The sequence below is a fragment of the Phycicoccus sp. Root563 genome, assembly GCF_001427915.1.
Taxonomy (GTDB): Bacteria; Actinomycetota; Actinomycetes; order Actinomycetales; family Dermatophilaceae; genus Pedococcus.
Genome location: NZ_LMGM01000001.1, coordinates 121,313 through 350,163, shown reverse-complemented (window position 1 = coordinate 350,163; position 228,851 = coordinate 121,313). Strand labels below are relative to the sequence as shown.

The 228,851-nt window shown below is 71.6% G+C and carries 215 protein-coding genes, 1 tRNA gene, 1 pseudogene and 1 riboswitch (1 of these 218 cut by a window edge); of the genes and pseudogenes, 98 read left to right on the top strand and 119 right to left on the bottom strand.

Features of this window, described 5'->3' with window-relative positions; translation table 11 throughout:
- Positions 1 to 23 carry the start of a MalY/PatB family protein gene (locus ASD62_RS01625; protein WP_056914477.1) on the bottom strand. 1,120 nt of this gene lie to the left of the window's left edge, so only the first 23 of its 1,143 coding nucleotides appear in the window; it begins with the start codon at positions 21 to 23; its stop codon lies off the left edge, out of view.
- Between the two features lie 42 nt (positions 24 to 65).
- Here ASD62_RS01625 and ASD62_RS01620 point away from each other — a divergent pair, with 42 nt between their 5' ends.
- From ASD62_RS01620 to gcvP, 10 genes are all read left to right on the top strand, one after another.
- Entirely contained in the window at positions 66 to 680 is a 615-nt protein-coding gene (locus ASD62_RS01620; RefSeq protein WP_255354124.1) for a CDP-alcohol phosphatidyltransferase family protein, read from the top strand.
- Between the two features lie 7 nt (positions 681 to 687).
- The gene (locus ASD62_RS01615; protein WP_056914475.1) at positions 688 to 1,698 is read left to right on the top strand and encodes a DUF881 domain-containing protein; all 1,011 of its coding nucleotides are present in this window, start codon (positions 688 to 690) and stop codon (positions 1,696 to 1,698) included.
- Entirely contained in the window at positions 1,695 to 2,027 is a 333-nt protein-coding gene (locus ASD62_RS01610) for a small basic family protein (protein ID WP_056914474.1), read from the top strand. The genes ASD62_RS01615 and ASD62_RS01610 overlap by 4 nt, the downstream gene beginning before the upstream one ends.
- Before the next feature lie 56 nt (positions 2,028 to 2,083).
- Entirely contained in the window at positions 2,084 to 2,779 is a 696-nt protein-coding gene (locus ASD62_RS01605; RefSeq protein ID WP_235529159.1) for a DUF881 domain-containing protein, read from the top strand.
- Positions 2,780 to 2,898: 119 nt separating this feature from the next.
- Entirely contained in the window at positions 2,899 to 3,288 is a 390-nt protein-coding gene (gene gcvH, locus ASD62_RS01600) for a glycine cleavage system protein GcvH (RefSeq protein ID WP_056914472.1), read from the top strand.
- Between the two features lie 107 nt (positions 3,289 to 3,395).
- Complete coding sequence (locus tag ASD62_RS01595; protein WP_056914471.1) at positions 3,396 to 3,851, top strand: FHA domain-containing protein; 456 nt, start codon at positions 3,396 to 3,398, stop codon at positions 3,849 to 3,851.
- 13 nt (positions 3,852 to 3,864) lie between these two features.
- Positions 3,865 to 4,596 (top strand): MerR family transcriptional regulator, encoded by a 732-nt coding sequence (locus tag ASD62_RS01590; protein WP_235530599.1) that lies wholly within the window; start codon positions 3,865 to 3,867, stop codon positions 4,594 to 4,596.
- Positions 4,597 to 4,615: 19 nt separating this feature from the next.
- Entirely contained in the window at positions 4,616 to 5,113 is a 498-nt protein-coding gene (locus ASD62_RS01585; protein ID WP_056914469.1) for a bifunctional nuclease family protein, read from the top strand.
- A gap of 183 nt (positions 5,114 to 5,296) precedes the next feature.
- The gene (locus tag ASD62_RS01580) at positions 5,297 to 5,878 is read left to right on the top strand and encodes a MerR family transcriptional regulator (RefSeq protein WP_056917077.1); all 582 of its coding nucleotides are present in this window, start codon (positions 5,297 to 5,299) and stop codon (positions 5,876 to 5,878) included.
- A gap of 84 nt (positions 5,879 to 5,962) precedes the next feature.
- A riboswitch (glycine riboswitch) is annotated at positions 5,963 to 6,081 on the top strand.
- A 69-nt stretch (positions 6,082 to 6,150) separates the two neighbouring features.
- Complete coding sequence (gcvP, locus tag ASD62_RS01575; RefSeq protein ID WP_082580506.1) at positions 6,151 to 9,093, top strand: aminomethyl-transferring glycine dehydrogenase; 2,943 nt, start codon at positions 6,151 to 6,153, stop codon at positions 9,091 to 9,093.
- 141 nt (positions 9,094 to 9,234) lie between these two features.
- Here gcvP and ASD62_RS01570 read toward each other — a convergent pair whose 3' ends face one another.
- Positions 9,235 to 12,408, bottom strand: coding sequence for an AAA family ATPase (locus ASD62_RS01570; protein ID WP_056914468.1), 3,174 nt, complete (start codon positions 12,406 to 12,408; stop codon positions 9,235 to 9,237).
- On the bottom strand, positions 12,405 to 13,583 hold the full coding sequence (locus tag ASD62_RS01565; protein WP_056914467.1) for an exonuclease SbcCD subunit D: 1,179 nt from the start codon (positions 13,581 to 13,583) through the stop codon (positions 12,405 to 12,407). Before ASD62_RS01565 ends, ASD62_RS01570 begins: the two co-directional genes overlap by 4 nt.
- A 147-nt stretch (positions 13,584 to 13,730) precedes the next feature.
- On the opposite strand from ASD62_RS01565, the gene ASD62_RS01560 reads away from it, so the two are divergent.
- The 4 genes from ASD62_RS01560 to ASD62_RS01545 all read left to right on the top strand — a co-directional run bounded on the left by ASD62_RS01560 (position 13,731) and on the right by ASD62_RS01545 (position 17,361).
- Entirely contained in the window at positions 13,731 to 15,212 is a 1,482-nt protein-coding gene (locus ASD62_RS01560; protein WP_056914466.1) for a glutamate-cysteine ligase family protein, read from the top strand.
- Positions 15,213 to 15,324: 112 nt separating this feature from the next.
- Positions 15,325 to 16,083 carry a bifunctional 2-polyprenyl-6-hydroxyphenol methylase/3-demethylubiquinol 3-O-methyltransferase UbiG gene (locus ASD62_RS01555; protein ID WP_056914465.1) on the top strand — a complete coding sequence of 253 codons (759 nt, stop codon included), beginning with the start codon at positions 15,325 to 15,327 and terminating at the stop codon, positions 16,081 to 16,083.
- Positions 16,084 to 16,183: 100 nt separating this feature from the next.
- Positions 16,184 to 16,729, top strand: coding sequence for a hypothetical protein (locus tag ASD62_RS01550; protein ID WP_056914464.1), 546 nt, complete (start codon positions 16,184 to 16,186; stop codon positions 16,727 to 16,729).
- On the top strand, positions 16,726 to 17,361 hold the full coding sequence (locus ASD62_RS01545) for an RES family NAD+ phosphorylase (RefSeq protein ID WP_056914463.1): 636 nt from the start codon (positions 16,726 to 16,728) through the stop codon (positions 17,359 to 17,361). The genes ASD62_RS01550 and ASD62_RS01545 overlap by 4 nt, the downstream gene beginning before the upstream one ends.
- Before the next feature lie 2 nt (positions 17,362 to 17,363).
- On the opposite strand, the gene ASD62_RS01540 is transcribed toward ASD62_RS01545, so the two are convergent.
- Positions 17,364 to 18,011 (bottom strand): histidine phosphatase family protein, encoded by a 648-nt coding sequence (locus tag ASD62_RS01540; protein WP_369818739.1) that lies wholly within the window; start codon positions 18,009 to 18,011, stop codon positions 17,364 to 17,366.
- 25 nt (positions 18,012 to 18,036) lie between these two features.
- Between ASD62_RS01540 and ASD62_RS01535 the strand changes: the two genes are divergently transcribed.
- Genes ASD62_RS01535 through ASD62_RS01520 form a run of 4 tightly spaced genes read left to right on the top strand, consistent with a single transcriptional unit; the run spans position 18,037 to position 20,760 of the window.
- Positions 18,037 to 18,879, top strand: a complete 843-nt coding sequence (locus ASD62_RS01535; protein ID WP_056914461.1) for a PhzF family phenazine biosynthesis protein — start codon at positions 18,037 to 18,039, stop codon at positions 18,877 to 18,879.
- Positions 18,880 to 18,889: 10 nt separating this feature from the next.
- Positions 18,890 to 19,771 carry a serine hydrolase gene (locus tag ASD62_RS01530; protein ID WP_162254744.1) on the top strand — a complete coding sequence of 294 codons (882 nt, stop codon included), beginning with the start codon at positions 18,890 to 18,892 and terminating at the stop codon, positions 19,769 to 19,771.
- A 3-nt stretch (positions 19,772 to 19,774) separates the two neighbouring features.
- Positions 19,775 to 20,314 (top strand): DUF1697 domain-containing protein, encoded by a 540-nt coding sequence (locus ASD62_RS01525; RefSeq protein WP_056914460.1) that lies wholly within the window; start codon positions 19,775 to 19,777, stop codon positions 20,312 to 20,314.
- Positions 20,314 to 20,760, top strand: a complete 447-nt coding sequence (locus ASD62_RS01520) for an OsmC family protein (protein ID WP_056917075.1) — start codon at positions 20,314 to 20,316, stop codon at positions 20,758 to 20,760. Before ASD62_RS01525 ends, ASD62_RS01520 begins: the two co-directional genes overlap by 1 nt.
- A gap of 13 nt (positions 20,761 to 20,773) precedes the next feature.
- On the opposite strand, the gene ASD62_RS01515 is transcribed toward ASD62_RS01520, so the two are convergent.
- Genes ASD62_RS01515 through tdh form a run of 3 tightly spaced genes read right to left on the bottom strand, consistent with a single transcriptional unit; the run spans position 20,774 to position 23,576 of the window.
- Entirely contained in the window at positions 20,774 to 21,331 is a 558-nt protein-coding gene (locus ASD62_RS01515) for a dihydrofolate reductase family protein (RefSeq protein ID WP_056914459.1), read from the bottom strand.
- A gap of 10 nt (positions 21,332 to 21,341) precedes the next feature.
- Positions 21,342 to 22,535 carry a glycine C-acetyltransferase gene (locus tag ASD62_RS01510; RefSeq protein WP_056914458.1) on the bottom strand — a complete coding sequence of 398 codons (1,194 nt, stop codon included), beginning with the start codon at positions 22,533 to 22,535 and terminating at the stop codon, positions 21,342 to 21,344.
- A gap of 3 nt (positions 22,536 to 22,538) precedes the next feature.
- Complete coding sequence (gene tdh, locus ASD62_RS01505; RefSeq protein WP_056914457.1) at positions 22,539 to 23,576, bottom strand: L-threonine 3-dehydrogenase; 1,038 nt, start codon at positions 23,574 to 23,576, stop codon at positions 22,539 to 22,541.
- 71 nt (positions 23,577 to 23,647) lie between these two features.
- On the opposite strand from tdh, the gene ASD62_RS01500 reads away from it, so the two are divergent.
- Positions 23,648 to 24,268 carry an L-threonylcarbamoyladenylate synthase gene (locus ASD62_RS01500; RefSeq protein ID WP_056914456.1) on the top strand — a complete coding sequence of 207 codons (621 nt, stop codon included), beginning with the start codon at positions 23,648 to 23,650 and terminating at the stop codon, positions 24,266 to 24,268.
- Between the two features lie 10 nt (positions 24,269 to 24,278).
- Here the strand turns inward: ASD62_RS01500 and ASD62_RS01495 are convergent, their stop codons facing one another.
- Positions 24,279 to 25,121, bottom strand: a complete 843-nt coding sequence (locus ASD62_RS01495) for an aldo/keto reductase (protein ID WP_056914455.1) — start codon at positions 25,119 to 25,121, stop codon at positions 24,279 to 24,281.
- Positions 25,122 to 25,174: 53 nt separating this feature from the next.
- Here ASD62_RS01495 and ASD62_RS01490 point away from each other — a divergent pair, with 53 nt between their 5' ends.
- Positions 25,175 to 25,585, top strand: coding sequence for a DUF3224 domain-containing protein (locus ASD62_RS01490; protein ID WP_056914454.1), 411 nt, complete (start codon positions 25,175 to 25,177; stop codon positions 25,583 to 25,585).
- 3 nt (positions 25,586 to 25,588) lie between these two features.
- Here ASD62_RS01490 and ASD62_RS01485 read toward each other — a convergent pair whose 3' ends face one another.
- Positions 25,589 to 26,593, bottom strand: coding sequence for a MerR family transcriptional regulator (locus ASD62_RS01485; RefSeq protein ID WP_056914453.1), 1,005 nt, complete (start codon positions 26,591 to 26,593; stop codon positions 25,589 to 25,591).
- A gap of 179 nt (positions 26,594 to 26,772) precedes the next feature.
- Between ASD62_RS01485 and ASD62_RS01480 the strand changes: the two genes are divergently transcribed.
- The 3 genes from ASD62_RS01480 to helR all read left to right on the top strand — a co-directional run bounded on the left by ASD62_RS01480 (position 26,773) and on the right by helR (position 30,279).
- Positions 26,773 to 27,054 (top strand): WhiB family transcriptional regulator, encoded by a 282-nt coding sequence (locus ASD62_RS01480; RefSeq protein ID WP_056914452.1) that lies wholly within the window; start codon positions 26,773 to 26,775, stop codon positions 27,052 to 27,054.
- Positions 27,055 to 27,246: 192 nt separating this feature from the next.
- Positions 27,247 to 27,801, top strand: coding sequence for a cysteine hydrolase family protein (locus tag ASD62_RS01475; protein ID WP_056917074.1), 555 nt, complete (start codon positions 27,247 to 27,249; stop codon positions 27,799 to 27,801).
- Between the two features lie 282 nt (positions 27,802 to 28,083).
- Complete coding sequence (helR, locus tag ASD62_RS01470; protein WP_056914451.1) at positions 28,084 to 30,279, top strand: RNA polymerase recycling motor ATPase HelR; 2,196 nt, start codon at positions 28,084 to 28,086, stop codon at positions 30,277 to 30,279.
- Positions 30,280 to 30,285: 6 nt separating this feature from the next.
- On the opposite strand, the gene ASD62_RS01465 is transcribed toward helR, so the two are convergent.
- From ASD62_RS01465 to ASD62_RS01450, 4 genes are all read right to left on the bottom strand, one after another.
- The gene (locus ASD62_RS01465) at positions 30,286 to 30,696 is read right to left on the bottom strand and encodes a VOC family protein (protein ID WP_056914450.1); all 411 of its coding nucleotides are present in this window, start codon (positions 30,694 to 30,696) and stop codon (positions 30,286 to 30,288) included.
- Between the two features lie 5 nt (positions 30,697 to 30,701).
- Positions 30,702 to 31,151 (bottom strand): helix-turn-helix transcriptional regulator, encoded by a 450-nt coding sequence (locus tag ASD62_RS01460; protein ID WP_056914449.1) that lies wholly within the window; start codon positions 31,149 to 31,151, stop codon positions 30,702 to 30,704.
- Positions 31,152 to 31,191: 40 nt separating this feature from the next.
- Entirely contained in the window at positions 31,192 to 31,542 is a 351-nt protein-coding gene (locus ASD62_RS01455; RefSeq protein ID WP_200947764.1) for a single-stranded DNA-binding protein, read from the bottom strand.
- Between the two features lie 153 nt (positions 31,543 to 31,695).
- Positions 31,696 to 33,396, bottom strand: a complete 1,701-nt coding sequence (locus ASD62_RS01450) for an HAD family acid phosphatase (protein WP_056914447.1) — start codon at positions 33,394 to 33,396, stop codon at positions 31,696 to 31,698.
- Between the two features lie 127 nt (positions 33,397 to 33,523).
- Between ASD62_RS01450 and ASD62_RS01445 the strand changes: the two genes are divergently transcribed.
- The 4 genes from ASD62_RS01445 (at position 33,524) to ASD62_RS01430 (ending at position 37,514) form a co-directional block, all read left to right on the top strand.
- Positions 33,524 to 34,015, top strand: a complete 492-nt coding sequence (locus ASD62_RS01445) for a GNAT family N-acetyltransferase (protein ID WP_056914446.1) — start codon at positions 33,524 to 33,526, stop codon at positions 34,013 to 34,015.
- Between the two features lie 109 nt (positions 34,016 to 34,124).
- Positions 34,125 to 35,513 carry a M15 family metallopeptidase gene (locus ASD62_RS01440; RefSeq protein ID WP_056914445.1) on the top strand — a complete coding sequence of 463 codons (1,389 nt, stop codon included), beginning with the start codon at positions 34,125 to 34,127 and terminating at the stop codon, positions 35,511 to 35,513.
- A gap of 96 nt (positions 35,514 to 35,609) precedes the next feature.
- On the top strand, positions 35,610 to 36,995 hold the full coding sequence (locus tag ASD62_RS01435) for an MFS transporter (RefSeq protein ID WP_056914444.1): 1,386 nt from the start codon (positions 35,610 to 35,612) through the stop codon (positions 36,993 to 36,995).
- A gap of 159 nt (positions 36,996 to 37,154) precedes the next feature.
- Entirely contained in the window at positions 37,155 to 37,514 is a 360-nt protein-coding gene (locus tag ASD62_RS01430) for an RNA polymerase-binding protein RbpA (protein ID WP_056914443.1), read from the top strand.
- A gap of 84 nt (positions 37,515 to 37,598) precedes the next feature.
- On the opposite strand, the gene ASD62_RS01425 is transcribed toward ASD62_RS01430, so the two are convergent.
- From ASD62_RS01425 to ASD62_RS01365, 13 genes are all read right to left on the bottom strand, one after another.
- A complete protein-coding gene (locus tag ASD62_RS01425; protein ID WP_082580503.1) occupies positions 37,599 to 38,129 on the bottom strand; it encodes an FxsA family protein in 531 nt (176 codons plus the stop codon).
- Positions 38,114 to 38,884, bottom strand: coding sequence for a polyprenol monophosphomannose synthase (locus ASD62_RS01420; protein ID WP_056914441.1), 771 nt, complete (start codon positions 38,882 to 38,884; stop codon positions 38,114 to 38,116). The genes ASD62_RS01425 and ASD62_RS01420 overlap by 16 nt, the downstream gene beginning before the upstream one ends.
- On the bottom strand, positions 38,877 to 40,529 hold the full coding sequence (gene lnt / locus ASD62_RS01415) for an apolipoprotein N-acyltransferase (protein WP_235530598.1): 1,653 nt from the start codon (positions 40,527 to 40,529) through the stop codon (positions 38,877 to 38,879). The genes ASD62_RS01420 and lnt overlap by 8 nt, the downstream gene beginning before the upstream one ends.
- 405 nt (positions 40,530 to 40,934) lie before the next feature.
- Positions 40,935 to 41,348: a hotdog domain-containing protein gene (locus ASD62_RS01410; RefSeq protein ID WP_056914439.1), complete on the bottom strand. Its 414-nt coding sequence runs from the start codon at positions 41,346 to 41,348 to the stop codon at positions 40,935 to 40,937.
- The gene (locus ASD62_RS01405) at positions 41,345 to 42,175 is read right to left on the bottom strand and encodes an OAM dimerization domain-containing protein (RefSeq protein WP_235530597.1); all 831 of its coding nucleotides are present in this window, start codon (positions 42,173 to 42,175) and stop codon (positions 41,345 to 41,347) included. The genes ASD62_RS01410 and ASD62_RS01405 overlap by 4 nt, the downstream gene beginning before the upstream one ends.
- Positions 42,172 to 43,761, bottom strand: a complete 1,590-nt coding sequence (locus tag ASD62_RS01400; protein ID WP_056914438.1) for a lysine 5,6-aminomutase subunit alpha — start codon at positions 43,759 to 43,761, stop codon at positions 42,172 to 42,174. The genes ASD62_RS01405 and ASD62_RS01400 overlap by 4 nt, the downstream gene beginning before the upstream one ends.
- Positions 43,762 to 43,840: 79 nt before the next feature.
- Positions 43,841 to 44,845, bottom strand: coding sequence for a hypothetical protein (locus ASD62_RS01395; protein ID WP_056914437.1), 1,005 nt, complete (start codon positions 44,843 to 44,845; stop codon positions 43,841 to 43,843).
- Positions 44,842 to 45,444 carry an RNA polymerase sigma factor gene (locus ASD62_RS01390; protein WP_056914436.1) on the bottom strand — a complete coding sequence of 201 codons (603 nt, stop codon included), beginning with the start codon at positions 45,442 to 45,444 and terminating at the stop codon, positions 44,842 to 44,844. The genes ASD62_RS01395 and ASD62_RS01390 overlap by 4 nt, the downstream gene beginning before the upstream one ends.
- Before the next feature lie 146 nt (positions 45,445 to 45,590).
- Positions 45,591 to 47,219, bottom strand: coding sequence for an amidohydrolase (locus tag ASD62_RS01385; RefSeq protein ID WP_056914435.1), 1,629 nt, complete (start codon positions 47,217 to 47,219; stop codon positions 45,591 to 45,593).
- Between the two features lie 22 nt (positions 47,220 to 47,241).
- Complete coding sequence (locus tag ASD62_RS01380; RefSeq protein WP_056914434.1) at positions 47,242 to 48,447, bottom strand: acetate/propionate family kinase; 1,206 nt, start codon at positions 48,445 to 48,447, stop codon at positions 47,242 to 47,244.
- Positions 48,444 to 50,504, bottom strand: a complete 2,061-nt coding sequence (gene pta, locus ASD62_RS01375) for a phosphate acetyltransferase (protein WP_056914433.1) — start codon at positions 50,502 to 50,504, stop codon at positions 48,444 to 48,446. Before pta ends, ASD62_RS01380 begins: the two co-directional genes overlap by 4 nt.
- A gap of 57 nt (positions 50,505 to 50,561) precedes the next feature.
- Entirely contained in the window at positions 50,562 to 53,009 is a 2,448-nt protein-coding gene (locus tag ASD62_RS01370; protein ID WP_082580502.1) for a phosphoketolase, read from the bottom strand.
- Positions 53,010 to 53,074: 65 nt separating this feature from the next.
- Positions 53,075 to 54,145 carry a hypothetical protein gene (locus ASD62_RS01365; protein WP_056914432.1) on the bottom strand — a complete coding sequence of 357 codons (1,071 nt, stop codon included), beginning with the start codon at positions 54,143 to 54,145 and terminating at the stop codon, positions 53,075 to 53,077.
- 86 nt (positions 54,146 to 54,231) lie between these two features.
- On the opposite strand from ASD62_RS01365, the gene ASD62_RS01360 reads away from it, so the two are divergent.
- The 4 genes from ASD62_RS01360 to ASD62_RS01345 all read left to right on the top strand — a co-directional run bounded on the left by ASD62_RS01360 (position 54,232) and on the right by ASD62_RS01345 (position 58,446).
- Positions 54,232 to 55,692 (top strand): KamA family radical SAM protein, encoded by a 1,461-nt coding sequence (locus ASD62_RS01360; protein ID WP_056914431.1) that lies wholly within the window; start codon positions 54,232 to 54,234, stop codon positions 55,690 to 55,692.
- 181 nt (positions 55,693 to 55,873) lie between these two features.
- Positions 55,874 to 56,485, top strand: a complete 612-nt coding sequence (locus ASD62_RS01355; RefSeq protein ID WP_056914430.1) for a biotin transporter BioY — start codon at positions 55,874 to 55,876, stop codon at positions 56,483 to 56,485.
- Between the two features lie 45 nt (positions 56,486 to 56,530).
- Entirely contained in the window at positions 56,531 to 57,022 is a 492-nt protein-coding gene (ybaK, locus tag ASD62_RS01350; RefSeq protein WP_056914429.1) for a Cys-tRNA(Pro) deacylase, read from the top strand.
- A gap of 200 nt (positions 57,023 to 57,222) precedes the next feature.
- A complete protein-coding gene (locus tag ASD62_RS01345) occupies positions 57,223 to 58,446 on the top strand; it encodes a hypothetical protein (protein ID WP_056914428.1) in 1,224 nt (407 codons plus the stop codon).
- Here ASD62_RS01345 and ASD62_RS01340 read toward each other — a convergent pair.
- On the bottom strand, positions 58,443 to 59,030 hold the full coding sequence (locus ASD62_RS01340) for a helix-turn-helix domain-containing protein (protein WP_056914427.1): 588 nt from the start codon (positions 59,028 to 59,030) through the stop codon (positions 58,443 to 58,445). The two genes, ASD62_RS01345 and ASD62_RS01340, sit on opposite strands and share 4 nt — an antisense overlap.
- Positions 59,031 to 59,080: 50 nt before the next feature.
- Here ASD62_RS01340 and ASD62_RS01335 point away from each other — a divergent pair, with 50 nt between their 5' ends.
- The gene (locus ASD62_RS01335) at positions 59,081 to 60,034 is read left to right on the top strand and encodes an NAD(P)/FAD-dependent oxidoreductase (RefSeq protein WP_056914426.1); all 954 of its coding nucleotides are present in this window, start codon (positions 59,081 to 59,083) and stop codon (positions 60,032 to 60,034) included.
- 51 nt (positions 60,035 to 60,085) lie between these two features.
- Positions 60,086 to 60,841, top strand: a complete 756-nt coding sequence (locus ASD62_RS01330) for a phosphotransferase (RefSeq protein ID WP_056914425.1) — start codon at positions 60,086 to 60,088, stop codon at positions 60,839 to 60,841.
- Between the two features lie 21 nt (positions 60,842 to 60,862).
- On the opposite strand, the gene ASD62_RS01325 is transcribed toward ASD62_RS01330, so the two are convergent.
- Positions 60,863 to 61,285: an Lrp/AsnC family transcriptional regulator gene (locus ASD62_RS01325; protein ID WP_056914424.1), complete on the bottom strand. Its 423-nt coding sequence runs from the start codon at positions 61,283 to 61,285 to the stop codon at positions 60,863 to 60,865.
- 49 nt (positions 61,286 to 61,334) lie between these two features.
- Between ASD62_RS01325 and ASD62_RS01320 the strand changes: the two genes are divergently transcribed.
- Complete coding sequence (locus tag ASD62_RS01320; RefSeq protein ID WP_056917071.1) at positions 61,335 to 62,273, top strand: 5'-3' exonuclease; 939 nt, start codon at positions 61,335 to 61,337, stop codon at positions 62,271 to 62,273.
- Between the two features lie 57 nt (positions 62,274 to 62,330).
- On the opposite strand, the gene ASD62_RS01315 is transcribed toward ASD62_RS01320, so the two are convergent.
- The 8 genes from ASD62_RS01315 to ASD62_RS01280 form a co-directional block, all read right to left on the bottom strand.
- Positions 62,331 to 63,818, bottom strand: a complete 1,488-nt coding sequence (locus ASD62_RS01315) for an MFS transporter (protein ID WP_056914423.1) — start codon at positions 63,816 to 63,818, stop codon at positions 62,331 to 62,333.
- 80 nt (positions 63,819 to 63,898) lie between these two features.
- Entirely contained in the window at positions 63,899 to 66,748 is a 2,850-nt protein-coding gene (locus tag ASD62_RS01310) for an RNA helicase (RefSeq protein ID WP_056914422.1), read from the bottom strand.
- Positions 66,749 to 66,763: 15 nt separating this feature from the next.
- Positions 66,764 to 67,675: a diacylglycerol kinase family protein gene (locus tag ASD62_RS01305; protein WP_056914421.1), complete on the bottom strand. Its 912-nt coding sequence runs from the start codon at positions 67,673 to 67,675 to the stop codon at positions 66,764 to 66,766.
- A 64-nt stretch (positions 67,676 to 67,739) separates the two neighbouring features.
- A complete protein-coding gene (gene tatC / locus ASD62_RS01300) occupies positions 67,740 to 68,510 on the bottom strand; it encodes a twin-arginine translocase subunit TatC (RefSeq protein WP_056914420.1) in 771 nt (256 codons plus the stop codon).
- 71 nt (positions 68,511 to 68,581) lie between these two features.
- On the bottom strand, positions 68,582 to 68,905 hold the full coding sequence (gene tatA / locus ASD62_RS19555; protein WP_082580501.1) for a Sec-independent protein translocase subunit TatA: 324 nt from the start codon (positions 68,903 to 68,905) through the stop codon (positions 68,582 to 68,584).
- Positions 68,906 to 68,994: 89 nt separating this feature from the next.
- A complete protein-coding gene (locus ASD62_RS01290; RefSeq protein ID WP_056914419.1) occupies positions 68,995 to 69,306 on the bottom strand; it encodes a hypothetical protein in 312 nt (103 codons plus the stop codon).
- Positions 69,307 to 69,316: 10 nt separating this feature from the next.
- Positions 69,317 to 70,306, bottom strand: coding sequence for a YafY family protein (locus ASD62_RS01285; RefSeq protein ID WP_056914418.1), 990 nt, complete (start codon positions 70,304 to 70,306; stop codon positions 69,317 to 69,319).
- Positions 70,303 to 71,316 carry a YafY family protein gene (locus ASD62_RS01280; RefSeq protein WP_056914417.1) on the bottom strand — a complete coding sequence of 338 codons (1,014 nt, stop codon included), beginning with the start codon at positions 71,314 to 71,316 and terminating at the stop codon, positions 70,303 to 70,305. Before ASD62_RS01280 ends, ASD62_RS01285 begins: the two co-directional genes overlap by 4 nt.
- 52 nt (positions 71,317 to 71,368) lie before the next feature.
- Here ASD62_RS01280 and ASD62_RS01275 point away from each other — a divergent pair, with 52 nt between their 5' ends.
- Complete coding sequence (locus tag ASD62_RS01275) at positions 71,369 to 72,487, top strand: DUF3866 family protein (RefSeq protein ID WP_056914416.1); 1,119 nt, start codon at positions 71,369 to 71,371, stop codon at positions 72,485 to 72,487.
- Positions 72,488 to 72,535: 48 nt separating this feature from the next.
- Here ASD62_RS01275 and ASD62_RS01270 read toward each other — a convergent pair whose 3' ends face one another.
- The 3 genes from ASD62_RS01270 to pafA all read right to left on the bottom strand — a co-directional run bounded on the left by ASD62_RS01270 (position 72,536) and on the right by pafA (position 75,423).
- On the bottom strand, positions 72,536 to 72,922 hold the full coding sequence (locus tag ASD62_RS01270; RefSeq protein ID WP_056914415.1) for an FKBP-type peptidyl-prolyl cis-trans isomerase: 387 nt from the start codon (positions 72,920 to 72,922) through the stop codon (positions 72,536 to 72,538).
- Positions 72,923 to 72,962: 40 nt separating this feature from the next.
- Positions 72,963 to 73,934, bottom strand: a complete 972-nt coding sequence (locus ASD62_RS01265; protein ID WP_157581189.1) for an FKBP-type peptidyl-prolyl cis-trans isomerase — start codon at positions 73,932 to 73,934, stop codon at positions 72,963 to 72,965.
- Between the two features lie 121 nt (positions 73,935 to 74,055).
- Positions 74,056 to 75,423, bottom strand: a complete 1,368-nt coding sequence (gene pafA, locus ASD62_RS01260) for a Pup--protein ligase (protein ID WP_056914413.1) — start codon at positions 75,421 to 75,423, stop codon at positions 74,056 to 74,058.
- Positions 75,424 to 75,489: 66 nt separating this feature from the next.
- Here pafA and ASD62_RS01255 point away from each other — a divergent pair, with 66 nt between their 5' ends.
- The 6 genes from ASD62_RS01255 to ASD62_RS01230 all read left to right on the top strand — a co-directional run bounded on the left by ASD62_RS01255 (position 75,490) and on the right by ASD62_RS01230 (position 81,659).
- Positions 75,490 to 76,962, top strand: coding sequence for a hypothetical protein (locus ASD62_RS01255; RefSeq protein ID WP_157581186.1), 1,473 nt, complete (start codon positions 75,490 to 75,492; stop codon positions 76,960 to 76,962).
- Positions 76,955 to 78,100: a hypothetical protein gene (locus tag ASD62_RS01250; RefSeq protein ID WP_056914411.1), complete on the top strand. Its 1,146-nt coding sequence runs from the start codon at positions 76,955 to 76,957 to the stop codon at positions 78,098 to 78,100. The genes ASD62_RS01255 and ASD62_RS01250 overlap by 8 nt, the downstream gene beginning before the upstream one ends.
- Positions 78,101 to 78,119: 19 nt before the next feature.
- Entirely contained in the window at positions 78,120 to 79,118 is a 999-nt protein-coding gene (locus ASD62_RS01245; protein ID WP_056914410.1) for an NAD-dependent epimerase/dehydratase family protein, read from the top strand.
- A gap of 171 nt (positions 79,119 to 79,289) precedes the next feature.
- Positions 79,290 to 80,210, top strand: coding sequence for an alpha/beta hydrolase (locus ASD62_RS01240; protein ID WP_056914409.1), 921 nt, complete (start codon positions 79,290 to 79,292; stop codon positions 80,208 to 80,210).
- Between the two features lie 51 nt (positions 80,211 to 80,261).
- The gene (locus ASD62_RS01235) at positions 80,262 to 80,897 is read left to right on the top strand and encodes a peroxiredoxin (RefSeq protein ID WP_056914408.1); all 636 of its coding nucleotides are present in this window, start codon (positions 80,262 to 80,264) and stop codon (positions 80,895 to 80,897) included.
- A gap of 36 nt (positions 80,898 to 80,933) precedes the next feature.
- Positions 80,934 to 81,659 (top strand): dienelactone hydrolase family protein, encoded by a 726-nt coding sequence (locus ASD62_RS01230; RefSeq protein ID WP_056914407.1) that lies wholly within the window; start codon positions 80,934 to 80,936, stop codon positions 81,657 to 81,659.
- Between the two features lie 87 nt (positions 81,660 to 81,746).
- Here ASD62_RS01230 and prcA read toward each other — a convergent pair whose 3' ends face one another.
- The 4 genes from prcA to dop form a co-directional block, all read right to left on the bottom strand.
- Entirely contained in the window at positions 81,747 to 82,583 is an 837-nt protein-coding gene (prcA, locus tag ASD62_RS01225; protein ID WP_056914406.1) for a proteasome subunit alpha, read from the bottom strand.
- Positions 82,580 to 83,407, bottom strand: coding sequence for a proteasome subunit beta (gene prcB / locus ASD62_RS01220; RefSeq protein ID WP_056914405.1), 828 nt, complete (start codon positions 83,405 to 83,407; stop codon positions 82,580 to 82,582). Before prcB ends, prcA begins: the two co-directional genes overlap by 4 nt.
- The gene (locus ASD62_RS01215) at positions 83,404 to 83,610 is read right to left on the bottom strand and encodes a ubiquitin-like protein Pup (RefSeq protein ID WP_056914404.1); all 207 of its coding nucleotides are present in this window, start codon (positions 83,608 to 83,610) and stop codon (positions 83,404 to 83,406) included. The genes prcB and ASD62_RS01215 overlap by 4 nt, the downstream gene beginning before the upstream one ends.
- A 77-nt stretch (positions 83,611 to 83,687) precedes the next feature.
- Complete coding sequence (gene dop, locus ASD62_RS01210) at positions 83,688 to 85,205, bottom strand: depupylase/deamidase Dop (RefSeq protein WP_056914403.1); 1,518 nt, start codon at positions 85,203 to 85,205, stop codon at positions 83,688 to 83,690.
- Between the two features lie 75 nt (positions 85,206 to 85,280).
- Between dop and ASD62_RS01205 the strand changes: the two genes are divergently transcribed.
- The 4 genes from ASD62_RS01205 to ASD62_RS01190 are packed head-to-tail and all read left to right on the top strand — an operon-like array spanning position 85,281 to position 90,361.
- Entirely contained in the window at positions 85,281 to 86,291 is a 1,011-nt protein-coding gene (locus tag ASD62_RS01205) for an alpha/beta hydrolase (RefSeq protein ID WP_056914402.1), read from the top strand.
- Between the two features lie 35 nt (positions 86,292 to 86,326).
- Positions 86,327 to 87,316, top strand: coding sequence for a ribose-phosphate pyrophosphokinase (locus ASD62_RS01200; RefSeq protein ID WP_056914401.1), 990 nt, complete (start codon positions 86,327 to 86,329; stop codon positions 87,314 to 87,316).
- A complete protein-coding gene (locus tag ASD62_RS01195) occupies positions 87,313 to 87,714 on the top strand; it encodes a DUF3054 domain-containing protein (RefSeq protein ID WP_056914400.1) in 402 nt (133 codons plus the stop codon). Before ASD62_RS01200 ends, ASD62_RS01195 begins: the two co-directional genes overlap by 4 nt.
- Positions 87,715 to 87,772: 58 nt before the next feature.
- Positions 87,773 to 90,361 (top strand): AMP-binding protein, encoded by a 2,589-nt coding sequence (locus ASD62_RS01190; protein ID WP_056914399.1) that lies wholly within the window; start codon positions 87,773 to 87,775, stop codon positions 90,359 to 90,361.
- Here ASD62_RS01190 and arc read toward each other — a convergent pair.
- The 4 genes from arc to ASD62_RS01170 form a co-directional block, all read right to left on the bottom strand.
- Complete coding sequence (arc, locus tag ASD62_RS01185; protein WP_056914398.1) at positions 90,358 to 92,100, bottom strand: proteasome ATPase; 1,743 nt, start codon at positions 92,098 to 92,100, stop codon at positions 90,358 to 90,360. The genes ASD62_RS01190 and arc overlap by 4 nt on opposite strands.
- Positions 92,101 to 92,172: 72 nt before the next feature.
- Positions 92,173 to 93,210 carry a tRNA (adenine-N1)-methyltransferase gene (locus ASD62_RS01180; RefSeq protein ID WP_056914397.1) on the bottom strand — a complete coding sequence of 346 codons (1,038 nt, stop codon included), beginning with the start codon at positions 93,208 to 93,210 and terminating at the stop codon, positions 92,173 to 92,175.
- 79 nt (positions 93,211 to 93,289) lie between these two features.
- The gene (locus tag ASD62_RS01175; RefSeq protein WP_082580499.1) at positions 93,290 to 94,678 is read right to left on the bottom strand and encodes an SGNH/GDSL hydrolase family protein; all 1,389 of its coding nucleotides are present in this window, start codon (positions 94,676 to 94,678) and stop codon (positions 93,290 to 93,292) included.
- 78 nt (positions 94,679 to 94,756) lie between these two features.
- Entirely contained in the window at positions 94,757 to 95,884 is a 1,128-nt protein-coding gene (locus tag ASD62_RS01170; protein ID WP_082553100.1) for a site-2 protease family protein, read from the bottom strand.
- 134 nt (positions 95,885 to 96,018) lie between these two features.
- Here ASD62_RS01170 and metH point away from each other — a divergent pair, with 134 nt between their 5' ends.
- Together metH and ASD62_RS01160 are read left to right on the top strand one after the other, a co-directional pair.
- Complete coding sequence (gene metH / locus ASD62_RS01165) at positions 96,019 to 99,741, top strand: methionine synthase (RefSeq protein WP_235530743.1); 3,723 nt, start codon at positions 96,019 to 96,021, stop codon at positions 99,739 to 99,741.
- 94 nt (positions 99,742 to 99,835) lie between these two features.
- Positions 99,836 to 100,681, top strand: a complete 846-nt coding sequence (locus ASD62_RS01160; protein ID WP_056914395.1) for a PD-(D/E)XK nuclease family protein — start codon at positions 99,836 to 99,838, stop codon at positions 100,679 to 100,681.
- 31 nt (positions 100,682 to 100,712) lie between these two features.
- Here ASD62_RS01160 and ASD62_RS01155 read toward each other — a convergent pair whose 3' ends face one another.
- Entirely contained in the window at positions 100,713 to 101,414 is a 702-nt protein-coding gene (locus ASD62_RS01155) for an HAD family phosphatase (RefSeq protein WP_056914394.1), read from the bottom strand.
- A gap of 148 nt (positions 101,415 to 101,562) precedes the next feature.
- Here ASD62_RS01155 and ASD62_RS01150 point away from each other — a divergent pair, with 148 nt between their 5' ends.
- Complete coding sequence (locus ASD62_RS01150) at positions 101,563 to 102,414, top strand: PAC2 family protein (RefSeq protein ID WP_056914393.1); 852 nt, start codon at positions 101,563 to 101,565, stop codon at positions 102,412 to 102,414.
- Between the two features lie 10 nt (positions 102,415 to 102,424).
- Here the strand turns inward: ASD62_RS01150 and mshC are convergent, their stop codons facing one another.
- From mshC to ASD62_RS01130, 4 genes are read right to left on the bottom strand one after another with little or no spacing between them, the layout of a single operon-like run.
- Entirely contained in the window at positions 102,425 to 103,672 is a 1,248-nt protein-coding gene (gene mshC / locus ASD62_RS01145; protein ID WP_056914392.1) for a cysteine--1-D-myo-inosityl 2-amino-2-deoxy-alpha-D-glucopyranoside ligase, read from the bottom strand.
- Positions 103,673 to 103,694: 22 nt separating this feature from the next.
- Positions 103,695 to 104,474: an SCO1664 family protein gene (locus ASD62_RS01140; protein ID WP_056914391.1), complete on the bottom strand. Its 780-nt coding sequence runs from the start codon at positions 104,472 to 104,474 to the stop codon at positions 103,695 to 103,697.
- Between the two features lie 26 nt (positions 104,475 to 104,500).
- A complete protein-coding gene (locus ASD62_RS01135; RefSeq protein WP_056914390.1) occupies positions 104,501 to 105,037 on the bottom strand; it encodes a DUF3090 domain-containing protein in 537 nt (178 codons plus the stop codon).
- Between the two features lie 10 nt (positions 105,038 to 105,047).
- Positions 105,048 to 105,746, bottom strand: a complete 699-nt coding sequence (locus tag ASD62_RS01130; RefSeq protein WP_056914389.1) for an MSMEG_4193 family putative phosphomutase — start codon at positions 105,744 to 105,746, stop codon at positions 105,048 to 105,050.
- Between the two features lie 58 nt (positions 105,747 to 105,804).
- Between ASD62_RS01130 and corA the strand changes: the two genes are divergently transcribed.
- The gene (corA, locus tag ASD62_RS01125) at positions 105,805 to 106,785 is read left to right on the top strand and encodes a magnesium/cobalt transporter CorA (RefSeq protein ID WP_056914388.1); all 981 of its coding nucleotides are present in this window, start codon (positions 105,805 to 105,807) and stop codon (positions 106,783 to 106,785) included.
- 49 nt (positions 106,786 to 106,834) lie between these two features.
- Here the strand turns inward: corA and ASD62_RS01120 are convergent, their stop codons facing one another.
- The gene (locus tag ASD62_RS01120) at positions 106,835 to 107,692 is read right to left on the bottom strand and encodes an undecaprenyl-diphosphate phosphatase (protein WP_056914387.1); all 858 of its coding nucleotides are present in this window, start codon (positions 107,690 to 107,692) and stop codon (positions 106,835 to 106,837) included.
- A 33-nt stretch (positions 107,693 to 107,725) separates the two neighbouring features.
- The gene (locus ASD62_RS01115; RefSeq protein ID WP_056914386.1) at positions 107,726 to 108,784 is read right to left on the bottom strand and encodes an LLM class F420-dependent oxidoreductase; all 1,059 of its coding nucleotides are present in this window, start codon (positions 108,782 to 108,784) and stop codon (positions 107,726 to 107,728) included.
- Between the two features lie 113 nt (positions 108,785 to 108,897).
- Here ASD62_RS01115 and ASD62_RS01110 point away from each other — a divergent pair, with 113 nt between their 5' ends.
- Positions 108,898 to 109,836, top strand: coding sequence for an aldo/keto reductase (locus tag ASD62_RS01110; protein ID WP_056914385.1), 939 nt, complete (start codon positions 108,898 to 108,900; stop codon positions 109,834 to 109,836).
- A gap of 19 nt (positions 109,837 to 109,855) precedes the next feature.
- Here the strand turns inward: ASD62_RS01110 and ASD62_RS01105 are convergent, their stop codons facing one another.
- Positions 109,856 to 110,251 (bottom strand): hypothetical protein, encoded by a 396-nt coding sequence (locus ASD62_RS01105; RefSeq protein WP_056914384.1) that lies wholly within the window; start codon positions 110,249 to 110,251, stop codon positions 109,856 to 109,858.
- A gap of 38 nt (positions 110,252 to 110,289) precedes the next feature.
- On the opposite strand from ASD62_RS01105, the gene ASD62_RS01100 reads away from it, so the two are divergent.
- The gene (locus ASD62_RS01100; protein ID WP_056917068.1) at positions 110,290 to 110,475 is read left to right on the top strand and encodes a DUF5703 family protein; all 186 of its coding nucleotides are present in this window, start codon (positions 110,290 to 110,292) and stop codon (positions 110,473 to 110,475) included.
- On the opposite strand, the gene ASD62_RS01095 is transcribed toward ASD62_RS01100, so the two are convergent.
- From ASD62_RS01095 to ASD62_RS01085, 3 genes are all read right to left on the bottom strand, one after another.
- Positions 110,450 to 111,364: a hypothetical protein gene (locus ASD62_RS01095; RefSeq protein WP_056914383.1), complete on the bottom strand. Its 915-nt coding sequence runs from the start codon at positions 111,362 to 111,364 to the stop codon at positions 110,450 to 110,452. The genes ASD62_RS01100 and ASD62_RS01095 overlap by 26 nt on opposite strands.
- 133 nt (positions 111,365 to 111,497) lie before the next feature.
- On the bottom strand, positions 111,498 to 112,841 hold the full coding sequence (locus ASD62_RS01090) for a M20/M25/M40 family metallo-hydrolase (RefSeq protein ID WP_056914382.1): 1,344 nt from the start codon (positions 112,839 to 112,841) through the stop codon (positions 111,498 to 111,500).
- A 71-nt stretch (positions 112,842 to 112,912) separates the two neighbouring features.
- Positions 112,913 to 113,000, bottom strand: a tRNA-Leu gene (locus ASD62_RS01085).
- Between the two features lie 265 nt (positions 113,001 to 113,265).
- Here ASD62_RS01085 and ASD62_RS01080 point away from each other — a divergent pair.
- The 5 genes from ASD62_RS01080 (at position 113,266) to ASD62_RS01060 (ending at position 117,852) form a co-directional block, all read left to right on the top strand.
- Positions 113,266 to 114,447, top strand: a complete 1,182-nt coding sequence (locus ASD62_RS01080; protein WP_056914381.1) for a phosphodiester glycosidase family protein — start codon at positions 113,266 to 113,268, stop codon at positions 114,445 to 114,447.
- Between the two features lie 136 nt (positions 114,448 to 114,583).
- Positions 114,584 to 114,769, top strand: a complete 186-nt coding sequence (locus tag ASD62_RS19980; protein WP_157581183.1) for a hypothetical protein — start codon at positions 114,584 to 114,586, stop codon at positions 114,767 to 114,769.
- A 112-nt stretch (positions 114,770 to 114,881) separates the two neighbouring features.
- Complete coding sequence (locus ASD62_RS01070; protein ID WP_056914379.1) at positions 114,882 to 115,067, top strand: hypothetical protein; 186 nt, start codon at positions 114,882 to 114,884, stop codon at positions 115,065 to 115,067.
- A gap of 94 nt (positions 115,068 to 115,161) precedes the next feature.
- Complete coding sequence (ald, locus tag ASD62_RS01065; RefSeq protein ID WP_056914378.1) at positions 115,162 to 116,280, top strand: alanine dehydrogenase; 1,119 nt, start codon at positions 115,162 to 115,164, stop codon at positions 116,278 to 116,280.
- A gap of 36 nt (positions 116,281 to 116,316) precedes the next feature.
- On the top strand, positions 116,317 to 117,852 hold the full coding sequence (locus ASD62_RS01060) for an ATP-dependent DNA ligase (protein WP_056914377.1): 1,536 nt from the start codon (positions 116,317 to 116,319) through the stop codon (positions 117,850 to 117,852).
- Positions 117,853 to 117,884: 32 nt separating this feature from the next.
- Here the strand turns inward: ASD62_RS01060 and ASD62_RS01055 are convergent, their stop codons facing one another.
- A complete protein-coding gene (locus tag ASD62_RS01055; protein WP_056914376.1) occupies positions 117,885 to 118,349 on the bottom strand; it encodes a peroxiredoxin in 465 nt (154 codons plus the stop codon).
- 132 nt (positions 118,350 to 118,481) lie between these two features.
- On the opposite strand from ASD62_RS01055, the gene ASD62_RS01050 reads away from it, so the two are divergent.
- The 5 genes from ASD62_RS01050 to ASD62_RS01030 are packed head-to-tail and all read left to right on the top strand — an operon-like array spanning position 118,482 to position 121,946.
- A complete protein-coding gene (locus ASD62_RS01050) occupies positions 118,482 to 118,925 on the top strand; it encodes a MarR family winged helix-turn-helix transcriptional regulator (RefSeq protein WP_056914375.1) in 444 nt (147 codons plus the stop codon).
- A gap of 17 nt (positions 118,926 to 118,942) precedes the next feature.
- Positions 118,943 to 120,166, top strand: coding sequence for an MFS transporter (locus tag ASD62_RS01045; protein ID WP_056914374.1), 1,224 nt, complete (start codon positions 118,943 to 118,945; stop codon positions 120,164 to 120,166).
- Positions 120,167 to 120,201: 35 nt separating this feature from the next.
- Positions 120,202 to 120,969 (top strand): HipA family kinase, encoded by a 768-nt coding sequence (locus tag ASD62_RS01040; RefSeq protein ID WP_056914373.1) that lies wholly within the window; start codon positions 120,202 to 120,204, stop codon positions 120,967 to 120,969.
- On the top strand, positions 120,966 to 121,361 hold the full coding sequence (locus ASD62_RS01035; RefSeq protein ID WP_056917067.1) for a DUF3037 domain-containing protein: 396 nt from the start codon (positions 120,966 to 120,968) through the stop codon (positions 121,359 to 121,361). Before ASD62_RS01040 ends, ASD62_RS01035 begins: the two co-directional genes overlap by 4 nt.
- Positions 121,362 to 121,397: 36 nt before the next feature.
- Positions 121,398 to 121,946, top strand: coding sequence for a YbhB/YbcL family Raf kinase inhibitor-like protein (locus tag ASD62_RS01030; protein ID WP_056914372.1), 549 nt, complete (start codon positions 121,398 to 121,400; stop codon positions 121,944 to 121,946).
- A 21-nt stretch (positions 121,947 to 121,967) separates the two neighbouring features.
- Here ASD62_RS01030 and ASD62_RS01025 read toward each other — a convergent pair whose 3' ends face one another.
- The 5 genes from ASD62_RS01025 to ASD62_RS01005 form a co-directional block, all read right to left on the bottom strand.
- Positions 121,968 to 122,777 carry an RNA methyltransferase gene (locus tag ASD62_RS01025; RefSeq protein ID WP_056914371.1) on the bottom strand — a complete coding sequence of 270 codons (810 nt, stop codon included), beginning with the start codon at positions 122,775 to 122,777 and terminating at the stop codon, positions 121,968 to 121,970.
- A gap of 86 nt (positions 122,778 to 122,863) precedes the next feature.
- Positions 122,864 to 123,640: a sulfite exporter TauE/SafE family protein gene (locus ASD62_RS01020; RefSeq protein ID WP_056914370.1), complete on the bottom strand. Its 777-nt coding sequence runs from the start codon at positions 123,638 to 123,640 to the stop codon at positions 122,864 to 122,866.
- 71 nt (positions 123,641 to 123,711) lie between these two features.
- A complete protein-coding gene (locus ASD62_RS01015) occupies positions 123,712 to 124,950 on the bottom strand; it encodes an SPFH domain-containing protein (RefSeq protein ID WP_056914369.1) in 1,239 nt (412 codons plus the stop codon).
- Positions 124,951 to 124,953: 3 nt separating this feature from the next.
- On the bottom strand, positions 124,954 to 125,421 hold the full coding sequence (locus ASD62_RS01010) for an NfeD family protein (RefSeq protein WP_056914368.1): 468 nt from the start codon (positions 125,419 to 125,421) through the stop codon (positions 124,954 to 124,956).
- A gap of 31 nt (positions 125,422 to 125,452) precedes the next feature.
- On the bottom strand, positions 125,453 to 126,271 hold the full coding sequence (locus ASD62_RS01005) for an ABC transporter ATP-binding protein (protein WP_056914367.1): 819 nt from the start codon (positions 126,269 to 126,271) through the stop codon (positions 125,453 to 125,455).
- Between the two features lie 32 nt (positions 126,272 to 126,303).
- On the opposite strand from ASD62_RS01005, the gene ASD62_RS01000 reads away from it, so the two are divergent.
- Both ASD62_RS01000 and ASD62_RS00995 read left to right on the top strand, forming a co-directional pair.
- On the top strand, positions 126,304 to 127,071 hold the full coding sequence (locus ASD62_RS01000) for a hypothetical protein (RefSeq protein WP_082580498.1): 768 nt from the start codon (positions 126,304 to 126,306) through the stop codon (positions 127,069 to 127,071).
- 643 nt (positions 127,072 to 127,714) lie between these two features.
- A complete protein-coding gene (locus ASD62_RS00995; RefSeq protein ID WP_162254743.1) occupies positions 127,715 to 131,806 on the top strand; it encodes a response regulator in 4,092 nt (1,363 codons plus the stop codon).
- 75 nt (positions 131,807 to 131,881) lie between these two features.
- Here the strand turns inward: ASD62_RS00995 and glgA are convergent, their stop codons facing one another.
- Positions 131,882 to 133,102: a glycogen synthase gene (gene glgA / locus ASD62_RS00990; RefSeq protein WP_056914364.1), complete on the bottom strand. Its 1,221-nt coding sequence runs from the start codon at positions 133,100 to 133,102 to the stop codon at positions 131,882 to 131,884.
- A gap of 76 nt (positions 133,103 to 133,178) precedes the next feature.
- Between glgA and glgC the strand changes: the two genes are divergently transcribed.
- From glgC to cphA, 5 genes are read left to right on the top strand one after another with little or no spacing between them, the layout of a single operon-like run.
- Positions 133,179 to 134,432: a glucose-1-phosphate adenylyltransferase gene (gene glgC, locus ASD62_RS00985; RefSeq protein WP_056914363.1), complete on the top strand. Its 1,254-nt coding sequence runs from the start codon at positions 133,179 to 133,181 to the stop codon at positions 134,430 to 134,432.
- Positions 134,429 to 135,247, top strand: coding sequence for an LLM class F420-dependent oxidoreductase (locus tag ASD62_RS00980; protein WP_056914362.1), 819 nt, complete (start codon positions 134,429 to 134,431; stop codon positions 135,245 to 135,247). Before glgC ends, ASD62_RS00980 begins: the two co-directional genes overlap by 4 nt.
- 34 nt (positions 135,248 to 135,281) lie before the next feature.
- Positions 135,282 to 136,493: a phosphoserine phosphatase SerB gene (gene serB, locus ASD62_RS00975; RefSeq protein WP_056917066.1), complete on the top strand. Its 1,212-nt coding sequence runs from the start codon at positions 135,282 to 135,284 to the stop codon at positions 136,491 to 136,493.
- Between the two features lie 16 nt (positions 136,494 to 136,509).
- A complete protein-coding gene (locus ASD62_RS00970) occupies positions 136,510 to 137,370 on the top strand; it encodes a cyanophycinase (RefSeq protein ID WP_056914361.1) in 861 nt (286 codons plus the stop codon).
- Between the two features lie 49 nt (positions 137,371 to 137,419).
- Positions 137,420 to 140,275, top strand: coding sequence for a cyanophycin synthetase (gene cphA, locus ASD62_RS00965; protein ID WP_056914360.1), 2,856 nt, complete (start codon positions 137,420 to 137,422; stop codon positions 140,273 to 140,275).
- 87 nt (positions 140,276 to 140,362) lie between these two features.
- Here cphA and ASD62_RS00960 read toward each other — a convergent pair whose 3' ends face one another.
- The 3 genes from ASD62_RS00960 to fabG all read right to left on the bottom strand — a co-directional run bounded on the left by ASD62_RS00960 (position 140,363) and on the right by fabG (position 144,139).
- The gene (locus ASD62_RS00960) at positions 140,363 to 142,549 is read right to left on the bottom strand and encodes a tetratricopeptide repeat protein (protein ID WP_056914359.1); all 2,187 of its coding nucleotides are present in this window, start codon (positions 142,547 to 142,549) and stop codon (positions 140,363 to 140,365) included.
- Positions 142,550 to 142,592: 43 nt separating this feature from the next.
- Positions 142,593 to 143,351 (bottom strand): enoyl-ACP reductase FabI, encoded by a 759-nt coding sequence (gene fabI / locus ASD62_RS00955; RefSeq protein WP_056914358.1) that lies wholly within the window; start codon positions 143,349 to 143,351, stop codon positions 142,593 to 142,595.
- A 77-nt stretch (positions 143,352 to 143,428) separates the two neighbouring features.
- A complete protein-coding gene (gene fabG, locus ASD62_RS00950; RefSeq protein WP_056914357.1) occupies positions 143,429 to 144,139 on the bottom strand; it encodes a 3-oxoacyl-[acyl-carrier-protein] reductase in 711 nt (236 codons plus the stop codon).
- Between the two features lie 97 nt (positions 144,140 to 144,236).
- Between fabG and ASD62_RS00945 the strand changes: the two genes are divergently transcribed.
- Both ASD62_RS00945 and ASD62_RS00940 read left to right on the top strand, forming a co-directional pair.
- Positions 144,237 to 144,560: a DUF3099 domain-containing protein gene (locus ASD62_RS00945; protein WP_056914356.1), complete on the top strand. Its 324-nt coding sequence runs from the start codon at positions 144,237 to 144,239 to the stop codon at positions 144,558 to 144,560.
- A complete protein-coding gene (locus ASD62_RS00940; protein ID WP_056914355.1) occupies positions 144,560 to 144,769 on the top strand; it encodes a hypothetical protein in 210 nt (69 codons plus the stop codon). The genes ASD62_RS00945 and ASD62_RS00940 overlap by 1 nt, the downstream gene beginning before the upstream one ends.
- Positions 144,770 to 144,847: 78 nt before the next feature.
- On the opposite strand, the gene moaA is transcribed toward ASD62_RS00940, so the two are convergent.
- A complete protein-coding gene (gene moaA / locus ASD62_RS00935) occupies positions 144,848 to 145,894 on the bottom strand; it encodes a GTP 3',8-cyclase MoaA (protein WP_082580496.1) in 1,047 nt (348 codons plus the stop codon).
- 32 nt (positions 145,895 to 145,926) lie between these two features.
- Between moaA and ASD62_RS00930 the strand changes: the two genes are divergently transcribed.
- Positions 145,927 to 146,748 (top strand): SURF1 family protein, encoded by an 822-nt coding sequence (locus ASD62_RS00930; RefSeq protein ID WP_056914354.1) that lies wholly within the window; start codon positions 145,927 to 145,929, stop codon positions 146,746 to 146,748.
- Between the two features lie 64 nt (positions 146,749 to 146,812).
- Here ASD62_RS00930 and ASD62_RS00925 read toward each other — a convergent pair whose 3' ends face one another.
- The 10 genes from ASD62_RS00925 to ASD62_RS00880 form a co-directional block, all read right to left on the bottom strand.
- Positions 146,813 to 148,684, bottom strand: a complete 1,872-nt coding sequence (locus tag ASD62_RS00925) for an ABC transporter ATP-binding protein (RefSeq protein ID WP_056917064.1) — start codon at positions 148,682 to 148,684, stop codon at positions 146,813 to 146,815.
- 123 nt (positions 148,685 to 148,807) lie between these two features.
- Positions 148,808 to 149,689 carry an enoyl-CoA hydratase/isomerase family protein gene (locus ASD62_RS00920; RefSeq protein ID WP_235530596.1) on the bottom strand — a complete coding sequence of 294 codons (882 nt, stop codon included), beginning with the start codon at positions 149,687 to 149,689 and terminating at the stop codon, positions 148,808 to 148,810.
- Positions 149,686 to 150,390, bottom strand: coding sequence for a sirohydrochlorin chelatase (locus ASD62_RS00915; protein ID WP_056914353.1), 705 nt, complete (start codon positions 150,388 to 150,390; stop codon positions 149,686 to 149,688). Before ASD62_RS00915 ends, ASD62_RS00920 begins: the two co-directional genes overlap by 4 nt.
- A complete protein-coding gene (gene cobA / locus ASD62_RS00910; protein ID WP_056914352.1) occupies positions 150,387 to 151,691 on the bottom strand; it encodes a uroporphyrinogen-III C-methyltransferase in 1,305 nt (434 codons plus the stop codon). Before cobA ends, ASD62_RS00915 begins: the two co-directional genes overlap by 4 nt.
- Positions 151,691 to 153,061, bottom strand: a complete 1,371-nt coding sequence (locus tag ASD62_RS00905; protein ID WP_082553097.1) for a sulfate adenylyltransferase subunit 1 — start codon at positions 153,059 to 153,061, stop codon at positions 151,691 to 151,693. Before ASD62_RS00905 ends, cobA begins: the two co-directional genes overlap by 1 nt.
- Positions 153,061 to 154,005, bottom strand: coding sequence for a sulfate adenylyltransferase subunit CysD (gene cysD, locus ASD62_RS00900; RefSeq protein WP_056914351.1), 945 nt, complete (start codon positions 154,003 to 154,005; stop codon positions 153,061 to 153,063). The genes ASD62_RS00905 and cysD overlap by 1 nt, the downstream gene beginning before the upstream one ends.
- Entirely contained in the window at positions 153,987 to 154,739 is a 753-nt protein-coding gene (locus ASD62_RS00895) for a phosphoadenylyl-sulfate reductase (protein WP_056914350.1), read from the bottom strand. The genes cysD and ASD62_RS00895 overlap by 19 nt, the downstream gene beginning before the upstream one ends.
- On the bottom strand, positions 154,736 to 154,966 hold the full coding sequence (locus tag ASD62_RS00890) for a hypothetical protein (RefSeq protein ID WP_056914349.1): 231 nt from the start codon (positions 154,964 to 154,966) through the stop codon (positions 154,736 to 154,738). Before ASD62_RS00890 ends, ASD62_RS00895 begins: the two co-directional genes overlap by 4 nt.
- The gene (locus ASD62_RS00885; RefSeq protein WP_056914348.1) at positions 154,963 to 156,639 is read right to left on the bottom strand and encodes a nitrite/sulfite reductase; all 1,677 of its coding nucleotides are present in this window, start codon (positions 156,637 to 156,639) and stop codon (positions 154,963 to 154,965) included. The genes ASD62_RS00890 and ASD62_RS00885 overlap by 4 nt, the downstream gene beginning before the upstream one ends.
- A 114-nt stretch (positions 156,640 to 156,753) precedes the next feature.
- A complete protein-coding gene (locus tag ASD62_RS00880; protein ID WP_056914347.1) occupies positions 156,754 to 158,355 on the bottom strand; it encodes an ABC-F family ATP-binding cassette domain-containing protein in 1,602 nt (533 codons plus the stop codon).
- A 206-nt stretch (positions 158,356 to 158,561) separates the two neighbouring features.
- Here ASD62_RS00880 and ASD62_RS00875 point away from each other — a divergent pair, with 206 nt between their 5' ends.
- Together ASD62_RS00875 and ASD62_RS00870 are read left to right on the top strand one after the other, a co-directional pair.
- Positions 158,562 to 159,482, top strand: a complete 921-nt coding sequence (locus tag ASD62_RS00875) for a neutral zinc metallopeptidase (RefSeq protein ID WP_056914346.1) — start codon at positions 158,562 to 158,564, stop codon at positions 159,480 to 159,482.
- A gap of 56 nt (positions 159,483 to 159,538) precedes the next feature.
- Positions 159,539 to 159,889, top strand: coding sequence for a VOC family protein (locus ASD62_RS00870; protein WP_056914345.1), 351 nt, complete (start codon positions 159,539 to 159,541; stop codon positions 159,887 to 159,889).
- On the opposite strand, the gene ASD62_RS00865 is transcribed toward ASD62_RS00870, so the two are convergent.
- The 12 genes from ASD62_RS00865 to ASD62_RS00815 form a co-directional block, all read right to left on the bottom strand.
- Positions 159,886 to 160,422 carry an acVLRF1 family peptidyl-tRNA hydrolase gene (locus ASD62_RS00865; RefSeq protein WP_056914344.1) on the bottom strand — a complete coding sequence of 179 codons (537 nt, stop codon included), beginning with the start codon at positions 160,420 to 160,422 and terminating at the stop codon, positions 159,886 to 159,888. The genes ASD62_RS00870 and ASD62_RS00865 overlap by 4 nt on opposite strands.
- A gap of 34 nt (positions 160,423 to 160,456) precedes the next feature.
- Entirely contained in the window at positions 160,457 to 160,786 is a 330-nt protein-coding gene (locus tag ASD62_RS00860) for a metal-sulfur cluster assembly factor (RefSeq protein ID WP_056914343.1), read from the bottom strand.
- 28 nt (positions 160,787 to 160,814) lie between these two features.
- Entirely contained in the window at positions 160,815 to 161,279 is a 465-nt protein-coding gene (gene sufU, locus ASD62_RS00855) for a Fe-S cluster assembly sulfur transfer protein SufU (protein WP_056914342.1), read from the bottom strand.
- Positions 161,279 to 162,589, bottom strand: a complete 1,311-nt coding sequence (locus ASD62_RS00850; protein ID WP_056914341.1) for an aminotransferase class V-fold PLP-dependent enzyme — start codon at positions 162,587 to 162,589, stop codon at positions 161,279 to 161,281. The genes sufU and ASD62_RS00850 overlap by 1 nt, the downstream gene beginning before the upstream one ends.
- A gap of 43 nt (positions 162,590 to 162,632) precedes the next feature.
- A complete protein-coding gene (sufC, locus tag ASD62_RS00845; RefSeq protein WP_056914340.1) occupies positions 162,633 to 163,391 on the bottom strand; it encodes a Fe-S cluster assembly ATPase SufC in 759 nt (252 codons plus the stop codon).
- A gap of 2 nt (positions 163,392 to 163,393) precedes the next feature.
- A complete protein-coding gene (locus ASD62_RS00840; protein ID WP_056914339.1) occupies positions 163,394 to 163,777 on the bottom strand; it encodes a non-heme iron oxygenase ferredoxin subunit in 384 nt (127 codons plus the stop codon).
- Positions 163,774 to 164,985: a Fe-S cluster assembly protein SufD gene (gene sufD / locus ASD62_RS00835; protein WP_056914338.1), complete on the bottom strand. Its 1,212-nt coding sequence runs from the start codon at positions 164,983 to 164,985 to the stop codon at positions 163,774 to 163,776. The genes ASD62_RS00840 and sufD overlap by 4 nt, the downstream gene beginning before the upstream one ends.
- The gene (gene sufB, locus ASD62_RS00830; RefSeq protein WP_056914337.1) at positions 164,982 to 166,403 is read right to left on the bottom strand and encodes a Fe-S cluster assembly protein SufB; all 1,422 of its coding nucleotides are present in this window, start codon (positions 166,401 to 166,403) and stop codon (positions 164,982 to 164,984) included. Before sufB ends, sufD begins: the two co-directional genes overlap by 4 nt.
- A complete protein-coding gene (locus ASD62_RS00825) occupies positions 166,400 to 167,191 on the bottom strand; it encodes a metalloregulator ArsR/SmtB family transcription factor (protein ID WP_235530595.1) in 792 nt (263 codons plus the stop codon). Before ASD62_RS00825 ends, sufB begins: the two co-directional genes overlap by 4 nt.
- Before the next feature lie 60 nt (positions 167,192 to 167,251).
- Positions 167,252 to 170,200 (bottom strand): AAA family ATPase, encoded by a 2,949-nt coding sequence (locus tag ASD62_RS00820; protein ID WP_162254742.1) that lies wholly within the window; start codon positions 170,198 to 170,200, stop codon positions 167,252 to 167,254.
- A gap of 85 nt (positions 170,201 to 170,285) precedes the next feature.
- On the bottom strand, positions 170,286 to 170,462 hold the full coding sequence (locus ASD62_RS19975; protein WP_157581177.1) for a hypothetical protein: 177 nt from the start codon (positions 170,460 to 170,462) through the stop codon (positions 170,286 to 170,288).
- A gap of 123 nt (positions 170,463 to 170,585) precedes the next feature.
- Entirely contained in the window at positions 170,586 to 170,816 is a 231-nt protein-coding gene (locus tag ASD62_RS00815) for a hypothetical protein (RefSeq protein WP_056914334.1), read from the bottom strand.
- A 177-nt stretch (positions 170,817 to 170,993) separates the two neighbouring features.
- Here ASD62_RS00815 and ASD62_RS00810 point away from each other — a divergent pair, with 177 nt between their 5' ends.
- The 7 genes from ASD62_RS00810 to ASD62_RS00780 all read left to right on the top strand — a co-directional run bounded on the left by ASD62_RS00810 (position 170,994) and on the right by ASD62_RS00780 (position 176,662).
- Complete coding sequence (locus tag ASD62_RS00810) at positions 170,994 to 171,704, top strand: ABC transporter ATP-binding protein (RefSeq protein WP_056914333.1); 711 nt, start codon at positions 170,994 to 170,996, stop codon at positions 171,702 to 171,704.
- A complete protein-coding gene (locus ASD62_RS00805; RefSeq protein WP_056914332.1) occupies positions 171,701 to 172,483 on the top strand; it encodes an ABC transporter permease in 783 nt (260 codons plus the stop codon). Before ASD62_RS00810 ends, ASD62_RS00805 begins: the two co-directional genes overlap by 4 nt.
- A gap of 526 nt (positions 172,484 to 173,009) precedes the next feature.
- Complete coding sequence (locus ASD62_RS00800) at positions 173,010 to 173,942, top strand: heme A synthase (RefSeq protein WP_082580493.1); 933 nt, start codon at positions 173,010 to 173,012, stop codon at positions 173,940 to 173,942.
- 32 nt (positions 173,943 to 173,974) lie between these two features.
- Positions 173,975 to 174,190: a hypothetical protein gene (locus tag ASD62_RS00795; RefSeq protein ID WP_056914331.1), complete on the top strand. Its 216-nt coding sequence runs from the start codon at positions 173,975 to 173,977 to the stop codon at positions 174,188 to 174,190.
- A 70-nt stretch (positions 174,191 to 174,260) separates the two neighbouring features.
- Positions 174,261 to 174,845 (top strand): helix-turn-helix transcriptional regulator, encoded by a 585-nt coding sequence (locus tag ASD62_RS00790; protein ID WP_235529150.1) that lies wholly within the window; start codon positions 174,261 to 174,263, stop codon positions 174,843 to 174,845.
- On the top strand, positions 174,842 to 176,143 hold the full coding sequence (locus ASD62_RS00785) for an MFS transporter (protein WP_056914330.1): 1,302 nt from the start codon (positions 174,842 to 174,844) through the stop codon (positions 176,141 to 176,143). The genes ASD62_RS00790 and ASD62_RS00785 overlap by 4 nt, the downstream gene beginning before the upstream one ends.
- A 42-nt stretch (positions 176,144 to 176,185) precedes the next feature.
- The gene (locus tag ASD62_RS00780; RefSeq protein WP_056914329.1) at positions 176,186 to 176,662 is read left to right on the top strand and encodes a hypothetical protein; all 477 of its coding nucleotides are present in this window, start codon (positions 176,186 to 176,188) and stop codon (positions 176,660 to 176,662) included.
- Positions 176,663 to 176,773: 111 nt separating this feature from the next.
- Here the strand turns inward: ASD62_RS00780 and ASD62_RS00775 are convergent, their stop codons facing one another.
- Positions 176,774 to 177,673: a heme o synthase gene (locus ASD62_RS00775; protein ID WP_056917059.1), complete on the bottom strand. Its 900-nt coding sequence runs from the start codon at positions 177,671 to 177,673 to the stop codon at positions 176,774 to 176,776.
- A gap of 206 nt (positions 177,674 to 177,879) precedes the next feature.
- Here ASD62_RS00775 and tkt point away from each other — a divergent pair, with 206 nt between their 5' ends.
- The 6 genes from tkt to pgl all read left to right on the top strand — a co-directional run bounded on the left by tkt (position 177,880) and on the right by pgl (position 186,610).
- Entirely contained in the window at positions 177,880 to 180,177 is a 2,298-nt protein-coding gene (gene tkt, locus ASD62_RS00770) for a transketolase (RefSeq protein ID WP_056914328.1), read from the top strand.
- A gap of 6 nt (positions 180,178 to 180,183) precedes the next feature.
- Positions 180,184 to 181,350 carry a transaldolase gene (gene tal, locus ASD62_RS00765; protein WP_056914327.1) on the top strand — a complete coding sequence of 389 codons (1,167 nt, stop codon included), beginning with the start codon at positions 180,184 to 180,186 and terminating at the stop codon, positions 181,348 to 181,350.
- Positions 181,347 to 183,017 (top strand): hypothetical protein, encoded by a 1,671-nt coding sequence (locus ASD62_RS00760; RefSeq protein ID WP_056914326.1) that lies wholly within the window; start codon positions 181,347 to 181,349, stop codon positions 183,015 to 183,017. The genes tal and ASD62_RS00760 overlap by 4 nt, the downstream gene beginning before the upstream one ends.
- Positions 183,014 to 184,558: a glucose-6-phosphate dehydrogenase gene (zwf, locus tag ASD62_RS00755; protein WP_056914325.1), complete on the top strand. Its 1,545-nt coding sequence runs from the start codon at positions 183,014 to 183,016 to the stop codon at positions 184,556 to 184,558. Before ASD62_RS00760 ends, zwf begins: the two co-directional genes overlap by 4 nt.
- Before the next feature lie 76 nt (positions 184,559 to 184,634).
- A complete protein-coding gene (locus tag ASD62_RS00750; protein ID WP_056914324.1) occupies positions 184,635 to 185,861 on the top strand; it encodes a glucose-6-phosphate dehydrogenase assembly protein OpcA in 1,227 nt (408 codons plus the stop codon).
- Complete coding sequence (gene pgl, locus ASD62_RS00745) at positions 185,858 to 186,610, top strand: 6-phosphogluconolactonase (protein ID WP_056914323.1); 753 nt, start codon at positions 185,858 to 185,860, stop codon at positions 186,608 to 186,610. Before ASD62_RS00750 ends, pgl begins: the two co-directional genes overlap by 4 nt.
- 10 nt (positions 186,611 to 186,620) lie before the next feature.
- Here the strand turns inward: pgl and ASD62_RS00740 are convergent, their stop codons facing one another.
- The 14 genes from ASD62_RS00740 to ASD62_RS00675 all read right to left on the bottom strand — a co-directional run bounded on the left by ASD62_RS00740 (position 186,621) and on the right by ASD62_RS00675 (position 200,818).
- The gene (locus tag ASD62_RS00740; protein WP_235530594.1) at positions 186,621 to 187,334 is read right to left on the bottom strand and encodes a glycosyltransferase family 2 protein; all 714 of its coding nucleotides are present in this window, start codon (positions 187,332 to 187,334) and stop codon (positions 186,621 to 186,623) included.
- A complete protein-coding gene (locus ASD62_RS00735) occupies positions 187,331 to 188,821 on the bottom strand; it encodes a bifunctional PIG-L family deacetylase/class I SAM-dependent methyltransferase (RefSeq protein WP_056914322.1) in 1,491 nt (496 codons plus the stop codon). The genes ASD62_RS00740 and ASD62_RS00735 overlap by 4 nt, the downstream gene beginning before the upstream one ends.
- On the bottom strand, positions 188,818 to 189,942 hold the full coding sequence (locus ASD62_RS00730; RefSeq protein WP_157581174.1) for an acyl-CoA dehydrogenase family protein: 1,125 nt from the start codon (positions 189,940 to 189,942) through the stop codon (positions 188,818 to 188,820). Before ASD62_RS00730 ends, ASD62_RS00735 begins: the two co-directional genes overlap by 4 nt.
- Positions 189,943 to 190,185: 243 nt before the next feature.
- Positions 190,186 to 190,536 (bottom strand): RNA polymerase-binding protein RbpA, encoded by a 351-nt coding sequence (locus ASD62_RS00725; protein WP_082553092.1) that lies wholly within the window; start codon positions 190,534 to 190,536, stop codon positions 190,186 to 190,188.
- Between the two features lie 21 nt (positions 190,537 to 190,557).
- Positions 190,558 to 190,803 (bottom strand): preprotein translocase subunit SecG, encoded by a 246-nt coding sequence (secG, locus tag ASD62_RS00720; protein WP_056914320.1) that lies wholly within the window; start codon positions 190,801 to 190,803, stop codon positions 190,558 to 190,560.
- A 136-nt stretch (positions 190,804 to 190,939) separates the two neighbouring features.
- Positions 190,940 to 191,746, bottom strand: a complete 807-nt coding sequence (gene tpiA / locus ASD62_RS00715; protein WP_056914319.1) for a triose-phosphate isomerase — start codon at positions 191,744 to 191,746, stop codon at positions 190,940 to 190,942.
- A complete protein-coding gene (pgk, locus tag ASD62_RS00710; protein WP_056914318.1) occupies positions 191,746 to 192,993 on the bottom strand; it encodes a phosphoglycerate kinase in 1,248 nt (415 codons plus the stop codon). Before pgk ends, tpiA begins: the two co-directional genes overlap by 1 nt.
- A 3-nt stretch (positions 192,994 to 192,996) precedes the next feature.
- A complete protein-coding gene (gene gap, locus ASD62_RS00705) occupies positions 192,997 to 194,001 on the bottom strand; it encodes a type I glyceraldehyde-3-phosphate dehydrogenase (RefSeq protein WP_056914317.1) in 1,005 nt (334 codons plus the stop codon).
- Positions 194,002 to 194,165: 164 nt separating this feature from the next.
- Complete coding sequence (locus ASD62_RS00700; protein WP_056914316.1) at positions 194,166 to 195,338, bottom strand: nucleotide sugar dehydrogenase; 1,173 nt, start codon at positions 195,336 to 195,338, stop codon at positions 194,166 to 194,168.
- The gene (gene whiA / locus ASD62_RS00695; protein ID WP_056914315.1) at positions 195,335 to 196,315 is read right to left on the bottom strand and encodes a DNA-binding protein WhiA; all 981 of its coding nucleotides are present in this window, start codon (positions 196,313 to 196,315) and stop codon (positions 195,335 to 195,337) included. Before whiA ends, ASD62_RS00700 begins: the two co-directional genes overlap by 4 nt.
- Before the next feature lie 96 nt (positions 196,316 to 196,411).
- Complete coding sequence (gene yvcK, locus ASD62_RS00690) at positions 196,412 to 197,347, bottom strand: uridine diphosphate-N-acetylglucosamine-binding protein YvcK (RefSeq protein WP_056914314.1); 936 nt, start codon at positions 197,345 to 197,347, stop codon at positions 196,412 to 196,414.
- Positions 197,344 to 198,264: an RNase adapter RapZ gene (gene rapZ, locus ASD62_RS00685; RefSeq protein ID WP_056914313.1), complete on the bottom strand. Its 921-nt coding sequence runs from the start codon at positions 198,262 to 198,264 to the stop codon at positions 197,344 to 197,346. The genes yvcK and rapZ overlap by 4 nt, the downstream gene beginning before the upstream one ends.
- Positions 198,261 to 200,243, bottom strand: a complete 1,983-nt coding sequence (uvrC, locus tag ASD62_RS00680; RefSeq protein ID WP_056914312.1) for an excinuclease ABC subunit UvrC — start codon at positions 200,241 to 200,243, stop codon at positions 198,261 to 198,263. Before uvrC ends, rapZ begins: the two co-directional genes overlap by 4 nt.
- Positions 200,244 to 200,338: 95 nt before the next feature.
- Positions 200,339 to 200,818 (bottom strand): Rieske (2Fe-2S) protein, encoded by a 480-nt coding sequence (locus tag ASD62_RS00675; protein ID WP_082580491.1) that lies wholly within the window; start codon positions 200,816 to 200,818, stop codon positions 200,339 to 200,341.
- Between the two features lie 330 nt (positions 200,819 to 201,148).
- On the opposite strand from ASD62_RS00675, the gene ASD62_RS00670 reads away from it, so the two are divergent.
- The 5 genes from ASD62_RS00670 (at position 201,149) to ASD62_RS00650 (ending at position 206,138) form a co-directional block, all read left to right on the top strand.
- Positions 201,149 to 202,279, top strand: a complete 1,131-nt coding sequence (locus tag ASD62_RS00670; RefSeq protein ID WP_056914311.1) for a branched-chain amino acid ABC transporter substrate-binding protein — start codon at positions 201,149 to 201,151, stop codon at positions 202,277 to 202,279.
- 126 nt (positions 202,280 to 202,405) lie between these two features.
- Complete coding sequence (locus tag ASD62_RS00665) at positions 202,406 to 203,392, top strand: branched-chain amino acid ABC transporter permease (RefSeq protein ID WP_056914310.1); 987 nt, start codon at positions 202,406 to 202,408, stop codon at positions 203,390 to 203,392.
- Positions 203,389 to 204,519: a branched-chain amino acid ABC transporter permease gene (locus tag ASD62_RS00660; RefSeq protein WP_056914309.1), complete on the top strand. Its 1,131-nt coding sequence runs from the start codon at positions 203,389 to 203,391 to the stop codon at positions 204,517 to 204,519. Before ASD62_RS00665 ends, ASD62_RS00660 begins: the two co-directional genes overlap by 4 nt.
- A complete protein-coding gene (locus ASD62_RS00655; protein ID WP_056914308.1) occupies positions 204,512 to 205,429 on the top strand; it encodes an ABC transporter ATP-binding protein in 918 nt (305 codons plus the stop codon). The genes ASD62_RS00660 and ASD62_RS00655 overlap by 8 nt, the downstream gene beginning before the upstream one ends.
- A complete protein-coding gene (locus ASD62_RS00650) occupies positions 205,413 to 206,138 on the top strand; it encodes an ABC transporter ATP-binding protein (RefSeq protein ID WP_235529148.1) in 726 nt (241 codons plus the stop codon). Before ASD62_RS00655 ends, ASD62_RS00650 begins: the two co-directional genes overlap by 17 nt.
- 103 nt (positions 206,139 to 206,241) lie before the next feature.
- Here ASD62_RS00650 and uvrA read toward each other — a convergent pair whose 3' ends face one another.
- Positions 206,242 to 209,463: an excinuclease ABC subunit UvrA gene (uvrA, locus tag ASD62_RS00645; RefSeq protein ID WP_056914307.1), complete on the bottom strand. Its 3,222-nt coding sequence runs from the start codon at positions 209,461 to 209,463 to the stop codon at positions 206,242 to 206,244.
- 49 nt (positions 209,464 to 209,512) lie between these two features.
- Here uvrA and ASD62_RS00640 point away from each other — a divergent pair, with 49 nt between their 5' ends.
- Entirely contained in the window at positions 209,513 to 211,345 is a 1,833-nt protein-coding gene (locus tag ASD62_RS00640; RefSeq protein ID WP_056917055.1) for a glycoside hydrolase family 15 protein, read from the top strand.
- A 10-nt stretch (positions 211,346 to 211,355) separates the two neighbouring features.
- A complete protein-coding gene (locus ASD62_RS00635) occupies positions 211,356 to 212,051 on the top strand; it encodes a maleylpyruvate isomerase family mycothiol-dependent enzyme (protein WP_157581171.1) in 696 nt (231 codons plus the stop codon).
- Between the two features lie 2 nt (positions 212,052 to 212,053).
- Here the strand turns inward: ASD62_RS00635 and ASD62_RS00630 are convergent, their stop codons facing one another.
- From ASD62_RS00630 to ASD62_RS00620, 3 genes are all read right to left on the bottom strand, one after another.
- A complete protein-coding gene (locus tag ASD62_RS00630; RefSeq protein WP_056914305.1) occupies positions 212,054 to 212,728 on the bottom strand; it encodes a response regulator transcription factor in 675 nt (224 codons plus the stop codon).
- 238 nt (positions 212,729 to 212,966) lie between these two features.
- Complete coding sequence (locus ASD62_RS00625; RefSeq protein ID WP_056914304.1) at positions 212,967 to 213,617, bottom strand: response regulator transcription factor; 651 nt, start codon at positions 213,615 to 213,617, stop codon at positions 212,967 to 212,969.
- Positions 213,614 to 214,276 carry a sensor histidine kinase KdpD gene (locus ASD62_RS00620; RefSeq protein ID WP_082580490.1) on the bottom strand — a complete coding sequence of 221 codons (663 nt, stop codon included), beginning with the start codon at positions 214,274 to 214,276 and terminating at the stop codon, positions 213,614 to 213,616. The genes ASD62_RS00625 and ASD62_RS00620 overlap by 4 nt, the downstream gene beginning before the upstream one ends.
- A 173-nt stretch (positions 214,277 to 214,449) precedes the next feature.
- Between ASD62_RS00620 and ASD62_RS00615 the strand changes: the two genes are divergently transcribed.
- Together ASD62_RS00615 and ASD62_RS00610 are read left to right on the top strand one after the other, a co-directional pair.
- Positions 214,450 to 215,112 (top strand): MBL fold metallo-hydrolase, encoded by a 663-nt coding sequence (locus ASD62_RS00615; RefSeq protein WP_056917054.1) that lies wholly within the window; start codon positions 214,450 to 214,452, stop codon positions 215,110 to 215,112.
- A 44-nt stretch (positions 215,113 to 215,156) separates the two neighbouring features.
- On the top strand, positions 215,157 to 216,029 hold the full coding sequence (locus tag ASD62_RS00610; RefSeq protein ID WP_056914302.1) for a DMT family transporter: 873 nt from the start codon (positions 215,157 to 215,159) through the stop codon (positions 216,027 to 216,029).
- 64 nt (positions 216,030 to 216,093) lie between these two features.
- Here the strand turns inward: ASD62_RS00610 and ASD62_RS00605 are convergent, their stop codons facing one another.
- Together ASD62_RS00605 and uvrB are read right to left on the bottom strand one after the other, a co-directional pair.
- Positions 216,094 to 217,098, bottom strand: coding sequence for a TerC family protein (locus ASD62_RS00605; RefSeq protein ID WP_056917053.1), 1,005 nt, complete (start codon positions 217,096 to 217,098; stop codon positions 216,094 to 216,096).
- 349 nt (positions 217,099 to 217,447) lie between these two features.
- Complete coding sequence (gene uvrB / locus ASD62_RS00600; protein WP_056914301.1) at positions 217,448 to 219,556, bottom strand: excinuclease ABC subunit UvrB; 2,109 nt, start codon at positions 219,554 to 219,556, stop codon at positions 217,448 to 217,450.
- A gap of 135 nt (positions 219,557 to 219,691) precedes the next feature.
- Between uvrB and ASD62_RS00595 the strand changes: the two genes are divergently transcribed.
- Positions 219,692 to 220,897: an MFS transporter gene (locus tag ASD62_RS00595; RefSeq protein WP_235530593.1), complete on the top strand. Its 1,206-nt coding sequence runs from the start codon at positions 219,692 to 219,694 to the stop codon at positions 220,895 to 220,897.
- On the opposite strand, the gene ASD62_RS20260 is transcribed toward ASD62_RS00595, so the two are convergent.
- From ASD62_RS20260 to rpsA, 7 genes are all read right to left on the bottom strand, one after another.
- Entirely contained in the window at positions 220,890 to 221,210 is a 321-nt protein-coding gene (locus tag ASD62_RS20260; protein ID WP_056914300.1) for a DUF202 domain-containing protein, read from the bottom strand. The genes ASD62_RS00595 and ASD62_RS20260 overlap by 8 nt on opposite strands.
- A 43-nt stretch (positions 221,211 to 221,253) precedes the next feature.
- Positions 221,254 to 221,631, bottom strand: coding sequence for a YidH family protein (locus tag ASD62_RS00585; RefSeq protein ID WP_056914299.1), 378 nt, complete (start codon positions 221,629 to 221,631; stop codon positions 221,254 to 221,256).
- Positions 221,624 to 222,814: a dephospho-CoA kinase gene (gene coaE, locus ASD62_RS00580; protein WP_056914298.1), complete on the bottom strand. Its 1,191-nt coding sequence runs from the start codon at positions 222,812 to 222,814 to the stop codon at positions 221,624 to 221,626. Before coaE ends, ASD62_RS00585 begins: the two co-directional genes overlap by 8 nt.
- Positions 222,815 to 222,859: 45 nt before the next feature.
- Positions 222,860 to 223,216 (bottom strand): hypothetical protein, encoded by a 357-nt coding sequence (locus tag ASD62_RS00575; protein WP_157581168.1) that lies wholly within the window; start codon positions 223,214 to 223,216, stop codon positions 222,860 to 222,862.
- A 95-nt stretch (positions 223,217 to 223,311) separates the two neighbouring features.
- Positions 223,312 to 223,776 (bottom strand): PPOX class F420-dependent oxidoreductase, encoded by a 465-nt coding sequence (locus tag ASD62_RS00570; RefSeq protein ID WP_056917051.1) that lies wholly within the window; start codon positions 223,774 to 223,776, stop codon positions 223,312 to 223,314.
- Positions 223,777 to 223,786: 10 nt separating this feature from the next.
- Positions 223,787 to 224,554, bottom strand: a complete 768-nt coding sequence (locus ASD62_RS00565; RefSeq protein ID WP_162254740.1) for a DUF4184 family protein — start codon at positions 224,552 to 224,554, stop codon at positions 223,787 to 223,789.
- 136 nt (positions 224,555 to 224,690) lie between these two features.
- A complete protein-coding gene (gene rpsA, locus ASD62_RS00560; RefSeq protein ID WP_056914295.1) occupies positions 224,691 to 226,205 on the bottom strand; it encodes a 30S ribosomal protein S1 in 1,515 nt (504 codons plus the stop codon).
- A 157-nt stretch (positions 226,206 to 226,362) separates the two neighbouring features.
- On the opposite strand from rpsA, the gene ASD62_RS00555 reads away from it, so the two are divergent.
- Complete coding sequence (locus tag ASD62_RS00555; protein ID WP_056914294.1) at positions 226,363 to 227,169, top strand: class I SAM-dependent methyltransferase; 807 nt, start codon at positions 226,363 to 226,365, stop codon at positions 227,167 to 227,169.
- 266 nt (positions 227,170 to 227,435) lie between these two features.
- Positions 227,436 to 228,851: pseudogene (locus ASD62_RS00550) on the top strand (MFS transporter); the annotation flags it as partial.

Below are 228,851 nucleotides of genomic sequence, written 5' to 3'. Positions count from 1 at the left end.
GGTCCGACCAGCGGGTTGTCCATGCCTGCGAACTCTACGTCCCAGCCGCCCGTTAGGCTTCGGGCGTGGCGGCACAGGGTGATCGGGGGACGGGTTCGGGGGTGTCCCTCGTGTCCGACCGCGTCCTCACCCTGCCCAACGTCCTGTCGATGCTGCGGCTGCTCGGCGTCCCGGTGTTCCTGTGGGCGATCCTGACCGAGCACGACGCGATCGCCCTCGTGACGCTGATGCTCTCGGGGCTGAGCGACTACCTCGACGGGAAGATCGCGCGCCGGTACGGCCTGGAGTCCCGCCTCGGGCAGCTGCTCGACCCGTTCGCCGACCGCCTCTACATCGCGACCACGCTCGTCGGCCTCGCCGTGCGTGACGTCATCCCGTGGTGGCTGGTCTGGGCCCTCGTCGGTCGGGAGCTGCTGCTCGCCGGCGTGCTCTGGTGGGTCAAGCGGCACGGACAGACGGGCCTGCCGGTCCACTTCATCGGCAAGGCGGCGACGTTCAACCTCCTCTACGCCTTCCCGCTGCTGCTCCTGGGCCAGGGGGAAAGCGGGTTCGCCGCCTGGGCGCTGCCCATCGGGTGGGCGTTCGCGTGGTGGGGTACTGCGCTCTACTGGGTCGCCGGCGTGATGTACATCGTCCAGGCGCGGCAGGTGGTGGCTGCTCGCGTGGCCGCCGCGCGCTGAGGTCACGATGGTTCCCACGTCGCACCGCACCTCCGCACCCGACCCGACCCCCACGGGGCGACGGCCGGACGAGTCGATGACCCTGCTCACCTCGATGATGGAGCGCCCGCTCGACCCCGGGTATGCCGCCGCGGCCGAGCGGCGCGTCTCGGAGGGCCTCCCGCCCAGCACGGGCACCCGGACGCTGACCGTGGTCGTGGCGGCGACCGTCGTGGGCCTGCTCCTGGCGCTCGGCGCGGTGGCCCTGCGGGCCCCGTCGACCTCGGCCGCGAGGGCCAAGGCCCAGCTGGTCTCCCAGGTGGAGGCTCGCCGGACCGCCGTCGACCGCCAGGAGACTGCCCTGCGCAAGCTCCAGGCGCAGGTGGACGAGCTGCGCAGCCAGGCCCTCGGCCAGACGTCCAGCTCGCTGCAGAGCCGGCTCGCAGCCCTCGACCTGGCGTCGGGCGCCCAGGCGCTGCAGGGGAAGGGCATCGTGGTCGTCCTCGACAACGCCCCCGGGGCCGGCGACACCAGTGCCGACGGCAACCCGCGCACGTCGAGCGAGAACACCGACGGCATCCTCTACTCCAAGGACATGCAGGTCGTGGTCAACGGACTGTGGGAGGCGGGGGCGGAGGCGATCTCGGTCAACGAGCAGCGGCTCACCTCGCGATCGGCCATCCGCTTCGCCGGTGACGCCATCCTCGTCAACTACAGACCCCTCGCCCGTCCCTACACGATCACCGTGCTGGGCGACCCCGACGGGCTCCAGGTGGACTTCGCCGAGACGGCGGGGGGCGCCTACGCGCGCGCCCTCAAGGACAACTACGGCATCCGTGTTTCCATTGACGCCAAGGACGACCTCACGGTGCCTGCGGCCACCGCACTGACCGTGCGGGAGGCCACCGTGCCGGCACCGACCTCGAGCACCCCGACCTCCTCGAAACCCGGATCTGGCTCGGCGTCCTCGGGCTCGGCACCGTCGGGCTCGAGCTCCAGGACCGACTCCCCAACGCCCACCTCGGAGAACACACCGTGATACCCCTGCTCGGCCTCGTCGGCGGCGTCCTCATCGGGCTCCTCTGGGGCCCCGACGTGCCCCTCGTGCTGCAGCCGTACCTGCCGATCGCCGTGATCGCGGCCCTCGATGCCGTGTTCGGGGCGGTGCGTGCGGTCCTGGACGGGATCTTCAACGACAAGGTGTTCGTCGTCTCGTTCCTCGCGAACGTCGTCGTCGCCGCCTTCATCGTCTTCCTCGGTGACCAGCTCGGTGTCGGCTCGCAGCTGTCCACCGGCGTCGTCGTCGTCCTCGGCGTGCGCATCTTCTCCAACGTCGCCTCGATCCGCCGACACCTGTTCAAGGCATGACGACGACGCCACCGTCCTCCCCGCCCACGTCCAGCGCGTGGGTCACGCTGCTGCGCATGGCACGCCCGCGCGCCACCCGTGCGAACGCCTTCGCCGCCCTCCTCGCCATCGCGCTCGGCTTCGCCATCGCCACCCAGGTGCAGCAGACCAACCAGAGCGGGCTGGAGCAGCTGCGCGAGGACGAGCTGGTCCGGATCCTCGACGACGTGAGCCAGGCGCAGGGGCGGTTGGCCAGCGACACCCGCGAGCTCGAGAGCAGCCGTGACGCCCTCCTGTCCGGTGTCGACTCCAGCGCCGAGGCGCTGAAGTCCGCCCAGGAGCGCCTCGACACCCTTGGCATCCTCACCGGCACCGCCCCGGCGACCGGGCGCGGCGTCGTCATCACGATCAACGACCCCGACCGGAAGATCAGCGCGGCCAGGCTGCTCGACGCGTTGCAGGAGCTACGGGACGCCGGCGCCGAGGCCGTGCAGATCGGCGACGTCCGCATCGTCGCGAGCACGTGGTTCGCGGACGCCGACGGCGGCGTGGAGATCAGCGGCACGCGGGTGGACCCGCCCTACTCGATCAAGGCCATCGGCGACCCGGCCACCATGGCCTCAGCCATGGACATCCCCGGCGGCGTGACGGAGTCGGTCCGCAAGGACGGGGCCACCTCGACCGTGCGCCAGGCCGACTCGATCGAGGTCACTGCATTGCACTCCCTTCAGGACCCTCGTTACGCTCGGCCCGTCCCGACGCCGTCCAAGTAGGCCGCCCGCAGCCAGGACGCACCGCGACCCACCCCGCCCCACCACGTCCGACCCCCGTCGGACACACTGGCGGCCAACAGCGTTCCGTCACACCGTCAGTCACGCGCCAGAGGAGCAGCATGAGCGAGCTGGAGTACCCCCAGGACCTTCGTTACACCGCCGAGCACGAGTGGGTGCGCTCCGGCGACGACGGCACCGTGCGCATCGGGATCACCTCCTTCGCCCAGGACGCCCTCGGTGACGTCGTCTACGTCAGCCTCCCGACCGTCGGCGACACCGTCGCGACCGGCGACGCCTGCGGCGAGGTCGAGTCGACCAAGTCGGTCAGCGACCTGTACGCCCCGCTCGCCGGTGAGATCACCGCGGTCAACGAGGCGCTCGACGGCACCCCGGAGCTCGTCAACACCGACCCCTACGGCGAGGGCTGGATGTACGAGCTCCGCCCCTCCGACGCCGCTGCCGTCGAGGCCCTCCTGGACCCCGCGGCATACCAGGGTCAGCTCGGCTGACCGACCGCCGGCACCCGGGCCGGATTTCGCTGCGCAGTGTCGGCGGCGTCACCTAGGGTGTGTGCTTTGCTAGAGGGGCTTGACGACAACAGAGGAGCGCAGCACCCATGAACGGCAGCGAGATGGACGAGCAGGCGTCGCACCCGCACGAGCCGACGACCATGCGTCTCCCCGGCATCTCGGGCCTCGAGCCGGTCGACACGTCGGCCGAGACCGAGGTCTCGCTCAGCAAGGCCGACCAGGCCACGGTCGACGCGCTGCGTCCCGGCACCGCCCTGCTCGTCGTCCTGCGCGGACCCAACACCGGTGCGCGGTTCCTCCTCGACGACGACGAGGTCAACTCCGGCCGTCACCCCGACAGCGACATCTTCCTCGACGACGTCACGGTGTCCCGCAAGCACGCGAACTTCCGTCGCGAGGGCGAGACCTTCGTCGTCCGCGACGTGGGTTCGCTCAACGGCACGTACGTCAACCGCGAGCGGATCGACGAGGCCACGCTGCAGACCGGCGACGAGGTCCAGATCGGCAAGTTCCGCCTGGTCTTCTACGCCGGCAGGGCCTGACGCAAGGCCCCTGGTGACCGCTCGCACACCACGGCAGTCGATGGCGATCGGGGCGGTGCTGGCTGCCCTGCGTGAGGACTTCCCGGACATCACCATCTCCAAGATCCGGTTCCTCGAGGCCGAGGGCCTCGTCACGCCCGCGCGCACGGGATCGGGCTACCGCACGTACTCCGCGGCCGACGTCGACCGGCTGCGCTACATCCTCACGGCGCAGCGCGACCACTTCTGGCCGCTCAAGGTCATCCGTGACGCCCTGGACGCGCTGGACCGTGGCCTCACGCCGGAGCGCGGCTCGTCCGCCGGTATGCCGCGGCCCTCGGTCCCTGCGCCGGTCACCGACCCGGACGTGCCCACGGCCGCTGCCCTGACCGAGGTGGGGTCGCTGCGGTTGACCCGCGACGAGCTCGGCTCCGCCGCCGGCCTGGACGCAACCACGATCGACGCCCTCGAGACGTTCGGCCTCGTCCGCCCGGATGCTGCCGGGCACTACGGCGAGGCGGCCCTGGGCATCGCCCACGCGGCCGGCGCCCTCGCGGCCTACGGCGTCGAGCCCCGGCACCTCCGTCCGTTCCGCACGGCGGCGGACCGTGAGATCGGGCTGGTCCAGCAGGTCGTCACGCCCCACCGTGCCGCGTCCGGCAAGGGGGGTCGCGGCGGTGCCGCGGCCGACCCGACGGGGGAGGTGCTGCGGCTGTGCGTCGCCCTGCACACCGCCCTCGTGAAGGACGGACTGCAGCGCGGCTGAACCGGGGTACGGTGGAGCAGTGAAGGAGCTCGAGGTCCTCGGCGTCCGGGTGGAGATGCCCACCAACCACCCCATCGTCCTGCTGCGGGAACGCGACGGCGACCGCTACCTGCCGATCTGGATCGGCGCAGCGGAGGCGACGGCCATCGCGTACGCCCAGCAGGGGATCGAGCCGCCGCGCCCGCTGACCCACGACCTCATGAAGAACGTCATCGAGGGTCTGGGCCACAAGCTCACGGAGGTCCGCATCGTCGAGCTCAGGGACGGCGTCTTCCATGCGGCCCTGGTCCTCGACGGGACGACCGAGATCTCGTCGCGCTCCTCGGACGCCATCGCGCTGGCGCTGCGCACCGGCACGACCATCGTCGCGGGGGAGTCGCTCCTCGAGGAGGCGGGCGTCGCGATGACCGGCGAGGAGGACAAGGACGACGAGGTCGAGCGTTTTCGCGAGTTCCTCGACCACGTCTCGGCCGAGGACTTCGAGACCAAACCGGGCGAAACCGGCCCAGAAGCCTGAGCGGCCACGCTCAAACCCTCTATCTCAACTCAACATCGAGAGTCGACCCCGACGGCGCGACACGCCGAAACCCCGAGGTCGAGTGGTTGTTGACGTTGCAATCTGTGCGGCCGTACGGTCAGCCCAGACCCGCAAATGCAACCCATGTAGTTACACCCGTAGTTCGACCAGGAGGTGAGCGTCGTGAACACGAGCAGTGAGGCTGGCCACGGCCACACGAGTGTGCCGAGAGCGGCACAGGGGCTTTTGTTCACGGACGACCTGCCCGAGCTGAGCGAGGACATCGGCTACCGCGGTCCCACGGCCTGCAAGGCGGCCGGGATCACGTACCGCCAGCTCGACTACTGGGCCCGGACCGGCTTGGTCGAGCCCTCGGTCCGCGGCGCCACGGGTTCGGGCACGCAGCGGCTCTACGGCTTCCGCGACATCCTCGTCCTCAAGGTGGTCAAGCGACTGCTCGACACCGGGGTCTCCCTCCAGCAGATCCGGGTCGCCATCACCCACCTGCGCGAGCGTGGGGTCGAGGACCTGGCCCAGATCACCCTCATGAGTGACGGTGCGTCGGTCTACGAGTGCACCTCCGCCGACGAGGTCATCGACCTCGTCCAGGGTGGCCAGGGAGTCTTCGGCATCGCCGTCGGCCGCGTGTGGCGCGAGGTCGAGGGCGAGCTCGCCGAGCTGCCGAGCGAGCGCACCGACGAGGAGGCCCCGGCGGACCACCCCGGTGACGAGCTCCGCGTCCGTCGTCAGGCCCGCCTGGCCTGACCACGCCTGAACCACACTGCTGTCCTGCACGGGCCGCCGCTCCCTCGGGGACGGCGGCCCGTGCTGTAGATTGGGCGGTGCTGAACATCCCGTGCGGGAGAGTCCCCGCGTGAGCCGCGTGCGTTTCGACGCCCGGCCCACGGCGGGGCGCCGAAGGGGCAAACTCCCCGGAACCTCTCAGGCGCCAGGACTGCATGGGACAGGCACCTCTGGAGCGGCGAACCCGTGACAGATGGGGAGGCGATCCGAGCAGTCCGACGTTCAGGAGCCTCATGTCCGCCCAGCAGACCAGCACGCCCGCCGACGCCTCGACCGGAGCCGGTGCCGACGCCACCGCCGAGCAGCCGACCACCCGCCTGCCCGAGTTCGTCGGCCGCCACATCGGCCCGTCGGGGGACGACGTCTCCGCGATGCTCGCCGCCGTCGGCCACGACAGCCTCGAGTCCCTGGTGGACGCGGCCCTGCCCGGCGCGATCCGCAGCGACACCCCCTTGCGGGTCGAGCCCAGCCCCTCGGAGTCCGCCGTCGTCGAGGAGCTGCGCGGCCTCGCCCGGCGCAACCACGTGATGACGTCGATGATCGGCCTGGGTTACTACGGCACCATCACCCCGGCCGTGATCCAGCGCAACGTGCTCGAGAACCCGGCCTGGTACACGGCCTACACGCCGTACCAGCCGGAGATCTCGCAGGGCCGCCTCGAAGCCCTCATCAACTTCCAGACCGTGGTCAGCGACCTCACCGGCCTCTCCACGTCCGGCGCGTCCCTGCTCGACGAGAGCACGGCCGCTGCCGAGGCGATGACGCTGATGCGACGCTCGAGCAAGGCCGGCGCCGACGCCGTCCTCGTCGTCGACCGTCACCTCTTCCCGCAGACCCTGGCCGTCATGCGGACCCGGGCGCTCCCCCTCGGCATCGGTGTCGTGGAGGCCGACCTGGACGAGGTCGCCTCGGTGGAGGCCCTGACGGCCGCCGCCGGCGGGGCCCCCGTGTTCGGCGTGATGGTGCAGTACCCCGGCGCCGACGGTGAGGTCCGCGACTGGAGCGCCCTCACGGCAGCTGCCCATGAGGCCGGCGCGCTCGTGACGGCCGCCGCGGACCTGCTCGCGCTCACCCTAGCCACGGCGCCGGGGGAGTGGGGCGCCGACGTGGCGGTGGGCACGACCCAGCGCTTCGGGGTGCCGATGGGCTTCGGCGGCCCCCACGCCGGCTACATGAGCGTCCGCGCCGGCCTCGAGCGGTCGCTGCCCGGCCGCCTCGTCGGCGTGAGCGTCGACACGGAGGGGGCCCCGGCATACCGGCTCGCGCTCCAGACCCGTGAGCAGCACATCCGTCGCGAGAAGGCGACCTCCAACATCTGCACCGCCCAGGTGCTGCTGGCCGTGATGGCCTCGATGTATGCCGTCTACCACGGACCCGACGGCCTCGCGGCGATCGCCAAGCGCGTCCACGGCCACGCCCGCGCGCTCGTCGAGGGCCTGCAGGCGAGCGGGGTGGAGGTCCTCACGACCCACTACTTCGACACCGTGACCGTCTCGGTCCCGGGGCGCGCCGACGAGGTCGTCAGTGAGGCGGCCCACCGCGGCGTCAACGTGTGGCGCGTCGACGCGGACCGCGTGTCGGTCAGCGTCGACGAGACGACGGACCTGCGCAACCTCGACGCGGTGTGGTCGGCGTTCGGCGCCACCGGCACCACGTCGGTCCCGCTCGACGGCGTCCGGTGGCCGACCGAGCTCGTGCGCACCAGTGAGTACCTCACGCACCCGGTGTTCCACAGCCACCGCAGCGAGACCTCCATGCTGCGCTACCTGCGGCGCCTGTCCGACCGCGACTTCGCGCTCGACCGCGGCATGATCCCGCTGGGCTCCTGCACCATGAAGCTCAACGCGACGACCGAGATGGTGGCGGTGACCTGGCCGGAGTTCGCGCACCTGCACCCGTTCGCCCCGGCCCACCAGACCGAGGGCATCCGCTCGCTCATCAGTGACCTCTCGGCGTGGTTGTGCGAGATCACCGGGTATGACGCGGTGTCGCTCCAGCCGAACGCCGGCTCGCAGGGTGAGTTCGCCGGGCTCCTCGCGATCCACGCGTACCACGAGGCCAACGGCCAGTCGCAGCGCCGGATCTGCCTCATCCCGGCCAGCGCCCACGGCACCAACGCCGCCAGCGCCGTCATGGCCGGCATGAAGGTCGTCGTCGTGAAGACCGCCCCCGGCGGCGACGTCGACATGGACGACCTGCGCGCCAAGGTCGACCAGCACCGGGACGACCTCGCGGCCATCATGGTGACCTACCCGTCGACGCACGGCGTCTTCGAGGACACCATCACCGAGCTGTGCGGCCTGGTCCATGACGCCGGTGGTCAGGTGTACGTCGACGGGGCGAACCTCAACGCCCTCGTCGGCCTCGCCCGACCGGGCAAGTTCGGGGCGGACGTCTCGCACCTCAACCTGCACAAGACGTTCTGCATCCCCCACGGTGGTGGCGGCCCGGGCGTCGGTCCGGTGGCGGTGCGCGCGCACCTCGCGCCGCACCTGCCCAACCACCCGCTCTCGGCCGAGGCCGGTCCGGCGACGGGGGTCGGCCCGATCTCGGCGGCACCGTTCGGTTCGGCGAGCATCCTGCCGATCTCGTGGGCGTACGTCCGCCTCATGGGTGGTGCCGGCCTGACCCGCGCGACCCAGGTGGCGATCCTCAACGCCAACTACATCGCGACCCGGCTGCGCGAGCACTACCCGGTGCTCTACTCCGGTCACGACGGCATCGTGGCCCACGAGTGCATCCTCGACCTGCGGGACCTCACCAAGCGCAGCGGCGTCACCGTCGACGACGTGGCCAAGCGGCTCATCGACTACGGGTTCCACGCGCCCACCATGTCGTTCCCGGTCGCCGGGACGTTGATGGTCGAGCCGACCGAGAGCGAGGATCGTGGCGAGATCGACCGGTTCTGCGACGCGATGATCGCGATCCGTCACGAGATCGCCGCGGTGGAGGCCGGAGAGGTGGCTGTCGTCGACAGCATGCTGCGCAACGCCCCGCACACCGCCAAGGCCCTCGCAGGCAAGTGGGAGTACCCGTACGAGCGGTCCGACGCAGCCTTCCCGGTGGGAGTCCACGCGCCCGACAAGTACTGGCCGCCGGTGGCCCGCATCGACGGCGCCTACGGCGACCGCAACCTCGTCTGCAGCTGCCCGCCGCCCGAGGCGTTCGAGAGCTGACCGGCGGCCTGCGGTGCGCGAGGACAGCCGCGCGCACCGCAGGACGACCCGGCTGCAGGACGGGCCGACTGCAGGACTACTCGGCTGCAGGACGAGCCGGCGCAGGCCGACACCACGGGACGGGACGGCCCCGCGGACGGCTCAGGCGGCGGGGGCCGCGTCGTTGGCGACGCCGGTGCGCACGGTCGAGCCGCGCTCGGTCTTGATGACGACGACCTGGCTCGAGATGCGGGTGCGCAGCTCGGCGACGTGGCTGACGACGCCCACGGCGCGTCCGCCCTCGCGCAGGTCGTCGAGCACGGCCATCACCTGCTCGAGGCTCGCGTCGTCGAGCGTGCCGAATCCCTCGTCGACGAACAGCGTCTGCAGGTCGAAGCCCCCGGACTCCTCCCGCACCGCATCGGCGAGCCCGAGGGCCAGCGCCAGCGACGCCATGAACGACTCGCCCCCGGACAACGAGCTGGTGTCGCGAGCCTGACCGGTCCAGAGGTCGAGCACCTCGAGGCCGAGGCCGCTGCGGGCACCCCGGGCGGCGAGACCGTCGGTGTGGCGCAGCTGGTAGCGACCCTCGCCCATGGTCGCGAGCCGCTCGTTGGCCAGGGCCGCGACCTTCTCCAGTCGCGCAGCGAGCACGAACGCCGACAGCCGCATCCGCAGCGAGTTGGACGTCGAGGTGCCGGCGACGGCGTCGGCGACCTCGCGCAGCACCTCGTGCCGGGCCGCTGCCTCGGTCAGCGCCAGGCCGCGTTCGGCGACGTTCGAGCGGACGCGCTCGACGCCTGCCAGCGTGCGCCGCACCAGCGTGTCGGTGCCCAGGGCCGCGGTGTAGGCCTGGCGTGCCAGCTCCGCCGCGGTCCCCAGGGACTCGAGGTCGGGGGCGTCGCCGGCGAGGGCTGCGGCAACGTCGGGGTCGTCCAGCACCGTGGTCGCCTGGACGAGGGACTGGCTGTGGGCCGCGATCCGCGACTGGAGGGTGGCGATGTCGTCCGCGGGCAGGGCCGCGGCCCGCGCCTCGTCGGCAGCGGTGAACCCGGACTCGGCCAGGGCCACCGTCGTGGCCTCCACGACGGTGGCCGCCGCTGCCCGGGAGCTCGCCAGGACCAGGGTGGCGTCGGCATGGTCGGCGAGCGCCCGTGCCGCGGCATCGTGACGCCGCCGCAGTGGGGCGAGGGTGGCCAGGAGGTCCTCGACGCCTTCGAGCACGGTGTCCGCCACCGCAGGGTCCGGCACCGCAGGGTCCGGCGCTGCAGGGTCAGGCTGAGCCGGTCCGGGACCGGCGGTGCACGGGCAGGCGGCAGCGTGCCGCGTGACCGCGTGACGAACCGCCAGGGCGTCGGCGGCCAGGTCGCTCTCGAGCGCGGACAAGGTCGTGAGCGCGGCGGTCAGCCCGTCGCGCAGGTCTGCGGCCTGCTCGGCCAACGTCGCGATCTCGACTTCGGTCGACTCCACGAGGGCCTTGGCCCGGTCGAGCGCGGCGGCCCGCCGGACCACGGCGGCGTGCTCGGCCCTGGCCTGCTCGACCGCCTCCGCCAGGGCGGCGGCGTCGCGGTCCTCGTCGCCGAGCTGGCTCTGGCGCTCGGTGAGTGCCGACTCGATCGACGCCACCACGGCCTGCGCCTCGGAGAGCCGTGCTGCCGCCAGCTGCCAGGCCTGCTCGGCTGCCTCGACGTCGTCCGCCGACACCGCACCCTCGCCGGTGGCAGGCGTCGGATGCTCCGCGGACCCACACACCGGGCACGGCTGTCCCTCGTCGAGCCGGGCGGCGAGCTCGGCCGCCATCCCGTCGAGGCGGGCCTGGCGCAGGTCCTGATAGGTGTCGCGCAGGTCCTGCGCGGTGGTCCGGTGTCCGTCGCAGGTGGCTCGGGCCGTGACCAGGTCGGCCCGACCGGCGTCCAGGGCCATCCGGGTGCGGTGCAGGACGCCGAGGTCCTTGACGAGCGCAGCCGCCGCATCGACCGCTCCCGCCGCCTGGGTGGACTCGGCGAGCTGGCGCTGGGCCGCCAGGGCGGCGTCCCGCCGTGCGACCACCCGAGCCTCCAGCTGGTCGCGGGCGACCTCGGCCTGACGGGTCTGCGCGAGGAGGGTCGTGTGCTGCTGTGTCCGCTCCCGCCAGGAGCGGCCGTGGCGTTCGGCGTCGTCGAGGGTCGAGGTGGCGGCGGTGACTCGGTCCGCGGCCTCCGCGAGGGTGTCGCCGGTCACCCCGAGGGCACTGGCTGCGGGGGTGGTGACGGCCAGCCGCTCCTCGGCTCGGGCGACGGTGTCCTGGGCGCGGGTGAGGGCCGCGAGGTCCCCGGACACCGAGCGCGCCCGGAGCGCCGCATCGACCCGCAGCGCCGCGGAGTCGACGGCCGGCTGCTGGGCGGTGAGCCGCTCCACGGCCTGGGCGGCCTGGCGTCCACGGTCCCGGCGGGCACTGACCTCGCGTGCGCCGTGCAAGGCGTTGGCGGCCAGGGTGTCGGCGGACCGGGCGGTGTCGACGGCTGCCAGGGCCTGGACGGAGGCCGTCCCGAGCGCGGTGATCACGGCGTCGAGGGCCGCGGGCAGCTCGTCGAGCGCCAGCGCGGACCAGTCCGTGGGCACCTCGGAGTCCACGTCAGGGTTGGCGGCCTCGACGTGGCCCAGGGCCTCGGCCACGAGCCCGGGCGGAGCATCGGCGAGCACGTCCGCGAGCACGGCCAGGTCGGAGCGCAGGGCGCTGTGGTGGGCCTCGACGGCAGCAGCCGAATCCTTGCGCTGCGTCGCGAACCACTCCTCGATGCCGGCGTACGTGGACACGTCGAAGAGCTTCTCGAGCAGACCGCGTCGCTCCTCCGGAGTGGCCCGCAGGAAGGCGGCGAAGTCGCCCTGGGGGAGCAGGACCACCTTGTTGAACTGCTCGAGCCCCATGCCCAGGACGTCCTTGACGACGTCGGCGATCTCGTCGTGCCGGGTGCTCAGGGCTTCCCAGCCGCCGTCGCGTTGCTCCCACAGGACGGCCTTGGCCTGGACTCTCGTCTCCCCGGTGCCGCGGGACTTCGGCCGGGAGAACTCGGGCGAGCGCTCCAGCCGGAACCGTCGTCCGACCGCGGTGAACTCGAGCGTCACCTGCGGGACGGCCCCGCGGTCGGCGTGGTCGCTGTGCAGGCCCTTCTTCGATCGCGAGCCGGGCACGTCGGCATACAGGGCGAACGCGATGGCGTCGAGCAGGCTGGTCTTGCCCGCCCCGGTGGCCCCGCGGATGAGGAAGAGGCCACCGGCCGCGACCTCGTCGAGGTCGACCTCCACGCTGCCGGCGAACGGGCCGAATGCCGTGACCGACAGGTGGTGCAGCCTCATGCCGCGCCCACCCGTCGACGGGCCGGGGACAGCTGGCCCTCGTCGTCGCGCCCGGCGCGTCCCGTGCGAACGGCCTCGACGGCGGCGGCGAGCACCTCGCGCTCGGCGACGGTGGGGGCCTGCCCGCCGCGGACGTGGTCGAGGAAGCTGCAGCAGACGTCGAGCGGCTGCTGCTGCGTCGCGCGCTGGGCGTAGGAACGCACCGGCACCGGCGCTCCCTGCGGGTCGAACTGGAGCACCAGCGTGTGGGGGAACCGGCGCCGAAGCTGTTCCATCGCGGCAGGCGGGCGCACCGCGTCGGTCAGGGTGACCTGGCACCACGCCCGCTCGGCCGCGCCGTGGCGCGGGTCGGCGAGCAGGTCCTCGAGGTCGCCACGCAGGACGGCGAGCGGGCGGGCCACGGGTGCGTCGATCGGCTCCACGTGCACGCCGGCGTCATCGAGGTCGACGAGCCACGACCCCTTGGTCTGGCGGTGCTCGCTGAAGGACAGGGCCACCGGCGACCCGCTGTAGCGCACGGATTCGCTGACCTGCTGCCGACCGTGCAGGTGCCCGAGGGCGACGTAGTCGTGTCCGGCGAAGGTGCGTGGGTGGACCGCGCCGACCCCGCCGACCGAGATGTCGCGCTCGGAGTCGCTCGTCGCCCCTCCGGTGACGAAGGCGTGGCCCATGACCACCGAACGCCCACCGCGCGTGACCCGGTCGGCGTTGACCCTGGCCATCGCCGCCCCCAGGACCCCCGCGTGCGTGCGCTCGGTGGTGCCGAGGGGGCCGGCCGCGACGGCGGGCTCGAGGTAGGGGAGCGGGTGGACGGCCACGTCGCCGACCATCACCGGCGTGCCGATGGAGTCCAGTGACGAACGGATGTGCAGGCCGGTCCTGGCCAGCAGGTCGCTGGCGAACCCGAGCCGGATCGCCGAGTCGTGGTTGCCGCTGGACAGCACGACGACAGTCCCCTCGCCGACGAGGCGGGTCACCGTCTCGCTGAGCAGCTGCACGGTGTCGGGGGAGGGCATCGCCCGGTCGTAGACGTCTCCGGAGACGAGCACCGCGTCCACCGACTCGCTGCGCACCGTCTCCACGAGGTGGTCGAGGTACTGCGCCTGGGCGTCGAGCAGCCCCACCTGGTGGAACGAGCGTCCCAGGTGCCAGTCGGAGGTGTGGAGCAAGCGCACCCCTGCAGGCTACGAGCGGGCGGTGACAGCCGTTGGCAGGCGCGCCCTGCGCATGGTTAGGTCATCACGGCGTCATGTCCGCACGGCGCCGGTCCGCACACGAGGTGGCCCACCGGCATACCGGACGCACCGTCAAGGAGGTCCCCCGTGGGGGAGGAAGTCACCGCGCAGAGCTACACGCGCGAGCAGCGCCAGCAGTACCGCGAGAAGGTGCGCCAGAACCTCGACGTCTTCGAACGCATGCTGGCCCAGAGCGTCTTCGAGTTCGACCGGCCGATGACCGGCATGGAGATCGAGCTCAACCTCGTCGACGACGCCTACCAACCCAAGTTCGCCAACGCGGAGGTGCTCGAGGCGATCGCCGACCCGGGTTACCAGACCGAGCTGGCGCAGTACAACATCGAGCTCAACGTCCCGCCCCGCCCGCTGCCCGGTGACTCGGCGATCGAGCTCGAGGAGGAGATGCGGACCTCCCTGAACGCCGCCAGCGCGGCGGCCGACAAGCGCGGTGCCCACATCGTCGCCGTGGGCATCCTGCCGACGATCATGCCGCAGCACTTCGAGGGCGAGTGGATCAGCGCCAACAACCGCTACACCGCACTCAACGACTCGATCTTCTACGCCCGTGGCGAGGACATCTACCTCGACATCGAGGGCCCGACGGGGGAGCGGGTGGCCACCTACTGCAACTCGATCGCCCCGGAGTCGGCCTGCACGAGCGTGCAGCTCCACCTCCAGGTCGCCCCCCAGGACTTCGCCGCGCACTGGAACGCCGCGCAGGCGCTCGTGGCCCCCCAGATCGCACTGGCGGCGAACTCGCCGTTCTTCTTCGGCCAGCGGCTGCACGCCGAGACGCGCATCGAGCTGTTCAGCCAGGCCACCGACACGCGCAGCATCGAGCTGAAGAACCAGGGCGTCCGCCCGCGTGTCTTCTTCGGTGAGCGGTGGATCACCTCGATCTTCGACCTGTTCGAGGAGAACGTGCGCTACTTCCCGGCGCTGCTGGCCGAGGTCAGCGACGAGGACCCCGTGGCCAAGCTCGCCGCGGGCGAGGCCCCGGCGCTGTCGGAGCTGCGGCTGCACAACGGCACCGTCTACCGCTGGAACCGCCCCATCTACGACATCGTCGATGGCACCCCGCACCTGCGGGTGGAGAACCGCGTCCTGCCCGCCGGCCCGACCCTGGTCGACGTCATGGCCAACGCCGCCTTCTACTACGGCGTCATCCGCAAGCTCGCCTCTGACGACCGGCCGATCTGGAGCAAGATGAGCTTCGCCGCGGCGGAGCAGAACTTCCACAACGCGGCCCGCGACGGCATCGAGTCCCGCCTGTACTGGCCGGGGTTCGGCGAGGTGCGGGCCGAGGAGCTCGTGCTGCGCCACCTGCTGCCGATGGCCCACGAGGGCCTGGCGGACTGGGGGGTGTCGGCGGCGGTGCGTGACCGGTTCCTGTCGGTGATCGAGGGTCGGGCGACGACCAGCACCAACGGCGCCACCTGGCAGACCGACGCCGTGGCCAGGTTCGAGGCGTCGGGCCTGGACCGGCAGAGCGCCCTCGCGAAGATGCTCGAGCACTACGTCGCCAACATGCACAGCAACGAGCCCGTGCACACCTGGCCGCTGCCCTGACGTCGACTCCTCGCTGCGTGGCCGGCCGCCCTGCCGGTATGCCGTGGGGCCGACTTTGCGGGAACGGCAACATCGCTTGCCTGCCGCTGAGCCGCTGCGGCACGCTGCGGACATGACGACGCCCGCTGCGCACGACCCGCTGACTGCCCACGACGACGAGCACGACCACCGCCACGACCATGGCCACGGCGACCATGCTCAGGGGGGCCACCAGGCTCACGGACCGGAGCACTCCCACCCGGACGGCATGCCCCGCGGGCTGGGGCCGGGCGATGACGACTGGGACGAGCGCTACGCCGCGTCCGAGCAGATCTGGAGCGGGCAGCCGAACGGGTCGCTCGTGTCGCAGGTGGCCCACCTCGAGCCTGGCCGCGCGCTGGACGTCGGGTGCGGCGAGGGGGCGGACGCCGTGTGGCTGGCCCGGCTGGGTTGGCAGGTCACCGGGCTCGACGTGTCGTCGGTGGCCCTCGAGCGAGCCGGGCAGCACGCGGTCGACGCGGGGGTCGAGGTGCAGTGGGTGCACGACGGCTTCGTCGAGGCCGCGCTGCCCGCAGGGTCGTTCGACCTCGTCTCGGCGCAGTACCCGGTGCTCAAGCGGACGCCCGGGGGTGACGCCGAGCGCGCCTTGGCCGATGCCGTGGCGCCGGGTGGCACCCTCCTCGTGGTCCACCACTCGCCGGCCGACATGCACGAGGCGCGGTCGCACGGCTGGGACCCCGACGACTACGTGTTCCCCGACGACGTGGCGCGGGTCCTGGGCGCCGACTGGGAGGTCGAGGTCGACGAGTCCAGGCCGCGGGAGGTGCCGCTCAGCGGAGGGGGCACGCACCATACGCAGGACGTGGTCCTGCGGGCTCGTCGCCGCGCCTGACGGCGCAGCCGGCCGGCGGCGACTGTCGGTGCAGCGACCTAGAGTGGCATCATTGACCTTGACGCCCTTGACGCTCGCCGGACTTGACGGAGGCCCCCACATGACGCCACGCACCCGCACCACGACCGCGGTCGACGCCCTCACCGAGGCGCTGCGGCAGCGGATCGAGGCGCGGTCGGAGGACCTGCGTGCCCAGGGCCGCACGCTCGACCTCGGTGACGTCGACGAGCTCGCCGAGCGGATGCTCGCAGCCCTGCCGACCGTGCACCCGCTCGACCAGCCGCTCGGGCCGTTCTACGACACGGCCGGCCTGATCGCGTGGCTCGGCATCTCGCGGCAGGCCTTGTTCGACCGGGTGCGTCGGGGCACGGTGCTGGCGTGCCGCACCGCCGACGGCCACCTCGTCTACCCCTCGTTGCAGTTCGGGCGCAACGGCGCGGTGCGGCCCGGCGTCGTCGAGGCGGTCGGCGCGTTCACGCGCAGGGGAGTGGACGGCTGGTCAGTCGGGGCCTGGCTGACCACGCCGACCCCGGTCTTCGACGGCCAGAGCGCGATCGACTACCTCGTCGTCCACCGGTCCTCCGCGTCGGCGGTGCGGCACGTGGCGGACCGCGCCACGGCCGATGCGGCCGCCTGGGCCGCATGAGCGACCGCGAGCGGGTTGCCCAGGGCCCGCCCAGGACCTCCCTCGACGGTTTCCCCACCCACCACGTCGACAGCGCGACCGACCTGTTCCGGGCGCACTCGGTCGACTTCGGCGCCTGGTGGTTCGGCAACGAGGGCGGCGGCCGGTTCGACCTCCCGTCGCCGCGCGGCACCTGCTACACCGCCCTCGATCCCGGCAGCGCGGTCCGCGAGCGGGTCGGTCCGGTGCTCGGCGGTGCCGTCACCGTGCCGGAGAGCCTGCTCGAGGACGTGGTGGTGTCACGCCTGCGCCTCCCCGACGACCGCGAGGTCGCCGACGTGCAGTCAGGTGCCGCAGGCGACTTCGGCGTCACCCGCGAGCTGGAGACGATGGTCCCGTATGCCGTGCCGCAGCTCTGGGCGCAGGCCCTGGACCGTGCCGGGCACGGCGGCGTGAGGTACGGGCCGCGGTTCACCCCGGGCCCCGCCAGCGCCGTGGCGCTGTTCGACGACGAGGGGGCCACGTCCTGGCCCGCCGACCTCGACCCTGTCCCTGCCGCCTCGGTCCCGGGAGCACCGAGGACGTGGTCCACGCCGCGCCGCGCCGACCTCACCGTCGTGCGGCCCCCGCGCACGCGGGTGCCCCGGAGCTGAGCTCAGGCCGGGTCGGAGGGACGCGCTGCAACCGCGGGTCCGTGGTTCCAGACGCGGATGGCGGGCTTCTCGCGCTCGTACTGCAGGACGCTCACCGAGCCCGCGTCCAGCAGCAGCTGGGCGCCCAGCCTGGGCTCCCTTCGCAGGAACACCGACGCCAGCACCCGCAGGCAGTGTCCGTGGCCGACCAGGGCCACGTCGCCGTGCGCCATGGCGGCGACCGCGCGCCGGACGACCCTCGAGGCCCGGGCGGCGACCTCCTCGACCGTCTCGCCGGGGGTGTCACCTGCCGGGACACCGTGCTCGAAGACCGTCCAGTCGTACCCCAGCTGCCCGCGGATCTCCGGGGTGGTCAGGCCCTCGTACGCGCCGTAGTCCCACTCCAGCAGGTCGTCGGTGATCTCGGGCTCGAGGCCGGCGAGCTCCGCGGTGCGACGGGCGCGCTGCAGGGGTGAGGACAGCACCAGGGCGAACTCGCGGCCCTCGAGGAGCTGCCCCGCGGCCCGGGCGAGCTCCTCGCCGTGCGTCGTCAGGGGGATGTCGGTGCGCCCGGTGTGCTGCCCCGACAGCGACCAGGCGGTCTCGCCGTGGCGCAGCAGGACGAGTCGTCCGGTGGGTGGGCTGGGCGGGTTCGGAACGCTGCTCGACACGTGGTCAGCATGACAGAGTGGTCGCATGCGCCTGACCTACCGGCTGCTCAACGTCTTCGCCCGGACGGCGGACCCGTTCTCGGGCAACCCGCTGTGCGTCGTCGAGGGAGCCCAGGACCTGACCGACGACCAGATGCAAGGACTGGCACGCCAGTTCAACCTCTCGGAGACGACCTTCCTCGTCCCTGCGGTGGACGGGGCCGACGCCGGGGTCCGCATCTTCACGCCGAACTACGAGATGGCGTTCGCGGGGCACCCCACCCTGGGGACGGCACACGTCGTGCGCGCGCTCGGACTGGGTGGCGACTCGTTGTCGCTCTCGATGCCTGCCGGAGTCATCCCCGTCAGCGCGGACGGTGACACGTGGACCCTGACGGCGAACCCCGGCGTCGTCCACGCGGACTACCAGCTCGACGAGATCGCGTCCTGCGTCGGGCTCGAGCCGGACGACCTCGTCGGCCCCGTGCAGCAGGTCAGCACCGGGAGTGCGCAGGTGATCGCCCAGGCCGCCTCCGTCGACGCGGTGCGCCGAGCGGTCGGCGACGCCGCGCTCATGCGTCAGTTCGCGGGCATGGGCACGCGAGGCGGAGAGACCCTCGTCTACCTGTGGTGCGAGACCGGCGAGGGGCAGGTCGAGGCGCGGGCCCTGTTCACCCAGGGCGCGGCGGCGATCGAGGACCCTGCCACCGGGTCCGCGTGCTCCAACCTCGGCGCGTGGCTGGCCGACAAGGGCCGCTCGGGGCAATGGGTCGTCAGCCAGGGGGCCCAGGTCGGCAGACCGTCCACCCTGCTGCTGTCCGTGCAGGACGGCGCGGTGCGCGTGGGCGGACTCGTCCACCCCCTCGGTGAGGGAGCGCTCGACCTGTGAGGGCGCTGCGGTGAACGACCCGGGGCCCCCCGTCCGGGTGGACGCCCTGCTGGGTGACCTCGTCGGCGTCGTGGCCGAGGACGTGCTGGGCCCCGGCCAGTGTCCACCTCGCTGGGCGTGGCACCTCACGGACGCCGGCACGGGTGCGGTGCTCGCCAGCGCCGACGCGGACCGGGTGCAACGGACGGCCAGCCTCGGCAAGATCCTGCTCCTGGTCGAGGTGGCCAGGCTGCTGGAGAACGGCTCGCTCGACGGCAGCCAGCAGCTCGTTCCCCGGACCGAGGACCTCGTGGCCGATTCAGGGCTCTGGCGCCACCTGGCCACTGCCTCGCTCGAGGTCCGTGACTGTGCTGCGCTTGTCGGCGCCTTCAGCGACAACCTCGCGACCAACGTCCTGCTCCACCGCGTCGGAGGGGCCCGGGCCGTCGCGGCGACGGCGGTGGACTGTGGTGTGGAGGCGGTGGCCCTGCACGGACCCGTGCTCGACGAACGCGGCCCGCTCGACCCTCCGACGCTGTCGACCGCCACTGCCGCCGGGCTGGCGACGCTCGTGGCCCGCCTGCACCGCGGCGAGGTGGTCTCCCGGGCCGTGTCCGAACAGGTCGTCGCGTGGTTGTCGCTCAACGCCGACCTGTCCATGGTCGCAGGGGCGTTCGGCCTCGACCCGCTGTGCCATGACGAGCCGGACCGCGGCGTGCGCCTGTGGAACAAGACCGGGACCATTGCCGGCGTCCGGGGCGATGCCGGCGTGGTGACCGGTCCCGGAGGGTGCTTCGCCTACGCCGTCCTGGCGGAGTGGGACGACACCGGCTCACCCGCCGCCCGTGAGACCGCACTGACCGGTATGGCGCGGATCGGCGCGGTCCTGCGCCACCTGGTGGAAGGAGCCTGACGCATGGCCAAGTTCGTGGTCTTCCTGCGGGCGGTGAACGTCGGTGGTCGCAAGCTCGCGATGGCTGACGCTCGAAAGGTGTTGGAGGGCAACGGTTTCACCGGCGTCGAGTCCCACATCCAGACGGGCAACTTCCTCGTGGACACATCCTTGCGCAGCATCGCCAAGGTGGAGCAGGCGGTGGGGGAGGCGCTCGGGAAGCACGCCGGATACGACATCGTGGCGATCGCTCGCCGCCCCGCCGACCTGACCGGGCTCGTGGAGGCCGTGGACGCCGTACCGGTGAGCCTCGAGGGTGAGCAGTCCCGCTACGTGAGCTTCTGCGCCGAGGCACCCACGGCCGCGCGAGCCGCAGCGCTCGAGGAGTGGGATGCCCCCGGCGAGCGGGCCCACGTCATCGGCAAGGATGTCCTCATGGAGTTCGCGTTGCCGTTCCACACCGCGAAGCTGACGGGCCCGAAGATCGAGAAGGTCCTCGGCGTCGCAGGAACGGCTCGCAACATGACCGTGGTGCGCGCACTCGCGCAGAAATGGGGCACGTGATGGCACAGGAGACCGGCGGCACCGGGCTGGGACACCGCTCGATCAGCATGGAGCGGGTCGAGAAGGGCGTCTTCGAGGTGACGAACGTCCGTGGTGGCACGATGCGGATCGGGGGAGGGGAGAGCGCCGACTTCACGCCGGTCGAGCTCCTCCTCACCGCCATCGCCGGCTGCAGCGCCGTCGACGTCGACTTCATCACCGTCAAGCGTGCCGAGCCCGAGAGCTTCGTGGTCGTGGCGTCGGGGGACAAGGTGCGCGACGACGACGGCAACCACATGGACGGACTGCAGGTGAGGTTCGCGGTGACGTTCCCCGAGGGGGAGGCCGGCGACAAGGCCCGGGAGATGCTCCCGAAGGCCATCGCGATGTCCCACGACCGGCTGTGCACCGTCAGCCGGACCGTGGTGCTGGGCACCCCGATCGACAGCGGGCTCGCGCAGGACTGATGCGCCGGCCGCGTCAGGCCACGGTGTAGCGCAGGAAGACGACCCCGTCGTCGAACGTGTGCTGCTCGACGAGGTGCAGGTCGGTGCGAGCGCCCGGCGGGAGGGCCGGTGTCCCGCCGCCCACCGCGAGCGGGTGAAGGTACAGCGACACCTCGTCGACCAGGCCTGCGGAGAGCGCCGCCGCGGCGACGGTCGGGCCACCGATGCTGAGGTCGGCCGTGGCCTCGGCCTTGAGACGGCCGACGAGGTCCGCGTCGAAGCCGGGGACCAGCGTCGTGCGCGGGGTGTCCACGGACGACAGCGAGCCGGAGAAGACAACCTTGACGGCGGACTGCCAGATGCGGCGGTAGGCCGCAGAGACGGGGGAGCGGTCGTCCTCGGAGTCCTCGGTGGCCCAGTAGCGCATGACCTCCCACATCCGGCGCCCGTAGAGGTAGGTGCCGATGCCGCGCTCCCGGTCGTTGACGAACGCGTGCACCTGCTCGCCGGGCGCGGCCCAGGCGAAGCTTCCAGCCGAGTCGACGACGTAACCGTCGAGCGAGGCGATCGCCGCGTAGTGCAGCCGTGCCACGACCTGCTCCTCAGGCCGTCTTCTCGCGGGCGGCCACGAAGGCGTCGACGCAGGACCGGACGTCCTGCTCGGTGTGGCCGGCGGACAGCTGGACCCGGATGCGTGCCTTGCCCTGCGGCACCACCGGGTAGGAGAAGGCGATGACGTACACGCCCTCGTCGAGCATCGCGTCGGCGATCTGCGCGGCCTTCCTGGCGCCGTCCTCACCCGGGAACATCACCGGGGTGATGGGGTGCTCGCCCGGGAGGAGGTCGAACCCGGCCTCGGTCATCAGCGTTCGGAACAGCTCGGTGTTGCGCGTGAGCTGGGCCCGCGCATCCGCAGACCCCGCTGCGATCTGGAGCGCCTTGAGCGAGCCGGCGGCGACGCTCGGGGCGACCGCGTTGGAGAACAGGTAGGGGCGCGACCGCTGACGCAGCAGGTCGACGATCTCCTGGTGGGCGGCGACGTAGCCACCGGACGCTCCACCGAGCGCCTTGCCCAGCGTCCCGGTGATGATGTCGACCCGGTCCATCACGCCGAACCGTTCCGGCGTGCCGCGGCCCCCGTCGCCGACGAACCCGACGGCGTGGCTGTCGTCGACCAGCACCATCGCGCCGAACTCGTCGGCGAGGTCGCAGATCTGGTCCAGCGGGGCGAGGAACCCGTCCATGGAGAACACCCCGTCGGTGACGACGACGGTCCGGCGGGCACCGGCCGTGGCCGCTGCCTCGAGCTGAGTGCGCAGGTCGGTCATGTCGGCGTTCTTGTAGCGGAACCGCTTCGCCTTGGACAGGCGGATGCCGTCGATGATCGACGCGTGGTTCAGCTCGTCGGAGATGATCGCGTCCTCGGCGCCGAAGAGCACCTCGAAGACACCGCCGTTGGCGTCGAAGCAGGACGAGTACAGGATCGTGTCGTCGGTCTGGAGGAAGTCGGACAGGGCCCGCTCGAGCTGCTTGTGCAGCTCCTGGGTGCCGCAGATGAACCGCACGCTCGCCATGCCGAACCCCCACTCCTGCAACGCCTTTGCGGCTGCGGCCTCGACGTCGGGGTGGTCGGCGAGGCCCAGGTAGTTGTTGGCGCAGAAGTTGAGCGCCGCGGTCGCAGCGGTGCGGATGTGCGCCGACTGTGGTGACGTCAGCTCACGCTCACGCTTGTAGAGCCCGGCGTCCTCGATCTCGCGCAGCGTGGTGGCCAGCTCGTCCTTGACGGTGCCGTACATCGGTCAGCTCCAATCCATGATGACTTTGCCGCACTGACCCGACCGGGCCGCGGCGAACGCGTCCTGCCACTGCTCCGCGGGGAAACGGTGGGTGATGACGGAGGCGATGCGCTCCTGCAGCAGGGGAGAGGTGCCGAGCATGGAGCTCATCGCGTACCAGGTGTCGTACATCTCGCGCCCGTAGATGCCCTTGATGGTGATCATGTGCGTGATGACCCGGCCCCAGTCGATCGCGAACGGGTCCTTGGGCAGGCCCAGCATCGCGACCCGGCCGCCGTGGTTCATGTTGGCGAGCATGTCCTCGACCGCGCTCGGCACGCCGGACATCTCCAGGCCCACGTCGAAGCCCTCCTTCATGCCCAGCTCACCCATCGCCTCGCGCAGGTTCGACGTGGCGGCGTTGACGACGAGGTCGGCCCCGGCCGCCTTCGCGAGCCCGAGGCGGTAGTCGCTGACGTCGGTGACGACGACGTACCGCGCACCGATGTGGCGGGCGAGCGCGGCGGCCATGACGCCGATGGGGCCAGCGCCGGTGATGACGACGTCCTCGCCGGCCATCGGGAACGACAACGCCGTGTGCGTCGCGTTGCCGAGAGGGTCGAAGACCGCTGCGAGGTCGGGGTCGAGGTCGTCGGGCTGCACCCACACGTTCGTCGCGGGGAGGACCACGAAGTCGGCGAAGGCGCCGTCGCGGTTCACGCCGATCCCCTTGGTGTGGATGCACATGTGGCGCCGACCGGCGCGGCAGTTGCGGCACGTGCCGCACACGATGTGGCCCTCGCCGGAGGCGCGCTGACCGACGCTGACATTGGTGACGTCCTCGCCGACCTCGACCACCTCGCCGTAGAACTCGTGGCCGATGGTCATGGGTGGCACCACGGTCGAGGCGGCCCAGTCGTCCCACTGCTCGAGGTGCAGGTCGGTGCCGCACAGACCCGCCCTCAGCACCCGGATCTTCACGTCGGTGGGGCCGGTGTCGGGCTCGGGGACGTCCATGAGCTCCAGGCCCGGACCAGCGGTGGTCTTCACGAGTGCGCGCACCGGACCAACCTAGCGGGCCGCGCAGGGGAGGTATGCCGCACGGTCCCGGCCGCGCGGCATACAGTCAGCGCATGGCGAGGTATCTGGACGTGCACCCGGTGGACCCCCAACCGCGGGCCATCGGGCAGGCGGTGCAGCTGATCCGCGACGGAGGTCTGGTCGCGTACCCGACCGACTCCGGGTACGCGCTGGGGTGCGCCCTGGGCAACCAGGACGGCAAGGACCGCATCGCGGCGATCCGCCACCTGGGCGACAAGCACCACTACACGCTCGTCTGCGCCGACTTCGCCCAGCTGGGCCAGCTCGTGCACATCGACAACTCGGTGTTCCGCGCGATCAAGGCGGCGACGCCCGGCAGCTACACGTTCATCCTTCCGGCGACCAAGGAGGTGCCGCGCCGGCTGCTGCACCCGAAGAAGAAGACCGTCGGGGTGCGCATCCCCGACAACCGGGTGGTGCAGGCGCTGCTCGCCGAGCTGGGGGAGCCGATCCTGTCGAGCACGCTGATCCTGCCCGGCGAGACCGATCCCATGACCGAGGGCTGGCTCGTCAAGGAGGAGCTCGACCACCAGGTCGACGCGGTCATCGACTCGGGGGAGTGCGGCACCGAACCCACGACCGTCGTGGACTTCTCCGACGGCGCACCGGAGGTCGTCCGCATCGGCGCCGGAGACCCCTCGCCCTTCGAGTGAGCGGTCGGCCCTACATCTCCTCGTGGGTGTCGGGGTCGCCGCCGAAGAGCCGTCCGTCGGGACGACCCAGGGCAGTGATCGCCGCGACCTGATCGTCGGTGAGCTCGAACCCGAACACGTCCAGGTTGTCCAGCTGGCGCTGGGGCGTCGCCGACTTCGGCAGTGGCATCGAACCCAGCTGCAGGTGCCAACGCAGGATCACCTGACCGGGCGTCACGCCGTGCGCCGCCGCCGCGTCGGCCACGGCAGGTTCGGCGAACGGCGCATTGCGCTTGCCCATCGGGCTCCAGGCCTGGGTGAGGATCCCGAGCTCGGCGTGGACCGAGCGCATCTGCTCCTGCGGGAAGTACGGGTGCAGCTCGATCTGGTTGACCGCCGGCGTCACCCCGGTGTCCTCGATGACGCGCCGCAGGTGCTCCGGCGTGAAGTTGCTGACGCCGACGGTCCGCACGAGCCCTTCGTCCCGGGCCCGGACCAGCGCCCGCCAGGCCTGCGGGTACAGGTCCCGGCTCGGATTGGGCCAGTGGATCAGGCCAAGGTCGATCTGCTCGAGCCCCAGGCGTTCGGCGGAGTCCCGCAGCGACTGGAGCGCGAGGTCCTCGGCATGGAAGCGCCCGGGGATCTTCGTCGCGACGACGACCTCCTCGCGCGCGATCCCGCTGCGGCGCAGTGCTTCCCCGACCTCGGCCTCGTTGCCGTAGTTCACCGCGGTGTCGAGGTGGCGGTAACCGTTCTCGAGAGCGGCCACCATCGCCTCGATGCCGTCCTCGCCCTTGAGCGGGTAGGTGCCGAACCCGATGGCCGGGAGGCTGGTGCCGTCGTTGAGGGTCAGGGTCGTCGGGGTGCTCGCCATGGGTCCACCGTAACCGCGGGGTCGTCGTCACCGCCCGGCAGTAGGTTGCAGGCATGAGGACCGAAGGCACGTTCACCGTCGAGTCGTTCACCCCCGCCGAGCTGTCACCCGGTCCGGAGCCGGTGACCACGGGCGCACCCGTCGGGGTCGCCGTCATGGCCAAGAGCTACACCGGGGGAGTGTCGGGCCGCAGCGCGACGATCTTCACCGCCGCCTACGACCAGGTCACCGGTGCCGGCACGTATGTCGCGATGGAGTCCTTCGACGGGGCGCTCGACGCTGCGGCCGGGACGTTCAACTTCGTGCACTCCGCGACCACGGAGGGCGGCGGACGGGCCCACGAGCACTTCGCCATCGTCCCGGGCAGCGGCACGGGGGAGCTTCAGGGCATCCGCGGGTCCGGCGGTCTGGCCGTCGAGGACGACGGCACCCACCGGGTGTGGTTCGACTACCAGCTGGGCTAGCGGTCAGGTGGTCGGTTCGACCGGCGTGAGGATGGCATGCGCCGCGCTGCCGAGGTCGTGCGCATGGGTCAACCTGACCGACCTGCCGGCGCTCGGGAGCTCCGCGGGCCAGCCGGGGCCACCGAGCACCACGGTCATCGGCCAGTGCACTCCGGCGAGCACCGACCACAGGGGCTCGTCCGCCGGGCGCTTGATCGAGGCCCACAGGAACAACCTGCTGGGGTGGCGCGACATGAGCAGGTCGGAGATGGCCGTGGTCGGCACCCGGGCGCCGAGGCAGATGGCTCCCAGCCCGTGCCGGGCGAGCTCGGCCTCGAGAGCCAGCAGCGGGAGGTAGTGCTGCTCCTCGTCCGCACTGGCGAGGACCACGTCGGCCTCGAGGGTCCGGGGACGGTTGCCCCGGATCACGGCGCGCAGCTCGGTCACCAGCACCTCGCTCGCCAGGTGCTCGGACTCGACCCCGAGGGCGCCGGCACCCCACTGCTCGCCGATGGTGCGCAGTGCCGGTGCGAAGACGTCGTTCCAGGCGCTGACGAGGTCGCGCTCGCGCAGCGTGCGCTGGTAGATCCGGGAGAGCGCAGCGGGGTCGAGGGAGAGGGCCGCGGAGCACACGGCCGAGACGGTGTCGCCGGCCTCACCGCGGTCGGGACCCGCGTCGCTCTCGGTTCCCGTCTCGATCATGAGGCGCTCGGAGTCCATCGACAGGGCCACTCGGGCGGCGCTCTGCGCCGGCACCCCGCGTGCGGTGAACCGGGCCATCACCCGTACGCGCCGGATGTCCTCCTCGGTGTACCTGCGGTGACCGCCCTCGGTCCGCTGGGAGGGGCCGATGCCGTACCGGCGGTCCCAGGTCCGCAGTGTCGCGGGGGCGACCCCCAGTCGCTCGGAGACCGAGCCGACCGCCCACTCGACGGTCGTGCGACCGCTGTCCTCGCCGTCGCCAAGGGAGTCGTCGACCCGCTCCGCAGGGTCGCCAAAGGCGCGCCGCGTACCGGATTCGCTGTCCATGACCTCACGGTTCCTATCACGTTGGTGCCCGTTGGCTCGACATCGGGTGGATGTGCGCCGACGTCGATCCCTGCCCGGGCATGAACAACTATAGAACTTATTCAGGAATGTTGCGCTCTGAACAAGTTCTGCATAGGTTGTGAAGAACTTCGGTTCGTGCCACCAGGAGAGATGACGACATGAGCAGCATCAAGAGGCTTCCCCGACCGCTGTTGAGCTCCTACGAGTGGCAGACGGACGGCGCCTGCCGCACGACGGACCCCGACGAGTTCTTCCCCCACGACGCCGAGCGCGGCAACCGCCGCCTCAACCGCGAGCAGCGCGCGAAGGCGCTGTGCGCCACGTGCCCGGTGATCACGCAGTGCTTCGAGCACGCGATGTCCGTCCGCGAGCCGTATGGCGTGTGGGGTGGCACGACCCCCGAGGAGCGCCTGGCCCTGCAGCGCGGAGTGGCCGTCTAGCCCGACTCTCCACGGTCGTTGCTTGTTTGACCTGGGGTGTGGTGGACCCGGGCTCATCGGCTGGCCGGGGTTGCTGGCTGGCCGGGGTTGTCGGAGGGGGCTGTCGGACGGAGGTTGTCGGTGGTCCGCCCTAGGGTCGGAACCGACGACCTGGCACACGGTCGCCGCACCGAACCGGACCAGGAGACCGCCATGGCCACGCTGTCAGACCGCCCCGCCACCGCCCTCGTCGTCATCGACGTCCAGAACGGCGTCGTCGCCGGCGCGCACCGCCGCGACGAGGTCGTGGCCACCATCGCCGGCCTCGTCGAGCAGGCCCGAGAGTCCGGGACGCCCGTGGTGTGGGTGCAGCACTCCAGCGACGATCTCCAGCAGGGGAGTGGCGACTGGGAGTACGTGCCCGAGCTGGCACGGCGGGACTCGGAACCGTTGGTGCACAAGCGGTTCGGCGACTCCTTCGAGGACACCGAGCTCGAGACGGTCCTGGCCGACGCCGCCGTGGGCCGGCTCGTCGTCACCGGCGCGCAGACCGATGCCTGCATCCGGTCGACCATCCATGGAGCGTTCGCCCGCGGGTACGACGTGACGCTGGTCGGCGATGCCCACACGACCGAGGACCTCACCGCCTGGGGTGCGCCGGCGCCGGAGCAGGTCATCGCGCACACGAACCTGTACTGGCAGCACCAGTCGGCGCCCGGGCGGACGGCCGCGGTGCTCCAGGCTGCTGAGGTCGCCTTCGCCGGCTGAGCGCCGTCCTGACGGGACCACGCAGGTGTGCGCGTCAGGCAGTGGGTGTCCGGGTGTGGAGCGACCGGTCGGGGAGGCCCTTGTCCCTCTGCCGAAATCGGTAGATTGACATAATGTCGATTATCGGCGTTCTTGACGAAACCAACCACGTCCACTTCGTCAGGTCTTCTCCCTTTCCAACGTATAGCGCACCGGGGGTCTTGCGGCAAGGCCCCGGTGGTGCCTCAGACTCTCGGGTCGGAGCTGCGCCGGCAGCTCGTCCGAGGCTGAGGGAGAACGTGCATGCGTGGGGTGTCACCGCAGGGAACGCGTGACAGGAACGACCAGGACGTCAGCGTGTTCGACCTCCCTGAACGACTGGGTGCCAAGGCGGCACCGGCCCTGGTCGCCGGAGACGAGGCACACTTCGCGGCCATTGCCGAGACCCTCGAGAGCACCATCGCCGAGCTGTCCGACCGGCTGGAGGCGACCCGCAGGGCCCCGGGCGGCGCTGGGCGACAAGCGCTCGACCGCGACCTCGACGTGCACCGGCTCACGGCCAGGCTGCGCGCCCTGCGCCGGTTCGGTGTGGACCTGTGCCTGGGGCGCATGGTCGGCGCCGAGGGCGGCGAGCCGGTCTACGTCGGTCGGCTCGGTCTGACCGCCCGCGACGGCCGACGGCTGCTGGTGGACTGGCGCTCCCCCGCCGCCGAGCCGTTCTTCGGGGCGACCCACGCGACGCCCATGGGTCTGACCAGTCGACGCAGGTACCGCTGGTACCGCGGTCGGATCACCGACTACTGGGACGAGGTGTTCACCGCCGAAGGGCTTCGGCACGGCGCTGCCCTCGACGACCAGTCCGCCTTCATCGCCAGCCTCGGCACGACGCGGTCGGCGCGGATGCGTGACGTCCTCGGGACCATCCAGGCCGACCAGGACGCCATCATCCGAGCGGGGTCCCGAGGCGCTCTGGTCGTCGACGGTGGACCCGGCACGGGCAAGACGGTGGTGGCACTCCACCGCACGGCCTACCTGCTCTACTCGGACCCGCGCCTGGGCCAGCGACAGGGTGGCGTCCTGTTCGTCGGTCCCCACCAGCCCTATCTCGCCTACGTCTCCGACGTGCTCCCCAGCCTCGGCGAGGAGGGCGTCCAGACCTGCACCGTGCGCGATCTCGTCCCCGAGGGCGCGACGGCGACGCCAGAGGCCGATCCGCACGTGGCTGGTCTCAAGGCGACCGTCGAGCTGGTGCGGGCGGTCGAGCAGGCCGTGAGGTTCTACGAGGAGCCGCCGTCCGAGGGGTCGACCATCACGACGCCGTGGGCCGACGTCTGGCTGGGCCCTGCCGACTGGTCGACGGCCTTCGACTCCCCCGACCCCGGTACCCCGCACAACGAGGCACGCGACCAGGTCCTCGAGGAGCTCCTGACCATCGTGGCCGACAAGCTCGCCATGGAGGTGGACGAGGACGACGTCTCCCCCGCCCTGCTGCGGACCTCGTTGCGGCGCAACCGTGGGCTGCTGGAGGCGCTCAACAGCGCCTGGCCACTGGTCGAACCCACCGACCTCGTCGCAGACCTCTGGTCGGTTCCGGCATACCTGCGGCTGTGCGCACCCTGGCTCACGCGCGAGCAGGTGCGGTTGCTCCAGCGCGTCGAACCCCAGGCCTGGACGACCAGCGACCTGCCGTTCCTCGATGCCGCGCGGCAACGTCTCGGTGACCCGAAGGCGTCGCAGCACCAGCGGTCACGAGAGGCAGCGGCCGCCGTCGAGCGCGAGCAGATGGCCAGGGTCATCGAGGACCTCATCGCCGCGGATGACGACCACGAAGGACTCGTGACGATGTTGCGGCACCCCGACCTCCGGGAGAACTTCGTCGACGAGGACGCCGTGCCCGCTGCCGACCCCGACCGGCTCGCAGGGCCCTTCGCCCACGTCGTCGTGGACGAGGCGCAGGAGCTGACCGATGCCGAGTGGCAGATGCTGCTGCAGCGTTGCCCCTCGCGCAGCTTGACCATCGTCGGTGACCGGGCCCAGGCCCGGCACGGGTTCCCGGAGTCGTGGCAGGACCGGCTCGAGCGCATCGGGCTGGACCGCACCACCCTGAGCTCGCTGACCGTCAACTACCGCACGCCGGAGGAGGTGATGGCCGAGGCCGAGCCGGTGATCCGGGCGGCACTCCCGGACGCGAACGTCCCGACCTCGATCCGCCGCAGCGGTCTGCCCGTCAGGCACGGGTCGGTCGCCGAGCTGCAACCGGTCGTCGATGCATGGCTGGCGTCGCACCCCGACGGCACCGGGTGCGTGATCGGCGACCCGACCTTCGAGGGCACGAACCGGGTCCGCTCGCTGCGCCCCGAGCTGTCGAAGGGGCTCGAGTTCGACCTGGTCGTCCTCGTGGACCCCCAGGACTTCGGCGACGGGATCGAGGGCGCCGTCGACCGCTACGTGGCGATGACCCGCTCCACCCGGGAGCTGGTCGTGCTCACGAGCGGCTGAACGACCTCAGCGACGTTCCTGGATCCGGATGAGGTTGCCGGACGGATCGCGCAGCGCGCAGTCGCGAACGCCGTAGGGCTGCTCGGTAGGCTCCTGGACGATGTCGACGTCCGCCGCCTGGACCTTCTCGAACGTGGCGTCGAGGTCGGACGTGGCCAGCAGGATGCCGCCGTAGGTGCCCTTGGCCATCATCTCGACGACGGTGCGCCGCTCGTCCTCGGTGATGCCCGGGTCGACCGCCGGCGGGTGCAGGACGATGGAGGTGGCAGGCTGGTCCGGCGGTCCGACGGTGATCCAGCGCAGGCCCTTGTAACCGACGTCGCCGCGCACCTCGAAACCCAGCAGGTCGCGGTAGAACGCCAGGGCCGCGTCCGGGTCGTTGTGCGGGAGGAAGCTCGAGTGGATCGTGATGTCCATGGGGCTCACGCTAGCTGCGCGGCGTCCGGTGACGCTTCTCGATTCCTGATCGGTCGGGTGACCTGCTTGGCCACGCAGGACGGCATCCCCGCGGTCGCCTCCGCCGCCTCACGGCGGTACGTGCTCGGCGGCACTCCCACGAGCTCGGTGAAGCGGGTGCTGAACGTCCCCAACGACGAGCAACCGACCATGAAGCAGACATCGGTCACGCTGAGGTCGCCCCGGCGCAGGAGCGCCATGGCGCGCTCGATCCGCCGGGTCATGAGGTAGCCGTACGGCGACTCCCCGTACGCGCGTCGGAACTCGCGGCTGAGGTGACCGGCAGACATGTGCGCCCCGCGGGCGAGCGCCTCCACGTCCAGCGGCTGGGCGTAGTCCCGGTCGATGCGGTCGCGGACCCTGCGCAGCCGGGCGAGGTCACCCAGCCGCTGGGCCTCCGTCGCGCTGTGGGTCACGAGCGGATCGTGTCACGTCACCGGGACGCTGCCAACCGGCTCACCGCGCAGCGGCGAGCGGCGCCCTGCGGACGACGGCGACCCGGCTCGCCTCCACCTCGTACCGGCTCGCGGTGGCGCCGCCCGCCCGGAAGAAGCGCCGCCGCAGCGCGCCCTCCACCTCGACGACCGCGTCCGTCGTCAGGCGCAGTGCGCTGCGCCGCGTGCGTGCAGTCCAGCAGGCCACGTCGACCGTGTCCACCCGGGCCGACCCGTGGTCGCTGCCCGTGCGGGGAACGACCACGCGCAGCTGCACCACGGTGTCGCCGCTGGGCAGCACCCTCTCCTCGCCGGCCCGGCTGACCCGTCCGACCAGACGGACCTCGTTGACCCATTCCCCCATGTCATCCATGGGACGAGCCTGCCGAGGCGGCGGGACAGGCGGCGAGGGAACCTCCGGCTGCTTGTGGACGCAGGGCCGCCGGCCAGTGCCCTGTGGACGACCGCGAGGCGCAGCCCGGCGGGCTGCGCCTCGCGACCACTCCCCCGTGGGAGAGCGACGGGACTACGGGAGGTAGTACGTCGGGTTCGGCAGCTTCACCGCCCGGTCGGCGCTGCCGCCGATGAGGTCGCTGAACTGGTCGCCGAAGTTGGCGATGACGTCATACCCCTGCGCGACGACGTGGCGCCGCGTCGTCGACTTGTACTCGATCGTCGTGCACTTTGGGTACGCCGCGCAGTCCGCCGCGGTCACGTACGCGGGCGGCTGCTCGCTGCTGGTCCACTTCGTGTAGTAGTTCGCCGGGGTGAAGCCGGTGTAGCCGACCTTGGCGAGGTTGCCGAGCGTGGCGTCGCGCTGGGTGCTGTTGCGCCCTGTGAGGCCCACGATGGTGCAGCCCGCGTCGGAGGCGGCATTGGCGAACGACACCATCGCCGGGGTGGCCGGGAACCGCTGCGGCTGGACCCAGTCCCTGTCCTGCACGACCGGGTCGAAGACGAAGTGCATCGCCGAGACCTCCATGTCGTAGGTCCACAGAGTCGTGTCGTCTGCGTCGAGCACGATGGCCGGCCTGGTGCCGCGACGCGCGCCGGTGGCGCACTGCTGCAGCAGGCTGTGGCTGCGCCGGCCCACCAGGCGCGTCATCTCCGAGATGTACGGCGAGGACACCTTGTCGGACGTGCCCGATCCGGTGTCGCCGTAGTAGACGGCGATGGTCTTCTTGACGACGTCGATGTTGGGGATCCCCTCACCGCCCTGGGTGGCACCGCTGGTGCCGTCGGGAGCCATGGTGAAGCGGGTGCGCGGGGCCAGTCGTGGCTGCGACACCCCCGGCAGGTTGGGCGACGGCAGGTAGTAGGTCGGGTTGGGCAGCTTGAGGGCCCGGTCGGCGAAGCCACCCTGCAGGTCGGAGAACTGGTCGCCGACGTTGAGCACGACGTCGTACCCGAGGTCCTGCTCGATGTGGCGCCGGGTGCCGGCCTTGTACTCCACGGTCGTGCACTTGGGGTAGGCCGCGCACCACGACGGCGGCAGGTAGGCCGGAGGGGTGCTGCCCGAGTCGTACTTGGTGAAGAAGCGGTCCGACGGGAATGCCGTGTAGCCGACCTTGGCCAGGTTGCTGACCGTGTGGGCCTTCTGGCTGTCGCTGCGTCCGGTGAGGCCGAACACGGTGAAACCCATCTTCTGCGCGTCGTTGACGAAGTCGACCATGCCCGGGACCGCCGGGAACCGCTCGCCGTCGACCCACGGCTGCTGGGCAGCCGGCGTGAACACGAACTTCATGTCGCCGACCTCCATCTGGTAGGTCCACAGGGTGGTGTCGTCGGCGTCGAAGACGATGGCCGGCTTCGTGTGGTGGCGCCGGGCGTCCGCCAGCAGGCGGGGCAGCTCGCGACGCTGCCTGGCCAGGATCGAGGCCATCTCGGACACGTATGGCGACGAGGTCGGGTTCGCCGCCCCGGTCCCGGTGGGGTCGCCGTAGTAGGTGTAGATCGTCTTCTTGACGACGTCGATGTTGGGGATCCCCTCACCGCCCTGGGTCGCGCCGCTGGACCCGTCGTCCTTCATCGTGAAGTGCGTGCGGGGGGCGAGGCGCTGGCCTCCCCCGTGGTGCTCGTGCGAGTCGTGCGCGCTCGCGGCAGAGGCGCCGCCGGCGGTGAGGGCGGCCGCGGCGAGCAGGGCTGCACCCGCCGTCACCGCCGTCCGTGGGGTCGTGCGGGCCGGTGTCTCGGACGCACGGGAGGACGAGGGGGCGGGACGACGCATACGGGCACTCCTGTAGGGGTGGAAGCAGGTGGCAACGGACGGATCGGGCACCACGTGACCGGCGGAGGCTATGCAGCCCCCGACCAGGGCGGAAGTGACAAATGTCATGGGTGACAGACTCGCCTCCATGGACCGTTCGAACCTGCTCCGACCGATGACCGACGACGACGTCGACGCGGTCCTGGACCTGAACCGCCGCCACGTGGAGCTGCTCTCGCCGATGGACGCGGCCCGCCTGCACCAGCTGCGTGGTTGGGCGTCCCGGGCCGACGTCATCGTGTGCGACGGACAGGTCGCCGGCTTCGTCCTCGTCTTCGCCCCCGGCAGCGACTACGACTCGGAGAACTACCGCTGGTTCTCCCAGGAGTACGGCGACGCGTTCGACTACCTCGACCGCATCGTCATCGACGGGACGTTCCGGCGCCGCGGGCTCGCCTCGGCCGTCTACGACGCCGTCGAGGCGTCCGCGGTCCCCCGGGGTCGGTTGGTGCTGGAGGTCAACATCGATCCACCGAACGAGCCGTCCCTGGCCTTCCACCGTGCCCGCGGGTACCGCGAGGTGCACCAACGGGGCGCAAGCGGACACGTCGTCAGCCTGATGGAGCGACCAGCTCGGTAGAACGGCCGAAGTTTGTGCCGGAACGACCGAGGCGGGCTGCGCGCTCGCGCGGTTAGCCTCCTCGAGGAGCATGGCGCCGCCCACCCCCCGGGCTGCGCGAGGACGAGAGTTGGGACAGATCGTGGTTGGGCTCGGCACGCGCGCCGGACTCACCGGGACCGCAGTCGCGGTCATGGTGCTGGTCGGCGGGACCTCGGCTCAGGCGTCGACCCCGACGCCCACCTCGGGAGCCGTCGTCAGCGCCAGTGCGGCCAGCTCGCTGCTGGACCAGAGCGCCAAGGACGCGAAGGACGCCAAGGACGCCAAGGACAAGGCGGCGAAGCAGAAGGCGGCCAAGGACAAGGCCGTCGAGGACAAGGCCGGCAAGGCCGAGGCCACGCTCAGCCCTGCGCAGGTCGCCGCCCAGATCGCCCAGGCCGACGCCCTCACCGCAGACCTCACCCGTTCCAACGCCGCCATCGCCGCGTCGGCGACCAAGCTGGACCGTTACGCCAAGCAGGCCAACACCCTGCTGCAGCAGTACTCCGAGGCGCGGACCGCCGAACGCACTGCCGTCGACGAGGCCGCCCGGAGCGTCGCCCTCTACCAGAGCCTGAGCACCCAGCTGGGTGAGGACCGCCGGGCCCTCGGTCAGTGGGCCTACCAGGCCTATGCCGGTGGTGGCGGCACCCTCGGCGACGTGAGCCTGTTGTTCGAGGCCCTGGGCAAGGACGCGAGCGAGGCCAGCGACACCGCAGCCCAGCTCTCCTACCTCAGCGACCAACGGACCTGGGCCTTCAACAAGGTCGAGGACCACACCGCCCTCCAGCAGGAGGCCGCGGTCAGGGCTGTCGAGGCCAGCACCCGCGCCAAGGAGCTCGCCGCTGCCGCGGCCGAGGCCAAGACCAAGCTCGACGCCGCCATCGCCCAGCAGAAGTCACAGCTCGACGCCACCCGCGCCCTGCACGCCGCCCAGGTGACCAAGGTCGGGCCGATCGCGGGGCTGCTCCTCGGCAGCGAGACCGAGGCGGGCAAGGCGGCCACGGCCCGTCTGCGCAAGGCGATGATCGTCCCCGGCGTCAAGGCGGACGGCTCGGTCAAGGCCTGCAGCACCAACGAGCTCGAGTACCCGAACGGTGCCATCCCGGCCGCAGGCCTGTGCCCGCTGTACGCCGACCCCACCCAGAGCCTGCGCCCCGGCGCGGCGGCGGCCTTCAACGCGATGAGCCTGGCCTACGAGAAGGACACCGGGTCCCCGATCTGCATCACCGACTCCTACCGGTCGTTCGCCGAGCAGGTCTCGGTCAAGGCGGACCGCGGCAAGTGGGCCGCCACCCCGGGGCGCAGCGAGCACGGCTTCGGACGCGCTGTCGACCTCTGCGGAGGGATCCAGAGCTTCGGGTCCTCGGCCCACCTGTGGATGAAGCAGAACGCCCCCCTGTACGGCTGGTTCCATCCCTCGTGGGCCGAGCCGGACGGCTCGCTGCCCGAGCCGTGGCACTGGGAGTACGCGGGCTAGTCGCACTCCCCCACGACCTCGCGAGCCGCCGACTCGCCGCTCGTCCTGGGTAGCAATACGCATCTGTGACAACGGTCGCTGTGCCACCCTTCACGCATGACAACAGCGGCGGTCGACCAGCAGGCGGCCTGGGTCGGGAACGAGCACTACCGCAGGTCCTGGTACTGGTACGACTGGGCCAACTCCGCCTACGTCACCACGACCGCGACGGTCCTGTTCACCCCGTACCTCACCGCGGTGGCCGAGAGCGCCGCCTGTCCGGACCTCGCGGACGGGCAGACCTGTCGCACCAACCTCGAGGTCCTCGGGGTGGGCATCTCCCCCGGCTCGCTCGCACCGTTCACCGTCACGCTCGCCACGATCGTCTCGGCCGTCGCGCTGATCTTCGTCGGGGCGATCGCGGACCGGTCCCCCCGCCCGGCACGGCTGCTCGGTGCCTTCGCCGGGGTCGGTGCGGTGGCGGCGTGCCTGATGGCGCTGGTCAAGGGCACCAACTGGCAGCTCGGCGTGGTGCTGCTGATCGTCGCCACCCTGAGCCTGGGTGCGTCGCTGGTGGTCTACGACTCGATCCTGTGCCGCATCGCGAGCCCCGACGACCGCGACAAGGTCTCGTCGCGCGGGTGGGCGCTCGGCTACCTCGGTGGTGGCCTCCTGCTGGCGGTGAACTTCCTCATGCTGTCCGACCCCGGCAAGCTCGGGCTGGACAAGGGGGGTGCCGTCCGGCTGAGCATGCTCATGGCCGGCCTCTGGTGGGCGGCCTTCACCCTCATCCCCGTGATCGGCATGTGGCGCCTGCGCGGGGTGGAGCGGCCGGAGGTCGCCCGGACGGCCGGGATCGTCGGGGGCAGCATCCGCCAGCTCGGGTCCACGTTCCGCGAGCTGCGGCTGTTCCCCCAGACCCTGCTGTTCCTCGTCGCCTACCTGTTCTTCAACGACGGCATCCAGACCGTCATCGGCCAGTCCAGCCTCTACGGCCAGCGCGAGCTCGGCTTCGCCGAGACGACGATGCTCACCCTCTTCCTCATGGTGCAGTTCGTCGGCATCGGCGGCGCCCTCCTCTTCGGCTGGCTCGCCAAGAGGTATGGCGCGTGGCGCTGCGTGCTGGCCGGCCTCGTCCTGTGGAGCGGCGTCGTCGTGGTCGCCTACTTCCTGCCCGACCGGACCCTCCCCCCGCTGTTCGCCCTGGGGGTCGCCATCGGTCTGGTGCTCGGCGGGACCCAGGCGCTGAGCCGGTCGCTCTACAGCCAGCTCGTCCCGAAGAACCGGGAGGCGGAGTTCTTCAGCCTCTACCAGGCGATGGAGCGTGGCACGAGCTGGTTCGGCACGCTGACCTTCGGGCTGGTCTACCAGTGGACCGGCTCGTACCGCCCGGCCATCGTGGCCCTGGTGGTCTTCTTCGTCATCGGCGGGCTCCTGCTCGCGCGGGTCGACATGCGACGGGGAATCCTCGACGCCGGGAACGAGCTGCCCGAGGTCGTCTGACCTGCGCGGACAGCCCGAAATGTGACCTGTGTCACAGCCTGCCAACCGTGCGACACGCTCACGCGTCGGAACATTGCAGGGGTCGGCGTCGTTATCCCTGACGAATCCCGAGCCCCCGACAGAGCGGGCTGGGAACCACGCACGTTGGGAGAACCCACCATGGCAGAGCGCACCCTTCGCGGTAGCCGAATGGTTTCACACAGCCTCGAGACCGACGACCACGTCGTCCCGAGCGAGCGTCAGATCACCGCATACGTGTGCCCGCAGGGGCACCGGACCGAGCTGCCGTTCTCGATCGAGGCGGAGATCCCGCCGACCTGGGAGTGCCGGTGCGGCGAAGAGGCGCGTCTCGTCGACGGCCCCGAGCCCGAGGCGAAGCAGGTCAAGCACGTCCGCACCCACTGGGACATGCTGCTGGAGCGTCGCTCCATCCCCGAGCTCGAGGAGCTCCTCGAGGAGCGCCTGGTCCTCCTGCGCGAGTCCCGCGGCGAGAAGCCGCGCCGCAAGCGCACTGCCTGAGCACCTCACCGAGCCGACGGGCTCCACGACGAACGGCCGCACCCGAAGGGGCGCGGCCGTTCGTCGTGCCAGAGGCGGTGTCGGTCACAGGACCTCGCCCTCGACCACCCCGGGGTCGTCCCCCGAACCACCAGGGCCACCCCGACCGTTCGGGCCCCCGGGGCCGCTCCCCCACCGGCCCTGGAAGCCGCCCAGCAGGCGCCGGGCCACCGCGGCCTCGAGCAGCGTCCGGGCGATGGGTCGCGTCACGGGGAGGATGAAGAAGAAGCCGACGATGTCGGTGAGGAACCCCGGGGCCAGCAGCAGGGTCCCGCCGACCAGCACGAGGGCCGCGTCGGCGAGCTGGCGGCTGGGCATCTGCGCGGTGCGCAGGGCGGTGTTGAGCGCGGCCCAGGCACGGGCCCCCTCACGCCGGACGAGCCAGGCGCCCAGCGCGGACTCCACGAGCAGCAGCACGAGGGTCTGCCACCCGCCGATCGCCTTGCCGACGGCGATGATCGCCGCGATCTCCAGGACCGGGACGACGAGCAGGACGACGAACACGACGACGAGCCAGCGCGGACGGCGAGGCCGCCCGGCGCGGGCGTATGGGGTGCCGCCTACAGCTCGTGCCACGTCGCCTCCCGGCGGCGGGAGAGGCCGCGGAGCTGGTCGGCCCGGTGGTGGACGCCCCACGAGGTGATCCGCTGGAGCGACTCGCGCATGATGTCGCCACTCATCTTCGAGTCACCGATCTCGCGCTCGACGAAGGTGATGGGCACCTCGGTGACGCGCAGCCCGAGCCGCACCGCGCGGCGGGTCAGGTCCACCTGGAAGCAGTAGCCCTGCGAGGCCACCTGGCTCAGGCCCATCGCGCGCAGGGCGTCGGCGCGGTACGCGCGGTACCCGGCGGTCGCATCGTGCACGGGCATGCCCAGCAGGGCCCGTGTGTAGAGGTTCCCGCCGACGCTGAGCGCCTTGCGGTGCAGCGGCCAGTTGACGACGGAGCCGCCGCGCACCCAGCGCGAGCCGATGACGAGGTCCGCGCGGGTCAGTGCGTCGAGAAGTCGGTGCAGCTGCTCGGGCTGGTGCGAACCGTCCGCATCCATCTCCACGATGGCGTCGTACCCACGGTCCAGCCCCCAGTGGAAGCCGGCGAGGTAGGCCATGCCCAGACCCTGCTTGCCCGGCCGGTGCAGCACCTGGACCTGGGCGTCGGCGGCCGCCAGCTCGTCGGCGACGTCGCCGGTGCCGTCCGGGGAGTTGTCGTCCAGGACGAGGACGTCCGCGCTCGGCACGGCGTCGCGGATGCGGCGGACGACGAGCGGGAGGTTCTCCCGCTCGTTGTAGGTCGGGATGCAGACGAGCACCCGGTCGATCTGGTCAGACAACGACGCTGTCCCTTCGTGACTCTGCCGGCCCCGCGGGGTCGGTGGCGGCGGCCTCGACCCTAGCGTCCCGGCGACGCAGCCACTGTCCGATGGCGAGCAGGGCCACCGTGGCCAGGGCCGCGGCATACTCCGGCAGCGGACCGAGCCGGTCGGCGACGGTGACCTCCGAGCGGACCACCGGGGAGCCGAACTCGGCTGCTGGGGTGAACAACGAGGTCTTGTCGACGTACGTTCCGTCGGGGTTGATGAAGCCGCTGACCCCCACCGTCGAGACGTGGACGACCGAACGGCCGTGCTCGATGGCGCGGATCCGGCTGATGGCGAACTGCTGCTCGGACTCGGCGGTGTAGCCGAACGTGGCGTTGTTGGTCTGGACGGCGAGGATGTTGGCGGTCTTGCCGGCCTGCAGCGTCGAGTCGCGCATGAGGTCGTCGTAGGCCACCTCGAAGCAGATGGTCGGGATGATCCAGTAGGGCTCCTGGCCCTTGACCGGTACCTCGAACGCGCCGGCGCGGTCCCCCTTGGCGAAGTCGCGGGTCACGAGGTCGACCTTGTCGCTGAAGTTCCGGAAGAAGCTCCGGTAGGGGATGTACTCCGCGAACGGCACGGGGTGCTGCTTGACGTAGCGCTGAGGGTCGTTGCTGCCCGGCAGGTAGAACAGGCTGGCGTTGGAAACGTACTCCCCCGGTCCGACCAGGACGGCGCCCAGCAGCAGCGGCGCCTTGACCGTCCCGACCGCCAGCCGGATGTCGGCGGCGGCGTCGAGGTTGCGGAAGGGGTCGATGTCGGAGGCGTTCTCGGGCCAGACGACCAGGCTCGGCGGCACCGGGTTGCGGGCCGCCGCGGCAAGGGTGCCCTGCACGTGGTTGTCGAGGACCTTGCGCCGTTCGGAGTTGAAGTCCAGTCCCGCCTTGGGCACGTTCCCCTGGACGAACAGGACCGAGACCTTCCGGCCGTCGGTGGGCGGCGTCGTGGCCAGGCCCAGGCCCAGAGGGGCCAGCGCCAGGACGGCCAGCACAGCGCCGAGAACCGGCTGCGCGACCGTCACCGGCACTCCCGGTCGCCGGGCGCGGCGGGCGCGGCGGACGGCTGCCTCGACCCCCACATGGAGCAGGACCCCCACCGCGGCGACGGCGAAGGTGAGGCCGGGCGCCCCTGCGAAGCGGGCGAAGGGCGCGAGCGGGCTGTCGGCCTGGCTGAACGCGAGCCGGGCCCACGGGAAGCCGCCGAACGGCGTGGTGCTGCGTGCCCACTCCTGCAGGACCCAGGCGAGCGGCACGACGGCGTGCGCCAGGGGGCGCAGTCGCGTCCCGAGCAGCGGACGCTGGACGACGGCGACGACGGCGCACATGGCCGCGATGTACAGGGCCTCGAGGGTGGACAGCGCGAACCACGGGAGCTTGCCCACGTAGATCCCGGACCACGACAGGGTCGGCAGGAAGAAGCCCAGGCCGTGCGCGAGGCCTGCCAGGGCGGCCAGCCGCCACCGGGCCCCCGTCACGGTCCACGAGAGCAGGCCCACGCCCAGCGGGGCGAGCCACCACACGTCGTGCGTGGGGAAGGCGAACGCGGTGGCCACACCCGAGACAGCGGCGAGCACGAGGACGACGAGGGTGGTGACCCGCGGGCGGGAGGACGTCGGCACGGCACCACGGTAGGACACGGCACGGCCCGTGCTGCCGTTGGGACCAGCAGGGGGTCGATTGGGTGTCGACAGCCTGCTGTTGTCTACTAGGCGCACGGGCCGTGCCGCCGTCCCCCACCGCCTCGGTCAGGGCACCTGCTCGAGTCCGGAACTCACTGCTGGCGGGCGGTGGCTGCGCGCGCTAGCCACCGGTCAGTGAGTCCGTCCCTGCGCGGATTCCCCCTCGCGGACGGTTCGTCGGGTGGACGACCGTGGGCAAACCTACCGGCGTGGGAAGGGCTGTCAAGACACCGTCCGTGGCGGAAACTCGCCATTGCGCAGGTCAGCCGCGGGGACGAGAAGCGTTACGGGACAACCCATTCGACGAACGGTCGGCGTGTCCGTCGCGACACGCCGAAGCCGGTTTCAGCTGTCGGAGGCCGACGGGGGGACGACCACGACCCCCCGGGCGGTCGTGGCCACCAGCGGCGGGTCGAGCAGGTCCGCGCTGGACTCGCCGCGCTCCGGGGCGCCCCGGCCGACCACGCGCACCTCGAACTCCATCTCGCGGCTCCGGGTGCCGACGCGCACCAGCCGTGCCTCGATCTCGATGACGTCACCGGCACGGACAGGGGCCCTGAACTGCACGTCGGAGTACGACGCGAACAGGCCCTCGTCGCCGTCGGTGACGATGCACATCTCGGTGGCCACGTCGCCGAACGCCGCCAGCGAGTAAGCGCCGTCGACGAGGTTGCCCGCGTAGTGGGCGTGGCTGTACGGCACGTAGCGACGGTGGGTGACGGTCCGGCCGACGGTGGGGCCGGCTGCTGGCGCGGTCATGCCTTCTCCTTGGTGGTCGGGGCTGCCAGGGCATGGACGAGGTAGCTGGCCACCTCGCCGGGGGTGGTTCCCCGGCCGAAGATGCGGTCGACGCCGAGCCTGGGGGCGGACCCCTCCTCGAACCGCGGCCCGCCGACGACGAGCAACGGGACCTGGCCTGCGGGGTACGCCTCGCGGAAGGCTGCGCTCATCGTCGTCGTGTTGTGGATGTGGGCGTCACGCTGGGTGACGACCTGGCTCACCATGACGGCGTCGGCCTTCTCGGCCCGCGCCCGCTCGACGAGCTCGGGGACGAGTACCTGGGCGCCGAGGTTCACCACCTTGACCTCGCGGTAGTACTCCAGGCCCTTCTCCCCCGCGAAGCCCTTGATGTTGAGGATCGCGTCGATGCCCACCGTGTGCGCGTCGGTGCCGATGCAGGCGCCGACGACGACGAGCTTGCGGCGCAGGCGGGACTTGATGGCCTTGTTGACCTCGGTCGGGCTGAGCAACGGGAACTCGCGCTCCACGACCGTGACCTCGCGCAGGTCGACGAGGTGCTTGGCGCTGCCGTAGACGACGAAGAAGGTGAAGTCGGGGCCCATCGGCTTGGCGTGGACGAGCAGCGCCGGCTCCAGGCCCATCTTGGCGGCGAGCTGCAGGGCCGCACCCTCGGCACGCTTGTCGTGCGGCACGGGGAGGGTGAAGGAGACCTGGACCATGCCGTCGCCGGTGGTGTCGCCGTACGGACGGATGATGTCGGGTTGACGCTTCGCCGGGGCTCCCTGCTTGCCTGCCTTGGGCATCGGCTCCAGGGGCATCGCGCTGTCGGTCGTGGACGCGCTCATCGGTTCGAGCCCTCCTCGAGCATCGTCGTGGCGGGGTTGTCGTAGTCGTCGGCGCGCACGACGACGCCGTCGAGGCCCTTGCCCCGGTCGGCCGGGCGCTTCATCAGGCCGAACGCACCGTCGGCGATGGCCTCGAGCAGCGGGGCCTTCCCCGGCTCCTGGGTGATGTCGGTGAGCAGGTCGATCGCGTCACCGAGCACCTGGCGGGCCCGGGTCTGGATGAACCCGTCACGCGGCGGGTGGAAGTCCTCGGTGAGGCCACCGGCGGCGTTGAGCACGTAGCGGACGTTCTGCAGCGCCAGGTCGCGGTCGGACAGGAACGGCGTGACGACCGCCTCGGTCATCATGCCGACGAGCAGGATGCCCTGGCCGGTCATGGCACCGACGAGGTTGAAGAACCCGTCGAGGAGGTAGCCGCGGAACACGTCGCCGGTCATGTGCTTGGTCGGCGGCATCCACTTCAGCGGCGCGTCGGGGAACAGCTGGCGGGCGAGCAGGGCGTGCGCGAGCTCCATCCGGAAGCTGTCGGGGAGCTCGGGGTTGATCTCGAACGCGTGGCCCAGGCCGAGCTGCCAGTCCTCGAGCCCGGCCTCCTTGGCGAAGTACTCGTTGAGCAGCTGGCTCACGGTGACCGTGTGCGCGGCCTCGACGGCGTCCGCGGTGGTGAGGTAGTTGTCCTCGCCGGTGTTGATGATGATCCCGGCACGGGCGTGGATCTGGCGGCTGAACCGCTGGTCGACGAAGGTGCGGATCGGGTTGATGTCGCGGAAGAGGATCCCGTACATCGAGTCGTTGAGCATCATGTCGAGGCGCTCGAGCCCGGCCAGCGTGGCGATCTCGGGCATGCACAGCCCCGACGCGTAGTTGGTGAGGCGGATGTAGCGGCCGAGCTCCTTGGATGTCTCGTCCAGGGCCGCACGCATGAGCCGGAAGTTCTCCTGCGTGGCGTACGTGCCGGCATACCCCTCGCGGGTGGCGCCCTCGGGCACGTAGTCGAGCAGCGACTGCCCGGTGGAGCGGATCACGGCGATGATGTCGGCACCCTCGCGGGCGGCGTTCTGGGCCTGGGGGATGTCCTCGTAGATGTCGCCGGTGGCGACGATGAGGTAGATCCACGGGCGCTGCTCGGGGTCGCCGTGGCGCGTGATGAGCCGGTCGCGGTTGGCGCGCTGCTTGTCGATGGTGCGTATGCCGCGGCTCACCTCGCGTCGCGCCAGGGCCTGGGCACGGGTGGTCTCACGGCCCGCGGGGAGCCGGAACTGCACCGAGCCGCTGGCGGCCTTCTGGGCCAGGGTCAGCAGGTCTGGTGCCTCTCCCCTGCGCAGGGCGTCGTACACCGGGGTGGTGACCCCGTGCTCGAGGCCGACCTCGGCGCGGACCGCGTCGACGAGGTGGTTGACCCACGGCACCCGCTCGTGGTCGGCGCCGGACAGGCCGGCGAGGCGCAGCGTGGCCCGTTCGACGGAGACGGTCGTGTGGCTCTGGGCCAGCTTGACGACGGGACGGCCGGCCTTGCGCGCGAGGGCGCGGGCCTGGCGGACGGTGGCGGGATCGAGGTCCAGCAGGGGTTTGGCTCGCGACGACACGGCGCAAATCTAGCAGTGGGGAGCAGGATTTCCGGCCAACTGCCGCGTTGGCCGGAAATCCTGCTTCTTCGCTCGGTGGTCAGCTGCGCCCAGCGGTGGCGTCGTCGTTGCCCTGCTCGATGGCGTGCTTCCTCACCACGGCGGGGACCGATCCCACCACGCTGGGCTCGGTGGTGACCAGGGTCCGCTCCCCCAGCGCGGTCTCGCCCAGGTACCGCGCGGTCTGCTCGTCGAAGTAGACCGCGTTGACGTAGGCCCCGCGGTACTCGAGCTCGATGGCTGCGCGGCCGGCGTACCGGACCTTCGACGTCGTCACCTGCGGCAACGACCCCAGCACCCGGATCATCGCGGCGTTCAGCTTCGGTGGCACGGTGCCCGAGAGGAACCGGTCGCTGCAGTTCTCGAAGATCGCCTGGCTCGGGTCGAGCGAGTTGGGGCCGGTGCTGCGCAGGTGCGCGTCGAAGAAGGCCCGCAGCCCGGCCGGATCGGTGGGCCACCGGAGGTAGTCGGACGGCTGGGTCCCCATGAACGGGTCGTCCCCCAGGTCGCTCGGTGGGAAGCGGTAGTAGGACGTGCCCACCGGGCCGACCTTCGACAGGTCCCGTCGCCACGACGTCCCCTCGGCGTCCACCCAGCTCTCGGACGTCGTGTCGACCGCGGGGGTACGGGCGTCACGGTTCTGCTGGGTGAAGTGCACGACCTGGTGCAGGTACTCCCCCGGTCCCACCTGCAGGGTGGGCGCCACCTCGGCCCGGCGGGCGAGCTGCTCGACGGCGTCGGCTCGCGGCAGGGCGGCATCGGGTGCGAGCACCGCGGTGCCCCCGAGAACCACGAGGGCCGCCGCCGCAGCGGCCGCACCCAGGGCGACCCAGCGACGGCGGGACCGTCCAGGAGTCAGCGCGAGCAGCCTGGCGGGAGGCCCGTCCTCGGCCTCGTCGCGCGTGCGGTGGAGCGTGATGGCGAGAGCGACCTCCGCCCGCGCCGGGGTCCAGTCGCGCTGGAGCGAGGCGGACGTCGGGCGCCCGGCCGCCAACAGGTCGAGGGGGTCGGGAGCGCGGTCGGTGAGCTGGTCGAGGCTGGTCATGAGAGCTCCTGGGCGAGGGTGGCCGTGCGGGGGCGGTGGGAGGAGGGGGCGTGCTCCCCCGCCGGTCGGGCGGGCGCGGGGGCGGTGTCGGCGGCATACGCGGCCCGGAGGCGTGATCGGGCGCGGTGCAGGCGCACGGTGAAGGCGCGGACCGAGCAGTCGGCGACCTCGGCAGCCTGTGCCGGTGACAGCCCGTCCCACGCCGTGAGCAGGAGCGCCTCGCGCTCAGCGCGGGTGCACTGCTCGAGCGCGCGGACCATGCTGTCGCGCTCGTGGACGGCCTCGTCGGCCGACGGCGCGGCAGAGGTCCAGCCGTCGCGCACTGCGGCGAACCAGACCTGGTCGGCGCGACGGGCGGTCCGACGCTGGTTGGCGATGACGTTCCGGGCCACGACGAGCAACCACGGCAGCGGCTCCTGCGGGACCTGGTCCGGCCGGCGCCAGGCGACGAGGAACGTCTCGGAGACGACGTCGTCGCACTGGCTCTGCTCGACGTGCCGGCGGGCGTAGGCGTGGACGCGGGCGGCGTGCTGCCGGAACAGCCCGCTCAGCTCGGCCTCACGGTCGGTGGCGCCCTCAGGGGCGTGGTGTCTGGTCACACCCCCTTGTGTCCGCTGCTCCACCCGGATCACGCGCACGGCCCGAATTGTGCCGTCTCGTCCCGCCTGGCCGTCGGAGGTTGCCCCGAGTCCTAGAGCGATCCGAGGCGTACTGGTCCTTCGGATGGCTCACGGACCGCGGGTTCTCAGGGGGTGAAGGCGCCCGCGTCGAAGACCGTGCGGCCACGGACGACGGTGCGCAGGCACTGCGGAGCGGGTTCGCCCGGCGACAGGTCGGGCAGGCCGGGGGTGCCGGAGCGCGGGTCGGTGCTCCATGTCTGGATCCGGTCGTCCGGGGCATGCACGACGAGGTCGCCCACCTTCCAGACGGCGAACGTCGCCGGCAGGCCGAGGTCGAGGTAGCCACGGTCGTCGAAGCCGGCGGCGCGCCACCCCCCGCGGGTGTGGGCGAGGAACGCCGATCGGGCAGAGATGCGCTGCCGCTCGTCGTGGTGGGCGATGCAGGCGCGGACGGCCTCCCACGGCGCGAACGGCGTCACGGGCGAGTCGGAGCCGAACGCCACCGTCATACCGGCAGCGAGCATCGAGGCGAACGGGTTCATCGGCGCCTCGCCGATGACGCGCTCGGTCCCGAGCCGCACGGCATACATGCCGTCCGAACCGCCCCAGAAGGCGTCGAAGGCGGGCTGGACGCTGGCGCCCACCCCGAGCGCCACGAGCCGGGCGATCTGGCCGGGGTCGACCATCTCGAGGTGCTCGAGCCGGTGCCGGGACCGGGCCACCACGGGGGCACCGACCAGCGCCGCGGCCGCCTCGAACCCCTCCACGACGGTGTCCACTCCCGCGTCGCCGATGACGTGGAACCCGGCCTGCAGCCCGGCCAGGGAGCAGGCGGCCACGTGGTCGCGGACCTGGGCGACGGACAGGTAGGCGTTGCCGGTGTGCCCGGCGAGGTCGGTGTAGTCGTCGCGGAGGTGGGCGGTGCGCGACCCGATGGAACCGTCCACGTTCAGGTCGCCGGCCAGGCCGTGGGCGCCGTGCAGGGTGGCGAGGTCGCGGGCCTGCTGCTCGTCGGCGACGAGCTCGGCCCAGTAGCCGAGGGTCTGGGGCCCGTCGCCGCGCTCCCCCGCCGTCAGCACGTCGGCGAGGTCGTCGGCGCTGGACAGGACAGGTCCGCCGTTCTCCTGGACCAGGCCGATCCCGGCGGCCGCGGCGCTGCGCAGGGCGAGGTCGATGTCGGCGCGGCGCTGGGCCGGGGTGACCGCGTCGGCGAAGGCGACGCGGGCCGCGTGGTGCGCCTCGCGGGTCACCAGGCCCTCTCCTTCCCACCCGGGGAGGTCACGGGCACCCGAGGCGGCCGCGAGCGCCGAGGAGACCACGGCGGAGTGGCCGTCGATGCGCGGTGAGTACACCACGCCGCCGTAGGTGGCACGGTCGAGCTCGGCGCCGGTGACCGGACGGCGCTCCGCCCAACGGCCTTGGTCCCAGTTGGGGGCGTACACGGGGCGCCCCTGCTGGCGGCGGGCGGCGTCCTCGATGCGGGACAGCGCCTCGGCGACGCTGCGGGTGGTGCCGAGGTCGACGCCGCGCAGGCCGGCGCCGGTCTGGGAGAGGTGCGCGTGCGAGTCGACGAACGCCGGGGTCACGAGGGCGCCGTCGAGGTCGACCACGCGGTCCACCGCGTCGCCGTGGACCGAGGCGGCATCGTCCCCGCCGATCCACGCGATCGTGCCCGTCGCGTCGTCGACGACCATCGCGTTCGCGAAGGGGTCGATGGGTGAGTAGACGAAGCCGCCGCGGTAGAGAGTGCTCACGCGAGCACCCTATGCGGCGGCCTCACCCGTCCTGCCCGTCCCCCAGGACGGCCAGGCAGGCCCGGGCGATCTCGAGCTCCTCGTTGGTCGGCACGACCCAGGCTGCGACCCGGCTCCCGTCGGTGGTCACCCTTCGTTCGGGGTCGCCGTCGGCGTTGGCCGTGGGGTCGAGCTCCACGCCCAGAACGTCGAGGCCACCCAGGACCGCCCCGCGGACGCTGGCACTGTTCTCCCCGATGCCACCGGTGAAGGCGATGGCGTCGACCCGTCCGAGCGCCACGGCGTACGCCCCGACGTACTTGCGAAGCCGGTAGACCATCACGGCGAACGCCAGGGCTGCGCCGTCGTCGCCCGCCTCACGACGTGCGTCGAGCTCGCGCAGGTCGGCGATCCCGGCCAGCCCGAGGAGCCCGCTGCCCTTGTTGAGGGCCTCGTCGTATGCGGCGGGGTCAAGTCCCGCGACTCGCTGGAGGTAGGCGCCGAGCGCCGGGTCGACGTCCCCCGAGCGAGTGCCCATGACCAGTCCCTCGAGCGGGGACAGGCCCATCGAGGTGTCGATGCTGTGGCCGCCGCGGACCGCGCAGGCGCTGGCGCCGTTGCCGAGGTGGAGCACGATGACGTTGCAGTCGCCGGGCGCGCGGCCGAGGAGCTCGGCGGTGCGACGCGAGACGAACCGGTGCGAGGTGCCGTGGAAGCCGTACCGCCGTACCTGGTGCTCCTCGCGCCACTCGGCAGGCACCGCGTACGTGAACGCCTCCGGCGGCAGCGTCTGGTGGAAGGCCGTGTCGAAGACGGCCACCTGTGGGGTTCCCGGGAAGGAGCGGCGGGCGCTGCGGATGCCCTCGAGGTTCGCCGGGTTGTGCAGCGGGGCCAGCGGGACGAGGTCCTCGATGGCGGCGAGGACGTCGTCGTCGACGAGGACGGGTTCGGTGAAGTGGGGGCCGCCGTGGACGACGCGGTGGCCCACGGCGTACAGGCCGAGAGAGCTGGTGTCGGGGCCGTGGCGGCGCAGGGCATCGCGGGCGGCGTCGATCGCGGCGCGGTGGTCGGGGCAGGCGAGGTCCTCCTCGTGGGTGCCCGCCGGGGTGGTGTGGCGCAGGTGGGCGGCGCCCCCGATGCGTTCGATGATCCCCGTCGCCTCTGTCACGCCGGTCGCTGCGTCGAGCACCTGGTACTTCAGGGACGACGACCCGGCGTTGACCACGAGGACCGGGCGGGCGGCGGTCACCGGGCTCCCGCCTGGATCGCGGTGATGGCGATGGTGTTGACGATGTCCCGCACGAGGGCCCCGCGGGACAGGTCGTTGACCGGCTGGTTGAGCCCCTGCATGACCGGGCCGATGGCGACGGCGGACGCACTGCGCTGCACCGCCTTGTAGGTGTTGTTCCCGGTGTTGAGGTCGGGGAACACCAGAACCGTGGCGCGGCCGGCGACAGGGCTCTCCTTGAGCTTGGTCGCGGCGACGGCCAGGTCGACGGCGGCGTCGTACTGGATGGGGCCCTCGACGAGCAGCCCCGGAGCGCGCTCGTGGACCAGCGCGGTCGCGGCGCGCACCTTGTCGACGTCCACGCCCGAACCGGACTCCCCCGTCGAGTAGGACAGCATCGCGACCCTCGGCTCGATGCCGAACTGCCGGGCGGTCCGCGCCGAGGAGATCGCGATGTCGGCGAGCTGCTCGGCGGTCGGGTCGGGGTTGACCGCGCAGTCGCCGTAGACGAGGACCCGGTCGGCCAGGCACATGAGGAAGACGCTGGAGACGACCGAGACGTCGGGCGCCGTGCGGACGATCTCCAGCGCGGGACGGATCGTGTGGGCCGTGGTCGTGATGCACCCGGAGACCATGCCGTCGGCCAGCCCCTGGTGGACCATCATCGTTCCGAAGTACGAGGGGTCGACGACGCGGTCGCGGGCCTGGTCGAGCGTGACGCCCTTGTGGGCGCGCAGCCGGGCGTAGTCGGCCGCGAACCCCTCGCGCAGCTCGCTCGTCCCCGGGTCGACGACGGCCGCCGAGGAGACGTCGACGCCGAGCCGCTGGGCGTTGGCGTGGATGACCTCGGGGTCCCCGAGCAGCGTGAGCCGCGCGATGCCTCGGCCGAGGACGGTGTCGGCGGCCAGCAGGATGCGGTCCTCCGCACCCTCGGGCAGGACGATGTGCGACCCCGCCGCGCGGGCGTCGTCGACCAGTCGGTGCTCGAACATCAACGGGGTCACCGTGCCCTCCCCGGCCGCGGCGACGGGTCCGAGCAGTGTCTCGGCGTCGAGGCCGCGCTCGACCATGGCGACAGCGGCCTCGAGCTTGCGGGTGGAGTCGGGGGCGAGGCGCCCACGGGCGGCGCCCAGGCGGGTCGCGGTCGTCATGGTCCCGCTGTCCGTCGCGATGACGGGCAGCACGACGTCCAACCCCTCGATGAGCCGCTCGACCTGCGGGGTGAGCGGGAAGCCCCCGTTGAGGACGATCCCGGACAGCGTCGGGAAGGTCTTCGACCGGTGCGCCAGCAGCACCCCGAGCACGACGTCCTCACGGTCGCCGGGCACGATGACGACCCCGCCCTCGATCAGGCGGTCGAGGACGTGCGGCATGGTCATCGCCGCCACCACCAGCCCGGTGCACTCGCGGTCCAGCCACGCCGTGTCGCCGTGGACCAGCCGGCCGGAGCAGGCGTCCATGAGGTCCCTGACCGTGGGGGCCCGCAGCAGCGGGGTCTCGGGCAGGGCCTGCACGGGGACCCCCACGCGGGTCGAGACCGCCGACGCCGTCTCCTCCAGCAGGGCCGGGTCGACCTGGTTGGCGACGACGCCGGTGACGTGCGCGTGCGCCTCCCGCGCGGCGACCACGGCCATCTCGGCCGTGGTCGCCACCTCGGCCGGGTCGTGCCCCTGGGCGGGGACCACCAGCAGCAGCCGGGAGCCCAGGTTGGCCGCGACCGCGGCGTTGACCGAGAACTCGGTGGGCGCCGCCACGTCGGTGAAGTCCGACCCGACGACGAGGACGACGTCGTGCCCGCGGGCCACCTCGTGGAACCGGTCCACGATGGTCCCCATCGCGCGCTCGGGTGAGGCGTGCAGGTCGTCGTAGGTGACGCCGCACGCCTGCTCGACCGTCAGGTCTCCCGGGAGCTGGGACAGCAGGGTGCGGACCAGCTCGTCGGGGACACCGGCACGGACGATGGGCCGGAAGACCCCCACCCGCCCTGCCCGTCGACTCAGCTGGTCGAGCAGCCCGACCGCCACCGCCGACTTGCCGGACTGGGCTTCGGTGCCGGCGATGTAGATGCTGGTGGCCACGGACTCGAAACTACCGGCCGGGGACGGCTGACGGTGTGCTGTCCGGTCCCCGTCCGCCTACGCCTCGTCCCTCCCCCGCCAGGTCCAGTCGGCGATGTCCGGCAGGTCGGCGAGGTGCTCGCGGATGTAGGTCGCGTGCTCGGCGAGCCGGTCGTCGCACAACCGGGTGAGCCGGTCCCAGCCGTCGGGGCGTCGGTCGGCGCGGCGCAGCGCCTCCTTGGCCAGGTGGAACCGGCTCATCCCGTTGAGCACCACCATGTCGAACGGCGTCGTCGTCGTGCCCTGCTCGTTGAACCCGCGGACGTGGAAGCGACCGGGGTTGCTGCGGCCGTGGACGAGCTGGTGGACCGCCCGCGGGTAGCCGTGGAACGCGAACACCACGTGCTTGTCCCGCGTGAAGAGGTCGTCGAACTGGCTGTCGGAGAACCCGTGGGGGTGGTCGTTCTCCGGCAGCATCGCCATGAGGTCGACGACGTTGACGAACCGCACGCGCAGGTCCGGCACGTGCTCGTGCAGGAGCTCGGCGGCCGCGAGCGCCTCCTGGGTCGGGACGTCACCGGCGCAGGCCAGCACGATGTCGGGCTCCTCGTCGTCGCGGCCCGTGCTCGCCCAGTCCCAGACGCCGGCACCGGCGGCGCAGTGTCGGTGCGCCTCCTCGAGCGTGAGGTACTGCAGGTGCTTCTGCTTGTCGACCACGATGAGGTTGACGTGGTTGGTGCTGCGCAGGCAGTGGTCGGTGATGGACAGGGCGGTGTTGGCGTCCGGCGGGAACCACACGCGCACGACGTCCGGCGCCAGCGGGATGAGGCAGTCGATCAGCCCGGGGCCCTGGTGGGAGAACCCGTTGTGGTCGTTGCGCCAGCAGGTCGAGGTCAGGAGCACGTTGAGCGACGACACGTCTGCGCGCCACGGCAGGTCCTTGGCGTGCTGGAGCCACTTGACGTGCTGGACCGCCATCGACGCCGACACCATGGCGAACGCCTCGTACGTCGCGAACACCCCGTGGCGTCCGCTGAGGACGTACCCCTCGAGCCAGCCCTGGCACAGGTGCTCGCTGAGGACCTCCATGACCCGGCCGTCCGGTCCGAGGTGGTCGTCGGTGGCGAGCACCGGTCCCATGAAGTTCCGGTCGGTCACCTCGAACACCGACTGCAGCCGGTTGCTCGCGGTCTCGTCCGGGGAGAACACCCGGAAGGTGCCGCCGCCGTCGGGCCGCGCCGTCGCGGCATACAGGTCCCGCATGAGGCCACCGGAGGAGAGCGTGTTCTCGACCCACGTCGTGCCGCGCGCGGGCAGGGGCACCTCGTGGGTGGCGAGGTCCACCGGCGGGAGGTCGGTGCGCAGGCGTCCACCGTTGGCGTAGGGCGTGGCCGACATGCGCTTGTCGGCGGCCGGTGCGAGGGCGCGCAGCTCGGGGACGAGCCGTCCGGCGTCGTCGAAGAGCTCGTCGGGACGGTAGGTGCGCAACCAGTCCTCGAGGAGGCGCAGGTGCTCGGGGTTCTCGGCGAGCCCGGACAGCGGCACCTGGTGCGAGCGGTTGGTCCCCTGGACCTGGACGCCGTCGACGATGTCGGGGCCGGTCCAGCCCTTCGGCGTGCGCAGGATGATCGCGGGCCAGCGGTGGCGCACCGGTTCGCTCGGGCCGTCGCCGGTCCGGGCCGCGGCCTGCAGGGCGCCGATGCGCTCGTGCGCACTGCTCAGCGCCTCGAACAGGGCCGGGAACACCACCGTCGGGTCGTCGCCGGAGACGGTGACCGGGTCCCAGCCCTGGCTGCGCAGGTAGGCCTCGACGTCCTCGTCGCTGGCGCGGCCGAGCACCGTCGGCCCGGCGATCTTGTAGCCGTTGAGGTGCATGATCGGCAGCACCGCGCCGTCGCGGCGGGGGTTGAGGAACGTCGGCAGGCGCCAGGACGCGCTCAGCGGCCCCGTCTCGGCCTCTCCGTCGCCGACGACGCACGCGACGGTGAGGTCGGGGTGGTCGAACGCCGCGCCGGCTGCGTGGACGAGGGCGTACCCGAGCTCGCCGCCCTCGTGGATGCTGCCCGGCGTCTGCACGCTGACGTGGCTGGGGATTCCACCGGGCGAGGAGAACTGGCGGAACAGGTCGCGCACCCCGTCACCGTCGGCGGCGATCCGCGGGTAGACCTCGCTGTAGGTGCCCTCGAGCCACGCGGCGGCGACGAGCGCCGGTCCACCGTGCCCGGGGCCGGTGACGTACAGCCAGTCCGACCCGGTGCGGCGGATGAGGCGGTTGACCAGCGCGTAGACCATCGACAGGCCGGGGCTGGTCCCCCAGTGCCCGAGCAACCGCGGTTTGATGTGCTCGAGGCGGAGGGGCTCGCGGAGCAGGGCGTTGTCGCGCAGGTAGATCTGCCCGACGGTCAGGTAGTTCGCCGCCGCCCACCAGCGCAGGTCGAGGGCCAGCTCCTCGGGGAGGTAGGTGGTGCTGCTGGCCGTGCTGGAGGCGTCGGAGGAAGTGGCCGGGGCGGGGGCGACGGTCGTCATGGCCCGATCCGACCACGGCCTCGAGGCTCCGGACCGGGCCCTTGGTCCCTACCGTTCGGAGGTCCCTACTCCTCGAGCCGGCCCTCGAACAAGGACCGCACCGCCGCGTTGCCGCGCACCAGCTCGAGAGCGTATGCCGCGTGGCCGGGGACGTACCCGTTGCCGACCAGCATGCGCACGTCGGCCGCGACGCCCTCGGCGCCGAGCGCCGCGGCGGCGAAGTTGGTCGCCATGGAGAAGAAGATGATGGTCCCGCCCTGGGCGGTCGAGAGGATGGCGGGCTGCTCGCAGCCGGGGACGTCCACGCAGACGACCGTGACGTCGGCCGGTCCGCCTGCGGCGGCGACGGCCTCCGACAGGCCCAGCGGGCTGCGGGCGTCGGCCACGACGACCTCGTCGGCCAGGCCGCTGGCGCGCAGGAGCGCAGCTTCGCGCTCGTGCGGGACGACGCCGAGGGTGCGTGAGGCGCCTGCCTCGGTGGCCGCGGCGAGGGACAGCGAGCCGGACTTGCCCGCGCCCCCGAGGACCGCCACGACGGGGCGGACGCCGCGCGCGGCATACTCCCCCACCACCCTGGAGACGAGCGCCGGTGCGCCACAGACGTCCATGACCATGAGGGCGAGGTCGGGGCTGAGGTCGTCGGGCAGCTGGGCGGCGATGGACCGGCCGAAGAGGATGGCGTGGCCCTGCGCCGGGACGCGTTCCGAACGGCCGTCCCAGCCGGCCAGGCCGTCCGTGATGACGAGTGGCGTCAGCGACAGCGAGACCAGGGTGGCGACCCGGTCGCCCACGGACAGGCCGAGCGTGGACTCGGGGCCGACCTCCTCGACGGTGCCGATGAGCATGCCGCCCGATCCCGTGACGGGGTTCTGCATCTTGCCGCGGGTGGCGACGATGTCGAGCACCTCGGCCCGCACCGCCGCGCCGTCGCCACCGTGCTTGTCGTAGAGCTGGCGGTAGGAGGCCGCGTCCAGGTTGAGCGTCTCGATGCTGACCCGCACCTCGTCCGGCCACAGGCCGGGCGCGGCGTCCAGCCGCTGCGCCGCCTGCGGCAGGGACGCGCCGACCGGGTCGAGGACGCGGTGCAGCCCGACCGGTGAGGACGGCGTGGTGCGGTTTCCGGCGGCGACTGACACAGAATCTCCCTGAAATTGCGACACGGGGCGAAGATCTTGCGGTGAAGGTTCACGAACAGAGGAACCTGTCCCGTATCCTGCCACGTATGAGCACCTTGATCGAGCAGCCCTACGTCTACCGGCACCGCGAGCTGGTCGAGCCCGACTGGACCCGGTTCCCGGGCTGGAAGGACGTGACCGCCCAGGACTGGGCCAGCGCCCAGTGGCAGCGCGCCCACTGCATCAAGAACCTCCGCCAGCTCCGCGAGCTGATGGGCGACCTGCTCACCGAGGCGTTCTACGCCGACCTCGAGCGCGACCAGGCCGAGCGGGCCACGATGTCGATGCTCGTGCCGCCGCAGATGATGAACACCATGGTCAGCGAGCAGACCTGGGCCGACGGCTCCATGCCGGGCGCCGGGGTCGAGTTCACCCGCGCGTTCTACGCCGACCCGGTGCGCCGCTACATGCTCCCCGTGTTCTCCGACCGTCGCACCGACTGGCCGAGCCACCCCCACGCGACCCGCGACAGCCTCCACGAGCACGACATGTGGGCCGTCGAGGGGCTGACCCACCGCTACCCCACCAAGGTCCTGGCCGAGATGCTGCCGACCTGCCCGCAGTACTGCGGCCACTGCACCCGCATGGACCTGGTCGGCAACTCGACCGCGGTCATCGACAAGCTCAAGCTCACCGGCAAGCCGGTCGACCGGTACGCCGCGATGCTCGACTACCTGCAGCGCACCCCGCAGGTCCGCGACGTCGTCGTCTCCGGTGGCGACGTGGCCAACATGCCGTGGAAGAACCTCGAGGGGTTCCTGGACAAGCTGCTCGACGTCGAGAACATCCGCGACATCCGCCTGGCCACCAAGGCGCTCATGGGGCTGCCCCAGCACTGGCTGCAGGACGACGTGGTCGAGGGCGTGGCCCGCGTGTCCGCCAAGGCGCGGTCGCGCGGCGTCTCCCTCGCGATCCACACCCACGTCAACAGCGCCCAGTCCGTGACCCCGCTGGTGGCCGACGCCGCCAAGGCGATGCTCCAGGCCGGTGTGCGCGACGTCCGCAACCAGGGCGTGCTGATGCGTGGCGTCAACGACACCACCGAGCAGCTGCTCGACCTGTGCTTCGCCCTGCAGGACGACGCGATGATCACGCCGTACTACTTCTACATGTGCGACATGATCCCCTTCAGCGAGCACTGGCGCGTCTCGCTCGCCGAGGCCCAGCACCTGCAGCACTCGATGATGGGCTACCTGCCGGGGTTCGCGACGCCGCGCATCGTCTGCGACGTGCCCTACGTCGGCAAGCGCTGGGTCCACCAGGTCGACAGCTACGACACCGAGCGCGGGATGTCGTTCTGGCGCAAGAACTACCGCACCTCGATCGAGGGTGCCGACACCGACGCCCTGTCGCGTGACTACGTCTACTACGACCCGATCCACACCCTGCCCGAGGCCGGCCAGCAGTGGTGGCGCGAGCAGGGCGACCACGAGGCCGCCCACGCCGTGGCGGTCGAGCAGGCTGCCGCGAGCCGCGAGGCCTCCGAGCGCGACATTGCCCTGGTCTGACCGGGGGGTCCCACCGAGTGATGTCCCAGCATCGCCCCCGTGCCGGTCCGGCACGGGGGCGACGTGCTGTCCGGCGCCCGGGTGCCCGACCCCCCTTCTGCCGGAGGGCGACTCGCCGTTGTGACCTGGTCGACGTGAGACGTCGGTATGCCGCGGGGCGCGGCTTCGCTAGGTTGCTCCCGTGACTGCTATCGCCCTCCCCCGCAAGCGCGTCCTCGCCGACTACGTTCCCGCCCTCGCAGGCGTCCCGGCGACCGTCGGCGTCCTCGCCCGCGACCTGGCGCTCGTCGCCGCCGGCGCCGGGTTCATCGGCCTGCTGGCCCAGTGGAGCCTGCCGTTGCCCGGCACGCCCGTGCCCCTCACGCTCGGCACCTTCGCGGTGCTGCTGACCGGCGCCTCCCTCGGTGGGGTGCGCGCGCTGCTCAGCCTCGGCGTGTACCTCGTCGCGGGTGGCCTCGGCGTCAACTGGTTCGCCGGTCACAAGGACGGGTTCGGCGGTGCCACCTTCGGATACGTCGTCGGCTACCTGCTGGCCGCCACCCTCGTCGGCGCCCTCGCGCAGCGTGGTGGCGACCGCACGGTGGCGAAGACCGCCGTGACGATGGTCGCGGGCAACGTGCTCGTCTACGCCGCCGGTGTCCCGTGGCTCATGCACGCCACCGGCATGGACTTCGCCACCGCCCTCGACAAGGGTGTCGTGCCCTTCCTCATCGGTGACGGGATCAAGGTCCTCGCGGCGGCCGGGCTCTTCCCCGCCGTCTGGGCCTTCGTCAAGAGCGTCGAGAAGCGCTGACCCCGGCCCCCACCCGCCCCCCGACCACACGCCATACCTCGCCTCGTGGGCAAGCGTCGTGAGTCCGGTGCGGGCACCCCGGCGACCACCGCGCTGACGCGGCTGGGGGTCGCCTTCGGGGTCCACCCCTACGAGCACGACCCGGCCGCGGCCTCCTACGGACTGGAGGCCGCGGCCGCGCTGTCGGTGCCGCCGGGGCAGGTGTTCAAGACCCTGCTCGTCGAGGGCGAGCGCGGGCTCGCCGTGGGCATCGTCCCCGTCGACCGCAGCCTCGACCTCAAGGCCGTCGCGGCCGCCCTGGGCTGGAAGAAGGCCGCCATGGCCGACCCGACCGCCGCCGAGCGCAGCACGGGGTACGTCGTCGGCGGCATCTCCCCCATCGGTCAGAAGAAGGCGCTGCCGACCGTGCTCGACGAGAGCGCAACGGGGTTCGACGTGGTCTACGTCTCCGGTGGGCACCGTGGGCTCGACCTGTCCCTGGCCCCGGTCGACCTGGTGGCTGCCACCGGTGCCACCGTGGCCCCGATCGCGCGCTGAGCGCGTCCGCCGCTCTCGCCGGCCGTGCGAGTCCCCGGTGCAGCTGTCCGGTCCTGCTCTCCGGTCCTTGTCGACAGTCCTCGTCCAGGGAGCGGTCGATCCGCGGAAACTTCGCAGACTTCGGCCGATTCACGGCCGGCGCGAACTAGCGTGACGGGATCGGCCCGCCACCGGGCGGCCGCCGGCGGGAGGGGCACAGGGTGAGGCGACGGCTGGTCCTGCCTGCGGTCCTCGCCGCAGCGGCCCTGGTGGGTGGCGCCGCAGCAGGCCCGAAGGCCATGCCTCCCGAGGAACGGCTCATCAGCGCGCCGGGCTACCGGGCCGCCCCTGCCTATGCCGAGAACGGCCAGGAGAACGCCGACGCCCGCTGGCTGGACGCCGGGACCGTTCCCGGCGCCGGGACGCCCTGGGAGGACATGGCGCACTGGGCGCTCGTGGACATCAGGAGCCACCTCGAGGCCAACGGCACGGTGTCGGCCGGCCCCGGTGGTCCCTGGGGCTACTTCTGGCCACGTGACGGTTCCTTCGCCGCGGTCGCCCTGAGCCGCAGCGGCCACGCGAGCGACGCGGCAGCCGTCCTCGACCGCCTGGCGCGGCTCGAGTTCGACCCGGCCGTCGGATTCCAGGCGCGGTACGCCCTCGACGGCAGTGCGCTGACCGATCGGCCCCGGCAGTCCGACGGCTGTGGCTGGGTCCTGTGGGCGATCGCGCAGGTGCGCCGGGACGCAGGAGGCGGGGTCCCGCCTTCCAGCGACGAGCTGCGCGACCGCTGCGTGCGGACCCTGACCCGGCTCGTCGACGGCGGCGACCGGCTGCCCCCGCCGTCCCCGGACTACTGGGAGGTGCGGGTCACCCGGACCTCGCTGGGCACGGTGGCGCCGATGCTCGCAGGGCTGGCTGCCGCGGGGCGTGACTACGCGGCCACCGGCGACGTCGCCGCTTCGGCGCGCACGCGCACGACAGCGGCCCGCTTGGCCGGCACGGTGGTCCGGGAGATGGGACCGGGGTACCAGCGGTTCGGGGACGCTGGTGGCCTCGACGCCTCGGTCGCCATGCTGCTGCCGCCGTTCACGGCCGAGGGCGACCTCCCCGCACCGGTGGTCAAGGCCGTTCGCGCCGCGGTGGTGAGGTACCAGAGGGAGGCCGCCCAACCGGCCGGCGGTGTCGCGCCGGGTGTCCTGTGGGTGAAGAAGGGCGGGGCGTCGTGGACCCCGCAGACGGCGCTGCTGGCGCTCACCGACGCCGCCTCGGGTCGGGATCGCGCAGCGGGCGCCCGGCTCGACTGGCTGTCGGCGCACCGCACGGCCTACGGGTCGATCCCCGAGAAGGTCACGCGCAGTGGCGCGCCGGCAGGACCGGCCCCTCTCGTGTGGACCGCGAGCCTCGTGGTGCTGACCCTCGCCGAGCTCGAGGGCTCCCCCTAGCTCGTCCCGGACGATCTCGTGCGGGGCTTGGCGCGGACGTGCATGCGCTCGCCCTGCGGGCCGAAGATGCTGAGCATCTCGACGGGCTGGTCGTCGGCGCAGCCGAACCAGTGCGGCACCCGCGTGTCGAACTCGGCGACCTCGCCCGGACCGAGGACGACGTCGTGCTCACCGAGGACCAGGCGCAGGTGCCCGTCGAGGACGTAGAGCCACTCGTAGCCCTCGTGGGTGCCGGGCTCCGGCACGGACCGGGAGCGAGGACGGATCACGTGCTTGAACGCGCGGACTCCCCCGGGCCGGTTCGTCAGCGGGACGATCGTGCCGCCAAAGGCCTCGATGGGCTTGGCGTGGATGCGCGGGTCGCCCGTGGCGGGCGCATCGACGAGCTCGTCGAGGGTGACGCCGTAGACCCGCGCCAACGGCAGCAGCAGCTCGAGGGTCGCGCGCCGCCCGCCGGACTCGAGGCGTGACAGGGTGCTGACCGACAGGCCGGTCTCCTCGCCCACCTGGGCCAGGGTGAGGTCGCGCGCGGTCCGCAGCCGCCGGAGGCGGGGACCGAGGTCGGCGAGGGAGTCGTTTGCCATGTCGGCAACATACCTTGTCGTTTCGTCTGGTGCGTCCGCACAGTGGCGACATGGAAACGAACCACGACGTCATCATCGTCGGCGGCGGCCCCGCCGGCCTCGCCGCCGCCACCACGCTGGCCCGGGCCTGCCGGGACGTCCTCGTCCTCGACACGGGCGAGCCGCGCAACGCGCCCGCCCACGGGGTGCACTCGTTCCTGTCCCGCGACGGTATGGCGCCGCGTGAGCTCCTCGCGATCGCCCGTGACGAGCTGGTCGGGTTCGGGGGCCGGTTCCGGCTCGAGGGTGCGGTCGGCGCCAAGGCGGTCGAGGGCGGGTTCGAGGTCACCCTGGCCGGTGGGGACGTGCTCGCCGCACGACGTCTCCTCGTCACCACCGGCCTGGTCGACGAGCTCCCCCCGATCGAGGGCCTGAGGGAGCACTGGGGCACCGCCGCGATCCACTGCCCCTACTGCCACGGCTGGGAGGTCCGGGGGAAGGCCCTGGTCGTCCTGGCCACGAACCCGATGTCCGCCCACCAGGCCTTGCACTTCAGCCAGTGGTCGGACGACGTCACGCTGGTGCTCGACGGCCAGCCGGCTCCTGACGGAGTCGACGCCGCCAGGCTGGCCGCGGTGGGCGTCCGGGTGGTCGAGGGCGCCGCTCGCCGACTCGTCTCGGACGACGGGCGGCTCACCGGTGTCGAGGTCTCCGGCAGCCAGGGTGCGGTCACGGTCCTGCCGTGCGAGGTCGTGGTCCTCGCGCCGCGCTTCACGGCACGTTCCGCGGTCCTGGAGTCGCTCGGGGTCGAGGCGGCCGACTTCCTCATGGGCGAGACCGTGGTCGGCCGGCACGTGCCGAGCGACCCCATGGGCGGGCAGACCTCCGTGCCCGGCGTCCACGTCGCCGGCAACGTCACCGACCCGATGGCCCAGGTCATCCACGCGGCCGGTGCCGGTGTGCGGGCTGCCGCGATGATGAACATGGGCCTGATCGTCGAGGACGCCGACCGCGCCGTCGGCTGAGGGCGAGGATGCTGCGCCTGTGCGCGCAGAGCCCGACCTAGGCTGGGTGGCGTGTCGACGGAGGACGAGGAGCTGCTGACCGGGGGCAACGCGTCGGGTCGGGTCGTCCGCGTCGCGGGCACGGTCCGCAAGCCGTGGCTGGCGACCAGCGGGCGCACCGTCGAGTACCTCCGGACGCTGCGGGCCGGCGGGGTGGACGTGCCGGAGCCGCTGGGCAGGGACGGCGCCGGACGCCTCGTGCTGGAGTACGTCCCGGGGCAGCTCGCCATGGATCTCGGCCCGCTCCAGCAGGACGTGGTCCGGGCGGTAGGTCGTGTCGTGCGCTCCATCCACGACGCCAGCGAGGGGCTGGCCGTCCCGACCGACTGGCCGGTGCTGCTGCCGGCGGCCGCGCCGGACCTGCTGTGCCACAACGACCTTGCCGCGTGGAACCTGGTCATCGACGGAGACCGCCTGGTCTTCATCGACTGGGACGGAGCCGGGCCCTCGACCCGGCTGTGGGACGTGGCCTACGCCGCCATCTCGTTCGCCCACCTGTTCCCGGACGCCGATGTCGACGTGGCCGCAGACCGGCTGGCGGCGTTCCTCGACGGTTACGGACCCGACCGCGTGCTCCGCACAGCCCTGCCGTCCACGATGGTGCACCGGGCAGAGGCGATGCACGACTGGCTGCTGCGGGCCCACGGTGAGGGTGAGGAGCCCTGGGCCTCGATGTACGAGGCGGGCCACGGCGAGCACTGGCGTGCCACCACCGACTTCATCGCCGCGCACGAGGCGCGGTGGAGTGAGGCCTGCGACCGCGGCTGAGCAGCCTCGCGATCGGGAGTGCTACTCCCAGGGGGTGGAGAGGACGACCGTGGTCCGGGTGGCGACGTTGGCGGCGGCGCGGACACGGGCCAGCAGCACCTCGAGGTCGCCGGGGGTCTTCACCCGCGCCTTGAGGATGTAGTTCTCCTCCCCCGCGACCGAGTGGCAGGCCTCGAGCTCGCCGATGTCGCGCAGGCGGTCGGGGATGTCGTCGGGCGCTGCCGGGTCGAGCGGGCTGATCGAGATGAACGCCGTGAGCGGCAGGTCGAGCGCGGTGTGGTCGACGATCGCGGTGTACCCCTTGATCACGCCGCGCTCCTCCAGGCGGCGGACACGCTGGTGCACGGCTGAGGTCGACAGGCCCATCGCCTTGCCGAGGTCGGTGTAGCTCATCCGGCCGTCCGAGCGCAGCAGGGCGACGATGCGCCGATCGAGGTCTTCCACGGCAGCAGCCTACTGAGGCGGACCCCTCCGTGGTGGCAGCATGGGCTCCATGACCTCCGCGCCGGCCGCACGCCTCATGCTGCTCGACTCCGCCTCCCTGTACTTCCGAGCGTTCTTCGGGGTGCCGGACCAGCGCAAGGACGACTCCGAGCCGCCGACCAACGCGATCCGCGGGTTCCTCGACATGATCGCCTCGCTCATCGGCACCCACCAGCCGACCCACTTCGTCGCCTGCTGGGACAACGACTGGCGTCCCGCGTTCCGGGTCGACGCCATCCCCACCTACAAGGCGCACCGCCTGGTCGACGGGTCGCTCGCCGAGGAGGAGTCCCCCGAGCTCCTGACGCCGCAGGTCCCCGTGATCCGTGACGCCCTGGAGGCACTGGGGTTCCCGCGGTTGGGGGCCGACGGGTTCGAGGCCGACGACGTCATCGGGACGCTCACCGCGCGCCACAAGGGGACGATGGCCATCGACGTCGTCACCGGTGACCGCGACCTTTTCCAGCTCGTCGACGACGCCGCGAACGTCCGCGTCATCTACACCGCGCGCGGCGGCGTCCGCGACCCCGACCTGGTGGACGAGGCGTTCCTGCAGACGAAGTACGCCGTGGCCAACGGACCCGCGTACGCCGACATGGCCGTCCTGCGCGGCGACGCCAGCGACGGGCTGCCCGGGGTCGCCGGGATCGGCGAGAAGACCGCCGCCAAGCTGATCGAGAAGTACGGCACGCTCGTCGCCCTGCGTGCGGCGGTCGACAGCGGCGACCCCGAGATCAAGGGAGCCCAGCGAGCCCGGCTGGAGGCCGGCGCCGCCTACCTCGACGTCGCTCCCAAGGTCGTCCAGGTGGCCCCGGACGCCCCGGTCGACGAGGTCGACATGACGCTGCCGACCGAGGTGGCGGACCCGGTGCTCATGAGTCGCGTGGCGTCGGAGTTCGGGGTGACCAGCTCGTTCAACCGCGTCCTGGCCGCGCTGCGCATCGAGTGAACCGACCGGGGTCCCGGCACCCGGCGCAGCGTGCGGCCCGGTATGGCGCGCGTCCGGCTACGCGGCCGCCTCGCCGTTCGCTCGGCGCCGCAGCCACACGTCGGCCAGGCTCGCGACCAGGGAGAGCACGACGAGGCCCGTGGCCACCCGGAGGGAGACGGCAGCGCCCGAGGCGCCACCGTCCTTCGCCGCGGCGAAGAAGACCGTCCCGATCAGCGCGATCCCGGCGGCGGTCCCGATCCGCTGACCGGTCTGCAGCACCCCACCGGCGGTTCCGGCCCGCTCGACGGGCACGTCGGCGAGCGTGAGCGTGATGTTCGGGGAGATCACCATCCCGCTGCCCAGACCGGCGAGCAGCAGCGGCAGCGCGGTATACCACCCGGTGCGCGAGCCCTCCACCGTCGACAGGACGACATCGGTCGCAACCAGGCCGACCACGACGACGACCAGGCCCCAGGTGACCAGCGAACGACCGAACCGCGGCACGAGGCGTCCGCCCACCGCGGACATCACGGCTGACCCTGCGGCGAACGGGGTGACGGCCAGACCGGCGAGCAGCGCGGAGTAGCCCAGGCCCTGCTGGAGGTAGATGGTCAGGACGAAGAAGATGCCGGTGAAGCCGGAGAAGTAGACGGTGGCCACGATCGCGCCGGAGGCGTACCCGGGGAGCCGGAAGAGGCGCAGGTCGACCAGGGGTGTGTGGCCGCGCGAGGTGTAGCGGCGCTCCCACAGGACGAACAGCGCCAGCAGCGCCGCGCCGACGGCAGCGATCCACCCGGGCACCGAGGACGACGACGAGCCGCGACCGCTCTCGACGAGAGGCAGGAGCAGGGCGAGGACTCCGGCGCCGAGCAGCACGACGCCCACGGGGTCGAGGTCCTGGCGCCGGCGGGCCCCCTCGTGCGCCTCGGCGGCCGGGATCCAGCGCAGCGCCAGGACGACGGCGGCCACCGCGACGGGCAGGTTGACGAAGAAGATCCACCGCCACCCCGCGTCGGCACCGAGGAGGCTGAGGATGACCCCACCGGCGATCGGCCCGACGGCGGTGGAGATGCCGATCGTGGCCCCGAGCATCCCGAAGGCGCGGGCCCGCTCCGAACCCCTGAACAGCGTCTGGATGAGCCCGGAGACCTGCGGGTTGAGCAGGCCGCCGCCGATGCCCTGGAGGAGGCGGGCGGCGACGAGGAGCGCACTGCTGGTGGCGAGCCCGCACAGCAGGCTTGCGACGCCGAACACCACCACGCCGGCGACGAACATCCGTCGTCGACCGGTCGCGTCGCCCAGCCGCCCGGCGGGGACCAGGACCAGCCCGAACGTCAGGGCGTACCCCGACACCACCCACTGCAGGTCGCTCGACGTCGCCGACAGTCCCTGCTCGATGCTGGGCAGCGCGACGTTGACGATGCTCACGTCGAGCAGGGTCATGAACCCCGCGACGAGGCAGACCGCCAGGGCCTTCCACCGCCGAGGGTCCGGCTGGTCCTGCTGGTCGCGCTGGTGGTCGTCGCCCGTGCCGGGGCGGGAGGTGGTGGCGGGGTGGGTCACCCTGCCATCCTCACCCGGCGGGGCCCACAGTGCCCTGCCGGATCCCACGCAGCGGTATGCCGCCCGGTCCGGGCAGCTGGTCAGTCGAGGCGGTCGGCCGCGACCACTCCGCGCATCACCGCGTCGATCGCCCTGCGGGCGGTGGTGCGCAGCTGCGGCTCCGGCGCGGCGTCGGCGATCTGCCCGAGCAGGTCGACCACCTGCTTGCAGCGCCGGACGAAGTCACCGGCTGCCATGTCCTGGCCACGCAGGACGTAGTCGAGCTTCTGGCCGGACGCCCAGCGGTGCATCATCCACGCCATGCCGGCGTCGGGCTCCCCGGTCAGCGGCAGGCCGAGGTCGCGCTCGCGGTCCTCGAGGACCGACCAGAGCCGGTTCATCTCCGTGACCGCCTCGGCGACGTCGTCGCCGGGCATCCGCGGGGACGGGTCCGTCTCGTCGCGCCGGGGCTCGTGGACCAGGACCGACACGATGGCGGCGAGGCCGGCCGGGTCGAGCCGCTTCCAGACGCCCAGGCGCAGGCACTCGGCGGCCAGCAGGTCCTTCTCGGTGTAGAGGCGGCGCAGGTTCTCCCCCTGGGGGGTCACGGTCGTCCCGCCCTCGCCGAGGTACCCCATCTCGGTCAGGAGCTCGCAGATCCGGTCGAACGTGCGGGCCACCGAGTTGGTGCGGCCCTCGACCTTGCGCTGCAGGCCGACGGTCTCGCGCTTCAGCCGCCACCACCGCTCGGCCCAGCGGGCGTGGTCCTCGCGGTCGGGGCACTGGTGGCAGGGGTGGGCGCGCAGCTGGCGGCGCAGCTCGGCGATCTTCTCGTCCTCGCCCGGCTGCGACTCCGCCCGGCGCCTCGGCGGCGGCTCGTGCGGCACGGCGATGCGCAGCGACGTCGCGAGGTCGCGACGGGCCTTGGGGCTCTTGGCGTTGAAGTGTGGCGGCACCTTGACGTGGGCGATCGCCTCCACGGGTTCGGGGACGTCGACGAGGGTGAGCTTGCGCAGCTGCTTGTCCTCGGTCACCACCGTCGGGGCGGGTGCCTCGCCGCGGTAGGACTTCGAGGGCTGCACCACCACGGCCCACCCGGCGTTGCGGCCCGAGGGGACCTTGATGACGTCGCCGATGCGCAACGCCTCCAACGAGACCGCGGCCTCGGCCCTGCGGCCCGCCGAACGTGCCTTGGCACCGTCCTTCTCGAGCCGGGCGATCTCCTGGCGGATCCCGGCGTACTCGTTGAAGTCACCGAGGTGACACGCCATCCCCTCGGAGTAGCCCTCGAGCCCCTCCTCGTTGCGGCGCACCGCCCGGGCGATCCCGACGACCGCGCGGTCCGCCTGGAACTGCGCGAACGACGTCTCGAGGATCTCGCGCGCCGTCTCGCGCCCCACCTGGGCGACGAGGTTCACCGCCATGTTGTAGGTCGGGCGGAAGCTCGAGCGCAGGGGGTACGTCCGTGTCGAGGCGAGCCCCGCCACGGACAGCGGGTCCAGGCCGCGGTTCCAGAGCACGAGGGCGTGACCCTCGATGTCGATGCCACGCCTGCCCGCGCGACCGGTGAGCTGGGTGTACTCGGCCGGGGTGATGTCCGCGTGCGTCTCACCGTTGAACTTCACGAGCTTCTCGAGGACCACGGTGCGGGCCGGCATGTTGATGCCGAGCGCCAGGGTCTCGGTCGCGAAGACCGCCCGGATCCGACCGGCCGTGAACAGCTCCTCGACGATCTCGCGGAAGGTCGGCAGCATGCCGGCGTGGTGGGCGGCGAACCCACGCGACAGGCCCTCCACGAAGTCCCAGTACCCGAGGACCCCCAGGTCCTCCTCCGCCAGGCCCTGGATGCGCTCTTCGACGGTGCGTCGGATGCGGTCCCCCTCCGCCTCGGGGATGAGGTGCACGCCGTCGCGCAGCAGCTGCTGGACCGCGCCCTCGCAACCCACCCGGCTGAAGATGAAGGTGATCGCCGGGAGCAGGCCGTCACGGTCGAGCCGGGCCACGACCTCGGAGCGCGTCGCTCCCCCGCCGGGACGGCCGCCACCGCCCTGGCCGCCACCGGAGCCGCCGCGCGCCATACCCCGTCCGCCGTGACCGCCACCCGGACCGCGGGGAGCCCCTCTGCCGTGGTGCGGGAGGCGACCGCCCCCGCCCCGCCCGGCGGTGCGGCCGGCGTCGTCCCAGCGACCCCGCTGCTCGGTCGTCCGGATCGCCTGCAGCAGCTCGGGGTTCACCCGCGTCGCGTCCGCGCCCGTGGTCGGTGCCGAGAGCTCGTCGACGAACAGGTCGTAGACACCCTGGCCGACCATGACGTGCTGCCACAGGGGCACGGGACGGTGCTCGGAGACGATCACCTCGTGGTTGCCACGGACCTCGGCCAGCCAGTCGCCGAACTCCTCGGCGTTGCTCACGGTCGCCGACAGGGAGACGACCTGGACGTCCTCCGCGAGGTGGATGATGACCTCTTCCCAGACGGCGCCGCGGAAGCGGTCGGCGAGGTAGTGCACCTCGTCCATCACCACGAAGCCGAGGCCGCGCAGGGTGGTGGACCCGGCATACATCATGTTGCGCAGGACCTCGGTGGTCATGACCACCACGGGCGCCTCACCGTTGATCGAGGAGTCGCCGGTGAGCAGGCCGACGTTGGCGGCACCGTGGCGACGGACCAGGTCGGCGTACTTCTGGTTGGACAGGGCCTTGATGGGGGTCGTGTAGAACGCCTTGCGCCCCGTGGCCAGCGCCAGGTGCACCGCGAACTCGCCGACGATCGTCTTGCCGGCGCCGGTGGGAGCGGCGACGAGGACACCTCGGCCGGCCTCGACGGCCCGGCACGCCTTCTCCTGGAAGTCATCGAGGGGGAACTCGAGACCCGCCGTGAACACCGCGAGCTGCGGGTTGCGGGCGGGCGAGCGCGCGGCAGAGGCAGCGAACCGCTCGGCAGGGGTCGACATGGTGCCGAGGCTACGTCAGGCGCCGGGTCGGTGCGGGGAGGGTGCCAGCACCGTGACCGCGCCGGGCACGACCTCGACCGTCAGGGGCAGCGGGGCGAACCGCTCGCCGTCGGCGTAGGCGACGATCCCGGCGGCCTCCAGGGTCACCTGGCGCCCGCGCAGGATCTCGACCGCGGGATGGCCGACGTGCGCGCCCTTGAACACCGTGGGGAACACCTTGAGGAACTCCACGGTGCTGATCTCGTGCAGCACGAGGACGTCGATGAGCCCGTCGTCCATCCGGGCGTCGGGCAGGACCTGCATCCCGCCCCCGTAGCTGGGGCCGTTCCCGACGGCGACGAGCATCGCGCGCGTCTCGTGGCGCACCCCGTCGACCGTCACGGCGTACGGGATCGCCTTGAACAGGGGCAGCTCGCGCAGGATCGCCAGGTTGTATCGCATCTGCCCCTTGGGCCACGGCCAGGTGTTGGCGCGCTCGTTGACGAGCGAGTCGAACCCGGCCCCCAGGACGCCCCCGAACCACCGCGGCCGCCCGTGCTCGTCCACGTGGCGCACCGCGTCGATGGTGCGGTGCAGCCCGGTGCTCACGAGGTCGGCGGCGCGGACCGGGTCGTGGACGGGCAGGCCGAGGCCGCGCGCGATGTCGTTGCCCGTGCCGGCTGCGATGAGCGCCAGCGGAACCTTCGTCTCGGCAGCGAGGTTGACGCCGAGGTGCGCCATGCCGTCACCGCCGACGACGGCGAGCACGTCGATGCCCTGGGCGATCGCCCCGAGCGCACGGTCCCGCGCGGCGGCATACGACTCGTCCGAGAGGTCGAGCACCTCGTGGCCGGCGGCCCGCATGCGGTGGGCCACCTCGAGGCCCAGGCTCATGCCGCGGTTCTTGCCCGACGTCGGGTTCACGACCAGGCCGATGCGCTTGCTCACGCGCGGAGGCTACCGCTCCACGACGGCGCTGCGGCACCGTCCCGGAAGGTGTCGGGGGACGGCTTCAGAGCGTCGAGGCCTCGTCGTCCGGAACCTCGACCCAGTCGGGCCGTGCCTTGCGCTTGCGCCGCTCGATCAGCTTGCTCACGAGGATCGCGACGAAGTAGAGGACCGTGAGCGGGATGGCCATGAGGAACATCGTGAAGGCGTCCGGTGTGGGCGTCGCGATGGCCGAGAGGACGAAGATGCCGAAGATGGCGGGTCGCCACGCCTTGAGCATCGCCGATGCGGGGAGGATGCCGATCGCATTGAGCGCCACGAGGAACACCGGCAGCAGGAAGGCGGCTCCGAAGACCAGGATGAACCGCGTGACGAAGCTGAAGTACTCGGACACCTGCTGGATGTTCGAGGCGCCGGCGGGGGTGAACCCGTACAGGACCGCCAGCACGGCCGGGAGGACGAAGTAGGCCAGGCCGCAACCAGCAAGGAACAAGGGGAAGATCGCCGCGATGAACGCCAGCGAGATGTTGCGTTCCTTCTTCGTCAGCCCCGGGAGGATGAACGCCCAGACCTGGTAGAGCCACACGGGGCTCGAGGCGATGACGCCGACGAAGATCGAGAGGCTGACCTGCTGGGAGAAGGCCGCCGTGGCGTTCCCGAAGTTGAGGCTGATGACGCTCTGCGGGTTGGCCAGCTTGTAGTCGTTGAAGGGCGCTGCCAGGCGCGCGTAGACCTGCGGGTAGAAGATCCAGCCGAGCACGCCCCCGAGCAGCACGGCGATGGCCGAGATCAGGAACCGCCGACGGAGCTCGCGCAGGTGGTCACCGAGAGTCATGCGGCCTTCGGGACTGCGGGCACGACGAAAGGCCATGATCAGTCGGTCTCGGTGGTTCTACTCGTGTTCGGTCAGAGACCGGTGGCGTTGTCCGTGCGGGGACTGTTGTCCTCGGTGATGGGCGAGGCGGCAGTCGTCGCACCGGGAGCGGCCTGCGTCCTGCCCGGCGCGGTGGCGCCCGGACCCTGGGGGTCGGCCACGGCCTCACCCTTGACGGTGTCGCTGCTCGCAGCGCTCTTCCCGTCGTTCTTCATCTCGTGCACCTCCGACTTGAAGATGCGCATGGAGCGACCGATGCTGCGAGCGGCGTCGGGGAGCCGCTTGAAGCCGAAGAGCACCACCAGCAGGACCAGCAGGACGATGATGTGCCAGCCTTCGAAGAGTCCGCGACCCATGGAATTCAGTCCTCTCGACCACCCGAACGGGTGATCTGCGATAGTCGGTGTGCCTGGCCGGGAGCGCCCTTCGACTCCCGTACCTGTGGTCAGTCTAGATGCCGTGCCCAAGCCGGACGGCGAGACGCCTGTCGGGCGCGCCGCTGCTGCTTCAACGAAGCACGGGTGACCTCGCGTTCCCGGCGCAGCTGGCGGGGGTCGCCGAAGATGGCGGGTTCGACGGGTGGGGCGGGGTCACCGAGCCGTTCGGTCTGGGCCTGCAGGGCCGACACCGTCTCGGACGCACGCCCGATCTCGGTGTTGAGCTCCTTGACCTGGCCCCAGACGCCCCACGCGCGGCTCGCGAGGTAGCCCACCGCGATCAGCACGAGAAGCACCCAGATCAGGACCCACCACCACATGTGCCCGACCCTACCCGTCCGCGCTGGGCGCGGAGGCGTCGATGCCGTATGCCGCCAGGGCTGCGGCCGCGCCGTCGGTCACCGTGCGGGCCAGCTCGGGGGGTGAGACGACGGTGCCGTGGCCCCCGAGTCGCCAGACGAGCCGGCGCAGCCACAGCGTGTCGGCGGTGCGCAGGGTCACCGTGAGCGACCCGTCCGGTCCCGGTTCGACGGTCTCCACCGGGTAGTAGTCGGCGACCCAGGCCGCACCACGGCCCAGGTGCAGGGTGACGAGGGTGTCGTCGGCGCGCGGGGTGAAGGTGCCGGCGTCGAGGTCGCGCAGCTCGGCCTCGGCCGGCGGCGTGCCGTCGACGTCGAGGACCTCGAGCGACTCGATGCGGTCCATCCGGAACAGCCGGGTGTCCTGCGCCCGGTGGCACCACCCTTCGAGGTACCACTTGGCGTCGATGTTCACCACGCGCATGGGGTCGACGTCGCGCTCGGTGGACTCGTCGCGGCTGGGCACGAGGTAGCGCAGGTGGATTCGCCGGTGGCCCTCCACGGCGCGCCGGGCGTCGGCGAGCAGCCCGGCCTCGACGCCCTCGCTGATGGCGACCTCGACGCGGGAGGCGGCTTCGGCACTGGCGCCGGTGGCCTCCTCGAGCTTGGCCATGGCGCGCTCGATGGCGTCGCGCTCCCCCAGCCCGGGGACGGCGGCGAGGGCGCGCAGCCCGACCATGAGGGTGAGGGCCTCGTCGCGCCCGAGCCGCAGGGGCCGGGCGATGGTGTCGGCGTTGGTGACGAACACCCGGCCGTTCTCCCACTGGGCGTCGATGAGCTCGTCCGGCATCTGGCCGTACCCGCACAGGTAGAGCAGCCGCAGGTCGGCGTCGAGCTGGTCGACGCTGATGCCGAGCTCGGCCGCTGCCTGACCGGTGTCGATGCCCTGGCGGTTGACCAGCCACGGCACCATCGTCAGCAACCGCGTGAGTCGGGCGGTCGCGGTCTCGGGGGTGCTCATGCGGCTCCTCCGGTGGTCGGGGCCGAGGCGACGGCGGCGTGGGCCCGGACGGCCCCGCGCAGGCGCTCGACGACGAGGTCGCGGACCTCGGGGGGCTCGCTCACGACCACGTCCGCGCCATACCCGCTCACCTCGTCGGCGAACGCGTAGGGGTCGGAGAAGGGCACCTCGAGGACGGTCCACTCCCCCTCGGTGCCGACGGCGGCGCCACGGCGGCGCAGCGACTGTCCGCGGCCCTCGCGGACCCGGACGACCGAGGTCCGGGGTTCCTGCTCGCCGACGGTCGAGGCGATCATCTCCTGGGCCCGGTGGTCGGCGGGGACGGTGTACGGCTCCGCCTTGCGCACGACCGAGACGGCACCATCGATGCGCGAGAGGCGGAAGACCCGGGGTGCGCCCCGGTCGAGGTCGAACCCGGTGAGGTACCAGCGGCCGTGCCAGGAGGCCAGACCCCACGGCTGCACGCGCCGGGTGTTGACCTCGCCCTGGCCGCCGGTGCGGTAGCCGAAGGAGATGGTCTGCTGGCCGACGACGGCGTTCTTCACCGGCTCGAAGGCGGGCTCGCTCGTGCCGAGCCGCGGCTCGATGCCGATGAGCGAGTCGCCGTCCCGCTCGATGCCGGCGGCCTTGAGCTTGCGCAGGGCCTGGGCGGCGGGACCGGCCAGCGAGGCGTGCGCCCAGGTGCGGCTGGCCAGGCCGAGGACGGCCAGCTCGTCGGGCTCGAACTCGATGTCGGGCAGCGCGTACTCGCGCTGGTCGATGCGGTACCCCACCTCGTCGTCCCATACCCCGCCGATCTCGGCCGTGACGAGCGGGATGCCGAGCTCGCGCAGCTCGTCCTTGTCACGCTCGAACATCCGGTCGAAGGCCTCGTCGCTCGCGGCGTCGCCGTACTGCGGCACGATGTCGCGGATCTTGGACTTGGGCAGCGGCCGGCGCGTGTAGAGCAGGCAGAGCACGAGGTTGAGCAGGCGCTCGGTCTTGGCCGCGGGGCCGGAGGGTGAACTCACCCGCCCGACGCTACCGGAGTGCGCGGTACCGCCCGTGACTACTCTGCGTGTCGTGATGCAGTGGCGCGAGGGCACGGTTCAGCAGGTGCGTGGCCGGTGGCCGGGCGCCGTCGAGTATGCGGTCCAGCTGGCGGGCGACGACGGAGACGTGGTGCGCGCCCTCGCGTACACGGCCCTGGTCGGTGAGCCACAGGTCGGTGACCGGGTCCTGCTCAACGCCTCCGCGCTGCTGCGCGGCCTCGGCACCGGCGGGCTGGCGTTCGTCGTCGCGGCACCAGACCGCCTCCCCGCCGACCCGCCGGCCAGCGAGGGCCACATCGTCAAGGCGAGGTACACGCCCCAGCAGCAGATGTTCATGGCCGTGGACGAGCAGGACAGCCCGCACCACGCAGCCCTGACCACCGGCCCCGCGGCCGCCGGTGACCTGCTCGGCCTGCCGGTCATCGTCGCCGACCTGCACTCGGCCCTTCCCGCGGTCCTGGCCGGCCTGCGCACCGAACGCCCGGACGCCCGGGTCGTCTACCTCATGACCGACGGTGGAGCCCTGCCGCTCGCGTTCTCACGGGCGGTCGCCGGCCTCACCGAGGCGGGCTGGCTGCACGGCACCGTGACGGTGGGCCAGGCCTACGGCGGCGAGCACGAGGCGGTCACCCTGCACTCCGGTCTGCTCGCGGCGCGCCACGTCCTCGGGGCCGACGTGGCCGTCGTCATCCAGGGACCGGGCAACGTCGGGACGGGAACGACCTGGGGGTACACGGGCGTCGCGGCGGGCGAGGCGCTCAACGCCGTCGGGGTCCTGCGCGGTCGCGGGGTCGCGGCCCTGCGCGTCTCCGACGCCGACCAGCGCGGGCGGCACCGTGGGATCTCGCACCACAGTCGGACGGCATACGGGAGGGTGTGCCTCACCGCGGCGGACGTGCCGGTGGGGATCGTGGACGACGAGTTCGGACGGCTCGTGCTCGCGCAGGCGGGCGACCTCGTGGACGAGGCGACCGGCGACCTGACCCTGCGCGAGGTGCCGGTCGACGGGCTCGACGCGGCGCTGCGCGGCACCCCGGTGAAGCTCTCCACCATGGGCCGCGGGCTCGACGAGGACCACGCGGCGTTCCTGCACAGCGCAGCAGCCGGGCGGTGGGCCGCCCGGCTGCTGTCGGAGAACGCTGTCGGCTGAGGTGACCCAGCCATGGGTCCGCTCAGCGGACCCGGGGACGGTCCGCGGTCAGCGGACGTCCACGAGGTCGACCACGAAGATCAGGGTCTCGCCCGGCTTGATCGCGCCGCCGGCGCCACGGTCGCCGTAGGCGAGGTGGGCGGGGATGACGAGCTTGCGACGGCCGCCGACCTTCATGCCGACGATGCCGTCGTCCCAGCCGCGGATGACCTGGCCGACGCCGAGGCGGAAGTCCAGGGGGGCGCCACGGTTCCACGAGGAGTCGAACTCCTCGCCGGTGGAATGGGCCACGCCGACGTAGTGCGCCGAGATGGTGTCACCGGCGCCGGCCTCCTGGCCGTCACCCTCGGTGAGGTCCTCGATGACGAGCTCGCTGGGGGCCTCGTCACCGGGGAAGTCGATCTCGGGCTTGGTGGTGTTGGGGTCGAAACCCATGCTGCTGCTCCTTGGGAAGAGAGGGTGGGACGGGTGCGGCTCAGTAGGCCGCGAGGATGTCGACGACGAACACGAGGGTGTCCGTGCCGCTGATCTTGGGCGGGCTGCCCGCGGCGCCGTAGCCGTCTGCCGGGGGGACGACCATGAGCACGCGGCTGCCGACGGCCTTGCCGACGAGCTGGGCGTCCCAGGCCTTGATGACCTGCTGCTTGCCGATGACGGTCTCGAAGTAGCCCTGAGGGGAGGTCGCGGACGAGTCGAAGACCTTGCCGTCCTTCCAGAGCGCACCGGTGTAGGTGACCCGGATGGTCTGGCCGGCTGCGACCTTGGCGCCGGTGCCGTCGATGAGGTTCTGGCCGACCGTCTTCGTCGGCGGCTTCTTGCCCTTGGGGATCGTGATGGTCGCGGCCTTGCCGCTCTCGACCTTGACCGACGGCAGGTCGGCGGAGGGCTTGACCTCCTTGCCCTCGGCGCTGGCCAGGGGCTTGGTCACGGAGAGCACGTCCATGAGGAAGACGACGGTGTCGGTGCCACCGACCTTGATGTCGGTGTTGCCCTGGGCGCCGAAGGCGTCCTTGGGCGGCACGGCCACCAGCACGCGCGAACCCACCTTCTGGTTCGCCAGGCCCTTCTTCAGGCCGGGCAGGAGGCCCTCGGCGCCGAGGCTGAGGCCGAGGTTCTGCTTGCCGTAGTTGGTGTCGAGGACCGAGGAGTCCTTGGCGTTGAGCAGGACGTACTTGACGCTGACGATCTCGTCGTCCTTCACCACGGGGCCGTCACCGGCCTTGACGACCTTGGTCGTCGTCTCCTTGACCGACAACGGCTTCGGGGTGATGGCGACCGTCGGCGCGGTGGTGTCGTTGCCCCCGGTCACGGTGATGCCGTCCAAGGGCGAGGCCTTGGCGTCGTCGGAGTTGCCACAGGCCGTCAGGGCCAGGAGGGCGGTCAGGGCCGCGGCCATCACCGACAGGCGGCGGCGGCTCGGGCGGGCAGACAGGGAACGCACAGACACGGTGAGGGACCTTCGATCGGGGCGGTGGACCAAGGACCCACCCTAACCGCGGAGGCTGGCAAAGCCCGAAATGCCCCATGTGCGAAGGCTGGGGACGGCGGCCGGCACCGGCGCCCGGTGGTCAGCCGCGCATGCCCTCGATCAGCCGCTCGACCCGGGCGTCGACGGCCGCGAACGGGTCCTTGCACAGCACGGTCCGCTGCGCCTGGTCGTTGAGCTTGAGGTGCACCCAGTCGACGGTGAAGTCGCGCCGGTGCTCCTGGGCCGCCTTGATGAAGTCGCCTCGCAGCTTGGCCCGCGTGGTCTGCGGCGGCACCGTCTTGGCCTCGAACACCTCGGGGTCGGTGCACAGCCGCGCCGCGCGACCGTGCTTCTGCAGCACGTAGAACAGACCGCGCTGGCGGTTGACGTCGTGGTAGGCGAGGTCGATCTGGGCGATCCGCGGGTGCTCCATCGGCAGGCCGTGCTTGTCCATGTAGCCGGTGATGAGCTTGTGCTTGATGACCCAGTCGATCTCGGTGTCGACGAGCGAGAGGTTGCCGGTGTCGACGGCGGTGAGGGTGCGCTCCCAGAGGTCGAGGACCTGCTTGTGGATCGGGTCCTCCAGCCCCTCACGGTCGGCGTAGGCCTGCGCCCGCTCGAGGTACTCGGACTGGATCTGCAGCGCGGACAGCTCGCGACCGTTCGACAGCCGCACCGTCTTGCGGCCGGTCATGTCGTGGCTCATCTCCCGGATCGCCCGGATGGGGTTCTCCAGGGTCAGGTCGCGCACGACCATGCCGGCCTCGATCATCCGCAGGACCAGGTCGGCCGAGCCGACCTTGAGCATCGTGGTCGTCTCGCTCATGTTGGAGTCGCCGACGATCACGTGCAGGCGCCGGTACTTCTCGGCGTCGGCGTGCGGCTCGTCGCGCGTGTTGATGATCGGGCGCGAGCGGGTCGTGGCCGAGGAGACGCCTTCCCAGATGTGGTCGGCTCGTTGGCTGACGCAGAAGGTCGCGCCCTTGGAGGTGGTGACGACCTTGCCCGCGCCGCTGGTGATCTGACGGCTGACGAGGAACGGGATCAGCACGTCGGACAGCTGCTGGAACTCCCCCGCCCGGCCGACGAGGAAGTTCTCGTGGCAGCCGTAGGAGTTGCCGGCCGAGTCGGTGTTGTTCTTGAAGACGTAGATCTCGCCCTCGATGCCCTCCTCGACCAGCCGGTCCTGCGCATCGGCCACCAGGCCCTCGATGATGCGCTCCCCTGCCTTGTCGTGGATGACGAGCTGCCGGACGTGGTCGCACTCGGGGGTGGCGTACTCGGGGTGCGAACCCACGTCGAGGTAGAGCCGGGAACCGTTGGAGAGGAAGACGTTGGAGGACCGGCCCCACGAGACGACCTTGCGGAAGAGGTAGCGCGCGACCTCGTCGGGCGTCAGCCTGCGCTGCCCCTCGAACGTGCACGTGATGCCGTACTCGTTCTCGATCCCGAAGATCCGGCGCTCCATGGACCCACTCTAGGCTTGAACTCCTCTTGGGCCACGGCAAACCCTCGGCGTGGAATCATGACCGCCATGCCCGACGCCCTCCCAGCGGACGCGCTGACGCGTCCACCGGGTCCGCCCGCCACCCAGATCGGCGACCTCACCCGGCACACCCAGTCGATCCTCGAACGAGCCCAGGCCCATGCCGACGCCCTCCGAGCCGAGTCCGACGCGGCACTGGCCCTCGCCAGGCAGGACGCCGAGCGGCTGCGCTCCGAGGCGCAGTCGCTCCTGCAGGACGCCCAGCGGCAGCACGCCGACGCGGTCCGTGACCGCGAGCAGGTCGGCCGGGCCCTCGACGACGCCCGCCGCGAGGCCGAGGCGCTCGTCACCGACGCGGCCGACCAGGCCTCGAGGCTCACCGAGGCCGCCTCCCGGACGAGCGAGGAGGCCGTCGCCGGCGCCCGGGCCGAGGCCCGCGCCCTCGTCGAGGACGCCGAGCAGCAGGCCGAGGCCCTGCGCGCCGCGGCCCAGCACGACCACGACACCGCGATGGCCCGGTATGCCGCCCACGAGCGCGAGCGCGATGCGGCCTTCGCCGAGGGCGTGGCGCGCAGGGACGTCCGGCTCGCCGAGCGCGACGCGGAGCAGGCCGCGCAGCACGCCGCCCTGCTGGCCGAGGCCCGCGAGGAGGCGGAGGCGTTGCTGGCGCAGGCGCGGACCCGGGTGGAGGAGGCCCAGGTCGAGGCGTCGCGCCTGACCGACGAGGCTGCCGCGAGGGCGGCGGCCCTCGGCGAGGAGTCACGGGACCGGGCCCGGGTGGTCCTCGAGACGGCTCATGCCGAGGCCGACCAGGTCACGGCAGAGGCGCAGGAGCACCTGGCCTGGAGCCAGCGGACGGTTCGCGGCATCCTCGACGAGACCGAGGCCGACCTGGCCCGCCAGCGCCGCGAGACGCACCAGCAGCTCGCCACCCGGGTGCGCTCCCGTCGCCAGCTGATCCAGACCTCGCTCGCCCGTGCCGCCCACCGGGCGCGGTCCGAGCGCGACGCGGCCCGGGCGGAGTCCGGCAACCTGCGGGCCCAGGCCGAGGCCGTCATGACCGCGGCGCAGGCCCAGGCCGAGCGGACGACCGCGCTGGCCCGCGAGGAGGCGGACCGCGCACGGCTGTCGGCGGCAGAGAGCGAGAAGGCTGCCGAGGAGCGGGCGAACCGGCGCCTCGAGGAGGCCGAACGTGCGTCCCGGCTGGTCCGGGAGCGCACCGCCGAGGAGATCGAGCGCCTGCAACGCGAGACCCACGCGTCCCACCGGGCCGCTCGTGAAGAGCTCATCGCCACGAGCACCCGGGCGAGGGCGGACGCCGACCGCGTCCGGGAGGAGGCACGGGCCATGCTGGAGCGGGCCCGGGCCGAGGTCGCCTCCCTGGCCTCCCGCCGCGAGGACATCACCACCCAGCTGGGCCACCTGACCGGCGTCATCGACGCCCTGTCGGTGCCTTCCCACCAGACCACCGCTGACGACGGACCCACCACCCACGACACCGAACGGAACACCCATGAGTGACACCACCTCCTTCCGCAGCGTCCTGCGCGGCTACGACCCGGCCCAGGTCGACCAGTGGCGGGCCGAGCACGCCGGAGCCCTGGAGCAGGCCCGCCGTGAGGCGGCCGAGCGCACGGTCGAGGTCAGCGAGCTGCGTTCGACCCTGGCCAAGGTCCAGGAGGAGGGCGCCCGGACGGCTCGCGCGCTCGAAGGCCTGAAGGACGAGCAGCGCAAGGCTGCGGCCCCGACCTTCGCCGACCTCGGTGAACGCATCGGCGCCATCCTCACGATGGCCGACGAGGAGGCCACCGAGATCCGCCGGAACGCGGACGTCGACGCCCAGACCCTGGCCGGCACCTCGCGCCTGGCCGCGGACCAGACCCGCACCGACGCCGACCGTTACGCCGAGGACGGGCGCACCCGCGCCGACGCCCAGGCCAGCCAGGTCGTCGAGAAGGCCAGGCAGCAGGCCGACTCGATCCTCGACGACGCCGACCGCGAGGCCTCGGCCCGTCGGGAGGAGGCGGAGGCCTTCTACGAGCACCAGCGCGCCCGCGCCGCCGCGGCGGCGGCCGACTTCGAGGCGACCCTGGGCCAGCGCCGCGACAAGGCGTCGGCCGAGTTCACCGCCCAGATGGCGGCGCACGAGAAGGCGCTCAACGAGGCGCAGGAGCGCGCCACCGGGCTGGCTGCCGACAGCGAGCGGGCCCACGCCGACGCCACCGCCGAGAGCCGGCGCACCCTCGAGTCGGCCAAGGCCGAGGCCGACGCGCTCGTCGCGTCCGCCCGTGAGCAGGCCGAGCGGATCCGTCGCGACTCCGAGCGCGAGCTCGCAGCGGCCACGGCCCGCCGCGACAGCATCACCGCCCAGCTGAGCAACGTGCGCCAGATGCTCGCCACCCTCGGTGGTGCGTCCATGGTCGACTCGATCGAGGGCGCCCTGCCCGAGGTGGCGGCGGCGAGCGGCTCCGAGGCCGGCGAGTCCGCCGCGGTGGTCCCGGTCCAGGACCAGGACCGGTCTGAGGGCGCGCAGGACGCCGTCCCTGCTCCGGAGGCTGCCGGGGACGCAGCGCCGAAGACCGACCAGCCGTCGAAGCAGAAGGACGACGCATCCCGGCCCGCCCCGGCCACGGGCACGAAGCAACCGAGCCGCGCCTGAGCGCGGCGGTGGTGCGGTCATGAGGATCCTCGTGCTCGGCGGGACGGCCTGGCTGGGTGGCGAGGTCGCCGCGCAGGCGGTGGCCGCCGGGCACCGGGTGACGGCGCTGGCGCGCGGCCGGGCCGGGGAGGTCCCTGCCGGGGTGTCCCTCGTCCGGGCCGACCGGTCCACGCCCGGCGCGTACGACGCGCTGGGTGGGGCCGACTGGGACGCCGTCGTCGACGTTGCCCGCCAGCCCAGCCACGTCCGCGGCGCCCTGGCGGCGCTGGCCGACCGAGCCCGGTCCTGGGTCTTCGTGTCCTCCGCGTCGGTCTACGCGTCGCACGACGACCCCGGCGCCGACGAGTCGGCGCCCCTGCTCGACCCCTCCCCCGAGGACGACGAGGGGTGGGAGACGTATGGCGCGCGCAAGGTGGCATGCGAGCAGGCCGTGCTCGGCGCCATACCGGACCGGGCCCTGGTGGCGAGGGCGGGACTGGTCGCCGGGCCGGGCGACCACACGGACCGGACCGGGTACTGGCCGTTGCGGTTCGCCCACCCGGCGACGGCCGACGGAGCGGTCCTCGTGCCCGACTCACCCATCGACACCCAGGTGATCGACGTCCGCGACCTCGCGGCCTGGCTGCTGCGCTGCGCCGAGGTGGCCGCGGTGGGCGTGGCGAACGCTGCCGGGTCGGTCGTCCCGCTGCCCGACCACCTGCGCACCGCCCGGCAGGTGACGGGGCACGACGGCGAGCTGGTGCGGGTGTCGCAGGACTGGCTCGCCGAGCACGAGGTCGCACCGTGGTCGGGCGAGCGCTCGCTCCCGCTGTGGCTCCCCCTGCCGGAGTACGCCGGAATGATGAGCCGCAGCACTGCTGCGGCCGAGTCGCTCGGACTCAGGGCGCGGCCACTCGCCCAGACCCTGGAGGACACCCTCGCGTGGGAGCTGGCGCAGGGCCCTGGTCGCCCGCGCCGGGCCGGTCTCGCCCCTGCTGACGAGGTCGCCCTGGTCGACCTGGCCCGGGCGGTCGGCTGAGACGTCGACCGACCACATTTCCCGGACCGGGATGTGGCGGCGGGCGCCATAGGGAGGGGCGCCGCCGGTGCGTAGCGTCGGGCCCAGCACGTCGACCGGGAGCTCCGGCCGGCTTCGTCCGGGCCGGCCCCGGCGCCGCGACGACGCGGTCACCCCGAGAGAGGACCCTGCGTGCCACCGCTGACCGAGCAGGTTCCCGTCGACGGCGGCCACCTCACGGTGCACCGCCTCACGCAGGCGCCCGCCGGGGCGCCGGTCGTCGTGGCCCTCCACAGCACCTCCTCGAACGCCCTCGCGTGGGTGCCGGTGGCCGAGCGCCTCGATGGCCTCGTGCACGTGCTGGCCCCGGACATGCGCGGGCGGGCCGAGAGTGCGCACCTGCGTTCCACCGGGCTGGCCGACCACGTGGCCGACGTGCACGCCCTCACCATCCACCTGGGCCTGGAGCGCCCGGTGCTGGCCGGCCACGACATGGGAGCCTTCGTCGCCGCGCTCGCGGCGGCCACCCACCCCCAGGACGTCGGGGCCGTCGTCCTCGTCGACGGCGGGTTGGCCTTTCCCTCACCGGGCACTCTCGACATCGACGAGGTCCTGCACAGCATCATCGGCCCGGCGATGGAACGGCTGTCGATGACGTTCGAGGACGAGCAGGCCTACCTCGCCCACTGGGGCGCCCACCCCGCCCTCGGGCGGCACCTGTCCGGACCCGCGGGAGCCGCCCTCGCGGCCTACCTGCTGCACGACCTGTCCGGGCCCCGGGGTCGGATGCGTTCGACGTCGTCCCTGGAGTGCGTGCGGGCCGACTGGGCCGACCTCGTGTCCGACCCGGCGACGCTCAGCGCCATCCACACCCTCCAGTCCCCCACCACCTTGCTGTACGCCCGCCGCGGACCCCTGGACCAGCCGGTCGGGTTGTACACGGCGGAGCGCATCGCCGCGGCGCACCTGCCCCCCGATCTTGCCGTGCGGGAGCTCGACTCCGACCACTACGGCCTGCTGCTCGACCCTGCCGTGGTGGCCACCGTCGCGGCGGCCCTGGTCGCCGCGCTCGGTCCAGCATCCGGACGAGATATCCACACCTCGGTCAAGTAACGGCATGTTTGGTTTCGACAAACATCGCGTTACCTTCGAGAAGGAGCCGTCATGGCCACGCTGCGACTGGGCGACGACGCCCCGGACTTCACCGCCGACACGACCGAGGGCGAGCTGACCTTCCTCGACTGGAAGGGCGACGGCTGGGCCGTGCTGTTCAGCCACCCCGCCGACTTCACGCCCGTCTGCACCACCGAGCTCGGTCGCGTGGCCCAGCTCAAGGACGAGTGGGCCCGCCGCAACACCAAGGTCCTCGCGGTGTCCGTCGACGGCCTCGACGACCACAACTCGTGGAAGGCCGACATCGAGGAGGTCTCCGGCGCCTCGGTGACCTACCCGATCGTCGCCGACAAGGACCGCAACGTCGCCGAGCTCTACGACATGATCCACCCCGGCGCCGGCGACACCTCACCCGTCCGCTCCGTGTTCCTCATCGACCCGGCCGGCAAGGTGCGCCTGTCGCTCACCTACCCCAAGAGCGCCGGACGCAACTTCGACGAGATCCTGCGGGCCCTGGATGCGTTGCAGGTCAACGACTCAGGCCCGTTCTCGACGCCTGCTGACTGGAAGGCGGGCGAGCGCGTCATCGTCGCCCCGACCGTCTCGACCGAGGACGCCCAGGCGCGGTTCAAGGGTGTCGAGGTAGTCAAGCCGTACCTGCGCTACGCGGACGCGCCCTCTGCCTGAGGGGCACCCGGGGCCCGCGCGGCCTACGTTGGTGACATGACCAACACCCGCTCCCCTGAGGTCCTGTCCATCGAGGTCGACGGCGGTTCCATGCCCGCCGACCTGCACCTGCCCGAGTCCGCAGAGGGCCCGGGCATCGTGCTGTACCAGGAGATCTTCGGCGTCACCGACTACATCACCTCACGGGCCGCCGACCTGGCTGCCCTCGGGTACGTCGTCCTGGTCCCGCACCTCTACCACCGCCTCGGCGACCCGGTCGTCGAGGAAGGTGGCGACGGCCTGCCGCAGGCCATGGAGCTGATGGGCCGGTTCGACTGGGAGCAGGGCGTCAAGGACGGTGTGGCCGCGCTGGCCGCCGTGCGCGACCGCGCGGAGGTCCGCGGGCCGGCGGGCGTGATCGGGTTCTGCTTCGGCGGCGGGATGGCGTTCAACGTCGCTGCCGCTGCCGCGGCCGACCGCGCGGCCCCCGACGCGCTCGTGAGCTACTACGGCTCGGCACTGCCCACCCTGCTCGGTATGGCGCCCCAGGTCACCTCCCCGAGCCTGCACCACTTCGGCACGGCCGACGACTACATCCCGATGGAGAAGGTCGAGGAGATCGAGGCAGCGGTCACGGCCGACAACGACGACGTCACCTTCCTCACCTACGAGGGCGCCGGTCACGCGTTCGACAACCCGTCGCCGATGTTCCACCACGAGGCCGCCTCGAGCCAGGCCTGGGTCGCGACCGAGAGCTTCCTGCTCGAGAAGCTCCCTGTCTAGAAGGTCCCTGTCTGAGCGCGCAGCGCAGCAGGCCCGGACAGGAGGACGGCCGCCCCGACGGGGGCGGCCGTCCTCGTGCGCGCGGTGCTACTCGGTCGGGCGCTGGGTCTGCGGGTTGGTCGACTCGTCGCGCGGCGACTCACCGGTGAGGGTGTCGTGGCGTCCCGGCGTCCGGTCGTCCTCGGCCGGGGCGTCGTGCGTCGGGTCCTCGGTGCTGAGCAGCGCGTCGAGCAGCCCACCCCCGATGCGGCGGAACGTCCGGCGCGGACGCTCGCGATCGAGGACGGCCACCTCAAGCTGACCCGCACCGAGCGTGCGAGCCGGGGCGCCCTCCTTGCCCGCGTCCTTCGCCGGGTCCTTGGCGAGCAGCTCGACCGCGAGCCGCAACGCGTCGGCGAGCGACAGTCCGGGCTCCCAGCGTTCCTTGAGCCCGGTCTCGATCGGCTCGGCCGCGCCACCCATGGCCACGAACCCGCGCTCGTCGGCGACGGACCCGTCATACGTGAGCCGGTAGATCTGGTCCTCGTCGGCGGTGCTGCCCACCTCGGCGACCACGATCTCGACCTCGTAGGGCTTGGACTCCTGGGTGAACACGGTGCCGAGGGTCTGCGCGTAGGCGTTGGCCAGGCCGCGAGCCGTGACGTCGGTGCGGTCGTAGGAGTAGCCGCGCAGGTCGGCGTAGCGGACGCCTGCCACCCGGAGGTTCTCGAACTCGTTGTACTTGCCGACCGCGGCGAACGCGATGCGGTCGTAGATCTCGGACACCTTGTGCAGGGCCCGCGACGGGTTCTCGGCGACGAACGCGATCCCCTTGTCGTAGCCGAGCACGACCACCGAGCGACCGCGCGCAATTCCCTTGCGGGCGTAGTCGGCCCGGTCCTTCATCAGCTGCTCGGGCGAGACGTAGAACGGCATGCTGCTCATCGCGCACCTCCCGGGTTGCCCTGGCGGGCGGCGATGACGGCCTCCACGGTCGTCCTCAGCTCGTCGTCGGACCGGAACACCACGCCCTGGTCACCCACCACCGCCACGGTCGGCCAGATGCGTCGACCGACGTCGGGTCCACCGGTCGCGGAGTCGTCGTCCGCGGCGTCGTACAGCGCCTCGACGGCGACCGAGACCGCGCCGTCGGCCGACAGCCCGGGTCGCCAGAGCTTCTTCATCGCCCCGCGCGCGAACAGCGAGCCCGAGCCCACGCTGTGGTGGTCGTGCTCCTCGTAGCAGCCGCCGGTCACGTCGTAGGAGAAGATCCGGCCGGTCCGCTTGTCGAGGTCGTAGCCCGCGAACAGCGGCACCACGGCCAGCCCCTGCATGGCCATGCCGAGGTTGGCCCGGATCATCGACGCCAGCCGGTTCGCCTTGCCCTCCAACGAGAGCAGCGTCCCCTCGATCTTCTCGTAGTGCTCGAGCTCGACCTGGAACAGCTTGACCAGCTCGATGGCGATGCCCGCGGTGCCGGCGATGCCGACGGCGGAGTACTCGTCACCGGCGAAGACCTTCTCCATGTCGCGGTTGGCGATGAGGTTGCCCATCGTCGCCCGCCGGTCGCCGGCCATCACCACGCCGCCGTCGTAGGTGACGGTGACGATCGTCGTGCCGTGCGGTGCCTCCATGGTGCTCCCGACCGGGAGGGCCCTGCGCGAGGGCAGCAGGTGAGGGGCGTGCGCCCCGACGAAGTCGGTGAAGGACGAGGAGCCCGTGGACAGGTATGCCGCGGGGAGCCTCCCCGCGTCGGCGCCTGTGGTCACTGGCCACCCTTCTGGACGAACCCCCGGACGAACTCCTCCGCGTTGGACTCCAGGACCCCGTCGATCTCGTCGAGGACGCTGTCGATGTCGGAGTCGAGGTTCTCCTTGCGGGCGGTGGCCTCGGGCGCTGCGGGGGTGGGCTCGGGCGCCTCGTCGGGCGCGTCGTCCCTGCGCTGTGGGCGGCTCTGCTCCTGGCTCGGCATGTCCGTGACCTCTCGCTCGGTGCTGCGTGTGGCGACGTGGGCGCGGGCGCCCGTCCTGCGTCGACCCTAGTCCGAACCTAACCCGATGCCGAGGCCAACTCGCGCAGCAGGGTGGCGGCGTCCGGACTCCGGTCGAGCAACGACCCGACGCTGGCCTTGGTGCCCCGCAACGGTTCCAGCATCGGCACCCGCTGCAGCGACGCGTGGCCCGGGACGTCGAAGATCACCGAGTCCCACGAGGCGGCGGCGATCTGGTCGGGGTACTTCTCCAGGCACTTGCCCCGGAAGTACGCCCGGGTGTCGTGCGGGGGCTCGCGCACGGCCTCGAGGACGACCTCCTCCGGCACGAGCTCCTCGAACCGCCCAGCCCTGCGCAACCGGTGGAAGAGGCCCTTGTCGGGGCGCACGTCCGACCACTGGATGTCGATGGCGCGCAGCCGCGAGTCGGACCAGTCCAGGCCGTCGCGGTCGATGTACCCCTGCAGCACCTGCAGCTTGCCGACCCAGTCGACCTCGCGGGCGGCCTCGGAGGGGTCCCGCTCGAGCTTGTCGAGGACCAGGGCCCACCACCGCATGACCTCCGCGGTGTCGTCGTCCCGCTCGGCGCCATACCGGTCCTGGAGGTAGCGCTCCGCGGCGTCGTGGTAGCGCCACAGCAGCTGCACCGCGGTGAGCTTCGTCCCGTCCCGCAGCTCGATGAGCTGGCGGCAGGTGGGGTCGTGGCTGACGGCCTGGAGGGTCGCGACAGGGCGGGCGACGGTGAGGTCGGCGCTGATCGCACGGTCCTCGATCATGGCCAGGACCAGCGACGTGGTGCCCAGCTTGAGGAGGTTCGCGACGTCGCAGTGGTTGGCGTCGCCGATGATGACGTGCAGCCGGCGGTACAGGTCCGCCACCGCGTGCGGCTCGTCGCGGGTGTTGATGATGGGCCGCTTGAGCGTCGTCTCCAGGCCCACCTCGACCTCGAAGAAGTCGCTGCGCTGACTGAGCTGGAACCCGTCGCGGCGCGAGTCCATCCCGATGCCCACCCGCCCGGACCCGGTGACCACCTGGCGGGCGACGAAGAACGGCACGAGGTGGCGCACGATGTCGGAGAACGGCGTCTCGCGGCGCATGAGGTAGTTCTCGTGCGTGCCGTAGGACTGGCCCTTGCCGTCGGTGTTGTTCTTGTAGAGGTTGACCCCCGGCGGCACGTGCGACAGGCGGCGCACCGACTCGGCCATGATCAGCTCGCCGGCCCGGTCCCAGGCCACGGCCGCGCGCGGGGTGGTGACCTCGGGCGAGGAGTACTCCGGGTGGGCGTGGTCGACGTAGAGGCGTGCACCGTTGGTGAGGACGACGTTGGCCAGCGTCGGGTCCTCCTCGTCGGTGAGCTGGCTGGGGTCGGCGAGCCCACGGCCCATCTCGAACCCCCGGGCGTCCCGCAGGGGCGCCTCGTCGGCGTAGTCCCAGGAGGCGTGCGCGGCCCGGATGCCCTGGGCCGACGCGTACGCGTTGACCACCTGGCCGGAGAGGACCATGGGGTTGGCTGCGGGGTCGCCGGGCACCGAGATGCCGTACTCGGTCTCGATCCCCATGACCCGGCGGACGGTCATCGGTCGAGCTCGCGGCGGTGTCCGGGTCGTGCGTCCTGGCTCATGTCCTCACCCTAGGTGAGTTAGTTTCTGCAGATGCGTCACTCCCCCAGAGCGTTGTACCCGCAGACCGCCGCCCTCACCGCGCTCCTCGACAGTGGTCTCCGGCCGCCGGTGGAGCGTCGCAGCGTCGAGCAGATCCAGGCGGACCGGGGTGCGGTGACGCCGGACCGGCCGCCGTTCTCGTGGATCACGGGGGCCGTGGACCGGTCGGTCGGCATCACCTACGGCACGGCACCGGCGCGTGACGGCCACTCGATCCCGTTGCGCCTGTACCGCCCCCGTGGCGTCCGCGACACCGAGACCGAGGTCCCGGTCATCGTCTTCCTGCACGGCGGGGGGTTCGTGCAGGGCAACGTCGTGATGTACGACCCGCTGTGCAGCCACCTCGCCGCCCAGGTCCGCGCCGTGGTCGTGAGCGTCGACTACCGGCTGGCGCCCGAGCACCGGGCCCCCACGGCCGCGCACGACTGCGTCGACGCCACCACGTGGCTGTCCGGGCAGGGTGACGTCCTGCGCGCCGACACCTCGCGGGTCGCCCTCTGCGGTGACAGCGCCGGGGGCAACCTCGCCGCGGTGACCGCCCAGGTGCTGCGCGACCGCGGGGACTCACCGGTGCGCCACCAGGCCCTGATCTACCCCGCGACCGACATGACCCTGGCATCCCCCTCGATCCACGAGCTGGCCGGGGCGCCGATGCTCACCCGGGCCAGCATCGTCGCCTTCCGCAACCACTACGCCCCCGAGGGCTCGGACCTGCGCGACCCGCTCGTCTCGCCGTTGTTCGGCAGCCTCGAGGGCCTGCCGCCCGCCCTGATCCAGACCGCCGACCGCGACCCGCTGCGCGACGACGGCTCCCGGTATGCCGCCGCGCTGCGGGCCGCGGGCGTGCCCGTCCGGCTCACCAACTACGTCCGCGTCCCGCACGGTTTCGCCTCCATCCCCGGCGTCGTGCCCACCGCGGCCCAGCACCGCGCCGAGCTCGTCGGCGAGCTCGGGTCCCACCTGTGGGACGGGGAGGTCCCACAGGGGCCCCGCGGCGGTTAGTCTCGACATGCATCACCGGTCGACCGAGGAGCGTCATGCGGGACATCGTGGTTTTCTCCGGGAGCGCCCACCGCGCCCTCGCCCGACGCATCTGCGACGCCCTGGGCGTCGACCTCTCACCCGCTGACATCACGCGGTTCAGCAACGACTGCCTCCAGGCGCAGCTGCTGGCGAACTGCCGACAGCGCGACGTCTACATCGTCCAGCCGTTGGTGCCGCCGACGCAGGAGCACCTGATGGAGCTGCTCCTCATGGTCGACGCGGCGCGGGGTGCCTCGGCGGCCCAGATCACGGCAGTGATCCCGCACTACGCGTACGCCCGCTCCGACAAGAAGGACGCCTCGCGGATCTCCCTCGGTGGCCGTCTGGTCGCCGACATGCTCGTGGCCGCAGGTGTCGACCGCGTGCTCACCATGACGCTCCACGCACCGCAGGTCCACGGCTTCTTCTCGGTGCCGGTCGACCACCTCACCGCCATCGGGGTCCTGGCGGACCACTTCCGGTCCGGGGACCTGACCAACTCGGTCGTGGTCTCCCCCGACCTCGGCAACGCCAAGACGGCCACGCAGTTCGCCCGGCTCCTCGGGCTGCCCGTGGCAGCGGGGTCCAAGCAGCGCCTGGCCGACGACCGCGTCATCATCGACTCCATCGTCGGCGACGTCACCGGCAAGCGCGCCATCGTGCTCGACGACGAGATCGCCACCGGCGGCTCGATCGTGGAGCTCCTCGAGCGGCTGCGCGACCTCGGCTGCACCGGTGCCGACGTCGCCTGCACGCACGGGCTGTTCGCCGGCAAGGCCGTCGAACGGCTCCGCGACCACCCGATGATCGGCGAGGTCGTCACGACCGACACCGTGCCCGCCCCGGGCCACTGGCCCGAGCTGCAGGTGCGCTCGGTGGCGCAGCTGTTCGCCGAGGCCATCAAGCGCATCCACGCCGGCGAGTCCGTGAGCAGCCTCTTCGACGGGGTCGACCCGACCCTCTCACCCCCGCAGGCGACGTTGTTCGACAAGGTGCGCGCGTGAGGCGTGCCGCGGGTGCGTTCCTGCTCGACGTCGTCGCCGTCCTGCTCTTCGCGACCATCGGCCGGGCCAGCCATGCCGAGGGCGTGACCCTGCGCGGCGTCGTCCTCGTCGCGTGGCCCTTCCTCGCAGCACTGGCGCTCGGCTGGCTGCTGGCCCGCACGCGCGGTGAATGGCCGGTGCGGGTGCCCGGTTCGCCCGTGGTCTGGCTGACGACCGTGGTCCTCGGCCTGGCGCTGCGGGTCGCGACCGGCGGTGGGTTCGCCTGGAGCTTCGCCGTGGTCACCCTCGTCGTGCTCGGCCTGTTCCTCGTCGGGTGGCGCTGCGTGCGCGAGGTGGGCCGCTTCGCCGTCGAGGGCGTGGCCCGCTGGTCGCAGGCCCGCGAGCGGGTGTCGCGCTAGCCGGCCCCCTGTGCAGGGCATTTGAGTTTGGTAAGCCTTACCTAATACGCTCCTGGGCGTGGTTGCGCTCCCTGCTGTCGCCCCGGCCCGACCGGCCGTCGCCTTCGCGACGTCGCTGCGCTCCCGCGGTGCCGCCCCGGCCGTCCACACCGGCTCCCGGACCCTGACGTATGCCGCCCTGGCCGACCTCGTCGACGCGGCTGCCGCCGCCCTCGGCGGTGGTCGGCGCCTGGTGCTCCTGGCCGCCGACAACACCCTCGACGCGCTGGTGACCTACCTCGGGGCCCTCGCTGCCGGGCACGTGCCGTTGCTGGCCCCCGGCGACCGGGTGCAGCACCTCGACCGCCTCGCCGACGCCTACGACCCCGACGTCGTGGCCGGGCGAGGCCCGGCCGGCTGGCAGGTGGTCGACCGCCACGACCCGGCCTCGCCGGCCCACGACCTGCACCCCGACCTCGCGCTGCTCCTGCCCACGTCGGGGTCGACCGGCTCCCCCAAGGTCGTGCGGCTCTCCCACGAGAACCTCGACAGCAACGCCCACGCGATCGCGGACGCGCTCGGCATCCGGTCGACCGACCGCGCCGTGACCAGCCTGCCGCTGCACTACTGCTACGGCCTGTCGGTGGTGCACAGCCACCTCGCCGCCGGCGCGAGCATCGTGCTCACCGAGCTCTCGGTCGTCGACCCCTGCTTCTGGCGGCTGTTCGACGCGACCGCCGCCACGACCCTGGCGGGGGTCCCGCACAGCTTCGACCTGCTGGAGCGCAGCGGGTTCGCCGACCGGCACCACCCGACGCTGCGCTGCGTCACCCAGGCCGGTGGGCGACTCGACCCGGAGGTCGTCACCCGTTTCGCCGACCTCGGGCGCGAGCAGGGCTGGGACCTGTTCGTCATGTACGGCCAGACGGAGGCCACCGCCCGGATGGCCGTCCTCCCGCCGGACCTCGCGGGCGTGCGGCCGGGGACCGTGGGCGCTCCCGTGCCGGGTGGCTCCTTCCGCATCGAACCCCTCGGGGAGATCGACTGCGGCTTCGGCGAGCTCGTCTACTCCGGCCCCAACGTCATGCTGGGCTACGCCCGGTCCTCGGCCGACCTCGCCCGCGGCCGTGACGTGACCGAGCTGCGGACCGGTGACCTGGCGCGGTTCGGTCCCGACGGCCTCGTCGAGATCGTCGGGCGACGGAGCCGGTTCGCCAAGGTCGTCGGCCTGCGGATCGACCTCGACCACGTCGAGCGCGACCTGCGCGACGCCGGGCACCCCACCCACTGCGTCGACCTCGGGGACGCGGTGGGTGTGCTCGCCGAACGCACCGGGGCCGGCCCGGAGGTGACGCAGGCGCTGCGCCGCCAGCACGGCATACCGGCTGCCGCGGTCGTCGTCCTCGACGGGCTGCAGGCCCCGCGGCTGGCCACCGGCAAGCCGGACTACCCACGGGTCGCCGAGCTGCTCGGGGCCCACCGCGAGGCGCACCCGGCCACCGACGAGGGCACGACGTCCGACGGGGACGTCGTGGCGCGCGTCGTCGGGCTGTACCGCAGGCTGCTGGACGCCCCGCACGCCACCGAGCGGACCAGCTTCGTCGACCTCGGCGGCGACTCCCTCTCCTACGTCGAGGTGTCGCTCCGTCTCGAGCGGGTCCTGGACGCGCTCCCGTCGGGCTGGCACCTCCTCGCCCCTTCCGAGCTCGTCGGCGCGGCTGCAGCGACCCGGCGCCCGGCGCGGACCTGGTTGCACCGCGTGGAGACCAGCGTCGTGCTGCGAGCCGTCGCCGTGCTGCTCATCCTCGCCAACCACACCCACCTGTCGTTCGTCCCCGGAGGCGCGCACACGCTGCTCGCGCTGGCCGGCTTCAACCTCGCCCGGTTCCAGCTCACCAGCCGCTCCCGCGGAGAGCGCGTGAAGGGCGTCGCCCGGAGCGCCCTGCGGATCTGGGCGCCCAGCGCGGCCTGGATCGGCGTCGTCGCCGTCGTGGCAGGCACCTACGACTGGCGCAACGTGCTGCTGCTCAACCAGGTGCTCGGCGACTGGTCACGCTGGTCCGACCACTGGCACTACTGGTTCGTCGAGGCGGTGGTCGCCCTGCTGCTCGGCACCGCCGGGCTCCTGGCGGTGCCGGCCGTGGACCGCTGGGAACGCCGTTGGCCGTTCGCCTTCCCCGTCGCCCTCGTGGGCCTCGGCCTGCTGACGAGGTATGCCGTCGTGGTGCCCGACGCCGGCCCCTACCGGGGAGCCAACGCCTACGTCCTCATCTGGCTGTTCGCCACCGGCTGGGCCGCGGCACGGGCGTCGTCGACCGCGCAGCGTCTCCTGGTCTCGGCGATCCCGGTCCTCACGGTGCCGGGGTTCTGGCCGTCGATGCCGATGCGGGAGGTGACCATCATCGTCGGGCTGCTCGTCCTGGTCTGGGTGCCGACGGTCGTCCTGCCGGCGTTCCTCGGGCGGGCGGCTGCCGTGGTCGCCAGCGCCAGCCTGTTCGTCTACCTCACGCACTTCGTCGTCTACCCGCACATCATGGGGACGAGCTCGGTGCTGGCCATGGCCGCCTCCGTGGCCGTCGGGGTGGCCTACTGGCAGCTGTGGTTGCGCGTCGAAGCCGCGGCGGGGCACCTCGTCGGCCGCGTGAAGGGGACCGCCGGCACCTCCTAGAGGTACTGGCCGGTGTTGGCGACGTTGTCGATCGACCGGCCCGGCTCGGTGCCGCTCTTGCCGGTGATGAGCGTGCGGATGTAGACGATCCGCTCGCCCTTCTTGCCGGAGATGCGGGCCCAGTCGTCCGGGTTGGTCGTGTTCGGCAGGTCCTCGTTCTCCTTGAACTCGTCCACGCAGCTCGCCAGCAGGTGGTCCACCCGGATGCCCTTGGCCCCGACCGTGAGGAAGTCCTTGATGGCCATCTTCTTGGCCCGGTCCACGATGTTCTGGATCATCGCGCCGGAGTTGAAGTCCTTGAAGTAGAGGACCTCCTTGTCACCGTTGGCGTACGTGACCTCGAGGAACCGGTTCTCCTCGATCTCGGAGTACATCCGCTCGACCGTGGCGGTGATCATCGCGTCGACCGTCGCCTGGGCGGAGCCGTCGTGCTCGGCCAGGTCGTGCGGGTGCAGCGGCAGGTCGGAGGTGAGGTACTTCGTGAAGATGTCGCGGGCGCTCTCGGCGTCGGGGCGCTCGATCTTGATCTTCACGTCGAGGCGGCCGGGCCGCAGGATGGCGGGGTCGATCATGTCCTCGCGGTTCGAGGCGCCGATGACGATGACGTTCTCGAGCCGTTCGACCCCGTCGATCTCCGACAGCAGCTGCGGCACGATCGTCGTCTCCACGTCGGAGGAGACCCCCGAACCGCGGGTGCGGAACAGGCTGTCCATCTCGTCGAAGAACACCACGACCGGCGTGCCACCCGACGCCTTCTCCCGGGCCCGCTGGAAGATCAGCCGGATGTGGCGCTCGGTCTCACCGACGTACTTGTTGAGCAGCTCGGGGCCCTTGATGTTGAGGAAGAACGACTTGCCGACCGGCTTGCCCTCCTTCTCCGCCACCTTCCGGGCCAGCGAGGACGCCACGGCCTTGGCGATGAGCGTCTTGCCGCACCCGGGCGGGCCGTAGAGCAGGACGCCCTTCGGGGGCTTGAGCTGGTGCTCGGTGAACAGGTCGGGATGCAGGTAGGGCAGCTCGACGGCGTCCCGGATGGCCTCGATCTGGCCGGCCAGCCCACCGATGTCCTCGTAGTCGATGTCGGGCACCTCCTCGAGGACGAGCTCGGACACCTCGGCCTTGGGGATGCGTTCGTAGACGAACCCGGACCTCGACTCCAGCATGAGTGCGTCGCCCACCCGGATCGGCTCCCCCTCGAGGGAGTCGGCCATGCGGACAACCCGCTCCTCGTCGGCGTGCGAGACGACCAGGACCCTGCCCTCCCCGAGCAGCTCCTTGATCATGACGACCTCGCCGATGCGCTCGTAGCCGCAGGTCGCCACGACGTTCATCGCCTCGTTGAGGCGCACCTCCCGACCGCTCGAGAGCTCGGACGGGTCGACGGCCGGGCTCACCGCCACGTGCATCTTGCGGCCGCCGGTGAGGATGTCGACCGTGGCGTCGTCGTAGGACTCGAGGATCACGCCATACGCAGCCGGGGGCTGGGCCAACCGGTCGACCTCGGACTTCAGGGTGACGATCTGCTCGCGCGCCTCCTTGAGGGTGCGCACGAGGCGTTCGTTCTGCGAGGAGATCGTCGCGAGGTTGGACTGCAGCTGCAGCACCTTGGTCTCGAGCTCGCGCGAGCGCACGGGGGCGTCGGCGAGCCGCTGCCGCAGGGCGGCGACCTCCTCGGAGAGGAGCTCCGCCTGGCGGCGCTCCTCGCTGCGGTCGGGGGTGGGCTGGCTGTGGTCGGTCATGTCGACTCCCTCGGTGGCGAACCTCGGTCATCGACCGTGCGGGGACGGCCGATAAGCAAACCTAACCCTGAACTACTCCGTGGTCTCGGAGGTTTGGGTCACAGAACGGCGAACCCGCCGGATCTTCTTGTCTGATGGGACGCGCTCGCCGATGTCCTCGGGTGTGAACTCCCCTTCGCGGCCGAAGCTGGAGTCCTGCACGGGTGCACCGTCCTCGTCGACCGAGCCCTTGCCGGGGCGGCGCTTGCGCAGCGGCGGGGTGACGCCGGGCGCGAGCCGACGGGTGGTGATGAGGAAGCCGGTGTGTCCGTGCATCCGGTGCTGCGGTCGCACGGCGAGCCCCTCGAGGTGCCAGCCGCGGACGAGGGACTCCCACGCCTCGGGCTCGGTGTAGCCGCCGTGCTCGCGGACACCCTCGGCCACGCGGGACAGCTGGGTGGCGGTGGCGACGTAGCAGATCAGCACTCCGCCGGGCAGGAGCGCGTCGGCGACGGCGTCCAGGCACTCCCACGGGGCGAGCATGTCGAGGACGACGCGGTCCACGCTGCCGGGCTCGACGTGCTGCGGCAGCTCCTCGACGAGGTCGCCGACGGTGACCTGCCACGCCGGGTGGTCCTGCCCGAAGAAGGCGCGGGCGTTGCCCTTGGCGATGTCGGCGAAGTCCTCGCGACGTTCGAACGAGTGGACGTGGCCCGTCTCCCCCACGGCCCGCAGCAGGCTCATCGACAGCGCGCCGGAACCGACGCCGGCCTCGACGACCCGGGCGCCCGGGAAGATGTCGGCCATGGTGACGATCTGGCCGGCGTCCTTGGGGTAGACGACGGCGGCACCGCGCGGCATCGACATGACGTAGTCCGACAGCAGCGGCCGGAGGGCGAGGTACTCGACCCCGGCCGTGTTCCTGACGACGGACCCGTCGGGGCTGCCGATGAGGTCGTCGTGGGCGAGGCGTCCGCGGTGGGTGTGGAACTCGCGTCCCGCCTCGACGGTGATCGTGTGCAGGCGCCCCTTCGGGTCGGTCAGCTGCACCCGCTCGCCCTCGGAGAACGTGCCACGGCGCAGGTCGGCCCCGGTCGCGGCGGGAGGGGTCTGGTCGGGGGTGCTGCTCATGGCGGCGAAGTCTAGTTCTCCCCGGAGCTGGCCCCGGACCCGCGGTCGTCGCACGACACCGGCGCACCGGAAGAGGCCGTCAACGGGGCTGGCCGAGCAGCTCTGGCAGGTCGACGGCCGCTGCCATCGCGGCATACCCGAGGTCGTTCGGGTGCAGGTGGTCCCCGCTGTCGTACGCAGCCACCAGACGGGTCGGCTGCACCGGGTCGCGCAGGGCGGCATCGAGGTCGAGCACCGCGTCGGGCTCCCCGGAGCCGCGGATCCATTCGTTGACGGCCACGCGCACGGCCTCGCACTCCGGCGTCCAGCGTGGCCACCCCCGGAACGGTCCGATGGTGGCCACCACCACACGCACGTGGCGTTCGTGGGCGCGGACCAGGATCTCCCGGTAGGCGGCGACGAGGTCCTGCGGGTCCGTCTCCGACGGGTCCTGCTGGATGTCGTTGACGCCCTCGAGCACGACGACGGTCTCCACGCCGCTCCGGGTCAGCACGTCCCGCGTGAACCGGCCCAGGGCGCGTTCCCCCTGCCCCTGGCCGTGGGCGTCGAGCAGGAGCCGGTTGCCGCTGATCCCGGCGTTGAGCACCCCGAACCTCAGCGGACGTGGCTCGGCCAGCACCCGGTCGGCGAGGCGGTCGGGCCAGCGGTGGTCGGCGTCCAGCGTCGAGGCCGCGCCGTCGGTGATCGAGTCGCCCAGGAACACGACCGACCCGGACGCCGTGGCGCGGACGTCGAGGCCGTCGAGGAACCAGAACGACGTCGTACGTCCCGGGAACGCTGCGACCGACGCCGACGCGGTCTGGTCACCGTGGCCGACGTACCCCGTCGAGTGCGCCTGGGGGTGGTAGGTCGCGGGTCCGGTCGGTCCGGGCAGGTGCAGGCTGACGAGCAGGTCACCGTCGTCCGGGACCACGATCGCCACCGGGTCGGAGGTGGTCGCCGAGCCCGCCGGTATGACGACGTGCCGGCTCCCGCCGAACGTGACGGGAACGAGGGTGGTCGGGTCGAGGTCACCGCGGAGCGCGCGGTGCCGGGTCGCGGGGCGCGCGAGGGTGGCGGAGACCGACAACGGCGAGGTGCCGTGGACGTTGGTGAGGCGCAGGCGGACGACGTCACCGCCCAGCGACACCTGGACGCGCTGGCGCAGGGTGACGTCGGTGAACCCCGCGAGCGCCTCCCCGGCCTGCGGCACGGCGACCGCCGTGGCCCAGGTGCCGACCCACCGGACCCGGGCCGCTGACGGGATGGCGGCCGGCGTGGCCCCCTCCTCCTGCGGGACCTCGCCGCGCGACGGCTTCGGGGACACCGCCACCAGCGACCGGCTCGATCCGTCCGTGGGGGCGTCGGCCGACGCCGCACGGGTGAGGCCGCCCACGGACGCGATGCCCGCGAGCAGGACGACCGAGGCCAGGGCGGCTGCCGCGACCGCGTGGCGCCGGCGCCTGCGGGGCACCGGGGCGGAGGTCATGGGCCGGACCCTACGTCGCCCGAAATGTCCCATAAAGGCATGCCCGCGCATCCGGACCGAACGACCCACCGGCCGCGCTCAGCCGTTGAGGGCGCGACCGATGTCGGCGGCGTGCACGACGCCCACCACCCGGCCCTGGTGGACGACGGCGCCCACGGTGATCTGGAACTCCTGGAGGGCGGCGACCGCAGGCATCACGTCCCCCGCGGGGTCGGCCTCGATCACCCAGCCCGGGTGCTGCTGGCTGGCGACGGCGCTCACCGGCGTGTGCGGGCGCGCGTCCGGCGGCACCGACGACAGGTGGGCGGAGTCGACGTAGGCGGTGGGCCGCCCGTGCGCGTCCACGACGACGAGCTCGCCGCCCGGCGTGGCGGGCAGCTCGGCGACGTGTGCCGTCTCGGGCACCGCGATGGCCGGGTGCATCACCGAGCCCAGCCGCAGGCGACCGATCGTCGAGAGGGCCCGCCCGCGCCGGATCGACTCCGTCGCGCCGGTCCAGAGGATGGAGGCGATGAACAGCGACCAGATGTGGCTGAACCCGATCTGCTGACCAGTGGCCACGGGCCGGACGAAGAACCACAGGACGACCAGGGCCGCCAGGACACGGCCGCTCCAGCCGGCCACGACCGAGCCCTTGTTGCGGTCCCCGGTGACCTTCCACACGAGGCACTCGAGCACCTGGCCGCCGTCGAGCGGCATGCCGGGAAGGATGTTGAGGACGGCCAGCGAGCCGTTGATGATGACCAGTCCCTCGAGGATGCGCCCCGACACGTCGCCGGTCGCGGAGGGAAGGGCGAGCCACGCCAGCCCGGCGAACACCGCGTTCGAGGCCGGACCGGCGGCGGCGACGAGCGCCATCCGTCCCGGGGTGGTGCGACCGGCCTCCATCGAGGTGTGGCCGCCCCAGAGGTTCGCGACGATCCGGACCACGGGCATGCCGAAGGCCCTCGCCGTCGCGGCATGCGCGGCCTCGTGCACGAGCACGCTCACCAGGAGCACAAGGGCCTGGGCGATGCCGATGCCGATGCCGAGCAGCGGCCGCGTCCCCAGGAACGGGCGGGCCACGATCGCGGTGATGACCACGGCGATGAGGAACCAGCTGGGTGCGACGTAGACGGGGATCCCGGCGACCCGCGCGATGCGGACCCCGAGGCCGCGGTCCTGCTCGTCCTCGGGGGCGTGGTGCCCTCGGGCAGCGGTCGTCATGCCCTGACAGTACGTGAACCACCCAGACGTCCGAGCAGGCGCCGGTCCATACTTGACCGGTGCCCGACTCACCCGCATTCCAGCCCGACGCGACCGACCAGCTGAGGTCCGCCCTCACCGAGCGGATCCTCGTGATGGACGGCGCCATGGGCACGATGATCCAGCGGGAGGGCCTGGGCGAGGACGACTACCGCGGCGAGCGCTTCGCCGACTGGCCGAGCGACCTGAAGGGGAACAACGACCTGTTGTCGCTGACCCAGCCCGAGATCATCGCCGGCATCCACACGGCATACCTCGAGGCGGGGGCCGACCTCGTCGAGACGAACACCTTCAACGCCCAGAAGATCTCCCTCGCCGACTACGGCATGGAGGACCTGGCGTACGAGATCAACCTCGAGTCGGCGCGCCTGGCCCGGGCCGCGTGCGACGCCATGACCGAGAAGACGCCGGACCGGCCGCGGTGGGTGCTGGGCGCGCTCGGCCCCACCAACCGCACCGCCTCGATCTCCCCCGACGTCAACGACCCGGGCAAGCGCAACGTCACCTTCGACGAGCTCGTGGACGCCTACACCGAGCAGGCCCGGGGGCTCGTCGACGGAGGTGCGGACGTCCTCATCGTCGAGACGATCTTCGACACCCTCAACGCCAAGGCCGCGATCTTCGCGCTCGAGACGTTGTTCGAGCAGCACGAGCGCCGGTGGCCGGTCATCATCTCCGGCACCATCACCGACGCGTCGGGGCGCACCCTGTCCGGCCAGGTCACCGAGGCGTTCTGGAACTCCGTGCGCCACGCACGCCCGATCGCGGTCGGCCTCAACTGTGCGCTCGGCGCCGAGGAGATGCGCCCGTATGCCGCGGAGCTGGCGCGCGTCGCCGACACCTTCGTGTCGTGCTACCCCAACGCCGGGCTGCCCAACGCCTTCGGGGAGTACGACGAGCTGCCCGACCAGATGGCGGCGATCGTGGGCGAGTTCGCGCAGGCCGGGCTGGTCAACCTGCTGGGCGGATGCTGCGGCACGACGCCGGACCACATCGCGGCGATCGCCAAGGCCGCCAGCGACCAGTCGCCCCGCGTCCCCCCGGAGGTCTCCCCCGCCCTGCGGCTGTCCGGCCTCGAGCCGTTGACCGTCACCGAGGAGTCGCTGTTCGTCAACGTCGGTGAGCGCACCAACATCACCGGGTCGGCACGGTTCCGCAAGCTCATCCAGGCCGAGGACTACGGCACGGCGCTCAACGTGGCCCGCCAGCAGGTCGAGGCCGGAGCCCAGGTCATCGACATCAACATGGACGAGGGCATGATCGACGGCGTCGCCGCGATGGACCGCTTCGTCAAGCTCGTCGCGAGCGAGCCCGACATCTCCCGGGTGCCGCTGATGGTCGACTCCTCGAAGTGGGACGTCATCGAGGCCGGCCTGAAGTGCGTGCAGGGCAAGCCGATCGTCAACTCCATCTCCATGAAGGAGGGCGTCGAGCCGTTCGTCGAGCACGCGCGGCTGTGCCGCAAGTACGGCGCGGCGATCGTCGTCATGGCCTTCGACGAGGACGGCCAGGCCGACTCCCTCGAACGACGCAAGGTGATCTGCCAGCGGGCCTACGACATCCTCACGCAGGAGGTCGGCTTCCCTGCCGAGGACATCATCTTCGACCCCAACATCTTCGCCGTGGCCACGGGCATCGAGGAGCACGCGGCCTACGGGACCGACTTCATCGAGGCCACGCGCTGGATCAAGGAGAACCTCCCTGGGGCACTGGTCTCCGGCGGCGTCTCCAACGTCTCCTTCTCGTTCCGTGGCAACAACGCCGTCCGCGAGGCGATCCACGCGGTGTTCCTCTTCCACGCCATCCGGGCGGGGATGGACATGGGCATCGTCAACGCCGGCGCCCTCGTCGTCTACGACCAGGTCGACGCGACCCTGCGCGAGCGCATCGAGGACGTGGTCCTCAACCGCCGCCCCGACTCGACCGAGCGGCTGCTCGAGATCGCCGACTCGTTCAACACCGGTGACACCAAGCAGGAGGCGATCGCCGAGGAGTGGCGGTCCCTGCCCGTCGGCGAACGCATCACCTACGCCCTGGTCAAGGGCATCGACGAGCACGCCGAGTCCGACACCGAGGAGCTGCGCCAGGAGATCAGCGACCGCGGCGGGCGGCCGATCGAGGTCATCGAGGGCCCCCTCATGGACGGCATGAACGTCGTGGGTGACCTCTTCGGCAGCGGCAAGATGTTCCTGCCGCAGGTCGTGAAGTCGGCCCGCGTCATGAAGAAGGCGGTGGCCTACCTCATCCCGTTCATCGAGGCGGAGAAGACCGAGGCCGAGGTCGCCGAGAACCGCAGCAAGGGCAAGATCGTCCTCGCCACCGTCAAGGGCGACGTGCACGACATCGGCAAGAACATCGTCGGCGTGGTGCTGCAGTGCAACAACTACGACGTCGTCGACCTCGGCGTCATGGTGCCCGCGCAGAAGATCATCGACGCGGCGAAGGCCGAGAAGGCGGACGTGATCGGCCTGTCCGGCCTCATCACCCCGAGCCTGGACGAGATGGTCAACTTCGCCTCCGAGATGGAGCGCCAGGGCCTCGACCTGCCGCTGCTCATCGGAGGTGCCACGACCTCACGGGCGCACACGGCCGTCAAGGTCGACCAGCAGTACCACGGGCCCGTCGTGTGGGTGAAGGACGCGTCCCGCTCCGTCCCGGTCGTGTCCAAGCTGCTCGCGGACGACCAGCGCGAGGTCCTCATGGCCGACGTCAAGGCCGACTTCGACGCCCTGCGCGCCCGACACGCGGCCAAGTCGACCGAACGCCCACTCGTCTCGATCGAGGTCGCCCGCGAGAAGGCCACCCCGATCGACTGGTCCGGCTACCGCCCGCCGGTCCCCCACCTCGTCGCCGCCCAGGAGAAGGAGCTGCTGCGCCGGCAGTCGGGTCACCAGCGCCCCACGGTGACGCAGTTCGTCAAGACGTTCACCGACTACCCCATCGCGGAGCTGCGCGACTACATCGACTGGCAGCCGTTCTTCCTCGCGTGGGAGATGAAGGGCCGCTTCCCTGACATCCTCAACAACCCCGCGACGGGCGAGGCCGCCAGCAAGCTCTACGAGGACGCCCAGCGGATGCTCGACCGCGTCATCGACGAGAAGTGGCTGCGCGCCAGTGGCGTGCTCGGGCTCTTCGCGGCGAGCTCGGTCGGCGACGACATCGAGGTCTACACGGACTCGTCGCGCGCGACCGTGGCGACCACCCTGCACACGCTGCGCCAGCAGGGGCAGCACCGCCAGGGTGTGCCGAACCGCGCGATGTCGGACTTCGTGGCACCCAAGGAGACCGGGCTGCGCGACCACGTCGGCGCCTTCGCCGTGACGGCCGGGCTCGGGTCCGCCGAGCGGGTGGCCGACTTCAAGGCCGCCAACGACGACTACTCGGCGATCCTGCTCGAGTCCCTCGCCGACCGGCTGGCCGAGGCCTTCGCGGAGCGGCTGCACGAGCGCGTCCGCCACGACTTCTGGGGGTACGCACCGGACGAGCACCTGCGCAACACCGACCTCATCGCCGAGAAGTACGTCGGCATCCGCCCCGCGCCGGGCTACCCCGCCTGCCCCGACCACACCGAGAAGGAGCTCCTCTGGGAGCTGCTCGACGTCAAGGAGCGCACGGGGATCGAGCTCACCGAGTCGATGGCCATGTGGCCGGGGGCCGCGGTGTCCGGCTGGTACTTCTCGCACCCGCAGTCGCAGTACTTCGTCGTCGGCCGCCTCGGGCGCGACCAGGTCGAGGAGTACGCCGAGCGCAAGGGCTGGACGCTGCGCGAGGCCGAGCGCTGGCTCAGCCCGAACCTGGGCTACCAGCCCGAGGACTGAGCGCACGCCATACCTGTGCACGCGTTCACGACCCGTCCACAGGTATGGCGCGGCCCGCGCGGCCGTGTCGGTCGGGGCACCTAGAGTGCGGGTCATGGTTCCCGCTCTCTCGCCGAGCCGTGCGTCCGACTTCAAGCAGTGCCCGCTGCTGTACCGGTTCCGCACGATCGACAAGCTGCCCTCGCCGCCCAGCCCCGCTGCGGCGCGCGGGACGCTCGTGCACGCGGTCCTCGAGCGCTTGTTCGACCTGCCGGCGGACGAGCGCACCCCGGCCGCGGCCCAGGCCCTCCTCGGCCCGCAGTGGAGCGCGCTGGTCGAGGAGGAGCCCGAGCTGGCCGCGATGATCGCCGACGACGCCAAGCTGACCGAGGACGGCTGGTTCAGCGACGCGCAGGCCCTCATCGAGACGTGGTTCACCCTCGAGGACCCGACGAGGCTGGAGCCCGCCGAGCGGGAGCTCTACGTCGAGACCGACGTCGACGGGCTCGTGCTGCGCGGCTACGTCGACCGCCTCGACGTGGCGCCGGACGGGGCGATGCGCGTCGTCGACTACAAGACCGGCCGGTCGCCGAGCGAGCTGTTCGAGGGCAAGGCGCTGTTCCAGATGAAGTTCTACGCCCTCGTGCTCTGGCGGCTCCGCGGGGAGATCCCGCGACTGCTCCAGCTCGTCTACCTCGGCAACGGCGAGGTCGTCCGCTACGCGCCGGACGAGCACGACCTGCTCAGCCTGGAGCGCAACCTCAAGGCGGTCTGGGTCGCGATCGAGCGGGCCGCGACGACCGGCGACTGGCGACCCAAGACGTCCAAGCTCTGCGACTGGTGCGACTTCCGCGAGTTCTGCCCCGCGTGGGGTGGCACGCCCCCGCCGCTGCCGGAGAACGCCGCGCTCATCGCGCTCAACCCTGCCGTGTCCGGGCAGGTCGAGCCCACGGACGAGTAGCCGCGCGGGCCCTGCCCGACGCAGGACCTGCCTACTTCCGACGGGACCCGTCGAACAGGCTGACCAGGTCGGCCGGGGCCAGCCCCCGAAGGCTCGGCACCTGCACCGCCCCGACGGTCACGGGCACCGGGACGACGTGCGGCACCGCGATCGTCGGCACCCCTGCGGAGACGGCCGACCGCACCCCGGTCGGGGAGTCCTCGATCGCGACGCAGTCGCCGACCTCGACGCCGAGGGCGCGGGCGGCCGCGAGGTACGGCTCGGGGTGGGGCTTGCCGTGCTCGACCTCGTCGCCGGTGATGACCGCGGCGAAGGTGCCCTCGGGGAGGGCCCCCACCACGCTGTCGGCCAGCGACCGCCACGACATGGTGACCAGGGCGTTGGGGACTCCTGCGGCCTGGAGCGCGTCGAGCAGCTCGAGCGCACCAGGCCGCCACGGCACGTGCTCCTGCACCTGGATGACCACCCGGCGGAGCAGCTCCTCGATGATCTCGAGGGGCTCGAGCTCCACGGGGCTGTTGTCGCGGATGAACTCGGCGGAGACCATGAGGTCGTTGCCGACGAGCTGGTGGGCGTACTCGTCGTTCCAGACCCCGCCGGCCTCCTCGACGATCGCGTGCTCGGCCGTGATCCAGTACGGCTCGGTGTCGACGAGGGTGCCGTCCATGTCCCAGAACACCGCGGCGGGGAGCCCTGCCTCCGGTGCGGAGGGCGACGTGCTGGGCGTGGACATGACTGGGGTGCTCCGCGCGGTCGGTGGGGCAGGCTGGGACGGCGCGCCCGACTATACGCAGCCTCTCCGGTGGTGCCGCACCGCGGACCGTAGGCTGGGAGGACGAGGTGTGCCGTCGGCAACGGGCCGGCCCGGGCAAGGAGGAACAGTGATCGAGCTCGAAGACGTACCGGAGCTCAACAACCCGGTCGTCATCGCCGCCTTCGAGGGCTGGAACGACGCCGGCGAGGCCGCCACCGCAGCCATCGACCACCTCATCGACGTGTGGGACGCCGAGGCCATCGCCGCGCTGGACCCGGAGGAGTACTACGACTTCCAAGTCAACCGCCCCCGCGTGGTCCTCGACGACGGCCGCCGCCGCATCCACTGGCGCACCACCCGGATCCTGGTCGCGACGAGTGACGCGCTGGAGCGCGACATCGTCCTCATCCAGGGCATCGAGCCCTCCTTCCGCTGGCGCGCGTTCACGATCGAGCTGATGGAGTTCGCCCAGCAGGTGGGGGCGAGCACCGTGGTCACGCTCGGCGCGCTCATGGCCGACGTCGCACACACCCGACCCATCCCGGTGACCGCGACGTCCGACGACGAGGACGTCCTGCACCGCTTCGACCTCGAGCCGAGCCGCTACGAAGGACCGACCGGCATCGTCGGGGTCCTCGCCGACGCGGCCACCCAGTCAGGCCTGCAGTCGATCTCCTGCTGGGCCGCCGTCCCGCACTACGCCGGCCACTCCCCCTCGCCCAAGGCCACCCTAGCGCTGGTGTCCCGGCTGGAGGAGCTGCTCGACCTCCCCATCCCGCACGGTGACCTCACCGACGGGGCCAAGGCGTGGGAGCGCGGCATCAACGAGCTCGCCGAGACCGACGACGAGGTCGCGGAGTACGTCCAGTCCCTCGAGGAGGCCCAGGACACCGCCGACCTCCCCGAGGCCAGCGGCGACGCGATCGCCCGCGAGTTCGAGCGCTACCTGCGTCGTCGGGGCCAGGACGGCCCCGGCTAGCGACCTCCGGTCAGACCCGGACGCCCAGGATGGCGTCCAGGGCCCGGGCGAGGACGCCCGCCGAGGTGGCGTCACGGCCCCCGCGCGTCAGGCACTCCTTGGCCCAGCGGTCCACCGCAGCCAGCGCGCCCGGCGTGTCGAGGTCGTCGGCGACGTGGCGCCGCACCTGCTCGATCGTCTCCTCGGCGTCCGGGGCGGCGTTGACGGACAGCGCGGCACGCCACGTCTCGAGTCGCGCCTGCGCCTGCGCGAGCAGGTCGTCGGTCCACGACCACTCGGTCCGGTAGTGCTGCGAGAGCAGGGCCAACCGGATCGCCATGGGGTCGACGCCGTCCGCGCGCAGCTTCGAGACGAGCACGAGGTTGCCCTTGGACTTGCTCATCTTCTCGCCGTCGAGACCGACCATCGCCTGGTGGGCGTAGGTGCGGGCGAACGGGCGTTCCTCGGTGAGGACGACGGCCTGGGTCGCACTCATCTCGTGGTGGGGGAAGATCAGGTCGGTCCCGCCACCCTGCACGTCGAAGCTCATGCCGAGGTGGTCCAGGGCGATGGCGGTGCACTCGATGTGCCATCCGGGGCGGCCGGCGGGGAGCCCGTCGACCTCCCACGACGGCTCGCCCTCCCGGGCCGAGCGCCACAGCAGCGGGTCGAGGGCGTCGCGCTTCCCGGGCCGGTCGGGGTCGCCCCCGCGCTCGGCGTAGACCGCGAGCATCTCCTCCCGGGTCCAGTTCGAGACTGACCCGAAGCCCTCGTCGCTGGTCAGGTCGAGGTACAGGTCGTTGCCCTCGGACTCGGCCGTCTCGACCTCGTAGGCAGCACCGGTGGCCAGCAGCCCGCGCACGGCGGCCGCGACCGGCTCGATGCTCTCGACGACGCCGATGTAGTGGTCCGGCGGCACGACCGCGAGGGCGGTCATGTCCTCGCGGAACAGTGCGATCTCACGGTGGGCGAGGTCCTGCCAGCGGACGCCGTCGCGCTCGGCCCGCTCGATCAGGGGGTCGTCGACGTCGGTGATGTTCTGGACGTACTCGACCTCGTGGCCCGCGTCGCGCAGCGCGCGGCCGAGGACGTCGAACGTCACGTAGGTCGCGGCGTGACCCATGTGCGTCGCGTCGTACGGCGTGATGCCGCAGACGTACATCCGCGCCGTCGGCCCCGGCGTCAGGGGCCGCACACCGCCCGTGGCGGTGTCGAAGACCTGGACCGGGTGGCCGGTGCCGGGGACGGCGGGGAGGAACGGGGTGGGCCAGGAGATCACAGCGGAACTCTACGGTGAGCCCTCACAGGGGCGGCCACGGGATGGCCGGCCACTGCCCGGACGGCATCGGGTATGCCGCGCGGTCGAGCAGGCGGCGCCCCCTGCCGAGCAGGGCCGCGACCTCGTCGATGGTCAGCAGGCCGTCCAGGTCGACCCGCAGCTCGGAGTCCTCGTCCTCGACGAGGTCGCACACCCTCGCCACGCGGGCGAGCTCGGTGTCCGGCAGCGGCTCGCCGGCAAAGCCCCACAGCACCGTCCGCAGCTTGGGCTCCTGGTGGAGGCTGACGCCGTGGTCGAACCCGCGCAGGCGGTCTCCGTCACGCACGAGGTGGGAGCCCTTGCGGTCGGAGTTGTTGACGAGGGCGTCGAAGACGGCGACGGACCGGGCCGCCGGGGTGTCCTCGTGGACGACCACGACCGGCTGGCCCAGCTCGTTCTCCCCACGCAGGACCGGCAGCCAGCCGCGGGGAACCTGCTTGGGTGCGACCAGGTCGACAGGGTGCTCCGGCTCCTCGCCGGGGTCACCCACCCACTGCTGGACCGAGCCGATCCCCTGGGGGCCGGACCGCAGGACGGTCGGGGGGACGACGTCCCAGCCACCGGCGGCGCTGATGAGGTAGCAGGCGACCTCGCGGCCCGCGAGGGTGCCGTCGGGGAAGTCCCACAGCGGCCGCTCCCCCTGCACCGGCTTGTAGATCGCGTAGGGGCCACCGGCGCCGACGCGCACGAGGACGGCGAGGTTCGACGCGTCGGCCAGCCGGCCGACCACCTCCAGGTCCGCCCTCGAGAGGACGTCGAGCAGGGCCGCGTCAGCGGACTGGCTCGCGCTCAGCGCTTGTAGCCGTTCGCGCGCGGGCAGATGTGACCCTCGGTCTCGAGGGGGCCACCGCAGAAGGGGCAGGGCGGACGACCGGCGGCGACGATCGACTGGGCGCGACGGGCGAAGGCCCTCGCCCGTGCCGGCGAGAGCACGACCCGCACCTGGCGGGGCTCGGACGCCAGCACCTCCGGGTCCCCCGCCTCGGGCTCGTCCGGGTCGCGGTCGAGCGCCTCGATGATGACGACCTGACGGTCCTCGTCCCAGGCCAGCGCCAGGGTGTTGACGCGGAAGTCGTCCTCGATGGGGGTGTCGAGCGGTGCGTTGTCGACGACCTCCGCCGCGGCGTGGTCACCGCCCATCCCACCGGCATAGCTGTCGAGGAGGTCGTTGATGCGGGTCGCCAGGACCCGGACCTGCTCCTTCTCGAGCGAGACGCTGCTGATGCGGCGCCCCTCGCTGGCCTGGAGGAAGAAGGTCCGCTGGCCGGGGGGCCCCACGGTGCCGGCGACGAACCGGTCCGGCGGGTCGAACTCGAGCAGCGACATGCCCAAAACTCTAACCGGCTCCCCCGCCGACCTGCGCATCACCCGTCGGCGGCGCGTCCTTCGGCGGCACGAAGCGGGTCAGGTCCGGGGTCAGCTCGTTGGCCGCGAGGAGGAACGTGTGCCGTCCGCCGTAACGGATCGCCGACACCGACGCGGGGTCGGCGGTGTAGCGCTGGAAGTGGCCGAGCCCCGATCCCGTGGCGTCCGCGAGCAGCGCCTTGACGAGGTCGCCGTGGCTCACCGCGACCCAGATGGCCGTGTCGCCGTGCTCGGCCGCGACCTCGGCATCGATGCGCCGCACCGCGGCCACCACCCGGTCGCTCATCTCCTGCAGGCTCTCCGCGGCATACGTCTCGTGGTCCGGGAAGCGCGCGGAGGCGGGGTCGTCCTGGACGGTGGACCACAGCGGTTCCTTCGCGAGCTCGGCGAGCTTGCGCCCGCTCCAGGCGCCGTACGCGCACTCCTGGAGGTCGTCCTCCACCTGCACGGTCGCGCCGACGGCCTCGGCGAGCGGCGCCGCGGTCTCGAGGCAGCGCTCGAGCGGGCTGCTCACGACCCGGACCGGGGTGAGGTCGGTGAAGCGTTCGCCGAGGCGCTGCGCCTGTTCGCGACCGCGGTCCGTGAGGTGGACCCCGGGCAGCCGTCCGGCGAGGATCCCCTCGCCGTTCGCGCTGGAGTGGCCGTGGCGGACGAGCAGCAGGGTGGGCACGCGGGAACTCTACGGCCGGTCGCTCGCACCGACTGCACGGACGTGGTGGAGTAGCCCCGTGATCGTCGACCAAGCCATCTACCGCGACGGGGTCCGCCAGGCGTGCGGAGACCTGAGCGAGGCCCTGGAAGCGCTGCGCACCGGGGACGACCCGCACGCGTTCCTGTGGATCGGGCTGAAGGACCCCACGGACGCGGAGTTCGACCTCGTCAACGACGAGCTCAAGCTGCATCCGCTCGCCGTCGAGGACGCGGTCAAGGGCAACCAGCGGGCCAAGGTCGAGCTCTACGACAACACGATCTTCGTGGTCCTCAAGACCCTGAGGTACCTCGACGAGACCAGCGACGTCGAGACCGGCGAGGTGATGCTCTTCGTCGGCGACCGTTTCGTCGTCACCGTCCGGTACGGCGAGCTCAGCCCGCTGGCCGCCGTGCGCAAGCGCCTCGAGGCAGCCCCCGACATGCTGCGCCACGGCGAGATCTCGGTGCTGCACGCCGTCATGGACGCCATCGTGGACAACTACGTCGAGATCGACGCCGAGCTGCAGACCGACCTCGAGCAGATCGAGGCGGCGGTCTTCGGCGGGCGCGGTCACGCAGACTCCGAGCAGATCTACAGCCTCAAGCGCGAGGTCGTGGAGTTCCGCCGGGCCGCGACCCCCCTCGCCGCGCCGCTCAACATGCTGCACGACGGCTCGCGCAGCCCGGTGTCCGTCAAGGAGATGCGGCTGCTCTTCCGCGACGTCGCCGACCACCTCCTGCGCGTCATCGACCACGTGGAGTCGTATGACCGACTGCTCACCGACGTCCTCAACGCGCACCTCGCGCAGATCACCGTGCAGCAGAACAGCGACATGCGGAAGATCTCGGCGTGGGTCGCGATCGCCGCGGTGCCGACGATGATCGCCGGCATCTACGGCATGAACTTCGACAACATGCCGGAGCTCAAGTGGCGGTACGGCTACTTCATCGTCCTGGCCGTCATGGCCGGGGCCTGCGGCAGCCTCTACCGCGCGTTCCGCCGCTCCGGCTGGCTCTGACGACGAAGGGGCGGCCCGGTGACCCGGCCCGCCCCTGTCGTCACCTCCGTCAGGTGGCGGTCATCCAGCCTGCGGACAGCACGACGATGAGCACCATACCCAGCAGGACGCGGTACCAGACGAACGCGGTGATCTTGTTGGAGCTGACGAACTTGAGCAGCCAGGCGATGGACGCGTACGCCACGACGAACGACACCACGACGCCCACGACCATCTGGCCGACGCCGAGCAGCTTGAGGTGGTCGGCCTCGCTGACCATCTCGAACAGGCCCGCCGCGGTCAGGGCGGGGATGGCCATGAAGAACGACAGGCGGGTGGCCGTGAGTCGGTCGAGGCCACGGAACAGACCGGCCGAAATCGTCGCTCCCGAGCGGGAGACGCCGGGGACCAGCGAGGCGCACTGCACGAGGCCGATGACGATCCCGTCGCGCAGGGTCACCTGTCCCTCGCCCCGCTCCTCCCCGTGCTTGACCAGGGCCGCGTGACGCGTCTCCGCGAGGTACATCACCGCGCTCCACAGGATGAGCGCCCCGGCGACCACCCAGAGGCTGCGCAGCGGTCCGCTGATCGCGTCCTTGGCGAGGAAGCCGACGATGCCCACCGGGATCGACCCGACGATGACGGCCCACGCCAGCTGGTAGTCGTGGTGGGTCCGGCCCTCGGCCCGCGTCAGTCCCCCGACCCAGGCGACGAGCAGCCGCACGATGTCCTTGCGGAAGTAGAGCAGCGTGGCGAGGATCGCCCCGAGCTGGATCACGGCGGTGTAGGCCGTGACGCCCGGGTCGTCGATCTTCAGGTCGAGCAGCTTCTCGGTGATGGTGAGGTGGCCGGTCGAGGAGACCGGCAAGAACTCGGTGAGTCCTTCGACGATGCCGAGGATCACGGCGTCGAGGTAGCTGAGGGTCACGGCTCTACTTTCGAGGGCGGGGACTGGGCAGGTTCAGCCGACAGTCTCCCGCATGACCTCGGCCATGGTCCGCACGACATGCAGCCGTGCGTCGAGGCTCCCTGCGAAGGGGGCGACGGAGAGCGTCCCGACGCCCGCGGCGGCATACCGGCCGATGCGCTCGGCGATGCGCGCCTTGGGTCCGATGAGGGACGTGGCGTCGATGAACTCGAACGGCACGGCGGCCGCGGCGTCACGGTGCTGCTTGGCGAGGTAGAGGTCCTGGACCTTCGCGGCGGCGTCCTCGAAGCCCATCCGGCAGGCGAGCTGGTTGTAGAAGTTCTGCTCACGCGAACCCATGCCGCCGATGTACAGGGCAGCGTAGGGGCGGATCGCGTCCGCCGCGGCCTCGACGTCGTCGGCGACGACCACCGGCACCGACGGGGCGATGTCGAAGCCGGCCAAGGGATTCTCGTCCGTGCCGCGACCAGCGCGACGGCGCCCGGCGACGACGCTGGCCACCTGGTCGCCGGAGTGCTCGGGGCTGAAGAAGATGGCGTGCCACCCGTCCGCGACCTCGCCGGCGAGCTCGAGGTTCTTGGGACCCACGGCCGCCAGGTAGATCGGCAGGTCGGTGCGAGGCGGGTGGATGGTGAGCTTGAGCGCCTTGCCCGGGCCGTCGGGCAGCGGGAGCGTGAAGTGCTTGCCGGAGTAGGAGACCGTGTCGCGGCGCAGGGCCATGCGGACGATGTCGACGTACTCACGGGTTCGGCCCAGCGGTGCCGCGAAGCGCACCCCGTGCCAGCCCTCGCTCACCTGCGGGCCGCTGACCCCGAGGCCGAGCCGGAACCTGCCGCCCGACAGGGTGTCGAGCGTGGCTGCGGTCATCGCCGTCATCGCCGGGGTACGGGCGGGAATCTGCATGACGGCTGCCCCGAGGTGGATCTTCTCGGTCAGGGCGCCGATCCAGGACAGCACCGTGGGGACGTCGGACCCGTACGCCTCCGCCACCCAGGCGACGGCGTAGCCGAGCCGGTCGGCCTCCTGCGCGACCGCGACGTTGTCCTGGTCCATGCCCATGCCGAAGTAGCCGAGGTTCACACCGAGTTCCATGGACCGAGGCTAGCGGCGGAGCCCTCGCTGCGTGCCGAAGCCGGGTGCCGGCCGAGCCCCTTGCGCGTGCCGCGGCCCGGGGCGGGCGACCCCGGCGACTACGGTGAGTGACCATGCGCCAGCGACGAATGGGGACCTCAGGCCTGTCCGTGTCCCGGCTGGCCCTCGGCACGATGACCTGGGGCCGCACCACCGACGAGGAGAATGCCCGCGAGCAGCTCCGGACCTTCCTCGACGCCGGGGGCAACCTCCTCGACACCGCCCACGGCTACTCCGACGGTGCGGCCGAGGAGATCATCGGCCGGCTCATGGGCGACGCCGTGGACCGCGAGGACGTCATGCTCTGCACCAAGTCCGGGATCTCGCGCCGCTCGGGGCAGCGGGTCGTCGACACCTCGCGCCACAGCCTCCTGCGCCAGCTGGACACCTCGCTGGAACGCCTCGGCACCGACCACGTCGACCTGTGGCTGGTGCACACCTGGTCCGACGAGGCGCCGCTCACCGAGACCCTGTCAGCCCTGGAGTGGGCGGTGGCGACCGGGCGTGCGAGGTATGTCGGCGTGTCCAACTTCAGCGGGTGGCAGAGCGCCCGGGCGTTCTCGCTGCTCGAGCAGGCGCGAGTTCCGTTGGTGGCCAACGAGGTCGAGTACTCCCTGGTCAACCGCAACCCGGAGCCCGACCTGCTCGAGGCCGCGCAGGCCCTGGGGTTCGGCATCCTGCCGTGGTCGCCGCTCGGGCGAGGCGTGCTCACCGGCAAGTACCGGCACGGGATCCCTGCCGACTCCCGAGCCGCCTCCCGCGACTTCCCGCGCTTCACCGCCCGCTACCTCGACGACCGCAGCACCAACATCGTCGAGGCCCTCGCCATCGCGGCCAAGGGCCTCGAGGTCAGCACCACCGAGGTGGCCCTGGCGTGGGTGCGCGACCGGCCCGGGGTGGTCAGCCCCGTCGTCGGTGCCCGGACCACGGCCCAGCTGCGCACGTCGCTGGCGAGCGAGCAGCTCGAGCTGCCGGCCGAGCTCGTGGCCGCACTGGACGAGGTGTCCGACTGACGGTCGGCCTCAGCGCGCCTCAGCCCTGCGCGTGGTCCGCGTCGTGGGAGTGGCCCTGGTCGTCGTCGTCATCCGCGTCGTCATCGTCCGAGTCGTCGTCGGAGTCGTCGTCGTAGTCCGCGTCGTCCAGCCCCGAGTAGACCGTGCCGTCGCCGTCCTCGTCGGAGTGGTCGTCGAGCTCTTCGTCGTCGTCCTCGTCGTCGTCCTCGTCATCGCCGTCGTAGATGTCCAGGGGCGTCATCTCGCCATAGGCCTGGAGCAGGGCGTCGTCGTAGGAGGCGAAGGCGTCGGCGAGGTCGTCGTACGTCGCGATGACCGTCGGATCGTCCTCCCCGCGCTTGGAGGCGGAGGCCTCGAGGTGCCGCTCGAATGCGGCGACGAGGTCGGCCAGCGCGCCACGCGGGTCTGCGGTCATGTGCCGACCGTAGCGGGTTCTGGGTGACAATGGCGTCGATGGTCGAGTACGAGTACCGCGTGGTGAGCTTCACGCGAGGAGACAGCCGTTCCGAGATCAGGCGCGCCCTGGTGGAGCACGCCGAGTACGGCCACTGGGAGCTGCACCGGACCCGGATCTACCTCGGGGGCATCCAGCGGACCTGGCTGCGGCGCAAGATCATCCGCGTGCCGCGTTCGTCCTGAGGGCCACCCGGGCGCGTCGGGTCAACAGCACCCCGAGCCACAGCAGGCCTGCACCGACCAGGGCCATCGGGACCGGGTCGGTGCCCGTGAAGGCCAGACCGGCGGGCAGGGCCGAGGCCGCGCCCGGGGTGCGGCCGGCGGCGGGGTGACCCGGGGTGCCCGAGGACGGCGTGTGCCCGGCGGGCGGAGCCCCGGCACCACGGGGGCACGGCACGACGAGGCGCTGGAGCGGCACACCGGCGGCCGTGAGCTCCTTGATGAGGTCGCGGTCGAGCACGACAAGGGTGGTCTGCACCGGCACGACCTGGCGGGTCACCCGCACACAGGCACCCAGGAGGCCCTTGACCGTCGCGTCGATCGACAGGACGTGGTCGCCGGCGGGCACGGCCCCCTTGGGGCAGGGCGCGAGGGCCTGGGGGAACTGCTTGACCAGCGGCGAGGACAGGTCCACCCCCGCCGCCTCGAGGTCGACGCGCACCGCGGGTGACGAACCGCCCGTGGGGATGAGGCAGACGGTGGCTGCCGGGGAGTCCACGACCGCGCCGTCGGCAGGCGCGCTGCCACCGGATGAACCCGCACCCTTGCCCGAGGCCCCGGACGACGTCGCGCTCGGGCCGTGAGCGGTGCCGGTGCCCGACGAGGAAGGGTGGGCGGACGAGGTCGGCGAACCCGTCCCGGTCGGGGCCGTGCTGGTCGCCCCGGGAACCGGCAGCCCGAGACCCCCGGTGGCACCCTTCACCGTGGAGGTGACCCCACCGACGGCCGTGCTCACGGGCTCGGGCAGCCCCAGCGCGTGCGACGGCGAGGTGGCCAGGCCGCACAGCGCGACGGCCACGCTGAGGGCAGCGGCCGAACGAAGGGCGAGCAGGCGGGGACGACGCCGAGTCATGGTGGCTCCTTTGCCGGACACACGGGGGTTGTATCCGGTCAAACGAGACAGCGGGGCGAACGCTACGGGTCAGTAGCAAACGCGTGCGAGAGGCCGGTATGGCGCGCAGCCGGGCCACACGCCACACCTCCTGTCAGCAGGTGGCGATGAAGCGCTGGAGCACCTTGGCGCCGAACTCGAGGGCCGACACCGGCACCCGCTCGTCGATGCCGTGGAACATCGGGGCGAAGTCCAGGTCGGCGGGGAGCTGCAACGGGGCGAAGCCGTAGCCGGTGATGCCCAGGGTGCTCAGGGCCTTGTTGTCCGTGCCGCCGGAGAGGCAGTAGGGCAGGACCTGCGCACCCGGGTCCTCGGCGAGCAGCGCGGCGGTCATCGCGTCGACCAGCTCACCCTCGAAGGGCGAGTCGAGGGCGATGTCGCGGTGGACGACCTGCACCTCGACCTTGTCGCCGGCAAGCTCGCGGATCGTCGCGAGCAGGTCCTCGTCGTGACCGGGGAGGAAGCGGCAGTCGAGCGCGGCGCTGGCGCTCTGCGGGATGACGTTGTGCTTGTAGCCGGCCTCGGCCATCGTGAAGTTCGCGGTGTCCTGCAACGTCCCTCGGACGAACCCCTGGGCGCCTCCGAGGTGCTCGAGCAGCTCGTCGAGGTCCTCGTCGGAGTAGCTCGTGCCGGTGAGGTCGCTCAGCCCGTCGAGCAGCTCGCGGACCGACGCGATGTACTCGCGGGGCCACTTGTGCGCGTTGATCCGGCTGATCGCCTCGGCCAGGTGGACGATCGCGTTGTCGGGGTTCGGGACCGAGCCGTGGCCGGCGCGTCCGGTGGCCACGAGGCGCAGCCAGAGGATCCCCTTCTCGGCGGTCTGCACGAGGTACGCGCGGGTCTGCTCTCCGTCCTTGGTGGGCACGGTGACGCTGTAGCCCCCCACCTCGCTGACGGCCTCGGTCACCCCGTCGAACAGCTCGGGCCGGGTCTTCACGACATGGTGCGAACCCTTGACCCCACCGGCCTCCTCGTCGGCGAAGAAGGCGAAGACGACGTCCCGCGGCGGCTTGGCGCCGCGGCGGGCGAGGTCGCGGATGTTGGCCAGGATCATGGCATCCATGTCCTTCATGTCCACGGCTCCGCGTCCCCAGACGCACCCGTCGCGCAGCTCGGCGCTCAGCGGGTCGACCTGCCAGTCGGCGGCGTTGGCCGGCACCACGTCGAGGTGGCCGTGGATGCACAGGGCCGGGCGGCTGCGGTCCTCGCCCTCGACCCGCACGATGACGCTCGTGCGGCCGGGGTCGCTCTCGACCACGGTCGGATCCAGGCCGACCTCACGCAGCTGGGCGACGACGTAGGCGGCCGCCTCCTTCTCCCCCGGTCCGCTGCCGTCCCCGTAGTTCGTGCTGTCGATGCGGATGAGGTCCCGGCAGATCCGGACGACCTCGTCGACGGGACCTTCGACTTCGCGGGCAGGGCTGGTGACGTCGCTCATGCCGTCCACACTAGGCGCGCGGGAGGGAAACGACGAAGGACCCCCAGTCGCCTGGAGGTCCTTCGTCACGCTGGTGTCCGGAGGGGGACTTGAACCCCCACGCCCGATAAAGGGCACTAGCACCTCAAGCTAGCGCGTCTGCCATTCCGCCACCCGGACAAGGTGTTTCACACACGCTCCAGAGGAGCGCCTGCTGCGACCCGGAACGATACACGTCAGCGGCCACAACTCCCAAACCGCCTCGGTCCCAACGAAAATCCGGCACGAATCGGACGTGCGTCCACCGTCGACCGGCACCCACCCGGGGGTCCGTGCGCCATACCCCCTCGTCCGAACGGATCGACCCTCTGCGACCACCCCACGCCCGGCGGCGGGCCGACCTAGCGTGGGGGCCCTCCGTCCCCCGCAGCCCCCAGGACCCCTCGTGCCCAGCTCCCCCGCCCGCGGTCTGCGCGCCGTCGCCCCCCTGCTCGTCCCCGCCCTCGCCGGCGCCCTGCTGGTCACCGCCCCGGTGGCGACGAGCGCCACGGCAGCGACCTGCCGGGCGACGCCGGCCCTCCTGTCGCGGACGCCGACGACGACCAGGCTGGCCGGCGGCCTCAGCGCCAGGATCTGGGACACCGGCCCCACCCCGAGCAACCCCCAGGCGTCGACCCGCATCGTCGTCGTGCGCGTTCCGGCGTCGTCGGCGCTGCACCCGCGGGTCAGGGCAGCGGCTGCGCTCACCAAGGCCAGCACGCCGTCGGCCTACCTCAAGGGGGCCCCCGGCGCGGTCGTCATGGTCAACGGTGGGGTCTTCGACCCCACTCGGGGCGCACTGCCCGACCTGCCGCAGATGGTCGGGGGCCAGGTCACCAAGGCGCGTTCGGTCAAGGACGCCGTCATCGCCGTGAGCAAGAGCGGTGCGTCGGTGCCGACCAAGCTCTGGCTCACCGGTTCGGCCTCGGCCGGCAGCAAGGGCGCGCGCACCGTCACCGGACTCAACTGGCAGGCCGTGACCGAGGGCGTCACCGTCTACACGACTGCCTGGGGCTCGCAGTCGCGCCCCTACGGCTCGGTGGACGTCGTCGTCGTCGGGGGCAAGGTGGTCGCGCTGCGGACCGGCACGAGCCGCGGCAAGGTGCCGGCCTCCGGGCAGACGATCCTCACCGGCACCGGTGCGACCGCCACCTGGCTGTCCAGCCTCCGCGTGGGCAACGCCGTGTCCGTGTCGTATGCCGCCCACACGGACGCGTCCATCGCCGTCTGGGAGGCGGTGGGCCGGGGTGCCCGCTACCTCAACGCAGGGGTGAAGAACGGCGGCACCTGCGGTGCCCGCGACGAGCTGCTCCGCCCGCGGACCGCGATCGGCTGGACCAAGGCCGGCGACCTGCTGTTCGTGACGGTCTCCGGACGGGCCACGGTCAACGGCGTCCGCTACGGCGGCGCGACGATCCACCAGATGGCCGACTACCTCCAGAAGCTGGGCGCCTGGAACGCCACCAACCTCGACGGGGGTGGCTCCACGACGATGCTGGCGCGGCTGCCCTCGGGCACCGTCGTCCGGCTGGACCGCGGTCTCTCCGAGGCGCAGCGCGCGGTCCCGAACGTCTTCAGCGCCGGCTGAGCCCACCGCCCCTACGCCGGGGTGGTGACAACTCCCCATACCGGCCTCGTCCGTTCGGGTGGGATGCCTCCCGAGGGTGGCCGACCCACGGCGCGGCGACGCGTGGGCGTGCTGGCACGCGTCCTACCTTCGACACGTGAACACCCGCACGGCCCACCGGTCCTCAGCCCTCCACCACCCCCGCGTCCAGCGCTCCAGCCAGGGTGGCTGGGTCTGGGCGTGCTCCTGTGGCGGCGCCTCGTGCCGCACCACCCGCGAGGCAACGCCCTGGAGGGTCGCCCTGATCGGTGCGCTCAACCACTCCTCCGCAGTCGCTCCCTGAGCCACCACCGTGTCGGGGACCCCCACCCGGCCGGCCCGTGTATCTGGAACGCGTCCGACGCCTCCTCATCACTGGAACCACACCGTCCGCCCGTCCCACCCAGGAACCTGCCATGACCGTCCGCTCGCACCGCAGGAACGTCGCCCACCACCACCCGATGGTGTTCCGCGCGACGACCGGTAGCTGGGTCTGGATGTGTTCGTGCGGCGGCGCCTCCTGCCGCACCGGCCACGAGGTGGTCTCGTGGCGACAGGCCCTCGTCGACGCCCTCGGTCACTCCGAGCGGCTGGCCGCCTGAGCCGTCGCGAGCACGGACCTGCCGACGGAGGTTGGCAGGGCGCCGCAACTCCGCCATTGTTCGAGGACCACGCCGAACCATGGAGGAGCGTCACATGAAGGTCGGGATCCCCCGCGAGGTCAAGAACAACGAGTACCGGGTCGCCATCACGCCGTCGGGGGTGCACGAGCTCGTCGTCCAGGGCCACGAGGTGTACGTCGAGAAGGACGCCGGAGTCGGCTCCTCGATCCTCGACGAGGACTACGTCGCAGCCGGCGCGAAGATCCTCGACACCGCCGACGACGTGTGGGGCACCGGGGACCTGATCCTCAAGGTCAAGGAGCCGATCGAGCCGGAGTACCACCGGATGCGCGAGGGCCAGACCCTCTTCACCTACCTGCACCTCGCCGCGGACCGGGCCCTCACGGAGGAGCTGGTCAAGCGCAAGGTCACCGGCATCGCCTACGAGACCGTCGAGCTGCCCGACCGCTCACTGCCCCTCCTGGCCCCCATGTCCGAGGTCGCGGGTCGCCTCGCGCCGCAGGTGGGCGCACAGACGCTGATGCGCGCGCAGGGTGGTCGTGGCGTCCTCATGGGCGGTGTGAGCGGGGTGTACGCCGCGAAGGTGGTCGTCATCGGTGCCGGCGTCTCCGGCATGAACGCTGCCGCCATCGCCCTCGGCATGCAGGCCGAGGTGCTGCTCCTGGACCGCGACATCAGCAAGCTGCGGCACGCCGACGCCATCTACCAGGGCCACTGCCAGACCGTCGCCTCCAACGCCTACGAGGTGGAGCGCGCGATCGCCGACGCCGACCTCGTCATCGGTGCGGTCCTCGTCCCCGGCGCCAAGGCGCCCAAGCTCGTCACCAACGAGCAGGTCTCCCGGATGAAGCCCGGCTCGGTGCTCGTCGACATCTCCATCGACCAGGGCGGCTGCTTCGAGGACTCCCGACCGACGACCCACGCCGACCCCACCTACGCGGTGCACAACTCGGTCTTCTACTGCGTCGCCAACATGCCCGGCGCGGTGCCGCACACCAGCACCTACGCCCTCACCAACGTGACCCTCCCGTATGCTGTGCAGCTCGCCAACCAGGGGTGGCAGGCCGCGCTGTCGGCGAACCGTCCACTCGCCCTCGGGCTCAACACCCACGACGGCCACGTGACGTACGCCCCCGTTGCGGAGGCCCACGGGTTCGACTCGGTCGACCTCGCGGACGTGCTCGCCGGCTGACCGGCGGCTGTCGGCGGCGGCGACTAGGTTCGGGGCGTGCTCCTCGCCGATGTCGTCGCCGCCTCCCACACGGCCTCCGCGACCCGTTCCAGGCTGGCCAAGACGGCCGCGGTGGCCGACGCCCTGCGGGCGGCCGGCCCCGGCGACGCGGCCACGGTCGCCGCCTACCTGTCCGGCGTCCTCCCCCAGCGACGCATCGGCGTGAGCTGGCGCGGGCTGTCCACCTTGCCCGTCCCGGCCCCGGAGCCGTCGGTCACGGTGGCCGAGGTCGACGCGGCCCTCACCTCGATCGGGGCGATCGCCGGCAGCGGCAGCGGGGCCTCGCGGGCCGCCGCGGTCGTCGAGCTGTTCGAGCGGCTCACCGAGGACGAGCAGGTCTACCTGCGCGCGCTCGTGACCGGGCAGGTCCGCCAGGGCGCCCTCGACGGCGTGATGCTCGCCGCGATCGCCGCGGCGTCCGAGGTCCCCGAGACGGAGGTCCGGCGGGCCGTGATGCTCGCCGGCCACACCGGCCCGGTGGCGGCTGCCGCGCTGGCCGGCGGCAGCACCGCGCTGGCGGAGATCGGCCTCGAGGTCGGGCGCCCCGTGCGCCCGATGCTGGCCGCCTCCGCTCCCGACGTGGACGCCGCCTGGGAGCAGGTCGCCCCTGACGACGGGGCCGGGGTCTTCGTCGACGGCAAGCTCGACGGCATCCGCCTCCAGGCCCATCGCGACGGCGACGAGGTCAGGCTCTTCACCCGCTCCCTGGACGACATCACCGACCGGCTGCCCGAGGTGGCGGAGGCGGTGCTGGCCCTGCCGGCCCAGCGGCTGGTCATCGACGGTGAGGCGATCGCGCTGACCGAGGACGGTCGACCGCGCCCGTTCCAGGAGACGGCCTCGCGCACCATGAGCAGCACCGGGGTCGACGAGCTGAGGGCGACCGTCCCCGTCACCCCCTACTTCTTCGACCTGCTCCACGTGGACGGCGAGGACCTGCTCGACCTGCCGGCCACCGAGCGGTTCGCCCGCCTCGCCGACCTCGTGCCCGGGCGGTGGCAGGTGCCACGCACCCTGGCGCCGTCCCCGACTCAGGCTGCCGAGTTCTTCCACCGCCTCGTCACCGACGGCCACGAGGGCGTGGTGGTCAAGTCACCGTCGGCGCCGTATGCCGCCGGGCGCCGAGGTGCCGGGTGGGTGAAGGTGAAGCCACGGCACACCCTCGACCTCGTGGTCCTGGCCGTCGAGTGGGGCAGCGGCCGGCGCGAGGGCTGGCTCTCCAACATCCACCTCGGTGCCCGTGACCCCGACACCGGTGGATTCGTCATGCTGGGCAAGACGTTCAAGGGGATGACCGACGAGATCCTCACCTGGCAGACGGCGCGGTTCCTCGAGCTCGAGACGCACCGCAAGGGACACGTCGTGCACGTCCGTCCCGAGCAGGTGGTCGAGATCGCGTTCGACGGCATCCAGACGTCCTCGCGCTACCCCGGAGGCATGGCGCTGCGGTTCGCCCGCGTCATCCGCTACCGCGACGACAAGACCGCCGAGCAGGCCGACACCGTCGACACGGTGCGGTCCCTGCGCGCCTGAGGGCAAGCCCGCACCGGCCCGGAGGTCCTGCGTCAGCGCCTGACGGCAGCGCCGAGCACCTGGAGCGCCGTGTCGGCGTGCTTCTCCATGCTCCACTCGGACTCGATGACCTCGATGATCCTGCGGTCGGGGGCGATGACGAAGGTCGCGCGCTTCACGGGGGTGATGTACTTCCGGCGCACCCCGAAGGCCGTCGCCACGGCACCGTCGGCATCGGAGAGCAGCGGCATGCCCAGCGACTCCTTGCCGTCGAACTGCGACTGCGCCTCGACGGTGTCCATGCTGATGCCGACCGGCTGGGCACCCACGGCGGCGAACTCGGCGCGCAGGTTGCGGAAGTGGCACGCCTCCTTGGTGCAGCCGCCGCTGAGCGCTGCGGGGTAGAAGAAGAGCACGACACTCCCCTCCTCCAGCAGGCCGGTCAGGCTGCGGGTCCGACCGCCCTGGTCGGGAAGCTCGAACTCCGGTGCGAGCTCTCCGATGCGAAGTGACTTCATGGGGTGCCTCCTGCTGCGGTCGGTCGGTCCGGGCGGTGCGCAGGATCGGATGGACCCTGCACGTCCGGGAGCAGTTCGCCACGACCGACCGGCCGGATTGGTTTATATAGGTGAACTATGTAAACTGGGACCATGGACCCGAGGGAGACGGTTGCCAACGACCTGCTGCGGTCTGCTGCCCGGCTGTCCCGCTGGGCCTCGCGACTCGCCGCGTTCGACGTGTCGTACGCCCAGGCGCGGCTCCTGGCCCTGCTCGACGAGCTCGGCCCGGCCCGCGTGAGCGCGCTGGCCGAGGCCGACCACTGCAGCCAGCCGACGATGTCGACCGCGCTGCAGCGCCTCGAGTCCCAGGGGTGGGCGGGACGGGTCCCCGACCCCGCCGACGCCCGGGCCAGCCTGCTGTCGCTGACGCCGGCCGGCCGGGACACGCTCGAGGAGATCCGACGGGCTCGCGCCGCGGTCCTCTCCCCCACCCTCGCCAGCCTGGACGAGTCGGAGGTCGCGCAGCTGCGCGCCGCCGTCGCCGCCCTGGACGACCTGCTCCTCCGGGCCGCCCGCACCGACACCCACCACTGAAAGGACGTCCACCACTCATGTGGCGCCAACCCAGGACCGTCTGGTCCGTCGCCTTCGCCTGTGTCATCGCCTTCATGGGCATCGGCCTCGTCGACCCCATCCTCAAGCCCATCGCCGACGACCTCGGGGCCAGCGCCTCGCAGGTGTCGCTGCTGTTCACCAGCTACATGGCCGTCATGGGAGTGGCCATGCTCGGCACCGGCTGGGTGTCCAGCCGGGTCGGGGCCAAGCGCACCCTGCTCGTCGGCCTGCTCGTCATCATCGTGGGCGCCGGCCTCGCCGGGGCCCAGGACTCCGTGGGCGGCATCGTCGCCTTCCGCGCGGTGTGGGGCCTCGGCAACGCGCTGTTCATCGCCACCGCCCTGGCCACGATCGTCAGCGCCGCCCGAGGGTCGGTCGGCCAGGCGATCATCCTCTACGAAGCCGCGCTGGGGGTCGGGATCGCCACCGGTCCGCTGCTCGGTGGCTGGCTCGGCGGCCACTCGTGGCGCTGGCCCTTTTGGGGCGTCTCCGCGCTCATGGCCATCGCCTTCATCGGCATCGTGGCCACCCTGCCCCCGACGAAGCCGACCGGCGGCGGCACCAGCCTCGCCGCGCCCCTCAAGGCGCTCTCGCACCGAGGACTGCTGATCGTCGGCATCACCGCCCTGCTCTACAACTTCGGCTTCTTCACGCTGCTCGCCTTCACGCCGTTCCCGCTCGCCATGGGCGCCCACGAGGTCGGCCTGGTCTTCTTCGGCTGGGGCGTGCTGCTCGCCTTCACCTCGGTGGTCGTCGCCCCGCGGCTGCAGCGCCGGTTCGGCACGCTGCCCGGCATCGTCGGGGCGCTCATCGGCTTCGCGATCGTGCTCGCGGCCATGGCGATCGGTACCGAGCACAAGCCGGTCCTCGTCGCTGGCGTCATCGTCGCCGGAGCGTTCCTCGGCATCAACAACACCCTCATCACCGAGACGGTCATGAAGGTCTCGCCGGTCGAGCGCGGGGTCGCCTCCGCGGCCTACAGCTTCGTCCGCTTCGGCGGGGGTGCCGTCGCGCCATACCTCGCCGGCAAGCTCGGTGAGCGCTCGGTGCACATCCCCTTCTGGGTGGGTTCCGGAGCCGTCGTGCTCGCGGTGCTCGTGCTGCTCACCGCCCGTCGGGAGGTGATGGCGACCGACGAGGTGCACGGCCACGCCACCACCGAGCGCACGATCGAGGAGCGCGACCTCGAGGCCGAGGCCGTCACGGTCGGCGACGCCTGACCCGGGGCCGCTCCCCCGCCCCCTAGGCTGGCGCCGTGCTCGCACAGATCACGGCGACCCGGTACGTGACCCCCCTCAAGGAGGGCGGGTCACTTCCCGGCATCGTCGAGGCCGACGACCTCGGCACCTACGTGCTGAAGTTCCGCGGCGCCGGCCAGGGGCTCAAGGTGCTCGTCGCGGAGGTGCTCGTCGGTGAGCTGGCGCGGGCCCTCGGGCTGGACGTCCCGCGGCTCGCCGTCGTCGACCTGCAGTCGCCCATCGCGAAGTACGAGGCCGACGAGGAGGTCCAGGACCTGCTCACCGCGAGCCTCGGGCTCAACCTCGGCATCGACTTCCTCCCCGGTTCGTTCGGGTACGACGGTTCGCGCCCTCCCGCTCCCGAGGTGGCCTCGCAGGTGCTGTGGCTGGACGCCCTCACGGCGAACGTCGACCGCACGTGGAGCAACCCCAACCTCCTCGTCTGGCACCGCAAGCCGTGGCTCATCGACCACGGCGCAGCGCTGTACTTCCACCACGGCTGGCCCGGTCGCGGCGCCAACCCGGAGCGGTTCGCCGCCCAGCCGTTCGACGCGAGCACCCACGTGCTGCGCGACGTCGCGGCGGACCCGGCTGCAGCCCATGAGCGGCTCTCACCGTTGCTGACGACCGAGCTGCTGGACTCGGTCACCGCGCTGGTGCCCGACGAGTGGCTGGAGCCCGCCCCCGGCCTCGACTCCCCCGCCGAGGTGCGCGCGGCGTACCGTGAGCACTTCCAGGCGCGGGTGGCCAACCCTGCCGCATGGCTGCCGGGTGCGCCGTCATGACCGGGCAGGCACCGACCCGGCACGGCTACCAGTACGTCACCCTGCGCTGCGTCCCCCGCGTCGAGCGTGAGGAGTTCGTCAACGTGGGCGTCATCCTCTACTCCCAGGGCGCCGAGTTCCTCGAGGCCGCCTACCGCGTCGACGAGGACCGGCTCCGGACGCTCTTCCCCGAGGTGGACGCCGCCGCGGTCGGTGACGCGCTCGAGACGGTCTGCCAGGTGTGCCGTGGGGTCACCGGCGGGGGTCTGCCCACCCTGGGCGGGCTGGGACGCCGGTTCGGGTGGTTGAGCGCACCTCGCAGCACCGTGGTGCAGCCCGGCCCGATCCACGGCGGCCTCACGCAGGACCCAGCCGCCTCGCTCGCCGCCCTGGTGGAGCGCCTCGTCGGCTGAGTGGTTGCGCACCGCGGCGCGGGTTAGGTTCGGGGCATGACTCTCGAGCGCCCCGTCGCCCCCAACCCCTACGACCTGCTCCCGCAGGTGCCCGCACTCACCGTGAGCAGCAGCTCCTTCGAGGACGGAGGGACGCTCCCGGACGCGCACGTGTTCGACGACTGGGGCTTCAGCGGCGGCAACACCTCGCCGCAGCTGTCCTGGAGCGGGGCACCCGAGGGCACGAAGTCGTTCGTCGTCACCTGCTTCGACCCGGACGCGCCGACCCCGTCGGGCTTCTGGCACTGGGTCGTCGTCGGCATCCCCGCCGACACCACCGAGCTGGCGGAGGGCGCAGGCGCCGAAGGTGGCGCATCCCTGCCCGAGGGAGCCTTCATGACGGCCACCGACTACGGGACGAAGGCCTTCGGCGGCGCCGCCCCGCCCGAGGGGGACCGGGCCCACCGGTACCTGTTCGCGGTCAGCGCCCTCGACACCGATGACCTCGGCATCGACGACTCGGTGTCCCCCGCCGTGGCCGCCTTCAACACCGGCTTCCACACCCTGGCGCGCGGCGTCGTCTCGGCGACGTACCAGAACGGCTGACCTCCGCCGTCGTCGGCTCGATCAGCGCGGTCGCAGCGCCCAGGCTGCGACCGCGCCTGCTGCCGCGACGTTGAGCGAGTCGACTCCCCCCGCCATCGGGATCGTGACCGTGAGGTCGGCAGCCTCGAGCGTCCGCCGCGACAGGCCGTCACCCTCCGTGCCGAGGACCAGCGCCAGGTGCTCGGGCGGGTCGGCGGCCAGGTCGTCGAGGCTGACTGCGTCGTCGGCCAGGGCCAGCGTGGCCACGGTGAACCCGAGGTCACGCAGGTCCTGGATCCCACCGGGCCACGGGTCGATCCGGGTCCACGGCACCTGGAAGACCGTGCCCATCGAGACCCGGATCGCCCTGCGGTACAACGGATCCGCACACCGCGGGGTCACCAGCACCGCGTCGACGCCGAGGGCGGCAGCCGAACGGAAGACAGCTCCCACGTTGGTGTGGTCGACGATGTCCTCGAGGACGACGACCCGGCGGGCGTCGCGGACGACCTCGGCCACGGTGGGCAGGACGGGCCGCTGCATCGACGCCAGTGCCCCGCGGTGCAGGTGGAAGCCCGTGAGCTGTTCGATGACGTCGTGCTCGCCGACGAACACGGGTACGCCGTCCGCCTCGGCCCGTTCGACGAGGTCCGCGAGGTCGGTCAGCCAACGCTGCGCCATGAGGTAGCTGCGCGGCCGGTGTCCCGCGGCCAGGGCCCGCCGGATGACCTTCTCGGACTCCGCGATGTAGAGCCCCCGCTCCGGCTCGGTGCGACGCCGCAGCGCCACGTCCGTGAGCGACACGTAGTCGGCGAGTCGCTCGTCGTCGGGGGTGGTGATCGCGATGGGCACGGCCAGCAGGCTAGGACACGACGGAGGCCGGCCGGGCACCGGCGCCTGCGGCGGGAGCTGCCGCCGGCGGCATACGAGGTCGGGGCTCAGCTGAACCAGACGATCTTGACGATCCCCACGACGCCGACGACGAGGATGACCCCACGGAGCGCCACCGGCGGCAGGCGGCGCCCGACCTTGCCACCGACCCATCCTCCTGCGAACGCCCCGATCGCGATGAGTCCCGCCGCCGCCCAGTTGATCTGGTCCCAGGCGACGAGCATGAAGGTCACGGCTGCGACGGCGTTGACGATGGTGGCGAGCACGTTCTTGTAGCCGTTGAGGCGCTGGATCGGGTCGGTCGTCAGCGCGCTCATCAGCCCCATGAGGATGACGCCCTGTGCAGCGCCGAAGTACCCGCCGTAGATGCCACCGACGAGCACACCGGCCACGAGGGCAGGTCCGTGCCAGGCGACCTGGGCCGTCACGCCTCGTTCGCGGCGTTCGGCCGCCCGACGGTTGAGACGGGGGCCGAGGAGGACCAGGAGCAGCCCCAGCCCGATGAGCACCGGCACGATCGCCGTGAACGCCTCGGGTGGCAGCACGAGCAGCAGCACCGCCCCGATCACCCCGCCCACCAACGACGCCGGCGCCAGCCGCTTGAGGGTCGGGCCGGCCCCCTTCAGCTCGTGCCGGTACCCGTGCACGCCCGTGATGCCGCCGGCCACGAGGCCCAGCGTGTTGGACACGTTCGCCACCACGGGTGGGAAGCCGAAGAACAGCAGGGTCGGGAAGGTGATGAGGGTGCCCGAGCCGACGACGGTGTTGATGGCACCGGCGCCGAGGCCCGCGAGCAGGATCCCGAGGGCTTCAAGAACGGACATCCCAGAACCCTAACGACGAGCGCCGCCCCCGCATGTGCGGGGGCGGCGCTCGGACGAGGTATGCCGCGTGGTCAGGCGCCCGGGGCGCGCGGACCGTCCTCCGGAGCCGCGGGCGGCTCGGTGGGAGGGACGGTGGGAGGAGCCGGCGGCGCGGTGGGAGGCGCGGGCGGAGCGGGCTCGGGGTCCGCCGGAGTCGTCGGTGCCGTGGGCGGCTCGAACTCCGGCACGGCGTCGGCCGACGGCGGGATCGGCGGTGCCACCCGCTTGACCGGGTTGGCGTGCTCGGTCGCCTCGCGGCTGGCCCGACCCGCCTGCCCGCGGGCCTCGGCGAGGGCCTGCATCGGGTCCTCGAGCGTGGTCTCGTCGAAGGCGTCCTGCATCGGACCGGGGTCGACCCACTCGCCGTCGTCGCCCTGGTCGTCCGGGCGTGGCGCGTCCGCCTGACCCAGGGCGCCACCGATGCCGCGCAGGGCGTCGGTGAGCTCGCTGGGGATGATCCACATCTTGTTGGAGTCGCCCCGCGCGATCTGCGGCAGCACCTGGAGGTACTGGTAGGCCAGCAGCTTCTGGGTGGGCTTGCCCCGGTGGATCGCGTCGAAGACCTGCTGGATGGCGCGGGCCTGGCCCTGCGCCTCGAGGATGCGGGCCTGGGCCGAACCCTCGGCGCGCAGGATCTGGCTCTGCTTCTCGCCCTCGGCGGTGAGGATGGCCGACTGCTTGGTGCCCTCGGCATACAGGATCTGGGCACGACGCTCACGCTCGGCCTTCATCTGCTTCTCCATCGACTCCTGGACCGAGTGCGGCGGGTCGATCGCCTTCAGCTCGACGCGGTTGACGCGGATGCCCCACTTGCCGGTGGCCTCGTCGAGGACGCCGCGCAGCTGGGCGTTGATCTGGTCGCGGCTGGTCAGCGTCTGCTCGAGGTCGAGCGAGCCGATGACGTTGCGCAACGTGGTGACGGTGAGCTGCTCGATGCCCTGGATGAAGTTGGCGATCTCGTAGACCGCGGACTTGGCGTCGATGACGGAGTAGTAGATGACCGTGTCGATGTTGACCACGAGGTTGTCGGACGTGATGACGGGCTGCGGCGGGAAGGAGACGACCTGTTCACGCAGGTCGACGTTGGCGCGGACCTTGTCGACGAAGGGCACCAGGATGTGGATGCCTCCCTCGAGGGTGCGTGAGTAGCGACCGAGCCGTTCGATGATCAGCGCTGTCTGCTGCGGGACGATGCGCACCGTGCGGAAGAGCACGATGAGCGCGAACGCCACCAGGATCAGCAGGACAACGAAGCCTGCACTGAAGTCCACGACTTACTCCGATTTCTGACCCGCCGCGTCGTCGGTGACGATCACGGTGGCCCCCTCGATGGATACAACCCGGACCTCTTGGCCGGGCTGGCACGTGGCACCGTCACGGACGGTGCGAGCCGACCACGTCTCCCCTGCCACCTTGACGCGACCATCGGTCGCCGTGACCGTCTGGAGCACCCGGCCGTGGCGGCCGACCATGCTCGCCGCCCCGATGTCGTGACTCGCCTCGGACACCATGAACTTCTTCTTGATCATGGGCCGGACCACCCCGAGCAGCAGCAGCGCCACGACGATGGCGACGACCACCTGCAACGGGAAGGGCACTCCCAGCGCCGAGGCAGCGGAGGCGGCCAGCGCCCCGCCGGCCAGCATCAGGAACACGAAGTCGACCGTGGCGACCTCGATCGCCGCAAGGATCAGGGCGATCCCCAACCACGCCAACCACGGGTTGTCCGCGAAGACGTCCATGAGTGCCCCCTTCTGTTCGTGTGCGGTAACTCTAGGACGAGGGGGATGCCCCAGTCGTTCCTGCGGCGACCTTGAGCCGGGCCGACCAGCGCTCCCCGCGACGCTCCAGCTCCAGCGGCATCCCGAAGGTGGCCGACAGGTTCTCCTCGGTCAGGGTGATCTCGACCGGGCCCTGCGCGACGATCCGGCCCTCGCGCAGGAGCAGCACGTCGGTGAAGTTCGGGGGGATCTCCTCGACGTGGTGGGTCACCAGCACCAGCGCGGGGGCGTCGACGTCGCCCGCCAGCTCGCCGAGCCGGCGGACCAGGTCCTCGCGACCGCCGAGGTCGAGACCGGCCGCGGGCTCGTCGAGGAGCATCAGCTCGGGGTCGGTCATCAGGGCGCGCGCGATCTGCACCCGCTTGCGCTCACCCTCCGACAACGTGCCGTACGTCCGGTCGGCGAGGTGGTCGGCGCCGAGGGCCTGGAGGAGCTCGAAGGCCCGGGCGTGGTCGAAGTTCTCGTACGTCTCGCGCCACCGCCCGACCACGCCGTACGAGGCGGTCACGACGACGTTGTGCACGACCTCGTCGTTCGGGATGCGTTCGGCCAGGGCGGCGGAGGCCAGGCCGATCCGGGGTCGGAGCTCGAAGACGTCGACGGCGCCCAGCACCTCGCCCAGGACGCCGGCGACGCCGCGCGTGGGGTGCATCCGGCCCGAGGCCAGCTGCAGCAACGTGGTCTTGCCCGCGCCGTTCGGGCCGAGGACGACCCAGCGCTGGCCCTCCTCGACCTCCCACGTGAGGTCGTCGAGAAGGGTCGTGTGGCCGCGGACCACACTCACCCCGGCGAACTCAAGGACGTCACTCATGGCACCGGACCCTATCGGCTTAGCATGATCGGGTGCCCGAACTCCCTGCCTCCGTGCGCCTTTCGCTGTGGACCACGCACGCGTGGGCGACCGGCTCGCCCTTGGAGGACGCGGTGCGGCGGGCACTGCCCGACATCGACCACGTCGACGGCGACCTCGACCGCCTGTCCGTATGGCGCGACCTCGGCGAGCAGGCGCTCCTCGTCTCCCTGCCCGCTCCGGGCGACCTCGCCGGACTCCCCCGCGCGTCGGCCGACGCCCTCGGCGCCGCCGCAGCCGGAGGGGAGGCGGTGTTCGTCCCGGCCCTCGGCGGGATGCTGGTGCCGTCGATCTCGTCGTTCGGGGACGACGCCCGGGGTGGGCTGGACGTGGGCACCCGGGTGGACTGGACCGCATACGACTCCGAACCGGTTCCCCGCCACCGCATCGAGGCGCTCGAGGCGTCGCAGCTCGAGCGGCACCTGCGCGAGGAGCTGCGGGTGGCCACGGAGCACCTCGACGCCCTGGGCGGACAGCCGTTCGCCCGGTCGGCAGCGCGGGAGATGGCCGATGCCGCGCTCGGTGGGCGGTGGGGCCTACCCGGCGGGCTCCCGGGACGAGCGGCTCAGGTGATCGCCCTCGCCGGGACAGTGGGCCACGTCGTCGACGTCGCCATCGAGACCGGTGACGGGGCGTTGAACGCCGCCACGGCAGCATCCCGGCACTCGCTGCTGCTCAGGTTGCAGCGGGCGGCCGACCACGCGCTGGCCGACGCCACGAACGCCGCGTGCGCCGTGCTGGCCGGCTGGCGACCGGCCTGAGCCCGATCCGGTCGGCAACGCGTTACAGGGGTGGGTCACCAGGACTGCTCAGTTCGGCCGAGGCCCCTGCCTGCGCCCGAGTGACGGCCACCCCGCCTCAACCGGCGCGAATCGGCTAGGGGGCCGCGCTTCGCGGCTGTCAGGGGTCTGCGTGCCTACGCCAGACTCGCTCCATGTTCTGCGAGCGACCGGGTCCACCACCCAGACGAGCCCGGCCGAGGACCACCGTCCGGCTACCGGACCGGTGTGAGGGCCCGATCAGCTTGGCCCGGATTGCATCAGACACCTTCAACCGGCATCACGGCAGCCACCGGTCATCCGACATCCGCTCCTCTGGTCGGCCACACACCCCTCCGCGACCCGAGCCATGGCGCCCACCCTCGTGGGCTCCTGGGCGTCGGGACGGGGACGGTAGCGCCCATGTCCTCCCTGCAGGCTGCCGCACCGGCGAGCGATGATTCTCCACGTCCCTCGAGTTGCCCGCTTGTCCATGCGCGGCGTCAGGGCTCCTGACCGCTGGCTCGTTGGGTACTTTGTCCTCCAGCTGATCTGCTGCGCTCTCTTCTTCGGCGGACCTTCCGAGACGGTACGGACGGTGGGGTTGGTAGCCGTCCCGGTGATCGCTGGCGCCACCGTGACCACGGTGGCCCGCCTGCACCGGTTGGCGCGCGCACCGGCCTGGTGGGCGCTCGCCGTGGGGAGCGTGCTGTCCGCTGCTGCCTGGGCTTGGATGCGCTTGGACCCGTGGTGGATCGGTGGCGTTGATCCCTCCAAGGCCGGTGCAGACGCCCTCTTCGTGCTGTCGTACCTGGTCTCGGCGGCGGGGCTGGTGACCTTGGTGGGGTGGCGGCGGCGCGACCGCGTCGCGCTCCTGGACGCTGGGATGCTCGGCGTCGGCTTCGGGGTGCTGGTGTGGGTGCTGGTGCAGCCCTCCGCGCCGACCGCTGGAGTGTCCGGCGAGGTGCGCTCCGCATTGCTGACGTACCTGGTCGTCGACGTGCTGCTGGTCGCGGTCGCCGCCCGAGTCCTGTTCGCCGATCTCCGCGGCCCACGCACCTGGCTTCTCGCTCTCTGGGTGGTGGCGCAGGCGGTCGGCGACATCGTGTACGCGGTGCAGGTGCTGCGCGGCTCGTTCCGGTCTGATGGCCCGCTGTTCATCCTCTGGCTGGCGGGCTACGTCGCAGTGGGTGCTGCGGCGCTGTTGCCGGACCGCCATGTCCGCCGAGGATCGGGGCGCTGGCAGCGGGCATTCGGCCCGGTCGCCGTCGCCGTGGTCGTGGTGCCGCTGCCCGTGCTGCTGGTGGTGTACGCCGCCAAGGGAGTCGCTCATCACGTGCTCATCATCGCCATCGGCTCGGTGGTGATCACCGTCCTCGCGCTCGTCCGCGGGCTCGTCGTCGAGGGCTCGTCATCCGCGGCGGCCCGGGCCGCGGTGCGGTGGTCGGCCGTCCGGTTCGTGGCTGGCTTCATGGTGCTGGCACTGCTGCCTCTGGCGGGCCTGGCGTACGTTGCGGTGTATCAGTCCGAGGCCACGATGCGCGCCGAGGTGCGCGACCGGATGGAGGTGACCGCCTCGGTCAGCGCCCAGTACATCGGGGAGAAGCTGCGCAGCCTTGAGACGCTGGTCTCCTCCTATGCCGACCGTCCCGCCGTGGTGGGGGCGCTGCGGGCGCCCGGTGGCCCGGATGTCACCGCGCTGAACCTCCAGATGCAGTCGCTGTACGCGGCGTATCCAGACCTCAGCGCTGCTTGGGTGCTCGACCCGGCGGGCGACCTGCTCGCCATCCGCCCCGCCGCGACGTCGGTGGTGGGGCACAGCTTCGCCCACCGAGGCTACTTCCGCGGCGCCCTTGACCAGGACAGGGCGTACGTGTCGGAGGCGTACACCAGAGCAGCCCCACCGCACGAGCGGGTGATCAGCGCCAGCCGCGCGGTCCGCGCGGCGGACGGCCGGGTTCTCGGCGTCGTGGCGTTGGGGTACCGAATGGGCGCCATCAAGGCGTTCTCCGAGCAGTTGGCCGACGTGCAAGGTGTGCGTCTGACCATCACTGATCAGGCGGGACACCTGCTGGCGGGAACTGGAAGCGAGGCCGCAGGCCTCCCGGTCGCCGATGACCGGCGGGTTGCAGACGCACTGACCGGCCGCTCCGGAACTGTCGAGGGGCAGGGTGAGGACGGAGCCTCCCTCTCCTCCTACCGGCCGGTCGGCGGTTCGCGCTGGGCGGTGGTCGCGGAAATCTCCGATGACGTCGCCTTGGCGGGCCAGCGGCGCCAGAGCGCTCGGTTGATCTCAGCCGCCGTGCTGCTCGGGCAGGTTCTGCTGGGCGGAATGCTGCTGGCCGTGCGCGCTCACAACCGGCGACGCGAGGCCGAGGCGGTCCTCGGCGAACGGGAGGAGCACCTGCGCGGCGTCCTCGAGGCGGCGGGTGACGCCTTCGTCTCGGTGGACGCTGATGGCCGGGTCACCGCCTGGAACAGCGCAGCCACCACCGTCTTCGGCCACAACCGCGAGACCGTCCTCGGTGCTGATCTGGCCGACCTGGTCATCCCGCCCGAGGCGCGACCGGCGCTGCGCAGCCACACCAGTGTCGTCGGTGTGGTCGTCGACAAGCCGGAGCCCCAACGGGGTCGGCGAGTCGAGGTCGAGGCCATGCACGCGGATGGCCACCGCTTTCCGGCCGAGGTCACCCTGTGGCAGAGCACCACCCCCGGAGCACCCTCATGGAACGCCTTTGTCAGGGACGTCAGCGAGCGAACGCGACAGCAGAATGAGGTGGCCGAAGCACGGGACGCCGCGCTCCAGGCCTCACGGCTGAAATCGGAGTTCGTGGCGAACATGAGCCACGAGATCCGAACCCCCATGAACGGCGTGCTGGGCATGACGTCCCTGCTGCGGTCCACCTCGCTGGACCCCGTGCAGCGCGACTACGCCGACACCATCGCGAGCTCAGCCGAGGCACTGCTCACGGTCATCGACGACATCTTGAACTTCTCGAAGATCGAGGCGGGCCTGCTCGAGCTCGAGGCGGTGGACTTCGAGCTGAGGCGCCTCGTGGAAGAGGTGTCGGCCCTCATGGCACCCGCAGCCCATGGCCGGGGAACCGAGCTCGTCGTGCTCGTCGACCCAGGCGTCCCCGCCGCGGCGCACGGCGACCCGCACCGGCTGCGCCAGGTGCTGACCAACCTCGTCGGCAACGCCGTGAAGTACACCGACCGCGGGGAGGTGGTTGTCTCGGTGGCACCCGGAGAAGTCGACCCCACGCATGTGCGCATCGCGGTTCAGGACACGGGGATCGGCATCAGCCCCGACCAGCAGGGGCGGCTGTTCGAGGCCTTCCAGCAGGCCGACGCCTCAACGACCCGCCGCTTTGGGGGGACCGGTCTCGGCCTGACGATCAGCCGGCAGCTCGTGGAGCTGATGGGGGGCTCCCTACACGTCCAGAGTGAGCTGGGGCACGGGTCAACCTTCTTCTTCGAGCTGCCACTACCTGCCGCGACCTCGCTTCCGGCGACGAAGCCGGCGCCTGCCGACCTCGCCGGCGCCCGCGTTCTCGTGGTCGACGACAACGCCACCAACCGCAAGGTGCTGGAGCAGCTGCTCACCTCGTGGTCGCTGCGACCGACATCCTTGGCCGACCCTCGAGGGACCCTGGTGGAGCTGCGCGAGGCAGTCCGGGACGGACAGCCCTACAGCTTGGTGCTGCTCGACATGCACATGCCCGGCAAGGATGGGCTCGAGGTTGCCGCCGAGGTGCACGCCGACGCCGACCTTGCCACCACCCCGATGGTCATGCTGACCTCGAGCTCGGAGGGGGCCGAGCGCACCTGGGCGAAGTCGGCCGGGGTCGACGCCTACCTCGTCAAGCCGGTCCGCGAGATGGCCTTGTACGAATGCCTGCTCGATCTCTTGACCACATGTGAGCGGGACACCCCCGAGACCGCGCTGCGGGCGTCCGCGGCCGGACGCGGCCATGTGCTCGTCGCGGAGGACAACCTCGTCAACCAGAAGGTCGCGATCGGCATGCTGACCTCGCTGGGCTTCACGGTGGACGTCGCGGAAAACGGTCGGCAGGCGGTCGAAATGGTCATCGGCGGCCGCTACGACGTGGTCTTGATGGACTGCCAGATGCCCGTCATGGACGGGTTCGCCGCCACGCAGCAGATCCGGGCAGCCCGTTCGGCAGCCGGTATTCCCATCATCGCGCTGACCGCCTCGGCGCTGGATACCGACCGGGAGCGGTGCCGGGCCGCAGGCATGGACGACTTCCTCTCCAAGCCGCTGCACACGGACGTGTTGGCGGCGACTCTGGGCCGTTGGGTGGGTCATGACGCGACCAATGCGGTCCCCGACGAACCCGCCGTCGGGGAGTTCGCTGCCGATGAGGAGGTGCTCGACCCTGACCTCCTGGCGGAGCTCGTCCAGCTCGGGCCGCAGTTCTTCGACAACCTGGTCGCGACGTTCGCCGAGACGGCCGCCGCCCGCATCGACGCGCTCGAGGCCGCGGCGCGGGCCGGCCACGGAGACGAGGTGACTCGGATCAGCCACTCGCTGCGAGGAAGCAGCGGGAACCTGGCGGCGCGCCGACTCGCCGAGCTGGCGGCTGAAGCCGAGGCGACCGCCATGGCTGGCCAGCCCGTCTCGATGGCACTTCTCAGCGACATCCGGCGGGAGTACGGCCGCGCCGTGACATCCCTGACCGCCGCGGCAGGAGATGAGCCCGCGGAGACATCCTGAACCCCTCAGGGCCATCGTGACCCGGCGCCCGGGAGAAGGTGCTTCATGTCGGGAGCGTGGGGCTGGACACCGCGCTCAGTTGTCGGGCCCGTTTGTCAGCATCCGGCGGCGCAGGACGTCCTCGTAGACGCGCAGCGTCTGCTCGCCGATGCTGGCCCACGAAAAGGACTCCACCGCACGCTTGCGGCCGGCCAGGCCCATCTGCTCGGCACGAGAAAGGTCGCTCACGGCCTCGGTGAGGGCGGCGGCGAGGTCGTCGACGAACTTCTGCGGGTCGAGCGGGATGCCGCTGCCGTCCTGGTGCTGTTCGATCGGCACCAGCCAGCCCGTCTCACCGTGGACCACCACCTCCGGGATCCCCCCGGTCGCCGTCGCGACGACGGCGAGCTCGCACGCCATCGCCTCGAGGTTGACGATGCCGAGCGGTTCGTAGATCGAGGGGCACGCGAACACCGTTGCCGCCGACAGGAGCGCGATCACCTCGGCGCGCGGCAGCATCTCCGCGATCCACACGACGCCTTCGCGGGTGGCCTTGAGCTCGTCCATGAGGCCTTCGACCTCGGCCAGGATCTCCGGCGTGTCCGGCGCACCGGCACACAGCACGAGCTGCACGTCGGGGGGCAGCTGCGCGGCTGCACGCAGGAGATAGGGGAGCCCCTTCTGCCGGGTGATGCGCCCGACGAAGACGACCGAGCGCTTGTCCGGGTCGACGCCGTGGCGCCGCACGACGTCGAGGTCGTCGTGCTGCGACCACAGCTCGGAGTCGATCCCGTTGTGCACCACCTTGACCCGATCGGGGTCGATGCCGGGGTAGCTGCGCAGGACGTCCTGCCGCATGCCCTCGCTCACGGCGATGACCGCGTCGGCGCCTTCGTAGGCGGTGCGCTCCATGAAGGACGAGAGGCGGTAGCCACCGCCGAGCTGCTCGGCCTTCCACGGCCTCATGGGCTCGAGGCTGTGGGCGGTCACGACGTGCGGCATCCCCCCGAGCAGCGAGGCGACGTGGCCGGCGAAGTTGGCGTACCAGGTGTGGGAGTGCACGAGGTCGGCACCGACGCAGTCGCCGGCCATCGCGAGGTCGACGCCCATCGTCCGGACCGCCGGGTTCGCGGCAGCGAGGTCCGGCAGGTCGCCATACCCGGTCGTGCCCTCCTCGACCACGGGCGCACCGAACGCCCGCACCCTCGTGTCGATGTCACCGCGGTCGCGCAGGGCCCGCACGAGCTCGGCGACGTGGACCCCCGCTCCGCCGTAGATGTTGGGCGGGTACTCCTTGGACAGGATGTCGACTCTCACGGTGGCGAGCGTAGTAGCGGGACGGGTTCACGGACAGGGGTCGCCACAAGGGCGGGCATTCCCTAGGGTCAGCGGTATGCCGTACCGCCGCGGAGTGCCCAAGGTCCTTGCCATCGTCCTGGCTGGCGGTGAGGGAAAGCGGCTGATGCCGCTGACCGCCGACCGTGCCAAACCTGCGGTGCCGTTCGGGGGGATCTACCGCCTCATCGACTTCGCCCTGAGCAACATCGTCAACAGCGGCTACCTCAAGGTCGTCGTGCTGACGCAGTACAAGTCGCACAGCCTCGACCGTCACGTCACCAAGACCTGGCGCATGTCGACGATGCTGGGCAACTACATCGCCCCGGTGCCGGCGCAGCAGCGCATCGACAAGAACTGGTACCTCGGCTCGGCGAACGCGATCTTCCAGAGCCTCAACCTCGTCCACGACGAGAAGCCGGACATCGTCGTCGTGGTCGGGGCCGACCACGTCTACCGCATGGACTTCTCCCAGATGGTCAAGCAGCACATCGAGACCGGTGCGGGCGTGACCGTCGCGGCCATCCGTCAGCCGATCTCGCTGGCCGACCAGTTCGGCGTCATCGAGGTCGACGCGGACGACCACAAGAAGATCGGGGCGTTCCTCGAGAAGCCCAAGGACGCCAAGGGCCTGCCCGACTCCCCCGACGAGGTGCTGGCCTCGATGGGCAACTACGTCTTCGACGCCGACGTCCTCATCGACGCCGTGACCCGCGACAACGACCGCGAGGGCAGCCGGCACGACATGGGCGGCGACATCGTCCCGGCGTTCGTCGACGAGGGCCGCGGCTACGTCTACGACTTCAAGGACAACGTCATCCCGGGCGCGACGCCGCGCGACCAGGCGTACTGGCGCGATGTCGGGACGATGGACTCCTACTGGGACGCGCACATGGACCTCGTGTCCATCCACCCCGTCTTCAACCTCTACAACTACGACTGGCCGATCTACACCGACTACGGCCCGTTCCCGCCGGCGAAGCTCGTCCACGGCGCGATGGGCAAGTTCGGCGAGGCGCACAACTCGGCCGTCTCCCCGGGTGTCGTCATCTCCGGGGCCACCGTGACCAACTCGGTGCTGTCGCCGCGCTGCCACATCCACAGCGGGACGACGATCGACGACAGCGTGCTGCTCGACGGCGTCGAGGTCGGCCGCAACTGCGTGATCAGGAAGGCGATCATCGACAAGGGGGTCACGGTGCCCGAGGACACGAGCATCGGGGTGGACCACGACCACGACCGGGAGCGCGGGTTCATGGTGACCGAGTCCGGCCTGGTCGTCGTCGCCAAGTTCCAGGAGGTCACGAAGTGACGGGCGAGGGTCGCCCCATCCGCATCGGTGTCCAGCTCCAGCCCCAGCACGCCGACTACGCCTCGATCCGGCGGGCTGCCGCCGAGGCGGAGGAGATCGGCGTCGACGTCATCTTCAACTGGGACCACTTCTACCCGTTGTACGGCGACCCCGAGGGCGCGCACTTCGAGTGCTGGACGATGCTCGGGGCCTGGGCCGAGGCGACCGAGCGGGTCGAGATCGGCGCCCTCGTCACCTGCAACAGCTACCGCAACCCGCAGCTGCTCGCCGACATGGCGCGGACCGTCGACCACATCAGCGACGGCCGGCTCATCCTCGGCATCGGCTCCGGGTGGTTCGAGAAGGACTACGAGGAGTACGGCTACGACTTCGGGACGGCCGGGGGCCGGCTGAACAACCTGGCCCGGGACCTGCCCCTCATCCGCGACCGCTGGGCGAAGCTGAACCCGGCCCCGACGCGCGACATCCCGGTGCTCATCGGTGGCGGCGGAGAGAAGAAGACCCTCAAGATCGTCGCGCAGCACGCGTCGATCTGGCACGGGTTCGGGACGCCGGAGACGGTCGCGCACAAGCACGCCGTGCTCGACGAGTGGTGCGCCACGGTCGGCCGCGACCCCGGAGAGATCGAGCGTTCGGCCGGGGTGTCCCCCAAGCCCGGGCGCCTCCCCGAGGACGTCGCCGACTACGCGGCCGGCGCCCAGGCCCTCCACGACATCGGCACCCGGTTGTTCACCGTCGGTGTGGGCGGCCCGTCCTACGACCTCGGGCCCCTGCGGGACCTGGTCGCATGGCGAGACTCGCACGTCGAGGGCTGAGACAGGTCGGTATCGTCCGAGCGTGCCCGACGTGATGCCGCTGACCCTCCTCGTGACCATCTCGGGCGAGGACCGGCCGGGTGTCACGAGCACGTTCTTCGACGCGATCGCCGCGGTCGGCGCCGAGGTCCTCGACCTCGAGCAGGTGGTCGTCCGCGGTCACCTCACCCTCGCGATGCTCCTGGAGTCCGGCGAGGCGGACGACCGCCTCCGCACCGTGATCTACGACGTCGGCGACGAGCTCGACCTCAAGGTCAAGATCAAGAAGGGGACCGGCGACAGTCGTCGTCGGCGCACCGGGCGTGCGGCGGTCGTGGTCCTCGGTGCGCCCCTGAGGGCCGGCGGCGTCGCCGCCATCACCGCCCGGATCGCCTCGCACGGCGCCAACATCGACCGCATACGCAGGCTCTCCCGGTATCCGGTCACGACCGTCGAGTTCGACGTGTCCGGTGCGGACGTGGACCGGCTCCGACGCGAGCTCGCGCTCGAGTCGAGCGTGCACGGGCTGGACATCGCCGTCGCGGCCGGCGGGCTGGCCCGCCGCGGTCGCCGGCTCGTCGTCATGGACGTCGACTCCACGCTCATCCAGGACGAGGTCATCGAGCTGCTCGCCTCGCACGCCGGACGAGAGGCCGAGGTGGCTGCGGTCACCGCGGCCGCCATGCGCGGCGAGCTCGACTTCGGCGAGAGCCTGCGCGAGCGGGTGGCGGTCCTCGCGGGCCTGCCCGTGTCGGTCCTCGACGACGTCCGTGCAGCGGTCCAGTTCACCCCGGGTGCCCGGACGTTGGTCCGCACCCTGAAGCGGCTGGGCTTCACGGTCGCCGTGGTCTCGGGCGGGTTCATCGAGATCGTCGAGGAGCTGGCCAAGGAGCTCGGCATCGACCACGCCCACGCGAACCGGCTGGAGGTCCGCGACGGCGTCCTCACCGGCAAGGTGGTGGGCGAGATCGTCGACAGAGCGGCCAAGGCGGCGGCCCTGCGCCGGTTCGCCGAGGCCGAGGGTCTGCCGTTGTCGCGCACCGTCGCGATCGGCGACGGCGCCAACGACCTCGACATGCTCGAGGCCGCCGGGCTCGGGGTGGCCTTCAACGCCAAGCCCGTGGTCCGCGACCAGGCCGACACTGCCGTCAACGTCCCGTACCTCGATGCCGTGCTCTACCTGCTCGGCATCACCCGCGAGGAGATCGAGGAGGCGGACGAGGCGGACGGCACGCCGACCCCCGCTCCGCCGATCCCCCACCCCTGACTCCTAGGCTGGTGGGATGCCTCCGTCAAAACGTCGAGCGACACCGACCCTCCTGATCATCGGTGGTGCCGAGGACCGTGTCGGCAAGGCCACCGTCCTGCGACGCTTCGTGCGCCTCGCCGGCGGACGCAAGGCGAAGATCGTCCTGATCCCCACCGCGTCCTCGTTCCAGGACGAGGTGACCGAGGCCTACACCGAGGTGTTCACGCGTCTCGGTGCACCTGCTCCGTCCGTCGTGAACCCCCAGTCCCGCCAGGAGGCGCACGACGACGAGCTGGTCGCCCTCGTCGACCAGGCCACCGGCGTCTTCATGAGCGGCGGCAGCCAGCTCAAGCTGAGCCAGCGTTTCCCGGGCACCCCGCTCGGCGACGCCCTGCACCGTGCGCACGACCGCGGCGCCGTCGTCGGGGGCACGTCGGCAGGCGCCTCGATCATGAGCCAGTTCATGATCTCGATGGGCGATGAGGGCATCACCCCACGTCAGCGGCACAGCCAGCTCAGCGCCGGCCTCGGCCTGCTCCAGGGCGTCATCATCGACCAGCACTTCGCGCAGCGGTCCCGCTACGGGCGCCTGATGTCCATGGTGGCCGCCTCCCCCAGCCTGATCGGCATCGGGATCGACGAGGACACCGCCATCGAGGTGCGCGACCGGTCCGGTTTCACCGTCCACGGTGCCGGCGCCGTGTTCGTCCTCGACTGCCGCGAGGCGGTGTCCGACGCACCGGACGCCCGGCGTGGAGCACCGCTCATGGTCTCCGGTGCGGTCGTGCACTCGCTGCCCGCAGGCGCTACGTTCGACCTCTCCGAGGTGAAGCTCGTCGACTTCGTCGAGAAGCACGCGGATGCCGCCGTGGCCCTGGCCACGGCGAAGGCCTGACCGGTCGCCCCACCGATCCCACCCCCAGCCCGAACCGCTAGGAGATCCCATGGCCGATCGCCCCACGCCCACCGGGCCCGCAGCTCCCGAGCTCTCGATCGTCGAGTCCCGCGTCTACCGCGGCGGCAACATCTGGTCCTACAGCCCGGCCATCCACCTCATCGTGGACCTCGGGGTGCTCGAGGGCTACCCGACCGACACCATCGAGGGGTTCACCGACCACCTCGTGGAGCTGCTGCCCGGCCTGGAGAACCACACCTGCTCGCGCGGGGTGAAGGGCGGCTTCATCGAGCGGCTCCGGGAGGGCACCTGGGTCGGCCACGTCGCCGAGCACGTCGCCCTCCAGCTGCAGCAGGAGGCCGGCCACGACCTGCGGCGTGGGAAGACGCGCGCCGTCAAGGGGCAGCCCGGTCGCTACAACGTCATCTACGACTACGCCGACGAGACGGTCGGCCTCGCGGCCGGCACCCTCGCGGTGCGCCTCGTCAACCACCTCGTCCAGGCCGAGGAGGAGTTCGACTTCACCGAGGAGCTCGACCTGTTCCTGCGCCGGGCGCAGCGCTCGGCGTTCGGGCCGTCGACCGGGGCGATCCTCGAGGAGGCCATCGCCCGCGACATCCCGTACATCAGGCTCAACAGCGCGTCCTTCGTCCAGCTCGGGCAGGGCGTGCACGCCCAGCGCATCCGGGCGACCATGACGTCCAAGACCGGCGCCCTGGCCGTGGACATCGCCAGCGACAAGGACATGACCACCCGCCTGCTGGCCTCCGCCGGACTCCCCGTGCCCAAGCAGGAGACCGTGCGCACGGCGGACGGTGCGGTGGCCGCGGCCCGGCGCATCGGGTTCCCCGTCGTCGTCAAGCCCCTGGACGGCAACCACGGTCGCGGTGTGTGCCTCGACCTGCAGTCCGACGACGAGGTGCGGGCGGCCTTCGTCACGGCCGAGGGTGAGTCCCGGCGCGGCTACGTCATCGTCGAGTCGCTCGTCGTCGGCCGTGACTACCGCTGCCTCATCGTGGGCGGCAAGATGCAGGCCATCGCCGAGCGCGTCCCGGCCCACGTCATCGGCGACGGCATCCACACGGTCGCCGAGCTGGTCGAGACGACCAACGCCGATCCCCGCCGAGGTGTCGGCCACGAGAAGGTCCTGACCCGCATCAAGGTCGACGACGCAGCCATCGCGCTCGTCCGCGACCAGGGCTACGAGCTCGACGGCGTGCCGCCGGAGGGCCAGATGGTCAAGCTCGCCCTCACCGGCAACATGTCGACGGGCGGCATCTCGGTCGACCGGACGTTCGACGCGCACCCGGACAACGTCGAGATCGCCGAGGAGGCGGCCCGCATGATCGGGCTCGACGTCGCGGGCATCGACTTCATCTGCCCCGACATCGCCTCCCCGGTCCGCGAGACAGGCGGCGCCATCTGCGAGGTGAACGCCGCTCCCGGGTTCCGGATGCACACGCACCCCACGGTCGGCGAGCCCCAGTTCATCGCCAAGCCGGTCGTGGACCTGCTCTTCCCGCCCGGCTCGCCCTCGCGCGTGCCGATCGTGGCGGTCACCGGCACCAACGGCAAGACCACGACGTCGCGCATGATCGCCCACATCTTCAAGGGCATCGGGCGCAAGGTCGGCATGACCTCGACCGACGGCATCATCATCGACGAGCGGCTGGTCTACAAGGCCGACGCCTCCGGCCCCCGCTCGGCCCGGATGGTCCTGCAGAACCCCCGCGTCGACTTCGCCGTCATGGAGGTCGCCCGCGGCGGCATCCTGCGCGAGGGCCTCGGCTACGACCGCAACGACGTCGCCGTCGTCACCAACGTCGCCCCCGACCACCTCGGCATGAAGGGCATCGACACCCTCGAGCAGCTCGCCGACGTCAAGGCCGTCATCGTGGAAGCGGTGCCCCGCAACGGTTTCGCCGTCCTCAACGCCGACGACGACCTCGTCCGCAAGATGCGTCGTCGGTGCTCCGGCGGGATCGTGTGGTTCTCCATGCAGCCACCCGGCAGCAAGGTGCGCGAGTTCATCGAGGACTACTGCCGCCGTGGTGGCAGGGCGGTCGTCCTCGACCATACCGACCGTGGCGACATGATCGTCATCAAGCACGGGCGTCGCTCGATGCAGCTCGCGTGGACCCACCTGCTGCCCGCGACCTTCGGCGGCACCGCGAAGTTCAACGTCGCCAACGCCATGGCGGCCGCGGGTGCCGCGTTCGCCGCCGGGGCCGGTCTGCACGAGATCCGCCAGGGCCTGCGCACCTTCACGACGAGCTACTACCTCTCCCCCGGCCGCATGAACCTCGTCAACGTGCACAACGTCGACGTGTTCGTCGACTACTGCCACAACGCCCCCGGCATGCGGGTGCTGGGTGAGTTCGTCGAGGGGTATGCCGCGCAGAAGGCCGGCCAGTCCGACCTCGGCAAGGTCTCGCGGATCGGCATGATCTCCACGGCCGGCGACCGCCGCGACGACGACATGCGCGAGCTCGGAGCCATCGCCGCCCGCCACTTCGACGTGGTCGTGGTCCGTGAGGACGAGCGCAAGCGGGGTCGTCCCGCCGGCGAGACGGCTGCCCTCATCGCCGAGGGCGCCAAGGGTGAGATCGGCAAGGAGGGCATCCGCTGCCGCCAGGTCGAGACCGTCCTCAACGAGGTCGACGCCGTCCGGCACTGCATGGCCCGCGCCAACCCCGGTGACGTCGTGGTGCTCTGCGTGGACCAGCACGCCGAGGTGCTGAACGAGCTCGAGCAGATGACCCAGCACGCCCAGGCCGGCGCCCACAACAAGGAGGGGATCGGCGACCCCGACCTCGACCCCGTGGAGATGCAGGTCGAGGCTCAGGCCTCCGGCGACGAGGCCGCAGCGGCCGAGGCTCCCGAGGTCGAGCCCGCCACCAGCTGAGCAGCACGACGAACGGCCCGACCCCACTGCTGCGGGATCGGGCCATCCGTCGTGGGGCGCCGGTCGTCGTGGCGGCGTGTGGTGCGGTCAGGCATCCCGCAGCTGCGCGGCATACCCGTGCAGGGCCCGCTGGTAGCTCAGGCTGTCCTCGTCACCGGCGTGGTGCAGCAGGGTGTCGATGAGGTCGGCCACCGCCTCGGCACCGCGACCGCTGTCGTAGGCCGCGAGGGCGCGGAACGCCTCGACGGCCACGCTGCCGGGCCGTTCGTGCGAGAGCTCGGTGAGCAGCGAGTGCGCGAGGTCCGGCTGGCCGGTGACGCGCAGGCTGGAGGCGAGCTGGATCCGGGCACGGTGCCGGTGCGGCTCGCGCAGCCCGCTGGCGAGGGCGTCGCGGTACAGGTCGATCGCGTCCTTCTCGCGCCCGGCGGCGTCCAGGGTCGCGGCGAGCTCGTAGACCAGGCGGGCGTCGCCGGGGCGTGAGGTGCGCAACGAGGTGGCCGCCTCGATCCGGGCCTGGTCGTCGTCCAGCTCCCACAGCTCGGCGATCTGCGTCTCGAACTCGTGCTCCCCGCGGGCGGCCACGACCTTGCGGCGGATGTCGTCAGGCCCGTCGGCCACGGCCCCCTGCTCGGCCAGCCACGAGGCCACCTGGGACCGCTCTGCGTGGCACATGAGCGCGACGACGTCGCCGTCCGAGGCGCCGGGAACGAGGGCCTGCAGACCACCGAGCTCGGTCGGGTAGGAGTCGATGTCGGCGACGCCGGCTCGCGCCAACCCGGTGCGCAGGTGGCCCTCGAGCTCCTCCATGGTCCGCCCGCGCAGGTAGTGCTCCTTGTGCGCCGCGACGATCCGGTCGGCCCGCAGGCCCGCGACCTCACCGATGGACTCCAGGAGGTCGTCCGTGCGGTCCCCTGCGAGGCCGAGGCCCAGGTGGACCTGGCCGCCGGGGACCTTCAGGCCGTGGGCGACGTCCATCAACGCGTCGAGACCTGCCTCGTTGTGGGCGAGGTCGACGATGACGGTGATGGCGCTGCCGTCCTCGCGGCGCAGCGTGTAGGTGTTCATCCGCCCCGGGTTGAGCTGGTCGTCGGGGGCGAAGCTCTTCAGGCCCTCGACGACGGCCGCACGAGGCAGTCCCAGACCGAGGGCAGCGGCGGCACCGGCGAGGGCGTTGGCGATGTTGTGGACCGACAGCCCCGACAGGGTCGCCGGAACGTCGAGGATGCTCACGAGGCGGTCGGGGTCCTGCCCGTTCTCCAGCACGGCGATGTCGCCGTCGAGGACGGTGATGGCCCGGCCGCCCGCGTCGAGGGCCTCCCGGACCGCCGGGGCGTCCGAGCGGAGGGTGAACACCCAGGGACGCGCCTTGGTGCCGGAGCGCATCGCCCACACCCGCGGGTCCTCACCGTTGAGCACGGCCCAGCCCCGGGGCTTGGTGGCCTTGGTGACGATCGCCTTGACCTCGGCGAGCTGGTCGACCGTGTCGATGCCCTGGAGCCCGAGGTGGTCGGCGGACACGTTCGTGACGACCGAGACGTCGTTGGCCGAGACGCCCATGCCCTTGAGCAGCATGCCTCCGCGGGCGGTCTCGAGGATGCCCAGCTGGACGCCGGGCGCCGTCAGGACCCCGCGTGCGCCGGCCGGCCCCGAGTAGTCGCCGCCCTCGATGACCTCGCCCTGCACGACGATGCCGTCGGTCGACGACCAGGCGGTGCGCAGGCCTGCCGTCATGCCGATGTGGCCGAGCAGGCGGGTGGTCGTCGTCTTGCCGTTGGTGCCGGTGATCGACGCGACCGGGATGGTGGGGGTGATGAGCGACGGGCGCTCTCCCGGCTCGGCCGCGGCCACCTGGGCGCCGAGCGCCTCGACCTGGTCGTCCCCGTCGAGCCAGGACTGCAGGAGGGGGGCCACGCCCTCACCGAGCGCGCGCGCCCGACCACGGCGGCGCCATACGAAGGCCACCACGACCTGGGCGGGGTCGCTGCCGGGACGGGTCCGCACCCCCAGCCGGGTGGTGCCGCTGGCGGCGGCGAGGCGACGGGTGGCTCGCTCGACGAGCCGCATGACGAACCGCTGGCGCTGCTCGGTGCCCGGAGCGCCGGGTCGCGAGCTCTTCAGCCCGACCGAGCGGGCCAGCTTCTTGAGGTCGGCCTCGTCGGCGGACAGGTACCCGGGCAGCTCGAGGCTGACCTTGATGGCCGGCTTGGCGAAGTAGAGGTTCGGGCCCTCGAGGACCCGGACCTCGGTCGCTGCGACGGCAGGTGCGGACGTCATGCGGCGAGCCTAGTAGCGGCTCACCACCACGGCAGAACGGGCGTCACTGACCCATCGCGTGGACGCCGCCGTCGACGTGGACGATCTCGCCCGTCGTCGCCGGGAACCAGTCCGACAGGAGCGCGGCGCAGGCCTGGGCCGCCGGCACGGCGTCGTTGACGTCCCACCCGAGCGGGGCGCGGGTGTTCCACGTCTCCTCGAACGTCGCGAACCCCGGGATGGACTTGGCGGCGGTGGTCCGGATCGGACCGGCGGCCACGAGGTTGCAGCGGACGCCCTTGGGGCCGAGGTCGCGGGCCAGGTAGCGGTTCGTCGACTCAAAGGCCGCCTTGGCGACGCCCATCCAGTCGTAGACCGGCCAGGCGAACTTCGCGTCGAAGGTGAGGCCGACGATGCTGCCGCCGTCCTTCATGAGCGGCAGCGTGGCCACGCCGAGCGACTTCAGCGAGTAGGCCGAGGCGTGGATGGCCGTCGACACGTCCTCGAAGGTGCCCTCCAGGAAGTTGAACGCCCCCTGCGGCGCGAACCCGATCGAGTGCAGGACCCCGTCGAGGTGGTCGACGTGCTCGCCCAGCCGCTCGGCCAGGGTGTCGAGGTGCTCCTGGTCGGTGACGTCGAGCTCGACCACGGGGGGCGTGGTCGGCAGGCGCTTGGCGATCGTCTGGGTGATCTTGAAGGTGCGGCCGAACGACGTCAGCACGACCTCAGCACCCTGCTCCTGGGCGATCTTCGCCACGTGGAAGGCGATCGAGGAGTCCATGAGGACACCGGTGATGAGCAGCTTCTTACCCTCGAGCAGCATGGGCGGGTACTCCGATCTGGTGGGGTCAGGGGTGGTGCGGTGACGGTCGGGACCTGCGGTCCCTGCTCGCCACCGGGTCAGTGGCCCATCCCGAGGCCACCGTCGACGGGGATCACCGCGCCGGTGATGTATGCCGCGTCGTCCGACGCGAGAAAGCGCACCGTCGCCGCGACCTCGTCGGACTGGCCGAAGCGTCCTGCGGGGATGCTCGCCTGGTACGCCTTCTTGCGGTCCTCGGGGAGGACCTCGGTCATGTCGGTCTCGATGAACCCGGGGGCGACGACGTTGGCGGTGATGCCCCGGGTGCCGAGCTCCCGGGAGATCGACCGGGCGAGGCCCACGAGTCCGGACTTGCTGGCGGAGTAGTTCGTCTGGCCGGGCGACCCGTACAGGCCCACGACGCTGGAGATGAAGATGATCCGCCCGTGACGGGCGCGGATCATGCCCTTGACGGCACGGCGTGCGCAGCGGAAGGCGCCGGCGAGGTTGGTGTCGATGACGGAGTCGAACTCCTCGTCGCTCATCCGCATCAGCAGCTGGTCGCGGGTCACCCCGGCGTTGGCGACGAGGACGTCGACCGGGCCGCCGAAGAGCTCCTCGGCGGCGGTGAACGCGGCGTCGACGGAGGACGTGTCGGTGACCTCGCACAGCACCCCCTGCAGCCCCTCCGGCGGCTCCCCCGAGCGGTGCGTGATGACGACGTGGTGGCCCGCCTCGGCGAGGGCCCGGGCGATGCTCAGCCCGATCCCGCGGTTGCCTCCGGTGACCAGGACGTTGCGGCCTGCCATCGATTCCTCCGTGTCGTCCGTGCTCGGTTGGCGTCTGCGCGCGACCCTATCGACTACCGATGGGTACACCGCATCGCAGGCGGCTTATCGTGGACACGTGCCCCGTTCCCGACGCCACCGCCCCGACGAACCCGTCGTCCAGTCGGTGACGTCGGCGCCGGCCAACATCGCCGACGAGCAGGCGGGCCGGATCCGGCGCTACCTCTTCACCATGGGGGTCCGCACGGTCTGCTTCATCGGCGCCGTCCTCACGGCGACCTCCGGAGCGCCGTGGTGGCTGTGGGGCACCCTCGCGGTCCTCGCCGTCCTGCTGCCGTACGTCGCCGTGGTCATGGTCAACGCCGTGGCTCCCCGGGGTGCGGGGCGGGGTTCGGCACCGGTCACGCCACGCGGCGACGGTCCCACCCAGATCGGCCGCTGATGGACGGCATGGTGTGCAGCGCCAAGGGCTGCCGTGCGACCGCGACCTGGGCGCACCTCTGGAACAACCCGAAGCTGCACACGGTCGACCGCCGCAAGGTCTGGCTGGCCTGCGAGGACCACCGGACGTCGCTCGGGGAGTTCCTGTCCGTCCGCGGCTTCCTCGCCGAGACGGTCCCCGCGGACGCGATCCCCGCGACCGCGGGCTGAGCGACCGCAGGCTGAGCGACCGGTCGGTATGGCGACAGGGCCGGCCGGCCCCGCGCCCCACCTCTCGCTGGTGGCCCGTCAGCCGCCGATGGCGGACATCGGGCGGTCGGGCTGGACGAAGCCCTCCGACCCGATCCCGTGCCCCGGCTCCTTGCGCCACATCTCGCCCTGGATGAGCCGGGCCAGGTCCTCGTCGGTGGCGCCGTCGCGCAGGGGCCCGCGCAGGTCGGTCTCGGCCTGGGAGAACAGGCAGTTGCGGACCTGGCCGTCGGCGGTGAGCCGGGTGCGGTCGCAGGCGGCACAGAACGGGTCGGTGACGCTGGCGATGATGCCCACCGTCTGCGGACCGCCGTTGACGAGGAACCGCTCCGCCGGAGCGCTGCCCCGGTCGGCCTGCGGCAGCGGCGTCAGGGTGAACCGCTCCCGGAGGCGCTCGTGCAGCTCCTGCGAGGAGACCATCGTCGAGGCGTCCCAGCCGTGCTGGGCGTCGAGCGGCATCTGCTCGATGAAGCGCAGCTCGTAGCCGCGGTCGAGGCACCACTGGAGCAGGTCGGCGACCGAGTCGTCGTTGATGCCGCGCATGGCGACGGCGTTGACCTTGACCGGCACCAGGCCGGCGGTGGCCGCGGCCTTGAGGCCTGCTTCGACGTCGTGCAGGCGGTCGCGACGGGTGAGGTCGGCGAACTCCTTGGGGTCGATCGTGTCGAGGCTGACGTTGACCCGGTCGAGCCCGGCGTCGGCCAACGGCTGGGCCAGCCGGTCCAGGCCGATCCCGTTGGTGGTCATGGCGATCCGGGGTCGCGGCTCGAGGGCGGCGATGCGTCGCACCACGTCGACCAGCGACCGGCGCAGCATCGGCTCACCGCCGGTGAGGCGGACCTGGCGGATCCCCAGTCCCACGAACACCCCGACGACCCGCACGAGCTCGTCGTCGGAGAGCATCTCGGGCTTGGCCAGCCACGGCAGGCCCTCGGCCGGCATGCAGTAGCGGCAGCGCAGGTTGCACCGGTCGGTGACCGAGACCCGCAGGTCCCGGGCCACCCGTCCGTAGCGGTCGGGAAGGCCCACCAGGCCCTCGGGCGCAGGCGTGGCACCGCGCACGGTCGGGAAGGGGAGGCCGGTCATACCCCCCAGCCTAAGCCGGGTACCGTGATGAAGTGCTCAGGGTGCTCATTTCGCGGCGTTGGCTGGGGGCCCTCACCGCGGCCCTCGTCTTTGCCGTCGCCGCGTTCTTCCTCGGGCAGTGGCAGTGGCACCGGTACGAGGGCAAGGCCGCCAAGGCCGATCGCATCAACTCGCACTACAAGGCCCAGCCCCGACAGCTCACGGACGTCCTGGGCGCCGCCCCGATGCCGTTGTCCGAGGACTGGACCCGGGTCACCGCCACCGGTCGGTATGCCGCGGACCAGACGCTGCTGGTCCGCAACCGCCCGTACGAGGGCACCTACGGGTACGAGGTTCTCGTGCCGTTCACGACGGACAGCGGCAAGACCGTGCTCGTCGACCGCGGCTGGGTGCAGAACGCCAAGACGGCCGAGTCGCTCCCGACGTTCCCCGCTGCCCCCGCCGACGAGGTCACCCTGACCGGGTGGCTGCGCCAGTCGGAGCCGTCGTTGGGCCGGACCCCTCCTGCCGGCCAGGTGGCCAGCATCAACCTGGCCGAGGCCGGGCGGCAGGTCGCCGAACCCCTCCTCGGCGCCTACGTCGTCCTCGAGGTCGAGCGACGTGCCGACGGCAGCGCTCCCCCGCGACCCACCGCGCTCGAGGCGCCGGACACCGGGCTGGGACCGCACCAGGCGTACGCCTTCCAGTGGTGGATGGCCATGGTCGGCGGGTTCGTGCTGGTGTGGTTCGGCATCCGGCGCGAGTACCGCGACGGGCTCGACGAGCAGGCCCTGGTCGACGCGCACGCGTCAGGGTCCGCCCCTCCGAGGCCCCGCCAGAAGAGGACACGGATCTGGGACGAGGAGGACGGCTGAGCCGTCCTCCTGCAGCGGGCGCGGATGCGCCCGGGGCTCCCGGTCGCCGGCCACGCCCGTCGGCTCAGGCGGGGACGTCGCTCTCCTGGTCGGCGAACTGCGTCGTGTACAGGTCGCTGTAGACACCACCACGCGTCATCAGCTCACGGTGGGTGCCGCGTTCGACGATGCGACCCCCGTCCACCACGAGGATCTGGTCGGCTCCGCGCACGGTCGAGAGGCGGTGGGCGATGACCACGGCGGTGCGGCCCCGCAGCGCGGTGTCGAGGGCACGCTGGACGGCTGCCTCGGACTCGCTGTCGAGGTGCGCCGTGGCCTCGTCGAGGACGATGAGGCCGGGGCTCTTGAGCAGCAGCCGGGCGAGCGCCAGGCGCTGCTTCTCCCCACCGGAGAGCCGGTGCCCGCGGTCGCCGACCACGGTGTCGAGGCCCTCGGGCAGGGCACTGACGAGGGACCAGACCTGGGCCGCCTTCAACGCCGCGACGACCTGCTCGTCGGTGGCGTCCGGGGCGGCATACGCGAGGTTGGCCCGGATGGTGTCGTGGAAGAGGTGGGCCTCCTGCGTCACCATGCCCACCGTGGCCGACAAGGAGGCGGTGGTGGCCTGACGCAGGTCGAGCCCGTTGATCCGGACGGCGCCGGCGCTCGGGTCGTACAGGCGAGCGAGGAGGGAGGTGATGGTGGACTTCCCGGCGCCGGAGGGGCCGACCAGGGCCACGAGCTGTCCGGGCTCGACCTCGAAGGCGACGTCGCGCAGCACCAGGCCCGACCCCTTGCGGTCGCCCGCGGCGACGCTCTCCAGCGAGGCGAGGGACACCTCGTCGGCCGACGGGTAGCGGAACGCGACGTCGTCGACCTCCACACGCACCGGCCCGGCCGGGATCGGCTTGGCGTCGGCGCGCTCGGTGACGAGGGGCTTGAGGTCGAGCACCTCGAAGACCCGCTCGAACGAGACGAGTGCGGTCATCACGTCGACCCGCACGTTGGACAGCGAGGTCAGCGGTCCGTACAGGCGGCCGAGCAGGGCCGTGAGCGCCAGCAGCGTGCCGACGGTCAGCGAGCCGTTGACGGCCATGATGCCGCCGAAGCCGTAGACCATCGCGGTCGCCAGTGACGCGACGAGGGTCAGGGCGACGAAGAACACGCTGCGGTTGAGGGCGATCTTGACGCCCATGTCGCGCACGTCGGCCGCTTGGCCGGAGTACTCCCGGTCCTCGCGGCGGGGATCGCCGAACAGCTTGACCAACAGCGCGCCCGCCACGTTGAAGCGCTCCGTCATGCGCGACCCGAGGTCGGCGTTGAGGTTCATCTGCGCGTGGGTGAGGCCGGAGAGCCGGCGCCCCATGACCCTTGCGGGGATGAGGAAGAACGGCACGAGGGCGAGCGATGCCAGGGTCAGCTGCCACGACAGCGACGCCATCGCCGCGATGATCAGGGTGAGCGAGACGACGTTGCTCACGACGCTGGACAGCACCGACGTGAAGGCCTGCTGGGCGCCGATGACGTCGCTGTTGAGCCGCGTCACGAGGGCGCCGGTCTGGGCGCGGGTGAAGAAGGCGATCGGCTGCCGCAGCACGTGGGCGAACACCTCGGTGCGCAGCTCGTAGATCAGGCCCTCCCCGATCCGGCTGGAGTACCAGCGCTGCACCAGCGTGAGGACGGCGTCGGCCACGGACAGCGCCGCGACGACGAGTGCGAGCTCGATGACGACGCTCCGGTTGCGCGGTGTGATGCCGTTGTCGATGAGGTCCTTGAGCAGCAACGGCGTCGCGACGACGAGCGCTGCACTGATGACGACGAGCACGAGGAACAGCAGGATCTGCCGCTTGAAGGGCGTGGCGTAGCCAAGCACCCGTCGTGCGGTCCCGGGGGCCAGCTTGCGGTCCTTGACCGAGCCGTCCCGGGTGAGGGAGCGCATGGCGCTCCAGCCGGACATGCTCACGATGTTCTCCTTGCAGTCACGCCGTGGAACGTCCTGCGCCCACAGCGGCATTCCCCAGCATGACGGCGAGCACCGACAGTGGCCTCACCGGACTCGGCCGGCGGTGTCCGTGCCGGGTCAGCGACGTCCGGCCGCCCGTGCCTCTCCGAGTCCGCGCAGGAGCACGGCCTGGGTCTCCCGCTCGGACCGCAGCTGGTCCTCGCGGCCGGCTGCACCCGCGGACCGCAGCAGGGGCTTCAGCGCCCGCAGCGACGCGTCAGGAGCCGCGAGCAGGGCAGCCACCAGGTCGGCCGTCGTCGCCTCGAGCTCGTCCCGCGGCACCGCGACGTTGGCCAGCCCTGTCGCCACGGCCTCCTGGGCCCCGACGAACCGTCCGGTGGCGCAGATCTCCAGGGCACGCGCCGGTCCGACCAGGGAGACCAGCGGCTGTGTGCCGCCCAGGTCGGGCACGAGTCCCAGGGACGTCTCGCGCATGGCGAGCTGCACGTCGTCGGCCACGACCCGCAGGTCCGCGGCCAGCGCCAGCTGGAACCCCGCGCCGATCGCGTGGCCCTGGACCGCCGCCACGACGACGGCGTCGGCCTCGGCCCACGCGGTGAACCCCCGCTGGAAGCCCGCGATGACGTCGGCCGCCTCCTCCACTCCGCGGGCGGCGATCTCGAACAGGTCCGGCTCACCATGAGGAGCCTTCGCCGGGTCGCCGGCCACCACGGACAGGTCGAGTCCGGCCGAGAACGACGGCCCGCGCGCTGCCAGCACGACGACCCGGACAGCCGGGTCCAGCGAGGCGGCCACCTCGGCCAGGGCCAGCCACAGCGACGGGAGCTGGGCGTTGCGGCGTGCCTCGTTGTCGAGGGTGACGGTGAGCACCGGCCCCTCCCGCGTGACGAGCAGGTGGGGGTGCGGCCGCGTCGAGCTCCCGCCGCCGGTGGCGGACCGGCCGTCGGTGGAGGGCTCGGTGGTGGGCTCGGTGGTGGGCTCGGTCGAGGGGTCGGTCACGCGGGCAGGTTATCGGCCCGCTCGAGGACCAGCTGGGCCATGGCCCCCGTCTGGGCGAGCGCGCCCGGGACCATCGAGACCCCGGCGCGGCCGCAGTGCTGGGCCATCCGGTCCCGGAGGATGCCCTCGGCGACCATGAACGAGACGGCAACGGTGCGCTCGACCTCGTCGGGCATGGTCCGCAGCACCTGCTCCATCGTCGCCCCGCCGTCGAGGGCGGCCACGCCCCAGCGACCCCATCCTTCGCGCGGGTGGTCCGCGATCGTCTGGCCCACGGTGGCGACGGCTTCACTGTCGCTGGACCCGGCGGCATACAGGACGACGGCGGTGGACGGGTCCGGCTCGATGCCCTCCGCCGCGAGGAGCTCCTCCGCGGCGTCGAGGAGCAGGTGGTGGGGGCCGAGGGCTGCGGCGACGCCGACCTCCGAGCCCGAGTCGGCGATCATCTGGTTGACGGCAGCCGGCACGTCGACCTTCGCGTGGTAGGCCGGCGTGAGCAGCACGGGGACGACCACCGCGTGCTTCCCGATCCCCGCGGCGGTCTGGCTCGGGCTGGGTGCGTGGTGGTCCAGGTATGCCGTGTGGACCGGCCGATCCGGCGCGAGCGTGCGCACGTGGTCGGCCAGGGTCTCGACGCCCTTGGCGTGGCGCGGGTCGGGCGACCCGTGCGCGAGCAGGACGATGTCGGGCGCGGCGCTCATCCTCGGGACGGTACTCCCCCGGCGAGGTCGCCGACCTGTTGGCGCACCGACACGACGTCCCCGACGACGACCACGGCGGGCGCCTTCACCCCGGCCCGCTCCGCGTCGGCGGCGGCGTGCTCGAGCGTCGTCACGGTGGTCCGCTGGTCCGGCAACCAGCCCCGCTCGATGAGCGCCACCGGCGTGTCGGGGCGTCGTCCCGCGTCGAGCAGCGCTCGGGCGGTCGAGGCGAGCCGGGTCACCCCCATGAGGAGGACGAGGGTGGCGTCCGGCGCCGCGTCGGACGCGGCCCGGAGGACCTGGTCGGCGCCGTCGTGGGCGGAGGCGACGACGAACGACGCCGTGATCCCCCGGTGCGTCACCGGGATCCCTGCAGCCGCAGGCACGGACACGGCAGAGGTGACGCCCGGGACGACCTCGACCGGGATGCCGTGCTCGATGCAGTGCAGTGCCTCCTCGCCACCCCGACCGAGGACGAACGGGTCGCCTCCCTTGAGGCGGACCACCCGCTTCCCCAGGGACGCGTGGTGCACCAGCAGCTCGTTGATGCGCCCCTGGGTGACCGGGTGGTTGCCGGGCGTCTTGCCGACGTCGACGACCTCCACGTCCTGGCCGAGGGCCGCCAGCAGGCCGCGCGGACCGAGCCGGTCGGTGACCACGACGTCGGCGGCTGCGAGCAGGGCCCGCCCGCGGACGGTGATGAGGTCCTCGGCGCCGGGGCCACCGCCGACGAGGGCCACGCGGCCCGCCTGGACAGCGTCGCCGCCCGGCAGGACATCGCCGCCTCCGGTGGCGGGACGCACGCGCCGGACGGGGAGGCTGCCGCTGTCGAGGGCCGCGAGGACGGCGTCCCGCACGGCCACCGCGCGTCGGGGGTCTGCGCCCGCGGTGACGGCCACCGTGAGGCCCTCGCTCGCGGTGCCGTGGGTGCCACGGGCGACGGCGGGGGTCCAGGCGCTCGACGTCGACGCGTCGTCCGCCCGCACGCACCAGACCCGGGCGGCCTCTGCCTCACGCGACACCTGGGTGTCGACCGACCGGTCGCCCGTCGCGGTGTGGACGAGCCACGCGGGTTCGGGCAGGACGAGGTCTCCGGTGACGAACTCCCTCTCGTGCCACGTGATCTCGACACGCTCCAAGAGGTCACGGAGGTCCTCGCAGACGAAGGGGGCGATGACCTCGACCGCTCCGCCCGCCTCGACCAGCCCGCGCGCTCGACGAGCCGCCACGGGACCGCCGCCCACGACCACGACCCGCCGGCCGGTCAGGTCGAGGGTGAGCGGGTAGGCGGGGGCGGTCATCAGATGCCCTCGCCGATGCTGCGGTCCGGCGCGTCCGCCATGCCGGCTGCAAGCGTCGAACCGTCGTTCTCGTCGATGAGCAGGAAGGCGCCCGTGCGACGCAGCTGTCGGTAGTCGTCGATCGCGACGTCGTCGGCCAGCCGGATCCGCACGCGGCCGATCGCGTTGAGCGCCAACCCGTCCGGCGCCGTGCGCTGCTCCATGGTCTCGATGTCGAGCTGGTCGACGACGTCCTCGACGATGGCCCGGACGGTGCGGGTCCCGACGCGCAGCAGCACCCGGTCCCGTTGCCGGACGGGTCGGTCGTCGAGGACCGCGACCGTGCCGGCGAGGGAGCGCGTGGTGAGGCTCGGATCGTCGGCCGCGGCGATGAGGTCGCCCCGGGAGACGTCGATGTCGTCGGTGAGGCGCAGGGTGACCGACTGTGGCGCGAAGGCGACGTCCAGCTCCTCCACGGTCCCGTCGGCGCGGGCGCGGTCGATCCCGGCCACCCTGGTTCGGGCGCCCCCGGGAAGGACGACGACCTCGTCACCGGGGCGCACGACGCCGGAGGACAGCCGTCCGGCGTAGCCGCGGTAGTCGCGGTGGCCGTCCTTCTGCGGGCGGATGACGTACTGCACCGGGACCCGCAGCGGCTGGGCTGACGGGTCGGTCCCGACGGGCACCGACTCGAGGTGCTCGAGCAGCGTGGGTCCGGCATACCAGGAAGCGCGGTCGGAGCGGTCCACGATGTTGTCGCCGAACAGCGCCGAAACCGGCACCGCCACGACGTCCTCGATGCCGAATCGCGTTGCGTGGCGGCTGAACTCGGCGACGATCTCATCGAACCGCACCCGGTCCCAGTCGACGAGGTCCATCTTGTTGACCGCCACGGCGACGTGGCGGACCCCGAGCAGCCCGGTGACGGCGAGGTGGCGCCGGGTCTGCTCGACGACGCCGTGGCGGGCGTCGATGAGGATCAGTGCCAGCTCGGCCGTCGAGGCACCCGTGACCATGTTGCGGGTGTACTGCACGTGCCCGGGGGTGTCCGCGAGGACGTAGGAGCGGGTGGCCGTCGAGAAGTAGCGGTAGGCGACGTCGATGGTGATGCCCTGCTCGCGCTCGGCCCGCAGGCCGTCGGTGAGCAGCGCCAGGTCGGCGGCGTCGAGGCCGCGCTCCTTGCTGACCCGCTCGACGGCATCGAGCTGGTCGGCGAGCACCGACTTGGTGTCGTAGAGGAGTCGACCGACCAGGGTGGACTTGCCGTCGTCGACCGACCCGGCCGTCGCGAGCCGGAGCAGGTCGTGGCGGCGTGTGGGCGCGGCCGGCGCCGGGGCAGCAGTGGTCACGGTGGCCTCGCTGTCGGGAGTGGTGGCGTGGGTCGTCGACATCAGAAGTACCCCTGCTTCTTGCGGTCCTCCATGGCTGCCTCGGACATGCGGTCGTCGGCACGCGTGGCGCCCCGCTCCGTCAGCCGGGACGCGGCCAGCTCGAGGATCACACCGGCCACGTCGGTGGCGGCGGAGTCGACCGCCCCGGTGCAGCTCATGTCGCCGACCGTGCGGTACCGGACCTGCCGCACCTGGACCTGCTCCGCCGGCCTCGGACCGCCCCAGTCCCCCGCCGACAGCCACATGCCGTCGCGCGCGAACACCTCGCGCTCGTGGGCGTAGTAGAGGTCGGGCAGGGCGATGCCCTCGCGCTCGATGTAGCGCCAGACGTCGAGCTCGGTCCAGTTGGACAGCGGGAAGACCCGGACGTGCTCGCCGGGGGCGTGCTTGCCGTTGTAGAGGTCCCAGAGCTCGGGCCGCTGGCGCCGGGGGTCCCACGCACCGAACGAGTCGCGCAGGCTGAACACCCGCTCCTTGGCCCGGGCCTTCTCCTCGTCGCGGCGACCACCGCCGAAGACGGCGTCGAACTTGTTGGACTCGATGGCGTCGAGCAGGGGGACGGTCTGCAGCGGGTTCCGGGTGCCGTCCGGGCGCTCCCGCAGTCGACCGTCGTCGATGTAGTCCTGCACGTGCGCGACGACCAGGCGCACGCCCAGCCGCTCGACGGTCTCGTCGCGGTACGTCAGCACCTCGGGGAAGTTGTGCCCCGTGTCCACGTGCAGCAGCGCGAACGGCAGCGGTGACGGCGCGAAGGCCTTGAGCGCCAGGTGGACCATGACGACCGAGTCCTTGCCGCCGGAGAAGAGGATGACCGGCCGCTCGAACTCCCCCGCCACCTCGCGGAAGATGTGGATGGCCTCGGACTCCAGGTGGTCCAGGTGGTCCAGGGTGTACTGGTCGGGCAGCGCCCGGGCAGGAGTGGTGGTCACGTGTGCAGCCCGCATTCCGTCTTGTCCTTGCCGGCCCAGCGACCGGCCCTGGCGTCCTCGCCCTCGGCGACGGGTCGCGTGCACGGCGCGCAGCCGATCGACGCGTACCCCTCCTGGCGCAAGGGGTTGAGGAACACCCCGTGCTCCTCCACGTACCGGTCCACGTCTGCGTCGGTCCAGCCCGCGATGGGGTTGAGCTTGACCATGCCGCGCTTGTCGTCCCAGCCGACGATGCCGATGTCGGTGCGGGTCGGCGCGTCCACCCGACGCATGCCGGTCACCCACGCCTCGTGCGTCGACAGGGCCCGGTTGAGCGGCTCGACCTTGCGCATCGCGCAGCACGCGTTGGGGTCGCGGTCGTGCAGCTTGGCGCCGTACTCGGCGTCCTGCTGGGGGACGGTGAGCAGCGGCAGGATGGTCCGGATGTTCACCGGCAGCATGGCCTCGTAGGCGTCGCGCGTGCCGAGGGTCTCGGCGAAGTGGTAGCCGGTGTCCAGGAAGAACACGTCGGCGCCGGGGATGGTCGTCCCGACGAGGTGCACCAGCACCTCGTCGCCCATCGACGAGGCGACGGTGAGCTTGTCGCCGAACGTCTCGGCAGCCCAGCGCAGCGCCTCGCGGGCCAGCTCCACCCGAGCCTCGTATGACGCGTGCGCACCGTCCCCCTCGAGCGCGCCGAAGCGCTGCTCACCCTCGACGGCGAGGGCGCGCAGGGCGTCAGCCGGATGGGTCGTTGTCGCTGCGGTCATGACGAACTCCCTTGCTGCTGGTGGAGCCCAGCCGGCTGCTGCTGCAGCTCCGCTTCCTCCCGGAGGCGCCCGGGGATGCGGGTCGTGTCGATCGAGGCCAGCTGCACCGTGAAGACGCGGGCGCAGGCGTTGCACCGCCAGGCGCCCCGCGGCTCCTCGACGGGGCGCAGGTCCTCCTCGGCGCAGAAGGGGCAGTGGTAGATGACTGCAGACCGGTTCTCACTCATCGCAGGTCGTCCTCCTCGGCCCGGTGCGCCCAGTGCGCGAACGACTCGGTGCCGTCGCGCTGCTCGAGGAACCGGCCGGCCAGCCGCTCGACGTAGTCGGGCAGGTCCTCGGCGCGGACCTTGAGCGCACGGGTCTTGCGGGCGAGCTGCGGCTCGGTGCCGAGGCCGCCCCCGAGGTGCACCTGGAAGATCTCGACGAGGTTGCCGTCGTCGTCGGTCTGCACCATGCCCTTGAGGCCGATGTCGGCGACCTGGGTACGGGCGCAGGAGTTCGGGCAGCCGTTGATGTGGATGGAGAACGGCACGTCGAACTCCGGCAGCCGACGCTCCATCTCGGCGATCACCGTGCCGGCCCGGGCCTTGGTCTCGACCAGGGCCAGCTTGCAGAACTCGATGCCGGTGCACGCCATGACGCCACGACGCCACTCGCTCGGCTCGGCGGGCAGCCCGACCTTGGCCAGGGCCGCCTTGACGTACCGGGTCTTGGCCTTCGGGACGTCGAGGACCAGCAGCTTCTGGTGCGCCGTGAGGCGGACCCGCCCGGAGCCCCAGCGCTCGGCGACGTCGGCGACCTGGGCCAGGGTCGCGCCGCTGACGCGACCGGCGACGGGTGCGACCCCGACCCAGTACAGGCCGTCGTTCTGGGCGTGCACTCCGACGTGGTCGCGGCGGTGCGCCGACGGCGCCTGCGGTGCCGGGCCGTCGACGAGCGTGCGGTGCAGGTACTCGGTCTCGAGGACCTCGCGGAACTTCTCCGGACCCCAGTCGGCCATGAGGAACTTCAGCCGGGCGCGGTTGCGCAGCCGGCGGTAACCGTGGTCGCGGAAGATCGACACGACGCCCTTCCAGACGTCCGCGACCTCCTCGAGGGGAACCCAGGCACCCAGCCGCTGGGCGAACATCGGGTTGGTGGAGAGGCCGCCACCCACCCACAGGTCGAACCCGGGACCGTGCTCGGGGTGCACGACGCCGACGAACGAGATGTCGTTGACCTCATGGGCCACGTCGAGGCTGGGCGAGCCCGAGATGGCCGTCTTGAACTTGCGCGGCAGGTTGGAGAACTCCGGGCTGCCGATGTAGCGCTCGAGGATCTCGCGGACCGCCGGCGTTCCGTCGAGCACCTCGTCCGCCGCGATCCCGGCGACGGGCGAGCCGAGGATGACCCGCGGGGTGTCGCCGCACGCCTCGGCCGTGGTCAGCCCGACGGCCTCGAGGCGCTCCCAGATCGCGGGGACGTCCTCGATGCGGATCCAGTGCAGCTGGATGTTCTGGCGGTCGGTGACGTCGGCGGTGTCGCGCGCGAACTCCGTGCTGATGCCGGCGATGGTGCGCAGCTGCTCGCCGGTCAGCGCTCCGCCGTCGCTGCGGACGCGGAGCATGAAGTACTCGGCGTCGAGCTCCGAGGGGTCCAGGGTTGCGGTCTTGCCGCCGTCGATCCCGGGCTTGCGCTGGGTGTACAGCCCCCACCAGCGCATCCGGCCGCGGAGGTCCTCGCCGGGGATCGAGGCGAAGCCGTCGCGGCTGTAGACCTCCTCGATGCGGGCCCGGACGTTCAGCCCGTCGTCGGCCTGCTTGAACTCCTCGTTGGGGTTCAGCGGCGTGCGGTCACCGTCGGCCCAGGCACCGGTGGCCTTGCCGGACTGGCGCTGGGGGCGCGTGGGGGTCTGCGTCACCCGCCCATTCTGCCAACTCGGTTATGGATTGCATAACCGTCCATTATCCGACCCCATCGCCCCCCAGCGCGATGGGAGATCGAGGCCGCTATGGCGCGGGCGCGCCACCGAGGGTCAGGCGAGGGAGATGAGGTCGAGGTAGTCCTGGCCCCAGTGGTCCTCGATGCCGTCGGGCAGCAGCAGGATGCGCTCGGGGTCGAGCGACTCGACCGCGCCCTCGTCGTGCGTCACGAGCACGACCGCGCCCTTGTAGGTCCGCAGGGCGCCGAGGATCTCCTCGCGCGAGGCCGGGTCGAGGTTGTTCGTGGGCTCGTCGAGGAGCAGCACGTTGGCCTCGGACACGACGAGCATGGCCAGCGACAGGCGGGTCTTCTCGCCACCGGAGAGCACCCCGGCCGGCTTGTCGACGTCGTCGCCGCTGAACAGGAACGAGCCGAGGACCTTGCGGACCTCGGTCTCACCGAACGAGTCGGGGGCGGCCGACTTCATGTTCGACAGGACCGAGCGGGTCACGTCGAGGTTCTCGTGCTCCTGCGCGTAGTAGCCGAGCTTGAGGCCGTGGCCGGGCTCGACCTCTCCCGTGTCCGGGGTGTCGACGCCGGCGAGCATCCGCAGCAGGGTCGTCTTGCCGGCGCCGTTGAGGCCGAGGACCACCACGCGCGAGCCGCGGTCGATGGCCAGGTCCACGTCGGTGAAGATCTCGAGGCTGCCGTAGGACCGCGACAGGCCGGACGCCCGCAACGGCGTCTTCCCGCACGGGGCGGGGTCGGGGAAGCGCAGCTTGGCCACCTTGTCGGTGGTCCGGGCGCCCTCGAGGCCGGCGACCATGCGCTCGGCCCGCTTGATCATGTTCTGGGCGGCGACGGCCTTGGTCGCCTTGGCTCGCATCTTCTCGGCCTGCTCCATCAGGGCAGCGGCCTTCTTCGTGGCGTTGGCGTACTCGCGCTTGCGGGCGCGCTCGTCGGTCTCACGCTGCTGGAGGTAGGGCTTCCAGCCGACGTTGTAGAGGTCGAGCTCACCGCGGTTGGCATCGAGGTGGAACACCCGCGTCACCACGGCGTCGAGCAGCTGGACGTCGTGGCTGATGACCACGAGCCCGCCCTGGTAGCCCTTGAGGTAGTCGCGCAGCCACCCGATCGAGTCGGCGTCGAGGTGGTTGGTCGGCTCGTCGAGGAGCAGCGTCTGGGCACCGGAGAACAGGATCCGCGACAGCTCCACCCGTCGGCGCTGACCACCGGAGAGGGTGGCCAGCGGCTGTCCGAGGATGCGCTCGTCGAGGGCCAGCGCGCTGGCGATGGTCGCGGCCTCGGACTCCGCGGCATACCCGCCGGCGGCGGTGAACTCGCCCTCGAGGCGGGAGTAGCGGCGCATGGCCTTGTCGCGCGTCTCGTCGTCCGCCGAGGCCATCGCACCCTCGGCCTCACGCATCTGCGTGATGATGCGGTCGAGGCCGCGGGCGCTGAGGATCCGGTCACGGGCCAGCACGTGCAGGTCACCGGTCCGCGGGTCCTGGGGCAGGTAGCCGACCTCACCGCTCACGGTCACGCTGCCGGCAGCAGGCTGGCCCTGGCCGGCGAGGACCTTGGTGAGGGTGGTCTTGCCGGCACCGTTGCGGCCGACGAGGCCGACGCGGTCACCGGGGGCGATGCGGAAGGTCGCGCCGTCCAGGAGGAGGCGGGAGCCAGCGCGCAGCTCGATCCCACTGGCGGCGATCACAGACGTACTCCAGACACGTTTCGAGGAAGAACAGGCAGCTCAGCGGCGGTTCGTGCCGATCCGCTGCGTCGATGCAGGTCCGGTCACGCTCGCATCGCCGTGGGCTCGCCGTGCACGGGTTGCGCCGGCGCCGCACAGCGGCTGAGATCACTAGTCTAGCGACGTCGCTCGACCCCCGAGTGCACGCCCGAGGCCCCGGAGGGCAGATGAGCTTCAACGACAACGCGCAGCTCGACACCTCACAGGTCGGGTCGGGCGGTGGCGGCGGACGTCCCGGCGGCATGGTGGTCGGCGGTGGCGTCGGCGGCATCATCCTGCTGATCATCGCCCTGGTCTTCGGCATCAACCCCAACGACCTCCCCGGGGGCACCGGCACCGACCCGGGAACGGGCGGCTCCGGCCAGGTGGAGCCCGGGGGCAGCACCGACCCCAACGCGTTCGCCCAGTGCAAGACCGGTGCCGACGCCAACCGCGACGACACCTGTCGGATCATCGCCACCGTCAACTCGGTCCAGGCGTTCTGGACCAGCGAGCTCCCCCGCTTCCGCCGCGAGTACACGCCGGCCAAGACGATCATCTACACCGGCTCGACCCAGTCGGCCTGCGGCACGGCCTCCAACCAGGTCGGCCCGTTCTACTGCCCGCTCGACAAGCAGGTCTACATCGACGCGAGCTTCTTCAAGATCCTCACCGACCAGTTCGGGTCCAGCGGCGGCCCGCTGGCCCAGGAGTACGTCGTGGCGCACGAGTACGGCCACCACATCCAGGACATCCTCGGCCTGCTCGACAAGGCCCAGCAGAACCCGCAGGGCGCCAACAGCGGCAGCGTGCGCGTGGAGCTCCAGGCCGACTGCCTCGGTGGTGTCTGGGCCAACAACGCCACGCAGACCAAGGACGCCAAGGGCAACACCCTGATGAAGCCGCTCACCGAGTCCGACATCAAGGACGCCCTGTCGGCAGCCTCGTCCGTCGGGGACGACCGGATCCAGCAGAAGACGCAGGGCCGTGTCAGCCCGGAGTCGTGGACCCACGGCTCGGCGGCGGCGCGGCAGAAGTGGTTCACCACGGGCTACCAGAGCGGTGACCTCAACAGCTGCGACACCTTCTCCCCCGCGACCGTCGAGTAGCCCTGGACCTCACGGCAGCCCCGTCGCAGGATCGAGACACCGACGAAGGAGCCCGCATGCGCATCATGAGCGTGACCACCAACCTGACGGTCCCCGACATCGACGAGGCCAGGACCTTCTGGTCCGGCCTGTTCGGCCTGACCACGGAGATGGACCTCGGCTGGGTCGCCCGCCTCACCGACCCCACGACGGGGGCCCACGTCCAGCTCGTCACGTCCGACGCCACCGCCCCGGAGGACTCGGCCCTGACGGTCAAGGTCGACGACGTCGACGAGGCCTGGCGCCAGGTGCAGGACCGGGGCGTCGAGGTGGTCCACCCCATCGTCACCGAGGAGTGGGGCGTGCGCAGGTTCTTCGTCCGGGCACCCGGCGGGACCGTCGTCAACATCGCCCAGCACCACGACTAGCCGGGTCGGACGTCCTCGATGCTGATGCGCACCGCGCGGCCACGCTTCAGCGCGTCCTCGAGGACGGCCCGGCGCGGGTCGGGCAGGTCGTAGAGCTCACGCCTCGGGAGGGCGTCGAGGTGCGCGAGGCGGGGGTCGTCGAGCACCGCCCGCACCAGCGCCTTGTCCCCACCGACGACGAGGCCGGTGGCGCTCCCCCGCGGCAGGATCCGCAGCGTGTGGTCGCAGACCGCGCGCACCAGCTCGTCGGCCTGGTTGCCCCGCCGTCGCGCGAACCGCTGCTGCGACCAGCCGCCCGCCGCCGTCCGCGACTGCACGTGCCGGGTCCCGACCTTGGACTCGCTGAAGGCCGCCCCGTTGGCCAGCCCCACGGCATACCCGCCACGGCGGATGAGCAGGACCCCGAGGGGGTCGTGCGGAAACTCCTCACGCGCGGAGATCCGTTGGCGCGCGCCGGGTTCGGGGTTGTTGGCCGCGAACCTCTCGAGCCACCCGTCGAGCCGCTCCGCAGACACCTCGACGACGCGGCTCACTGGTGTGCCGGCGTCGTCGAGGTGACGGGATGCGTCAGAGGTTGAAGCCGAGGGCGCGCAGCTGCTCGCGGCCGTCGTCGGTGATCTTGTCGGGGCCCCACGGCGGCATCCAGACCCAGTTGACGCGGTAGGACGCGACGAGGCCCTCGAGGGCCTGCTGGGTCTGGTCCTCGATGACGTCGGTCAGCGGGCAGGCCGCGGAGGTGAGCGTCATGTCGAGGACGGCGTGGCGCTGGGCGTCGACGGTGATGCCGTAGACGAGGCCGAGGTCGACGACGTTGATGCCCAGCTCGGGGTCGACGACGTCGCGCATGGCCTCCTCGACGTCCGCGACGTTGGGGGTGGCGGTGGTCGTGTCGCTCATCGTGTCAGCCTCTTTCATGAACTGGTCTTCAGGGTGCTGTCGTGGTGGAGTTCGGGTCGATGCCTGCCTGGTGCAACGCGTCCGTGAACGCCATCCATCCCAGCAGAGCACACTTGACGCGCGCGGGGTACTTCGCGACGCCGGCGAACGCGACGCCGTCGCCGATGACGTCCTCGTCGCCGGGGTCCTCGCCCTTGGACGTGAGCATCGCGCGCATCGCCTCGTGCGTGACCATGGCCTCGGCGACGGTGTGGCCGATGACCTCCTCGGCGAGGACGCTGGCCGACGCGGTCGAGATCGAGCAACCGAGGGCGTCGTAGGAGATGTCGCGGACGACGGCGTCAGCGCCCTCGCCCTCGACGTGCACGCGCAGGGTGACCTCGTCACCGCAGGTGGGGTTGACGTGGTGCACCTCGGCCTCGAAGGGCTCGCGCAGCCCGGCGTGCTGGGGGCGCTTGGAGTGCTCGAGGATGAGCTCTTGATAGAGGTCCATCAGCTCGCCACCCCGAACACGTCCGGCACGCGGTCGAGCGCCACGAGGAGCGCGTCGACCTCCGCCGGGGTCGTGTATGCCGCGAGGCTGGCCCGCGTCGTCGCCGTCGCCCTCATCCGACGGTGCAGGGGCCAGGCGCAGTGGTGGCCCACCCGGGCCTCGACGCCCTGGTCGTCCAGCACCTGGCCGACATCGTGCGCGTGGACGCCGTCGACGACGAACGCCACGGCACTCCCCCGGTCGACACCGTCCACGGGACCGACCACGCGGACCCAGGGGCGCTCGGCCAGGCCGGCGAGCAGCCGCTCGGTCAGCGCCTGCTCGTGGGCGTGCACGCGGTCCATGCCGAGCTCCTGCAGCCACTCGATGGCCGCGGCGAGGCCGATCGCCTGGGCGGCGTTCGGGGAACCCGCCTCGAAGCGCTGCGGCGGCGCGGCATACGTCGTGCCCTCCATCCGGACGGTCTCGATCATCGAGCCGCCCGTGATGAACGGTGGCATCGCTGCCAGGAGGTCCTGGCGGCCCCAGAGGACGCCGATCCCGGTGGGGCCGTACATCTTGTGGCCCGAGAAGGCGGCGAAGTCGACACCGAGGTCGGCCACGTCGAGCGCCAGGTGTGGCGCCGACTGGCAGGCGTCGAGGACGGACAGCGCCCCCACGGAGCGGGCGGCATCGGCGAGCCGGCGCACCGGGTTGACCGTACCGAGCACGTTCGACACGTGGGTGAACGCGAACACCTTGGTGCGGTCGGTGAGCAGCTCGCCCAGCGCCGGACCGTGGACGCCGTCGAGGTCGAGCCGACCCTCGTCGGTGACACCGACCCAGCGCAGCGTGGCGCCGGTGCGTCGCGCCAGCTCCTGCCACGGCACGAGGTTGGCGTGGTGCTCCATCTCGGTGATGAGGATCTCGTCGCCCGGGCCCAGGGACAGCCGCGGGTCCTTGTCCTGGCCGGCGACCGAGTTGGAGAAGCCGTACGCCACGAGGTTGAGGGACTCGGTGGCGTTCTTGGTGAAGACCACCTCGTCGGTCGCCCCGCCGACGAACCCGGCGATCGTCGCGCGCGCCTGCTCGTAGCGGTCGGTCGCCTCCTCGCTGAGCTGGTGCGCACCGCGGTGGACGGCGGCGTTCACCTGCTCGCTGAAGGCTCGCTCGGCGTCCAGGGCGCGCGTGTGCCGCTGCGAGGTCGCTCCGGAGTCGAGGTAGACCAGCGGGCGACCGTCCCGGACCGTGCGCGTCAGGATGGGGAAGCCGGCCCGGATCCGGGCCAGCTCCCCGTCATCGAAGACGGTCGCCGTCGTCGCGTTCGACATCTGGGTCAACCTCGTCATGGAGTGGGTCAGCGGACTCTGGCCGTCAGGCCGAGGCGCCGACGTAGCGGTCGTAGCCCTCGGCCTCGAGGCGGTCGGCCAGCTCGGAGCCACCCTCCTCGACGATCTTGCCGTCGACGAAGACGTGCACGAAGTCGGGCTTGATGTAGCGCAGGATGCGCGTGTAGTGCGTGATGAGCAGGACACCCACGTCGGTGTTGTCCTTGACCCGGTTGACGCCCTCGGAGACGACGCGCAGGGCGTCGACGTCCAGGCCGGAGTCGGTCTCGTCGAGGATCGCGACCTTCGGGCGCAAGAGCTCCATCTGGAGGATCTCGTGGCGCTTCTTCTCGCCACCGGAGAAGCCCTCGTTGACGTTGCGCTCGGCGAACGCCGGGTCCATGCGCAGCTCGCCCATGGCGGACTTCATGTCCTTGACCCAGGTGCGCAGCTTCGGGGCCTCGCCGTCGATGGCGGTCTTGGCGGTGCGCAGGAAGTTGCTCACCGTGACGCCGGGGACCTCGACGGGGTACTGCATCGCGAGGAACAGGCCGGCGCGGGCGCGCTCGTCGACCTTCATCGCCAGCACGTCCTCACCGTCGAGCGTGACGGTGCCACCGGTGACGGTGTACTTGGGGTGACCGGCGATGGAGTAGGCGAGGGTCGACTTGCCGGAGCCGTTGGGCCCCATGATCGCGTGGGTCTCGCCGGACTTCACGGTGAGGTCGACGCCGCGGAGGATCTCCTTGGTGCCGGTCTCGGTCTCGACGGTGACCTGCAGGTTGCGGATCTCGAGTGTGGACATGCTCAGCGCTCCAGGTGTGTGGGAGTGGTGGAGGAGGTGTTCTGGGGGGTGGTGGCGACGTAGACGTCGTCCCCCTCGATCTTCACGGGGTACACGTTGATGGGGACGACCGCGGGCGGACCCGACGGCTCTCCGGTGCGGATGTCGAACCGCGAGCCGTGCAGCCAGCACTCGAGCGTGCAGCCGTCCAGCTCACCCTCGGACAACGAGACGTTGGCGTGGCTGCAGGTGTCGTCCACCGCGTGGACGCTGCCGTCCTTGGTGCGGACCAGCGCCACGATCGTGCCGCCGATGTCGGCCGCGGCCGCGCCCACCTCGGGGAGCTCGTCGAGTCGGCAGACCCGCACGAACTCCTCGTCGGGGACGAGCTCTGCTGCTGCGCTCACAGGGCAGCCTCGGTGGCGGTCTCCTGTGCCGCGGTGCCGCCGAGCTCGGTGTCGATGGCAGCCATGAGCCGCTCGGACACCTCGGGCACGCCGATGCGGGCCACGACGCTGGCGAAGAAGCCACGCACGACGAGGCGTCGGGCGATGTCCTCCGGGATGCCGCGGGCCTGCAGGTAGAAGAGCTGCTCGTCGTCGAAGCGACCGGTCGCCGAGGCGTGCCCGGCTCCGACGATCTCGCCGGTCTCGATCTCGAGGTTGGGGATCGAGTCGGCCCGCGCCCCGTCGTCGAGGATGAGGTTGCGGTTGAGCTCGTAGGTGTCGGTGCCCTCGGCGCTCGCGCGGATGAGGACGTCACCGACCCACACCGTGTGGGCGGTCTCGCCCTGCAGCGCACCCTTGTACTCGACGTTCGAGTGGCAGTGCGGCGCCTCGTGGTCGACGAACAGCCGGTGCTCCTGGTGCTGCCCGGCGTCGGCGAAGTAGACGCCGAGGCCCTCGAAGGAGCCGCCCGGGCCGGAGTAGCGCGCGTTGGTGGAGATGCGCACGAGCTCGCCCCCGAGCGTGACGACGATGTGGCGCAGCTTGCCGTCGCGACCGATCAGGGCGTCGTTCTGGGCGACGTGCAACGCGTCGTCGTCCCACTCCTGGACGGTGACGAAGGTCAGGTCGGCACCGTCGCCGACCCGGATCTCCACGCCGGCGGTGTGCTCACCGGTGCCACGGTGCTCGAGGATGACGGTGGCCTTGCTGTGCCGACCGGCGTCCACGACGAGGTGGGCGTTGTCGCGCCCGGCGACACCGTTCACGCGGACGAAGACCGGGGCCTCGAGCTCGGCCTCGGCCGGGATGCCGACGAGCAGGGCTCGCTCGGTGCCGGCGTAGGCCGTGACGGCGGCGCGGTCGGCGGGACGGTAGGCCGTGCCCACGCGCTCGTCGTCCATCGCCAGCTCGAGCAGCTCGACACCCTCGGGGGCGTCGGTCTCGACGGTGACGGCACCCTCGGTGCTGCCCTCCTCGGAGAACAGGCCGCCGAGGCGGTCGACGGGGGTGAACCGCCACTCCTCCTCACGGCCGCCGGGAACGGGGAAGTCCGCGACGGCATACGACGTCTTGCGCTCGGCGCGCGACTGGTCGGGGACGAAGGCGGCGGCGGAGTCCGTGTGGGCTCCGGCGGTCGCCTCGGGGTTCTTCTGGGCCAGCAGGCTCAACCTACGGCTCCTTCCATCTGCAGCTCGATCAGGCGGTTGAGCTCGAGGGCGTACTCCATGGGCAGCTCACGCGCGATGGGCTCGACGAACCCGCGCACGATCATGGCCATGGCCTCTTCCTCGGTCATGCCTCGGGACATGAGGTAGAACATCTGGTCCTCGGACACCTTGGAGACCGTGGCCTCGTGCCCCATGGTCACGTCGTCCTCGCGGATGTCGACGTAGGGGTAGGTGTCGGACCGGCTGATGGTGTCCACCAGCAGCGCGTCGCAGACCACGCTCGAGCGGGAGCCGTGGGCGCCCTCGAGGATCTGGACGAGCCCGCGGTAGGACGTGCGGCCACCACCACGGGCCACCGACTTCGACACGATCGTCGAGGAGGTGTTGGGGGCGGCGTGCACCATCTTGGCGCCGGCGTCCTGGTGCTGGCCCTCGCCGGCGAAGGCGATGGACAGCGTCTCGCCCCGGGCGTGCTCGCCCAGGAGGAAGACGGCCGGGTACTTCATGGTGACCTTGGAACCGATGTTGCCGTCGATCCACTCCATCGTCGCGCCCTCGGCGCAGGTCGCGCGCTTGGTGACGAGGTTGTAGACGTTGTTGGACCAGTTCTGGATGGTCGTGTAGCGGACGCGGGCGTTCTTCTTCACGACGATCTCGACGACGGCGGAGTGCAGCGAGTCCGACTTGTAGATCGGCGCGGTGCAGCCCTCGACGTAGTGCACCGAGGAGCCCTCGTCGGCGATGATCAGGGTGCGCTCGAACTGGCCCATGTTCTCGGTGTTGATCCGGAAGTAGGCCTGCAGCGGGATGTCGACGTGGACGCCCGGCGGGACGTAGATGAACGAGCCACCCGACCAGACCGCGGTGTTGAGCGCGGCGAACTTGTTGTCACCGGCGGGGATCACCGAGGTGAAGTACTCGCGGAACAGGTCCTCGTGCTCGCGCAGGCCCGTGTCGGTGTCGACGAAGATGACACCCTTCTCCTCCAGGTCCTCGCGGATCTGGTGGTAGACGACCTCGGACTCGTACTGCGCCGCGACACCCGCGACGAGGCGCTGCTTCTCGGCCTCCGGGATGCCCAGGCGGTCGTAGGTGTTCTTGATGTCCTCGGGCAGCTCGTCCCACGTGGTGGCCTGCTTCTCCGTCGACTTCACGAAGTACTTGATGTTCTGGAAGTCGATGCCGGTGAGGTCGGAACCCCAGTTGGGCATGGGCTTCTTGCCGAAGAGGCGCAGCGACTTCTCACGCAGGTCGAGCATCCACTGGGGCTCGTTCTTGCGGGCCGAGATGTCGCGCACGACGTCCTCGTTGAGGCCTCGCTTCGCGGTGGCGCCGGCGCTGTCGCTGTCGGCCCAGCCGTACTCGTAGCGGCCCAGGTCCTTCAGACCCGGGTTCAGCTCCTCGATGTTGGTGCTCATCGCGTCGACCTTTCGGTTCGTGTCACAGCGGTGGGGTCAGCGCTGCTGGTGGAGTTCGTGGGGGCGTTGCTCGCCCGGCTCGCCGGTATGGCGTGCTGGACGGTGCTCGTGGGGATGAACGTGGTGCAGACGTGGTCGCCGTGCGCCAACGTCGCCAACCGCTGCACGTGGACACCGAGCAGGCGCGAGAACGCATCTGTTTCAGCGTCACAGAACTGCGGAAATTCCCGGGCGGCGTCCTGGACCGGGCAGTGGCCCTGGCACAGCTGGATGCCGGTGAAGGGGCTGGAGCTCTCCGGCTCGCCCACCGGACGGGCCGAGGCGGCGAAGCCGTCACGGGTCAGGGCGCCCACCAGGGCGTCGACCCGGGCGGCCCGCGAGGTGCCGGCGGCGGCCAGCTCCACGGCGTACCGCTGCTCGAGCTCGTGCACGCGCTGCTCGGCGAACCGGCGCACGGCACCGTCGCCGGCCTCGTCGGACAGGAAGCGCAGGGCCTCCATGGCGAGGTCGTCGTAGTCGGACTCCAGGGCGTGGTGCCCGATGTCGCTGACGACGTACGCCCGGGCCGGGCGACCCCGACCGCGGTGGCCGGCCGACGGGCCCTGCTCGCGCTCGACGATCAGGCCGGCGTCGACGAGGTTCTCGAGGTGGCGGCGGACGGCCGGGGCGGTCAGGCCGAACTCCTCGGCCAGCGTCGCCGCGGTCACGGGTCCGCGCTCGCTGATCGCCTGCAGCACCCGGTCGCGCGTGCGCGACTCGAGCACCTGGGGCGCTTCGGCGATATTCACAACGCTGATGTTACGTAATTGATCCGCGACTCCGATAGCAAGGTGAACCTAACCTCGCGGTCAGGGGAGCAGGCCACGCTCCCGGGCGACCGCCACGGCCTCACCTCGCCCGGCGACCCCGAGCTTCGCGAGGATGTTCGAGACGTGGACGCTGGCGGTCTTGCCACTGATGAAGAGCTGGCTGCCGATCTGGTTGTTGCTGCGGCCCAGCGCCACGAGGGCGAGGATCTCCTGCTCACGCGCGGTCAGGGCCTCACCGTGACGGGAGGCGGGCCGGGTCGCGGGTCGGGCCCCGCCGGTCGTGCGGATCTCGGCACGCAGCGGGGCGGCCTCGAGGTGCACCGCGACCTCCAGCGCCGCCGCCAGCTCGGCCGAGCCGTCACCGTGCCCGGTGGAGCGCAGCACCACGCCGAGGCGGGCCCGCGACCGGGCCGTCTCGTACGGGTGGCCGTACGTCTCGAACGCCGAGACCGCCGCCTGCCAGGCCGCCACGAGCTCGTCGGCGTCGACGTCCTCTCCCCCGAGCCAGCGCAGCCGCAGCGCCTCGGCCCGTGACCGGGCCAGCCAGGCCCTCGACTCCGGACCGTCGTTGCCCGGCCTGGTGACCGCACGGGCCCAGACCTCCTCGCTCGTCGCGGCCAGTCCCTCACCCCGGGACAGCAGGTCGGGCCGGTCGACGCTGGGGAGCCGCTGCACGTGCCCGGCGAGCTGGCCGAGCAGCAGCGTGCCCAGCCGGAGCCGGCCCTGGAAGAAGGGGTCCCACACCCGCGAGAGCACCTCCACGACCTCGTCGTGGACGGCGACGGCCCGGTCCAGGTCGCCGGAGTGCCCGTACAGGTCGACGGCGGCAGAGCCCGCGATGAGGGCGACCAGGCCCTCGCGCTCCCACCACGGTCGGGTCGGTTCCAGCTCGCGCAGCGCCTCGACCTGACCCCGCCCCGCGGCGACGTACATGCGGGCGGCCCGCAACGAGGACCCGGCAGGTTCCGGGGCGACCTCGCCCCCGACCGCGAGGATGGCCAGCGACTCGTCCCAGCGGCCGCGCTCGTAGGCGGCGATCCCGGCGAGCAGCCGACCGTCGAAGGCGTAGGGCGCCCAGGGCCGTCCTGCGGCCCGCGCCCGCTCGACCCCGCGGCGGTAGACGTCGACCGCCTCGTCCAGCCGGCCCGCGCGGTGGTGCAGCCAGCCGAGGTGGTGGAAGGCCCGCGCCTCGGCGGCCTCGCCGAGGCTCCCGGGAGACTCGACGAGCGCCTCGAGGGCACGACGGGACCCTTCCGGGTCGCCGGCCTTCTCGGTGATCCGCGCGGCGACGACGCGCACCTCCTCGGCCAGCTCGTCGAGCCCCGCGGCCCGCGCGGCGGCGACGGCCTCGTCGATGGCCACCAGGGCCTCCTCGTCGCGGCCGCGGTCGGCGAGCGCCTGGACCCGGGCCGCGAGCAGCTGCGCCCGGACCCGCGGGTGGTCACCGTCGGCCGAGTCCAGCAGCGACAGTCCCTCGGTGGTCGTCGCGAGGGTGTCGAGGGTGCTCTCGGTGATGCGGGCGGCGGTCGCGAGGGAGGCGAGCAGCTCGGCCCGGCCGACCGGTGCGGCGGAGGCAGGGCGCCGGTCGAGCCGCTCCTGCAGGAGCTCGAGGGCCTTGTGCACCCGGCCCACCGCGACCGCGGCCACCGCCGCTCTCAGGGTGACGGCGTCCACCTCGTCGTCGGCGGCGTCCTCCGGCATCAGGGACAGCGCGTGGCTGAAGTGCCGCCACGCCTCCTCCGGTCCGGCCATCCGCAGCGCCGAGTCGCCTGCCCGGACGCTCGCCTCGCGGGCGACATCGCGTTGCCCCGCGGCCGACGCGTGCCGCGCCAGCTCGGCCCACGAACCCGATGAGCGGTCGGCGGTGAGGGCCGCGGCATACCGCTCGTGGGCGCGCACCCGCTCCCCGGGCAACAGGTCGTCGTAGACGGTCTCGCCGAGCAGGGCGTGCCGGAAGGCGTAGCCGCCGGTGTCCAGCGGGACGAGGACGTGGTGCTCCACGGCATCGCGCAGGCCGCTGTCCAGCTCGGCCTCGGGGAGGGCCGCGACGACGGCGAGGAGCTGGTGGGAGACGTGGCGGCCGGAGGCGGACGCCATCCGCACCACGTGCTGCCCGGCAGTCCCGAGCTGGTCGAACCGGACGAGCAGCAGCCGGGACAGGTCCTCGGCCAGGCCCGCGCCCCCGATGGCCGAGGCGGCCACCAGCTCCTCCGCGAAGAAGGCGTTGCCCTCGGCGCGGGCCACGACCGCGCGCACGTCGGCGTCGTCCAGCGGGCGGGTCTGCAGCCCGTGGACGAGCTCGCGGACGGCGGAGTCCGGCAGGGGTGGGAGGTCGAGCCGCTCGACCCCGGCGAGCCGGGACCAGTGGGCGACCGTCGGACGCAGCGGGTGCCGGCGGTGCAGGTCGTCGCTGCGGTAGGACGCGACGACACTGACCGGGTGGGTGAACCCGCGGGTGAACAGCAGGGTCAGCAGGTCGCGGGAGGACTGGTCGGCCCAGTGGACGTCCTCGACCACGACCAGCAGGGGGGTCGTCGCGCCGACCTCGTCGAGCGCCGCGTGGACGGCTGCCACGAGGTCTCCCCGGTCGGCGGACCCGGCCCCGGCGTCGGAGCGCCCCGGCAGGAGCCGCGAGAGCCCCGGGTTGGCCTGGGCGGCGCGGGCGACGGCCTCGGGCGCCAGCGCCTCGAGCCGCCCGAGCACCTCGAGGAAGGGCAGGTACGGCAGCGACTGGCCGGCGTCGCTGAGGCAGTGGCCGACGAGCACGGTCCAGCCGTGGTCACGGGCGGTGCGCGCGACCTCTGCCAACAACCTGGTCTTGCCGATCCCGGCGTCACCGGACAGCACCACGCTGCCGTGGGACTCCCCCGCGCCGTCCACCCCGGTCAGCGCGACGAGCCGAGCAGCCTCGTCCGCCCGCCCCACGAACAAGCTGCTGCCGGCAGCGTCCAGACCCACGCCGTCGATCATGTCAGAGGGGCGTGACACGACGGCGTGGGTCCTTGGGACGGCGGTGGCCCCGGTGGTGCTGGCCAAGGTGGTGGTGGCGGTCCGGGTGGTGCCGACCGTCATCTCAGGCGTGCCGGGCGACGCCGTGCCGGTGGTGCAGGCGCGGCCGGTGCGCCAGGGCGCCGGCCACGAGGCGGTGGTGGCGGCGGCTCCGTCCGGCGGCGGGCAGGCCGGCCACCAGGCTCTCGCGGCGGTAGGCCACCTCGGCGGCGACGAACAGCGGGTCTGCGGTGATGCTCATGGGTCTTCTCCTTCGCGGTGGTTCTGGTGAGTGGTGCTTCGACGGGTCCCACGCTGCGCGGGTGAGGTGGGGTCCCACATGGGGCAGATGCCTTATCTGCCGCGGGCGACGCCCCCGGCTACCTCAGACGGGGCGGGCGGTGTGCCGACCACCGCCGGTGCCGGGCCGGTGGCCGTCGGGTCGGGGGCCGTCGTGCCGTTGCGTCGCCAGCGCTGCCAGGACGAGGCGTGCTGCGGTCCGCACCCGGCCCGGCCCCGATGGGGTGCGCCGTGGAGCGCGGTTCGCCCTGCCGAGGCTCTCCTGCTTCCACTGCTGCTCGGCGAGGACGACGTAGGGGTGTGCGGTCAGGCTCATGAGGTGCTCCTTCGGGAGGTGCGCCGCACCCGGAGCGGGCGCGACAGCAGTCACGCTCCGCGCGTGAGGTACCCCCCGGCATGGGGCATCCGCCCCGTCCTCGGAGCCCCGGGGACCTCAGTCCCCGACCGGCGACCCGTGGCAGGCGGGACCCGCGGTCGGACCTAGACTCGGGCCGTGCCACCAGCAGTCGCCGTGACCGGCCTCGTCAAGCGCTACGGCGACGTCGTCGCCCTGGACGGCGCCTCGTGGTCGGCCCCCGCCGGCCGGGTCACCGCCGTCCTCGGCCCCAACGGCGCCGGCAAGACCACGATGGTGGAGTGCTGTGAGGGCCTGCGTCGGGGCGACGCCGGTGAGGTGCGCGTGCTCGGCACCGATCCGTGGCACGCCGGCGCAGACCACCGCGCGAGGGTCGGCGTGATGCTCCAGGACGGCGGCCTGCCGAACGCCGCCCGTCCCGTGCCGCTGCTGCGTCACCTGCGTTCCCTGTATGCCGCGCCGGCACCCCTCGACGACCTCGTCGCCCGGCTCGGGATCGGCGACTTCGCGACCACCTCGGTCCGCCGCCTCTCCGGTGGCCAGAAGCAGCGGGTGGCCCTCGCCGCGGCGCTGGTCGGACGTCCCGAGGTGGCCTTCCTGGACGAGCCGAGCGCAGGGCTGGACCCGCACGCCCGCCTGGACGTCTGGGAGCTGGTGCGGGAGGTCGCCGACGCAGGAGCGGCGGTCGTCCTGACGACGCACTCCTTCGAGGAGGCGGAGCGGCTGGCCGACCACATCGTCGTCGTGGCGTCCGGACGCGTCGTCGCGCAGGGTTCGCTCGCGGAGGTCACGGCCGGCGAGCGCCTCGAGGACCGCTACTTCGCCCTCACCCGACGGCCGGCCGCATGAGCACGACCCCCTCGGCGCCCACCACGGGGACGACGGCCGCTGCCGCCCGGGCCCGGGACCGCGTGCTCGCGCAGGCGCGGTTCGAGGCGGCCACGCTGCTGCGCAACGGCGAGCAGCTGCTCGTGGCGCTCGTCCTTCCCGTCGCCGTCCTCGTCGCCCTGGTCCACACCACCGGCATCTCGGTGGGTGCCGGCCGCCGCGTCGACCTGGTCGTGCCGGGTGTCCTCGCCCTCTGCGTCGTCTCGTCGGCCTTCACCGGCCAGGCGATCTCGGTCGGCTTCGACCGCAGGTACGGCGTGCTGCGCCTGCTCGGGGTCTCCCCGTTGGGTCGCACCGGCCTGCTGGCGGCCAAGGCGGTCGCGGTGCTGGCGGTGATCGCGATTCAGTTCGTCGTCATCGCCGGTGTGGGGCTGGCGCTCGGCTGGGAGCCGAGCTGGAGCGGCATACCGGCGGCGGCGCTGTCCACGCTCCTCGGCACGTGGGCCTTCGTGGCCCTCGCCCTCCTGCTCGGTGGCACGCTGCGCGCCGAGGGGGTGCTGGCGCTGGCCAACCTCGTGTGGCTCGTCCTCCTGGGCCTCGGTGGTGTCGTGGTGGCCGGCAGCGAGCTGCCCGACCGGTTCGCCCCCGTCGTCGAGCTGCTGCCCTCGGCGGCGCTGGGCGACAGCCTCAGGGCGGCGCTCGTCGACGGCACGGCGAGCCCTGCCCACTGGGTCGTCCTGGTCGTCTGGGGTGCGGTGGCGACCCTGCTCGCCCGGCGCCTGTTCCGCTGGAGCGACTGAGCCTCGAGCTCACGACGGAACGCGGCGACCGTCGCCGCGAGCAGCAGGCCCCCGAGCAGCCAGAAGGGCTCGTGGACCAGGACGTAGCGCGCCCGGGCGTCGCCGAGGCCGTTCCCTGCGACGACCCCGGAAAGAACGAGGGCGACGTTGGACAGGACGTGGCCGAGCATGACGGCCGTCCCCACCTGGGCGGGCCACAGCAGCCACGCCCGCTGCCGCAGCTTGCCGTGCCGCTGACCGGGTCGCAGCAGCCACGTGGTCACGGCCCCCGCGAGGCAGAGCGGGATTGCGACGAGGTCGATGACCAGCAGGGCCGGGTGCTGACGGACCGAGATCCCCGGTGGCAGCAGCGCCGTGCCTCCGAGGCCCCAGTAGGTGTGGATCCCTGCGAAGAGCAGCATCCACGCGGCACTCAGCCTCCAGGCGTTCCTCGTCATGGCCCCAGTCAGCCAGCCCGGGACGCCGGCGACCATCGGGTGTCTCCCCCAGCGTCATCAGGGTTCCACCTGAGACGTACCCTCGTTGCGTGACCGCACCACCCGTCTCGACCCCCGCCCAGACCGCTCGTGCGGCCACCACCGGGGCGGTCTGGCTCCCCCGGGTCCTGCTCCTCAACCTCGTCGTCGAGGTGCTGATCGTCGTCACCGGCGGGCTCGTGCGGCTGACCGGGAGCGGGCTGGGGTGCCCCACCTGGCCACAGTGCGTCCCCGGTTCGTACACCCCGGTCCGGCACCAGGCGGAGGGCTTCCACCGCTACATCGAGTTCGGCAACCGCACCCTGACCAGCGTCGTCGGGATCGCGGCCCTCCTGGCGATCGTCGCGATCGTCGTCTGGGCCGACCGGCGCCGCGACCTGCTCGTCCCCGCCGTCGTCGTCCTGGGCGGGGTCGTCGTGCAGGCGGTCCTGGGCGGCATCACCGTCCTGACGGGCCTGAGCCCGGTCACCGTCGCGGCGCACTTCCTCGTCTCGATGGGGCTGGTGACCGCCGCAGCCCTCCTCTACTACCGGGCGCAGGGACCGGCCGGCCCACGCACCCTGTCCGTGCATCCCTTCGTCGAGCGGCTCGGCCGGGCGACCTGCGCCGTCGCCGCGGTCGTCCTGGCGCTCGGCACCGTCGTCACCGGCTCCGGCCCGCACTCGGGCGACGCCGACGAGCCGGCCCGCCTCGGCTTCGACCCCCGCACCGTCTCGTGGCTGCACGCCGACGCCGTGATGCTGTTCGTCGGCCTGGTCGTGGCGACCTGGGTCGCCGCGCGCCTGACGGGGACCACGTCGGCCCCCGGCCGGGCGTGGGCGGCCGTCCTCGCGGTCACCGTGCTGCAGGGCGTCGTCGGCTACACGCAGTACTTCACCGGCCTGCCGTGGGCCGTGGTCGTCGTGCACATGCTGCTCGCCAGCCTGCTCGTCGTGACCCTGACGCGTGCCATGGTGCGTCAACGCGCAGTTCCCCGAACCTAGGCAAACGTCCTGCTGCGGGTGGACACTCAGGCATGGATGCCACCGCAGGACCCCGCGCGCTGGGCTCGAGGGCAGCGAGCAACCGACGTCTCGGGCGCATCGTGGCCGCGCTGATCATCGCCGCCGCGCTGCTGATGTGGTGGACCGGCCGCGGGTACGACGACAGCTCCTGCACCACGTTCGGGGCCACTCCCCAGAACGCCAGCCTGACCACCCTGGGCGAGACCCCCGTGGGCTGCACCGGCTGACGACCCATTGCACAAGCGCTCTTGTGCAATGGGTCTTGTGCAATGTCTCTTGTGCATCTAGCCTGAGGGCGTGAACACTCCACGAGAGCATGACGGCATCCGCCACGTGACCGATGCCAAGGCCCTGTCGGCCATGGCCAACCCGTTCCGCTCGCGGATGATGGACGCCCTCAAGGTCGACGGTCCGTCCACCGCCTCGGGCCTCGCCCAGCGCACCGGCCAGGCCGTCGGGAGCGCGAGCCACCACCTCAAGGTCCTCTCCGAGGCGGGCCTGGTCGAGGAGGCCCCCGAGCTCGCCAAGGACCGGCGGGAGCGCTGGTGGCGCCTGGTCGACCCCGGCACCCGCTGGTCGCGCGCCGAGTTCGCCGACGACACGGCCGCGGTCACTGCTGCGTACGCCGCCGAGGCGATGCACCTGCAGCGACAGTTCGAGCGCGTTCAGCAGTGGAACGCCCAGGCCGCCGACGTGCCCGAGTGGGACCGGGCTGCGTTCGCCACCCAGAACTGGATGCGCTTGTCCCCCGACGAGCTGCGCCAGGTCTCCGAGGAGCTCATCGAGGTCCTCATGCGCTGGGGACGGCGCGAGGTGCCGGACGACGGCGTCGCCCGCGAGCCCGTGCTCGTCTTCGCCCGAGGGTTCCCGGCCCAGCCATGACGGACCGCACCGCACCGGTCGCCGCGCTCCCCCTGCGCCGCAACCGGGACTTCAGCCTGCTCTGGTTCGGCGAGGGCGTCAGCGTCCTCGGCAACGCCACCACGTCCGTCCTGCTCCCCCTCCTTGCCGTGGTCGCCTTCGACGCCGGGCCGGGCTGGATGGGCGTGCTCACGGCTGCGGCCTGGGTGCCGTGGCTGGTCGTCGGCCTCCCCGCAGGGGCCTGGGTGGACCGCCTGCCCGCCCGCCGCGTCATGGTCGGCAGCGACCTCGTGGCCGCTGCGGTCCTGGCCAGCGTCCCCCTCGCCTGGGCCCTGGGCCACCTCACCCTGACCCACCTCGTGCTCGCCGCCCTCGGCAACGGCACCTGCACGGTCTTCTTCCGTGCCGCGTACCCCGCCCTGGTCCGCCAGGTGGCTCCCGCCCAGCAGCAGGAGCAGGCCTTCGCCCGGCTCTTCGGCGCCGAGTCGGCGATGCAGGTGGCCGGCCCCGGTGTCGGCGGCCTGCTGGCCCAGCTCGGGTCGGCGGCCATGGGACTGCTCGTCGACGCCGTGAGCTTCCTCGTCTCGGCGGTCTGCCTGGCCTCCCTGCGGCTCACCCCGGGTGCCGGACCCGACGGCGAGGACGGTGCCGGGACCCCCGCGCGGCCGTCCCTGCGGACGAGCATCCGCGAGGGCGTCGACTACATCCGCACAGACCGGTTCCTGCGGTTCTTCACCGTCATGGGCGGCGTCTCCAACTTCGGGCTCACCGGGTATGCCGCGCTGCTGGTCCTCTTCCTCGTCCGTGACCTCGACCTGTCGCCGGCCGCCGTGGGGGTGGTGATGGCGACCGGCAGCGTCGGAGGCTTCCTCGGCGCCGCCCTCGCCACCCGGCTCTCGAGCTGCTTCGGCAGCGCGCGGGCGGTGGTGTGGCTGCAGGTCGTGGCAGGCCCGACCGCCCTCCTCGTGCCGCTGGCGACGCACGGTGCCGGCACGGCATACCTCGTCGTCGGGCAGCTGCTCGTCGGCACCGGGGTCGTGGCGGGCAACGTCATCCGCGGCGCGTGGCGCAACCGGTACGTCCCCGAGGAGATGCTCGCCCGGCAGGTGACGACGGCCCAGGTGGTCAACTTCGGCACCATGCCGCTGGCCGGACTGGCGGCCGGTCTCCTCGGGACCCAGCTCGGGCTGCGGCCGACGATCGCGCTGATGGCCGCGGTGCACGCCGTGGCGTGCCTGTCGATGTTCTGGGGACCGCTGCGCGGACTGCGCGACCTGCCTGAGGTGAACGACGACGGCAGCCACCTCGTCTCCCGATGAGGAGGTCCACCGGGGACCTCACCGCCGACAAAGAGGTCAGTCATGAAGTCACCCACCCGCCTTGCCGCCGCCACCGGTGCCGTCCTCGCCGCTGTCGCCTTCGGTTCCACCGCCGCCCTCGCCAGCGGTTCCTCCGGCCACGATGACCACGACACGACCATCCTGCGGGCGGGCGTCGTCGGCAGCATGGTCGCGGACCCGACGTTGTTCGGCGCCAAGCCGGGCGGCGCCCCCTGGGTCATCGACGAGGGCCAGGCCCGGGTCTCCCGGGACGGTTCGGTGCGCGTGGAGGTCGAGGGCCTGGTCATCCCGGGCCGCGGCAACCCCGTGCCCCAGCTGAGTGCCAGCGTCGCCTGTGGCGGCATGGTCGTCGCCACGACGAAGCCGGTCGCCTTCGACGCCCAGGGTGATGCCCGCATCCGGGCCAAGGTCATGCTCCCCGAGCGGTGCCTCGCCCCGGCGGTGCTGCTCAACCCCAACGGGAACCCCGCCGTCTACATCGCCGTCACGGGCGGCTGAGAGCCTCCCGGGGTCCCGGGCACGGACCCGGAGGGCAGGGTGGCCCCGGTCGAGCCAGCAGCCGGCTCGACCGGGGCCGAGGCCGGGGCGACGACGGCCGGTCGTCCGCCGTCAGCGCAGCGGGAGGTAGAACAGGGGGTCGAGCGCCACGCCGAGGAAGAGGATCCCGACGTAGGTGATCGAGAAGTGGAACAGCCGCATCGGCTTGAGCACGTTCGGACCCTCGCCGGCCCTGGCGGCCCGGTGCAGGCGGTGCGCCTCGGCGAGGAACAGCGCGCCGGTGACCACGGCCGTGACGAGGTACAGCCAGCCCATCGGGTTGACCCACACCAGCAGCAGCGACGCGGCGACCATGGCCCACGAGTAGGCGACGATCTGGCGCGCGACGACGACGAACTTCTCGACGACCGGGAGCATCGGCACGTGGGCGGCGGCGTAGTCGTCCTTGAACTTCATCGACAGCGGCCAGTAGTGCGGCGGCGTCCAGAAGAAGATGACGAGGAAGAGCACGACCGCGGACCACGACACCGAGTTCGCGACGGCCGACCACCCGATGAGGACGGGCATGCACCCGGCTGCGCCGCCCCAGACGATGTTCTGGGCGGTGCGGCGCTTGAGCAGCATCGTGTAGCCCACGGCGTACATGACGATCGCACCGAGCGACAGCGCGGCCGACAGCCAGTTGACGACGAGCGCGAACCAGACGGTGGACGCCAGGGTGAGGACCGCTCCGAAGACCAGTCCCTCACGCGGCGAGATCTCGCCGGTGACCATCGGCCGGTTGCTCGTGCGGTGCATCTCGGCGTCGATGTCGCGGTCGTACACGCAGTTGAAGGTGTTGGCCGCGCCGGCGCTGAGCGCACCACCGACGAGCGTGGCGATGATGAGCCACAGCGACGGAACCCCGCCCTCGGCGAGGAACATCACCGGCACCGTCGTCACGAGCAGCAGCTCGATGATGCGGGGCTTGGTCAACGCCAGGTATGCGGCGGCCTTGCGCCGAGGCGGCATCGGGGACGCGGAGATCCGGGCAGTCGGATCGAGTGCGGTCACGGCGTCCTTCGCGGGTGCTGCTGGGGGTCTCACGGGCGGGGCAAGTCTATCCCCGTCCGGAGCGAGCCGAACGCCGGGACTGGATGCGACGACGGTCACGCTCAGGACTAGTCTCGGACCGAAGCCTCGACCGCCTGTGCAACTCAGTGTGAGGAGAACCGTCAGTGCCCACCACCACCCGTTCCACCAAGGCCACCGCCGTGAGGAAGCGCAGCACGTCGTTGCGCCGTCCCGTGGCCCGCAAGGCCGGCTGGACCGACCTCGACGTGCGTGCGGTCGACACCGCTCGACTGCTCGCCGCGGATGCCGTCCAGAAGGTCGGCAACGGCCACCCCGGCACCGCCATGAGCCTGGCCCCCGCGGCCTACCTGCTCTACCAGAACGTCATGAGGCACGACCCGACCGACGCCGCCTGGCTCGGTCGTGACCGCTTCGTCCTGTCGGCCGGGCACTCGAGCCTGACGCAGTACGTGCAGCTGTTCCTGTCCGGGTACGGCCTCGAGCTCAACGACCTGAAGTCGTTGCGCACGTGGGGATCCCGGACGCCGGCGCACCCCGAGGTGCACCACACCACGGGCATCGAGATCACCACCGGTCCCCTCGGTTCGGGCCTCGCGTCCGCCGTCGGCATGGCCATGGCGCAGCGTCGCCAGCGCGGCCTGCTCGACCCCGACGCCAAGGCCGGCGAGAGCCCCTTCGACCACCACATCTGGGTCATCGCCTCCGACGGCGACCTCATGGAGGGCGTGTCGGCCGAGGCCAGCTCGCTCGCCGGTCACCAGCAGCTCGGCAACCTCACCGTCATCTACGACGCCAACCAGATCTCGATCGAGGACCAGACCGACATCTCGTTCTCCGAGGACGTCGCGGCGCGCTACCGCGCGTACGGCTGGGACGTCGTCGACGTCGACTGGCGCGGGGACGGTGACGGCGCCAGCTACGTCGAGAACGTCGACGCACTGCTCGCGGCCCTCGAGAAGTCCAAGAAGGCCAACCGGCCGACCCTGGTCCAGCTCCACACGATCATCGCGTGGCCGTCGCCCACCAAGCAGGACACCGGCAAGTCGCACGGCTCCGCCCTCGGCGACGCCGAGATCGCGGCCACCAAGGAGCTGCTCGGCTTCAACCCCGCGAAGACCTTCGAGGTCGACCGTGCGGTCCTCGCCCACACCCGCCTCGCGGGCAAGCGCGGCAAGGCGGCGCACAAGGCGTGGGACAAGACGTATGCCGCGTGGCGCAAGGCCAACCCGGACCGTGCGGGACTGCTCGACCGCCTCGTCGCCGGTGACCTCCCGGCCGGGCTCGACGCGGCGCTGCCGGTGTTCGAGGCCGACGAGGCCAAGGGCATGGCGACCCGCGCCGCGTCCGGCAAGGTGCTCAGCGCCCTCGCCGGCGTGATGCCCGAGCTGTGGGGTGGCTCCGCCGACCTCGCCGAGTCCAACAACACGACGATGGAGGGCGAGCCGTCCTTCATCCCGCGCAACCGCCAGACCCGCGAGTGGAAGGGCGGGCCCTACGGCCGCACCCTGCACTTCGGCATCCGCGAGAACGGCATGGGCATGATCCTCAACGGGATCGCGCTCGAGGGACTGACCCGCCCCTACGGCGGCACCTTCCTCGTCTTCTCCGACTACATGCGTCCCGCGGTGCGGCTCGCTGCCATCCAGCAGCTCCCCGTCACCTACGTCTGGACGCACGACGGCATCGGCCTCGGCGAGGACGGCCCCACCCACCAGCCGGTCGAGCACCTCGCCTCGCTGCGCGCCATACCGGGCCTCGACGTCGTCCGCCCCGCGGACGCCAACGAGACGGCGGCGGTGTGGGGCCAGGTCCTGCGCAACGCCCGCCCGGCGGCGCTGGCGCTCACGCGGCAGAACGTGCCCGTCCTCGACCGCAAGGTCTACGCCAAGGCCGCCAACGCGGCCAAGGGCGCCTACGTCCTCATCGACGGCGGCAAGGACGGCAAGTCGGCCCCGGACGTCATCCTCATCGCCACCGGCTCCGAGGTCGCGATCGCCCTCGAGGCACGGGAATCGCTGGAGCGCCAGGGCGTTGCAACTCGTGTGGTGTCCATGCCGTGTCGCGAGTGGTTCGAGCAGTCGGGCAAGGCCTACCAGAACCGTGTCCTCCCCCCGGAGGTCCGGGCGCGCGTCAGCGTCGAGGCCGCCGTGTCGATGGGCTGGCACGACCTGGTCGGCGACGCGGGTCGCAGCATCAGCCTCGAGCACTTCGGTGCCTCGGCCGACTACAAGACGCTGTACCGCGAGTTCGGGATCACCCCGGAGGCCGTCGTGAAGGCCGCCAAGGACTCCCTCAAGGACGCCAGGGCCACCGCGCGCAAGAGCGTCGCGCCCGCCGTCAACCAGACCCGGCCCCGCGCCGGCGTCTCGCCGACCAAGGCGACCGACACCACGACCAAGCGCAGCGCCGCAACGAAGAGCGCTGCATCCAAAGGGAAGTGACCCACTGTGACTGACAACGCACTCAAGGCCCTCGCCGACCAGGGCGTCTCCGTCTGGCTCGACGACCTGTCGCGCGAGCGGATCGAGACTGGCAACCTCAAGGACCTCATCGACCGGGGCGTCGTCGGCGTGACGACGAACCCCTCGATCTTCCAAGCCGCCCTCGCCAAGGGCGACCGCTACGACGCCGACCTGCGCGCGTTCGCCGCCGACGGCAAGACCGTGGACGAGACCGTGTTCGGCCTCACCACGGAGGACGTCCGCAACGCGTGCGACCTGTTCCTCCCGCTCTACGAGTCCACCGACGGTGTCGACGGCCGCGTGTCGATCGAGGTCGACCCGCGACTGGCCAAGGACACCGCCAAGACGGTCGCCGAGGCCAAGACCCTCGTCGAGGCCGTCGACCGCCCCAACGTCCTCATCAAGATCCCCGCGACCGTCGAGGGCCTGCCGGCCATCTCGCAGGTGCTGGCCGAGGGCATCAGCGTCAACGTGACGCTGATCTTCTCCCTCGACCGCTACCGCGGTGTCATGAACGCCTTCCTCACCGGCCTCGAGCAGGCACGGGAGAAGGGCAAGGACCTGTCGACGATCCACTCCGTCGCGTCGTTCTTCGTTTCGCGCGTCGACACCGAGATCGACAAGCGACTCGACGCGATCGGCACGGACGAGGCGAAGGCCCTCAAGGGCAAGGCGGCCGTCGCCAACGCGCGCCTCGCCTACCAGGCCTACGAGGAGGTCTTCTCCACCCCGCGCTGGAAGAACCTCGAGGACGACGGCGCCCACGCGCAGCGTCCCCTGTGGGCCTCCACCGGCGTCAAGGACCCGGCCTACTCCGACACGCTCTACGTCACCGAGCTGGTCGCCCCGAACACCGTCAACACCATGCCCGAGAAGACGCTCGACGCGGTCGTCGACCACGGCGAGGTCACCGGTGACACGGTGACCGGCGCCTACGCCGACGCCGCCGAGGTGCTCGACGCCCTCGAGGGCCTGGGTGTCTCGTACGCCGACGTGACGGCCCAGCTCGAGCGCGAGGGCGTCGACAAGTTCGAGGTCGCGTGGGGCGAGCTGCTCGACGAGGTCCAGAAGGACATCGACCTCGCTCGCGCCGACGTCGGCACGGACGCGCCCGACAACGAGTCCGGCCACTCGGAGCAGGTCGACCGGTGACCTCGCTCGGTGTGGTCGCCTCCGGCCCCGCCGCGGACGCGATCGCCGCATCCGTCCCGGCCCTGGTCGAGGCGCAGTTCGCCAGCAGGCTCTTCGCCCAGGACGCGACGCTCTGGGGTCCGGAGGCCGAGTCCGAGTCGGCCATCCGCCTGTCGTGGGTGAACCTCGCCCGCACGTCGCGGCCGCTCCTCGGTGAGATCGCGGCCCTGCGCGACCAGCTCCGTGGCGAGGGTGTCGACCGCATCGTGCTGTGCGGCATGGGCGGTTCGTCCCTCGCTCCCGAGGTCATCTGCGGGACGGCCGGGGTCGACCTGGTCGTCCTCGACTCCTCGCAGCCCGACATGGTCCGCGGCGCGATCGTCGAGCTCGAGCGCACCGCGGTCGTGGTCTCGAGCAAGTCCGGGTCCACCGTCGAGACCGACTCCCAGCGCCGCGCGTTCCAGGCGGCGTTCGAGGAGAAGGGCATCGACCCCACGAGCCGCATCGTCGTCGTCACCGACCCGGGCAGCCCGCTCGACGAGCAGTCCCGCGCCGACGGCTACCGCGTCATCAACGCCGACCCGAACGTGGGCGGACGCTACTCCGCTCTGACCGCGTTCGGGCTGGTCCCGTCGGGGCTGGCGGGTGCCGACATCGAGGGCCTGCTCGACGACGCCGAGGCCGTCGCGGACGTCCTGAGCGCCGACGACGACGGCAACCCGGCCCTGCGCCTGGGTGCTGCCATGGCGGCCACGAACCCCCTGCGCGACAAGCTGGTCCTCGTCGACGACGGCTCCGGCATCATCGGCCTGCCCGACTGGGCCGAGCAGCTCATCGCCGAGAGCACGGGCAAGCAGGGCACCGGGATCCTGCCCGTCGTCGTCGGTTCCCTCGACGACCCCGAGGTCGCCCACCCGGATCCCGACGTCACCGTCGTGCGCCTCACCGGTGACGACGACGCGGTCGACACCGACGCGGAGGTGCACGCCGACCGTTCCTCGATCGAGGTGACCGGGCCCCTCGGCGCCCAGCTGCTGCTGTGGGAGGTCGCCACCGCGGCCGCCGGCCGGCTGCTCGGCATCAACCCGTTCGACCAGCCGGACGTCGAGAGCGCCAAGAAGGCCTCTCGCGCCCTGCTGGACCAGGGCATGGGCTCGGGCGACGAGCCCGCAGCCACCGACGGTGCCGTGGAGATCCGCGCCCTGGGTGGCGACTGGCTCGGCGACGCCACGACCGTGCCCCAGGCGCTCGACGCCCTCCTGCGGCAGCTCGACCCCGCCCGCGGCTACCTCGCGGTGATGGCCTACCTCGACCGGATCACCGACGCGGACCTGGCCTCCGTGCGGCCCGGGCTGGCACGCCGCACGCACCGTCCGGTGACGTTCGGCTGGGGGCCTCGGTTCCTCCACTCCACCGGTCAGTTCCACAAGGGCGGCCCGGCCACCGGCGTCTACCTGCAGGTGACGACCGCCCCCCACGCGGACCTGCCGATCCCGGGGCGCGAGTTCAGCTTCGGCGACTTCGTTGCCTCTCAGGCCGCGGGTGACGCCCAGGTCCTCGCCGAGCACGGTCGCCCGGTCCTGCAGCTCCACCTCACCGACCACGACGCCGGCCTGGCCCGGGTCCGCGAGGCGCTCACCGCCCTCGCCGTCCCGGCTGCCGACGACGACACGAAGGGCAGTGCATGAGTCCCACCCGTGTGACGCAGGACAGCAACCCGCTGCGTGACCCGCGTGACAAGCGCCTCCCCCGAATCGCCGGCCCCTGTGGTCTGGTGCTGTTCGGGGTCACCGGCGACCTGGCCCGCAAGAAGCTGATGCCGGCCATCTACGACCTGGCCAACCGTGGCCTGCTGCCGCCGGGCTTCTCGCTCGTCGGCTTCGCCCGACGCGACTGGGCCGACCAGGACTTCGGCAAGATCGTGTACGACGCGGTCAAGGCCCACGCGAGGACGCCGTTCCGCGAGAGCGTGTGGCGCAACCTGGCCGAGGGGTTCCGGTTCGTCCCCGGGACGTTCGACGACCCCAACTCCTTCGACCTGCTGGCCGAGACGGTCAAGTCGTTGGAGGAGGAGCGCGGCACCGGCGGCAACCAGGCGTTCTACCTGTCCATCCCGCCGGGATCGTTCTCCACCGTGTGCGAGCAGCTCGAGCGCTCCGGCCTGAGCCGTCCCGAGGGCGACTCGTGGCGCCGCGTCGTCATCGAGAAGCCGTTCGGCCACGACCTCAAGAGTGCGCGTGAGCTCAACGACATCGTCGAGGGCGTCTTCCCCGCCGACTCGGTCTTCCGGATCGACCACTACCTCGGCAAGGAGACGGTCCAGAACCTCCTGGCCCTGCGCTTCGCCAACCAGATGTTCGAGCCGGTCTGGAACGCCAACTACGTCGACCACGTGCAGATCACCATGGCCGAGGACATCGGCATCGGTGGCCGCGCCGGCTACTACGACGGCATCGGTGCCGCCCGCGACGTCATCCAGAACCACCTCCTGCAGCTCCTCGCACTGACCGCCATGGAGGAGCCCGTCTCCTTCGCAGCGGAGCACCTGCGCGCCGAGAAGGAGAAGGTCCTCTCCGCGGTCCGCCTCCCCAAGGACCTGGCCAAGGCCACCGCTCGTGGGCAGTACGCCGCCGGGTGGCAGGGCAGCGAGGAGGTCGGCGGCTACCTCGACGAGGACGGCGTCGCCTCCGGCTCCCGCACGGAGACGTATGCCGCGCTCAAGCTCGAGATCGACTCCCGCCGCTGGGCGGGCGTGCCGTTCTACCTGCGCACGGGCAAGCGCCTGGGCAAGCGGGTCACCGAGATCGCCGTGGTGTTCAAGAAGGCCCCGCACCTGCCGTTCAACGACACGGCCACCGAGGAGCTCGGGCAGAACGCCATCGTCATCCGCGTTCAGCCCGACGAGGGCATCACCATGCGGTTCGGAGCCAAGGTGCCCGGTGCGCAGATGGAGGTGCGCGACGTGACGATGGACTTCGGGTACGGCCGTGCCTTCACCGAGTCCAGCCCCGAAGCGTACGAGCGGCTCATCCTCGACGTGCTGCTCGGCGACCCACCGCTGTTCCCGCGGCACGAGGAGGTCGAGCTGTCCTGGAAGATCCTCGACCCGGTCGAGGCGTTCTGGGCCAAGCAGAAGGGTCCCGTCGAGCCGTACCTCTCGGGCGGCTGGGGACCTGACAGCTCCGACGAGATGATGCACCGCGACGGACGCGTCTGGAGAATGCCTTGACCACCCCACTCAGTTCGCCCACGCAGAGCGTGGGACCCGCCCCGCTGCGCTCCTCCAATACTGATCGGGGACCCCGGTGATCATCGACCTGCCCAGCACCTCGACCGTGGCGATCAGCAAGAAGCTGGTGGCCCTGCGCCAGGACACCGGCGCCATGGCCCTCGGCCGCGTGCTCACCCTGATCATCGTCGTCGACGAGCAGGACGCGGACGAGGCCATCGAGGCCGCCAACGACGCGAGCCGGCAGCACCCCTGCCGCATCATCGCCGTCGTCATCGGCAACAAGCGCAGCGCCTCACGCATCGACGCCCAGATCCGGGTCGGTGGTGACGCCGGCGCCAGCGAGGTCGTCGTGGCCCGCCTCTACGGTCCGCTGGCCGACCACGGCCGCAGCGTGGTGACGCCCCTGCTGCTGCCCGACTCCCCGGTCGTGGCCTGGTGGCCGCGCGAGGCCCCGGCCAACGTGTCCAAGGACCCGATCGGCTCGATGGCCCAGCGCCGCGTCACCGATGCCGCGGAGGCCAAGAACCCGCGCAACGCCCTGCTCAACCGCGCGGCGACGTACGCCGGTGGCGACACCGACCTGTCGTGGACGCGCGTCACCCTGTGGCGCGGCCTGCTCGCGGCGGCGCTGGACCAGCGTCCGTTCGAGCCGGTCACCGAGGCCACCGTGACCGGTGGCAGCGACTCCCCCTCGACCGACCTGCTCGCCGGGTGGCTCGCGCAGACGTTGCGCTGCAAGGTGACTCGCGCTCGCAGCCGCGCTGGTACGGGCATGATCAGCGTCCGTCTCGACCGCAAGAGCGGCCCGGTCGACCTGGTCCGCCCCGACGGCACGGTGGCCACGTTGAGCCAGCCCGGTCAGCCGGTGCGGCGCATCACCCTCGCCCGTCGCGCCACGGCCGAGTGCCTCGCCGACGAGCTGCGTCGCCTCGACCCGGACGACATCTACGAGGAGACCATCCGCAAGGGCCTTCCCCGCGTCGGCCGCAAGGGTGTCACCGCCAGCGAGGCCATCCGCGAGGGCGAGGCCCCGTCCACCGAGGAGGCCGCGGCCGAGGCTCGCAAGCTGTCGCGCGCCCACAGGACCGGCAGCTCGGCGATGGTCCAGGCACCCGACCCCGAGCAGAAGCCGAGCACCACGGCCACGGTGAAGAAGGCTGCCGCGCGCAAGCTCGACAAGGCCAAGGCCGCCCGGACCGCTCCTGCCACGAAGTCGGCGGCGCAGAAGGCAGGGGCGCAGAAGGCAAGGGCGCAGAAGGCAGGGGCGAAGAAGGCCGCACCCAGGAAGGCGGACTCGTGACGGGCGAACCGGTCGTCCTGGTCCACGCGACCAAGCAGCTGCTGTCCGACGCGTCGGCGGCGCGGCTCATCACCGCCCTCGTCGACGCCCAGACGGCCCGCGGTGAGGCGCACGTCGTCCTCACCGGCGGGACCATGGGTTCGGCGATCCTCGCGTCCGTGGCGGCCAGTGCGGCGCGCGACGCCGTGGACTGGGCGAACCTGCACGTGTGGTGGGGCGACGAACGCTTCCTGCCGGCCGGCGACGCCGACCGCAACGAGACGCAGAACCGGGAGGCGCTGCTCGATGCCGTCCCCCTCGACCCGGCCAAGGTCCACGCCATGCCGGGCCCGGACGGCCCCGACGGTGACGACGTGGCTGCGGCCGCGCAGCGGTATGCCGCCGAGCTGGCGGCCGCCGCGGGCGACGGCGCCCCGTCTCCGACGTTCGACGTGCTGCTGCTCGGGGTCGGCCCCGAAGCGCACGTCGCCTCCCTCTTCCCCGGTCACCCCGACCAGCTGACGAGCGGGGTGGCTGCTGCTCCCGTGCACGACTCGCCCAAGCCGCCACCGACGCGGATCACCCTGACGTTCGAGGCCCTGGCCCGGGCGGACCGGACCTGGTTCATCGTCGCGGGTGCCGACAAGGCGCATGCGGTCAAGGTCTCGGTCGCCGGGGCTGCGCCGGCGCAGTCCTCCGCGGCCCAGGTCAAGGGGCGTCAGGAGACGCTGTGGCTGCTCGACGCCGAGGCGGCCTCCGAGCTGTCCTGAGCCGTCCGGCTCACGGCACGACGACGGCTGGGTCCGATTCGGCGGCCAGGTCGCGCAGGTAGGTCCCGAACCCTCCCCGGGCGCGGCCGTCGAGGCGTCCTGACGTCCGCACCCGGGTGGCGTCCGTCGCGACCCAGGCTGCGCCGGTCGCCTTGACCGCCTCGCTGAGCAGGACGTCCTCGTGCAGGGCGACGGCAGGGAAGCCGCCGACCTCGAGGTACCGCGAGGCCCGTACCCCGAGGTTGGCTCCGTGCACGTGCGGGTGGCCCTCGCCGAGCCGGTGGCGCTGTCGCCACCGGCCGAGCAGGCCGTCGTCGACGAGCTCGGGCTCCACGGTGCCGAGGACGAGGTCGGCCCCGCCCTCGGCGAGCTCGACCTGCGCCGTGAGCCAGTGCGGGGGCACGACGCTGTCCGCGTCCGTGCTCGCCAGCCAGACCTCGCGGGGGTCGGTGGCGTCGCGCAGCGCGTCCGCGGCACCGCCGGCCCGGGCCGTGCCGACGCGCCCTGCGGACGAGTCGAGGCTCCGGACCCACGGGTGCCGCGCCACCACCTCGGCCGAGCCGTCGGTGCAGCGGTCCAGCACGACGAGGACGGTCACCGCAACATGGGGGCGCACGGCATGGAGCGCGCCGACAGCGCGCTCCAGCGACCGCAGGCAGTCGGGCAGCACGAGCTCCTCGTCGCGGGCCGGCACCACGACGACCACCGAGGTCAGGGCGGTCACGTCAGGCCCTCCGCGGTCGCCGGCGTCCGCCAGGACCCGGCGGCCAGCACGTCGACCCGGAAGTCCTCCTCCACGTGGCTGACGACGACCTCCAGCCCCGGCAGCGCCACGGCAGCCGCGTGCACGTCGTCGCCGTCGAGCGGCCAGCCACTCACGGGGTGACGCCAGTGGCACAGCAGGACGAGCCCGTCCTCGGCCAGCGACGCGACGACCAGGCCCAGCGCCCGGTGCAGCTCGTCGGCGTCCCAGAAGTACCCGATCTCCGACAGCACGACCAGGTCGAACGTGCCCGGCGGCCACTCCTGCGGGGCGCGCAGCTGGGCGACAGTCACCATCGGGTCACCGTCCAGGCGTTGCCGGGCGCGCTGCACCGCTTCGGCGCTGAGGTCGGTGGCGAGCACGGTGGCTGCACGGGCTGCGAGCTCAGCCGTGAGCACCCCGGTGGAGCAGCCCACCTCGAGGACCCGCCCCAGGTCGGCCCTGGGGAGCACAGCCAAGGTGACGGCACGCTTGCGGCGTTCGTACCATCTCGACTCGAACCCCCACGGGTCGTCGGACTCCTCGAACATCGCGTCGAAGACGGCGTCCTGCGCGCCGGCCGGGCCGCCGGACGCCGTGCGTGTCTGCGTGGGCTGCGTCCGCGTGGGCTCCGTCCGGGTGCGCTGCACAGGCAAGGACTCGTTCACCGGCGCGGCAACTCCCCGGTCAGGCAGCGTCCGCACGAACACCTCGTGGGGGCGGGCGAACCTGGCCAGGACGTGCGCCGGGAGAAGGACCTCGTCACCGGGCTGGTCCGACAGCGGCGCGACCTGGGACACGTGGGCGCGCTGGGCGACCTCGCGGCCGGTCCGGGCCGCCGGGTCGAGGGTCAGCCGCACGAGGTCCGTGCCCGCCAGGTCGTCCCGGGTCCCCCAGTGCCACAGCCAGATCGGGTACTCGAGGAGGGTCGCCCCTGCCGCGGCAGCCACACGGGCGGCGACCTCCCCGGCAGCCTCGTGGTCGGGGTGGCCGTCATGGCGACTGGGCGCCACGACCACGGTGTCCGCACCGACCAGGTCGGTCAACGCCTCCGTGAGGCCCGTCCGGTGCTGCCCGAGCTCCCCGTCGGGAAGGCGCAGCAGGACCAGGGTGGCGCCGGGGGCGACGGCTGCCACCGCCCCAGCGACCTCACGCTCACGGATGCCGGCCAGCCGTTCGGCGGTGTGGGTGGGTGAGGCGGGGTGCGACCCCTCCCCCGACGTGGCGACCACCACCGTGGTCGGACGTCCCAGCGCGGAGGCGGCGGCCAGGAGCCCTGCCGCTGCCAGGGACTCGTCGTCCGGGTGCGCCGACAGCACCACCACGTCGACCCCTGCGGGAAGCAGCTCGACGGCCGTGACCGGTGCCGCTGCCTCCTGCATGGCCGCGGTCCAGTGCTCCTCGGGGGTGCCCGGTGCGTTCGGGTCGAACCCGTCCGCCGGTCGCGTGTCCTGCGGGGAGGCCGTCACGCCGAGCCACCCGACTGCGCCCGGTCCGGCGTCCGGTCCGGCGCGCCATCCGGGTCCGTACCCACCCAGTGGGGTGATGCCTGCCGGCCCAGGGCCGCGTCGTCACGCTCGGCGTGGTGCTGGCGCAGGTAGACGGTCAGGTCGGCGACTCGAGCGGCGTGCGCCTCGTCGGAGGTGAGCGGGCCGGGACCGAGGGCGTGCCCGACCCGCACCATCACGTCCTCCGCGGCCGACGCCACCACCGCGCGGACCCGGGAGGCCAGCAGCGCACCCGCCGCACCGTCGGCCTGCCCGGCGTCCACCGCAGCGGCGGCCTCCGCCAGGACGGCTCGGGCGGCGTGCAGCCTCGCGTCGACCGCTCCGAGGTGCATGTGGGCCACCTGGTCGGGCTCACGTCGCGCCCCGGCCGCAGCGAGGGTGCGCGCGAGGCCGACGGCCGCGCCATACCAGCAGGCGGCCACCCCCATACCGCCCCAGGCGAAGCCGGGTCGCGTGAGGTACCAGTCGTCCTCGCCGACGGGGGTGGCGGGCACCCCGTCGTAGTGCGTGGCCACGGAGACGAGGTCGACCAGGCCCCGCGAGACCCAGCCACGCGGGTCGTCGTGCGTTGCGCCGGGGTGGTGCAGGTCCACGACGAACGCCCGGCGGGTCGTCTCCGAGGTGTGGGCCGTGACGACCGCGTGGTCGAGGTGCTGGGCCAGCGAGCACCACGGCTTGGTTCCGTCGAGCCGCCATCCGCCGTCGCCGTTCGGGGTCGCCTCGAGGCGGGCGCCGGGGGCGTGCGCGGCCCACACCCCCCACGTCGTGGCGGCAGCGGAGACCACGACGGCTGCCTGGTCGAGGATGGCCAGGGCGTCCAGGTGGGGCTCGGCGACACGGGCGACGGTGAGGTCGACACAGGCCAGTGACGCCAGGACCTCCCACAGCCGGGCCGTGTCCCCGTGCCCGGGCAACGGGGTGTCCGCGAGATCGGGCAGGAGCGCCAGGGCCGCCGGGACGTCGCCCGCCGCGCGTCGGGCCCTGTCGAGCAGGGACGTCTCGTCGTGGCCGCTCGGGGTGCCCGCAGGACGGGGTCCGAGCGGGACCCAGCGTAGGGCGGGACCGGGGGGCTGGGGAGCCACGGAGCACTCTCCTCGGGTGGGGCAGGCGTGAGGGGCGGCGGTGGTCGTCCGCCCACGTGGTGTGTGCCCCGGTCGCAGCCGGCTCAAACCTGCGGGGAGTCCGGATCTGCTGCTTGCCGAGGCTCCGGCGGACCCGGTCCTGCTGCGCCCGATCCTTCGGCCCGCAGCTGACGCAGCCCCCGACCTGCGCGAAGGGCGCCGCGGACCGTGGTCCGCGGCGCCCTTCGGCGCAGGTGCGTCGTGCTACTGGATGAGCTTGCGGTCGCGCAGCGTGGCCAGGGCCTCGTCGAGGATGGCCTTGCCGTCGGCGTCCGAACGACGTTCCTTCACGTAGGCCAGGTGCGTCTTGTACGGCTCCACCTTCGGCGGGGCCGGGGGGTTCGCCTCGTCCTGGCCGGCGGGGAACCCGCAGCGCGGGCAGTCCCAGGTCTCGGGGACGACGAGCCCGGGCTCCTCGGCGAAGCTGGGACGGATCTGGTGGCCGTTGGCGCACCAGTAGGAGACGAAGACTCGGGGAGCTGCGTCGCCGCGCTCCGCCTCGCCCATGGGTCCGGCGCCGACTCGGCTGCCTCGGATTGCGTTGCCACCTGCCATGTTGGAGTGCTTCCTTTCGGGTCAGGCGGAGAAGCGGTCGATGAGACCGATGCCGACGATGCAGGCGAACCAGATGACGCCGACCGCGACCGTGAAGCGGTCGAGGTTGCGCTCGGCCACGGACGAGGAACCCAGCGACGTGGACATGCCACCACCGAACATGTCGGACAGGCCGCCACCCTTGCCCTTGTGCAGCAGGATCAGCAAGGTCAGGATCAGACCACCGATGACCAGCAGGACCTGCAGGCCAATGCGTACGGCTTCCACGGTTCACCCATCTTCGTCGACAACAGTTCGCCACCGTAAAGGCAGCAGCGGTCAGGATACCTGCTTGCCGCGCCGGGCTGAACCGACCGCGCCGAACCGCCCGACCGAACTCCTGCCGCGCCGGTCGGCGCGGGGGTCAGCTCGTCTTGTTGTGGTCGCGGTACCGGCAGATCGAGGAGAACTCCTCCGGCACGATCGAGGCCCCACCGACGAGGGCGCCGTCGACGTCCTCCTGGGCCATGATGGCCGCGACGTTGTTGGCCTTGACCGACCCGCCGTAGAGCACGCGCACCGCGTCGGCGAGGTCACCGGAGTAGAGCTCGGCGAGCTTGGTCCGGATCGCCGCACACACCTCCTGGGCGTCCTCGGGCGTCGCCACCTCACCCGTGCCGATGGCCCAGACCGGCTCGTACGCGATGACGACCGACCTGGCCTGCTCGGCCGTGACGCCGGCGAGGCCGGCCTCGACCTGGGCGAGGACGTGGGCGACGTGCTCGCCGGCCTGGCGCACCTCGAGGCCCTCGCCGACGCAGAAGATCGGCGCCAGGCCGTGCTTGTAGGCCATCTTCACCTTGGTGTTGACGACCTCGTCGCTCTCGGCGTGGTACTCGCGCCGCTCGCTGTGCCCGACCGTCACGTAGGTGCAGCCGAGCTTCGCCAGGAACGCCCCGGAGATCTCGCCGGTGTACGCGCCCGGGTCGTGCGCGGACAGGTCCTGTGCGCCGTGGCGCAGCTCGAGCCGGTCACCGTCGATCAGGGTCTGCACCGAGCGCAGGTCGGTGAACGGCGGGAGGACGACGACCTCGACGGCCTTGAAGTCGTGCCGGCCGTCGCGCAGGGTCCAGTCGAGCTTCTGCACGAGGTGGGTGGCCTGCAGGTGGTCGAGGTTCATCTTCCAGTTGCCCGCCATGAGCGGCGTGCGTCCGGAGGTCTTGGCTGCCATCAGGCGGGGTCCTTGGTGGTGTCGGGCTCGGTCTGGTGGTCGGGTCCGGTCTCGTCGAGGACCGTGAGCCCCGGGAGCTCCTTGCCCTCGAGGTACTCCAGGCTCGCGCCACCGCCGGTGGAGATGTGGCCGAACTGCGCGTCCTCGAACCCGAGCTGGCGCACGGCGGCCGCGGAGTCGCCACCGCCGACGACGGTGAGGGCACCCTTCTCGGTGACCTCGACCAGAGCCTTGGCCACGGCGGCCGTGCCCGCGGCATACGGCTCCATCTCGAACGCGCCCATCGGGCCGTTCCAGAACACGGTCCGGCAGTCCTTGAGCTTCTCGGCGAAGAGGACTCCGGACTCCGGTCCGATGTCGAGCCCCATCCGGTCCGCCGGTATGGCGCCGGCCGGCACCACGTCGTGCTCGGCATCCGCCGAGAACTCCGTCGCGGCGACGATGTCAACGGGGAGGACGATCTCGACGCCGCGCTCCTTGGCCTGCTCGATGTAGCCGCGGACGACGTCGAGCTGGTCGGCCTCGAGGAGGCTCTTGCCCACCTCGTAGTCCTGGGCGGCGAGGAAGGTGAACACCATGCCGCCGCCGATGAGGAGGCGGTCTGCGGTCTGGAGCAGGTTGTCGATCACCCCGAGCTTGTCGGAGACCTTCGCACCGCCGAGCACCACGGCATACGGGCGCTCGGGGTCCTCGGTGAGGCGCTTGAGGACACCCACCTCGGTCTCGACGAGGCCACCCACCGCGGACGGCAGCAGACGGGCCACGTCGTAGACGCTGGCCTGCTTGCGGTGCACCACCCCGAACCCGTCGGAGACGAAGGCCTCGGCCAACCCGGCGAGCTGACCCGCGAACTCGGCGCGCTCCTCGTCGGTCTTGGCCGTCTCCCCCGCGTTGAAGCGAAGGTTCTCCAGCAGGACGACGTCGCCGTCCTGCGCGGCGTCGACCGCCGACCGGGCGCTCTCCCCCACCGTGTCGGTGGCGAAGGTGACGCCGCGACCGAGGAGCTCGCCGAGGCGTGCCGCCACCGGCGCCAGGGAGTACCGGTCCTCGGGCGCTCCCTTGGGCCGCCCGAGGTGGGCGCACACGATGACGCGTGCGCCTGCCTCGGACAGGGCCTTGATCGTCGGGACGGACGCACGGATGCGGCCGTCGTCGGTGATCTGTGCGCCGTCCAGCGGCACGTTGAGGTCAGACCGGACGAGGACGCGCTTTCCGCGCAGGTCGCCCAGCTCGGAGATCGACCTCATGCGTCAGAGGGACTTGCCGACGAGGGTGACGAGGTCCGCGAGGCGGTTGGAGTAGCCCCACTCGTTGTCGTACCAGCCGATGACCTTGACCTGGTTGCCGATCACCTTGGTGAGGCCCGCGTCGAAGATGCAGGAGGCGGGGTCGGTCTCGATGTCCTTGGAGACGATCGGGTCCTCGGTGTAGACGAGGACACCCTTGAGGGGGCCTTCGGCAGCCTTCTTGATGGCGGCGTTGACCTCTTCGGCGGTGGTGTCGCGGCCGGCCTCGAAGGTGAGGTCGGTGGCCGAGCCGGTGGCGATCGGCACGCGCAGGGCGAAGCCGTCGAGCTTGCCCTTGAGCTCCGGGAGGACCAGGCCGATGGCCTTGGCGGCACCGGTCGACGTCGGGACGATGTTGAGGGCGGCGGCACGGGCCCGACGCAGGTCCTTGTGCGGGGCGTCCTGGAGGTTCTGGTCCTGGGTGTACGCGTGGATCGTGGTCATGAGGCCCTTGACGATGCCGAACTCGTCGTTGAGGACCTTGGCCATCGGGCCCAGGCAGTTCGTCGTGCAGGACGCGTTGGAGATGATGGTGTGCTTCGAGGCGTCGTAGTCGCCGTCGTTGACACCCATGACGATCGTGATGTCCTCGTTGGAGGCCGGCGCGGAGATGATGACCTTCTTGGCGCCACCGTCGATGTGGGCCTTGGCCTTGGTCGCGTCGGTGAAGAAGCCGGTCGACTCGACGACGATGTCGGCGCCCACTGCGGCCCAGTCGATCTTGGCGGGGTCGCGCTCCTCGAAGACGCGGAAGGTCTTGCCACCAGCGGTGATCGAGGTGTCGTCGTAGGTCACCTCACCCGGGAAGCGACCGAGGATGGAGTCGTACTTGAGCAGGTGGGCGAGCGTCTTGTTGTCCATCAGGTCGTTGGTGGCCACGACCTCGATGTCGGCTCCCGACGCCACGACGGCGCGGAAGAAGTTGCGACCGATGCGGCCGAAGCCGTTGATTCCTACGCGAACAGTCACTGTGCCAAGTCCTTCTCAGGTGGGGACGGTGTGCCGCGTGACGCGGCACGAGGAGTCGCTCCCGACCCTATTGGATGGTGGTCCCACGCCGACAGGACGGTCCGGTGTACGGGCCGGTAACCTCCGGGCAACCTGACGGTGACGCAGGCACGCGCCGGGGCGAGCTACTGGTCGCCGCCGAAGAGGTCGCGCGTGTAGATCTTGTCGGCGACGTCGGCCAGCTCGGCGACCACGCGGTTCGCCACGATCACGTCCGCCTCGGCCTTGAACTCCGCGAGGTCACGGACCACGCGCGACCCGAAGAAGTGGTCATCGGCGATGGCCGGTTCGAAGACGATGACCTCGACGCCCTTGGCCTTGATCCGCTTCATGATCCCCTGCACGCTGCTGGACCGGTAGTTGTCGGACTCGGCCTTCATGATGAGCCGGTGGATCCCGACGACCTGCGGACGCCTCGACAGGATGTCCTGCGCGACGAAGTCCTTGCGCGTGGCGTTCGCGTGGACGATCGCCTCGATGAGGCTCTGGGGGACGTTCTGGTAGTTGGCGAGCAGCTGCTTGGTGTCCTTGGGCAGGCAGTACCCGCCGTACCCGAAGGACGGGTTGTTGTAGTGGCTGCCGATGCGAGGGTCCAGCCCCACGCCGTCGATGATCTGCCGGCTGTCGAGGCCGTGGGTGGCCGCGAAGGTGTCCAGCTCGTTGAAGAAGGCCACCCGCATCGCGAGGAAGGTGTTGGCGAACAGCTTGATCGCCTCGGCCTCGGTGCTGTCGGTCAGCAGCACCGGGACGTCGTCGGGCAGGGCCGCCTCGCTGAGGAGGTCGGCGAACCGCTGGGCCCGGTCGCTGCGCTCGCCCATGACGATCCGGGACGGGTGCAGCAGGTCCCACAGGGCCTTGCCCTCGCGGAGGAACTCGGGGCTGAAGACCACCGAGTCGAGCCCCAGGCGGTCGGACACGTCGCGGGTGAACCCGACGGGCACGGTCGACTTCACGACGAGGGTGGCCTGCGGGTTGTGGGCCGCGGCGTCCTTGAGCACGGACTCGACCGACGACGTGTTGAAGTAGTTGGTCTCGGGGTCGTAGTCGGTCGGTGTCGCGACGACGACGAACTCGGCGCCGGCGTAGGCCAGGGCCGGGTCCGTGGTGAACGTCAGGTCGAGGTCCTCGGACGCCAGGGCGGCCTCGATCTCGCTGTCGTGGATGGGGCTGCGACGTTCCTGCAGGCCCGCGATGCGACCGGCGTCGATGTCGAGGGCGACGACCGGGTGCCGGCGGGACAGCAGCACGGCGATGGACAGGCCGACGTACCCCGTGCCGACGACGGCGATCTGTGTCATGCGTCCAGCATGTCAGGCGTGAGGTTGGCGTCCGTGCCGGGGACGCCGAGGTCCTGCGCCCGCTTGTCGGCCATCGCCAGCAGCCGTCGGATCCGCCCGGCCACCGCGTCCTTGGTCATCGGCGGCTGCGCCAGCTGGCCGAGCTCCTCCAGGGAGGCCTGCTTGTGCTGCAGCCGCAGCTCACCGGCCTCGCGGAGGTGGTCGGGGATCTCCTCGCCGAGGATCTCCATGGCACGGTGCACCCGCGCCCCGGCCGCGACGGCCGCGCGGGCCGAGCGGCGCAGGTTCGCGTCGTCGAAGTTGGCCAGGCGGTTGGCCGTGGCCCGCACCTCACGCCGCATCCGGCGCTCCTCCCACGCGAGCACCGCCTCGTGGGCACCGAGCCGGGTCAGCATCGCGCCGATGGCGTCGCCGTCGCGGATGACCACACGGTCCACCCCACGGACCTCACGGGCCTTCGCCTGGATGCCGAGGCGGCGCGCGGCACCGACGAGCGCCAGGGCGGCCTCCGGGCCGGGGCAGGTGATCTCGAGGGCAGAGGAGCGCCCGGGCTCGGTCAGGGAGCCATGGGCGATGAACGCGCCACGCCAGGCCGCCTCGGCGTCGCACGCCGAGGCGCTGACCACCTTCGGCGGCAGACCCCGGACGGGACGACCCCGCGCATCGATCAGGCCGGTCTGGCGAGCCAGGGCCTCACCGTCCTGCACGACCCGCACGACGTAACGGCTGCCCTTGCGCAGGCCTCCGGCAGCGAGCACGAGCACCTCGGACGGGTGGCCGTAGAGGTCGCCGATGTTCTTGCGGAGCCGTCGGGCGGCGTTGGCCGTGTCGAGCTCGGCCTCGACGACGATGCGGCCTCCGACGATGTGCAGCCCGCCCGCGAACCTCAGGGTCGCCGCCACCTCCGACTTGCGGCAGCACGGTTTCGTGACGTCGAGCCTGCTCAGTTCGTCCTTGACCCGCGCCGTCATCGCCATGCCGTCATCCTGCCATCTCGCCGTGGTGCTTCGGTGGGGTCCGTGGGCCCCGCTCGGTCGGTCCTGCTCCCGGGTGCTCGCCCGGTCGGGGTGTCGTCACCCGAAGATGTCACGGTACGCCGCGGCGAGTCGCAGGGAGTCATGGTGCCCCGGTGCACTGCGCTGGGCGACCGCCGCCACGACGACCTCCGCACCGAGCCGCGCCGCCGCCTCGCGCAGCTGGTCCTCGTCGTCGACCGCACCCGGGTCGGCGAGCACGACGTCGAGCCGCAGTCGGGGGGCGTGGTCGGCCAGCGCGTCGACCTGGCGGGCGCAGGAGAACCCGGCGGTCTCGCCCGAGTGCTCGAGGTTCAGGGTCAGCAACCGCCTGGCCGCCGTGTCGTGGAGGGCGTCACGCAACGCCGGCACCATGAGGTGGGGCATGACCGAGGTGAACCACGAACCGGGGCCGAGGATGACCCAGTCCGCCTCACGGACCGCGTCGATCGTCTCGGCCGCCGACGGGGGGTCGGCGGGCTCGAGCGCGATGCTGCGCACCTGACCGCGGGTGCTGGCGACCGCGACCTGGCCGCGGACCGTGTCGACGCGCTCCGGGTCGGCCGGGTCCGTGCCCGCGATCTGGGCGGTGATCTCCAGCGGGACGGCCGCCATCGGCAGCACCCGCCCCCGCGCGTTGAGCAGCCGCCCGACGAGGTCGAGCCCGGTCACGGGGTCGTGGTGCAGGTCCCACAGCGCGGCGATGAGCAGGTTCCCGAGGGCGTGGCCGGCGAGTGGCCCGTCGCCCCGGAACCGGTGCTGCAGCACGTCGCGCCAGGTGTGGCCCCACTCGGTGTCGTCGCACAGCGCCGTGAGGGCCATCCGCAGGTCACCGGGCGGGAGCACGTCGAACTCGTCGCGCAACCGTCCCGATGAGCCACCGTTGTCCGCGACGGTCACGACGGCCGTGATCTCGTCGCAGACCAGCTTGAGGGCCTCGAGTGAGGCTGCCAGGCCGTGCCCGCCCCCGAGGGCGACGACCGCGGGACCCGTCATTCCTGCCCCAGGTCCCGGTGGACGACGAAGGTCGCCACGTCGTCGCTGGCCAACCGGGTCCGGAGCGCCTCGGCCACGGCGACCGAGCGGTGCTTGCCGCCCGTGCACCCGACGGCGACGGTGGCGTACCGCCGTCCCTCGCGGACGTAGCCTGCCACGACCGGCTCCATGAGGGCGCCCACCCGCTCGACGAACTCGCCCGCGCCCTCCTGTCCGAGCACGAACTCCGACACCGGGGCGTCCTGACCGGTGAAGTTGCGCAGCTCGGGGATCCAGAACGGGTTGGGCAGGAAGCGCATGTCGAAGACGAAGTCGGCGTCGAGAGGGACGCCGTACTTGAACCCGAACGACATCACCGCGAGCCGGACCTTCGGGCCGGACCCGCCGTCGGCGAAGACGGGGTGCACCTTCTTCGCGAGCTGGTGGACGTTCAGCCCGGACGTGTCGATGACGACGTCCGCGACGGCGCGCAGGTCGGCCAGCATCTCGCGCTCACGGACGATGCCGTCGAGCAGGCGGCCGTCCCCCTGGAGCGGGTGCGGGCGCCGCACCGACTCGAACCGGCGCACCAGGGCCTCGTCGGTGGCATCGAGGAAGACCAGGTTGGGGTGCCAGTCCCGCAGTCGCAGCTCGTTGAGCGCGGTCTGCAGGTGGGCGAAGAACCCGCGGGCCCGCACGTCGACGACGGCCGCGATCCTCGGCAGCTCCGCGCTGCGGCCCACGCCGCTGGCGAGGTCGGCGAGGGAGACCAGCAGGTGCGGGGGCAGGTTGTCGACGACGTACCAGCCGGAGTCCTCGAGGACGTTGGCCGTGGTGGAGCGACCGGCCCCGCTCATGCCGGTGACGATGACGAGCTCGGGTCGGGACGGGGTCGCCTCGTCCGGTTCGTCGGGGCCTGTCCCTGCCGCGCTGGTCACTGCCCTGCTCCGTCCTCGTCGATGATCTCGCCCGTCATCAGGTTGACGGCCGGAGTGCCCGACCCCTGCGAGGCCAACTCTGCCGCAATCGTGGCCGCCAGCGCAGGCCCGATGCCAGAAACCTCGGTGAGCTCCTCGGCGGTCGCCGCCCGGATCTTCTTGACCGACCCGAAGTGCCGCAGCAGGGCCTTGCGCCGGGTCTCCCCCAGTCCGGGTATGGCGTCGAGCACGCTGGCGGTCATTGCCTTGGACCGGCGCTGCCGGTGGAAGGTGATCGCGAAGCGGTGCGCCTCGTCGCGCAGCCGTTGCAGGAGGTACAACCCCTCGCTGGTGCGCGGCAGGATGACGGGGTAGTCCTGGCCCGGCACCCACACCTCCTCCAGCCGCTTGGCCAGGCCCACGACCGCGATGTCGTCGATGCCCAGGGCCGTCAGCGCCGCCTTGGCCGCGTTGACCTGGGGCAGACCACCGTCCACGACGACGAGGTTGGGCGGGTAGGCGAAACGCTTGGGCCTGCCCGTGTCGGGGTCGATCCGCTCCGGACCTGCCTCGGGGTCGGGCCCGAGCTCGAGGTCCGCGGACTGGTCGCGCTCCTCGAGGTAGCGGCTGAACCGTCGGGTCAGCACCTCGTCCATGGCTGCGGTGTCGTCCACCTGCTCGCCACGGATGACGAACCGGCGGTACTCGCTCTTGCGGGCCAGGCCGTCCTCGAAGACGACCATCGACCCGACCACCTGGGAGCCCTGGATGTGGCTGATGTCGTAGCACTCGATCCGCAGCGGTGCGTCGGTCAGGTCGAGGGTCTCCTGCAGCTGCTGCAGGGCCACGCTGCGGGCCGTGAGGTCACCGGCCCGGGCCAGCTTGTGGCGGGCCAGGGACTGCTTGGCGTTGCGGTGCACGGTCTCGAGCAGGGTGCGCTTGTCCCCGCGCTGCGGCACGCGCAGGTCCACGTTGGAGCCCCGCAGCGCACCGAGCCACAGCGACACCGCCTCCGGGTCGTCCGGCAGGACGGGGACGAGCACCTCGCGCGGCACCCCCTCACCCGACTCCCCGCCATACACCTGCTGGAGGAGGTGACCGACGATCTCGGGGACGGTCTCGGCGTCCATCTCGGCCACCCAGCCGCGCTGGCCGCGCACCCGTCCGCCGCGGACGTGGAAGACCTGGACGGCGACCTCGAGGCCGTCGTCCTCGAGGGCGAAGACGTCGGCGTCGGTGCCGTCACCGAGGACGACAGCCGACTTCTCGAGCGCCTTGCCGAGGGCGACCAGGTCGTCGCGCAGCCGGGCCGCCTGCTCGAACTCGAGCTCCTTGGACGCGGCGGCCATGTCGCGCTCGAGCCGCTTCACGAACCGTGAGGTGTTGCCGGCCATGAAGTCGCAGAAGTCCTCGGCGATGGCCCGGTGCTCCTCCGGGCTGACCCGGCCGACGCAGGGCGCCGAGCACTTGTCGATGTAGCCGAGCAGGCACGGGCGGCCGACCTGGCCGGCCCGCTTGAACACGCCGGACGAGCAGGTGCGCACCGGGAAGACCCGCAGCAGCAGGTCGAGCGTCTCGCGGATGGCCCACGCGTGGGCGTAGGGGCCGAAGTACCGGGTGCCCTTGCGCTTGGCACCGCGCATCACCTGCGCGCGGGGGAACTCCTCCCCCATCGTCACCGCGAGGTAGGGGTAGGACTTGTCGTCGCGGTACTTGACGTTGAACCGCGGGTCGAACTCCTTGATCCAGGAGTACTCGAGCTGCAGGGCCTCGACCTCGGTGGAGACGACGGTCCACTCGACACTGGCCGCGGTGGTGACCATCGTCGCGGTCCGCGGGTGCAGGGCGGACAGGTCCTGGAAGTACGAGGACAGCCGCGGGCGCAGGGACTTGGCCTTGCCGACGTAGATGACCCGCCGGGCCGAGTCGCGGAACCGGTAGACCCCCGGGTCGACGGGGATCTCCCCCGGCGCAGGACGGTAGGTCGTCGGATCAGCCACGGTCCCACTCTATGGAGCGGCACCGACGCCGCCCACGTCGAGGGGTGTGCCCCGCGGGCCTGCGGAGCACACCCCCGGCCGACGCCGTTGTCGGCTCAGGTGACGGAGATCCCGTCACCGCTCACGGTGACCTTCTTCTCCGGCAGCGGCGACGAGGCGGGCCCGTTCTTCACGGCACCCGTGGTGATGTCGAACTTGCTGCCGTGGCACGCGCAGTTGATCGTGCCGTCCGAGACGTCCGCGACCACGCAGGACTGGTGGGTGCAGACGGCGCTGAACGCCTTGAACTCACCGGAGGCGGGCTGGGTCACGACGAGCTTCTGGTCGGCGAACACCTTGCCACCGCCCACGGGGATGGTCGCCTTGGAGATGGCGTCCTTGACGGCGCCGGCCGCCGCGTCCGAGGCGCTGCTGACGGCCGTGTTGGCGGCGTCCTGGGCCGAGCCGCAGCCGGCCAGGGCCACCGCACCGACCCCGGCACCGGCGGACGCCAGGACCACCCGGCGGCTGGGGCGCGGGACCGAGGCATCGTGGGCAGGCGGGGCGGTGGTGGGCTGGTCGTCGAGGTGGGTCATGGGTACGCCTTTCGGTGGGATGGCCCTTCGGGGACAGACACGTGGCGCCGAGTATGCAGCGCCATGCTGTGTATACGTACGAAAGGTCCGCCGAGTTCGCCTCACGGAGATCGTCGTCCCACCGCTCCTACATGGCCGGAGGATGTCGTCGTCTGACGCGGCCAAACAGTAAGACCTGTGATAACGACACGATCACGCCTGAGGCCGAAGTCCCCAACCGGGCGACGTCCGGCGTCATAGTCTGCACACACCCCATCCGGGGAACCGTGGGCGCTGTGACCCTGCTGCCTCCACGTGCACCATGTGACTTCAGGAGGAGTCTTGCGTTCCGTGTTCAAGATTGGCGCGCCCCTCGTGGCGGCTGCGCTCGCACTGAGTGCCTGTGGCGGCACCACCAACGACGCCGGATCCACCAGCGGTGGCAAGGCGTGCGACCTCAAGATCGGCTTCTTCGGTGCACTGACCGGAGACGCCGCGAACCTCGGCATCAACATCAAGAACGGTGCCGAGCTCGCCGTCTCCCAGTACAACGAGAAGAACGCCGACTGCAAGGTCACGCTGACCTCGTTCGACAGCCAGGGTGACCCGGCCATCGCCCCCGGACTGGCCCAGAAGGCCGTCACCGACAAGAAGCTCGTCGGCATCGTCGGCCCCGCCTTCTCCGGCGAGTCCAAGGCTGCCGACCCGATCTTCGAGCAGGCCGGCCTCAACACCATCTCCGCTTCCGCCACCAACCCGGCGCTGTCCGAGAACGGCTGGAAGACCTTCCACCGCATCCTCGGCAACGACGCCACCCAGGGCCCGGCGGCCGCGAAGTACATCAAGGACACCCTCAAGGCCACCAAGGTCTTCGTCTCCGACGACACGTCCGAGTACGGCAAGGGCCTCGCCGACATCGTCAAGAAGGACCTCGGCTCCGCGGTCGCGGGTTCGGACGAGACCGCTGCCGACGGCAAGCAGGACGACTTCTCGGCCACCGTGACCAAGGCCAAGTCCTCGGGTGCCACCGTGTTCTTCTACGGCGGCTACTACTCGAACGCCTCGAAGCTGGCCAAGCAGCTCAAGGACGGCGGCTTCACCGGCACGTTCGTCGCGGCTGACGGTGTCAAGGACGACGGCTTCATCAAGGGCGCCGGTGCGGCGGCCGAGGGTGCCATCGTGACCTGCCCCTGCCTCCCCCCGGACAAGGCTCCGGAGTTCCAGGCCGCCTACAAGAAGGCGTACAACTCCGACCCGGCCACCTACTCGGCCGAGGCCTACGACGCGGCCAACGTGTTCCTCGCGGGCATCAAGGCCGGCAAGACCACCTCGGCGGACATGACGGCCTTCATCGGCTCGTACTCCGCCCAGGGCGTCACCAAGAACGTCAAGTTCGACGCCAAGGGTGAGCCGGCCGAGGTCTCCGTCTGGGCCTACAAGGTCACCGGCGGCAAGATCGTCCCGGACCAGGAAATCAAGTAGTTCCACGCGTAGCGGCCAAGGCTCTCGGCATCGAGGGCCTTGGCCGCTACCGTGTTCCCACCCGGACGCGGGCCGGCCTGGTCTCCCCCTGACCCAGGTTGAGAAGCCCCCTGACTCGGAGGCCTGATGGATCTTCTGCTCAACAACTTCTGGGAACTCACGATCACCGGCCTGGCCTACGGAGCCATCTACGCCCTCATCGCCCTGGGGTACACCCTCGTGTACGGCGTGCTCCGCCTGATCAACTTCGCGCACTCCGAGGTCTTCATGTACGGCGGCTTCGCAGCCGTCTGGGTGCTGACCGCCATCGGCGCGACCAAGGCGACCGGGCTCGGCACGGCCGGCTTCCTCGTCGTGGCCTTCGCCACGGCGATGGCGATGTCGGCCCTGGTGGCCCTCGTCCTCGAGTTCGTGGCCTACCGCCCGCTCCGCAAGCGCAACTCGCCGCCGCTGATCGCGCTGATCTCTGCCATCGGCGCCTCGTACACCCTGTCCGAGGCCATGGGCCTGCGCGACAAGCCGTTCAAGTGGTTCGGCAAGGACCAGGACCTCGTGCGCTACGTCGGTCGACCCCGCGAGGCCTCGCCGTTCCCCCTCAACATCGAGGTGAAGCGGCTCTTCTACATCTTCGACTACCACGTCTCCAACATCGACCTGATCGTGCTCGGTGCCGCCATCATCATGATGATCGGCCTCGACCAGTTCGTCAGCCGGTCCCGCCTCGGCCGCGGCATCCGCGCCGTCGCCCAGGACCCCGAGTCCGCTGCACTCATGGGTGTCAACCGTGACCGGGTCATCCGCCTCACGTTCGTCCTCGGTGGTGCCATGGCCGGTGCCGCCGCGGTGATGTACCTGTTGAAGGTCGGCCAGATCCGCTACAACTCCGGCTTCATCCTCGGCGTCAAGGCCTTCACCGCAGCTGTCCTCGGCGGCATCGGCAACCTGCGCGGCGCCCTGCTCGGTGGCTTCATCCTGGGGGTCGCGGAGAACTACGGCCAGGCGGTCTTCGGCGGTGAGTGGAAGGACGTCGTGGCCTTCACCCTCCTCGTGGTCATCCTCCTGTTCCGCCCCACCGGCCTGCTCGGTGAGTCCCTCGGAAAGGCACGCGCATGAACGCCGTCAGGAACTTCCTCCACGGGGTCGGGGACCGCTTCCGCGCGCTGCCCCGCTGGGCCAAGATCGTCCTCGCGATCGCCGCCGCCGTGTTCGTGTACCTGCTGCCCATCATCAACCCGCCGCTCATCACGACGACGGACTCCGACTTCGGTGCGGTGCTGTTCCTCTGCGCCCTCTACGCCCTCGTGGCGATCGGGCTCAACATCGTCATCGGGTATGCCGGGCTGCTCGACCTCGGGTACATCGGCTTCTTCGCCATCGGTGCGTTCACCGTGGGCATCCTCGGGTCCGCGCACGGCAACATCCCGCTGCTGCTGTGCATCCCGATCGCCATGGCCGTCACGCTGTTCTCCGGCATCGTCCTGGGTGCACCCACCCTGCGCGTGCGCGGCGACTACCTCGCCATCGTGACGCTCGGCTTCGGTGAGATCGTCCGGCTGGTCCTGGTCAACGCGGACGGCCTCACCGGTGGTTCGCGAGGCATCTCCAACATCCCGACTCCCCCGAGCCTGGACCTCTTCGGGGTGCCGCACCTGGTGTGGGACGGCTTCGTCGCCAAGGTCGACCTGAGCAACCAGACCCGGTTCATCCAGTTCTCGGTGACCGACTCGATCCCCTACTACTGGCTGGCCCTCACGCTGGTGTTCATCGTGCTGTTCCTCGACTGGCGCATGCAGAACTCCCGCGTCGGCCGCGCCTGGGAGGCGACCCGTGAGGACGAGGACGCCGCGGAGCTCATGGGCGTTCCAACGTTCCGGTTCAAGCTGCTGGCCTTCGCGACGGGTGCCGCCATCGGTGGCCTCTCCGGCGCGTTGTTCGCGACCAAGCAGCAGTTCATCAACCCCGACAACTTCACGATCCTGTACTCGGTGCTCTTCGTGGCCATGGTCGTCGTCGGTGGCCAGGGCAACCGCTGGGGCGTCATCCTCGCCGCTGCCCTGCTGACCTGGGCCCCGGAGAAGTTCCGGTTCCTCTCCGACGCGCGGTTCCTGCTCTTCGGCCTCGTGCTGATGGCTCTGGCGATCTTCCGGCCGCAGGGCCTGCTGCCGCCGCGGCGGTCGGTGCGGGCGAAACGAGCTGACGAGGAAACCGAAGTGCTCGAGGAAGGAGCAGCGCATGTCTGACACCAAGGCCGGCGCCAGCAGCGCCGACGAGACGCGGGGTGCCCGCGTCGACGACGACACGCCCCTGTCCCCCGACGAGGACGCCCGACCCGACACGTCGGTCGACATCTCCGTCGACGCGGTCACCGACCTGCCCAAGGGCAAGATGCTCGAGGTCGACGACGTCACCCTGCGCTTCGGTGGCGTCACCGCCCTCGACGGGGTCTCGTTCCACATCAACACGGGCGAGATCCTCGGTCTCATCGGGCCGAACGGTGCCGGCAAGACGACCTGCTTCAACGTGATGACCGGCGTCTACCAGCCCACGTCCGGCGACGTGAAGTTCATGGGCGAAGCCCTCGGCAAGCGCAAGAAGTTCCAGATCACCAAGCTGGGCATCGCCCGCACGTTCCAGAACATCCGCCTGTTCCACAACATGACGGCCCTGGAGAACGTGCTCGTCGGTGCCGACGCCCACCACTCCACCGGCATGGGCTCGGCGTTGCTCCGGCTGCCGAAGCACCACTCCGAGGAGCGCGAGGGCATGGACCGTGCCTACGAGCTGCTCAAGTTCATGGGCCTGGAGAAGCGCGCGGACGAGCTGGCCCGCAACCTGCCCTACGGTGACCAGCGTCGGCTCGAGATCGCGCGAGCCCTCGCCACGAACCCGAAGCTGCTCTGCCTGGACGAGCCGGCTGCCGGCTTCAACCCGGCTGAGAAGGCCCGGCTCATGGAGCTCATCCGGTCCATCCGCGACCAGGGCTACACCGTGCTCCTCATCGAGCACGACATGAAGCTCGTCATGGGGGTCACCGACCGGATCGTCGTCCTCGAGTTCGGCAAGAAGATCGCCGAGGGCGTCCCCGCCGAGATCCAGGACAACCCTGCGGTCATCGCCGCCTACCTGGGAGTTGATGAAGATGCTTCTTGAGGTCGACGACCTCTGCGTCAACTACGGACGCATCGAGGCCATCCGCAACATCTCGTTCACGATCAACGAGGGTGAGATCGTCACGCTCATCGGGGCCAACGGCGCCGGCAAGACGACGACCATGAAGACGGTGTCGGGGCTGCGTCCCGTGCGCCAGGGCGCCATCAGGTTCGAGGGGCAGGACATCACCGCGATGCCCGCCCACGAGCGCCCCGTGCTCGGCATCGCCCAGTCCCCCGAGGGACGTGGCTGCTTCGTCGGGATGACGGTGCAGGAGAACCTCGACATGGGTGCCTACGCGCGCCCCGACCGCAAGTCCCCGAAGATCGGCCAGGACCGCGACCGCGTCTTCGGCCTCTTCCCCCGGCTGGCCGAACGCCGCACGCAGGTGGCCGGCACGATGTCCGGCGGCGAGCAGCAGATGCTGGCGATGGGGCGGGCCCTGATGGCCAACCCGAAGCTGCTGCTGCTCGACGAGCCGTCGATGGGCCTGGCACCGAAGCTGATCCAGCAGATCTTCGACATCATCACCGAGATCAACAAGCAGGGCACCACGGTGCTGCTCGTCGAGCAGAACGCCGCCCAGGCCCTCAAGCGGGCCGACCGCGCCTACATCCTCGAGACGGGCGAGATCATCCGCGAGGGCACCGGCAAGGACCTGGCGAGCGACCCAGCGGTCAAGGCCGCCTACCTCGGCGGCGACGTCTGAGGGTCAGCCCGACCTGACCGCCAGAAGGGGTGGACCGCAGCTGCGGTCCACCCCTTCTGCGTATGGCGCCTGGACGCGCACGACCGCGCGTCCGGCGCCCCCGTCAGCTCCGCTTCGCGGCCGCCGACCGCGGCGCCCTGGTCGCCGCCTTGGCGGTCTTGGCCGCTGCCGTGGTCGCGGTGGCCTTCCTCGGAGCGGCCTTTGCCGACGCCGCCTTCTGGCTGGCCGCCTTCTTCGTCGCCGTGGCACGAGTGGTGGCCGAGGCCGCCGCGGTGCGCTTGGCCGGCTTGGCCGCAGCGGACTTCGCGGCACCCGACGGCGCAGCAGCGGTCTTCGCCCGGGTGGCCCTGGTCACGACGGCGGCCTTCTCGGCCCCCGCCTTGGCCACGGTGGCTCCGGTCGGTCGCGCCGTGGTGCGGGCGCTCTTGGCGAGCACCGGTCCCAGGAACCGGCCGGTGTGGCTCGCCTCGACCTCGGCGACCTCCTCGGGCGTGCCCTCGGCCACGACCAGCCCGCCGCCGTTGCCGCCCTCGGGACCCATGTCGATCACCCAGTCGGCGTTCTTGATGACGTCGAGGTTGTGCTCGATGACGATGACGCTGTTGCCCTTGTCGACGAGGCCCTGGAGCACCTCGAGGAGCTTGCGGATGTCCTCGAAGTGCAGGCCGGTCGTCGGCTCGTCGAGGACGTAGATCGTCCGACCGGTCGACCGCTTCTGCAGCTCGGAAGCCAGCTTCACGCGCTGCGCCTCACCACCGGACAACGTCGGCGCCGGCTGCCCGAGCCGGACGTAGCCCAGCCCGACGTCGTTGAGCGTCCGCATGTGCCGGGCGATCCCGGGAACCGCGGCGAAGAAGTCGGCCGCCTCCTCGATCGGCATGTCCAGCACGTCGGCGATCGTCTTGCCCTTGAAGTGCACCTCGAGCGTCTCGCGGTTGTAGCGCGCGCCGTGGCAGACCTCGCACGGGACGTAGACGTCCGGCAGGAAGTTCATCTCGATCTTGATGGTGCCGTCTCCGGAGCAGGCGTCGCAGCGTCCGCCCTTGACGTTGAACGAGAACCGGCCCGGCTGGTAGCCGCGGATCTTGGCCTCGGTCGTCGTGGCGAAGAGCTTGCGGATTGCGTCGAAGACCCCGGTGTAGGTCGCCGGGTTGGACCGCGGGGTGCGGCCGATCGGGCTCTGGTCGACGTGGACCACCTTGTCGAGGTTGTCCAGCCCCTTGACGGTCTTGTGCCGCCCCGGGACGTGCCGGGCACCGTTGAGCTTGTTGGCCAGGACGTTGTAGAGGATGTCGTTGACGAGGGTCGACTTGCCCGAACCGGAGACGCCGGTGACTGCGACGAGGTTGCCCAGCGGGAACGACACGTCGACCCCGTGCAGGTTGTGCTCGCGCGCCCCCACGACGGTGACCTCGCGACCCTTCTCCTGCGGACGGCGGGTGATCGGTGTCGGGATCTCGAGGCGACCCGAGAGGTACTTGCCGGTGATCGAGTCGGGGTGCTCGAGCAGGCCCTTGACCGGACCGGAGTGCACCACCTCACCACCGTGCTCGCCGGCCCCAGGGCCGATGTCGACGACCCAGTCGGCCGTGGCGATGGTGTCCTCGTCGTGCTCGACGACGATGAGTGTGTTGCCGAGGTCGCGCAGCCGGGTGAGGGTCTCGATCAGGCGGTGGTTGTCGCGCTGGTGCAGGCCGATGCTCGGCTCGTCCAGCACGTACAAGACGCCCACGAGACCGGACCCGATCTGGGTGGCCAGGCGGATGCGCTGCGCCTCGCCACCGGACAGCGTGCCGGCAGGCCGGTCCAGGGACAGGTAGTCGAGGCCGACGTCGAGCAGGAACCCGAGGCGGGCCTCGATCTCCTTGATGACGCGCTCGGCGATCTGTCGCTCCCGCTCGGTGAAGTCGACGGTCTGCAGGAACGTCGCGCAGTCGGCGATGGCCAGGGCGCAGATCGCCGAGATGCTCTGCCCGCCGATGGTGACGGCGAGCGACTCGGGCTTGAGCCGGGCGCCCTGGCACTCGGGGCACGGCACCTCACGCATGTAGCCCTCGTACCGCTCCCGGCTCCATTCGGAGTCCGTCTCGGAGTGGCGCCGCTTCACGAAGGGGACGACACCCTCGAAGCCGGTGGTGTAGGAGCGCTCCCGGCCGTAGCGGTTCTTGTAGCGGACGTGGACCTTGTAGTTCTGGCCGTGCAGCAGCGCCTCCCGGGCCCGCGCGGGGAGCGCGCTCCACGGGACGTCCATCGCGAACTTGAGGTCGTTGCCGAGGGCGGTCATGACCCGCTGGAAGTACTCCGCCGATCCACTGCCCTGGGCCCAGGGGGCGATCGCGCCCTCGGCCAGGGTGAGGTCCTCGTCCGGCACGAGCAGCTCGGGGTCGACCTCGAGCTCGGTGCCGAGGCCGCTGCACTTGGGGCAGGCGCCGAAGGGGCTGTTGAACGAGAACGAGCGCGGCTCGACCTCGTCCATGGACAGCGGGTGGTCGTTGGGGCAGGCCATCTTCTCGGAGAAGCGCCGCTCCCGCGTCGGGTCGTCGGCCTCCTTGTCGACGAACTCCACGACGAGGACTCCCCCGGCGAGGCCGAGGGCCGTCTCGACCGAGTCGGTGAGCCGGCGCTTGGCGCCCGAGTCCGACCCCTTGGCGACGAGGCGGTCCACGACGACGTCGATGGTGTGCTTGACCTGCTTCTCGAGCTTCGGGGGCTCGGTGAGCGACACCACCTCACCGTCGACGCGGGCACGCGAGAAGCCCTTGCTCTGGAGCTCGGTGAAGAGGTCGACGTACTCGCCCTTGCGGGCACGCACGACGGGCGCCAGCACCTGGAAACGGGTCTTGTCGGGGAGCTCGAGGAGCCGGTCGACGATCTGCTGCGGGCTCTGCCGGGTGATCGGCTCACCGCACACGGGGCAGTGCGGTCGGCCGGCGCGCGCGAAGAGCAGGCGGAGGTAGTCGTAGACCTCGGTGATCGTGCCGACCGTGGACCGCGGGTTGCGGTTGGTCGACTTCTGGTCGATCGAGACGGCGGGCGACAGCCCCTCGATGAAGTCGACGTCGGGCTTGTCCATCTGCCCCAGGAACTGGCGGGCGTAGGCCGACAACGACTCGACGTAGCGGCGCTGGCCCTCGGCGAAGATCGTGTCGAACGCGAGCGAGGACTTGCCGGAGCCGGAGAGCCCGGTGAACACGATCATCGAGTCGCGGGGCAGCTCGACCGACACGTCCCTGAGGTTGTGCTCACGGGCCCCACGGACGACGAGCTGGTCGTGGTGGGGGCGGATGGGGGGTGTGGTGGGGTGCACTGCGGTCACGCGCTTCATGCTAGGTGCCCGCACTGACAGCCGCGTCACGGGAGCCTACGGTGAGGTCGTGACGACGACTCCGCAGCCGACCCCCATCGAGGAGTACGCCGTGCTCGGCGACACCGAGACCGCCGCCCTGGTGAGCCGAGGGGGGTCGATCGACTGGCTCTGCCTCCCCCGGTTCGACTCCCCCGCGTGCTTCGCCGGGCTGCTGGGCACCCGCGACAACGGCCGGTGGCTGCTCGGACCGGTGGGAGACGCCCGCAGCACCCGGCGGTACGTCGACAACTCCTTCGTGCTCGAGACCGTCCACGAGACCGACTCGGGCAGGGTCACCGTGACCGATCTCATGCCGATCGGGGACGGGCGGGCCGACATCGTGCGCAGCGTGCGCGGCGAACGCGGCACGGTCCGGATGCGGCACGAGTGGACCGTCCGCTTCGACTACGGCAAGGTCCGCCCGTGGGTGTCCCGCGGGGTCGGGCACCGCCTCGACAGCGACGTGATCACCGCCATCGCCGGACCGGACATGCTGGTGCTGCGCGGCACGCGTCTCCCGGACCCCGAGGACGGTCACCACGTCGACGAGTTCGACGTCGCTGCCGGTGAGACGTACACGTTCTCGACGACGTGGTTCCCCTCCCACGAGCCCGTGCCCGCGCCGCTCGACATCGACTCCCGCATCAAGGAGACCATCGACGTCTCGAACGCCTGGGCCCACCGCTGCAGCTACGAGGGCCCCTACCGCGAGCAGGTGGTCCGCTCGCTGCTGACCCTGCGTCTGCTCACCCACTCGCGCTACGGCGGGATCGTGGCGGCCCCCACGACGAGCCTGCCGGAGGACTTCGGGGGCGAGCGGAACTGGGACTACCGCTTCTGCTGGCTCCGGGACGCCTCCCTCACCCTCGAGGCGCTGGTCTCCTCCGGCTACCTCGAGGAGGCGCGCCTGTGGCGCAACTGGCTCATCCGCGCCGTCGCCGGCGACCCCGAGGACCTGCAGATCATGTATGCCGTGGACGGGGCCCGGCGGCTCCCGGAACGGACCCTGGACCACCTCCCGGGCTATGCCGGCTCCGCACCGGTCCGGATCGGGAACGGCGCCGTCGACCAGCGCCAGTCCGACGTCCTCGGCGAGGTGATGATCGCGCTCGACGAGGCGCGACGGGCCGGGCTCGAGGTGTCGGCCCAGGGGTGGGCGATGCAGCGAGCCCTGGTCGACGACCTCGCGAAGCACTGGGACCAGCCGGACAACGGGTTGTGGGAGATCCGCGGTCCCCTGCGGCACTTCACCCACTCGCGCGTCATGGTGTGGGCGGCGTTCGACCGCGCGGTCCGCAGCGTCGAGGAGCACGACCTCGAGGGCCCGGTCGAGCGGTGGCGCGAGGTCCGCGACGCCGTCCGCGACGAGGTCCTGTCCCGCGGCTACGACCCGGTCCGGGGCACCTTCACGCAGCACTACGAGACCACGGAGGTCGACGCATCGCTATTGCTCATCCCGTTGGTCGGGTTCCTGCCCGCGGACGACCCGCGCGTCCTGGGCACCGTGCGCGCGGTGGAGTCCGACCTGATGCGGGACGGGTTCCTGCTGCGCTACCGCACCCAGACCGGGGTCGACGGACTCCCCGGGGACGAGCACCCGTTCCTCGCCTGCTCCTGGTGGCTCGTCAGCGCGTATGCCGCGTGCGGCCGGGTCGCGGACGCCACCGCCCTCATGGACCGCCTGGTGGGTCTGGTGAACGACGTCGGGCTGGTGTCCGAGGAGTACGACCCCCAGCACGGTCGGATGGTGGGCAACTTCCCCCAGGCCTTCTCCCACCTCGCGCTCATCGGTGCGGCCCACGCCGTGGCCGCCGCCGAGAAGGTCGCTGCCCAGCAGGCTGCCGACCCGGCGTCGGACTAGCGTGGCGCAGATGAGCCTCGACACCGACCTCACCCTGCTGGCCGCCCACACGGACCGACTCCTCGGGACCGCAGCCCGGCTCGACGACGTCTCGGGCCCCTCGCTCTGCGAGGGCTGGACGCGCGGGCACGTCCTCAGCCACGTGGCACGCAACGCCGACGCCATCGCCAGGCTCGCGTCGTGGGCGGTGACGGGTGAGCGGCAGGACATGTACCCCGGGGGCACGGGGGCTCGCGACGCCGAGATCGCGGCAGGAGCGGGGCGGCCGGCCACCGAGCAGCTCGAGGACCTGCGCGCCACCGCGGAACGCCTGGTCCCGGCGCTCGAGGCCCTGGGCGGCACCCTGGCGGCCGAACGGGTCGAGATGCGGGGCGGTTACGAAGTGCCCTCCAGCAGGCTGCCCTTCCTGCGCCTGCGCGAGGTCGTCTTCCACCACGTGGACCTCGACGCGGGATTCACCTTCGACGACGTCGAGCCGGACCTGCTGCGTGCGTTCGTCGCCGACGCGGTGGACCGCCTCGCGCTCGGGAGCAGGCCCCCCGCGGTGACCCTCCGCGCGGACGAGGGTGACACCTGGACCGTCGGCGAGGGCAGCACCACGGTCAGCGGCAGCCTCGGTGGCCTGATGCTGTGGCTCGCACGTCGCGACGGCTCGCAGGTCCGGGCCGACGGTGGTCGTGTCCCCGAGCTGCCCCGGGGCGCCTGAGCTCAGCTGGTGAGGATCGACGCACCGGTGACGCCGGCGCGCCGGGCGATCGCCACGGCAGCGAGCGCCGAGTGCACCTTGAGCTTGTGCAGGATGCTCTGGACGTGGGTCCGCACGGTGTTGGGAGAGACGTGCAGCAGCTCGCCGATCTCGGTGCGGCTCATCCCCTCCACCAGGCACCCGAGCACCTCGAGCTCACGCGTCGTCAGGTCGCGAATGCCCTGCACGTGCTCCAGGGGCGCTCGCTGCTCGCGCGAGAACGACACGAGGACACCGGCGAGGAGGTCCGCAGGGATCCGGGTCTCCCCGCGCGCCACGCCCTGGACCGCGTCGACGAGCTCTTCGGGCGTCACCGTCTTGGTGACCCAGCCGCGCACGCCGAGCTGGACGGCCTCGACGATCCGGTCGGACGCGTCGAGGCCGGTGGCCACGACGACCCCGGCGCCCGGGTTGAGGCGCAGGGCCTCACGGGCGAGCCGCAGCCCGTCCTCACCGGCGAGGTCGAGGTCGAGGACCATGACGTCGTAGGACGCCTGGTCGAGCAGGCGCATGCCGGACTCGAGACTGGTGGCCGTTCCTGCGACCACCACGCCGTCGAAGTCACCGAGGCAGACGGCGAGGGCGTCGACGAAGACCTCATGGTCATCGACGACGAGTATGCGCGTGGGGGCAGGCATGGCCTCACCCTCTCGCCTCCACACCGATTGCCCCACCGACTGGTGCTGGAGAAGCCCCTACGTCAAAAGGGTGATCTTCTCCCGCCGAGGCGGAAACCGGACGTGGGACGACCCCTGTCGGACCCGTCGACCGAGACCACCGGCCCCGGTGTCGACGCGGGTGCGTCGTCACCGGGGCCGGTGGTGCAGTGGTGCGGTGGCGCCCTGTGGTCCGACGTCGTGGTCGGACCTGATGGGCTCAGCGCAGGTGCGCCGGCCACGACTCGTGCGAGCCGTGGGCGGACATCAGCGCGGCGGCCTGCAGGCGGGAGTGGACCCCGAGCTTGGTCAACAGGTTCTGGACGTGCGTGCGCGCGGTGCTCCGCTGCACGCCCAGGGCCTCGGCCATCTCCTCGGTCGTCTGTCCCTCCATGATGCAGCGCATGACCTGCCACTCACGGTCGGTCAGGAACTGCAGGGCCCAGAGCGGGTCCTCCGTGGTCTTCTGCGGGCGCAGGGCGCGCTGCAGGAGAGCAGGTTCCACCGCGAGCTGGCCGCGCACCGCGCGGTCCAGCATCTCGATGATCTCGACGATCGGCTTCTCCTTGCCGACGTAGCCGGACGCGCCCTCGGCGATCGCGCGACCGACCACCGCGTGGTCGGCCTCGGCCGAGAGCATGACGACCTTGGTCTCCGGTGAGATCTCCCTGATCTGGTGGATCGCCGCGACGGAGTTGCCGCCGGGGAAGTTCACGTCGAGCAGACAGACCTCGGGCCGGTGCATCGCCACTGCGGCGATGGCCTCGTCCGGCGTACCGGCCAGGGCGACGACGTCGTGCCCCTTGGCACCGAGGGCGAGGCCGAGGGCCTCGAGGAGGAGGAGATGGTCATCGCAGACGACGATCCTCATGATGCAACCACCTGAAGGGTCGGAAGCGCCGGCAGCGCCTCGCGGTCGGACACGGGCGCGAGGGTGATGTCGGCGACGACGCCGCCCTCATCGGCCGTGTAGAGACGGAAGGACCCCTTGCAAGCAGCCACCATGGCGCGCGTGGTCGTGAGTCCAAGCGATGTGACAGAGGCGATGCGCCCGAGACCGGGCCCGTCGTCTCGCACGGTCACGTGGACGCCGGCGCCGTCGGTGTGGACGGCCACGGTGACATGGCCTTCCTCACCCGCTGCCCGGACGGCGTTGTCCAGGACGCACGAGAGTGCCCGTCCCAGAGCCACCGGTCGCGCCCAAGCCTGCGGCGCACCCACGACATCGATCTTGATCGGGCACGAGGCGGTCACCTGTGCCCGTTCGGTGGCCCTACGGACCACGGTGGTGAGGTCGATGCTCTCGACGTCGTCGTCGGACGCGTCGGACAGCACCGCCTCGACGAGCTCGGCCAGCCAACGGGCCTGGCCCTCGATCAGGTTCATCTTTCGTGCGTTGTCGCCACCTTCAGCTCCCGAGAGGAGCAGAATGGCGGCCAGCGGTTGCCGCAGGTCGTGCAGCAGTGCTCTTACTGTGTCGAGCTCTCCACCCGCGACTGGGCGCGGGTAGTCGTGAAATGTTGCAGCCATGTTGTATCCCTCACCAACCCGCGGACGGGAGACTGCACCCCCTGTGAGGCCCCCGTTGCTTCCGCGACGGGTCAAACGTATGACGTCAAAAAGAGGAGCAGCAATAGTCAATAGGAACTAGGCGAACCCACTGATTCACCGTGATTGCCTCCCGTGACTACAGAATGCGTGACATGACCTACGACGGACATGTGAAATCGACTGGCCCAAGTGAAAAAAGGACCCTCAACCTTCTCAGCATTTGGAAGATCTCTGTCTCAGGGATGGACAACAACGCCTATTTGCTGCAGTGCCACCACACGGGCGCACAGCTCCTCATCGACGCGGCGGACGACGCACCTCGACTGCTCGAGCTCGTGGCAGAGGGATCAGGTCGTCTCGACGTCGTCGTCACGACCCACCAGCACTGGGACCACCACCGCGCGCTGCCCGACGTCCTCACCGCCACCGGGGCGACGAGCATCTGTGGTGCCGCGGACGCCGACGGACTCCCGGTCCCGCCGGACCGCACGGTCGGGCACGGCGACCGGATCAGCTTCGGCGAGGTGGACCTGGACGTCATCCACCTCCGTGGCCACACCCCCGGCTCGATCGCCCTCGCGTACGACGACCCCGACGGCCACACCCACCTCTTCACCGGGGACTCGCTGTTCCCCGGAGGTGTCGGGAACACCAAGAACGAGGGCCAGAGCTTCGCAGCCCTCATCGACGACGTGACCACCCGTGTCTTCGACGTCTACGACGACGAGACCTGGGTCTATCCCGGCCACGGGGACGACACGACGCTCGGTGCGGAGCGACCCCACCTGCAGGAGTGGCGCGACCGCGGCTGGTGAGACCAGCTGCACCCGGTCCCGACCTGCTCACTACAGTCGCGCCCATGGCGACGACGCGAACTCCGGCCTCCCCGCTGCTGCTCGTCCTCACCGCAGTCGTCTCGGTCCAGTTCGGCGGCGCCCTCGCCGCCACCCTCGTCCCGGAGATCGGTGCGGCCGGGTCGGTCACCCTGCGGCTGCTGTTCGCCACGGCCATCCTCCTCGGGCTGGCCCGACCGTCTCTGCGCGGCCACTCCCCCGTGGCCTGGCGCACCGTCATCGCGTTCGGGTTGGCGCTGGGGCTGATGAACCTCGCGTTCTACGCGTCGTTGGAGCACCTGCCGATCGGGGTCGCCGTCACCGTCGAGTTCCTCGGTCCGTTGACCCTGGCGACGGTGCTGGCACGTCGGGCACGCGACCTCCTGGCCGTGGTGGCGGCCGCGATCGGGGTCGTGCTCATCTCCCGCGCCCTCGAGGTACCGCTGGGTACCGTCGAGTGGACCGGGCTGGGACTGGCCGCGGCGGCGGGAGCCTGCTGGGCGGCATACATCCTGGCGAGCGGACGGGCAGGCCGGGAGTTCGCGAGCTTCGACGGGCTCGCCCTCGCCATGGCCGTGGCGCTCGTCGTGACCCTGCCACTGGGGTTGCGCAGCGTCCCCGACTGGAGCGGCGGAGCGGTCGTCAAGGGGCTCGGGATCGCCGTGCTCTCGTCGGTGCTGCCCTACTCGCTGGAGCTCGCAGCACTGCGGCACCTCAGCGCGCGGGTGTTCGGGATCCTGCTGAGCCTCGAGCCGGCGGCGGCCGCGCTCGCCGGTTTCCTCGTGCTGCACCAGCGCCTGACCGGCCGGCAGCTGCTCGGCATGGGGCTCGTGGTGCTGGCCAGCGTCCTCGTCATGGGCGCCGGGGGTCGCAAGGAGCCTGCGACGTCCACCGGCTGACGCGCGCGTGCCCGCCGCCGGCACGGAGCCGGGAGCGGGCACGCGGGTGCCGTCAAAGGTGCCGTCAGGTGCCGGGCGTGGCCGCCTGGTCGTCCTTGCGGGTCTTCAGCAGGCTGGCCACGGTGGTGACGCCGAGGATGACGACGATGGCACCGAGCGAGACCGAGATCGGGATGTCCGGGGCCCACTCGATGTGCTCGCCGCCGTTGATGAACGGGAGCTCGTTCTCGTGCATGGCGTGCAGCACGAGCTTGACCCCGATGAAGGCCAACAGGACGGCCAGGCCGATGCTGAGGTACACGAGGCGCTTCAGCAGACCCCCGATGAGGAAGTACAGCTGGCGCAGCCCCATCAGCGCGAAGAGGTTGGCCGTGAGGACCAGGTAGGGGTCCTTGGTGAGGCCGAAGATCGCGGGGATGGAGTCGAGGGCGAACAGCAGGTCCGTGGTCCCCAGCGCCATGATGACGATGAACATCGGGGTGGCGAGCTTCTTGCCGTCGATCTTCGTGAAGAGCTTGGCGCCGTCGTACTCCTGGGTGGCCGGGAAGCGCTTCTCGACGAACTTCATGAAGCGGTTCTCCTCGTACTCGTCGTCGTCGCCCTCGCCCTCCTTGGCGAGCTTGACGGCGGTGTAGATGAGGAACGCACCGAAGATGTAGAACACCCAGGCGAAGTTGTTGATCGCGGCGGCACCGACGGCGATGAAGATGCCTCGGAGCACGATGGCGATGATGATGCCGATGAGCAGGGCGGACTGCTGCAGCTTCTCGGGGACCCCGAACCTGGCCATGATCAGCAGGAAGATGAAGAGGTTGTCGACCGACAGCGAGTACTCGGTGAGCCAGCCGGCGTAGTACTCGGTCATGAACTTCGCGCCGTGGGCGTCCTTGGTGAACCACCAGACACCGAGGCCGAACAGGACGGCAGCACCGACGTAGCCGGCCAGCGCGATGCTGACCTCCTTGGTGCTCGGCACGTGGGGACGGCGCGCGATGATGAAGACGTCGAAGAGCAGGACGGCGGCCATCAGACCGATGGTGAGGTACCAGACCCACGGAGCGACATCCATCTTGTCGGCATCCGCGGCGGCATGGACGAGGGAATTCACGAGACGACCCTTCCGGTCACGACTGAGGTGGCCGGAGGTCTCTCCCGCCCCTGAGCTGGTGCGGACCGGCTCCCCGGGCAGCGCCCCGAGCGGCCAGGAGGCCACGGGCGGAGCTGCCGTGATGACGAGGACACCGCGTGGGGATACTCCCCTCCGATGAACATGTACAGCGATGTTCCTCGGGGGGACCCGGCCCTCCGATGAACTTCAGACCGCATCCCCCGAAGAGGCGGGCGTGGTCCGTCGAGCAGTCTCCCAGACTTCGGCCGCCTGCCCTATTCGGTCCGTATGCCGGTGGGTCGCGGCGCCGCTACTGCGTGGCGTTCGACATCTGGCGCAGCTCCTTCTTCAGGTCGCCGATCTCGTCGCGCAACCGCGCCGCCAGCTCGAAGTGCAGGTCGGTGGCGGCCTGGTGCATCTGCGTCGACAGCTCCTGGATGAGGTTGGCCAGGTCGTTGGCCGGCATGCCGCGGAGCCGGTCGCTGGCCACCGCCGCGTCGGCCTGGACCGTCCCCCGGCCGCCACGACCCCCGCCCTTGCCGCGGGACTGGCTGCGACCGGAGCCGATGAGAGCCTCGGTGTCGGCGTCCTCGCGGTTGAGCAGGTCGGTGATGTCGGCGATCTTCTTGCGCAGCGGCTGCGGGTCGACCCCGGCGGCCAGGTTGTAGGCGATCTGCTTCTCGCGCCGGCGTGAGGTCTCGTCGATCGCCTCCGCCATGGACGGGGTGATCTTGTCGGCGTACATGTGCACCTGGCCGGACACGTTGCGGGCGGCGCGACCGATGGTCTGGATCAGCGAACGGGCGGACCGCAGGAACCCCTCCTTGTCGGCGTCGAGGATGCTGACGAGCGAGACCTCCGGGAGGTCGAGCCCCTCGCGCAGGAGGTTGATGCCGACGAGGACGTCGTACTCCCCCATCCGCAGCTCCCGGAGCAGCTCGACGCGGCGCAGGGTGTCGACCTCGCTGTGCAGGTAGCGGACCCGGACCCCCTTGTCGAGCAGGTAGTCGGTGAGGTCCTCGGCCATCTTCTTGGTCAACGTGGTGACCAGGACGCGCTCGTTCTTCGCGGTCCGCTCGCCGATCTCGTGCAGCAGGTCGTCGATCTGGCCCTTGGTCGGCTTGAGCACGACCTCGGGGTCGATCAGGCCCGTGGGTCGGATGATCTGCTCGACGACGCCCGTGCTCTGCGCCAGCTCATAGGGGCCAGGGGTGGCCGACAGGAAGACGGTCTGGCCGATCCGCTCGAGGAACTCCTCCCAGCGCAGCGGACGGTTGTCCATCGCAGACGGCAGCCGGAACCCGTGGTCGACGAGCTGCCGCTTGCGGGACATGTCGCCCTCGTACATGGCACCGATCTGCGGCACGGTGACGTGCGACTCGTCGATGACGAGCAGGAAGTCCTCGGGGAAGTAGTCGAGCAGGGTGTTGGGAGCGGTGCCCCGGGCCCGGCCGTCGATGTGCATCGAGTAGTTCTCGATGCCGGAGCAGGAGCCGACCTGGCGCATCATCTCGATGTCGTACGTCGTGCGCATGCGCAGCCGCTGCGCCTCGAGCAGCTTGCCCTGCTTCTCGAACGTCGCGAGCTGGTCGGCGAGCTCGAGCTCGATGCCGCGGATGGCGCGCTCCATCCGCTCGGGACCGGCGACGTAGTGCGTCGCCGGGAAGACGTACATCTCCGTCTCCTCGCGCATGATCTCGCCGCTGACGGGGTGCAGCGTGTAGATCCGCTCGACCTCGTCGCCGAAGAACTCGATGCGGACCGCCAGCTCCTCATAGACCGGGATGATCTCGACGGTGTCGCCCCGGACGCGGAAGGTGCCCCGCGTGAAGGCCAGGTCGTTGCGGGTGTACTGCATCTGGACGAACCGGCGGAGCAGCTCGTCACGGTCGACCTCCATGCCGACCTTGAGCCGCGCCATCCGGTCGACGTACTCCTGCGGGGTGCCGAGGCCGTAGATGCAGGACACCGAGGCGACGACGATGACGTCGCGCCGGGTCAGCAGCGAGTTGGTCGCGCTGTGCCGCAGCCGCTCCACCTCCTCGTTGATCGAGGAGTCCTTCTCGATGTACGTGTCCGTCTGCGCGATGTACGCCTCGGGCTGGTAGTAGTCGTAGTAGGAGACGAAGTACTCGACCGCGTTGTTGGGCAGCAGCTCGCGGAACTCGTTGGCCAGCTGGGCGGCCAGCGTCTTGTTCGGGGCCATCACGAGCGTGGGGCGCTGGACCTCCTCGATGAGCCAGGCGGTCGTCGCGGACTTGCCGGTGCCGGTGGCGCCGAGGAGCACGGTGTTCTGCTCGCCGGCGCGGACCCGCTTGGCCAGGTCGGCGATCGCGGTCGGCTGGTCGCCGGCCGGCGAGAACTCGGAGACGACCTCGAACGGGGCAACGGTGCGTTGCAGGTCAGTCGTGGGACGCATGGGTCCACCGTATGCCTCGCCACCGACAGCCGCCGCCGGCCCACCCGCGGGGCTGCGCGGCACACCCGGGACGGGCGTCTCACGATCCGGTGAGACACGGCTGCGCGCACCGGGTGCGCGGCGTTGACTGGGCGGGTGGCACTGACCCGCCCCGCACCGGGCCGCGCCGTCGAGGTCGGGACGGTCCGTCGGTGGGCCATGCTCGGCGCCACCACGCTCGCCCAGGCGGCCTCGGCCGTCGCCGTGCACGGACCGGCCTTCCTCATCCCCGCGCTCGTGGCCCGTTCGGGGCTGACGCTCGCCCAGGCCGGTCTGGTGGCGGCCGCACCGGTGCTCGGGACGATGCTCACCCTCGTGGCCTGGGGCGCCGTCGTCGACCGGCACGGCGAACGCCTCGTCCTCCTCGCAGGGCTCGCGGGGACGGCGGTGGCCTCCGTCGCCGGGGTCCTGGCCCCCGGTACGACCACCCTCGCCCTCGCCCTGTTCCTCGCCGGAGCAGCCGCGGCCTCCGCGAACGCGGCCAGCGGGCGGGTCATCGTCGGCTGGTTCCCGCCCGAGCGGCGCGGCCTCGCGATGGGCATCCGGCAGATGGCCCAGCCGGTGGGGGTCGGGGTCGCCGCCGTGAGCATGGCCGTGGTCGCCGACGCGCACGGGGTGACGGCCGCCCTGTGGGTGCCCACCGCAACGGCTGCCCTGGGTCTGGTCCTCGTCGCCGCCGTCGTCATCGACCCGCCGCGACCCGTCCGACGTCAGCAGGCGTCCGACAGCCCCTACCGCTCCGACCGGTACCTCCCCCGGATCCATGGGGTGTCGATGCTGCTGGTCGTGCCCCAGTTCGTGGTCTGGACCTATGCGCTCGTCTGGCTCGTCTCCGAACGTGGCTGGTCCGCCGGGGCGGCAGGCGTCCTCGTGGCGCTCACCCAGGTCGCCGGGGCGCTCGGCCGGATCGGGGTCGGCCAGCTGTCCGACGTCGTGGGCAGCAGGATGCGGCCGCTGCGCTGGGTCGCGGTCGCTGCGGTGGTCACCATGGCGGCTCTCGGCCTCACCGCCGGCCTCGGCTGGGGTGTTGCCGTCGTGGTGCTGGTCGTGGCCTCGACGGTCACCGTGGCGGACAACGGGCTCGCCTTCACCGCGGTGGCCGAGCGGGCCGGCCCGTTCTGGAGCGGACGAGCCCTCGGCCTGCAGAACACCGGCCAGTTCCTCGTCGCCGCGTGCGTGCCCCCGGTCGCGGGCCTCGTCGCCACCCACGCCGGGTATGCCGTGGTGTTCGGGCTCGCGGCGGTGTTCGCCGCCCTCGCCCTGCCCCTCGTCCCGGTGCGCGACGAGCGCGACCTCAGCTGAACCGGGCCACGGCGACCGCGACACCGCCCACGGCGCAGAGCACCGTGATCGCGGCGACCTGGGCCATGGGTGGCAGCGGCGAGTACCCGCGCTCGTCCTCGTGCAGCTGCCTCAGCCGCCGGCGCACCGACACCACCAGCCCGGTGCTGACCGCCATGGCGACCGCGCCACCGCCTGCCACGAACGGCAGGTCGCGCCGCAGGGCGACGACGACGAGCGGCACGAAGGCCACCAGGGCGGTGACGGCGGTGCGTTGCCACGCCAGGGCCGTGCGTTCGGGCTGGAGCGCCTCACGCTGCGGGAACGAGCTCAACCGCACCACCTCCGCACCGAGCGGTGGGGGCGTCTTCCGGGACTCACCGGCGCCGCAGCTCGACCACCGACAGCACCAGCGTGAGCACGGCCAGGACGACGACCCCGCCTGCCAGCACCCCCAGCGAGCGCGGTGCAGGCAGCGGCTGGCGCAGTCGCAGGGCGCGCTCCACCCGCGCCCACGCACCGACGGCACGCAGGGACAGGGCGGCGCCCCCGAGGCAGGCAGCGGCTCCCACGAGGGCGGTCCAGGCAGGCAGGGAGTCCAGGCTCGCCAGCGACACCATGGCCACGCCGCCGCCGACGAGGGCCAGGGCGGTGCGCATCCACGCGAGGGCCGTTCGTTCGTTGGCGAGGGAGAAGCGGGGGTCCGGCTCCTCCCCAACGCCGTAGACGCTGCGCGGGGTCCGGTCGTCAGCCACGCGGGTACGTCCACCCCGTGTCCCGGGCCCAGGCGGCCGCTCGTTCGTGGACCGAGTCGAACCACGGCTCCTTGGCGTCGGCGTAGGCGCTGACGGTGTCGGTCGTCGTGGCGAGCCGCTGCTTCTCGGCGGCGTACTCGGCCCGCGCGGTCGGGTCGGTCCGCATCCAGTCGCGGAAGACGAGCGCCCAGCGCCAGCCCTCGCTGTCGACCTCACGGACGTGGACGTGGGCGATCCGCCCGGGGTCGGCGCTGCCGAGGAACCGCTTGGGCCAGACCGACCCGTCCTTGCTGTTGTCGTTCCAGTCACCCGGGGGCCGCGGGAATCCGGCCCTGCGCAGCGTCTCCAGCAGCTCCGGCTCGTCGACGTCGGCCAGAGACCGCACCCCCACCTGGAGGTCGATGACGTCCTTGGCGATGAGCCCGGGCACCGCCGTGCTGCCGATGTGGTCGGCAGCGACCAGGACGTCACCGAACGCGCGACGCAGCCGTCCGAGCAGCCGGTCGGCCTGCGCCGGCCAGGTGGGGTCGGGCTCGTGCAGGACGAGTCGCTCGGGCCGGCGGGACCGGGTGCCCGTGCGGACGTTGACCTCGAACGGGACCAGGCGGTCGCTCCACAACCGGTCCACCGCGACCCCGAGGTCCTCCCTGGCCCCGTCGTTGTCGATCCACACGTCCGCTGCCGCCCGGCGCTCCTCGTCGCCGGCCTGCGCGGCGATCCGGCTGCGGGCCTCCTGCTCGGTCATCCCCCGCGTGGCCGCGAGGCGCTTGACGCGGGTCGACTCGGCCGCCCCCACGACGACGACCAGGTGGTACGACGGGCCCATCTGCTTCTCGACGAGCAGCGGCACGTCGTGCACCACGATGGACCTCTCCCCCGCCTGCTCGACCAGCTCCGAAGTCCGGGCGGCGATCAACGGGTGCGTGATCGCCTCGAGGTCACGCCGCGCCGCCCGGTCCGCGAACACGATGGCCCCCAGCGCCGGGCGGTTGAGGCCGCCCTCGTCGTCGAGCACGTCCTCGCCGAACCGCTCGGCCACCGCCTGCAGTCCCTGCGACCCCGGAGCCACGACCTCGCGGGCCAGGGCGTCGGCATCGATCACCACCGCTCCGAGCGCCGAGAACCGTTGGGCCACAGTCGATTTCCCGGACCCGATTCCACCCGTGAGACCGACGCGCAACATGCCACCCACCCTAGTCCCGACTCAGGTCGTCCAGAGGAGCAGAAGTCAGGCAAGCCACCAACGGGGGACGAACGCGAGCTCGCCCATGAGCGTCGCCACCAGCCATGCCGCGATGGCACACAGGCAGGCCGCGAGCCAGGCCCGACTCCGGTGCCACCTGGATGCGGCGGCGAGCAGGAGCAGCGTGGACGAGATCGTGAGCACCAGGACGGTGAGGTACTGAGGCATGCCGTGGCCGCGTGCACAGCTCGGTGTGACTCCGATGTTGCAGGTGGCGAAGCTCGGGAGCCCCACCCAGAACCAGCCGACGAAGTATGCCGCCAGCAGCCACGCCGGCACGCTGAGGATCGCCACGATCGTCTTGACCGTGCCGATCAGGACCCCCCACACCGTCCCCTCCATGCCCGGGAAAGATAGTGGCCTCGCCGCCCGAGAAGGGCGCGGTTCGCGCCGCCTGTGCCCCGATCGTGATGTCCTGGGCGAGGCGGGGTCGGGCGTCAGTCGGCCAGGCGGGCGGGGAAACCGCCTGTCGCGATCGGCGACCACCGGGTGGGGGTGAGGCGCAGGATCGACTTGCCCTGGTCGAGCATCGCCTGGCGGTACTCGTCCCAGTCGGGGTGCTCCCCCGAGATGCAGCGGAAGTAGTCGACGAGCGGTTCGACCGACTCAGGTGCGTCGATCACCTCGCAGTCCCCGTCGACCTGCACCCACGCCCCGCCGAAGTCGTCCGACAGGACCATGACGCTGACCTCGGGTCGCCTACGGGCGTTGTTCGTCTTGGCCCGCTCCGGGTAGGACGAGATGACGATCCGACCCTCCTGGTCGACCCCTCCGGTCACGGGTGACGCCTGCGGACGCCCGTCGGACCGCGTGGTGATGACCACCATCTGGTGGCGGGGGCGCACGAAGTCCAGGAGCCCCTCGAGGTCGACCTTCGTGTTCGTCGCGATGCTGCGTGCCATGTCCGGCACGCTACCTGCCCGGAGCCCACGCCCCCACTCGGCCGGCAGCTCGAGCGTGCCAGGCGAGGCAGACGGCGACCGCGCCGAGGCCCGCCGCCAGCCCACCACGGGTGACGACCCGGAAGAGCATCGACTCGAGGTCGGGCGGGGCGGTGACCAGGCCGACCAGGGCACCGACGAGGAGGCCCACGAGGACGACGAGCAGGGCGCCGAGCCGCTCGCGGAGGGTGCTCCTGCCGATGACGGGTCGCCTTGGCGGCGCGTTCTCCCGCACCACCCGTGCGACCGCCCAGGCGAGGACCGCCAGGCCGCCGACCGCCCCACTGACGAGCTGGGCCCACTGGTGCCCGGGCACCCCGGCGTGCTCCGCGGACAACCAGGCGATCCACCTGACCCCGAACCTCCCGGGGTGGGTGAAGCCATCCCACAGCACGTGGGTCACCGCCCCCGTGACCACGGCCAGGGTCAACCAGGGCAGGTCCACGACCCGGGTGCGGGCAGGCTCCGGCACCGCTCTTCCGATCCGACGCGGCAGGAGGTCACGCACCGGCGCGGCGACCAACCGCCGCCAGAGCAGGACCCCGAGGACGCCCGCGACGAGGTCCACGGTCACGATCCCGAGGGCGGAGTGGCTCAGGCCGGCCGAACGCCCGCCTGTGAGAAACCACGGGTAGTCCGGTGCCATCGACCCTGCCACGAGCCCGGCCGCGGGCAGGAACCGCTCGGACCGGCCGGCGACCGGGAGGACTGCGGCGACGTGGCTGACGGTGAAGGGCACCGCCACAGCCAAGCACGGGCCGGCGCCTCAGCGGTGCCCGACACGGTGAACGCCGAGAGGCCCGGCTCCCCCGCAGGGGAACCGGGCCTCTCGAAGCCGTGCCCACGCCATACCGAGGTATGGCGCGAGCGTGGGCTCAGTTGCCGGTGAGCTTCTCGCGCAGCGCGGCGAGGGCCTCGTCGGAGGCCAGGGTGCCCTCGGACGCCGGAGCGGCCGGGCGGCTGCTGCTGCCCGAGTCGCTGTCGGACGACGACGAGGAGGAGGAGGAACCCGAGTCGGAGGAGTAGGACGTCGCGGCACCGGCGTTGGCCGCAGCCTCGGCGTCGGCCTTGGTGGCCTCCTCGATCTGGGCCTTGTGGGCCTCCCAGCGAGCGTGGGCCTCGGCGTACTGCTTCTCCCACTTCTCGCGCTGGGCGTCGAAGCCCTCGAGCCATTCCTGGGTCTCGGGGTCGAAGCCCTCCGGGTACTTGTAGTCACCCTTCTCGTCGTACTCCGCGGCCATGCCGTAGAGCGTCGGGTCGAACTCGGCCGTGGGCGCGCTGTCGTCGTTGGCCTGCTTGAGGCTCAGCGAGATCCGGCGACGCTCGAGGTCGATGTCGATGACCTTGACGAAGATGTCGGAACCGACCGTGACGACCTGCTCCGGCAGCTCCACGTGGCGCTCGGCCAGCTCGGAGATGTGGACCAGGCCCTCGATGCCGTCGTCGACGCGCACGAACGCACCGAACGGGACGAGCTTGGTGACCTTGCCCGGGACGACCTGACCGATCGCGTGGGTCCGGGCGAAGTGCTGCCACGGGTCCTCCTGCGTCGCCTTGAGCGACAGGGAGACACGCTCGCGGTCCATGTCCACGTCGAGAACCTCGACGGTGACCTCCTGGCCCACCTCGACGACCTCGGACGGGTGGTCGATGTGCTTCCAGGACAGCTCGGACACGTGGACGAGGCCGTCGACGCCGCCGAGGTCCACGAACGCACCGAAGTTGACGATCGAGGAGACGACGCCGGAGCGGACCTGCCCCTTCTGGAGCTCCTTGAGGAACGTGGTGCGCACCTCGGACTGGGTCTGCTCGAGCCACGCACGGCGCGACAGGACCACGTTGTTGCGGTTCTTGTCGAGCTCGATGATCTTGGCCTCGATCTCCTTGCCCACGTAGGGCTGGAGGTCGCGGACGCGACGCATCTCGACGAGGGACGCGGGGAGGAAGCCACGGAGGCCGATGTCGAGGATGAGTCCACCCTTGACGACCTCGATGACGGTGCCGGTGACGACGCCGTCCTCTTCCTTGATCTTCTCGATCGTGCCCCAGGCGCGCTCGTACTGCGCGCGCTTCTTGGACAGGATCAGACGACCTTCCTTGTCCTCCTTCTGGAGGACCAGGGCCTCGACCTCGTCGCCGACCTTGACGACCTCAGAGGGGTCGACGTCGTGCTTGATCGAGAGCTCGCGGGAGGGGATCACACCCTCGGTCTTGTAACCGATGTCGAGCAGGACCTCGTCCCGGTCGACCTTGACGATGATTCCCTCGACGATGTCGCCGTCGTTGAAATCCTTGATCGTCGCGTCGATCGCGGCAAGCAGTTCTTCCTCGGTGCCGATGTCGTTGATGGCAACCTGAGGGGCGGTCTTTTCGACCGTGCTGGCAGTCATGTAGTAGGAACTCCGATGATGGACAGTGAATAGAAGATGGTTGTTGTGCTCACGCTCGCGCGCACCGGTGGGGTGATACGACGAAGCGCGCACACGGATGTGCTCCCCCACCCTACCGAGGCCGTCCCCGCACGGTCAAAACACGAGAGGTCCACCGGTGAGCGAGTTTGCGCAGGTCAACCGTCGCGACGCGGGAGCCGAGGAGACCGCGGCCGCCAACCGGTCCTGGTGGGACGCCGAGGCCGGCGAGTACTACGCCGAGCACGGCACCTTCCTCGGTGACGCCCAGTTCGTCTGGGGACCCGAGGGATGGCGCGAGGAGGAGCTGACGCTGCTCGGCGAGGTGGCCGGACGCCGGGTCCTCGAGATCGGTGCGGGTGCCGGGCAGTGCGCCAGGTGGGTCGCCGCCGCCGGGGGCACCGTCGTCGCCACCGACCTGTCCGCCGGGATGGTGCGCCAAGGCCTCGACCTCAACCGGAGGTCGACCCCGGAGCAGGCCGTGCCGTTCACCCAGTGCGACGCGGTGGCCCTTCCCTTCGCCGACGGCAGCTTCGACCTCGTCTTCACGTCGTACGGCGCCGTGCCGTTCGTCGCGGACACCGCTCTCCTCATGCGTGAGGTGGCCCGGGTGCTGCGCCCCGGTGGCCGCTTCGTCTTCTCCACCACGCACCCCTTCCGCTGGGCCTTCCCCGACGACCCCGGCCCCGCGGGCCTGACGGTGGGCCAGTCCTACTTCGACCGCACGCCGTACGTCGAGAGCGACTCCGACGGGGAGGCGAGCTACGTCGAGCACCACCGCACCGTCGGCGACCGGGTCCGCGAGCTGGTGGCCGCAGGCCTGTTCCTCGTCGACCTCGTCGAGCCCGAGTGGCCCGACCGCAACGACCAGGCGTGGGGCGGGTGGTCCCCGCTGCGCGGACAACTGTTCCCCGGGACCGCGATCTTCGTCTGCTACCGCCCCTGACCTGCACCTTCTCCGCGGACGCCGGCCGGGCGCCATACCGGACGCGGCCGGTGCCGGTATGGCGCGGGCGCAGGGTGCCCGGTTCGCTCCCCGGAGTGCGGATGGTCCCGGTTCGCCCTAGCGTTCTGGCGGCGCCGCACCCGAACCACGGGTCCGCGCCTGGAACTCAATGAGGAGGAACCGTGGCGTCAGACGTCGAAACAGGACGCATCACCACCGACATCCCGGCCAGGCTGGACCGCCTGCCCTGGGCCCGGTGGCACTGGATGGTCGTGATCGGCCTGGGGACCGTGTGGATCCTCGACGGCCTCGAGGTGACCATCGTCGGCTCGATGTCGGAGGCGCTCAAGCCCACCGACACGGGACTCGGCCTCAGCAGCTCCGACATCGGGATGGCCGGCGCGGTGTACGTCGCCGGTGCGTGCCTGGGAGCCTTGTTCTTCGGACAGCTGACCGACAAGTTCGGTCGCAAGAAGCTGTTCCTGCTCACCCTGGGCGTCTACACCGTGGCCACCGTGCTGACGGCGTTCGCCCCGAACCCGCTCTGGTACTTCATCGCGCGGTTCCTCACCGGCATGGGCATCGGCGGCGAGTACGCCGCCATCAACTCGGCGATCGACGAGCTGATCCCCAAGAAGTATCGCGGTCGCGTGGACGTGGCGATCAACGGCTCGTTCTGGATCGGTGCCGCCCTCGGCTCCCTGCTCACCATCCCGCTGCTCGACCCGAAGGTCCTCGACCCGGCCATCGGCTGGCGGCTCGCCTTCGGCCTGGGCGCCATCCTCGCCGTGGGCATCCTCGTGGTGCGACGCCACGTCCCGGAGAGCCCGCGCTGGTTGTTCATCCACGGCCGTGAGGACGAGGGCGAGACGATCGTCAAGCAGATCGAGGGGACGGTGGCCGAGGAGACCGGGCGCGACCTGCCCACGATCGACGACGAGCCGATCACCATCCGGCAACGACGCACCATCTCCATCCCGGAGATCGCCAAGACGGTGTTCACGCTCTACCCGCGCCGCACCGTCCTGTGCTTCCTGCTGTTCGTCGGCCAGGCGTTCCTCTACAACGCCTTCTTCTTCACCTACGGTGACAGCCTGACCACGTTCTTCGGGGTGAAGCAGACCGGGTGGTACATCGCCATCTTCGCCGTCAGCAACTTCGCCGGCGCACTGCTGCTCAGCCCGTTGTTCGACTCGATCGGCCGGGTGCGCATGATCGCCGGGACGTACCTCCTGTCGGGCGTGCTGCTGGCCATCGCCGGCTTCAGCCTGGGTGGCCTCAGCGCAGTGACCCTGACCCTGTTCGGCGTGGTGATCTTCTTCTTCGCCTCGGCCGGGGCCAGCGCCGCCTACCTCACCGCCAGCGAGGTGTTCCCGCTCGAGACCCGTGCCCTGTGCATCGCGTTCTTCTACGCCATCGGCACCGCGGCCGGCGGCATCAGTGGTCCGCTGCTGTTCGGCAAGCTCATCGACGACGCCTCGGCGTCCAAGGACATCACCGGTCTGGCCGTGGGCTACTTCCTCGGCGCGGCCCTGATGGTCATCGGCGGCCTCGCGGAGGCGTTCCTCGGCGTCAAGGCCGAGGGCCAGTCGCTGGAGAGCATCGCCCAGCCGCTCACCGCCGACGAGGCCGACTCCGACGGTGGCCCCGGCGACCAGGGAACGGGTCGCGGTCCCCGGCAG

Coding starts and splice junctions, on each gene's coding strand:
- cobA (WP_056914352.1), bottom strand. CDS start 151,691: ATGACCGCCCCCGCCTACCCGCTCACCCTCGACCTGACCGGCCGGCGG.
- ASD62_RS01455 (WP_200947764.1), bottom strand. CDS start 31,542: ATGGATGACATGGGGGAATGGGTCAACGAGGTCCGTCTGGTCGGACGG.
- zwf (WP_056914325.1), top strand. CDS start 183,014: ATGAGTCCCACCCGTGTGACGCAGGACAGCAACCCGCTGCGTGACCCG.
- ASD62_RS01500 (WP_056914456.1), top strand. CDS start 23,648: ATGGCGAGGTATCTGGACGTGCACCCGGTGGACCCCCAACCGCGGGCC.
- ASD62_RS00615 (WP_056917054.1), top strand. CDS start 214,450: ATGACCTACGACGGACATGTGAAATCGACTGGCCCAAGTGAAAAAAGG.
- ASD62_RS01160 (WP_056914395.1), top strand. CDS start 99,836: ATGGTTCCCGCTCTCTCGCCGAGCCGTGCGTCCGACTTCAAGCAGTGC.
- ASD62_RS01250 (WP_056914411.1), top strand. CDS start 76,955: ATGAGTGACACCACCTCCTTCCGCAGCGTCCTGCGCGGCTACGACCCG.
- ASD62_RS01360 (WP_056914431.1), top strand. CDS start 54,232: ATGAGCACCTTGATCGAGCAGCCCTACGTCTACCGGCACCGCGAGCTG.
- ASD62_RS00775 (WP_056917059.1), bottom strand. CDS start 177,673: ATGCCGCCTCGGCGCAAGGCCGCCGCATACCTGGCGTTGACCAAGCCC.
- glgC (WP_056914363.1), top strand. CDS start 133,179: ATGCCGTACCGCCGCGGAGTGCCCAAGGTCCTTGCCATCGTCCTGGCT.
- ASD62_RS00925 (WP_056917064.1), bottom strand. CDS start 148,684: ATGTCCGGCTGGAGCGCCATGCGCTCCCTCACCCGGGACGGCTCGGTC.
- ASD62_RS01490 (WP_056914454.1), top strand. CDS start 25,175: ATGAGGACCGAAGGCACGTTCACCGTCGAGTCGTTCACCCCCGCCGAG.
- ASD62_RS01395 (WP_056914437.1), bottom strand. CDS start 44,845: ATGACCAGCCTCGACCAGCTCACCGACCGCGCTCCCGACCCCCTCGAC.
- ASD62_RS01030 (WP_056914372.1), top strand. CDS start 121,398: ATGACTCTCGAGCGCCCCGTCGCCCCCAACCCCTACGACCTGCTCCCG.
- serB (WP_056917066.1), top strand. CDS start 135,282: ATGCCGCTGACCCTCCTCGTGACCATCTCGGGCGAGGACCGGCCGGGT.
- ASD62_RS00960 (WP_056914359.1), bottom strand. CDS start 142,549: ATGACGTCCGCACCTGCCGTCGCAGCGACCGAGGTCCGGGTCCTCGAG.
- metH (WP_235530743.1), top strand. CDS start 96,019: ATGGACGGCGCCATGGGCACGATGATCCAGCGGGAGGGCCTGGGCGAG.
- helR (WP_056914451.1), top strand. CDS start 28,084: ATGCGTGGGGTGTCACCGCAGGGAACGCGTGACAGGAACGACCAGGAC.
- ASD62_RS00785 (WP_056914330.1), top strand. CDS start 174,842: ATGACGGACCGCACCGCACCGGTCGCCGCGCTCCCCCTGCGCCGCAAC.
- ASD62_RS01525 (WP_056914460.1), top strand. CDS start 19,775: ATGGCCAAGTTCGTGGTCTTCCTGCGGGCGGTGAACGTCGGTGGTCGC.
- uvrA (WP_056914307.1), bottom strand. CDS start 209,463: ATGAAGCGCGTGACCGCAGTGCACCCCACCACACCCCCCATCCGCCCC.
- ASD62_RS01335 (WP_056914426.1), top strand. CDS start 59,081: ATGGAAACGAACCACGACGTCATCATCGTCGGCGGCGGCCCCGCCGGC.
- ASD62_RS01435 (WP_056914444.1), top strand. CDS start 35,610: ATGACAACAGCGGCGGTCGACCAGCAGGCGGCCTGGGTCGGGAACGAG.
- pafA (WP_056914413.1), bottom strand. CDS start 75,423: ATGGAGCGCCGGATCTTCGGGATCGAGAACGAGTACGGCATCACGTGC.
- ASD62_RS01170 (WP_082553100.1), bottom strand. CDS start 95,884: ATGACGACCGCTGCCCGAGGGCACCACGCCCCCGAGGACGAGCAGGAC.
- ASD62_RS00575 (WP_157581168.1), bottom strand. CDS start 223,216: ATGGAGGGGACGGTGTGGGGGGTCCTGATCGGCACGGTCAAGACGATC.
- ASD62_RS00675 (WP_082580491.1), bottom strand. CDS start 200,818: ATGACCCACCTCGACGACCAGCCCACCACCGCCCCGCCTGCCCACGAT.
- ASD62_RS01020 (WP_056914370.1), bottom strand. CDS start 123,640: ATGTCCGTTCTTGAAGCCCTCGGGATCCTGCTCGCGGGCCTCGGCGCC.
- rpsA (WP_056914295.1), bottom strand. CDS start 226,205: ATGACTGCCAGCACGGTCGAAAAGACCGCCCCTCAGGTTGCCATCAAC.
- ASD62_RS01510 (WP_056914458.1), bottom strand. CDS start 22,535: ATGTACGGCACCGTCAAGGACGAGCTGGCCACCACGCTGCGCGAGATC.
- sufC (WP_056914340.1), bottom strand. CDS start 163,391: ATGTCCACACTCGAGATCCGCAACCTGCAGGTCACCGTCGAGACCGAG.
- ASD62_RS01010 (WP_056914368.1), bottom strand. CDS start 125,421: ATGGACGTCTTCGCGGACAACCCGTGGTTGGCGTGGTTGGGGATCGCC.
- ASD62_RS19975 (WP_157581177.1), bottom strand. CDS start 170,462: ATGAGCATCACCGCAGACCCGCTGTTCGTCGCCGCCGAGGTGGCCTAC.
- ASD62_RS00860 (WP_056914343.1), bottom strand. CDS start 160,786: ATGAGCGACACGACCACCGCCACCCCCAACGTCGCGGACGTCGAGGAG.
- ASD62_RS01200 (WP_056914401.1), top strand. CDS start 86,327: ATGCGGGACATCGTGGTTTTCTCCGGGAGCGCCCACCGCGCCCTCGCC.
- tatC (WP_056914420.1), bottom strand. CDS start 68,510: ATGACTCTCGGTGACCACCTGCGCGAGCTCCGTCGGCGGTTCCTGATC.
- ASD62_RS01595 (WP_056914471.1), top strand. CDS start 3,396: ATGAACGGCAGCGAGATGGACGAGCAGGCGTCGCACCCGCACGAGCCG.
- ASD62_RS01615 (WP_056914475.1), top strand. CDS start 688: ATGGTTCCCACGTCGCACCGCACCTCCGCACCCGACCCGACCCCCACG.
- yvcK (WP_056914314.1), bottom strand. CDS start 197,347: ATGACGGGTCCCGCGGTCGTCGCCCTCGGGGGCGGGCACGGCCTGGCA.
- ASD62_RS01005 (WP_056914367.1), bottom strand. CDS start 126,271: ATGAGTGACGTCCTTGAGTTCGCCGGGGTGAGTGTGGTCCGCGGCCAC.
- ASD62_RS01175 (WP_082580499.1), bottom strand. CDS start 94,678: ATGACCTCCGCCCCGGTGCCCCGCAGGCGCCGGCGCCACGCGGTCGCG.
- ASD62_RS00815 (WP_056914334.1), bottom strand. CDS start 170,816: ATGAGCCTGACCGCACACCCCTACGTCGTCCTCGCCGAGCAGCAGTGG.
- ASD62_RS01135 (WP_056914390.1), bottom strand. CDS start 105,037: ATGTCGCTGCTCGAGTTCGACCCGCCGGACCGGTTCGTCGCCGGCACC.
- ASD62_RS00630 (WP_056914305.1), bottom strand. CDS start 212,728: ATGCCTGCCCCCACGCGCATACTCGTCGTCGATGACCATGAGGTCTTC.
- tpiA (WP_056914319.1), bottom strand. CDS start 191,746: ATGGCAGCCAAGACCTCCGGACGCACGCCGCTCATGGCGGGCAACTGG.
- ASD62_RS01255 (WP_157581186.1), top strand. CDS start 75,490: ATGCCCGACGCCCTCCCAGCGGACGCGCTGACGCGTCCACCGGGTCCG.
- ASD62_RS01485 (WP_056914453.1), bottom strand. CDS start 26,593: ATGGACAGCGAATCCGGTACGCGGCGCGCCTTTGGCGACCCTGCGGAG.
- ASD62_RS01475 (WP_056917074.1), top strand. CDS start 27,247: ATGGCCACGCTGTCAGACCGCCCCGCCACCGCCCTCGTCGTCATCGAC.
- ASD62_RS01430 (WP_056914443.1), top strand. CDS start 37,155: ATGGCAGAGCGCACCCTTCGCGGTAGCCGAATGGTTTCACACAGCCTC.
- ASD62_RS00870 (WP_056914345.1), top strand. CDS start 159,539: ATGCGCATCATGAGCGTGACCACCAACCTGACGGTCCCCGACATCGAC.
- cphA (WP_056914360.1), top strand. CDS start 137,420: ATGGCCGATCGCCCCACGCCCACCGGGCCCGCAGCTCCCGAGCTCTCG.
- ASD62_RS01090 (WP_056914382.1), bottom strand. CDS start 112,841: ATGAGCGACGTCACCAGCCCTGCCCGCGAAGTCGAAGGTCCCGTCGAC.
- ASD62_RS00635 (WP_157581171.1), top strand. CDS start 211,356: ATGAGCCTCGACACCGACCTCACCCTGCTGGCCGCCCACACGGACCGA.
- ASD62_RS01480 (WP_056914452.1), top strand. CDS start 26,773: ATGAGCAGCATCAAGAGGCTTCCCCGACCGCTGTTGAGCTCCTACGAG.
- ASD62_RS01320 (WP_056917071.1), top strand. CDS start 61,335: ATGACCTCCGCGCCGGCCGCACGCCTCATGCTGCTCGACTCCGCCTCC.
- ASD62_RS00875 (WP_056914346.1), top strand. CDS start 158,562: ATGAGCTTCAACGACAACGCGCAGCTCGACACCTCACAGGTCGGGTCG.
- fabG (WP_056914357.1), bottom strand. CDS start 144,139: ATGGCAGGCCGCAACGTCCTGGTCACCGGAGGCAACCGCGGGATCGGG.
- fabI (WP_056914358.1), bottom strand. CDS start 143,351: ATGCTGCTCGAGGGTAAGAAGCTGCTCATCACCGGTGTCCTCATGGAC.
- ASD62_RS01235 (WP_056914408.1), top strand. CDS start 80,262: ATGGCCACGCTGCGACTGGGCGACGACGCCCCGGACTTCACCGCCGAC.
- ASD62_RS00650 (WP_235529148.1), top strand. CDS start 205,413: ATGAAGATGCTTCTTGAGGTCGACGACCTCTGCGTCAACTACGGACGC.
- ASD62_RS01110 (WP_056914385.1), top strand. CDS start 108,898: ATGCGCCAGCGACGAATGGGGACCTCAGGCCTGTCCGTGTCCCGGCTG.
- sufB (WP_056914337.1), bottom strand. CDS start 166,403: ATGAGCACCAACATCGAGGAGCTGAACCCGGGTCTGAAGGACCTGGGC.
- ASD62_RS01100 (WP_056917068.1), top strand. CDS start 110,290: ATGGTCGAGTACGAGTACCGCGTGGTGAGCTTCACGCGAGGAGACAGC.
- ASD62_RS01310 (WP_056914422.1), bottom strand. CDS start 66,748: ATGTCGACCCCTGCCGAGCGGTTCGCTGCCTCTGCCGCGCGCTCGCCC.
- ASD62_RS00905 (WP_082553097.1), bottom strand. CDS start 153,061: ATGTCGACGACCCACGCCACCACTCCCGACAGCGAGGCCACCGTGACC.
- ASD62_RS01545 (WP_056914463.1), top strand. CDS start 16,726: ATGAGCGACCGCGAGCGGGTTGCCCAGGGCCCGCCCAGGACCTCCCTC.
- ASD62_RS00940 (WP_056914355.1), top strand. CDS start 144,560: ATGGACGGCATGGTGTGCAGCGCCAAGGGCTGCCGTGCGACCGCGACC.
- ASD62_RS01410 (WP_056914439.1), bottom strand. CDS start 41,348: ATGACCGCGCCAGCAGCCGGCCCCACCGTCGGCCGGACCGTCACCCAC.
- ASD62_RS01095 (WP_056914383.1), bottom strand. CDS start 111,364: ATGACTCGGCGTCGTCCCCGCCTGCTCGCCCTTCGTTCGGCCGCTGCC.
- ASD62_RS01550 (WP_056914464.1), top strand. CDS start 16,184: ATGACGCCACGCACCCGCACCACGACCGCGGTCGACGCCCTCACCGAG.
- ASD62_RS00850 (WP_056914341.1), bottom strand. CDS start 162,589: ATGTCGAACGCGACGACGGCGACCGTCTTCGATGACGGGGAGCTGGCC.
- ASD62_RS00605 (WP_056917053.1), bottom strand. CDS start 217,098: ATGGATGTCGCTCCGTGGGTCTGGTACCTCACCATCGGTCTGATGGCC.
- ASD62_RS00610 (WP_056914302.1), top strand. CDS start 215,157: ATGGCGACGACGCGAACTCCGGCCTCCCCGCTGCTGCTCGTCCTCACC.
- ASD62_RS01465 (WP_056914450.1), bottom strand. CDS start 30,696: ATGGACATCACGATCCACTCGAGCTTCCTCCCGCACAACGACCCGGAC.
- ASD62_RS00655 (WP_056914308.1), top strand. CDS start 204,512: ATGTCTGACACCAAGGCCGGCGCCAGCAGCGCCGACGAGACGCGGGGT.
- cysD (WP_056914351.1), bottom strand. CDS start 154,005: ATGCGGGCTGCACACGTGACCACCACTCCTGCCCGGGCGCTGCCCGAC.
- ASD62_RS01270 (WP_056914415.1), bottom strand. CDS start 72,922: ATGGGTTTCGACCCCAACACCACCAAGCCCGAGATCGACTTCCCCGGT.
- ASD62_RS00805 (WP_056914332.1), top strand. CDS start 171,701: ATGAGCACGACCCCCTCGGCGCCCACCACGGGGACGACGGCCGCTGCC.
- ASD62_RS01155 (WP_056914394.1), bottom strand. CDS start 101,414: ATGTCCACGCCCAGCACGTCGCCCTCCGCACCGGAGGCAGGGCTCCCC.
- ASD62_RS01605 (WP_235529159.1), top strand. CDS start 2,084: ATGGCACGCCCGCGCGCCACCCGTGCGAACGCCTTCGCCGCCCTCCTC.
- ASD62_RS00570 (WP_056917051.1), bottom strand. CDS start 223,776: ATGGCACGCAGCATCGCGACGAACACGAAGGTCGACCTCGAGGGGCTC.
- ASD62_RS01105 (WP_056914384.1), bottom strand. CDS start 110,251: ATGACCGCAGACCCGCGTGGCGCGCTGGCCGACCTCGTCGCCGCATTC.
- ASD62_RS01445 (WP_056914446.1), top strand. CDS start 33,524: ATGGACCGTTCGAACCTGCTCCGACCGATGACCGACGACGACGTCGAC.
- ASD62_RS01450 (WP_056914447.1), bottom strand. CDS start 33,396: ATGCGTCGTCCCGCCCCCTCGTCCTCCCGTGCGTCCGAGACACCGGCC.
- ASD62_RS00660 (WP_056914309.1), top strand. CDS start 203,389: ATGAACGCCGTCAGGAACTTCCTCCACGGGGTCGGGGACCGCTTCCGC.
- ASD62_RS01070 (WP_056914379.1), top strand. CDS start 114,882: ATGACCGTCCGCTCGCACCGCAGGAACGTCGCCCACCACCACCCGATG.
- ASD62_RS01245 (WP_056914410.1), top strand. CDS start 78,120: ATGAGGATCCTCGTGCTCGGCGGGACGGCCTGGCTGGGTGGCGAGGTC.
- ASD62_RS01405 (WP_235530597.1), bottom strand. CDS start 42,175: ATGAGCGCGTCCACGACCGACAGCGCGATGCCCCTGGAGCCGATGCCC.
- pgk (WP_056914318.1), bottom strand. CDS start 192,993: ATGAGGTCGATCTCCGAGCTGGGCGACCTGCGCGGAAAGCGCGTCCTC.
- ASD62_RS00700 (WP_056914316.1), bottom strand. CDS start 195,338: ATGACACAGATCGCCGTCGTCGGCACGGGGTACGTCGGCCTGTCCATC.
- ASD62_RS01180 (WP_056914397.1), bottom strand. CDS start 93,210: ATGAGCAGCACCCCCGACCAGACCCCTCCCGCCGCGACCGGGGCCGAC.
- gcvH (WP_056914472.1), top strand. CDS start 2,899: ATGAGCGAGCTGGAGTACCCCCAGGACCTTCGTTACACCGCCGAGCAC.
- ASD62_RS01340 (WP_056914427.1), bottom strand. CDS start 59,030: ATGGCAAACGACTCCCTCGCCGACCTCGGTCCCCGCCTCCGGCGGCTG.
- dop (WP_056914403.1), bottom strand. CDS start 85,205: ATGACCGTCCGCCGGGTCATGGGGATCGAGACCGAGTACGGCATCTCG.
- sufU (WP_056914342.1), bottom strand. CDS start 161,279: ATGGACCTCTATCAAGAGCTCATCCTCGAGCACTCCAAGCGCCCCCAG.
- ASD62_RS00915 (WP_056914353.1), bottom strand. CDS start 150,390: ATGAGCGCCGCGCCCGACATCGTCCTGCTCGCGCACGGGTCGCCCGAC.
- ASD62_RS01050 (WP_056914375.1), top strand. CDS start 118,482: ATGGACCCGAGGGAGACGGTTGCCAACGACCTGCTGCGGTCTGCTGCC.
- ASD62_RS01555 (WP_056914465.1), top strand. CDS start 15,325: ATGACGACGCCCGCTGCGCACGACCCGCTGACTGCCCACGACGACGAG.
- ASD62_RS01045 (WP_056914374.1), top strand. CDS start 118,943: ATGTGGCGCCAACCCAGGACCGTCTGGTCCGTCGCCTTCGCCTGTGTC.
- ASD62_RS00890 (WP_056914349.1), bottom strand. CDS start 154,966: ATGAGTGAGAACCGGTCTGCAGTCATCTACCACTGCCCCTTCTGCGCC.
- uvrB (WP_056914301.1), bottom strand. CDS start 219,556: ATGCGTCCCACGACTGACCTGCAACGCACCGTTGCCCCGTTCGAGGTC.
- ASD62_RS01215 (WP_056914404.1), bottom strand. CDS start 83,610: ATGCCGAGCCAGGAGCAGAGCCGCCCACAGCGCAGGGACGACGCGCCC.
- ASD62_RS01495 (WP_056914455.1), bottom strand. CDS start 25,121: ATGGCGAGCACCCCGACGACCCTGACCCTCAACGACGGCACCAGCCTC.
- ASD62_RS00725 (WP_082553092.1), bottom strand. CDS start 190,536: ATGGCAGGTGGCAACGCAATCCGAGGCAGCCGAGTCGGCGCCGGACCC.
- ASD62_RS01370 (WP_082580502.1), bottom strand. CDS start 53,009: ATGACGACCGTCGCCCCCGCCCCGGCCACTTCCTCCGACGCCTCCAGC.
- ASD62_RS01205 (WP_056914402.1), top strand. CDS start 85,281: ATGCGTCACTCCCCCAGAGCGTTGTACCCGCAGACCGCCGCCCTCACC.
- whiA (WP_056914315.1), bottom strand. CDS start 196,315: ATGGCGATGACGGCGCGGGTCAAGGACGAACTGAGCAGGCTCGACGTC.
- ASD62_RS01520 (WP_056917075.1), top strand. CDS start 20,314: ATGGCACAGGAGACCGGCGGCACCGGGCTGGGACACCGCTCGATCAGC.
- gcvP (WP_082580506.1), top strand. CDS start 6,151: ATGTCCGCCCAGCAGACCAGCACGCCCGCCGACGCCTCGACCGGAGCC.
- arc (WP_056914398.1), bottom strand. CDS start 92,100: ATGACCGACCACAGCCAGCCCACCCCCGACCGCAGCGAGGAGCGCCGC.
- ASD62_RS00625 (WP_056914304.1), bottom strand. CDS start 213,617: ATGAGGATCGTCGTCTGCGATGACCATCTCCTCCTCCTCGAGGCCCTC.
- ASD62_RS01570 (WP_056914468.1), bottom strand. CDS start 12,408: ATGAGGCTGCACCACCTGTCGGTCACGGCATTCGGCCCGTTCGCCGGC.
- ASD62_RS00665 (WP_056914310.1), top strand. CDS start 202,406: ATGGATCTTCTGCTCAACAACTTCTGGGAACTCACGATCACCGGCCTG.
- ASD62_RS00795 (WP_056914331.1), top strand. CDS start 173,975: ATGGATGCCACCGCAGGACCCCGCGCGCTGGGCTCGAGGGCAGCGAGC.
- ASD62_RS01535 (WP_056914461.1), top strand. CDS start 18,037: ATGCGCCTGACCTACCGGCTGCTCAACGTCTTCGCCCGGACGGCGGAC.
- ASD62_RS00970 (WP_056914361.1), top strand. CDS start 136,510: ATGCCTCCGTCAAAACGTCGAGCGACACCGACCCTCCTGATCATCGGT.
- ASD62_RS00780 (WP_056914329.1), top strand. CDS start 176,186: ATGAAGTCACCCACCCGCCTTGCCGCCGCCACCGGTGCCGTCCTCGCC.
- ASD62_RS01035 (WP_056917067.1), top strand. CDS start 120,966: ATGACCGGGCAGGCACCGACCCGGCACGGCTACCAGTACGTCACCCTG.
- ASD62_RS01290 (WP_056914419.1), bottom strand. CDS start 69,306: ATGTGGTGGTGGGTCCTGATCTGGGTGCTTCTCGTGCTGATCGCGGTG.
- ASD62_RS01285 (WP_056914418.1), bottom strand. CDS start 70,306: ATGAGCACCCCCGAGACCGCGACCGCCCGACTCACGCGGTTGCTGACG.
- ASD62_RS01055 (WP_056914376.1), bottom strand. CDS start 118,349: ATGAAGTCACTTCGCATCGGAGAGCTCGCACCGGAGTTCGAGCTTCCC.
- moaA (WP_082580496.1), bottom strand. CDS start 145,894: ATGACCGGCCTCCCCTTCCCGACCGTGCGCGGTGCCACGCCTGCGCCC.
- tatA (WP_082580501.1), bottom strand. CDS start 68,905: ATGGGTCGCGGACTCTTCGAAGGCTGGCACATCATCGTCCTGCTGGTC.
- coaE (WP_056914298.1), bottom strand. CDS start 222,814: ATGTTGCGCGTCGGTCTCACGGGTGGAATCGGGTCCGGGAAATCGACT.
- ASD62_RS00620 (WP_082580490.1), bottom strand. CDS start 214,276: ATGGCTGCAACATTTCACGACTACCCGCGCCCAGTCGCGGGTGGAGAG.
- ASD62_RS01115 (WP_056914386.1), bottom strand. CDS start 108,784: ATGGAACTCGGTGTGAACCTCGGCTACTTCGGCATGGGCATGGACCAG.
- ASD62_RS01230 (WP_056914407.1), top strand. CDS start 80,934: ATGACCAACACCCGCTCCCCTGAGGTCCTGTCCATCGAGGTCGACGGC.
- prcA (WP_056914406.1), bottom strand. CDS start 82,583: ATGAGCAGCATGCCGTTCTACGTCTCGCCCGAGCAGCTGATGAAGGAC.
- ald (WP_056914378.1), top strand. CDS start 115,162: ATGAAGGTCGGGATCCCCCGCGAGGTCAAGAACAACGAGTACCGGGTC.
- ASD62_RS00895 (WP_056914350.1), bottom strand. CDS start 154,739: ATGACCGCAGCGACAACGACCCATCCGGCTGACGCCCTGCGCGCCCTC.